The organism is Arthrobacter sp. MYb213, assembly GCF_002979915.1.
GTDB lineage: Bacteria > Actinomycetota > Actinomycetes > Actinomycetales > Micrococcaceae > Glutamicibacter.
This window is the reverse complement of record NZ_PCQA01000003.1, coordinates 346,030-576,715: the sequence shown is the minus strand read 5'-3', so window position 1 is coordinate 576,715 and position 230,686 is coordinate 346,030. Positions and strand designations below refer to the sequence as shown.

205 protein-coding genes, 4 pseudogenes and 1 riboswitch (1 of these 210 cut by a window edge) are annotated in these 230,686 nt (G+C 55.7%); of the genes and pseudogenes, 84 read left to right on the top strand and 125 right to left on the bottom strand.

Annotated elements, in window-relative coordinates:
- The first annotated feature begins 250 nt into the window (after positions 1–250).
- Complete coding sequence (locus CQ011_RS10130) at positions 251–946, top strand: DedA family protein (RefSeq protein ID WP_105677587.1); 696 nt, start codon at positions 251–253, stop codon at positions 944–946.
- Between the two features lie 5 nt (positions 947–951).
- Here CQ011_RS10130 and CQ011_RS10125 read toward each other — a convergent pair whose 3' ends face one another.
- The 14 genes from CQ011_RS10125 to CQ011_RS10055 all read right to left on the bottom strand — a co-directional run bounded on the left by CQ011_RS10125 (position 952) and on the right by CQ011_RS10055 (position 20,964).
- On the bottom strand, positions 952–1,308 hold the full coding sequence (locus tag CQ011_RS10125; protein ID WP_105677586.1) for a DUF2695 domain-containing protein: 357 nt from the start codon (positions 1,306–1,308) through the stop codon (positions 952–954).
- A 104-nt stretch (positions 1,309–1,412) separates the two neighbouring features.
- Positions 1,413–2,600, bottom strand: coding sequence for a pyridoxal phosphate-dependent aminotransferase (locus CQ011_RS10120; protein WP_105677585.1), 1,188 nt, complete (start codon positions 2,598–2,600; stop codon positions 1,413–1,415).
- Positions 2,597–3,085 carry a carboxymuconolactone decarboxylase family protein gene (locus CQ011_RS10115; protein WP_105677584.1) on the bottom strand — a complete coding sequence of 163 codons (489 nt, stop codon included), beginning with the start codon at positions 3,083–3,085 and terminating at the stop codon, positions 2,597–2,599. The genes CQ011_RS10120 and CQ011_RS10115 overlap by 4 nt, the downstream gene beginning before the upstream one ends.
- A 524-nt stretch (positions 3,086–3,609) precedes the next feature.
- Positions 3,610–8,154: an alpha-L-arabinofuranosidase family protein gene (locus tag CQ011_RS10110; protein ID WP_181148069.1), complete on the bottom strand. Its 4,545-nt coding sequence runs from the start codon at positions 8,152–8,154 to the stop codon at positions 3,610–3,612.
- Between the two features lie 238 nt (positions 8,155–8,392).
- On the bottom strand, positions 8,393–9,382 hold the full coding sequence (gene yjfF, locus CQ011_RS10105) for a galactofuranose ABC transporter, permease protein YjfF (protein ID WP_105677582.1): 990 nt from the start codon (positions 9,380–9,382) through the stop codon (positions 8,393–8,395).
- Positions 9,379–10,401 carry an ABC transporter permease gene (locus tag CQ011_RS10100; protein WP_105677581.1) on the bottom strand — a complete coding sequence of 341 codons (1,023 nt, stop codon included), beginning with the start codon at positions 10,399–10,401 and terminating at the stop codon, positions 9,379–9,381. Before CQ011_RS10100 ends, yjfF begins: the two co-directional genes overlap by 4 nt.
- Positions 10,398–11,978, bottom strand: a complete 1,581-nt coding sequence (locus CQ011_RS10095; protein ID WP_105677580.1) for a sugar ABC transporter ATP-binding protein — start codon at positions 11,976–11,978, stop codon at positions 10,398–10,400. Before CQ011_RS10095 ends, CQ011_RS10100 begins: the two co-directional genes overlap by 4 nt.
- A gap of 92 nt (positions 11,979–12,070) precedes the next feature.
- Positions 12,071–13,060, bottom strand: coding sequence for an ABC transporter substrate-binding protein (locus CQ011_RS10090; RefSeq protein ID WP_105677579.1), 990 nt, complete (start codon positions 13,058–13,060; stop codon positions 12,071–12,073).
- Between the two features lie 747 nt (positions 13,061–13,807).
- Complete coding sequence (gene rlmN / locus CQ011_RS10085) at positions 13,808–15,103, bottom strand: dual-specificity RNA methyltransferase RlmN (protein WP_286161155.1); 1,296 nt, start codon at positions 15,101–15,103, stop codon at positions 13,808–13,810.
- A gap of 175 nt (positions 15,104–15,278) precedes the next feature.
- Positions 15,279–16,268, bottom strand: coding sequence for an NAD(P)H-quinone oxidoreductase (locus tag CQ011_RS10080; protein ID WP_286161154.1), 990 nt, complete (start codon positions 16,266–16,268; stop codon positions 15,279–15,281).
- A gap of 13 nt (positions 16,269–16,281) precedes the next feature.
- Positions 16,282–17,628 (bottom strand): MFS transporter, encoded by a 1,347-nt coding sequence (locus tag CQ011_RS10075; RefSeq protein ID WP_286161153.1) that lies wholly within the window; start codon positions 17,626–17,628, stop codon positions 16,282–16,284.
- 372 nt (positions 17,629–18,000) lie between these two features.
- Positions 18,001–19,143, bottom strand: a complete 1,143-nt coding sequence (locus CQ011_RS10065) for an FAD-dependent oxidoreductase (protein ID WP_105677577.1) — start codon at positions 19,141–19,143, stop codon at positions 18,001–18,003.
- Entirely contained in the window at positions 19,133–19,846 is a 714-nt protein-coding gene (locus tag CQ011_RS10060; protein WP_105677576.1) for a methyltransferase domain-containing protein, read from the bottom strand. The genes CQ011_RS10065 and CQ011_RS10060 overlap by 11 nt, the downstream gene beginning before the upstream one ends.
- Positions 19,846–20,964 (bottom strand): type III polyketide synthase, encoded by a 1,119-nt coding sequence (locus CQ011_RS10055; RefSeq protein WP_105677575.1) that lies wholly within the window; start codon positions 20,962–20,964, stop codon positions 19,846–19,848. Before CQ011_RS10055 ends, CQ011_RS10060 begins: the two co-directional genes overlap by 1 nt.
- 161 nt (positions 20,965–21,125) lie before the next feature.
- Here CQ011_RS10055 and CQ011_RS10050 point away from each other — a divergent pair, with 161 nt between their 5' ends.
- A complete protein-coding gene (locus CQ011_RS10050; RefSeq protein WP_105677574.1) occupies positions 21,126–21,794 on the top strand; it encodes a GntR family transcriptional regulator in 669 nt (222 codons plus the stop codon).
- 11 nt (positions 21,795–21,805) lie between these two features.
- On the opposite strand, the gene CQ011_RS10045 is transcribed toward CQ011_RS10050, so the two are convergent.
- From CQ011_RS10045 to CQ011_RS10035, 3 genes are read right to left on the bottom strand one after another with little or no spacing between them, the layout of a single operon-like run.
- Positions 21,806–22,459: a GOLPH3/VPS74 family protein gene (locus tag CQ011_RS10045; protein ID WP_181148068.1), complete on the bottom strand. Its 654-nt coding sequence runs from the start codon at positions 22,457–22,459 to the stop codon at positions 21,806–21,808.
- Positions 22,460–22,469: 10 nt separating this feature from the next.
- The gene (locus CQ011_RS10040; protein WP_105677572.1) at positions 22,470–23,726 is read right to left on the bottom strand and encodes a hypothetical protein; all 1,257 of its coding nucleotides are present in this window, start codon (positions 23,724–23,726) and stop codon (positions 22,470–22,472) included.
- A gap of 42 nt (positions 23,727–23,768) precedes the next feature.
- Positions 23,769–24,515 (bottom strand): sulfite exporter TauE/SafE family protein, encoded by a 747-nt coding sequence (locus tag CQ011_RS10035; RefSeq protein WP_105677571.1) that lies wholly within the window; start codon positions 24,513–24,515, stop codon positions 23,769–23,771.
- 101 nt (positions 24,516–24,616) lie between these two features.
- On the opposite strand from CQ011_RS10035, the gene CQ011_RS10030 reads away from it, so the two are divergent.
- Positions 24,617–25,789: an FAD-dependent oxidoreductase gene (locus tag CQ011_RS10030; protein WP_105677570.1), complete on the top strand. Its 1,173-nt coding sequence runs from the start codon at positions 24,617–24,619 to the stop codon at positions 25,787–25,789.
- A 607-nt stretch (positions 25,790–26,396) separates the two neighbouring features.
- On the opposite strand, the gene CQ011_RS10025 is transcribed toward CQ011_RS10030, so the two are convergent.
- From CQ011_RS10025 to glsA, 7 genes are all read right to left on the bottom strand, one after another.
- Positions 26,397–27,461, bottom strand: coding sequence for a signal peptidase I (locus CQ011_RS10025; RefSeq protein ID WP_286161152.1), 1,065 nt, complete (start codon positions 27,459–27,461; stop codon positions 26,397–26,399).
- Positions 27,462–27,500: 39 nt separating this feature from the next.
- A complete protein-coding gene (locus CQ011_RS10020; protein WP_105677568.1) occupies positions 27,501–28,076 on the bottom strand; it encodes a hypothetical protein in 576 nt (191 codons plus the stop codon).
- The gene (locus tag CQ011_RS10015; RefSeq protein WP_105677567.1) at positions 28,073–28,720 is read right to left on the bottom strand and encodes a hypothetical protein; all 648 of its coding nucleotides are present in this window, start codon (positions 28,718–28,720) and stop codon (positions 28,073–28,075) included. Before CQ011_RS10015 ends, CQ011_RS10020 begins: the two co-directional genes overlap by 4 nt.
- Positions 28,717–29,286, bottom strand: a complete 570-nt coding sequence (locus CQ011_RS10010) for a signal peptidase I (protein WP_105677566.1) — start codon at positions 29,284–29,286, stop codon at positions 28,717–28,719. The genes CQ011_RS10015 and CQ011_RS10010 overlap by 4 nt, the downstream gene beginning before the upstream one ends.
- Positions 29,283–29,873, bottom strand: coding sequence for a hypothetical protein (locus CQ011_RS10005; RefSeq protein WP_105677565.1), 591 nt, complete (start codon positions 29,871–29,873; stop codon positions 29,283–29,285). Before CQ011_RS10005 ends, CQ011_RS10010 begins: the two co-directional genes overlap by 4 nt.
- A 26-nt stretch (positions 29,874–29,899) precedes the next feature.
- On the bottom strand, positions 29,900–30,451 hold the full coding sequence (locus CQ011_RS10000) for an alternate-type signal peptide domain-containing protein (RefSeq protein WP_105677564.1): 552 nt from the start codon (positions 30,449–30,451) through the stop codon (positions 29,900–29,902).
- A gap of 363 nt (positions 30,452–30,814) precedes the next feature.
- A complete protein-coding gene (gene glsA, locus CQ011_RS09995) occupies positions 30,815–31,861 on the bottom strand; it encodes a glutaminase A (RefSeq protein WP_105677563.1) in 1,047 nt (348 codons plus the stop codon).
- Positions 31,862–32,070: 209 nt separating this feature from the next.
- Here glsA and CQ011_RS09990 point away from each other — a divergent pair, with 209 nt between their 5' ends.
- Both CQ011_RS09990 and CQ011_RS09985 read left to right on the top strand, forming a co-directional pair.
- A complete protein-coding gene (locus CQ011_RS09990) occupies positions 32,071–32,493 on the top strand; it encodes an acyl-CoA thioesterase (RefSeq protein WP_105552734.1) in 423 nt (140 codons plus the stop codon).
- A gap of 206 nt (positions 32,494–32,699) precedes the next feature.
- Positions 32,700–33,122: a VOC family protein gene (locus CQ011_RS09985; RefSeq protein ID WP_105677562.1), complete on the top strand. Its 423-nt coding sequence runs from the start codon at positions 32,700–32,702 to the stop codon at positions 33,120–33,122.
- 29 nt (positions 33,123–33,151) lie between these two features.
- On the opposite strand, the gene CQ011_RS09980 is transcribed toward CQ011_RS09985, so the two are convergent.
- The 3 genes from CQ011_RS09980 to CQ011_RS09970 form a co-directional block, all read right to left on the bottom strand.
- On the bottom strand, positions 33,152–33,988 hold the full coding sequence (locus CQ011_RS09980; protein WP_105677561.1) for an SGNH/GDSL hydrolase family protein: 837 nt from the start codon (positions 33,986–33,988) through the stop codon (positions 33,152–33,154).
- A gap of 58 nt (positions 33,989–34,046) precedes the next feature.
- Positions 34,047–34,184 carry a hypothetical protein gene (locus CQ011_RS17795; protein WP_181148066.1) on the bottom strand — a complete coding sequence of 46 codons (138 nt, stop codon included), beginning with the start codon at positions 34,182–34,184 and terminating at the stop codon, positions 34,047–34,049.
- Positions 34,185–34,257: 73 nt separating this feature from the next.
- Positions 34,258–34,545, bottom strand: a complete 288-nt coding sequence (locus CQ011_RS09970; protein WP_105677559.1) for a hypothetical protein — start codon at positions 34,543–34,545, stop codon at positions 34,258–34,260.
- A gap of 729 nt (positions 34,546–35,274) precedes the next feature.
- On the opposite strand from CQ011_RS09970, the gene CQ011_RS09965 reads away from it, so the two are divergent.
- Genes CQ011_RS09965 through CQ011_RS09955 form a run of 3 tightly spaced genes read left to right on the top strand, consistent with a single transcriptional unit; the run spans position 35,275 to position 38,305 of the window.
- The gene (locus CQ011_RS09965; protein WP_105677558.1) at positions 35,275–36,723 is read left to right on the top strand and encodes an aldehyde dehydrogenase family protein; all 1,449 of its coding nucleotides are present in this window, start codon (positions 35,275–35,277) and stop codon (positions 36,721–36,723) included.
- Positions 36,724–36,753: 30 nt separating this feature from the next.
- Positions 36,754–37,524: an SDR family NAD(P)-dependent oxidoreductase gene (locus CQ011_RS09960; protein WP_105677557.1), complete on the top strand. Its 771-nt coding sequence runs from the start codon at positions 36,754–36,756 to the stop codon at positions 37,522–37,524.
- 10 nt (positions 37,525–37,534) lie between these two features.
- Complete coding sequence (locus CQ011_RS09955) at positions 37,535–38,305, top strand: FadR/GntR family transcriptional regulator (RefSeq protein ID WP_181148065.1); 771 nt, start codon at positions 37,535–37,537, stop codon at positions 38,303–38,305.
- Here CQ011_RS09955 and CQ011_RS09950 read toward each other — a convergent pair.
- The 6 genes from CQ011_RS09950 to CQ011_RS09925 form a co-directional block, all read right to left on the bottom strand.
- A complete protein-coding gene (locus CQ011_RS09950) occupies positions 38,302–39,717 on the bottom strand; it encodes an amidase (protein ID WP_105677555.1) in 1,416 nt (471 codons plus the stop codon). The genes CQ011_RS09955 and CQ011_RS09950 overlap by 4 nt on opposite strands.
- A gap of 28 nt (positions 39,718–39,745) precedes the next feature.
- Positions 39,746–41,506 (bottom strand): dipeptide ABC transporter ATP-binding protein, encoded by a 1,761-nt coding sequence (locus CQ011_RS09945; protein ID WP_286161151.1) that lies wholly within the window; start codon positions 41,504–41,506, stop codon positions 39,746–39,748.
- A gap of 2 nt (positions 41,507–41,508) precedes the next feature.
- Positions 41,509–42,360 (bottom strand): ABC transporter permease, encoded by an 852-nt coding sequence (locus tag CQ011_RS09940; protein WP_105677554.1) that lies wholly within the window; start codon positions 42,358–42,360, stop codon positions 41,509–41,511.
- On the bottom strand, positions 42,360–43,307 hold the full coding sequence (locus CQ011_RS09935; RefSeq protein WP_105677553.1) for an ABC transporter permease: 948 nt from the start codon (positions 43,305–43,307) through the stop codon (positions 42,360–42,362). Before CQ011_RS09935 ends, CQ011_RS09940 begins: the two co-directional genes overlap by 1 nt.
- A gap of 31 nt (positions 43,308–43,338) precedes the next feature.
- A complete protein-coding gene (locus tag CQ011_RS09930) occupies positions 43,339–44,859 on the bottom strand; it encodes an ABC transporter substrate-binding protein (protein WP_105677552.1) in 1,521 nt (506 codons plus the stop codon).
- A 305-nt stretch (positions 44,860–45,164) separates the two neighbouring features.
- Complete coding sequence (locus tag CQ011_RS09925; protein WP_105677636.1) at positions 45,165–45,773, bottom strand: GNAT family N-acetyltransferase; 609 nt, start codon at positions 45,771–45,773, stop codon at positions 45,165–45,167.
- Positions 45,774–45,895: 122 nt separating this feature from the next.
- Here CQ011_RS09925 and CQ011_RS09920 point away from each other — a divergent pair, with 122 nt between their 5' ends.
- The 3 genes from CQ011_RS09920 to CQ011_RS09910 are packed head-to-tail and all read left to right on the top strand — an operon-like array spanning position 45,896 to position 48,695.
- The gene (locus CQ011_RS09920) at positions 45,896–47,170 is read left to right on the top strand and encodes a sensor histidine kinase (RefSeq protein WP_105677551.1); all 1,275 of its coding nucleotides are present in this window, start codon (positions 45,896–45,898) and stop codon (positions 47,168–47,170) included.
- Complete coding sequence (locus CQ011_RS09915; RefSeq protein WP_105677550.1) at positions 47,158–47,847, top strand: response regulator transcription factor; 690 nt, start codon at positions 47,158–47,160, stop codon at positions 47,845–47,847. Before CQ011_RS09920 ends, CQ011_RS09915 begins: the two co-directional genes overlap by 13 nt.
- A complete protein-coding gene (locus CQ011_RS09910; protein WP_105677549.1) occupies positions 47,844–48,695 on the top strand; it encodes a DUF4097 family beta strand repeat-containing protein in 852 nt (283 codons plus the stop codon). The genes CQ011_RS09915 and CQ011_RS09910 overlap by 4 nt, the downstream gene beginning before the upstream one ends.
- Positions 48,696–48,775: 80 nt before the next feature.
- On the opposite strand, the gene CQ011_RS09905 is transcribed toward CQ011_RS09910, so the two are convergent.
- From CQ011_RS09905 to CQ011_RS09895, 3 genes are all read right to left on the bottom strand, one after another.
- Positions 48,776–49,594, bottom strand: a complete 819-nt coding sequence (locus CQ011_RS09905; protein ID WP_105677548.1) for a PspA/IM30 family protein — start codon at positions 49,592–49,594, stop codon at positions 48,776–48,778.
- A gap of 469 nt (positions 49,595–50,063) precedes the next feature.
- The gene (locus tag CQ011_RS09900) at positions 50,064–50,798 is read right to left on the bottom strand and encodes an AAA family ATPase (protein ID WP_105677547.1); all 735 of its coding nucleotides are present in this window, start codon (positions 50,796–50,798) and stop codon (positions 50,064–50,066) included.
- A 104-nt stretch (positions 50,799–50,902) separates the two neighbouring features.
- Positions 50,903–52,792, bottom strand: a complete 1,890-nt coding sequence (locus CQ011_RS09895; RefSeq protein WP_105677546.1) for an FAD-dependent monooxygenase — start codon at positions 52,790–52,792, stop codon at positions 50,903–50,905.
- Positions 52,793–52,950: 158 nt separating this feature from the next.
- On the opposite strand from CQ011_RS09895, the gene CQ011_RS09890 reads away from it, so the two are divergent.
- Positions 52,951–53,616 (top strand): IclR family transcriptional regulator, encoded by a 666-nt coding sequence (locus CQ011_RS09890; RefSeq protein WP_105677545.1) that lies wholly within the window; start codon positions 52,951–52,953, stop codon positions 53,614–53,616.
- Between the two features lie 332 nt (positions 53,617–53,948).
- Here the strand turns inward: CQ011_RS09890 and CQ011_RS09885 are convergent, their stop codons facing one another.
- The 4 genes from CQ011_RS09885 to CQ011_RS09870 form a co-directional block, all read right to left on the bottom strand.
- Positions 53,949–55,133: a sensor histidine kinase gene (locus tag CQ011_RS09885; protein ID WP_105677544.1), complete on the bottom strand. Its 1,185-nt coding sequence runs from the start codon at positions 55,131–55,133 to the stop codon at positions 53,949–53,951.
- A gap of 86 nt (positions 55,134–55,219) precedes the next feature.
- Positions 55,220–56,464 carry a CynX/NimT family MFS transporter gene (locus CQ011_RS09880; protein ID WP_105677543.1) on the bottom strand — a complete coding sequence of 415 codons (1,245 nt, stop codon included), beginning with the start codon at positions 56,462–56,464 and terminating at the stop codon, positions 55,220–55,222.
- Between the two features lie 60 nt (positions 56,465–56,524).
- On the bottom strand, positions 56,525–57,160 hold the full coding sequence (locus CQ011_RS09875) for a cysteine hydrolase family protein (RefSeq protein ID WP_105677542.1): 636 nt from the start codon (positions 57,158–57,160) through the stop codon (positions 56,525–56,527).
- Positions 57,161–57,200: 40 nt separating this feature from the next.
- Positions 57,201–58,256, bottom strand: coding sequence for an LLM class flavin-dependent oxidoreductase (locus CQ011_RS09870; RefSeq protein ID WP_105677635.1), 1,056 nt, complete (start codon positions 58,254–58,256; stop codon positions 57,201–57,203).
- Between the two features lie 93 nt (positions 58,257–58,349).
- On the opposite strand from CQ011_RS09870, the gene CQ011_RS09865 reads away from it, so the two are divergent.
- Positions 58,350–58,946 carry a CGNR zinc finger domain-containing protein gene (locus CQ011_RS09865; RefSeq protein WP_105677539.1) on the top strand — a complete coding sequence of 199 codons (597 nt, stop codon included), beginning with the start codon at positions 58,350–58,352 and terminating at the stop codon, positions 58,944–58,946.
- A 39-nt stretch (positions 58,947–58,985) separates the two neighbouring features.
- Here the strand turns inward: CQ011_RS09865 and CQ011_RS09860 are convergent, their stop codons facing one another.
- The gene (locus tag CQ011_RS09860; RefSeq protein WP_105677534.1) at positions 58,986–60,260 is read right to left on the bottom strand and encodes a carboxylate--amine ligase; all 1,275 of its coding nucleotides are present in this window, start codon (positions 60,258–60,260) and stop codon (positions 58,986–58,988) included.
- 12 nt (positions 60,261–60,272) lie between these two features.
- Positions 60,273–61,415 (bottom strand): lipid II:glycine glycyltransferase FemX, encoded by a 1,143-nt coding sequence (locus CQ011_RS09855; RefSeq protein WP_105677531.1) that lies wholly within the window; start codon positions 61,413–61,415, stop codon positions 60,273–60,275.
- A gap of 239 nt (positions 61,416–61,654) precedes the next feature.
- Here CQ011_RS09855 and CQ011_RS09850 point away from each other — a divergent pair, with 239 nt between their 5' ends.
- The 5 genes from CQ011_RS09850 (at position 61,655) to cycA (ending at position 65,304) form a co-directional block, all read left to right on the top strand.
- On the top strand, positions 61,655–61,984 hold the full coding sequence (locus tag CQ011_RS09850) for a metal-sensitive transcriptional regulator (protein WP_105677528.1): 330 nt from the start codon (positions 61,655–61,657) through the stop codon (positions 61,982–61,984).
- A gap of 43 nt (positions 61,985–62,027) precedes the next feature.
- Entirely contained in the window at positions 62,028–62,354 is a 327-nt protein-coding gene (locus tag CQ011_RS09845) for a heavy-metal-associated domain-containing protein (RefSeq protein ID WP_181148064.1), read from the top strand.
- Between the two features lie 144 nt (positions 62,355–62,498).
- Entirely contained in the window at positions 62,499–62,756 is a 258-nt protein-coding gene (locus tag CQ011_RS09840; RefSeq protein WP_105677524.1) for a hypothetical protein, read from the top strand.
- A gap of 608 nt (positions 62,757–63,364) precedes the next feature.
- Positions 63,365–63,462: riboswitch (glycine riboswitch) on the top strand.
- A gap of 160 nt (positions 63,463–63,622) precedes the next feature.
- Positions 63,623–63,820: a hypothetical protein gene (locus CQ011_RS09835; RefSeq protein ID WP_105677521.1), complete on the top strand. Its 198-nt coding sequence runs from the start codon at positions 63,623–63,625 to the stop codon at positions 63,818–63,820.
- Positions 63,817–65,304, top strand: a complete 1,488-nt coding sequence (cycA, locus tag CQ011_RS09830) for a D-serine/D-alanine/glycine transporter (RefSeq protein WP_105677518.1) — start codon at positions 63,817–63,819, stop codon at positions 65,302–65,304. Before CQ011_RS09835 ends, cycA begins: the two co-directional genes overlap by 4 nt.
- An 81-nt stretch (positions 65,305–65,385) precedes the next feature.
- Here the strand turns inward: cycA and CQ011_RS09825 are convergent, their stop codons facing one another.
- From CQ011_RS09825 to CQ011_RS09810, 4 genes are all read right to left on the bottom strand, one after another.
- Positions 65,386–66,420 (bottom strand): FUSC family protein, encoded by a 1,035-nt coding sequence (locus tag CQ011_RS09825; RefSeq protein ID WP_105677514.1) that lies wholly within the window; start codon positions 66,418–66,420, stop codon positions 65,386–65,388.
- Positions 66,417–66,869, bottom strand: a complete 453-nt coding sequence (locus CQ011_RS09820) for a MarR family winged helix-turn-helix transcriptional regulator (RefSeq protein WP_105677511.1) — start codon at positions 66,867–66,869, stop codon at positions 66,417–66,419. The genes CQ011_RS09825 and CQ011_RS09820 overlap by 4 nt, the downstream gene beginning before the upstream one ends.
- A gap of 180 nt (positions 66,870–67,049) precedes the next feature.
- Positions 67,050–67,250, bottom strand: coding sequence for a hypothetical protein (locus CQ011_RS09815; RefSeq protein WP_146112596.1), 201 nt, complete (start codon positions 67,248–67,250; stop codon positions 67,050–67,052).
- A 212-nt stretch (positions 67,251–67,462) separates the two neighbouring features.
- Complete coding sequence (locus CQ011_RS09810) at positions 67,463–68,398, bottom strand: EamA family transporter (RefSeq protein ID WP_105677633.1); 936 nt, start codon at positions 68,396–68,398, stop codon at positions 67,463–67,465.
- A 189-nt stretch (positions 68,399–68,587) separates the two neighbouring features.
- Between CQ011_RS09810 and CQ011_RS09805 the strand changes: the two genes are divergently transcribed.
- Together CQ011_RS09805 and CQ011_RS09800 are read left to right on the top strand one after the other, a co-directional pair.
- Complete coding sequence (locus tag CQ011_RS09805) at positions 68,588–69,136, top strand: CGNR zinc finger domain-containing protein (protein ID WP_105677504.1); 549 nt, start codon at positions 68,588–68,590, stop codon at positions 69,134–69,136.
- Positions 69,137–69,192: 56 nt separating this feature from the next.
- Positions 69,193–69,546, top strand: coding sequence for a hypothetical protein (locus CQ011_RS09800; RefSeq protein ID WP_105677501.1), 354 nt, complete (start codon positions 69,193–69,195; stop codon positions 69,544–69,546).
- Between the two features lie 8 nt (positions 69,547–69,554).
- On the opposite strand, the gene rraA is transcribed toward CQ011_RS09800, so the two are convergent.
- From rraA to CQ011_RS09770, 6 genes are all read right to left on the bottom strand, one after another.
- A complete protein-coding gene (gene rraA / locus CQ011_RS09795) occupies positions 69,555–70,031 on the bottom strand; it encodes a ribonuclease E activity regulator RraA (protein ID WP_105677499.1) in 477 nt (158 codons plus the stop codon).
- 62 nt (positions 70,032–70,093) lie between these two features.
- Positions 70,094–71,572: an amino acid permease gene (locus tag CQ011_RS09790; RefSeq protein WP_105677496.1), complete on the bottom strand. Its 1,479-nt coding sequence runs from the start codon at positions 71,570–71,572 to the stop codon at positions 70,094–70,096.
- A gap of 111 nt (positions 71,573–71,683) precedes the next feature.
- The gene (locus CQ011_RS09785) at positions 71,684–71,992 is read right to left on the bottom strand and encodes a hypothetical protein (RefSeq protein ID WP_286161150.1); all 309 of its coding nucleotides are present in this window, start codon (positions 71,990–71,992) and stop codon (positions 71,684–71,686) included.
- A 29-nt stretch (positions 71,993–72,021) separates the two neighbouring features.
- Positions 72,022–72,600, bottom strand: coding sequence for a DUF308 domain-containing protein (locus CQ011_RS09780; protein WP_105677491.1), 579 nt, complete (start codon positions 72,598–72,600; stop codon positions 72,022–72,024).
- A 76-nt stretch (positions 72,601–72,676) separates the two neighbouring features.
- Positions 72,677–73,897, bottom strand: a complete 1,221-nt coding sequence (locus CQ011_RS09775) for an alpha-hydroxy acid oxidase (protein ID WP_105677486.1) — start codon at positions 73,895–73,897, stop codon at positions 72,677–72,679.
- Between the two features lie 39 nt (positions 73,898–73,936).
- The gene (locus CQ011_RS09770; protein WP_105677482.1) at positions 73,937–75,250 is read right to left on the bottom strand and encodes an MFS transporter; all 1,314 of its coding nucleotides are present in this window, start codon (positions 75,248–75,250) and stop codon (positions 73,937–73,939) included.
- Between the two features lie 172 nt (positions 75,251–75,422).
- Between CQ011_RS09770 and CQ011_RS09765 the strand changes: the two genes are divergently transcribed.
- Positions 75,423–76,082 (top strand): GntR family transcriptional regulator, encoded by a 660-nt coding sequence (locus CQ011_RS09765; protein WP_105677631.1) that lies wholly within the window; start codon positions 75,423–75,425, stop codon positions 76,080–76,082.
- Positions 76,083–76,096: 14 nt separating this feature from the next.
- On the opposite strand, the gene CQ011_RS09760 is transcribed toward CQ011_RS09765, so the two are convergent.
- On the bottom strand, positions 76,097–77,437 hold the full coding sequence (locus CQ011_RS09760; RefSeq protein ID WP_286161149.1) for an MATE family efflux transporter: 1,341 nt from the start codon (positions 77,435–77,437) through the stop codon (positions 76,097–76,099).
- A gap of 128 nt (positions 77,438–77,565) precedes the next feature.
- Here CQ011_RS09760 and chrA point away from each other — a divergent pair, with 128 nt between their 5' ends.
- Together chrA and CQ011_RS09750 are read left to right on the top strand one after the other, a co-directional pair.
- Positions 77,566–78,789 carry a chromate efflux transporter gene (chrA, locus tag CQ011_RS09755; RefSeq protein ID WP_105677476.1) on the top strand — a complete coding sequence of 408 codons (1,224 nt, stop codon included), beginning with the start codon at positions 77,566–77,568 and terminating at the stop codon, positions 78,787–78,789.
- A 69-nt stretch (positions 78,790–78,858) separates the two neighbouring features.
- On the top strand, positions 78,859–79,683 hold the full coding sequence (locus tag CQ011_RS09750) for an MBL fold metallo-hydrolase (protein WP_105677472.1): 825 nt from the start codon (positions 78,859–78,861) through the stop codon (positions 79,681–79,683).
- Between the two features lies 1 nt (position 79,684).
- Here the strand turns inward: CQ011_RS09750 and CQ011_RS09745 are convergent, their stop codons facing one another.
- The 5 genes from CQ011_RS09745 to aqpZ form a co-directional block, all read right to left on the bottom strand.
- Complete coding sequence (locus tag CQ011_RS09745; protein WP_105677468.1) at positions 79,685–81,007, bottom strand: YjiH family protein; 1,323 nt, start codon at positions 81,005–81,007, stop codon at positions 79,685–79,687.
- Positions 81,008–81,214: 207 nt separating this feature from the next.
- Positions 81,215–82,660, bottom strand: a complete 1,446-nt coding sequence (locus CQ011_RS09740) for an APC family permease (protein ID WP_105677466.1) — start codon at positions 82,658–82,660, stop codon at positions 81,215–81,217.
- A 151-nt stretch (positions 82,661–82,811) separates the two neighbouring features.
- Entirely contained in the window at positions 82,812–83,996 is a 1,185-nt protein-coding gene (locus tag CQ011_RS09735) for an MFS transporter (RefSeq protein WP_105677463.1), read from the bottom strand.
- 2 nt (positions 83,997–83,998) lie between these two features.
- Complete coding sequence (locus CQ011_RS09730) at positions 83,999–84,772, bottom strand: CPBP family intramembrane glutamic endopeptidase (RefSeq protein ID WP_105677461.1); 774 nt, start codon at positions 84,770–84,772, stop codon at positions 83,999–84,001.
- 151 nt (positions 84,773–84,923) lie between these two features.
- Positions 84,924–85,673: an aquaporin Z gene (aqpZ, locus tag CQ011_RS09725; protein ID WP_105677459.1), complete on the bottom strand. Its 750-nt coding sequence runs from the start codon at positions 85,671–85,673 to the stop codon at positions 84,924–84,926.
- Positions 85,674–85,946: 273 nt separating this feature from the next.
- Between aqpZ and CQ011_RS09720 the strand changes: the two genes are divergently transcribed.
- Positions 85,947–86,240, top strand: coding sequence for a DUF4287 domain-containing protein (locus CQ011_RS09720; protein WP_105677457.1), 294 nt, complete (start codon positions 85,947–85,949; stop codon positions 86,238–86,240).
- 33 nt (positions 86,241–86,273) lie between these two features.
- Here the strand turns inward: CQ011_RS09720 and CQ011_RS09715 are convergent, their stop codons facing one another.
- Both CQ011_RS09715 and CQ011_RS09710 read right to left on the bottom strand, forming a co-directional pair.
- Complete coding sequence (locus CQ011_RS09715; protein ID WP_105677454.1) at positions 86,274–88,469, bottom strand: acyltransferase family protein; 2,196 nt, start codon at positions 88,467–88,469, stop codon at positions 86,274–86,276.
- Between the two features lie 76 nt (positions 88,470–88,545).
- The gene (locus CQ011_RS09710) at positions 88,546–90,444 is read right to left on the bottom strand and encodes a glycoside hydrolase family 15 protein (protein WP_105677450.1); all 1,899 of its coding nucleotides are present in this window, start codon (positions 90,442–90,444) and stop codon (positions 88,546–88,548) included.
- A gap of 73 nt (positions 90,445–90,517) precedes the next feature.
- Here CQ011_RS09710 and CQ011_RS09705 point away from each other — a divergent pair, with 73 nt between their 5' ends.
- On the top strand, positions 90,518–91,888 hold the full coding sequence (locus CQ011_RS09705; protein WP_105677446.1) for a glucose-6-phosphate dehydrogenase: 1,371 nt from the start codon (positions 90,518–90,520) through the stop codon (positions 91,886–91,888).
- Between the two features lie 16 nt (positions 91,889–91,904).
- On the opposite strand, the gene CQ011_RS09700 is transcribed toward CQ011_RS09705, so the two are convergent.
- Positions 91,905–93,215: an SH3 domain-containing protein gene (locus tag CQ011_RS09700; protein WP_105677444.1), complete on the bottom strand. Its 1,311-nt coding sequence runs from the start codon at positions 93,213–93,215 to the stop codon at positions 91,905–91,907.
- 128 nt (positions 93,216–93,343) lie between these two features.
- Between CQ011_RS09700 and CQ011_RS17790 the strand changes: the two genes are divergently transcribed.
- Positions 93,344–93,508 carry a hypothetical protein gene (locus CQ011_RS17790; RefSeq protein ID WP_181148063.1) on the top strand — a complete coding sequence of 55 codons (165 nt, stop codon included), beginning with the start codon at positions 93,344–93,346 and terminating at the stop codon, positions 93,506–93,508.
- Between the two features lie 134 nt (positions 93,509–93,642).
- Here CQ011_RS17790 and CQ011_RS09695 read toward each other — a convergent pair whose 3' ends face one another.
- The 23 genes from CQ011_RS09695 to CQ011_RS09585 all read right to left on the bottom strand — a co-directional run bounded on the left by CQ011_RS09695 (position 93,643) and on the right by CQ011_RS09585 (position 121,886).
- Positions 93,643–94,590 (bottom strand): cytochrome b/b6 domain-containing protein, encoded by a 948-nt coding sequence (locus tag CQ011_RS09695; RefSeq protein ID WP_353616170.1) that lies wholly within the window; start codon positions 94,588–94,590, stop codon positions 93,643–93,645.
- A gap of 16 nt (positions 94,591–94,606) precedes the next feature.
- On the bottom strand, positions 94,607–95,590 hold the full coding sequence (locus CQ011_RS09690) for an electron transfer flavoprotein subunit alpha/FixB family protein (RefSeq protein WP_181148062.1): 984 nt from the start codon (positions 95,588–95,590) through the stop codon (positions 94,607–94,609).
- Between the two features lie 13 nt (positions 95,591–95,603).
- The gene (locus tag CQ011_RS09685) at positions 95,604–96,371 is read right to left on the bottom strand and encodes an electron transfer flavoprotein subunit beta/FixA family protein (RefSeq protein ID WP_105677440.1); all 768 of its coding nucleotides are present in this window, start codon (positions 96,369–96,371) and stop codon (positions 95,604–95,606) included.
- A 28-nt stretch (positions 96,372–96,399) separates the two neighbouring features.
- Complete coding sequence (locus tag CQ011_RS09680; RefSeq protein WP_105677436.1) at positions 96,400–97,290, bottom strand: MaoC/PaaZ C-terminal domain-containing protein; 891 nt, start codon at positions 97,288–97,290, stop codon at positions 96,400–96,402.
- A gap of 199 nt (positions 97,291–97,489) precedes the next feature.
- Complete coding sequence (locus tag CQ011_RS09675) at positions 97,490–98,977, bottom strand: MFS transporter (RefSeq protein WP_105677434.1); 1,488 nt, start codon at positions 98,975–98,977, stop codon at positions 97,490–97,492.
- Positions 98,978–99,094: 117 nt separating this feature from the next.
- A complete protein-coding gene (locus CQ011_RS09670) occupies positions 99,095–100,561 on the bottom strand; it encodes an aldehyde dehydrogenase family protein (RefSeq protein WP_105677430.1) in 1,467 nt (488 codons plus the stop codon).
- A complete protein-coding gene (locus CQ011_RS09665) occupies positions 100,558–100,992 on the bottom strand; it encodes a Zn-ribbon domain-containing OB-fold protein (protein ID WP_105677424.1) in 435 nt (144 codons plus the stop codon). The genes CQ011_RS09670 and CQ011_RS09665 overlap by 4 nt, the downstream gene beginning before the upstream one ends.
- A 38-nt stretch (positions 100,993–101,030) precedes the next feature.
- Positions 101,031–102,236 carry a thiolase family protein gene (locus CQ011_RS09660; protein ID WP_105677420.1) on the bottom strand — a complete coding sequence of 402 codons (1,206 nt, stop codon included), beginning with the start codon at positions 102,234–102,236 and terminating at the stop codon, positions 101,031–101,033.
- A 91-nt stretch (positions 102,237–102,327) separates the two neighbouring features.
- Positions 102,328–103,155: a VOC family protein gene (locus CQ011_RS09655; protein WP_105677415.1), complete on the bottom strand. Its 828-nt coding sequence runs from the start codon at positions 103,153–103,155 to the stop codon at positions 102,328–102,330.
- 40 nt (positions 103,156–103,195) lie between these two features.
- The gene (locus tag CQ011_RS09650) at positions 103,196–103,801 is read right to left on the bottom strand and encodes a TetR/AcrR family transcriptional regulator (RefSeq protein ID WP_105677409.1); all 606 of its coding nucleotides are present in this window, start codon (positions 103,799–103,801) and stop codon (positions 103,196–103,198) included.
- A gap of 78 nt (positions 103,802–103,879) precedes the next feature.
- On the bottom strand, positions 103,880–106,036 hold the full coding sequence (locus CQ011_RS09645; protein WP_105677406.1) for an acetate--CoA ligase family protein: 2,157 nt from the start codon (positions 106,034–106,036) through the stop codon (positions 103,880–103,882).
- A gap of 93 nt (positions 106,037–106,129) precedes the next feature.
- Positions 106,130–108,337 carry an acyl-CoA dehydrogenase family protein gene (locus tag CQ011_RS09640; RefSeq protein WP_105677403.1) on the bottom strand — a complete coding sequence of 736 codons (2,208 nt, stop codon included), beginning with the start codon at positions 108,335–108,337 and terminating at the stop codon, positions 106,130–106,132.
- A 240-nt stretch (positions 108,338–108,577) separates the two neighbouring features.
- Positions 108,578–109,219: a PaaI family thioesterase gene (locus CQ011_RS09635; protein WP_105677400.1), complete on the bottom strand. Its 642-nt coding sequence runs from the start codon at positions 109,217–109,219 to the stop codon at positions 108,578–108,580.
- A complete protein-coding gene (locus tag CQ011_RS09630; RefSeq protein WP_105677396.1) occupies positions 109,212–110,387 on the bottom strand; it encodes a lipid-transfer protein in 1,176 nt (391 codons plus the stop codon). The genes CQ011_RS09635 and CQ011_RS09630 overlap by 8 nt, the downstream gene beginning before the upstream one ends.
- On the bottom strand, positions 110,384–110,824 hold the full coding sequence (locus CQ011_RS09625; protein WP_105677394.1) for a MaoC family dehydratase: 441 nt from the start codon (positions 110,822–110,824) through the stop codon (positions 110,384–110,386). Before CQ011_RS09625 ends, CQ011_RS09630 begins: the two co-directional genes overlap by 4 nt.
- Positions 110,821–111,261: a Zn-ribbon domain-containing OB-fold protein gene (locus CQ011_RS09620; protein ID WP_105677390.1), complete on the bottom strand. Its 441-nt coding sequence runs from the start codon at positions 111,259–111,261 to the stop codon at positions 110,821–110,823. Before CQ011_RS09620 ends, CQ011_RS09625 begins: the two co-directional genes overlap by 4 nt.
- On the bottom strand, positions 111,254–111,784 hold the full coding sequence (locus CQ011_RS09615) for an FAS1-like dehydratase domain-containing protein (protein ID WP_105677385.1): 531 nt from the start codon (positions 111,782–111,784) through the stop codon (positions 111,254–111,256). Before CQ011_RS09615 ends, CQ011_RS09620 begins: the two co-directional genes overlap by 8 nt.
- 26 nt (positions 111,785–111,810) lie before the next feature.
- Entirely contained in the window at positions 111,811–113,511 is a 1,701-nt protein-coding gene (locus CQ011_RS09610) for an AMP-binding protein (RefSeq protein ID WP_105677381.1), read from the bottom strand.
- A gap of 2 nt (positions 113,512–113,513) precedes the next feature.
- Complete coding sequence (locus tag CQ011_RS09605; RefSeq protein WP_105677378.1) at positions 113,514–115,013, bottom strand: MFS transporter; 1,500 nt, start codon at positions 115,011–115,013, stop codon at positions 113,514–113,516.
- Positions 115,010–116,134 carry an acyl-CoA dehydrogenase family protein gene (locus tag CQ011_RS09600; RefSeq protein ID WP_105677374.1) on the bottom strand — a complete coding sequence of 375 codons (1,125 nt, stop codon included), beginning with the start codon at positions 116,132–116,134 and terminating at the stop codon, positions 115,010–115,012. Before CQ011_RS09600 ends, CQ011_RS09605 begins: the two co-directional genes overlap by 4 nt.
- Complete coding sequence (locus CQ011_RS09595) at positions 116,131–117,312, bottom strand: acyl-CoA dehydrogenase family protein (RefSeq protein WP_105677369.1); 1,182 nt, start codon at positions 117,310–117,312, stop codon at positions 116,131–116,133. Before CQ011_RS09595 ends, CQ011_RS09600 begins: the two co-directional genes overlap by 4 nt.
- A gap of 752 nt (positions 117,313–118,064) precedes the next feature.
- Positions 118,065–120,152, bottom strand: coding sequence for an ABC transporter ATP-binding protein (locus CQ011_RS09590; RefSeq protein ID WP_105677364.1), 2,088 nt, complete (start codon positions 120,150–120,152; stop codon positions 118,065–118,067).
- Positions 120,153–121,886: an ABC transporter ATP-binding protein gene (locus tag CQ011_RS09585; RefSeq protein ID WP_105677359.1), complete on the bottom strand. Its 1,734-nt coding sequence runs from the start codon at positions 121,884–121,886 to the stop codon at positions 120,153–120,155.
- 281 nt (positions 121,887–122,167) lie between these two features.
- Here CQ011_RS09585 and bcp (CQ011_RS09580) point away from each other — a divergent pair, with 281 nt between their 5' ends.
- On the top strand, positions 122,168–122,647 hold the full coding sequence (bcp, locus tag CQ011_RS09580; protein ID WP_502692881.1) for a thioredoxin-dependent thiol peroxidase: 480 nt from the start codon (positions 122,168–122,170) through the stop codon (positions 122,645–122,647).
- A 113-nt stretch (positions 122,648–122,760) separates the two neighbouring features.
- Positions 122,761–123,501: a Pr6Pr family membrane protein gene (locus CQ011_RS09575; protein ID WP_105677353.1), complete on the top strand. Its 741-nt coding sequence runs from the start codon at positions 122,761–122,763 to the stop codon at positions 123,499–123,501.
- Between the two features lie 154 nt (positions 123,502–123,655).
- On the opposite strand, the gene CQ011_RS09570 is transcribed toward CQ011_RS09575, so the two are convergent.
- A complete protein-coding gene (locus CQ011_RS09570) occupies positions 123,656–125,032 on the bottom strand; it encodes an NAD-dependent succinate-semialdehyde dehydrogenase (protein ID WP_105677349.1) in 1,377 nt (458 codons plus the stop codon).
- Positions 125,033–125,360: 328 nt separating this feature from the next.
- On the opposite strand from CQ011_RS09570, the gene bcp (CQ011_RS09565) reads away from it, so the two are divergent.
- The gene (bcp, locus tag CQ011_RS09565; protein WP_105677345.1) at positions 125,361–125,837 is read left to right on the top strand and encodes a thioredoxin-dependent thiol peroxidase; all 477 of its coding nucleotides are present in this window, start codon (positions 125,361–125,363) and stop codon (positions 125,835–125,837) included.
- 86 nt (positions 125,838–125,923) lie between these two features.
- Here the strand turns inward: bcp (CQ011_RS09565) and CQ011_RS09560 are convergent, their stop codons facing one another.
- Complete coding sequence (locus tag CQ011_RS09560) at positions 125,924–126,577, bottom strand: 4a-hydroxytetrahydrobiopterin dehydratase (RefSeq protein ID WP_105677342.1); 654 nt, start codon at positions 126,575–126,577, stop codon at positions 125,924–125,926.
- A gap of 226 nt (positions 126,578–126,803) precedes the next feature.
- Between CQ011_RS09560 and CQ011_RS09555 the strand changes: the two genes are divergently transcribed.
- The 6 genes from CQ011_RS09555 (at position 126,804) to CQ011_RS09530 (ending at position 134,098) form a co-directional block, all read left to right on the top strand.
- Positions 126,804–128,087 carry an MFS transporter gene (locus tag CQ011_RS09555; RefSeq protein WP_105677337.1) on the top strand — a complete coding sequence of 428 codons (1,284 nt, stop codon included), beginning with the start codon at positions 126,804–126,806 and terminating at the stop codon, positions 128,085–128,087.
- A gap of 216 nt (positions 128,088–128,303) precedes the next feature.
- On the top strand, positions 128,304–129,848 hold the full coding sequence (locus CQ011_RS09550) for an ABC transporter substrate-binding protein (RefSeq protein ID WP_105677333.1): 1,545 nt from the start codon (positions 128,304–128,306) through the stop codon (positions 129,846–129,848).
- A 1-nt stretch (position 129,849) separates the two neighbouring features.
- Complete coding sequence (locus CQ011_RS09545; protein WP_105677327.1) at positions 129,850–130,803, top strand: ABC transporter permease; 954 nt, start codon at positions 129,850–129,852, stop codon at positions 130,801–130,803.
- A complete protein-coding gene (locus CQ011_RS09540) occupies positions 130,796–131,647 on the top strand; it encodes an ABC transporter permease (protein ID WP_286161148.1) in 852 nt (283 codons plus the stop codon). The genes CQ011_RS09545 and CQ011_RS09540 overlap by 8 nt, the downstream gene beginning before the upstream one ends.
- Positions 131,640–133,178, top strand: a complete 1,539-nt coding sequence (locus CQ011_RS09535) for an ABC transporter ATP-binding protein (protein ID WP_181148061.1) — start codon at positions 131,640–131,642, stop codon at positions 133,176–133,178. The genes CQ011_RS09540 and CQ011_RS09535 overlap by 8 nt, the downstream gene beginning before the upstream one ends.
- A 68-nt stretch (positions 133,179–133,246) precedes the next feature.
- Positions 133,247–134,098, top strand: coding sequence for a transporter substrate-binding domain-containing protein (locus CQ011_RS09530; RefSeq protein WP_105677313.1), 852 nt, complete (start codon positions 133,247–133,249; stop codon positions 134,096–134,098).
- Between the two features lie 94 nt (positions 134,099–134,192).
- On the opposite strand, the gene CQ011_RS09525 is transcribed toward CQ011_RS09530, so the two are convergent.
- From CQ011_RS09525 to CQ011_RS09485, 9 genes are all read right to left on the bottom strand, one after another.
- Positions 134,193–135,266: an alkene reductase gene (locus tag CQ011_RS09525; RefSeq protein ID WP_105677309.1), complete on the bottom strand. Its 1,074-nt coding sequence runs from the start codon at positions 135,264–135,266 to the stop codon at positions 134,193–134,195.
- A 120-nt stretch (positions 135,267–135,386) separates the two neighbouring features.
- Complete coding sequence (locus CQ011_RS09520; protein WP_181148060.1) at positions 135,387–136,778, bottom strand: ABC transporter ATP-binding protein; 1,392 nt, start codon at positions 136,776–136,778, stop codon at positions 135,387–135,389.
- Positions 136,778–137,533, bottom strand: a complete 756-nt coding sequence (locus CQ011_RS09515) for an energy-coupling factor transporter transmembrane component T family protein (RefSeq protein WP_105677302.1) — start codon at positions 137,531–137,533, stop codon at positions 136,778–136,780. Before CQ011_RS09515 ends, CQ011_RS09520 begins: the two co-directional genes overlap by 1 nt.
- An 11-nt stretch (positions 137,534–137,544) precedes the next feature.
- A complete protein-coding gene (locus CQ011_RS09510) occupies positions 137,545–138,351 on the bottom strand; it encodes a glycosyl transferase family 9 (RefSeq protein WP_105677299.1) in 807 nt (268 codons plus the stop codon).
- A gap of 119 nt (positions 138,352–138,470) precedes the next feature.
- On the bottom strand, positions 138,471–139,568 hold the full coding sequence (locus tag CQ011_RS09505) for a nucleoside hydrolase (RefSeq protein WP_286161147.1): 1,098 nt from the start codon (positions 139,566–139,568) through the stop codon (positions 138,471–138,473).
- 319 nt (positions 139,569–139,887) lie between these two features.
- Positions 139,888–140,835 (bottom strand): HNH endonuclease, encoded by a 948-nt coding sequence (locus CQ011_RS18050; protein ID WP_286161146.1) that lies wholly within the window; start codon positions 140,833–140,835, stop codon positions 139,888–139,890.
- A gap of 291 nt (positions 140,836–141,126) precedes the next feature.
- A complete protein-coding gene (locus CQ011_RS09495; RefSeq protein WP_286161145.1) occupies positions 141,127–144,111 on the bottom strand; it encodes a DUF3427 domain-containing protein in 2,985 nt (994 codons plus the stop codon).
- On the bottom strand, positions 144,111–144,500 hold the full coding sequence (locus CQ011_RS09490) for a (deoxy)nucleoside triphosphate pyrophosphohydrolase (RefSeq protein WP_105677296.1): 390 nt from the start codon (positions 144,498–144,500) through the stop codon (positions 144,111–144,113). Before CQ011_RS09490 ends, CQ011_RS09495 begins: the two co-directional genes overlap by 1 nt.
- A 320-nt stretch (positions 144,501–144,820) precedes the next feature.
- Positions 144,821–145,753 carry a restriction endonuclease gene (locus tag CQ011_RS09485; protein WP_105677291.1) on the bottom strand — a complete coding sequence of 311 codons (933 nt, stop codon included), beginning with the start codon at positions 145,751–145,753 and terminating at the stop codon, positions 144,821–144,823.
- Positions 145,754–146,102: 349 nt separating this feature from the next.
- Here CQ011_RS09485 and CQ011_RS09480 point away from each other — a divergent pair, with 349 nt between their 5' ends.
- Positions 146,103–147,998 carry an AAA family ATPase gene (locus tag CQ011_RS09480; protein WP_105677288.1) on the top strand — a complete coding sequence of 632 codons (1,896 nt, stop codon included), beginning with the start codon at positions 146,103–146,105 and terminating at the stop codon, positions 147,996–147,998.
- 268 nt (positions 147,999–148,266) lie between these two features.
- Here CQ011_RS09480 and CQ011_RS09475 read toward each other — a convergent pair whose 3' ends face one another.
- Entirely contained in the window at positions 148,267–149,346 is a 1,080-nt protein-coding gene (locus CQ011_RS09475; RefSeq protein ID WP_105677283.1) for an IS110 family RNA-guided transposase, read from the bottom strand.
- A 406-nt stretch (positions 149,347–149,752) separates the two neighbouring features.
- Here CQ011_RS09475 and CQ011_RS18190 point away from each other — a divergent pair.
- From CQ011_RS18190 to CQ011_RS09465, 3 genes and pseudogenes are all read left to right on the top strand, one after another.
- A pseudogene (locus CQ011_RS18190) lies at positions 149,753–150,130 on the top strand (transposase); the annotation flags it as partial.
- 69 nt (positions 150,131–150,199) lie between these two features.
- A pseudogene (locus CQ011_RS09470) lies at positions 150,200–151,198 on the top strand (DDE-type integrase/transposase/recombinase); the annotation flags it as partial.
- Between the two features lie 273 nt (positions 151,199–151,471).
- Positions 151,472–153,226, top strand: coding sequence for a hypothetical protein (locus CQ011_RS09465; protein ID WP_105677279.1), 1,755 nt, complete (start codon positions 151,472–151,474; stop codon positions 153,224–153,226).
- 323 nt (positions 153,227–153,549) lie between these two features.
- On the opposite strand, the gene CQ011_RS09460 is transcribed toward CQ011_RS09465, so the two are convergent.
- Positions 153,550–153,747 (bottom strand): hypothetical protein, encoded by a 198-nt coding sequence (locus tag CQ011_RS09460; RefSeq protein ID WP_105677277.1) that lies wholly within the window; start codon positions 153,745–153,747, stop codon positions 153,550–153,552.
- Positions 153,748–154,131: 384 nt separating this feature from the next.
- Between CQ011_RS09460 and CQ011_RS09455 the strand changes: the two genes are divergently transcribed.
- Positions 154,132–155,166 carry a hypothetical protein gene (locus CQ011_RS09455; protein ID WP_146112595.1) on the top strand — a complete coding sequence of 345 codons (1,035 nt, stop codon included), beginning with the start codon at positions 154,132–154,134 and terminating at the stop codon, positions 155,164–155,166.
- Positions 155,167–155,924: 758 nt separating this feature from the next.
- Here the strand turns inward: CQ011_RS09455 and CQ011_RS09445 are convergent.
- The 3 genes from CQ011_RS09445 to CQ011_RS09440 all read right to left on the bottom strand — a co-directional run bounded on the left by CQ011_RS09445 (position 155,925) and on the right by CQ011_RS09440 (position 157,274).
- Positions 155,925–156,311, bottom strand: a complete 387-nt coding sequence (locus CQ011_RS09445; protein WP_219844203.1) for an aldo/keto reductase — start codon at positions 156,309–156,311, stop codon at positions 155,925–155,927.
- Entirely contained in the window at positions 156,312–156,473 is a 162-nt protein-coding gene (locus CQ011_RS17985) for a hypothetical protein (protein ID WP_219844202.1), read from the bottom strand. It abuts the gene before it with no gap.
- A 255-nt stretch (positions 156,474–156,728) separates the two neighbouring features.
- A complete protein-coding gene (locus CQ011_RS09440) occupies positions 156,729–157,274 on the bottom strand; it encodes a histidine phosphatase family protein (protein WP_181148059.1) in 546 nt (181 codons plus the stop codon).
- A 21-nt stretch (positions 157,275–157,295) separates the two neighbouring features.
- On the opposite strand from CQ011_RS09440, the gene CQ011_RS09435 reads away from it, so the two are divergent.
- Both CQ011_RS09435 and CQ011_RS18045 read left to right on the top strand, forming a co-directional pair.
- Positions 157,296–157,661, top strand: a complete 366-nt coding sequence (locus CQ011_RS09435; protein ID WP_105677262.1) for a mannitol dehydrogenase family protein — start codon at positions 157,296–157,298, stop codon at positions 157,659–157,661.
- 6 nt (positions 157,662–157,667) lie between these two features.
- Positions 157,668–157,799 (top strand): hypothetical protein, encoded by a 132-nt coding sequence (locus CQ011_RS18045; RefSeq protein WP_286161144.1) that lies wholly within the window; start codon positions 157,668–157,670, stop codon positions 157,797–157,799.
- Between the two features lie 328 nt (positions 157,800–158,127).
- Here CQ011_RS18045 and CQ011_RS09425 read toward each other — a convergent pair whose 3' ends face one another.
- Positions 158,128–158,574, bottom strand: coding sequence for an SRPBCC family protein (locus tag CQ011_RS09425; RefSeq protein WP_105677253.1), 447 nt, complete (start codon positions 158,572–158,574; stop codon positions 158,128–158,130).
- 107 nt (positions 158,575–158,681) lie between these two features.
- On the opposite strand from CQ011_RS09425, the gene CQ011_RS09420 reads away from it, so the two are divergent.
- Positions 158,682–160,373, top strand: a complete 1,692-nt coding sequence (locus CQ011_RS09420; protein ID WP_286161143.1) for an alkaline phosphatase D family protein — start codon at positions 158,682–158,684, stop codon at positions 160,371–160,373.
- 383 nt (positions 160,374–160,756) lie between these two features.
- Here CQ011_RS09420 and CQ011_RS09415 read toward each other — a convergent pair whose 3' ends face one another.
- The 5 genes from CQ011_RS09415 to CQ011_RS09395 form a co-directional block, all read right to left on the bottom strand.
- Complete coding sequence (locus tag CQ011_RS09415; RefSeq protein WP_105677249.1) at positions 160,757–162,166, bottom strand: Y4yA family PLP-dependent enzyme; 1,410 nt, start codon at positions 162,164–162,166, stop codon at positions 160,757–160,759.
- Positions 162,166–163,791 (bottom strand): FAD/NAD(P)-binding protein, encoded by a 1,626-nt coding sequence (locus tag CQ011_RS09410; RefSeq protein ID WP_105677246.1) that lies wholly within the window; start codon positions 163,789–163,791, stop codon positions 162,166–162,168. Before CQ011_RS09410 ends, CQ011_RS09415 begins: the two co-directional genes overlap by 1 nt.
- Entirely contained in the window at positions 163,788–164,786 is a 999-nt protein-coding gene (locus CQ011_RS09405) for a pyridoxal-phosphate dependent enzyme (protein ID WP_181148058.1), read from the bottom strand. Before CQ011_RS09405 ends, CQ011_RS09410 begins: the two co-directional genes overlap by 4 nt.
- Positions 164,787–165,231: 445 nt before the next feature.
- Positions 165,232–166,890, bottom strand: coding sequence for a BCCT family transporter (locus CQ011_RS09400; RefSeq protein WP_105677241.1), 1,659 nt, complete (start codon positions 166,888–166,890; stop codon positions 165,232–165,234).
- Between the two features lie 43 nt (positions 166,891–166,933).
- Positions 166,934–167,908, bottom strand: a complete 975-nt coding sequence (locus CQ011_RS09395) for a flavin reductase (RefSeq protein WP_105677239.1) — start codon at positions 167,906–167,908, stop codon at positions 166,934–166,936.
- Positions 167,909–168,025: 117 nt separating this feature from the next.
- Between CQ011_RS09395 and CQ011_RS09390 the strand changes: the two genes are divergently transcribed.
- From CQ011_RS09390 to CQ011_RS09345, 10 genes and pseudogenes are all read left to right on the top strand, one after another.
- Complete coding sequence (locus CQ011_RS09390) at positions 168,026–168,721, top strand: GntR family transcriptional regulator (protein ID WP_105677236.1); 696 nt, start codon at positions 168,026–168,028, stop codon at positions 168,719–168,721.
- 37 nt (positions 168,722–168,758) lie between these two features.
- Positions 168,759–169,427 carry an amino acid synthesis family protein gene (locus tag CQ011_RS09385; RefSeq protein WP_105677234.1) on the top strand — a complete coding sequence of 223 codons (669 nt, stop codon included), beginning with the start codon at positions 168,759–168,761 and terminating at the stop codon, positions 169,425–169,427.
- Complete coding sequence (locus CQ011_RS09380) at positions 169,424–169,975, top strand: amino acid synthesis family protein (RefSeq protein ID WP_105677231.1); 552 nt, start codon at positions 169,424–169,426, stop codon at positions 169,973–169,975. Before CQ011_RS09385 ends, CQ011_RS09380 begins: the two co-directional genes overlap by 4 nt.
- Positions 169,976–170,010: 35 nt before the next feature.
- Positions 170,011–170,763: an alpha/beta fold hydrolase gene (locus CQ011_RS09375; RefSeq protein WP_105677229.1), complete on the top strand. Its 753-nt coding sequence runs from the start codon at positions 170,011–170,013 to the stop codon at positions 170,761–170,763.
- Positions 170,760–172,244 (top strand): aldehyde dehydrogenase, encoded by a 1,485-nt coding sequence (locus tag CQ011_RS09370; protein WP_105677227.1) that lies wholly within the window; start codon positions 170,760–170,762, stop codon positions 172,242–172,244. Before CQ011_RS09375 ends, CQ011_RS09370 begins: the two co-directional genes overlap by 4 nt.
- Positions 172,245–172,260: 16 nt before the next feature.
- The gene (locus tag CQ011_RS09365) at positions 172,261–172,452 is read left to right on the top strand and encodes a tautomerase family protein (protein WP_105677224.1); all 192 of its coding nucleotides are present in this window, start codon (positions 172,261–172,263) and stop codon (positions 172,450–172,452) included.
- Between the two features lie 45 nt (positions 172,453–172,497).
- A complete protein-coding gene (locus CQ011_RS09360) occupies positions 172,498–173,544 on the top strand; it encodes an LLM class flavin-dependent oxidoreductase (RefSeq protein WP_105677222.1) in 1,047 nt (348 codons plus the stop codon).
- 246 nt (positions 173,545–173,790) lie between these two features.
- On the top strand, positions 173,791–175,020 hold the full coding sequence (locus CQ011_RS09355; protein ID WP_105677219.1) for an MFS transporter: 1,230 nt from the start codon (positions 173,791–173,793) through the stop codon (positions 175,018–175,020).
- A 79-nt stretch (positions 175,021–175,099) separates the two neighbouring features.
- Positions 175,100–175,978 (top strand): annotated as a pseudogene (locus CQ011_RS18185) (TOTE conflict system archaeo-eukaryotic primase domain-containing protein); the annotation flags it as partial.
- A 252-nt stretch (positions 175,979–176,230) separates the two neighbouring features.
- A complete protein-coding gene (locus tag CQ011_RS09345) occupies positions 176,231–177,529 on the top strand; it encodes a DEAD/DEAH box helicase (RefSeq protein WP_502692880.1) in 1,299 nt (432 codons plus the stop codon).
- A 349-nt stretch (positions 177,530–177,878) separates the two neighbouring features.
- Here the strand turns inward: CQ011_RS09345 and CQ011_RS09340 are convergent, their stop codons facing one another.
- Both CQ011_RS09340 and CQ011_RS09335 read right to left on the bottom strand, forming a co-directional pair.
- On the bottom strand, positions 177,879–179,207 hold the full coding sequence (locus tag CQ011_RS09340; RefSeq protein WP_105677209.1) for a HipA domain-containing protein: 1,329 nt from the start codon (positions 179,205–179,207) through the stop codon (positions 177,879–177,881).
- Positions 179,208–179,210: 3 nt separating this feature from the next.
- Complete coding sequence (locus tag CQ011_RS09335; RefSeq protein ID WP_105677205.1) at positions 179,211–179,429, bottom strand: helix-turn-helix domain-containing protein; 219 nt, start codon at positions 179,427–179,429, stop codon at positions 179,211–179,213.
- 359 nt (positions 179,430–179,788) lie between these two features.
- Here CQ011_RS09335 and CQ011_RS09330 point away from each other — a divergent pair, with 359 nt between their 5' ends.
- Complete coding sequence (locus tag CQ011_RS09330; protein ID WP_105677200.1) at positions 179,789–180,571, top strand: SDR family oxidoreductase; 783 nt, start codon at positions 179,789–179,791, stop codon at positions 180,569–180,571.
- Between the two features lie 133 nt (positions 180,572–180,704).
- Here the strand turns inward: CQ011_RS09330 and CQ011_RS09325 are convergent, their stop codons facing one another.
- Positions 180,705–182,051 (bottom strand): MFS transporter, encoded by a 1,347-nt coding sequence (locus CQ011_RS09325; RefSeq protein ID WP_219844201.1) that lies wholly within the window; start codon positions 182,049–182,051, stop codon positions 180,705–180,707.
- A gap of 214 nt (positions 182,052–182,265) precedes the next feature.
- The gene (locus tag CQ011_RS09320; RefSeq protein ID WP_181148057.1) at positions 182,266–183,291 is read right to left on the bottom strand and encodes an Ldh family oxidoreductase; all 1,026 of its coding nucleotides are present in this window, start codon (positions 183,289–183,291) and stop codon (positions 182,266–182,268) included.
- Between the two features lie 570 nt (positions 183,292–183,861).
- Here CQ011_RS09320 and CQ011_RS09315 point away from each other — a divergent pair.
- From CQ011_RS09315 to CQ011_RS09270, 10 genes are all read left to right on the top strand, one after another.
- Positions 183,862–184,548 carry an HD domain-containing protein gene (locus CQ011_RS09315; RefSeq protein WP_105677623.1) on the top strand — a complete coding sequence of 229 codons (687 nt, stop codon included), beginning with the start codon at positions 183,862–183,864 and terminating at the stop codon, positions 184,546–184,548.
- 22 nt (positions 184,549–184,570) lie between these two features.
- The gene (locus CQ011_RS09310) at positions 184,571–185,401 is read left to right on the top strand and encodes an IclR family transcriptional regulator (RefSeq protein ID WP_105677189.1); all 831 of its coding nucleotides are present in this window, start codon (positions 184,571–184,573) and stop codon (positions 185,399–185,401) included.
- A gap of 134 nt (positions 185,402–185,535) precedes the next feature.
- On the top strand, positions 185,536–186,816 hold the full coding sequence (locus CQ011_RS09305) for a cytochrome P450 (RefSeq protein WP_105677184.1): 1,281 nt from the start codon (positions 185,536–185,538) through the stop codon (positions 186,814–186,816).
- Positions 186,817–186,839: 23 nt separating this feature from the next.
- Positions 186,840–187,919, top strand: coding sequence for a PEP/pyruvate-binding domain-containing protein (locus CQ011_RS09300; RefSeq protein ID WP_105677181.1), 1,080 nt, complete (start codon positions 186,840–186,842; stop codon positions 187,917–187,919).
- A gap of 38 nt (positions 187,920–187,957) precedes the next feature.
- Positions 187,958–189,826: a PEP-utilizing enzyme gene (locus tag CQ011_RS09295; RefSeq protein ID WP_105677179.1), complete on the top strand. Its 1,869-nt coding sequence runs from the start codon at positions 187,958–187,960 to the stop codon at positions 189,824–189,826.
- A gap of 141 nt (positions 189,827–189,967) precedes the next feature.
- Positions 189,968–190,714 (top strand): SDR family NAD(P)-dependent oxidoreductase, encoded by a 747-nt coding sequence (locus tag CQ011_RS09290; RefSeq protein ID WP_105677177.1) that lies wholly within the window; start codon positions 189,968–189,970, stop codon positions 190,712–190,714.
- A gap of 37 nt (positions 190,715–190,751) precedes the next feature.
- Positions 190,752–191,072, top strand: a complete 321-nt coding sequence (locus CQ011_RS09285) for a 2Fe-2S iron-sulfur cluster-binding protein (protein WP_105677173.1) — start codon at positions 190,752–190,754, stop codon at positions 191,070–191,072.
- Between the two features lie 2 nt (positions 191,073–191,074).
- Positions 191,075–192,376 (top strand): NAD(P)/FAD-dependent oxidoreductase, encoded by a 1,302-nt coding sequence (locus CQ011_RS09280; RefSeq protein WP_105677169.1) that lies wholly within the window; start codon positions 191,075–191,077, stop codon positions 192,374–192,376.
- 8 nt (positions 192,377–192,384) lie between these two features.
- Positions 192,385–193,053 (top strand): HD domain-containing protein, encoded by a 669-nt coding sequence (locus tag CQ011_RS09275; RefSeq protein ID WP_105677167.1) that lies wholly within the window; start codon positions 192,385–192,387, stop codon positions 193,051–193,053.
- Entirely contained in the window at positions 193,050–194,543 is a 1,494-nt protein-coding gene (locus CQ011_RS09270) for an aldehyde dehydrogenase family protein (protein ID WP_105677165.1), read from the top strand. Before CQ011_RS09275 ends, CQ011_RS09270 begins: the two co-directional genes overlap by 4 nt.
- A 339-nt stretch (positions 194,544–194,882) precedes the next feature.
- On the opposite strand, the gene CQ011_RS09265 is transcribed toward CQ011_RS09270, so the two are convergent.
- The gene (locus CQ011_RS09265; protein ID WP_105677162.1) at positions 194,883–195,356 is read right to left on the bottom strand and encodes a hypothetical protein; all 474 of its coding nucleotides are present in this window, start codon (positions 195,354–195,356) and stop codon (positions 194,883–194,885) included.
- Positions 195,357–195,614: 258 nt separating this feature from the next.
- Between CQ011_RS09265 and CQ011_RS09260 the strand changes: the two genes are divergently transcribed.
- Positions 195,615–196,532 carry an LLM class flavin-dependent oxidoreductase gene (locus tag CQ011_RS09260; protein ID WP_105677160.1) on the top strand — a complete coding sequence of 306 codons (918 nt, stop codon included), beginning with the start codon at positions 195,615–195,617 and terminating at the stop codon, positions 196,530–196,532.
- An 82-nt stretch (positions 196,533–196,614) separates the two neighbouring features.
- Here CQ011_RS09260 and CQ011_RS09255 read toward each other — a convergent pair whose 3' ends face one another.
- Genes CQ011_RS09255 through CQ011_RS09245 form a run of 3 tightly spaced genes read right to left on the bottom strand, consistent with a single transcriptional unit; the run spans position 196,615 to position 199,336 of the window.
- Positions 196,615–197,403, bottom strand: coding sequence for an amino acid ABC transporter ATP-binding protein (locus CQ011_RS09255; protein WP_105677157.1), 789 nt, complete (start codon positions 197,401–197,403; stop codon positions 196,615–196,617).
- A complete protein-coding gene (locus CQ011_RS09250) occupies positions 197,400–198,401 on the bottom strand; it encodes an amino acid ABC transporter permease (protein ID WP_105677155.1) in 1,002 nt (333 codons plus the stop codon). Before CQ011_RS09250 ends, CQ011_RS09255 begins: the two co-directional genes overlap by 4 nt.
- Positions 198,398–199,336, bottom strand: coding sequence for an ABC transporter substrate-binding protein (locus CQ011_RS09245; protein WP_105677153.1), 939 nt, complete (start codon positions 199,334–199,336; stop codon positions 198,398–198,400). Before CQ011_RS09245 ends, CQ011_RS09250 begins: the two co-directional genes overlap by 4 nt.
- A 162-nt stretch (positions 199,337–199,498) precedes the next feature.
- Here CQ011_RS09245 and CQ011_RS09240 point away from each other — a divergent pair, with 162 nt between their 5' ends.
- The 8 genes from CQ011_RS09240 to CQ011_RS09205 all read left to right on the top strand — a co-directional run bounded on the left by CQ011_RS09240 (position 199,499) and on the right by CQ011_RS09205 (position 207,761).
- The gene (locus CQ011_RS09240; RefSeq protein WP_105677151.1) at positions 199,499–199,930 is read left to right on the top strand and encodes an Lrp/AsnC family transcriptional regulator; all 432 of its coding nucleotides are present in this window, start codon (positions 199,499–199,501) and stop codon (positions 199,928–199,930) included.
- Between the two features lie 173 nt (positions 199,931–200,103).
- Positions 200,104–201,135 carry an ornithine cyclodeaminase gene (gene ocd, locus CQ011_RS09235; protein WP_105677148.1) on the top strand — a complete coding sequence of 344 codons (1,032 nt, stop codon included), beginning with the start codon at positions 200,104–200,106 and terminating at the stop codon, positions 201,133–201,135.
- 7 nt (positions 201,136–201,142) lie between these two features.
- Positions 201,143–202,129: a citrulline utilization hydrolase CtlX gene (gene ctlX / locus CQ011_RS09230; RefSeq protein WP_105677622.1), complete on the top strand. Its 987-nt coding sequence runs from the start codon at positions 201,143–201,145 to the stop codon at positions 202,127–202,129.
- Positions 202,130–202,390: 261 nt separating this feature from the next.
- Positions 202,391–203,074 (top strand): fasciclin domain-containing protein, encoded by a 684-nt coding sequence (locus CQ011_RS09225; RefSeq protein WP_105677146.1) that lies wholly within the window; start codon positions 202,391–202,393, stop codon positions 203,072–203,074.
- Positions 203,075–203,226: 152 nt separating this feature from the next.
- Entirely contained in the window at positions 203,227–203,874 is a 648-nt protein-coding gene (locus CQ011_RS09220; protein WP_105677143.1) for a sigma-70 family RNA polymerase sigma factor, read from the top strand.
- Entirely contained in the window at positions 203,875–204,618 is a 744-nt protein-coding gene (locus CQ011_RS09215; RefSeq protein WP_105677141.1) for an anti-sigma factor, read from the top strand.
- Positions 204,619–204,691: 73 nt separating this feature from the next.
- Positions 204,692–206,080: a cryptochrome/photolyase family protein gene (locus tag CQ011_RS09210; RefSeq protein ID WP_105677139.1), complete on the top strand. Its 1,389-nt coding sequence runs from the start codon at positions 204,692–204,694 to the stop codon at positions 206,078–206,080.
- Between the two features lie 115 nt (positions 206,081–206,195).
- Positions 206,196–207,761, top strand: coding sequence for a molybdopterin-dependent oxidoreductase (locus CQ011_RS09205; RefSeq protein WP_105677136.1), 1,566 nt, complete (start codon positions 206,196–206,198; stop codon positions 207,759–207,761).
- Positions 207,762–207,848: 87 nt separating this feature from the next.
- Here CQ011_RS09205 and CQ011_RS09200 read toward each other — a convergent pair whose 3' ends face one another.
- Both CQ011_RS09200 and CQ011_RS09195 read right to left on the bottom strand, forming a co-directional pair.
- A complete protein-coding gene (locus CQ011_RS09200) occupies positions 207,849–208,142 on the bottom strand; it encodes an antibiotic biosynthesis monooxygenase family protein (RefSeq protein WP_105677132.1) in 294 nt (97 codons plus the stop codon).
- A gap of 70 nt (positions 208,143–208,212) precedes the next feature.
- On the bottom strand, positions 208,213–208,668 hold the full coding sequence (locus tag CQ011_RS09195) for a DUF6069 family protein (RefSeq protein ID WP_105677127.1): 456 nt from the start codon (positions 208,666–208,668) through the stop codon (positions 208,213–208,215).
- A gap of 123 nt (positions 208,669–208,791) precedes the next feature.
- Here CQ011_RS09195 and arfB point away from each other — a divergent pair, with 123 nt between their 5' ends.
- The gene (gene arfB, locus CQ011_RS09190; protein WP_105677121.1) at positions 208,792–209,214 is read left to right on the top strand and encodes an alternative ribosome rescue aminoacyl-tRNA hydrolase ArfB; all 423 of its coding nucleotides are present in this window, start codon (positions 208,792–208,794) and stop codon (positions 209,212–209,214) included.
- 94 nt (positions 209,215–209,308) lie between these two features.
- On the opposite strand, the gene purU is transcribed toward arfB, so the two are convergent.
- Positions 209,309–210,181, bottom strand: coding sequence for a formyltetrahydrofolate deformylase (gene purU / locus CQ011_RS09185; protein WP_105677118.1), 873 nt, complete (start codon positions 210,179–210,181; stop codon positions 209,309–209,311).
- Positions 210,182–210,642: 461 nt separating this feature from the next.
- Here purU and CQ011_RS09180 point away from each other — a divergent pair, with 461 nt between their 5' ends.
- Entirely contained in the window at positions 210,643–211,299 is a 657-nt protein-coding gene (locus CQ011_RS09180; protein WP_105677116.1) for a GntR family transcriptional regulator, read from the top strand.
- 81 nt (positions 211,300–211,380) lie between these two features.
- Here CQ011_RS09180 and CQ011_RS09175 read toward each other — a convergent pair whose 3' ends face one another.
- The 3 genes from CQ011_RS09175 to CQ011_RS09165 form a co-directional block, all read right to left on the bottom strand.
- Positions 211,381–213,249 carry a BCCT family transporter gene (locus CQ011_RS09175; RefSeq protein WP_105677113.1) on the bottom strand — a complete coding sequence of 623 codons (1,869 nt, stop codon included), beginning with the start codon at positions 213,247–213,249 and terminating at the stop codon, positions 211,381–211,383.
- A gap of 299 nt (positions 213,250–213,548) precedes the next feature.
- Positions 213,549–214,763 carry a formaldehyde dehydrogenase, glutathione-independent gene (gene fdhA, locus CQ011_RS09170; protein WP_105677111.1) on the bottom strand — a complete coding sequence of 405 codons (1,215 nt, stop codon included), beginning with the start codon at positions 214,761–214,763 and terminating at the stop codon, positions 213,549–213,551.
- A 129-nt stretch (positions 214,764–214,892) separates the two neighbouring features.
- Positions 214,893–215,831, bottom strand: a complete 939-nt coding sequence (locus CQ011_RS09165; protein WP_105677108.1) for a LysR family transcriptional regulator — start codon at positions 215,829–215,831, stop codon at positions 214,893–214,895.
- Positions 215,832–215,983: 152 nt separating this feature from the next.
- Here CQ011_RS09165 and CQ011_RS09160 point away from each other — a divergent pair, with 152 nt between their 5' ends.
- From CQ011_RS09160 to CQ011_RS09150, 3 genes are all read left to right on the top strand, one after another.
- Entirely contained in the window at positions 215,984–217,288 is a 1,305-nt protein-coding gene (locus CQ011_RS09160) for an aromatic ring-hydroxylating oxygenase subunit alpha (RefSeq protein WP_105677106.1), read from the top strand.
- Positions 217,285–218,676, top strand: a complete 1,392-nt coding sequence (locus tag CQ011_RS09155; RefSeq protein WP_105677104.1) for a flavin reductase family protein — start codon at positions 217,285–217,287, stop codon at positions 218,674–218,676. Before CQ011_RS09160 ends, CQ011_RS09155 begins: the two co-directional genes overlap by 4 nt.
- 72 nt (positions 218,677–218,748) lie before the next feature.
- The gene (locus tag CQ011_RS09150; protein ID WP_105677099.1) at positions 218,749–221,268 is read left to right on the top strand and encodes a GcvT family protein; all 2,520 of its coding nucleotides are present in this window, start codon (positions 218,749–218,751) and stop codon (positions 221,266–221,268) included.
- A gap of 114 nt (positions 221,269–221,382) precedes the next feature.
- Here the strand turns inward: CQ011_RS09150 and CQ011_RS09145 are convergent.
- Positions 221,383–221,664, bottom strand: a pseudogene (locus CQ011_RS09145) (winged helix-turn-helix transcriptional regulator).
- A 137-nt stretch (positions 221,665–221,801) separates the two neighbouring features.
- Between CQ011_RS09145 and CQ011_RS09140 the strand changes: the two are divergent.
- Positions 221,802–222,809, top strand: coding sequence for a zinc-binding alcohol dehydrogenase family protein (locus CQ011_RS09140; protein WP_105677096.1), 1,008 nt, complete (start codon positions 221,802–221,804; stop codon positions 222,807–222,809).
- A 10-nt stretch (positions 222,810–222,819) separates the two neighbouring features.
- Here CQ011_RS09140 and CQ011_RS09135 read toward each other — a convergent pair whose 3' ends face one another.
- Positions 222,820–223,401 carry a hypothetical protein gene (locus CQ011_RS09135; RefSeq protein WP_105677093.1) on the bottom strand — a complete coding sequence of 194 codons (582 nt, stop codon included), beginning with the start codon at positions 223,399–223,401 and terminating at the stop codon, positions 222,820–222,822.
- A gap of 108 nt (positions 223,402–223,509) precedes the next feature.
- Here CQ011_RS09135 and CQ011_RS09130 point away from each other — a divergent pair, with 108 nt between their 5' ends.
- Positions 223,510–224,106, top strand: a complete 597-nt coding sequence (locus tag CQ011_RS09130; RefSeq protein WP_105677090.1) for a TetR/AcrR family transcriptional regulator — start codon at positions 223,510–223,512, stop codon at positions 224,104–224,106.
- A gap of 253 nt (positions 224,107–224,359) precedes the next feature.
- On the opposite strand, the gene CQ011_RS09125 is transcribed toward CQ011_RS09130, so the two are convergent.
- Both CQ011_RS09125 and CQ011_RS09120 read right to left on the bottom strand, forming a co-directional pair.
- On the bottom strand, positions 224,360–225,247 hold the full coding sequence (locus CQ011_RS09125) for a bifunctional 5,10-methylenetetrahydrofolate dehydrogenase/5,10-methenyltetrahydrofolate cyclohydrolase (protein WP_105677088.1): 888 nt from the start codon (positions 225,245–225,247) through the stop codon (positions 224,360–224,362).
- The gene (locus CQ011_RS09120) at positions 225,244–225,858 is read right to left on the bottom strand and encodes a cyclodeaminase/cyclohydrolase family protein (protein ID WP_181148056.1); all 615 of its coding nucleotides are present in this window, start codon (positions 225,856–225,858) and stop codon (positions 225,244–225,246) included. Before CQ011_RS09120 ends, CQ011_RS09125 begins: the two co-directional genes overlap by 4 nt.
- 294 nt (positions 225,859–226,152) lie before the next feature.
- Between CQ011_RS09120 and CQ011_RS09115 the strand changes: the two genes are divergently transcribed.
- Together CQ011_RS09115 and CQ011_RS09110 are read left to right on the top strand one after the other, a co-directional pair.
- On the top strand, positions 226,153–226,371 hold the full coding sequence (locus CQ011_RS09115) for a hypervirulence associated TUDOR domain-containing protein (protein ID WP_105677084.1): 219 nt from the start codon (positions 226,153–226,155) through the stop codon (positions 226,369–226,371).
- Positions 226,368–226,916, top strand: coding sequence for a DUF488 domain-containing protein (locus tag CQ011_RS09110; protein WP_105677081.1), 549 nt, complete (start codon positions 226,368–226,370; stop codon positions 226,914–226,916). The genes CQ011_RS09115 and CQ011_RS09110 overlap by 4 nt, the downstream gene beginning before the upstream one ends.
- Positions 226,917–226,939: 23 nt before the next feature.
- On the opposite strand, the gene CQ011_RS09105 is transcribed toward CQ011_RS09110, so the two are convergent.
- Positions 226,940–227,845 (bottom strand): LysR family transcriptional regulator, encoded by a 906-nt coding sequence (locus CQ011_RS09105; protein ID WP_219844199.1) that lies wholly within the window; start codon positions 227,843–227,845, stop codon positions 226,940–226,942.
- Between the two features lie 271 nt (positions 227,846–228,116).
- On the opposite strand from CQ011_RS09105, the gene CQ011_RS18040 reads away from it, so the two are divergent.
- A complete protein-coding gene (locus CQ011_RS18040; protein ID WP_286161142.1) occupies positions 228,117–230,438 on the top strand; it encodes a PrpF domain-containing protein in 2,322 nt (773 codons plus the stop codon).
- A gap of 10 nt (positions 230,439–230,448) precedes the next feature.
- Positions 230,449–230,686, top strand: partial view of a tripartite tricarboxylate transporter permease gene (locus CQ011_RS09095; protein WP_105677077.1) — the start only. Its footprint extends 1,934 nt past the window's final position; only the first 238 of its 2,172 coding nucleotides appear in the window; it begins with the start codon at positions 230,449–230,451; its stop codon lies off the right edge, out of view.

Below are 230,686 nucleotides of genomic sequence, written 5' to 3'. Positions count from 1 at the left end.
GAACCAGATGACTTGAAACTGCGCATAGGCTGTGACCTTGGCAACTTGTGATGCATCATCAGCGAATTGCTTCCAATCCGTTCCGTGCACACATTACTAAGATCTGTGCCGGTCAAGGGCCTAAATACCGTTATTCTGCATGGAATTAGTGTCTGTGGGCGCAGGAGCAATATGGCCAGCTCTCTGGGAAACTCACAGCGATTTACCGTAGTCTTTGAGCGTGCTAGATCAAACTTCTTTCCTCTCGCTCATGACGCAGTTCGGGACGCCAACCCTCGGAGCAGCGTTCCTGCCCGACTGGCTGAATCCTGTTGTCTTCCTTAACGACCCGGCCTTAGGCCCATGGGTCGTCCTGTTAGTCTGTGGCATCGTTTTCGCGGAGACCGGACTACTTGTCGGGTTCTTCCTGCCAGGCGATTCCATGCTCTTTACCGTGGGCATGCTCATCGCGGCCGGAACGATTCACGTCCCGCTGTGGCTTTTTGCCCTGTCAATCTTTGTCTGTGCCTTTGCCGGTGATCAGACTGGCTACATGATTGGTAAGAAGACGGGTCCGGCGATCTTCAAGAAGCCAGATTCCCGGTTCTTCTCGCAGGCGAACGTGGAGCGAGCACACGGATTCTTTGAGAAGTTCGGTGGCCGCGCGGTCATCCTTGCACGCTTCGTCCCCGTGGTGCGCACCTTCGTGCCGGTGATCGCTGGTGTAGCCAAGATGAACCACAAGACGTTCGTCGCCTATAACCTTGTTGGTGCCTTGTTGTGGGGCGTCGGCGTGACCTTGTTGGGGTTCTGGCTGGGTCAGTTCACCTGGATCAAAGACAATATCGACATCATCTTCATCCTGATCGTCTTCATCTCGATCATTCCGATCCTGATCGAACTGCTCAAAGCCCAGATGGCGAGCAAGAAAAAGAAGAACAACCAGTCCCACGTGATCGAAGACTAAGAGTTTTAAGCACCCCGGCTGCGGAATTGTCCGCCGGCCCATTGCACGCCGCGGCGTATCATCCACTGTTCGCAGGGTTGAATACAGCCGCGGCGTACTCCTTTGCAGATCAAATCATCGCCGCGATCTATCGCTCGAATCGCTTCGGTGCCTGCCGGACGCAACGCGTTCATGAGCACCTCGCAGTCGCAGTAACCGCCCAGCAACCGAATTTTACGTTCCAAGGCGGTGGCCCGCGGTGCGCTGTGATCGCGGTACACCTTGAGTACGCGCAAGGATCCGTCGCACGGCGACTGCCCGGCAACGCGGTACAAATAGCAGGCGAGACATTCGTGGTCGACGGGAAGCGGGAAGTCGCTCATCGCAGGGCTCCTAGCTGGCAGATGATCAGTGATTCATCTCAGCTTCAACCCCTAGTCGGGTAAGCGACTAACCACCTCGCCGAACTGTGCATAACTGAGCGGCGTTACATATTCCTTTTCAAGAATTCTTCGACTCGGTCCAGTGCTTCGGCCACCCGGTGATAGCCGGCGGCGAAGGATAGCCGGATAAATAGGTTCCCTTCAAACGGGTCAAAGTCCCCGCCTGGGGTGAGTGCCACCTGCGCATCTTCGAGCACCGCGGCGCAAAAAGCCGAAGCCGAGCCGAACTGAGCAAGCACCTGGGGCGAGAGTTTTCCGTAGAGATAAAACGCGCCATCGGCCGGGGCGGCCGCAATAATTCCGAGCTTGTCGAGACTGCCCAGTACCAGTTCGCGGGTGCGCGCAAACTCGCGCACGCGTCCTTCTGCTTCTTGGAGACTGTCTGGTTCGAATGCCGCGAGAACCGCGCGTTGTGCTGGCGCCGGGGCACATAGCGCCAGGTTCGAGGCCAACCCATCGACCACCGCCAGCATGTCATCCGGGACGATCATCCAGCCCAGACGCCAGCCGGTCATCCCCCAGTATTTGGAGAACGAGGACACCACAATGCTGGAGCGCGAGTACTCCCAGGAGGTGTGGCCCTTACGCTCCGGGACAAACTCGATGCCGTGGTATATTTCGTCGCTAATTAGCCGCACCCCGTTGGCCTGACACCAGCTAGCCAAGGTTTCGAGTTCTTCGGCGCTGAGCATAGTTCCGGTGGGATTGTTCGGGGAGGCGATGACCAGCCCGTCGAGACGACCGTGCTGTTTTATCGCCGCTTCCAGAAGCTCGACGGTCGGCTGAAAACGCTGCGCGGGGCCGGTAGGCAAATCCACGACGTTCAGTCCTAGGGCTTGCAAGATGTTGGCGTAGGCCGGGTATCCGGGGCGAGCCAGTGCGACGATGTCCCCCTGGTCGAATGCTGCTAGAAATGCCAGTTGGAATGCGCCGGAGGATCCTGCGGTCATCACGAAGTTTTCCGCCGGGATCTGTACACCGTAGGTCAGCCGATAATGATCGGAAAGGGCCTGACGCGTGGGTTCTAAACCGATAGTTGAGGTGTAGCCAAAGTCTGCCTGCTCGGCATGGAGTTTTGAGGCGAGCTCGTTGACTGCAGCCGGAGCTCCCCCGCCAGGTTCCCCGACGCACAGGGAGATCACGTCGTGGCCGGCGGCACGCATGGTGGCTACCGTATCAACGATTTGCATGACCTCAAAGGGCGGTACCTGGCCACGGTTTGAGACTTTCATTTAGCCGTTCCTTGACCTAGTTCTTTTTCCTTCACCGGGTGGCGCGAAAGGATGGAAATGCGATTAAACGCGTTCATTGCCACCGCGATCCATTGGATCGCTGCAACCTGTTCATCGTTGAGCACTAGCCGCGCCGAGGCAACCGCGGCGATGCGTTCTTCGGGGTTGGGTAGGTCGGTGGTGGCCTCCGCGATCGCTAGGGCCGCGCATTCAAATTCGTCGAAGTGCCCGCCACATTCATCCCAGGTGCTGAGCAAGACGATGCGTTGCATTGTTTCGCCGGCAGCCAGTGCCTTACGGGTGTGCAGGTCTAAGCAGTAGGCGCAGCCGTTGATCTGTGAGACGCGCAGGTTGATCAGTTCGGCGGTTCGATCACTGACCCCAGCGGCGCGATAGGACTTGGTAACTTGAGCGGAGAACTTCCCTATGGAGTTCCACAGCTCGGGGTTGGTCTTGTCGAGAAAAAGTGGGTCTGAAACGGCCATATCTGAACCATACCCGTCAGGCAGGTACAGTCACCACCACATCTAGTAGGTGAGGGTGCTAACCCGTGCCTCCCCGTCACTGGAAATCGAGGTCCGTTTCGCGCAGTTCGCCAGAACACTGAAAGCGATCCCAAGACTTGCGTAAGAACAACACACCAAGTTCATCCCAATAAGAGTTCGGCAGAGCCCGCTTGTCTTTCACTTTCCGCGCAAACCTTAGGCATCAGCACGTCATGGTTCACCCGGTAAAGAACGCCTCAAGATCAACTTCAACAATTCACCGATACCCCTGTTCGATGACCGGATGGACTTCCCGGATAAGAATATTCACTTCCCACCTGCGCCCGGTACATTTATACACTTGCCGTTGCGGTGATGCAGTTGCCATTGGCCAGGTCGTAAACCGCCTTCTCGACCAGAGGACTTTGACCTCCAAGTAAATGCCATGCTGGGACTACAAGCGTTGCCCCCACCTCGCGTTCGACCGCGAAATGGGGGCAAGCTCATGGCATAGCTGGTAATTGCTACTTTTGCGCTAGCCTGAGGAAGGTTACCGAATAGGCCGGAACTTCATAGGACAGGCCGTCTTGTGCAGCTGCCAGCTCGAATTCCCGAGGCACCACGTTGGTAGGATCCTCCTTGGTGTTCTGGGCCTCTGGCGCAGCCACCAATTCGGTGCCCTTCACCTTCGAGCCCACAGCAAGATCTTGAACTTCGATCTTGGTCTGGGACGCATAGCCGGTTGGATTGACCAGCTTCACGATCAGCTCGTTGGCTTCGGTATCACGGGTAACCACCTGGTACAGCGACTTAGCCACTGGCTCGGTGTACTCGAGTTGGAGCTGTCCATCCAAATACAGCTTGATAGTCTCCCCGTCCACCACGATCTTGACCTGGTAGTCTTTCCCGGTTTCAAGGCTGACATCGGGACCGGCAACAACTTCGCCCTGACGGGCGCCATCAGCGCGTTCAAGCACCGAACGGGTGTTACCCCAGCCACCGAGATTCCACCAATAGAACTCATCGGCAGCCCCAGCGGCAAACCCGATCAAGAATCCTTCCTCGCCGGCTTCCTTTCGGGCGGTGAGCTCAACTGTGTAGTTATCCCACTCTTTGCCATAAGCCCCCTTAATCAGGCTCCGGGGATCTTCAGCCCCGGTATCCGACTGGACGTAGCGTCCGTCTTCAACTGCCCATGCCCCGCCTTGGGCGTCCCATGCCGATGCATCGGAAAAGTCGTCTGAGAACAGGGTCTCACCGGTGGCATTGGAGGTGACTTCGAGGTTGTCATAGGCCGTCTTGGTCAGCCAGCTGCTCAGGAACACTCCGCCAGAGATGTCCTTGGCGGTGGCCGACTGCCCGCTTAGTTCCGAAGGCACAACTTGCTGCCCAACGTTGTTCATCCACAGTTTCTGGTTGTAGTAGTTTACCGATCCCCAAGACTGGTCGTTGTCGAACCACATGAGATCCGGCGACCACTGGACATAATCCTCATTGGCGAACATTGGAGCATACGAAGCCAGTGTGACCACGTCGGAGTTTCGTTCAAGACCGGTCATGTACGCAGCTTCGGACAGGGCATTAGCAAAGCTATTGCCCCGCGATGCGTACTCGCCAAGAAATACTTCCGGCCCATTGCGGTCATAGGCATCGTAGCGTTCGTCGTTGCCTAGGAACCAGGATGGGTCGTTATAGTAATGCTCGTCGACCATGTCCACATTTTGTTCCTTGTTGAACTTCCACAGTTCGTCAAAGCGGGTTCCTGCATCATCGGGCCCACTATTCGAAATGATGGTGATCTCCGGGTACTTCTGTGCCAGAGCATCGCGGAATTTCGGGAAATTCGCTTCGAAGGTCTTGGTGACTTCCTCATTGCCAAGGCCGATGTACTTGATCCCGAATGGTTCAGGGTGGCCCAGCTCAGCGCGCTTCGCGCCCCAGACCGTGTCGGTGCCGCCATTGGCGAACTCGATCAAATCCACGGTGTCTTGAACCCAACGCTCAATGCGCTTGTCATCGGTCATCTCCGGGATTTTCGATCCGCAGCCATTGGCTCCGACCGAAACCACTGGCAATGCAGTGGCACCCAGATCTTCGGCCCATTTCAGGTACTCCAAGTAGCCGATTCCATAGGACTGGTTGTAACCCCAGAAGTTCCAGTTGGTTGGCCGCGCTTCCACAGCGCCAATGGTTTCCTTCCATTGGAAGGTTCGTTGGCGATCCTGCCCGTCGGACTCGACGTAGGTATCGAAGGTTCCCACATTGGTCACGCATCCGCCTGGGAAACGCAGGAAAGTGGGATTCATTTCCGCGACCATTTCAGCAAGGTCTTTGCGCAAGACCGATTTGCCGTTCACTGGGCCTACCCATGTGTCTTGCGGGAACAGTGAAACCATATCCAGCTTGATGGACCCTGCCTCAGTGGCTTCAAGAGATAGCCGGGCTGCATTGGTGGATTCATTGGCGCCCAGCGTAGCTTCGTACTTCTTCCATTCGTTGTCACCGGAAATGCGCACCGTAGTACTAGAGATAACTTTCGAACCGTCAGCACTAGTGAGCTTCACTTCAACGTCTTGTTCCTTCTCCGCACGGGCAAAGACGCTGAAGTCATATTTGTTCCCCTTCTTCAGCGCGACACCTTCGTTATACGAAGCGTTCTGCACGCCGCCGCCCGCTGCCTGGGCGTTCAATTCCAAGTAGGAACGGTTCGAGTCGTTAAGCCACTGGTCACGCTCGGATTTCACCTCAAGATCTGCGCCTCCCAGCGCCTTCCAAGCGGTGAGCGGGGTGAAGTCCTTGTTGTCAGACTCATTGAATTCAAAAGAACGGTTCCGAACCAGCTCGGCATACAGTCCACCGTCGGCTGCATAGTTGATGTCCTCATAGAAAGCTCCATACATGCTTTCGCTGATTTCATTCTTGGTACCGTCGCCATCAATGGTCAGCACCTGGTTTCCCAGCTCGCCTGATCCCAGCTTGAAGCCAACTGCATCGGACTTGCTACCCAACCGCAATGATCCATTTTTATGGCGCACAACCCAAGCCGAATTCTCTTTGGCGGCCTCGGCAATTCTGATATTCAGCTTGCCACCGCCTGCATCGACCATTCTCCACGTCGTATCCGCTTCTGGAGTCAACTGGAGTTTTTTACCCTTGACGTCGAGGTTTCCAGATTCGGTTGACAGGATTACAGGGCGTTTTCCTTCGTCATCATCCGAGGATGACTCAGTCGCGGAAAAACGTATTTCAGAGCTTGGCCTTTCGTCGGACAGGGTCAGCCGCTGGTGCTTATCAGCAGTTAAATACCCTTGATCTGCGCTGGCCTTCAGCGTGAATTGGTCTTCTGGGACCAGATCCATTGCCCCGGATTCGTTGAGCCAGAAGCTATCGAAAGCGGCAGTATGGCCGGTGCCATCTTGGGCGGCCAAGGCATAGAGTCCAACCTTTGTGGTGTCCCATTCGACAATGAAACTCGCTGCTTCAGCCCATTTACCTTCTGAATCCCCGTAGTAGACCGTCAGCTCTTTGCCCTTGCGGTCTATCCGAAGCCATTCGGTGCTCGACTCTGGACGCGCAGTATATTCCGAGCTGAATGCTCCTTCTGATTCCACGCCGCTTTCAATGACTATTGGGCCATTGGGCGCGCTCCCTACGTGCGCCAGCCCTGCGCGCAAATAATTATCGAAGTCATCCCATGCCACTAATCCTGCACCTTGGAAGTCCTTGGATACCGGGGCGCTCAGGTGCGTGGCGACCGAAAAATCCCCGGTCGGAACACCAACCATGAACAAGTTCTTGGCATCGTTGGAATCCTGCCAAGTGTCTCCCTTCAGAGACTTCAGGTTCAGTGCGGAGTCTTTCAGCTCCCACGCGTCGGCTTGTTCGTTGATGATCTGGAAACGGCTGTCGAGCTCGCCGTCTTCAAAGTCCTCTTTGAAAGTGCCCTCGGGCAACTCCGGATCTGGACCTGGTACTACCGGCCCTGGCGCTTCGGGTTCTTCGCCAGGAGGATAGGCAGCAATTAGATCCTGCTGTTCTTCGGCGGTAATCGGCAAAACCGTTCCATGGCGCGGGCTACTTGGCAGCTTGGCGTCGGGAACGCTTGTCCAGTCGCCGCCAGCTAGGTCTTGGCTCTCGAAGAGCATGTAACCCTGTCCGCCATGATAGGACGGCTGGTCAATCATCAAATACCAGCTGTCCTCGGTCAGGGAAGGGAACATGGTCGGTCCCTCGCCCGAGGTGAAAGTTCCACCCCAAGGGTTGGGCTCTCCCACGCCGATCTTCTCGGCAATCATGTCCCAGCCATCGCCTTCAGCCACGCCTTGGGTGCGCAAAAGCTCCGGCGAGGATTCCATTCGCACGCTCATATCGCCTTCGTCCTTAGTCAGGCGATAATACGTGTCATCAACTTCGGCGACCGTGGAGTCGATCATCCCCAGTCCCGGGCCTTGCTTCTCGTCAATCCAAACCTTTGGCTCGGAAAAATCGACAAAATCCGTCGTCGTCGAGTACATCATCCGCTGATAAGACTCTTGGATGTCGTGCTCAGCTTCTGGCTCTTCATCGGGATACAGCGCTGATGCCCAATACACGACATATTGCCCAGTGGCTTCATCCCAGTGGGCTTCGGGCGCCCACAGGTTGCCGGAATTCTCCGGCGCCAAATCAATTTCTCGCTGCTCGGACCAGTTGATCAAGTCCGGAGATTCCCAAATCATCAGTGAGTGGCTGCCTGATTCTTGGGCTTCGCCGAAGCTGCCGCCACCGTACATCTTCAGATCGGTAGCCAGCAGATAGTACTTGGAGCCGTCGTTGGAACGGATCAGGAAGGGATCCCTGAGTCCTTTGGTTCCAAGGGTGGACTCTAGAACTGGTTCGCCATCATTGAGCGTGTGCCAGCTGTTGGGGTCATTCTTCTGAGAGACAGCCATATGGATTTTTTCTCCATCATCGGTGCTCTCTCCGGTGAAATAGGGGAAGACATAGGCTTCATAATTGTCGCTGGCGGGATCGCCGGATTCTGCGGTCGTGGCGCGAGACTGCCAGCTTGTTCCCGGCACAACTGCCATGGCCGAAGCTGGAATGGATAGGGACACGAGCAGTGCCAAAGGCACAGCCCATCGTTTTCTGGGATGCATCACTTGCTTGAACCTCCGTGAGGTAAGTCGACGTGTTACGGTCGTGATGACGAAGACAGGATCCTGCAAGCGACACTGTCTACGTTGAACAAAATCCGCTTTTAAGCGGCTGGATACAGCTCGGGGCCCGGCATGGTGATGCCGGGCCCCGAGCCCTTTCCTTCCGGACTTAATTTCGCCGCAAGGTAAGAATTCGTTGCAGGACCACGAAGACCAGCAGCAATACGCCGATCACGATCTTGGTCCACCAGGAACTGAGGGTTCCTTCGAAGGTGATGATGGTCTGGATCAGCCCGAGCACCATCACGCCAACCACCGAGCCCAGGATGAAGCCCATGCCGCCGATCAGCAGGGTTCCGCCGATCACTACCGCGGCAATTGCATCCAGCTCCATGCCCACACCCGTCAGGGCATATCCCGAGCGGGAGAACATCGCGAAGAGGATGCCGCCCAGCGACGCGCAGGTTCCGGAAATTACGTAGACCATCACCTTGGTGCGCGCTACCCGAAGACCCATCAGCGTGGCAGATTGCTCGCCGCCGCCTACCGCGTAGACCGTGCGGCCGAAGCGGGTGCGGTGCAGCACCCACCAGGAAGCTGCAACGACCAGCAGCGCAATAACCACAGCGGCGGTCAGCCTCCAGCGCCCGGATGAAACACCCCAGCTGGACAGGGCTACAAAACCTTCGTTGCGGATCGGCACCGATTCCGGGGCGAAGATAAAGCACAGGCCACGGGCCAGGAACATGCCGGCCAAGGTAGCTACGAAGGGCTGCACCTCGAAGTACTGGATCATCACGCCCATACCCAAGCCAATGATCGATCCACTGAGGATCGCTATCGGCAGCACTAAGGACAGCGGGATCCCTGCATTGAGCATGGTCGCGGTAATCACTGAGGACAGTGCCAGCACCGCTCCGACCGACAAATCGATGCCGCCGGTGAGGATCACGAAGGTCATCCCTGCGGCCAGCACTATCAGGTGGGCGTTGTTGATGAACAAGTTGGACAGCACTGCAGGCGAAAGGAAGTTCTCATAGCGCGCTCCGCCGATGACAAGCATCAGTACGAAGACCACCACGGTGCCCAGCACCGGCAGGTAGCGCCGGTCTAGGCTCAACTTTGGTGCAGATTTGCGCGTTTCGCTGAGGATGCTCATGCTCCTACCTCCTGGTAGCGGCGGCGGTCGCGCAAGGAACCGAACATGGCGCGCAGCCTGGTGGACATCATCAGGGTCACCGCGATCACCACGATGGCTTTGAACAGCGAGGTGACCAATGGCGAAATGCCCAGCACGGTCACCGCCAGGGTCAAGGTGGTGATGATCAGCACTCCGATCATGGTGCCGGCAAGGTTGAACTTGCCACCGGCCAGTGAGGTACCGCCGATGACCACTGCGAGGATCGCGTCCAACTCGATGAACAGGCCCGCATTATTCGCGTCGGCCGCCATCGTATTGGCGGCGAAAATCAAGCCAGCTAGGCCCGAGAGTAGGCCGCACAAGACATAGACGGTGAATACCAGGGTTTTGGATTTCACACCCGCAAGCCGGCTGGCCTCGGGGTTGATGCCCACAGCTTCGAGCAGCATGCCCAGCGCGGTGCGCCGCACAACCAGCGCCACTACCGCAAACACGCCGTAGGCGATGAGCGCGGCCACTGGCAGGCCCAGCACGAAGCCGGAAGCCAGCTTACTGAAAGGTGCGCTGTTGACGGTGGTGATCTGGCCATTGGTAATCAGCATGGCCACGCCACGTCCGGCGGTCATCAAGATCAGTGTGGCGACAATGGGCTGGATACCGAAGTTTGCTACCAGCAGCCCGTTGAAGGCTCCGAGGATCACGCACAGGCCTAAAGCCACTACGATGGCGCCGATGGCGGTGCCCACGGAACCAGGATTAGAGGAACTGGCGATGAATGTCAGGGCAACGGCTCCGGAGATCGCAACTATCGCGCCGACCGAGAGGTCAATGCCGCGGGTGGCGATAACCAGGGTCATGCCCAGGGAAACCAACAGCAGTGGAGAGCTGTTGCGCAGGATGTCGATGGGTGCGCCAAACAGGTGACCATCGAGCACGGAGATGCCCAAGATGTCAGGGCGCTTGATGGTGCAGGCAAGCAGCAGCGCGAGCAGCGCAACCACCGGCCAGAACAGGCGATGCTTATAAATGCGGGTCATTTGTCTTCTTCCCCGGTGGCGATGATCTCGATCAGGCGTGGCACATCCACCTCTGGCGTACTTGCAATTTCAGCGACTTTTTCGTGGTCTCGCATCACAACAATGCGATCCGAGAGCCGCAGGACTTCTTCCAGTTCGGCTGAAATGAAGACCACGGACATGCCCTGTTCGGCAAGTTCGGAGACCAGATTCATAATTTCGGTCTTAGCGCCGATGTCGATGCCGCGGGTGGGCTCATCGAGCAGTAGCAGCTTCGGCGCGGTGGCCAGCCAGCGGGCAAGCAGGACTTTTTGCTGGTTGCCACCCGAGAGATTTTTCAGCAGGGCGTTGGGGTTCGCCGGGCGCACGCCCAGGGCTTTGATATAGGCGTCCACGACCTGGGTGGCTTTAACCGTGGGCAACGGGCGGATCCAGCCTCGTGCTGCTTGCAGCCCAAGAATGATGTTCTCTGCCACGGTCAAGTCCCCTATGACCCCTTCACCCTTGCGGTCTTCGGAGGTATAGGCGATTTTGCGGCCCAGCGCTTGGCGTGGGGTGCGCAGCTTCACCGGTTCTCCGGCGAGTTTGATGGAGCCTACATCGGCTTTGTCCGCTCCGTAGAGCAGTCGGGCAAGCTCGGTTCTTCCCGAGCCGAGCAGTCCGGCCAGACCAATGACTTCGCCGGGATACAGGTCCAGGTTGAAAGGCTGGACCGCGCCCTTGCGCCCGAGGCCCACCGCTTGTAGCAGCGGTTTCGCATCGGCTGCGCGTTCAGTGACGGCCACGCGTTCATTGGCGCGGCTTACCTGGGCATCGGAAGTTCCGGCGATCATCAGGGACACCAATTCGCGTTGCGGGAGCTGGTCCTTCATGCGCTCTTGGACGAGTTGGCCGTTGCGCAGCACGGTAATGCGGTCGGCAATGGCATAGATCTGGTCTAAGAAGTGGGAAACGAAAAGGATCGCTACGCCATCATCACGCAGTTGGCGCATGACTGTAAACAGCTGTTCGACTTCGTCGGTGTCCAAGCTGGAGGTCGGCTCATCGAGAATGAGTACCTTGGCGTCGACTACCATGGCGCGGCTAATTGCGACTAGCTGCTGGACAGCCAATGAGTGCGAGCCCAACGAACTGGATGGATCAATGTCCAGCCCCATGCGTTCCAAATAGACTTTTGCCTGCCGGCGCATGGTCCGCCAGTCCAATCCGCCGAAGCGGCGCGGTTCGCTGCCGAGCATGATGTTCTCTGCCACGGTGAGGTTGGTACATAGATTCACCTCTTGATACACCGTGGAGATGCCGTGTTCGCGGGCATCGGCCGGTCCATTGAAGCGCATACTGCTGCCATTGACCGAGATAGTTCCGGCAGCAATCGGGTTCACACCGGTCAGTGCCTTGATAAGAGTGGATTTGCCGGCGCCGTTCTCGCCCATCAGGGCATGGACCTCGCCGGGGAAGAGCCTGAAGTCGACGCCGTCCAGCGCCTTGACTCCAGGGAACTCTACGGTAATGCCCGCCATTTGAACCGTGGGGTTCGTTGGTTGGGAATGCTGCACGGTGATTTGCTCAGCCCGTGACGCGGATGTTGAATCAATCATTGACTTGCCTCTGCGAGTTGCGTGTCCTGCCAGCGGGTGGTGAATCGGCGGGCCAGCCTTGGGCCCGCCGATTTATGATCTAGTCAACTGGTTTAGTAGGTGCGATCTGCCAGGACCTTAGCGGCCTCTTCCTGGGTGAAGGCCGCGTCTTCAACAACAATGCGCTTCTCCACAGCTTCACCGGCGACAACCTTCTTGGCGATCTCTGCAAGGTCCTCTCCTAGTAGCGGGTTGCATTCGACGATGTAGTTGATCTTTCCGTCAACCAGCGCCTGCATGCCATCCTTGACCGCATCAATGGTGACGATCTTGATATCCTTGCCCGGCTTCTTGCCTGCTGCTTCGATGGCTTCGATGGCGCCTAGGCCCATGTCGTCGTTGTGGGCGAAGACCAGATCGATATCGTCATGCGAATTCAAGAAGCCTTCCATAACCTGCTTGCCGCCGGCACGAGTAAAGTCTCCGGTCTGCGAGTCGATGATGTCGATGTCGGTTCCCTCGATGGCTTTTCCGAAGCCCTCTTTACGGTCGATGGCTGGTGCCGAGCCGGTAGTGCCCTGCAGCTCAACGACTTTGAGGTCCTTGCCCAAGTTTTCTACGACCCAGTCACCGGCCCTCTGCCCTTCGGCGACGAAGTCGGATCCAATGAATGAGGCAAAGAGCGAGTCATCGGTCGTGTCAACAGCACGGTCGGTGAGGATGACAGGAATGTTCGCACTCTTAGCTTCCTGCAGCACTGCATCCCAGCCGGTTTCTACTACTGGAGAGAAGGCCAGCACGTCCACGCCCTGGGCAATGTACGAACGCAGGGCCTGGATCTGGTTCTCCTGTTTCTGCTGTGCATCCGAGAAGCTGAGCTTGAAGCCGTTCTCTTCAGTCAAGGTGTCCTGGATGTCCTTGGTGTTTGCTGCTCGCCAGCCGGACTCGGCACCAACCTGCGAGAAGCCCAAGGCGATAGTCTCTGAGCCGGAACCGCCGGCCTCGCCGCCGCCAGAATCTCCGCCGGAACATGCGCTCATGGCTGCCATCGCGGCAATACTGAGCGTGGCCAAGCCAGCCCGCAAAAAGGTCTTTCGCTTCATTGTGAGTTCCTCCTCATGAGTCCCGCCGGCTGATGGTCGAGTGAATGTCTTCCGGCGTAGACGGTGTGTTGATGATCACAATGTTAGCGCTAACATTTTGTAGTGTGAAGAGCTTTTTAGTATTCGACTCCTTATTTCACCGACGTCCAATGGCAAATTTCTACTCAAATCAAGATACGACTAGGTAAAACACGGGAACATGCGTTGAATTTTGTCGTCCAATATTAATTGTTTATTTGTCATCAGCACTAGTCGATCCAGACTTACCGAAACCGTGCTCCCTGTGGCGGTGTACCGCAACCAGAATTTGGAGTGCGCGGAACTGAGCTCTGGGATGCACCGTTTATTTCTACGCTCATTACCAAATTACCGCTGGCCGTTGCCCGACATTGGGAGTTCGAGGAGACGACGATGAATGAACGCATGCATTCGATGCCGTGACAAAACTTGACGCTGATCAAGCGCGCGTCATTGGTGCCTCGATAACCGGCGAGGACCGATAGTTTTTTGGGCGCTGAATAAGACGCCAGGGATATTGGCTATGCCGGGCATTCCGGGCCAATCCAACGCCACCAAGTCGCTGGCGTTACAGGTGGCGAAGAAATAGATTTGGACGATACCGGATGATCCGTTGGTCTGAACCATACCCGTCGGGCAGGTTCAGTCGCCACACATACCAAGAGCCCTGCCTCACGCTTTCACATGTGGCAGGGCTCTTGGTAACTAAAAACTCTTGGTAACTAAAGATTAGTCTTCGTCGGCTGCGAGCTGTCCGCAGGCGCCGTCGATTTCCTTACCGCGAGTATCGCGCAGGGTGGTTGGCACACCGAGGCTGTCTAAGCGGCGCACGAACTTGTTGGTGATGTCCTTCTCGCTTCGTGTCCAGACCGAGCCCGGTACCGGGTTTAGCGGGATCGGGTTCACATGGACCCAGCCGCGGCCACGGGCGTTGAGCTTCTTCGCGAGCATTTCTGCACGCCACTCGTGGTCGTTCATGTCCTTGATCAGCGCGTACTCGATGGAGACGCGGCGTCCGGTCTTCACGTAGTAGTCAAACGCGGCGTCTAGTGCCTCGTCGACCTTCCACTTTGAGTTGACCGGGATCAGTTCATCGCGCAGCTCGTCATCCGGTGCGTGCAGCGACAAGGCGAAGGTCACCGGGACGTTTTCTTCGGCCAGCTTGCGAATGGCAGGAACCAGACCGACGGTGGAGATGGTGATGCCACGCGCGCTCATACCCAAGCCTTCGGGGGCGTCGGCAACCATGCGGTGCACGGCGTTCATCACGCGCTTGTAGTTGGCCAGTGGCTCGCCCATACCCATGAATACGATGTTGCCAACGCGCTCATCTGGGTGCTTCTGTCCGCCTAGACCGCCCTCGGCGATCACGCGGTTAGCCTGGACGATCTGATCCAGAATTTCGGCGGTGGACATGTTGCGGGTCAACCCGGCCTGGCCGGTGGCGCAGAATGGGCAGTTCATACCGCAACCACACTGCGAAGAGATGCATAGGGTGATACGGCCCGGGTAGCGCATGAGCACGGACTCAATAAGCGAACCGTCGAAGAGGCGCCAGAGGAACTTGATGGTCTTACCATCGTCGGTCTCCAGGCGTTTGACCTCGGTGAGCAGCTTCGGGAACATCGCCTCGGCTAGTTCCGCGCGGCGCTCCTTGGGAAGATCGCTCATCTTCTCCGGGTCGGTGGTGTAGTGCGTGAAGTAGTGCGTCGACAGCTGCTTGGCGCGGAAGGCCGGCAGGCCCAGTTCCTTCAGCTTGGCCTGGCGCTCGGCCAGGGAAAGGTCAGCCAAGTGCGTTGGCGGCTGGGAGACGCGGCGCTTGGTGGCGAACTGTAGCTCGGGGCGGCCATCGGCGCCCATCTCCTGCTTCCAGCCTTCGGCCGTCGGAACGACCTGAGCGCGGCCTTCGGCCTGGGCTCGGGACTTGGAGATACGGAGTTGCTGGGCGCGCTGCGCGGCGGCCTGCTCGGTGCGCAGGGCCTTACGCTCAACGGCGGAAAGTGTGGTGGGATCGCTGGAAGTCATTGCTACCTATTGTTTCACGTATCTACTGGATGTTGGCGGTGAGTTTGGGCACGCACTTTTGCTACAGATTCATGATCCCGAACCTCGCGTTACCCTCGTAGATACGCCGACTAAATTTTGCGCGTGATGCGACTTAGTTGCGAAGAAGAGCCCGTTGCCTCAGAGTGCTGGTAGTTCAGCGGCAATCGAGCAGAATCTTCCCTTGATGAGTGCCCTCATCAAAGTACCTGTGTGCGGCCACGACGTCGTCCAAGGCAAAAATTTTGTCGGTGGTGCCCTGTACCGCTCCTGATTCCAACAACGGCCAAACTATTTTGACTGTTTGAGCCATAATCTCCCGCTTCTTCGCCGGCGTCCGGTCTCGCAATAGACTGCCGGTCAGAGTTAGCTTCTTTTTCATTAGCAGCGTGAAGTCGATGTTCGCACTAGCACCGCCTTGTTTACCGATAGTAATCATTCGGCCTCCAGTGCTCATCGCCTTGAGATTCGCGTCTAGGTAGGAACCCGCCACGGTATCGAGGATGATGTCCGCTCCTCCGTAGGCCTGGACAACTTCACCGAAATTTTCCGTACGGTAATTGATAGCTAGGTCTGCGCCAAGTTCTCGAGCCTGAACACATTTTTCATCGCTGCCCGAAGTGACCAAGACATTGCCGCCCAGTGCCTTGATTAGCTGGATGGCGAAACTCCCAATTCCGCCTGTCCCACCGTGAATTAGCACGGTCTCGCCAGGAGCAAATTTTCCGGTCATCAACACGTTCAGGACAACAGTTGCCGCGACTTCGGGGATTCCCGCTGCTTCCACCAAGCCCAAGTTTTGGGGTGCTCGTGCCACTTGGCCTTCAGGTACACTCACAAATTGCGCATAACCACCCGAATCGGTCAACGCGACCACCAGTTGGCCGGGCTTGAAACCGGTCACGGATTCCCCTACCTGTTCCACCGTTCCTGAAACCTCAAGCCCAAGGATGTTCGTCGCTCCCGGTGGCAGGTTGGCTCGGCCCCCGCGTTGAATGACATCCGTACGGTTTAGGCCAGCCGCCGTGACCTTGATGAGCACCTCGTCGCTCCTCACAAGTGGAATCGCGAAGTCACGAACTTCTAACGCCTCGGGACCGCCAGGTGTATCGATCACGACCGCTCGCATATCGCCTCTCAAAATCATGTTCCCGTGTTTCCTATATCAGCTGAGATTTGGAGGTTTCTCGGGTGGAGAGTACCGCGATGGAACTGATAAGAGCGATTGCCACGAAGAAGATCACTACATAAACCAAGCTAGTACCCCCGCCGAAAAGTAAGAGCTGCGCGGCGATCATCGGAGCGAATCCGCCACCGAGGGTCGCACCAAGCTGATAACCGATAGAGGCACCGGTATAGCGCGAACCAGTAGCGAACTGTTCGGAGATGAACGAGCTGATGGTGCCCATCAGAATGGATACCACCAGACCATAGCCCAGAATATATCCGACGAGCATCTGCGCGGTTTCTCCTGAGCCAATCATGGAGAAGATTGGGTAGAACAGTATGGCGCCGAGGATGAGCCCACTCAGTAGCAAAGGTCGACGCCCGAACTTATCTGAAAGGGCACCGAAGACTGGCAATGCCACCATGTTGACGACCGAGGCAACAGCCGCAATAAATAGTGCAGTCGAACGGTCAGCTCCACCTTGGACAGCTAGCGTCAATGCGAAGGTTGCCAACAATGACTGCATGGCCGTTGGCGTGACTCCAGCGAGTACCGTCTGGAATAGGGCCTTGGGTGCTCGAAGAACTTCGGCCAACGGAGACTTCTGTTTTTCGTCCTTGGACTCAAGGGCCTTTTTGAAGACCGGAGATTCGTGAACGCCTAATCGCACCCATAGCGCCACCGCTACCAAGACTGCACTGATTAGGAAGGGGATTCTCCAACCCCAGGCAAGAAATTCATCTTCGGGGAGCAACGCAAACAGGCCCATAATTAACGCAGCCAGAACTGCACCAGAGGGTGCACCTGCGTTGACGATACCCACTGACAATCCGCGACGTTTGGATTTCGAGTGCTCCAAAGCCATCAAGGTCGCCCCGCCCCATTCACCGCCGATGGCTAGTCCTTGGACCAAGCGAAGGGTAATTAGTAGAACCGGTGCCAAAGCGCCGATCTGTTGCTGCGTTGGCAGTAGACCTATGCAGGTACTGGCGATACCCATGAGGAGCATGGTCAGTACCAACATCTTTTTGCGCCCCAGCCGATCTCCGAAGTGCCCAAAGATAATTCCACCTAGTGGTCGGGCGAGGTAGCCTACCGCGAGAGTGCCAAACGATGCGACAGTGCCAAGTACTGGATCGAGGTTCGCAAAGAACAAGTGGCCAAAGACCAAACTAGCTGCGGTTCCGTAAACTAAGAAGTCATAGAATTCAACAGCACTCCCGAGATAGCTAGATAGCAGAACACGCCGCATATGCCGTGCTTCGTCCATGTCTTCCGCCATCACTTTAGGTTCGACGACGCCCTTGTGCGGAGCTTGATCGCGTATCTTCTCAGGCATCGTGAATCCTCAGATCTCTCAGGTTGACCGAATAATCGGCCCGCCACCGACGGTGACACATTTCACGATAGTGCCTCAATAATCCGATTGTCAAGAAATAAAACATTATTGACTGTTAGTCTAATTATCACTGAGGGAACTTGAAAATTACCGACTTCTATCTCTTTCCTGTTTGCTAACGCTTCCAGCATCGGTCTGACGGTATGTAGCTCATAAAAGCGCGATGAGAGCGGAGAGCCAGTCCAATATTCGGCGAAGATTTGAGTTGCCGCGTCCAACACCGACATGAGGAGTAGGCGTTGCATTCTTTCGCAGGAGTGCGTGACACATCCTATGGACCAGGGAGGATGAGTCGCCCGGAAAGCGAATTTATCAAACCTTCCGGCGGCCTGCTGTCATCGTGAATTTTCTCGCCACCGCCGTGCGCACCAGCGAATTGGAACCTAGCACTCTGATCATTTGGTTGCGCGCGAGCGCCAATGGCTTGGGGAATGGTCTGCCCAAGATCATGTTGACCCGCGCTTGCCTGCCCGCTACATGAGCCGCCTGCAGTCGGGCACGCTCGAACCGTACTAGCTCTATCCGGTCCGGGTTGGCTCGACCGTTGAGCACTGCCGCTAACGCAGCTGCATCCAGAAGTCCCAGCGCGAGTCCTTGACCGCCGATCGGGCTCACTTGATGCGCGGCGTCCCCGATGAGGATGATCCGTCCATGCACCATCTTCCTCACGGTTCGGTTCGCGGTGGCGAAGTCACTGAGCATGGTGCCTTGTGATGTTTCCAGAAAATGTCCGGTGCGACGAGTGACCACGTGAGACAAGGAAGCGGCACTGTCTTGAGGGAAGTGTGCAACCCAGCGTCTGCGGCTTCCGGGCAGCGGAAAGGATTCAACAATACCTTCTTGATGAAGAAAGAGCGCGGCGTTTGGACCGAGCTCGGTGGTATCTGGATAGTCTCCCATTCGGTACTGGTCGGGGAACGTGTGTCCTGCAAAGGAAAGACCTAAAGCGTCCCGAACGGTGGAGCCCACTCCATCGGCCGCGACCAACCACCGGGCCTGTCTACGGAAAAGTTCGCCATGCTCGTCTTGTACGTTGAAGCGCACCATGTCTTCGCCCTGAGTCAGAAGAGAAGCGAAACCAGTGCCCTCGTGCAATGCATGCGGCGCAAGGTGAAACAACTGCCTGCGCAATAGCTCCTGCGTCTGATTCTGTGGCAACGACAAGACATACTGGTAGGCCCCACGCAATACGGAGAAGTCCAGTGTGGCAAGCTTTTCACCGCCGTAGAATCCCGACCCACCACGGATGGGAACTCCCCGCGCTAATAGCTCGGATGAGATGCCGGCAAGATGCAAAACTTCCAATGCCGGCGGATGCAGACCGATAGCCCTCGAATGTACTGCGACTCCTCGCCGCTTTTCATAAACGTGGACTAGGTGGCCTTGTTGGGTCAGCAAGATGGCGAGGGTCAATCCCACCGGTCCGGCGCCAATAATCGCGATGTCACACTGCATGGGCCGGTTCCCAGAGCAACAGGTTTCGGAAAGGACGGCGTTCTTCTACCCGCCACCCGGCGGGCACCCGCCGAGCCAATTCACCTGAGGTGAAACTGCGTCTAATGGAGAGCAGTCCGTCACGCCGAATAAAGGAACTCCTTGCCAGTGGCAGCGTCGCAGCACCGAAGAGCACAGCGGCTATCCGCGAGCGGCGAATATCCGCGTGCACCACTCGTCCGGTGGCCAGCCGTTGTGAGTCCGCCAGCAACCCCGAGAATTGTTGCTCATCTAGATGATGGAGCAGGTGGTTGGAGATGACCACATCAAACTGGGCCTGCTGCGCTACGAGTTGACTGCTGTCCGTCGGGCGGAATTCCAGACGGTTTGCGGGTAATCCAGACCTTTGTCCGGCATCGCGCGCATAGTGAAAGGCTCGTTCATCTGGGTCGATTCCCAAAACTTTGAGGTTGATCCCCTCGGCTAACGCTCGTTTGGCCAGCATGATGGTGATATCCCCGCCACCGCAACCTATATCCAACAAGGTGGCGGGCCGGTTGGTGGGTAGCTGATTCACAATGAGGTCGGCGTAAAGCCTGTGCCACCGGGCCACCGACCGGTTAACCAGTGGAAATTGTGCATAGGTTCGGCGCAGAAGAGTCGGGTCGCAGTTGGGACTGTCCATCTCTTCGACGGCGTCCTTGGCGCGGGCAAGCTCAAACATTAGGCGTCCGGGCGCAGGGTGAACAGCCCGGTTTCCACCGTGAGTCCCGGACCGAAAGCCATCGCGCAGACTCGTTCGCCGGACTTCGCCGCTGGATTCTCCATAATTTCTTTGAGCACAAATAACACCGTGGCGCTGGACATGTTGCCGTAGTCGGCGAGGATCTTGCGAGCAGGTTCCAACTGGAGATCACTGAGTCCCAGCCGGTTTTGTACCCGGTCTAAGATCGCTCGGCCACCGGGGTGGATCCCCCAGTGTTTGATCTGTGAAACTTCTAGTGCTGGCGTTGCGTCTTTGGCAAAGAGTGGTTCCAGTGCGCCACTGATGTGGTCATCGATAATATGCGGGACGTAGGTACCGAGCACCATCTCGAAGCCTTCATCGCCGATATTCCACGCCATCGCTTCCTCGCCCACCGAGGTCAGCACGGTTTCAAAGGCGTCCATATCCAGTCCCCCGTTGCCACGCTGAGTAACAAGAGCCGCTGCGGCACCGTCTGCAAAGAGCGCAGAACCCATGATGGTGTCCGGGTCGTTGGAGCTGCGCACATGTAGGGTGCATAGCTCGGCGCACACCACTAATACCGCCGCTTGCGTATCGGCCAGGCAGAAATCTCGGGCGGCTCGAAGTCCGGGAAACGCTGCGTAGCAGCCCATGAAGCCTAGGTGGTGGCGCACCGTGTTGGGGCGTAAACCCAGTGCGCGCACAATTTGGTAGTCCGGGCCGGGGTTGTAAAAGCCCGTACAGGACACCGTAATTACGTGGGTAATTTCATCGGCCGCTATATCGGGGCAGGCAGCTAGCGCTTTGCGTGCCGCAGCAATAAATAGTTCCGGTGCGTGCGCAACATATTCGTTGTTTCTGGTTGCGGTGCTTGGCGAATGAAGCTGTTGGGTGCGCGCATCGTAGAACAGCGGATTGGCCGGTGGGTTGAGCGCATCGAAGTCCTCAACACAGCTATAGCGGGTATTAATCGCTGAAGAATCAAAGGAGGTGGCGATCAGACGTTGGCCCAGGCGGGTTAGTCCAGGTTGCACTGCGAAGACATCACGAACCTCATCTTGTTTGAGGATCGTATCGGGCACGGCGGTCTGGATAGTACGCAGCATCACTGACATGCCCTGAGCCTAAGCGCGCAGTGGGTCTGCGTAAAGGGTCGACTATAACTGTCAGTTATTTACAAGTTTGCCCAGTCGCTCAATAGTCTGAGCACTCGGGCATAATATGATTATTTTTGATTGCCATTCACAAGGGTTCGGCAAGTACTGAGGAGGCCAGCATGGCAAAAGCATCAACGCATTCGCTAGAGGGAATTCGCCGGACCATTTTGGACGGGTTTTGGTCCCCTGGGGATCGCTTGCAGCCCACCACTTTGGCCGAACAGTTCAGCACCAGCACCACGGTGATCCGTGAGTCCCTAACCCGCCTTGCCGGTGAAAACTTGGTCACCATTCGACCGAACCGTGGATTTTTTGTCCCGGATCTGAATCTGGGCGAACTGGCGGACATCACCGAATTACGATGTGTCACCGAAGCTCTGGCCGCGAAGCTTTCCACTGAACGCGGAACCGTCAGTTGGGAATCCTCGCTGATCGCGATACACCATAAGTTATCGCGCACCCCTCGGCGGCTACCTGAGGAACCAGACCGGGTGAACCCGCAGTGGTCGCAGGCGCACCGCGAATTTCACCACCAGCTCTTAGCCCCGTGTGAATGCCAGCCAATGCTTAAGCTCTCCGGCGATCTGGCGAACTTCACCGAGCTCTACCGACGCTGGGCTGCGCCGTCACAGGCAGCAGTGGCCCGCGACGTCGAACAAGAGCACGCGGATATTCTTGAGGCTGCGTTGGCTCGTGACGCCGAAAAGCTGGGCCAACTATTGCGCAATCACTACCAAGCAACCGTCGACGTCGTGATGCACGCTGGATTGGTTGAGCAGCCCGACTAAGTGGCGATTTATTAGTTAGCGCCGGGCAGGATGGTGTTCGTAGCGACGGCCTCGTTCATGGTTGCGACCGCTTTACGGACCGCATCGCCTGCTCGGGTATCGGTGGCAACTTCTTTAATTCGTGCTTGAGCGCGTTGCACACCGAGCGGCTCAATTTCTTCGGCCAGCACCTGCTGCAACACACCCATGCCATGAATGATGGAAAGCAGCGTCGCCTCATGGGTCACCGCCTCACGTTGTCCTTGAAGCACCAAGCTCAACCCGGTACGGAATTGACGTTCCAGCTGCCCATTGAGCACACGGACCGGTGCCTTGCCTAAGCCCAATAATCCTCGCTCGCCATATTCGACAAGCCCCTGTTTGGCTAGCGAGTCGGTGACCAAGCGAATATTGCATAGCCCGTTGATGGCTACGGCGGAATCAAGATTTATCCCGTCTTTGCCTTCGAGCTTTTCCAGCGAGTGCTCTAGGACAGGGTCTGCGATTGGTCCAGCGCCAACGATGGTGATTCGTGGATTCGGGTCATCGGTGAGCCCAATTCTCCCTGCCAAGATTAGATCGGCGATGATGGCCGAGTTCATCCCGTATTTATAGGAGCTCATTACCGTTTCCGGTTGTCCGTCGTCCTTGGTTAGCAGTAGATACAGCATCTCGGAGATCAACATATTTTCTAGGCTACCGAGTTTGGAAACCTGCGTCCTCCCCATTACGACGGATTTCTTGAGGTCCAAAAGATGGTTCGGAAGATGCACCGGAGGTTTCCGAGCCTGTTGTAATTTGCTCGCGTTGTTCACGTCGACGCGCACGTTTTTCCTTGCGCAGCTGTTGCTTCTTGTCGTGAATTAGCGCCGAGGTAGTTCGGATAAACACCGAAATCCACGTGAAGATAATTGCCACGACGGCAAGTTCAAACCCGGTGAGGTTGTAGTAGCTCCATTCCTGCCATAGCAAGAACGCAAGCCACAAGGCACCGAGCGCTGTGAGCGACATGAGATGGAAAATCACTGGGTATCCCGGAAGCAAAACCACAGTGCTGATCAAAAGCACCACCATGCCTACCGCCGCTAGCTGCACAAACGCGCCATGCACCTCGGGAGCAATATTGACCGGGACGACACCGATCAGGATGACGCCTAGCGCGACCGCGAGCAGACACCAACGAACGATACTCGGGCGTGGGCGGACGAACTTAGAAATTCGGTACTTCTCAAGCCCCGGGCGGCATCGGTACGTTCGGGCTAGCCGGCCTAGGTCACGTGTCATGAATTCGGTAAATGCTGCCAGCACGAGCCCAGAAATAACCAGTGTGGTGTTGAAGGTCCAAAAAGATCCGATGCCAGCGTCATAAGTACCTAGCGAGGAGAACATCGACTGCCACCAGCCGCGGTCTTCTGCCAACAACATGCTGATAACTACGCCCGAGGCCATGAAGATCCCCAGGATGACCGATAGGGTTTGGGCATTCGTGCGTGCCGTAGCCACCAGGCACAGGTATGCGCTCAGGCCGGTGGCACCGCTGACAAGCAGAGCACCTGCAACCACATCAACATGTAATCCAAAAAATGCCTGCTGCATCAAGTGAAAAGCGACCATCAAAATCATGATGGTACTCGCCGCGTGAACCAACAACAGACCTAACATCGTCACGATCTGTCGCCACTTTGGGATCCGCCTGAGCCACGGTTCGCGGGAGATTAGCAGCCGTAGAAAAGCGATGACACTGACTAGCGCTGCGCAGATGCCACCGGTGGTGGCTGCCACCGCACCGACGGAGAGTCCACCAGACAAACCTGGTCGGTTACCTGCAAAGAGGATAAAGCCGACAATTAATCCGAGGATTGAACAGAAAAACCCAGCCCACAAGGCCTGCCGTTCAATCTCGAGTTCTGTGGCCGGTTTACCTTGGGTTTCAATGTTCGCTTCGGTCCGCACACTTCTAATTGTCTCATTGGTAGATATTTATCCAACGTGGGCTTAGACCAAGGCGTGGGTTAGCCCGTTGATCATCAATGTGATGGCACCAGAGAACGCAACGATGATGACAAAGGCCCTACTGAATTTGTCAGGAATTTTGGGTGCAAGATAGTTACCCAGAAGAATTCCGAGAACCATCGCCACGAGACAGCCGGTCCACTGCGTCCAATGAAGTTCGGGTATCCCGCCCTTGGCCAGTAGCGAAGCGATGGCAAGCACGAAGAAATACAGCTGAACGGAAATTGCGAACTTCGCCTGTGGCCAGCGGCTAGCTACCGCGTAACCGGCAATGGCAGGCCCCGAGACACCGGCGGTGACGGACATAAATCCGGAGATTGCGCCGGCACCAATGGCCAACCCCTTACTCTGTGCGGCGCGCAGATTGCGCACAATAAAGCTTGAGAGCAACGCAACTATCACCATCGCCGCAATACCGACAGAAAGCCACGGTCCGCCAAGCCGGGAAGCCACCCACGCACCAGGAATCGTCATGATGACCGCGGGTATCAGCATTAGCAGAATCTTCTTATACTCAACGTCGCGGAAGACCTGAATCAGAATCAGAAAGCTACTACAGGCGCCTAGGAAGTTGACCACCATGACCCCGTGGAAAGGCCCCAAGACCATCACCAAGAAAGGTGAGGAGACCAGCGCGAATCCCATGCCAGAGATTCTTTGTGTGGATGCACCGACGAAAACTGCTGCACTAAGCCCTAGCAGCGCAGCGAGTTGCACGTGTTCGACCACCAAGTCTCCATTTCACAGAGTTTTTCTACTATTACGTTAGCTGACGAGGAGGGCACCGATAAATTACAAGGTACCGAGCCCCAAAGCTTTAAAGTAGATCTATGAATGTTGAGGTTGATTATTTAGTTATCGGTGGCGGAGCTATGGGTTCGGCAACGGCTTACTCATTGGCAGCAACTGGTCACGAGGTACTGCTGCTGGAGAGATTCGGCGCGGGCCATTCCGAAGGTGCTTCGCACGGTACAACCCGAAACTTCAACCCGGCGTATGTCGAGCCACCATATATTGAATTACTCCGACGCAGCCACAAGCTATGGAACGAAATTTCCGTGGCTTCAGGAACGAAGCTCCTGACTCGCACCGGTTTAGTCAATCATGGAATCGTCAATGAACAACGCGAAATGCATCGATTCCTTAAAGCCGCAGGGTTCGCCAGTGAACTGCTCAGCGCACGTGATGCCAAGGCCCGATTCGGCGGCATGGAATTCGAGACAGAAACATTGTTTATCCCGGCCGGAGGACAGATCAACGCCGATCTGTCGGTTGAATCCCTACAAAAATTGGCTACGTCCTTCGGCGCAACTATCGAGCACGAACAAACCGTTCTCAGCCTCGAAGTGATAGTTAGTCAACGGGTACACGTGCGGACTCGCTCCACTCAAGGCGACCGTCAGATCATTGCTCGCCATGTAATCGTCACAGTGGGGGCATGGACTCACCAACTTCTGAATGGGCAACTGGAGCTACCGAGAATCCATGTGACTGAGGAACATCCGGTTCATTTTCCACAGTTCAACTCAACTGATACTTGGCCCGGATTCAACCACATTTTGTCGCCTTCTCGAAGCAGTTCAAAGATCTTCGGTCCTATCTATGGAATGCATACACCCGGCGAAGGTATCAAAATTGGTTGGCATGGTGCCGGGAAAGTAGTGGATCCCGACCAAAGACCTCATGCAGTGGATCCTGAGCATATTGAGGCACTTCAAAATTACGCATCGCAGTGGCTGCCCGGAGTTAACACCGAACGCTACCAATCGGTGTCATGTACTTATGCGAATACCGGAGATGAGAATTTCATCCTCGACCGTTTCGGACCGATTACGGTTGGTGCAGGATTTAGCGGACACGGCTTCAAATTTGTGCCTGCCATTGGCGAGCATCTGGCGCAGCTGGCTACCGGAACCCAAAAAGTGAACCCATTCTTTGCGGCCTCCCGCAACATTGCTCGGCCGGTGTTTCTTGAGCGCAGGCAGGAGCTCGGGATTTCATAATTCATCGACGTTCAATCGTCGATTAACCATTCCCCTTTTGAATGCCTTGTGGCTACTAAATATTAGGTACTGCCAGACCCGTCAGTTTATGCTCGCCAATGCTACCGAGAATCGCAGCCATAGTTTTAATTTCCTAGAATTTGCGTAGGCTTGAGCGTTCCACGCGTACCCTTTATTTTTCGCCTCCGACCCAAATCGTGCCAGTCATGCTGAGAGACCGCACGGCCCTGACAACATCAGCGCCGATGAAGCCGTCGCAGCCGCGCTAAATGCATTATCCAGCCCTTAGATCTGTTTGAGAAGCGGCCCGTGAACCAAGGAATAGTCAGGTTCGTCGACGAAATCAGTATTAGCAGAATCTTCTTAATACATAATCCTGCGGAATACCTGACCGAAGATCAAAAAATCTGCGCTAGGCCCCAATTAAAGATCCAAACAGCATCAATAATGGAAAGAAACAGGAGCGAATCGAATGCCGAGATTCCATGGGTAGCAGAAGTCACTGCTGCAACTATGCCGAGGTCTAACAGGACAATCATGCACGCGCCTCGACGGAAAACTATATTCCCTCAAATTTCCCTGATAATACGTGCCCCGCACGCCTCAACTATGAACAGCTCAGAGTTCTTGTTAAGTTTAATGGGGCAATATATCCCTTAGCCGTGTGAGTTTGAGTAATGGAACTCCAGCCACTTGTGTAGACAGAAGTCACGGCAAATTTTACATCAAATGTTGCTCCCAAGAGATTCCCTAAGAGCCCGAGCAGAATGCCCAACAGTCCGGTGGAATTGGAGATATCCATCTCATGGGTCCTGACATTAGCAGGAAGCAGCTGTTCACTTTCCTGCACAGTCCCGTTTATTTCCACCGCTACCTTATAACCTGCAAGTGTGTCGGCCTGAGCCGGCGGTGCATCCCAGGAAAAACGGATTTTTCTATTTGTCTGATTCGTACATTTCAAATTAGAAACTGGTTGCATCACCGTCGCTGATGGTTTAGCTTTCGACTCCGCTACACCGATGAATGCAGCCTGCGTCGGTTCAACCGTATGGTTCTGTATTCCAAACGTTGCTACTAGCGCAAAAACCATTATCCCTACGGTAATTCGCGAGTTATACTTTCGGCCATCTTTACGTTGCCACGCCGCGTCCTGATGATCCAAATTCTGCGCGGAAAGTACATTCTTGTCGTCGCGTTGTCGTTCGCCACCAGAAGGGTCATCATTCTTGCGAAAAGCAGTGTAAAACAAATATGCGCACAATAGTCCCCCAGCAAAGAACGCCCACGGTTTACTCAACCAAGAAACGACATAGCCTAAAGTCGGAATACTGAAGATCAATCGATCAGCAGTATTCACTTGATAAACTTCCAAGTCTGGCACAGGGTTCGCATCGCCCTGAAGAATCAGTCCTTTAGCGGTCTTTTCGATCACACGGTGGGTAACTCGTTGTTCTCCACTATTGACCACCGACACAATTTCTCCGGGGTATATATCGCCAACAGCTGTCGGGGCTGCAATTCCCAATGATCCAGTAGGAATGTCTGGCCCCATAGACCCAGAAGCAAAAATTAACGGCTTGAGGCCGAAGACCAATGTTAGAACTGTCATGATCAGACATAAGGAACCAAGAACCGCCCCAGTGTTCAGCAAGACGCGTTGGATAGTTGACATTATTCTGCGTGACGAACTCTTCTCTTTCCGAATGAACATCTAGGAGCCTACCGTCGAAGTAAAATTCAGGGCTAAAGTCGCCGACGATTTCTGGAGTGTATTCGCAGCCGAAGTTGGCAGGGAGTATTGAATGCACAAGGCTTCACTGCTTCCTGCAGGCAGGGTTCGGGGCGAGGAAGTTCCGCTGAACTGGGATCCGGCATTCTTTGCTATTACCTCGGATCCACCCGAGCAAGTAACTTTGGACCCAGTGCCAGCAACAGTTGCGTTAGCTCTCACGCTAATAGTCATTCCCTTGCCCAAAGTCCCTGAGACGTCTTCAGTTATAGTTCCGCTGATTGTATAGGGGGCAGAAATGGATCCGGTGTTCTTTACTGTCACCGTTGAAGCCACGCTAGATCCCGGGTAAAGATTATTGCCGGTGATCACCATTGGATAGCTTTTCAAAGTGGCTGTTCCGTCAGTCGCGCCAACGCCTAGGGCGACCGTGGCCGATTCTATGGATGACGTTGCCGTTGCGGTCCCAGTCCACGCGGCAAGAGTGGAAACCGAACCAAAACCTACCAAAATCCCCATGGCCAAGAGTGCTTTAACCTGCATTGCCCTTCTGCTCATGGAAGTTCTCCTTCGGTGTTGTTTGTTCGTTGTGCTCTTCGCTTGGAAGATAAATAAAGTAGACAACCAGCCAGCGCTATTCCTATGCCCAAAGGAACGATGTTGGAGTTGAATCCGGTGTCTCCCAGGCCATCTGGTTTGTGCCCCTCTGGTGGTTCGACCGGCGGCGACTCTGGGGATCTAGGCGGTTCATCCTCGCCTGAGCCGAAGAGCTCTTTGGCATTCACCACCACTCCCAGCTTCTGCTCCACTAAATCTTGGGATTGGTTTGGCGCTTCACGTGGTAACCACAGCTGAACTACTACTTCGGTAGCTTCACCGGCATTCAATTTTGTTTCTTTGGTGTTTACCGGAATGATTTTAACGGCAGAGTCGGTAACACTGCCTCGTGGTTCCACACGGATGCTTATTGGCTGTAGCCGATCATTTTTCACCCAGAAACTCTGTTTCAATTTGTCTCCCGGGACCAATACCGCGGTGTCTGCAAAGAGCACTGGCGGCTTGAGCGAATAATTGCTTCCATCCGTGCTGTAGCTCAAAGAGTCACTACCATTTGATGGTTCCACAGCTTGAGCGAAGCTTGGAAATACCCCGAGACTCATAAAGATGATCGTTGAAAGTGAGAGCCAGATACGTAGTTTCATGACCCTTCTTTCACTTTTTTGTCACGCCAGGCTCCAAAGAGCATCACACACGCATACGCAAGCAAGCCACCCACGGCGACTCGGGTCAACCAAATACGCTGTTCACCGGTCAGAGCAGAGTTCGCATAACCCAGATACGGTACCGAGTACCAGAGACTGCCACGGACTTGCTCAGTGATAACTGGCTCGTCATCGGTGTTGTTGGCATCTCCGCGGAGGGTGAGACGTTGTTCGCCGTCGGTGGTGGCACCCATACCAACCACCCGGTGGGTAATCACCTCGGGCTCGCCAGATTCCAATTGGTAGGTCAGCACGTTGCCGATGCGGATGTCTTCAGGCGCAATTGGCTTCACCACGATGAGGGTGCCAGGTGGCAAGCTCGGACGCATCGAACCAGTGAGCACCGTATATGCTGTGCTGCCGGTAAGCCGTGGAACAACGATCATGACGGTGATCAGTGCGAGCACTACAAAGAGCGCGAGCCAAGAAAAAATCTGACCAATCCACCACAGGGTGCCAGTCTTATTTTCTGCGGCTCGACGTTCCGCGCGCGTCATGACGTTCATTTCTGTTGCCCCACGAAATTCAAAACAAGCTTGATTCGTCCGCCCGATGCGGATTGTGGGGTGTTGGACGGAACTGCCAGTCTGACGCACAGGCTTTCGGACGAAGCCTGACTGCCTGAAATTTCAAGTGGGCGGACCGAGTTAAAACTCGCGTCTTTAGTAGCCGGGCCCTGATACAGCATTTCACCGCTGAGGTTCTGCTGGCTAGTACAGTTTTCCGCGCTCATTCCCGAATAGATGCTTAGAACTACCGAAGACGACAAGGCTTTATCAGCAGCGGTCGGAGCATTGGGCACACTAGAGACACCAGCCAGATCGTAATTTAATCCGGTATCTCCGGCAACGCTTAGGGTTAACGGTGCTTGAGTAAAACCACCGGGAACTAAAAATTCGGAGTTTAACTCTTTGAATTCATAAGCTTTGGCGGCGTATCTACCGTCGCCTGCCAGTAGTTCCATCCGTCCGGTAGTGATCGCAGTGGGCTCGATGCTTCCTTCGGCGCGCCAACTAGCAACCGTGCCTTGGGCGCTGAGAAACAGCACCAAAAGCACGGCCGCTAGCATTGCAGCTTTTAGTTGCTTAGGCATGAAGGAACCTGCGAGACCTACCTTGTTTAGCGCACCTGGTTCAGGGTCAATGTCAGTTCGGTCAGGTCAATGTCCACGTCCATGGTGGTATCTGGCGTGCTTGCCTCGGTGCCCTCGACAAAGGTCACGGTGATGTTTACCGGCAGTTCGTAGGTGCCTTCGCCTTCAAAGCTCAGGATTCCGTCGTTGTTGGTCAGCCCAGCAGCTTCCTCATCAAGATCGAGCGCAATCTGTACTTGGTCCGTTAGCGCGGCGGGTACTGCGCCGGTCGTTCCGGCGACCAACTCGCCCTTGATGTTTTTGCCTTCTGCATTGATCGTGACGATCTGGTCAAAAGAAACGGTGTCCCCGGGAACAAGCTCGTCTGTAGCGGGGTCGAATGGTGTACCTGGACTACCAGCGGAAATATCGGTCCACTCACCTGGTGCCGTTGTTGTGTCTAGTGTCAGGTGACCAGTTGAGACGGTTCCCGCGTCAACGTTCTGGACTGCCTGCCAGCGTGCCACGGTTCCTGCGCCGCCGATTAACAATGCGCCAGCTGCTACTGCCGCGATGGTTGCCTTTGTAGTTTTCTTCATTTTTGTCCTCACATATACCAAGCCCACTGCAGGCCTCACTACCAGTTAACCTCAATGGCAAATATTTTCAACGTGAGGATAAATAAAAATGAATCAAATCAACTTTGGCTTTTTCAAGATCACCGACCGGCTATTTACATCACCAGAAAAATTGTTCCAAAACCCTACTTCACTTGGTTCTTTAGGAGTCCGGAAGGAATCGGGCAACAAAATTGGTTGCCACGCGTCGCAACTAGCCAGAAAATCTAGTCCGGATGGGCAAATAGTATGGACGGTTAGCTATGTCAGTAAAAGGGCACGCAAAAAGGTGACAACCAGTACGGTTGTCACCAACGATTTGCGGTCAGACTGCCGAGCTAGACTTTAGCCGCGACCGGCTTTCGCCAACAGGCTCTTCTCCGGAGCCGAAGCAAACAGATTCAGGCCCATGGCGCGCGACAAGTGTCCGATCGCCAACTGCGCTTTCACCGAGTTGCCTGCAATATCCAAGGGTGGGGAGAACGCGCCAATAGCGCCCTTACCCGGTGCGATTGCCACGATGCCACCGGAGACACCCGACTTTGCCGGGATCCCAATCTCGAACAACCAATCCCCCGAGTGTTCGTAAAGACCACTGGTGGCCACGGCGGCTAGGGTGTCACGGCAAACGTCTGCATCCACTACCCGCTGACCGGTGACCGGATTGACCCCACCATCGGCGAGGGTCGCGCCCATGACCGCGAGATCATAAGCGGTGACGTTCAGTGAGCATTGCCGGGTGTAGACGTCCACAGCGGCCAGTGGGTCACCTTCGATGCGACGGTAGCTTTTAAGTAGTCGACCTACGGCTTTATTTCGTTCATTAGATTCGGATTCAGAGGCATACACGTCATCGTCCAGCGTCAGTTGGCGTCCGGCAAAGGCGGAAAGTCCGGAGCGGACATTTTCCCATTTTTTAGCCGAGGTGCGGCCCGGGATCATCTCGGTGGTGGCGATCGCCCCGGCGTTGACCATCGGGTTCATCGGGTGGCCATTATTCAGCTCAACTGCCATCACCGAGTTAAACGGCATCCCGGTGTTATTCACACCGATGCGTTCACGGACAACTTCTCGGCCATGTTCTTGAACCACGAGCGCGTAAACAAACATTTTGGCGATCGACTGAATAGAAAATTCATGCTGGCAGTCGCCGACCTCGTGCACCGAGCCGCCCACGTGGGACATGGCGATGGCAAATAGATCGGGGTCCGCGTGACCAAGGATAGGGATGTAGTGGGCTAACAATCCATCATCGACATCCGAATAACGATCGTGTGCCTCGCGTAGAAGCTCGTCAATTTTCTGGTGTGCCAGCGAACCGGTAGATACCTGCTGGACAACATCATCGAAATCGGTAGGGATGGTGTCGTTCCCGTCCGAAGGATAGTTCATGTTCACCCACTTTCTACTTATGTTTTTACGTTTTTCTCTGCGCTATCTTGAGACTATCAATAGCGCTCCTACTTGGCATCAAGTAGTGCATCATTACACAGTACGAGCGTCTTGCAGCGATCATTTCTTACCCAGAATAATTGTGTTCTCCCCGACATTGTGTAGAGCCTTACAGCGCAAAGAGGCCTAGTTAACCTAGCATTTTAGATATGGCTAAGGGAATCACTTTTCACACACGCAAATGGGTTCGCCCCGAAGATCTCAACGCAAACGGCACACTGTTCGGCGGAAGCCTGCTGCGTTGGATCGACGAAGAGGCGGCCATCTACTCGATCATCCAGCTTGGCAACAAGCATGTGGTCACCAAGTTCATGTCTGAAATCAACTTTATCGCCTCCGCTAAGGAAGGCGACCTGATTGAAATGGGCCTGACCGCAATCGACTTTGGTCGCACCTCGGTCACCCTGCGCGCCGAAGTTCGCAACATCTTCACCCAAGAATCGATCTTGACCATTGAGAAGATCGTATTCGTCAACATTGGTGAAGACGGTAAGCCTGAACCACACGGTTATGACCACATCACCTACACCCGTGATCGTATCCCGCTGGAAATCACCAAGGCGCTGATCTAGTTTTCTCACCGATACCCTCAGCCAGCATTGAGTTGACGGTGCTGTGCCCCAGTCCGCGTTGTGCGGGCTGGGGCATTCGCGTATCTAGGTTCAGCGTAACTGCCAATATTTTGGTGTGAAAACCTCTTGTCGACGGTCCGCTGTTGGGGCAAAGTTTATCGTGGGCGTAGTTCGCGCCCGGCCCCACCAGCTACCGAGGTATGAGCATGAGCAAGATGATCTTTGTAAACCTACCGACCGCCGATCTGGCCAAGTCCGATGCCTTCTACTCCGCTATGGGTTACGAGAAGAACACCACCTTCTCGGACGAGAACGCAACTTCTTGGATCGTTGCCGAAAACATCTTGATCATGGTGCTCCGTGAAGAGTTCTTTGCCAGTTTCCTGGTGGACGGAGATGTTCCCGCGCTGGGTTCCAAGCACCGCGAAGCCTTAAATGCACTGTCCGCGGAGACTCGCGAAGAGGTGGATGACTTTGCCTCACGCGCGGTCGCTGGTGGCGGTGGCATCTACCGGCCGGCCGACGAACCATTCCCCGGCATGTACCAGGTGGCCGTCAAGGACCCCGACGGGCACGTCTGGGAAATTGCGTGGATGAGCCCCGAAGCGATGGAAAACCCGACACCGTAGCCCAACTTTCCTCACGCCCGCCACTGGCATTATGGTGCCGGTGGCGGGGTGAGGTTTTCATTTGTGGGTCGACTTCGTTTGCGGTGCAGTTTTTTCATGCCTCGAGCAGGATAAATAGGCTGTGGCCACCGCGGCGCCAACTCATCTCCTAAGGTGACCCCGCGCAGCCTGCGCCCAAACATTGGAAGCACCCATTGGCGTAGCCATTCCACGTCTCGTCTGGTGGCTTGAATGAAACCGATGCGCCGGGCATCGGCGAAGGGCTCAAAAACCAGCTGGTGGTTTGCGCCCAAGAGTTCCAAAATGCGAATGGCCATATAACGGTGTCCCGCACGGTTCATGTGCAGCTTGTCGACATCCCACATGCGCCGGTCCGCGTAAACATCCCACTGCCAGTAGTCCACCAGCGTCACGGTATCGCCATATTGCGCGGCAAGTTCGCGCACGCAGTCATTAAACTTCCAGTTGCGCCGCTTGAAGGGTGCGAGCATCGGATGCACGGGAATATCAAAACCGGTGAACAGCAGGATTTGCGCCCCCGAAGTGGCGAGCCTTTCCACCGCGGCGCGATAGTCGGCCAGCACCTTGTCCAGGTCTTTGCGGAATTCGAGAATATCGTTGCCCCCGGCGTAGAAGCTGATCACGTCGGGATTCATCGCCAACGCCGGTTCAATCTGTTCTTCGATAATCCGATCCAACCGTCGGCTGCGAATACCCAGATTGGCATACCGCCATTGCGGATCTTCCTTCGAAAGTTGCTTAGCCACTCGGTCCGCCCAGCCGCGCACCCCGTTGGGTAACCGTGGCTCCCAATCCCCCACACCCTCGGTGAAGGAATCTCCGATTGCCACAAAAAGCCGACTCATGACTGGTTACGCTACGCAGCATGAGTGTCTGGTGCGTTGCGAGGAAGCAAACGCGCGGTCACTGCCCGGTGACAGTTTTGCGCAGCTCACGCTCGGCGCCAAGGTTCTCCATCACCGTTTGACTGCCATTCTTGTGATAATCGGCGGCAATTTGCGCGGTATTCATTCCCATCTCTGGCCCCGTGAGCGTGGGCATGGAACGCAGTAGCATTGCTGCCGAAAGGATCTCACCGACCGGGTTAGAACTGAAAAATGACTTGAAAGGACTTTTACTGTTCGTTTTCCCGATGTCCATATTTTTTCTGTGCACGCAAAAGCGAACGTTCAGAAATCACGGTGGAGAGCAATAAGGTCAATGCGGCAAAAAGTCCGGGAACGTATTTTGCGAAGGTGCCCTTCGGAACATCTGAAAGCAACCAAGAAGTTAGGAAAAAAATAGCCGCAGCTAAAACAACCGATCCGATGAATACCAGCACTCGCTTTTTCTTGTCGATACCTTGCCAAATTGGCAAAGTACTATCTGAATCGTCGTTGGAGAGTCCTAGATATTTCAGCATTTTTCTCCCGTACTGGTCGTTTAACTGTAGTAGTCCTCGGCCCTGCGCACGTTCTGTATTTCATACCGTAGAGCGCAAACATCCGTCAGGTTTTCAATATAGACACTAACCAAACCATAAATTCTACGCAATCATACTTAAGTGTGAGGGTGACGGTGCCGCAATATTTGTGTGCGAACGCGGTTCACTTTCGCGAATTCCGGTCACCAAAACAACTGGATCTTGCAATGAAACGCACATGAACCTCTGTGCGCACCAAACGCCCCATCCAGGTGCTAAATGACCTTGCCCGACGACTGTTAAAAACGGAGCCACTATGTTTTCCCACGCCACAGACAACGGTGTCGTCCGCTCAGAATAACCGGACTGCGTCCTGGCTTGGCCTGGGAGAGCCCAACGACGCTAACTGTTTAACAAAACCACAACCACGTTCCGACTCGTAGGCAATCAGAGACTACGTCGCCTCGCGACGAGATAGTGCGTCAAAACTTCTCACTCTATGAATGCGAATCTCAAAAACCTTCATGCCATTTTCAGCAGATTCTTCATAGATTAAGGAAACGGTTTGCGTATCCATCGCACGAAGCCCGACATCGCGTCGATGACAAATCCCGAGTTTCTTGAAGGGGGGCAAACCTCTTGACTGTGCGCTGCATCACTGATTAGCTGTGGACAGTTACTGGTCAGACCAGTAGCCATCTCGCTGCCGACGATTCGAAAGCAGGAACGGTGCCAGTTCACGTCAAAAATTATCCGGACGGTCTACCTATTGGTGAGCACTGGGTGCCCTGCGAGCACAGTGATCCGATTATTTTCCCCTTCGATTCCTCGGTGATCGCCCAAGCCCCGGTAGGTACGGTAGCCCACGCGAGCCAAGCCTTGGATGCTGCTGCGTCCGTGCGCCAAGAAATGGCAAAGCTCAGTGCTGGCACCCGACGCTCAATCCTGTTGGCGGTCCAGCAGAAAATCGCTGCCGTATCCGAAGGGCTAGAAAACCTGTTGGTGTGGGAAACCGGTAAACCGTTGATCGATTGCCGGGTAGAGGTGGCCCGTAGCCTCACCACGTGGGCGGCCGCCGCCGAAGAAGTCGCGCACCTGCATGGGGAAACTGTTCCGCTAGATCTGCAACCCTCAGGTGAGGGCATGATCGGTTACTGGACCCGCAGGCCGGCTGGAGTTGTCATCGGCATCGCCGGATTTAACTATCCTCTGCTCTTAGCAAGTCATAAGTTGGCGCCGGCTCTCGCCGCCGGATGCCCGATCATCTTAAAACCGGCACCCAATACCCCGTTGACGACGCTGTGGGTAGTGCACCTGATTCGCCAAGCACTGACCGAACACCAGGTCAGCGCGGGTGCGGTACAGCTGGTGACCGGAGGAATCGAGGTCGGCGAAAAGCTAGTGGAGGACCCACGGGCCGCGGTAGTTTCTTTCACCGGGTCCGCGGCAGTCGGCCACCAGATCGCCAAGAACGCCGCCCCACGCAAGGCGGTACTTGAGCTCGGTTCAAATACCGGGTTCATCGTGGCCGCAGATGCGCGCATCGAAGATGCGGTGGACGCGGTGATTCGTGGCGGTTTCTACGCCAACGGGCAGGCATGCATTTCGGTGCAGCGGGTGCTATTAGACGCTAAGATCGCCGACCAGTTTCAGCGCGAACTACTAGCCCGACTAGACGAAGTGGTTGTGGGAGACCCACGCAGTGCCCAGACCCGGGTGGCTCCGTTGATCAACGAGACCTCCAGTAACCGCATTTTGCAGTGGATCGACCAGGCGGTAGCTGGTGGGGCAAAGATCCTTGCAGGAGGCAAGATCGAGGCCGGCAGTATCCTGCCCACGGTGATGAGCCAGGTGCCTACCGAGGCGAAATTGTGGTGCGAGGAGATCTTTGGACCGGTGATTTGTTTGCATCGATTTGATGACTTGGACAGCGCGTTTGAGCTGGTGAATGACTCGCGGTATGGGTTGCAGGCGGCGATTTTCAGTAGCAGCCTGAAGACCGCGTTCCGCGCCATCGAGGAGCTCGAGGTTGGCGGGGTGGTGGTCAATGAAATTCCCGGGTTCCGTTCCGACATCATGCCTTATGGTGGGGTCAAAGATTCCGGGATCGGCCGTGAAGGGCCACGTTTTGCTATCGAAGAATTCACTGTCACCCGCATGGCGATCATCCGACCCTAGGCATAACGTTTCGAAAGTAGGTAAGCACCGATGGATTACACCCAGCTTTTTGAATTTTCCGGCCAGCGCGTATTGGTGATCGGCGCGGGCAGTGGGATCGGACGCGAGGCCGCCCTTGCTTTGGGAGCCCACGGCGCGCAGGTGATCTGCGCGGACCGCAATGTGTTGGCGGCCCAAGAGACCGCGCAACTGCTGGGAACGGCACCGACCGTGCTCGAATTAGACGTGCTTGATCATGAGGCGGTGAAAGCCACCGCTGCAGAGTTTAAGGACATCACCGCGTTGGTGTTTACCGCCGCGATGAATGTGCGCAAAAGAATCGTGGATTACACGATGGAGGAATTTGATCAGGTGGTGAATCTGAACCTGCGCGCTTCTTTCGCGCTGATTCAGGCTTTTGCTCCGCGGCTGGCAGAAAATGGTGGTGGGTCAATCATCGGAATCGCCTCTATTCGGGCGTCCGTGGTGGAACCGGGACAGAGTGTTTATGCGGCCACCAAGGCGGCGTTGGTGCAGCTGGTGCGGACCGCAGCGGCCGAGTTTGGGCCCCAGGGTGTGCGGGTGAATGTGGTTGCCCCGGGTGTGGTGGAAACCCCGCTGACCGCTCAAATCAGCGCAGACAAAGAGTGGTACAACGCGTATGCGTCCAAGAGTGCGTTGGGCCGCTGGGCGAAACCCGAGGAGATGGCCGGGGCCATCGTGTATCTGGCCTCGCAGGCTTCCAGCTTTGTGACCGGGTCGGTGCTGACCGTGGATGGTGGGTGGACCGCCATCGATGGCCGCTACAACCCACCGGAATAGGCGCTCACAGATGTCGCAGCTTCCACGAAGCCCGGCCAAACCACGAGCCTTTGAAGCGATCGTGAGCCACGTTGAAACACGCGTACTTTCTGGGGAATTGAAGGTTGGTGATCGGTTGCCCGGCGAGCGCGAACTGGTAACCCAATTCCAGGTCGGTCGCTCGACGGTACGTGAGGCCATGCGGGTGCTTGAATCCAACGGTCTCATTGCCTCGCGCCCGGGAGATCCACGCGGTGCTCTGGTACTTAGCCCAAGTCCGGCTCCGCTGGGCAAGCTGATCACCCATTTGACCCACACCTCGGCTTCTAGTCTGGTGGATCTGTTGATTTATCGGATGACCTTGGAGTCCTCGGCGAATTCGTTGGCGGCCATTCGACGTAGCGATGCAGACCTAGTACAGCTCGAACGGACGATAACGCTCATGGGTACGGCACGACCACAAGGCCAGGCAGCGTTCAGCCGGGCCGACCTCGATTTTCATGAGGTGGTGGCGAAGGCCAGTGGGCACACGCTGTTACACATCTCTGCTGCGGCGGTGCGGCAATCTATCGAGCAGCTCATTGCGCGGACTATCGAAGAAAGTAGTGATGATGAGGCGCTGATGGCGCGCACCATCGAGCACCACCAGAAGGTGTTCAACGCGATTCGAGATCGGGACGCGCATCTTGCCGAGCATCTGGCCCGTAGTAGCCTCTTTGAGTACTACGCTCATCTGGTGCCCGCTGACCAGCGCGATGCTTTGGCAGCGCTGGCCTCATTTGGTAGCCCGGACAGCGTTTAGTCCAGGGTGTCCCATAACGGGCTGGCGCTGGCCGGACGGTGAGTTTCATACCAGCGTGCTGCCTGCAGCACCGCCGCATCGGCGCCCACCGGACCGGAGAGCTGCACGCCGATAGGTTTGCCCTCACTGGTGAACCCGCAGTTCACCGTGGCCGCCGGCTGACCGGACATGTTGTAGGGCACGGTGAAGGCAATGTGGCTCATGGTTGCTAGTGGATCTACCACCGGCATCGGCTGCTCGGCGGGAAATGCGGGCATTGGGGAGACCGGGGAGATCACCAGATCAAAGCCGGAAGTCGCAGCGATGGTCGCCTGTTGCATTTGGTCTATGGCACCAAAGTTTCTGATGGTATCTGCCCCATCAAAGGTGGAGCCTACGGTGCACCAGGCAACAATGTAGTCCAAGACCTTGGTCTGGTTTTCTGCCGACAGTTCGCGGTAGTCCGCCCACGACCGGGTGCGCCAAAACCTGTCCAAGCGGTCGAGCATCTCTTGAGTGATAAATGGGTCAAGGGTTTGCACGGTTGCCCCTGCCTGGGCAAAGAGAGAAGCGACTTCCTGCACCGCGGCCAATACTTCTGGTTGTACCGCAGAGCCGGCATTAGCCTCGGTATGGAGCGCAATGTTGAGTGAAGCCACGCCCGAGAGACTGCCAGCCCAGTCTTGTGCTGGGTAAGGCCTCGCGGTGTAGTCGCGCACATCTGGTTGGCCGAGGATGGACATGAATAACGCAATGTCATCCACGCTGCGCCCCAAAGGTCCGGCGGCCCGACCCAGATATGGGGCGTCTAGCGGGATCAGACCAGCACTAGGTTTAAGCGTGGCTAGCCCCTGCCAGCCACCGGGTAGCCGGATAGAACCGCCAATATCTGTTCCTATATGTAAAGGACCGTATCCGGCAGCCGCAGCAGATCCGGCCCCGGCACTTGACCCTCCGGTGGTCCACGCCGGATTCCAGGCACTGCGTGAAATCCCATGCAGGCTGGAGACTCCGGAGGACAACATCCCCCAGTCCGGCATCGTGGTGGAACCCAAGATGATGGCGCCGGCTTCTAAGATTCGGTCGGTGATTGGCGCGTTGTGTGTAGGCACCTTCGGGTTGGGCAGGGCGGTGCCGGAGGGCATCGGGATTCCCGCACGGGCCACGTTTTCCTTCACGGTGGCCGGAACACCATCGAGCACCCCACGTTCGGTCCCGTTAGCCCAGCGTTTCTCACTGCGCCGTGCTTGGTGCAGAATATCTTCCGGGTCAAAGCGGTACATCGCGTTCAGTACCGGCTCGCGCTCTTGAATGCGTTGGATCACCGCGCCGGCGACCTCAACCGGGGAAAGTTCCTTGGCCGCGTATGCGTTGCCCAGCTCTCGGGCGCTCAGTTGGTGCAGGGCGGTGCTGGGGTCGGAGAGCTGAGACATGGGGACCTTTCACGGTAAGCGCGAAGTGCTAGCGCAGGGACAATTCGTTGCGAAGCGACATCGAGGAGTTAACCAGGGTGCGGGTGTAGTCATGTTGTGGATGCTCGTAAATTTGCTCGGTACTCCCGCTTTCCACGATTTGTCCGTTGGTCATCACCACCACGTTGTCGCACAGATGGCGCACGACCCCCAGGTCGTGGGAGACAAATACGAGGGTCAGCTGATAGTCATCGACCAGATCCGAGAGCAGGTTGAGCACCTGGGCACGCACCGAAACATCCAAGGCGCTGACCGGCTCATCGGCCACCAGCACCCGGGGTTCACAGATCAAGGCGCGGGCAATCGAGATACGTTGGCGTTGGCCACCGGAGAACTGGTGCGGGAAACGTTCGGCCGCATCCTGTGGCAACCCGACGGACCCCAACATCTCGGCCACCAGTTTGCGTTGCCGTGCGCTGTCCACCTTTTGTCCCGGCGCGAGTAGCGGTTCGGCAATAATGTCACGGACCCGCATGCGCGGGTCTAGAGATCCCATAGGGTCTTGGAAGACGATTTGCAGCTGCTGACGCAGTTGCACCAGGTCGCGTTCCTTCGCCCCGTTAATCTGGTTACCGGCAACTTTTACGCTGCCCGAGGTGGGCTGGTCTAGGCCTGCCAAGATACGTAGCAGCGTTGATTTGCCGGATCCTGATTCCCCGACCACACCAAAGCGTTGCCCGGTGGCCACGTCAAAAGATAGGCCACGTAGTGCGTGGACCTGTGAGGGTTTTCCAAAGAGTGTGGAGCGGGCCACGGGGTAACTGCGGTGCAGATCTTTGACGCTGATCACCGGTTCGTCCTCGCTGGAGCTTGCGGGCGTCGCGTCGGTTTCGCTGCGCTCTTCGAGCACCACCACGGGCTCGGCGGAAACCATCGGCTGAGCTTCGTTGACGGTAGGCGGAACGTAGGCGGCGGCCGAGGCTACGGTGAAGAGCCTGCCCTGTTCATCGGTGGCGTTCAGATCTGAGGCGGCCAGAAGTCCCCGAGTGTAAGGATGCTGTGGGTTGGTGAAGACCTGTTCGGTACTCCCCTCCTCCACTACCTGTCCATCATTCATTACCAGGACTCGGTCACAGACGTTGGCAACCACCGAGAGGTCATGGGTGATAAAGAGCAACCCGGTTCCCATGTCGGTCACCGACTCTAAGATCAGGTCAAGGACTTGGCGTTGCACGGTGACATCCAGGGCGGTGGTCGGCTCGTCGCAGATCAGCAGTCCTGGGTTGTTTGCCAATGCCATGGCCAGCATGGCGCGTTGACGTTGCCCACCGGAAAGTTGGTGTGGGTAGGCACGTGCGGCGCGTTGTGGGTCCGGTAGTTTGACCGATTCCAGCATTTGAACGGCGCGCTCGCGCGCTGCGGAGCGGGAAGCGACTGTTTTGTGGCTGGTCATGATTTCAGCGACTTGTGGGCCCACCTTCATCAGTGGGTTCAGCGCGGTCAGTGGTTCTTGGAAGACCATAGTCATTTCTTTGCCACGGATCTTTTGCCACTGCCTGTCGCTGGCGTCCACGAGGTTTCCGTCGTGTCCTGCAAAGCTGATGGAGCCTTGGGCGCTGACGCCCTCAGGTAGTAATCCCATAAGCGCCGAAGCGGTCATTGACTTACCCGACCCGGATTCGCCGATGAGTCCCACCCGGTCGCCGGGTTGCATACTCAGGTTAAAGTTGCTGACTAGGGTCCGGGCTTTGGTGCTGATGGTGAGATTTTTGACCTCAATCAGGCCAGCGGCCTTCTGCTGTATATCCACGCTCAGCGTTCTCCGTTCAGTTTCGGGTCAAAGCGGTCGCGCAGACCGTCGCCAAGGAGCGTGAAGCCAAGCACCGCAATCGCGATGGCGGATCCCGGCCAGACGGCAAGCATTGGGAAGGTGCCAAGGAACTGCTGGGATTCTTGAAGCATGCGACCCCAGGAAGGTACCGGAGGCGGCGTACCCAACCCAAGGAAAGATAGCGCCGCTTCTGCCAGTACCGCGATGGCGAAGGACACCGAACACTGGACCACCACCATGCCGACAATATTTGGCATTACATGGCGCCGAGCAATACGCCAAGAACTCTGGCTGGAGGCTCTGGCCGCCATGATGTATTCGGTGCTCATCACCTGCAAGGTTCCACTGCGTGCCACTCGGGCAAAACCGGGGATGGAACCAATACCGATAGCGAGCATCGCGGTCAGCGTACTTGCCCCAAAGACCGCACCAAACATGATGGCCACCAAAAGGGCGGGGAAAGCTAACAGAATGTCGGCGCCGCGCATGGTGACTTCTTCGGTGATGCCCCGACGCATTCCTGCCAAGATGCCTAGCGGAGTGCCGATTAGCAGGGCAATGCCCACCGCCACCAACCCCACCATCAAGGTGATACGGGCGCCATAAAGAATTCCGGAGAAGACGTCGCGCCCGTACCTGTCGGTGCCCATCAGGTGAGCTGCGCTTGAACCTTGCAGGCGGTCCGCGGGGAAAGCTTGCACCGGGTTATACGGCGTCCAGATAAAGGAGACCAAGGCGGCAATGACCACGACTGCCACCAAGATCGCACCAATAATGAGGGTGGGTGAGAATTTACGGCGAGTTTTTGTCGCTAAAAATTGTTCCTCGGCCATTACGCGCCCTTTCGAATTCGTGGATCCAGCACGGTGTAGAGCACGTCCACGACCAGGTTGATGATCAAGGTGATCGCGACCAAAACCATCACCACTGATTGCACGGTGAGCAGATCACGGTTGCCTACCGCGTCCAATAACATCGAACCCAACCCGGGGATCACGAAGACCCGTTCAATTACCACCGCACCAATGATCAGCGCGGCTAATTGCACGCTGGTCACCGTGAGCACCGGAATTGAGGCGTTGCGTAAACCGTGTTTGATCAGCGACTCCAGTTTGCCAAGCCCCTTGGATCTGGCGGTACGTAGATAGTCTTCACTCATCACTTCCATTACCGCCGAGCGAACATAGCGGGTCAGGATTGCTCCCTGTACCGAGGCCAGAGCTAGTACCGGCAGCACCACACGGGAAGCAAAATCTGAGAAGTCTTTGCCCGGTGGAGTCCACCCGTTGGCAGGCAACCAGCCTAACCCCACGGCAAAAACCACCACCAGCAAGATTCCGGCCAAGAAGTTGGGGATGGCTACCCCTAACTGGCTGATCCCACTGACGATAATTCCGCTGGGATTACGGTGTTTCACCGCCGCATAGGTGCCAAAGGGAATAGCAATCGCCAGGGCCACAATCATGGCCAGGATGACAAGGATCAGGCTGACCTGAACCCTGTCGATAATCAGTGGACTGATGTCTTGCCTGGTGACATAGGAGGTTCCAAAGTCGCCGAAGGGTAACCCCAGGGCCCAGTCGAAGTACTGCACAACGAGTGGACGGTCCGTACCGAATTCGGCTCGTGTTTTTGCCAGGAGCTCCGGGGTGGCGTTCACACCCAACGCGATCTGAGCCGGGTCTCCCGGAATAGCGCGCATGAATAAGAACACCGCCACCGTAGCAATCACATAGGTGACAACAAATCTCACGAGGTTGATCAGTAAACGGATACCCAAAAGTGTCTCTTCCGGTCGGCTTGCTAGTGGACTACTTCCAACCGAAATTTGTCAGATCCAACGCTTCGGTCACGGAGTTCGCCGGAATGCCGGTGACATTCGCGTCGGCCACCACAATGTTGGGGAAGATGAACAGCGTATCGGCGGCTGCGTCATCCACGATGGTGCGCACCACCTTCTTCATCCCCGAGACGTAACCTGCCTCATCTGCGGCATCGGCTTGGGCGGCGATGTCCTTGATCTTTGAGTTGTCATAACCCAGGTAGTAGTCCGGGTTGTTGAACATCGCCAACACATCGCGGCTTTCCACGGCGAGCACCACCGACATTTGGTAGTCCTTCTTGGTGAAGACCTCATCAAGCCACACTGCTGGGAATTCGGCAGATTCGATTTTCGCATTGATGCCCACGTCTGCGAGCTGTGAAACTACGATTTCCGAGACTGCGGTGGCGTATGGCCGGGTGGGAACGGTGAAGGTGATGTTCAGGTTTTCCACTCCGGCATCCTTGAGCAAGGCTTTCGCCTTGGCAGGATCATGCGGGTACACGTCGTTGAGGTCTTCATAGTATGGGTCCGTGGTTGGGACCGGTCCGCCAACCTTTGTCCCGTAGCCATTCCATGCGGTGTCAATGACCGCTTGGCGATCAATCGCGTACATCACTGCCTGGCGAACGCGTTTGTCATCAAACGGCGCCTTCTTGTTGTTCATTGACAAGATGATTTCACCGTTGGAGGTTCCATCAAGCACCTGGTACTTGGGATCTGATTCAAAGCTGGAGAGTAGCTCCGGTGACTGCATGTTGTAAACGACATCCACGTCCCCGGACTGCAGGGCGTTGGTGGTGGCCACCGCGTCGGCAAAGTAGCGCAGTGTCGCGGTTTCGACCGCTGGCTTTTCACCCCAGTAGTCATCACGGGTGACAAAATCTATGGATTGACCGCGGTTCCACGCGTCGATGGCGTATGGGCCGGTGCCGATGGCCTTATTCGCGAGGTCTTCCACACCACTGGGATCAAATATCGCACCAACTAAAGTTCCCATGTCGAAGAGCCAAGCGTTACTCGGCTTCTTCAACGTGATAGCTACTTCGGTATCGCTGTTGACCTTGACGGAATCGACGATGTCCATCTTCTTTTTCAGACTGGAAACCCAGGCATCAGACTTCACGCGTTCGATACTGAACTTCACGTCATCTGCGGTGAAGACTTCACCGTTGGAGAAGGTGGCTCCCTCACGAAGTTTAAAGGTGTAGGTCTTATTGCCGTTGCTTAGTTCCCATGACTCGGCCAGTAGTGGCTGGATTTCGCCATCTTGGTCGATCTCTACGAGGCCCTCATATACGTTGGACATCAGCGCTTGGGGAATTGCTGCACCCGCTGTCGTGGTGAAGTCTAGGTTGACCGGTTCTCCGGTAAGCGCGAGGGTCACTCCGGTTTTGGCTTCAGTTCCGTCAGCGCTTCCACCTCCGGAACCAGCCGAACAGGCGGTGAGGGCTAGCGAACCAGCCATGACTACCGCGGCCAGGCGGACGTAGTTCTTTTTCGCGCTCATGAGTTCTCCATCGGGTCATCAGGTATGCCAGTGATATGACCCACACAACACTATTTATGTTGATATTTCTACTAGGTTCTCCGGTCTTACCAGTGATCGTAATATTAGTGCCCAAGGACGGGACCGCGCGAACTGTGCTCCTCTTATCCACAACTCACAGCGATCAAAGGATGGTGCTATGCGCAGTCTGTCAGTCACCAGGCCGTTCCGACACTGCCTATGAACGAGTGATCCAGTAAATTGACGAGGCGATTATTTTCAAGCAAATCGAGCCCGGTCAGCATCTACGACGCGGAAGAACCGTACTAGAAAGTCTTGCGCATGATCAGTCGCGGCATTCTGCTGGCCACCGCATCGGTGACACCGATGACCTCGAAGCCCACCGCCTCGAACATCTTGCGCGTGCCAACAAAAGCCATGGTCAGATCCATGCGCCCTTCGGGATCCACGGGGTATGCTTCGACGGCCGGGGCACCTAGTTGTTTCGCATAGTTCAATGCCCCTTCGAGCATGTGGGTGGTGACCCCCTGGCGGCGATAACCGCTTCGCACCACCACACAGATAATGCTCCACACCGGCACGTCATCCACCGCACGAATGAGCTTTGAACGCTCCAGTAAAGGAATCTGCTTCCGGGGACTAATACTGCACCAACCTACCGGTACACCGTCCTTATAGGCCACAACACCAGGTGCGATGGGTTCGGCGCTCAAAGAACGCATCGCGTCGACGCGGTTTGCCGCACCTAACTGCTCGATCTCCTTGGCGCCTAAACGGTGAGATAAACACCAACAGTGCTTTTCGCGCCCCATGGGATTAAGTACCGTCGCGAAGTCTTCGAATCGTTCCGGCGTTACCGGCAGGACTTCCCATTGCGCAGCCTCCTCAACGGGCCTCTGAATGATAGATTCCATGGCACTATCTTGCGCTTTCTTGATCTTCAGAGATAGTCCCAACAATTTCTTCGGGTTTTCCCTACCTTTCTTCTACGGATCTCTCGGTGTTATCAGCAGACCGGTCAGAATACTGTTGAGTTATGACTTCGACACCTAAGGTTTTACCGGTGAGCAAAGCTCCCCGTCCCCCGCTGAGGCTGGGTTCCACCTTGCTGCATATGGCATTGTTGGGCAGCTTCGGCTTGGTTCTCATTTCACTGCTGCTCGGGTGGCTAGGCTTGGGAATCGGCCTGACACTGGTGCTGGGCTTAGGCCTAATCTTCTTAGCCGGGTTGCTGTACACCATCTTTGGAATTTCCCGTTTAGAGGTTCTACGTATCAGCGGACTTTACGACATCGAGGTAGCTCCGCTAGTTTGGCGGGCTCGTCGCCGTGAAGGATTTGGCGAATACGTCCGTTCGCTGGGACGCAATGTCGCCAACGGACGCATGTGGGCCGCGATGGGAAGCTTCGTTTTCTCCTGCTTCGCCGGCGGTTTTATGCTCGGCGCCCTGCAGTGGACGATTCATTCCCTCATTGTCGCTTTCGCCCCACTGACCGGGGTGGACACCGTCACCGGTCCATTCTCTATCGTTACCAAAGCCTCCCAGGCTCCCTGGCTTTTGCTCGTCGCCGTCGCTGGCGCCGCAGTTGTTGTCGGGCTGGCCTTCCTACACCGAATTGTCACCATGGGAATCATCGGTTCCCTGACCAGGGAAACGGAACTCACCGAACGAGTGCGCACCACGGCGGCACAGCGTGAAGGCGCCGTACGAGCCGCCGAAGTTGAACGCACCCGGATTGAACGTGACCTGCATGATGGGGTCCAACCACGGTTGGTATCGGTGGCGATGACCTTGGGGCTGGCGCACCAGCAGATTGATAGCAATCCACAGCAGGCCAAGGAATTGGTGGCCGAAGCCCATGCCTCGACCAAGTCCGCCATTACCGAGTTACGTCAGCTCACCCGAGGAATTTATGCCTCGGTACTCGATGACCGTGGCCTGGATGCTGCGCTCTCAGCGGTGGCCGGCCGCAGTCATATCCCCGTGGAACTCGATGTGCAATTGAATGGACGCTACCCTCGGGTGACCGAAGCAGCCATGTACTTCTCCATTGCCGAGGCGTTAACCAATGCCGCCAAACATTCTAGGGCCCAGCGTTGCCTCGTGACAGTGCGACTGCGTGAAACCAACGGACAGCACAGCTTGTGGGCTCGTATCGAAGATAACGGCGTGGGTGGCGCACGCATCACCCCGGGCGGCGGGCTTGATGGGATCACCAATCGCGTCGTAGCGGCCGGTGGGACAATCAGCTTAGACAGCCCACAGGGTGGTCCAACTGCTCTGGAGGTGAACGTGCCATGCGCGTACTAATTTGTGAAGACTCGGTACTACTACGCGAAGGCCTGGTGCGTCTGCTAGTGCACTCTGGCCACGAAGTGGTCATAGACCTTCCGGAGGCCAGTGGCCTGATGGAATTCCTCGACTCGGCGTCCGAAGAACAGTTCCCGCAGATCTGCATCTTAGATGTCCGGCTCCCACCGACTTACACGGACGAGGGAATCCGCGCGGCCTTGCAAGTACGCAAGAAATATCCGGATCTGCCGGTACTGGTGCTCTCCCAATACGTGGAAGAACGTTACGCTTCGGAACTAATTTCAACCCAATCCGGAGCCATCGGTTATCTGCTCAAGGACCGCGTCGCCGATGTCAGCGAGTTCATTGCCTCGCTGGAGCAGATCGCAGCAGGCGGAACGATCCTCGATCAGGAAGTGGTGGCACAGCTGTTGACTCGCCGCAATCATGATGACCGCATGCAACGCCTGACCGACCGGGAACGCACCGTCCTAGGTGCCTTGGCCGAAGGAAAATCCAACCAAGCGATCGCCGCGCTGCTCTTTCTCTCGGAGGCCAGCGTGGAAAAATACATCACCTCAATCTTCCAGAAACTCGGCTTAGAAGCCGATGGAACGGGTAACCGGCGTGTGCTGGCAGCCCTGGCCCATATTGAAACTCTGGGCACCACTCGCACAGACAGGACAGGATCATGACCACCACCGAAACCAGCACGCTGCCACCGATGCCCCCAACTAACCGGCGCAAGGCCAAGCCCGTGAACACCATCCTGATGATCTTGGGAGCATTGGTAGTGCTCACCTTGCTGATCACTACCGCACGAAGTGCCGTGGCCTCATTGAATCGTGAACAAAGCACCCAAACCCTTGATACCGCAGGAGTGACCAGCCTAGAGATCTCCGCGAACTCCGGAAGCTTTGAGCTAGTTTATGCAGATGCCACCGAAGCTACCCTGGAAATCGATAGCGCAAACGGTTCGGATTGGAAGCTCTCGCGTCAGGGAGACAAACTTGTCGTTGACTCCCCCAATTCCTGGGGTAACTGGTGCTTCTTCGGTTGCGGCTTGTATAACAACGAAGCGACACTGATCCTCCCGAAATCTTTGAATGACGGAAGGCTCGACGCCAATTTCGATTTAGCCGCCGGCGACTTCACCGCGGTGGGTGCTTACAAGAACTTGGTCGCCGAGGTTGGTGCCGGTGAACTGGACTTGTCCGGTACCGCGCAGTCGGCGGAAATCCATCTCGGAGCGGGGAAAGCCGAAGTATCCCTTGCAGACGTGCAACACGCAGTCTTCGATATCTCTGCAGGTCATATGGCCGGCAACCTGACCGGTACCGTGCCACAGAGTATCAACGCAGAAGTCAGCGCAGGTTCGTTGGATCTAGAACTGCCAGATGGATCCTACGATGTGCGTCAGACCATGGACGCGGGAAATCTTTCGAATTTGCTGGTGACAGATCCAAAGTCGCCTCACAAGATCTCGATTGAACTCTCGGCAGGCAACGCCAAACTGAGTTCAGGCTCGGTAACCAGCAAGTAGTCAGCAGGACAAATCATAAAAACCGGCCTCGGTGAGAAGCATTTTCTGCTTCTCACCGAGGCCGGTTCTAATTTTGCTACTTAAGCTTGGTTCTTCTTCATCGCAGCCAAGCGGGCTTCGATTTCAGAGACCGCCGGAGCTTCGGCTTCAATTGCCGACGCAGTGGGGGCTTCATCCAGAACGTTCTGCTCGCCCTTCATCGCTGCCAGTCGCGCTTCAACCTCAGTTTCTTCACCCAGATCCTCTAGGGCGGCGAACTGCGAGTCTAGCGAGGAAGCGGCAAGCTCGGAAGCACCACGAACCTTAGCCTCATCCTGACGGATCTTGTCTTCGAAACGACTGATCTCGCTGGTTGGATCATTCATATCCAAGGCCTTGAGCGTTTCCATCATCTGGCCCTGAGTCTTGGCATTACGCGCACGGGCTACAAGCTCATCACGCTTGCCTACCAATTCAATGCGCTTTTTACCCATGGTGTTCAGACCATCTTTGAGCTTCGCGACAACTTCGCGCTGCGAGGCAATGCTTGGAGCTAGGTTCTTGACCTTTGTCTCCGCCGCCATCTGACGCTGGATTGCAACGGTCGCTAGCTGGTTGAACTTCTGCGCGTTGCTAGCATCCCCGGCAGCCGAGAATTCTTCGGCTTTATTCGAAGCGGCAAGGGCTTTAGCGCCCCAAGACTTCACTTCATCCATAGCCTTAGCTTGGTCGTCTTCTGCCATACGCAGGTTACCGATGGTCTGCGCTACCGCCGACTCAGCCTGGGCAATGTTGTTGGTGTAATCGCGAACCTGCTGGTCCAGCATCTTCTGTGGATCTTCGAGTGCATCCAGTGCCGCATTGGCGTTGGCTTTACCGATCCCGAACATACGGGCCCAAATTGAGCGTTTCTTGGCCATGGTGCGTCCCTTCGTTAACCGCAACTTTAACTCTATGCGACGCAGTACTGAGCGTTAAACTCAGCTTCCCTTCATGGCGCGGAAAGTTGGGGCTGCGTAGTCACCGGCAATAACCCAAGGCCCGCAGAACAGCATGCTCGGAACCACCAGAATTCTCGTACTGATCATTGGTGATCCGAAACCGTTTAGTCACGAAACCAAACTAAACGACTTCAGCTGACATCATGGAGGCTATGAGCGCTCCGTGGACAAAATATCTAGTCAGACTAGCGCCAGTAGTATTGCTCCTGACTTTGGGCTTCTTGACAGACCTTGGATTGTGGCCTCGATTTGCTATCGCTGTTGGTCTGGCGGTGTTGCTTAGTCTTATTTTCCGTCGGGGTTCCAAAGAGCAGAATGAAGCGCCCCGAAGACCAAACGATTCGCCGTAGGACCCAGCATTATTTCAGCGCAAAGCAGACAGAAAGTTTCAATCTTTAAAGTGGCGTAGGAACCTGCCCGGAGCATCCAAGAACAACCGCCAGTTACGCACCATATCCAACTCGTCATAGCTACAACGGCGTAGACCCCACTGCCCGACCTCATAAATGTCGGCGCCCGGCAACGATGCAAGAATGGGCGAGTGTGTGGAGAGTACTACCTGGGACCCGGTAGCAAGCAAGTCTGAGATATGCGAGAGCAGTGTGAGGCTGCCTTCGAAAGACAGCGCCGATTCCGCTTCGTCAAAGACCCAGAGTCCGTTAACCCCGGAACGCGAGGTGAAAAATTCAATGAATGATTCACCGTGGCTTTGCAGATTGTGCAGTCCGCGTTTCTTTTGGTCTTCGCGGTCTAGGTCTTCGAGGTACGCGAAGTGTCCATGCATCGTTTCGGCTCGAAGGAACACTCCGGCACCTGAGGCTCCAGCACCACGCACTAGTTGCAGGTGCTGCCCCAGCGCGGATTCATTGTCATATCTTTGGTGGCGGGAATTTTGTGTTCCGCCTTCTACATTCAGGCCAAAGGCCTCAGCAATCGCCTCGACCAGCGTTGACTTCCCGGCGCCATTTTGACCGACGAAGATGGTCAGCTGGGACAGGTCCAACCCGTCGTCGAGGACCTGGCGTACCGCCGGAATCGTAGCGGGCCACACGTGTCGATCCGCCGGTGATTCAAGATCCTCTTGGACCCTGCGCACCGGAAGCATTTGGAAGGGCTGGTTCATACCTTCGAGGCTACCAAGGGCTAGGTACAACAAAGCCGCCGAAGCTAGGACGCAAAATTACCCCTGGCCTCGGCGGCTTTGATTCTGTCTTACTCGCTAGCTTCCTACGCGGTCATATTTCCGGCAAAGAAGTCTGCAATTTCTTGATGTGCGGACAACGGGAAGATCCCGGCAACGTACTGATCCGGGCGGACCACCACGATGGCGCCTTCCTTGCTGATCTCACGTTCACCGAAGATATCGCGGCCATGCCCGGCAGCAAAAACCTGGTTGATGTCATGCAGGCCGAAGGGCACCTTCAGCGGCTGGAAAGCCTTAGGAACATCGTGTAGCTCTACCTCGGTGTAATCCTGCTGGTAGATGGCCTTCAGGTCAAAGACCGCATCCTCGTCTACCCCGGCAGGCGTAAACAGATTACGCGGCGAGGCAGCGTCTTGGCTCCACCACGCGGCGAAGTCAGCCATCGGCGTGCCAGCCAGTGCTGGAGCCGCTTGGTCTGCGAAAGCGTAAACGCGCCAGCGGCCATCTGCTTCATGGAAATGACCAAGGTGACGCCAACGGTTATCCGCTCGGCGAATGACCTCAGCTGATTTGAAGCGTTTACCCACCGGGAAGCCCGGGGCCAAGTCCTGGTGTTCTAGACCGGTGGTGATCGCCGACTCGGTGTACTGAGTCATGAATCCGGCAGGGAATTCCATGGTGCTCACGTAGTAGCGTTCCAGCTCGTCTGGGTCTTCCCATTCCTCGACCGGCTTGGCCATCAGCGAGGACCATTCCTTGTCAAAGTTGATCAGGTTTTGCGCGATCACCTTGCGCTCTTCGGCGTAGGTGTTCAGCAGTGCTTCCGGGGCGCGGCCTTCAAGCACGGCAGCAAGTTTCCAGCCGAGGTTAAAGCCATCTTGGATGGACACATTCATGCCCTGACCGGCCTTCGCAGAGTGGGTGTGGCAGGCATCGCCCATGATGAATGCGTGCGGGGTACGGGTGCCGCGCTCTTCATCGGACACGTCGTCGAATCCGTCGGTGATGCGGTGGGCAACCTCGTAAACGGAGAACCACGCTACGGACTTCACGTCGAAACTGTAAGGGTGCACAATCCGGTTCGCGGTGGCAATGATGTCTTCTACCGGAGTATTGCGAATCGCCCCGGCGTCCTCGGCGGTCAGCTCGCCAAGGTCTACGTAGACGCGGACCAGGTAACCACCCTCGCGTGGGATCAACAGGATGTTGCCTGCATCGTGAGACTGAATCGAGCACTTCACCTGGATATCGGGGAAGTCGGTGTTCAGCATAATGTCCATGACACCCCAAGCGTGCAGCGAGGCGTCACCGTGTAGCTTGTGGCCCAATGAGCGTCGGACCGCACTGCGGGCGCCGTCGCCGCCGACGAGGTACTTCGCTTTGACCTTGCGCTCTTGCCCGGCAAGTTCTCCTGCCACATATTTGATGCGCGCGGTGACCGGGAATTCGGCTGCCGGATCGATTTCACAGTCCAGGTACTCCACACCGTAGTCCGGGGTGATCTTGCCCGGTGCACGTTCGGCGTCGCGTAGGAAGTAGTCCAGGATTCGGGCCTGGTTGACGTAGATGTGCGGGAATTCGCTCATGCCGGTGGAGTCATCGGCGGCCCGTGAGTGGCGAATGATGTTTTCGGGGTTCTGCGGATCTGGGGTCCAGAAGCACATCTCCACGTTGCGGTAGGACTCTTCGATAACCTCGTTGGCGAAGCCGAAGGCCTGGAAAGTTTCTACCGAGCGTGCCTGGATTCCGTCAGCCTGGCCTACCTGCAAGCGGCCCGGGCGCACCTCAATGGCGCGGGCATTAATGCTGGGAAAGCGCGAAAGCTGGGCGGCGACTACCGCGGCAGCTGGGCCCGTTCCAACGATCAACACATCCATCTCATCGGGGATTTCTTCCGAGCGGTCAATGCCGTAACCGGCAGCTGGCTTCACGCGTGGATCGCCGGAAACATAGCCTTTGTGATGGATCTGCATTTTTACTCCTTAGGAATGCCACACATTAGATTGTCTCTATAGTTGCGACACTGTTGTAACTATAGATACAATGGTAGCTATCCTTGACCGCAGGGGCAAGACGCAGATCACATCATGGCGGCCATCATGCGTTTCCGTGCACGGCGAAAAGACTAAAAATGACTAAAACTACCGAAGGCGGATCCCAGACTCTGGGCCGCGGACTCAAAGCACTCACGCTCATCGGCGAATCCCCCAGCCCACTGACCGTGGCCGAACTAGCCCAAGAGTTAGGCATTCACCGTTCCATGGCATACCGCTTGGTGAAGACCTTCGAACAATATGGCTTTGTGGAGCGTACGGCCTCGGGAGATCTGGAATTGGGAGCGCGACTCGGCGCCTTAGCGCGCAATGCTTCTAAATCTTTACAGGCCGCCGCCACCCCGCACCTGGCCACGCTCTCGGACGAACTGCAGATGACCGCGTTATTAGTAGTCTTCGACGGAGAAGCTGCGGTCACATTGAGCACCGCCGAGCCGCGTCATGCAGATGCCACCGTGGCACAACGTCCAGGAACCCGGCACCCTATCGACAATGGTGCCCCAGGACGCGTGATTCGTTCCCAGCTCAACCCGGAACAGTACCCAGCTCAGGATTACGAGTTCAGTTATGACGAGGTCATCCCCGGGCTCACCTCAATCGCGGTGCCGGTCAACCTACCGCAAAATAAGCCCGGAGCAATCGCGGTGATTTACCTGTCGCAAGAGTTGGACCAGCATCATGTGGCGCTGAAACTTACCGCCGCTTCCGCGCGAATCTCCGCCAGCTTGGGTGTGCGAGCCTAAGCGTAACTGCCGGCAAGCAACTCGCTATGCGGTGCAAGCTTCGTTAGAGCAACCGGAGTCGCGCGGCAGGTATGTTTCGGTTCCTTCTACTTTTTCCCACACCACGTGGCGGTGTTGGCCGCAACGTGCACAAGACGGTGCCAAATACGTGGCCCGCTCTTCCATGGTGTATGCCCGAAAATCTCCCATTTCGACCTCCCAGTGTGTGCGGGCCGCAACGTGCTCGCCGTGGCCCCGCCAAATCGTGCTTTCACTCTACGCCGGGATTGCCCACCGGGCTAGAGGCAGCCCGAACCACCGCTCACTAGTGCGATTGAGCGCCCAACGGGATACTAAGAATTTCGTCTCGGGTTTTCTTCAACGTCTTTTCGGACGGTCGCAGATAAAAGGAAGTTTGTTGCCAACCGTCCCCACTCCATGGTTCCACCTTCGGCCTCGGTCATCGCGCGTAAGCGTGCCAGACCATGACCATTGGGCGTCTGCGAATGTACGGGGCGGACACCGTTGTTACGGACCGAAACTACCCAGTGCGGAGGCTGGCTTTCATCAGTTTCTTCCTTAATCCAGATCACCATTTGGGTGGGATCAGCATGCTTCACCGCGTTCGTGGCTGCTTCGCGAATTATTCGCATGGCCAACTGCGGGAAGCTCTCTGTCTGGCCTAAACCCGAGCTGTGGATGCTAACTTCAATGCCGGTATCGCGCAACGAAGTAGCAATCCGTTCAATGTCCTCAATGGTTGCAGTGAGTTCTTCGGGGGCTTCTCGCTGGCCCAAGGTATCGAATGTTCTACGTAATGCGGTCATCGCTCCGGTCACCGCCTGGCGAACGTGGATCAAGCTCAACGCCGTGCGTGTATCGGTAGACGAAGCATCCAACGCGGCGTTGGTATGCAAGGAAGCTACCGCTAAATTATGTGCCAACTCGTCATGCAGCTGGTAAGAAATCTTCGAACGGTGCAAGATCCGCCCTTGTTCCTTTTCCGCCTCTGTGGTCCGCTCGGCAAACTCCCGAACGCGTCGTTGATGTTCTAGTGTCACCTCTCGCGTGGTGCGCAACTGGGCATAAAGAATTACCAGCGCAGACAACGAGGCGTAGGCCAACAACTCGAAGTCAAAGAGATCTTGGAAGGACGCCCCCTGTGCTAAGCGCACCGCACTCATCACGATGAACACCGCCAGGGCTCCCAGATAAGACAGCATCCGGTGTCCAGCCAGGGTGATCACGGCGAGGAAAAACAGCAACGCTGGAAGCATCGCAATCCGGGGCATAGCTAAAAGCAGCCAAACACAGACTCCCAGTCCTGCTACCAGCCAAGAGGTGCGCGCAAATCGATGTCGCAAAACGCTGAGTACGCCGAAACCAACGGCAAATGCCCCAGCGGTCACCAGGTACGCAGCGGTCATTTCTTGTTGACCGCTAGCTGGTTCACTCACCAGAGACAGGAGCATCACGGCCAGAAATATGGCCGCTGCCCAGAGAATACTTTGAATGCGCAGGCTGCCTTTTTCTTCCACGCTTTTAGTCTATGCCCCCTGCGGCATGTTCTTCGGGATGCTAGTAGCCCAAAGCGTTCAGAGTGACTTATTAGCCCCTAAAGAACTCACGCATCAACGCGAGTTGCTACCCCGTGGTCTTCCACAAAGCGTGGCCTACCAGCCATAATCCCGGTAAAGGTTTGGAAGAGGATCAGCCCTGCAATGAGTAGTATCGGCAGAGTCCAGGAATCGGTGGTCTCATGCAATGCACCGACAAGGAATGGTCCGGGGATGGCGATCAGGTATCCAATGGATTGTCCGAAGGTAGAAAGCTTACTCACCCCGGCGGCCGTGTGCGCTTTCAAACCGATCATCGTCAGGGCTAAGGGGAAGCTCGAACCGCAGATACCAAGAAGTACCGCCCAGATAAACGCACCTTGAACCGGAGCGATTAACAATCCGGCAACGGCGACTATCCCGGCAATTCCGTTGATGATCACCAGCGGCCCCTGATGGGAAAACTTCGCCGCCAGGGCAGGCATGATGAAAGATAGTGGGACGCCCACCCCAAGAATCACGCCAAGCAGTGCTCCGGCATAGGCTGGGTCCACTCCGAAGTCGGTAAATATCTTCGGCGCCCAGCCCATCAAAATGTAGGCGACGGTTGACTGCGCACCGAAAAACAGCGCAATCCACCAGGCCGTTGAGTTTCGGCTCATTGGCCCCATTGCGGGGGCTAAGACGTGAGTCTTGGGCGCCGGCATTTGAAGCTCGGTGATCTGATTACGTAAACCGAAATACACCACTACCCAAATAAGCGTCGCGATCAATGCTGGAATGGCCCATAGCGCCAGGCCACCTCGCCACGCGCCACCAATAGCGTCATTAACCGGAACCGCAATCGCCGCAACGACGGAGGCGCCAAGTGCTACAGCGGTGGTGTACGAGCCGGTGACCAGACCAATTTTTGTGGGAAACCAGCGTTTGACGAGCACCGGCATCAGAATATTTCCCACGGCAATTCCGGCAAGTGCAAGTGCGGTGAAGATGAAAAATACCCACGTATTTGGGGCGAGCGAGCGCAGGACCAACCCGCAAAGAATTGCGAGCATTGCCCCCACCACCACTAGCTCGGGTCCACGTTTGCTGGCAAGTCGCGGGGCTAGTGGGCCAAGGATGGCAAAGCATAGGGGCGGTACGCCGGTGATGATCCCGGCGATAAACCCATTCATTGACAAGTCTTCAATGACCGGATCCAGCAATGCGCCCAGCGAGGTGACTGCTGGGCGCAAATTTACTGCCGCAAGAATCATGGCAATGAGCAGTAACGCGCTAAAGCCCCTAGGCAGTGCCGGGTGTTTGGGATCCATAAAGTCATCCTAGCCAGCAACCTGAGCGAAGCATCCTTTGATGACCACCACCTGCAAATACTACTTCTGGTGCTGTTCGTGTCCCTGTGCTGCGGAAACGATGAGGTTGCTACCTTCAAGGGCAGAGCCGGAGTCTAGTGCGCTCATCCACTGGTCCGTGGTCGATACCGCGGCCCAGTTCGAATGCAACAGTGCCATCAGAGTTTCGTGGACCTGTTGCGCACTGGCGGAACCTGCTTCGTTGGCAATGTCGATGGCGCCGGTGGCGTCGGAGAGTACCTCGACACTAAAACCTAGTGGTTCGGCAGCTGCTACCGAACCGATCACGCAGTTGTTGGTCATGAAGCCGGTGAGCGTGATTGTGTCGATATTGTCTTCACGCAACCACGCTTCCAAATTCGTTCCGGCGAAGACGCTGGCGTATACCTTGGTGAAAACTTGCGTGGCCTGATCTGCGCGCTGCGCAATTTCGGGGTGCAGCTTGAAGGTGTCCGAACCCTCGGCAAAGACCGGAGCTTGTGCAGGCATTTGGTGCTGCACGATATATACAGGGATTCCGGCCTTCTGTGCCGCATCGATCGCTTGGGCGGTGCGCTCCAGCGATTGCTCACGTGGTGGGTACTGAATTTTCAGCAGGCCTTCAAAATATTCCTGCTGTACGTCGATGACGATGAGGGCGCGGCGTGGGCTGGTCATGGTGTTCTCCTGAGATCTTTTGTGGGGCTTAGTTGGTGTTTTACAGGTAGTGCTTGGCCAGAAGCTGCAATGTACGCACTTCTGCTTCGGGATCATGGGTGCCGATCACCAAGGTGATTTCATCTACCCCGGTCTGCTCCTGAAGTTGTTCCAGCTGCGCGGCCACGGTAGCGGCCGTGCCGCTGAAGGCTCGGTTGGTGTACATCTCGATAATTGCCTGCTCATTGAGCGTGCCATCAAAAGCGGCAACCTCGGCTGGGGAAAATAGCGTGAAGGACTCGCGTTTGAACATGCGCAGCATTCCCATAGCCATGCTCATTGCCTGACGTTTGGCTTCGAGAGGATCCTCGTTAACAATCGTGGAAACACTGACCATCGAGTAAGGGGCGTCCAGTACGGCCGAGGGCACAAAGTTTTCACGGTAGATGCGCATGGCACTGTCGATGTCTGCATCACCGAATTGCAAAGCGAACGCGTAGGGTCGACCAAGTTTCGCTGCGAGTTGTGCCGAATAAGGCGAGGAACCAAGGATCCATAATTCGGGAGCCACGGTGGGTGCTTGCACCCGGTTTTCCTTGGCCTGCCATGGCCCGGGTACCGCATGGACTGTTTCGAAGTGGTGGCCAGTTGGGAAGTCGTCGTGCAGAAAACCCATCAGCTCGGTCACCAGTTGCGGAAAGTTTTCATTCGCACTGTCGCCACGTCGCAGTGCCGCGGCGGTGACGTGGTCGGTGCCAGGGGCACGTCCCAGTCCCAAATCGATACGTCCGGGAGCAAGCGCTTCAAGAGTGCCAAACTGTTCGGCAATCACTAGCGGGGCATGGTTTGGAAGCATTACGCCGCCTGCGCCCAAGCGGATCCGTTGTGTTTCTGCGGTCAGCCGGGCGAGCATCAGCGGAGGTGAAGATACCGCCAGCCCTGGCATCGCGTGGTGCTCTGACATCCAAAAACGGTGATAGCCCAGTTCATCTGCCTGACGCGCGAGATTGATCAGCGAGGTCAGGCCTTGCTGGACCGTTCTGCCTACACCGACCGTTCCGCCGGTGTGGGCGTTGAGTGCGAAGGGAGCGGAGCCAAACTTTGGTGCGGGATGCAATGAAACCTCTTTTATCACGGATATTTCTTATTTCTAGCGTGATATGAAGATAACACTTTCTCACGTCAAATATCTACTGCTAACATGAGAAGTATGAATCACGCACCTCTTCCACCCGCGCCGGGGACTGAAGCACACCTGAGTCTTGCGCTAGTAAACAGCATGATTCACCTGCCGGGCGGAAAAATTGTTGACCACCTGGATTCGCCTGAAGCAACCACCGCGTGGCTCATTGAACGAGACCTCGTTGATGGCAAGGAACAGCTCCTGTCCTACTGCCAAAGTAAACTCTGTGGGCTGCGTAGCGATCTACAGAACATCTTCCTAATGCAGGCAACAAACCAAAAAATTGACCAGCAGGTCGTGGATCGCATCAATAAGGCGCTGACCGTCGCGCCACATATTTCACTGCTACATTACTCCGCGGACGCAGGGTTTTACCGGGCAGCCGAACACCCGGTCACTTTGCTCGTTGAACACGCAATGTCGGTCATTGCCGAAGATGCAGTGACGCTCCTGACCTCCGAGGAAGCCGAGCTTTTGATCCAGTGTGAAGCAGAGCCCTGCCACAGGTTCATGCTGCGAACCCACGGACGCCGACAATGGTGTTCCACCCGTTGCGGAGACCGGGTACGTGCCGCACGCGCTTACGCGCGCAAACGTGAGAGCGCGTTAAACAGCTCAACCTAGGCACGAAGCCTAGGCTGAGAGTTGAGCGAACGTAAGTTACTACAAACTACGCGGCGGGAATTTCTTGTACTTGCGGTAATGATTCACGGCATTAAGTATCAGATAGACCCGGCGACGCGGATGTTTCTCTTCCTTGAACTTCAGCGGGTTCGAGACCTTACCCTCCTTGAGCAACGCGGCGGCTTTCCGTCCGGTGTCGCTGTCAAGGAAGCGTCGCAGCAGGTGGTGCGGCAGCACGGTGAATAGTCGCTCGGCACGCAACTGAAGAATTCCAATACCGGTATCGATCACCGCATCGGTCTGTGGGTTGGAAGAGTCAAAGTCTTCACCGAGGAATTCGGTGACATAAAAACGTGCAGGATTAATCCCGGCAGCGGTCAGATAATAATGGTTTCGCCCGAGCCTCGGGTTGATCTCAAAGAACTTCACGACGCCATCACGGTGATCATATTTTGCATCGATCATCGCGATTCCTTGCCAGCCCAATTCCTCGAGCAAGCGGGCACCGTCTACGGCCATCTGGTCATTGCGTCCGGTGACTATGGCAGCGGAGTTACCCAACACCAATGGTGCATGCTCCTCGATGACTACCTCACCATATCCGGCGAAGATCACCTTCTTTTCTTGCGTAGCAAAGTAGGTGCATAGACGCATCGCATCATCAGAACCTGGAATGTACTCCTGCAAGATGTAGCCGGAAGTGTAACCACTGGCATCGATGCGTCCCAGCAGGTCTTCTAACTGGGCCAAGTTTTCCAGCGTGTGGATCTTTTGCTTGCCGGCGAACTTTGCGGCGATCCAATCGCCGGAGCTTGACGGCTTACCAATCAGCGGGAAGGCCAGCGACTTAGCCATCGCGGACAGGTCATCGCCCGCGCGATAAACGGCGGTACGTGGGTGCGCGATCCCCATCCGTTCGGCGAGCGCGTAGAAGTTCTCCTTCAAGGCGGCAGCCTCGATGACTTCTAGTTCTGGATACGGGATCACGAAGTATTCGCTGAGCTGCGCACGATGCTTGGCAATCAGCATGATGTGGAAGTCTAAAGATCCGAAGAGCATGAGCGGGCGAACCGTTTCGCCGTTGAGTTGCTCGGCAAGGGCGATAAGTTTGGTCACTACCCGCGCTTCATCGACCATGGAGCCAATGGGGTGCAACTCGATGGCTACCGAGTGTTCAATGACTCCGTTGCCGGCCGCCGGTACTACGACCGAACGCACCTGGTACGCCTCATAAAATTCGCGCGCCAGAGTGTAGGTGCCGATGTCGCCGCCAAGGATGACGGGGACAAAAGGCTGAGAGTTCTCAATAGCCATGGGGTTTAGTTCCTACTTCGCTCGCCAGTTCATATACTTCTCAAAGGCCCAGGCAAGTGGCTTATTCAGTGCCAGATCCCATTCGCCATTGGTCTGCACAATGTCGCAACCCGTATTAGTTTTAAACTTGGTCAGCCCAGACAGGTGGTGATCTCCGTCCAGGGTTGCGCTGACGCCACCTTGGTCCAGGTACTTGCAGCCAGCTTCAATGGAGTCGGTAATCATGTGATGCATGATGGCCTTGGGAGCAAAGAGTTTGCGCTGCTCCGAGGACGAGGCGCCGTAGAGGTACCAGGCAAGATTGCTGGAGCGCAGCACGATTGCCGAGGCTAGATCTACACCCTCATGACTTGCAACGTAGAGCGTGCAGGAGCCGGGTACCGCCAGGTTGAGTACCGTGTGCATTTTTTCAAAGTAGCTCAGCGGGCGTCCGGTGAATTCTTGACGTTCAGCGGTGTGATTATACAGAGCATGGAAGCGTGCCATGTCCTTGGTTTCACCGATTTCAACCAACAGTTCACTCTTGAGCGACTTCCGCGTTTCGTTGCGGGTGGTGGAGGAATAGGAAGCCATCACTTGATCGGTATCTAGCTGGTTTCCTGCCGGATCCTGCAATGCCACCCGTGCCACGTATTCTGGCTGGCCGGCGGCAAAGTCCATACCGACGTCTTGTTTGGTGAATCCTAGATCGCTCAGTGCTTCGTTGAGCTTGCGCGCGTTCTCGTTGACCGATGCGGTTTCCAGATCGGCGAGCGAGGCGAGCTCGTCTTTACCGAACGCCTTGCGCACGGCGGCCGCACCCCAGGTGCGCACCGACAGCCCTGGCCCAACACGTAGCTGGAAGGCGCCACGGTTTTTCAGGTAGCTGGCCAGCAGTGGAAGGACGGTTCGCGCGTCATAGCTGTCGAAGTCTATGACCGGACCGTCTGGAATGTAGGCGAGGGTCTTTTTAATTACCGGCGCTTGTCGGTGCAGGATTAAGGCGACACCAACGAGGGTCTCACCATCAAACCAACCGAGAGATTCTCCTCGCCAGCCTGCCTTGACCTGTGCCCATTCGGGACGCTGAAGGAAGCTGACACCTTGCGCGGTAGCAAGGAACGCGGAGTGCTCGGTGCTGGATATTGGACGCACGCGAAGTTCATTGTGGCTCACAGGTAAAAGCCTATCGCGGTTTGCTTGCCACCCCGGGGATGATGCATGGCAAGCAAATGAGTCAAGACGTTGGGTCTTCGCGGGTTCTGTCGCGGTATCTGGTCGAACAAAGATCTCAGGCTGTGAGCAAATGGACATGCTCAGCCACATCAATGCCTACTAGCTCATGACCCAGGGACGGATTTGGTGTCATCGAGCTCACGCGTGCATTCTATACCCCAAGGGGGTATTATTGGTACATGGACTCTCAGACAAAGATTGCGGAACCAGTGGCGCCTCATGGCTACACTCCCCAAAAAGATGCCTTGCGCAAACGCCTCAACCGGATCGAGGGGCAGGTTCGCGGGGTTGCTCGCATGGTGGATGAAGACAAATACTGTATCGACATCCTCACCCAGATCTCGGCAATTAACGCTGCCCTACACAAGGTCAGCCTGCAACTGGTCGAAGACCATATCGGCCACTGCGTGGTGGGCGCCGCCGAAGAGTCGCTGAGCACCGGGGACCCAAGCATCGTTCAAGACAAAATCTCCGAAGCTACGGCTGCAATTTCCCGACTTCTGCGCTAGCCGACAGAACTTTCAATCCCCCGATAAGAATAGAGAGCAAAATATGAGCCACGCTTGTAATTGCGGTTGTTCCGATAATTCAAACTCTTCAAGCCAAGGCTTGCAGATTATTCCTCGCCCGGACAGCACGCCAGTCATTTCCCAAACTGAACTAAAAATCTCGGGAATGACCTGTGGGCACTGCGTCTCATCGGTATCCGAGGAACTGAAGGAAATCGCAAACGTGCAAGACGTTGAGATCATCCTCGACGCAAAGGGTATCTCTACTGCAATGCTGAGCACCTCGGGCACCATCGAGGAAATCGAGGAAGAAGTGCTTCGAGCAGCAGTTGAAGAAGCTGGCTACACTCTCGAATCGGTCAGCAACTAGCCCTCTGCCCTAAGGACTAGCAGCCACCGCAATTCAAACTTGTCGCAGTCTGGTCCATGATGGAGTATTAAAAAGACCGCAAGTTGCGGATCAGCGACTTCTGCTGGCCTCGCGGTCGGTACTTCCACGAAAGTAGGACAACAGATGAACGAGCAACGCGTATTCAAGGCAGTCGTAGGTAAGCAGGCCGGATGGTGGAACATTTGGGTTCCCGAACTGGACCATGTCACTTCCACACGCAAGTCCCGCAAGATTTCTGGGTACACCCGAAGCTTGATCGCAGCGGTTCTCGGAATCCCAGAATCGTCTTTCCGCGTGGAACGCGAATCAGTTTCCGCCGAAGAATTTGAACGCCGCTACACGGAGGCCGTACTAGCCACCGATAAGCAGGAAAAGAAGTAACTCACGCACTTGAGCACCTGGCGGGCATCCCTAGCCAATGAGCACCTGACGCACAGTCGCTAAACAGTCACGGTAATTAGAGTAGTAACTACCTTCCTCAAAGGTGCGAGTGATGTTCCAAGGCCCAGTTCATAATGAGCTGGGCCTTGGGTTCTAATTACCAGATTTTTCGGATTTATCCGGATCTTCCATGAATCCGCTTCACACTTCGCAGTGAGGTTCTTATCCGGTTACTAGACTTAAAGACCGCCGCAACCCGCACGCTCCGCAGTGTTTTTGAAGGCCATAACTTGAATTCTAAATAATACGAAACATTACGGGCCGCCGAAAAAATCAAGCCATCTCCCAGCTCAGGATTTTTAAACCCTGCTGTCAGCGCTACTTTCAAGCCCCAAAAGCGTTCTCCTTATCTTTAATTGTCCTGCCAACTAGTGCTTTATATAACAACAGCGAATCGTAGATCAGCTTTCTGCAAGATCCTTCGTTCCAGTGCGATGGCAAAATTACCCGGCATATCAACCGCAAACCCACAGTAAAGAATCCCTTCAGTTTGCTTCATAAACTAAAACATGGGCATACTGTGACAGCTATCACAAGTCAATTGCCGTTGACGCGTGGCGGGAGAGATCCGCCCCAGCCAAGGGCGGACGCCGTAGGAGCAATTCCTCCCCAGGAAACTCTCAGGCCCCCGTACCGCCACGATGAGGCAAATCTGGAAAGTAGTATGGGCTTTGTCCATACTCACCGACGGAGCAAACCTTGCACCCAATGACGGGTCAAGGTGAAAACTCTCAGGTCTTCAAACAGATTGGGGAGGAACAAAGAACAGTGCCGCATTGTCTGCACCCGATTCGAAAGTTCCCCCAATGGTCAACCTTCTTCGCACTCAGCCCGGGTCACAGCTCATCGAGCTGCGCCCCGCGCATCATGGCGTGCAGAATCTTGTCCTGGAGAACGAGCATTCGGTTGCAAATGTAGATCTGCCGCAACGTGGGCTATCCCTCGGGACTAGCTCATGGCACCTCTTCGAAGCACCTCACCACTCCTGGAAGGCAGCAGAATGAGCACCACCAGCTCTTCGCCCAAGCTCGAACGCGGGCTCTCAAACCGTCACATTCAGCTCATTGCAATTGGCGGTGCCATTGGTACCGGTCTATTCATGGGCTCCGGCAAGACCATCTCGGTCGCTGGCCCATCGGTCATTTTTGTTTACATGATCATCGGCTTCATGCTGTTCTTTGTCATGCGTGCCATGGGAGAACTACTGCTGTCGAACCTGAACTACAAAACCTTCGCCGATTTCGCCGGTGATCTGTTGGGGCCATGGGCTGCGTTCTTCACCGGCTGGACCTACTGGTTCTGCTGGGTGGTCACAGGTATTGCCGACGTGGTGGCGATTGCTCACTACGTTGCCTACTGGTGGGGCAACCTTCCGCTATGGATTCCGGCGCTGGCTTGTATCGCACTGCTGCTGGTGCTGAACCTGGCGACCGTGAAGGCCTTCGGCGAAACCGAGTTCTGGTTCTCCATGATCAAGATCGTCGCCATTGGTGCGCTGATTGTGGTGGGCCTGGTTATGATCATCACCAAGTTCCAGTCCAACGGCGCTACCGCTTCCTTTAGCAACCTCTGGGCCGACGGTGGCATGTTCCCCACCGGATTCATGGGCTTCGTAGCTGGTTTCCAGATTGCAGTATTCGCATTTGTGGGAATTGAGCTCGTAGGTACTACCGCGGCAGAAACCAAGGATCCAGAAAAGACCCTTCCTAAGGCGATCAACTCGATTCCGATTCGAATCCTGTTCTTCTACGTAGGTGCTTTGATCATCCTCATGGCCGTTCAGCCATGGCGTCTGTTCTCAGCAGGGGAATCACCATTCGTTGGCATGTTCGCGCTCGCTGGGTTGGCTGGTGCGGCAGGCATTATCAACTTTGTGGTGCTCACCTCGGCAACTTCCAGTGCTAACTCGGGGATCTACTCGACCTCCCGAATGCTCCGTGGCCTGTCCATGGAGGGTGATGCACCGAAGGCCTTCGAAAAGCTTTCTGGTCGCAGCGTCCCACGCAATGCGCTGATGTTCTCCTGCATGTTCCTCCTCGCCGGCGTGGTGCTGCTCTACAGTGGCGATTCGGTGATTGCGGCCTTCACGCTGGTGACTACGGTCTCCGCATTATGCTTCATGTTCGTCTGGTCGATTATCTTGATCAGCTACCTGGTGTACCGCAAGCGTCGTCCACACCTGCACGCAGCGAGCAAGTTCAAGATGCCAGGCGGAGCGTTCATGCCATACGTGGTGCTCGCATTCTTTGGCTTCATCCTGTGGGCATTGACTACCCAGTTAGATACCTTGCAAGCGCTACTGATCACTCCACTGTGGTTTGTTGGCCTAGCGGTTGGTTACAGCGTTATCCGCCGCAATCCACAGCATGCACAGCTTCGTGCACTGCACGTGAAAAAGGTCGCTGCCGAGCGTGAAGATGCCGGAGCCTTCCGGATTCACGGTCCCCGCGTGGAAGACACCATAGATTCTGAAACGCACTCGGTGTAATTAGCCGAGTTTGGCACCGCATCCCCTCGTGGGGTGCGGTGCTTTTTTATATCCGTTCAGTTGCCGGGCATCAGGAAAGCGCTACTCATTGAGCGCTGCGCGGCGATTGACCAACAGGCCGATGGCGATACTTTGCAAGGCGCCAAGCGCGGCGCCCAAGACTGTCATGGACAACCTGTCGACTAACAAACTGGACATCGGTTCGGCACTGCCCAGATGCACCATCAACAAGGCGGTCACGGTCATGAAGATCATGCCCACCGCGTAGTGTCGCAAGATCACCATTTCTATGCAGAACTGGCTGGCGACGGCCACCAGTAATATCAGCCAGATCGGTGGATCAAACATCACGATGACTCCGGTGAGCAGCACTCCCACACAGGTACCCACACAGCGTTGAATAGCGCGGGAAACCCGAGCATAGGTGTTCAATCCGATCACCGCGGCGATGGCACCCAGGCTCGCCCAGTACCAGTGATTACCACCAAAGGTATAGGCCACGGCCCCGGCGATAAATACGGCGAGCGCCATCTGCGTAGATTCCGTATAGGCGCGCGGGTTTGGATTCCAGGAAAAGCCATTGCCTAAGGTGTGTAGCAAATTGGAGCGACGCAGCGAAAGCCCCAGCATGAACAACACGCTGAAAATTACCGTGCCCACGCCAACCATCAGAACGCCAACAAAATTATCGGCGGTCGCAGGAACGCTAATGCAGGCGCCACCGGCAAAGACTGCAAAGACCGGTCCTGGTGGCAGCCAGCGGACGGCGCAGGATACAAAATTCGCGCCGAAGGCAATAGCCGCCAACACCAGTATGCGCACCACGAACGGTGACTCGATCATGGAGAAGAAGGTACCCAGCGCCATGGCTGCAATTTGCACCAGGCCACTGCTCAGCTGCTGCCAAAAACGGACCGCATCGGTATCGTAGCGACCAAAGACCGAGCAAAATGCGCCAAACGCGGCGTACATGGCCCAGTCCAGTCGGCCGGTAACGGCCAGCAGAGTCAGTGGAACTGCCACGCAGAAGGCGGCCTTTGTGGCTGGGACCAATGAGGGCCTCGCCGGGCCCACGGTAATGCTGTGTTCCCACACTGCTTTCAGGTGTTGTTTCACTGAGCAGACTCTTCTTCTTGAGCAACGACTAACTGCAAGAGTTCACGCAGTTGCTCGCGCTGTGCGACATTGAGGACTCCAAAGAGTTCCATTTCGCTGTCTCGCGCAGCATCCATGGCCTTGGCCGTGAATTTCTGACCGGCATCGGTCAGGGTGATGATGTTACGCCGCCGGTCATCGGGATCGACGCTGCGTTCCACAATGCCACGCTGCGCCAGTTCATCGAGGTAGGCCACCAAGTGGCCACGGTTCAGGTCGGTGCGTAGCGAGAGATCGTTTTGAGACATGGGCGCAAACTCTTGCAAAGCGGACACGATCATGAAGTGGTTACGGGTCAACGCTTCTGATTCCATCATCGCGGTGAGTTTGAGAGTGCCCAAGCGTCCTACGCGGGAGGCGAGGTAGCTCAGTGAGCCCCATTGAAATTTCGGAATCTGTTGCTCGTTCATCTCATCAAGATATCATTTCATATTGAAACGATTTCTTTAGGAGCGCATTTACTGTCCAAGATCACAAGCAAAAGCGGAAAATGTCGGCCTTGCCGTCATCTTCCCTCGCCCACACGGCGCTCCAAAATAGCCGCAAGAGCATCTACCCGAAACAAAGCCCTTGCGACTGACCTTTCGGTCCTATGCCCTTGACGAACTGCGATAGTTGCCGACCGCGATCACTAAGGAAGCGAGAAGTAATACTCCGGCGAGTGCCCAACCGGCTACCGTAAATTCATTGAGTTGAGGCACCCGCGGCAGATTGATCGCCGCTACCGCAAGAAAGAGGCACACCACAACTGCACTCTTCCTAGCACTGGACACCCTGTTCTGCTCGGCCATCAGTCCGCTCCTCTTGTCGAAAGCTAGCTCGTACCGCTCAAGCATCCTCCACCGGAGGAACCAGCAACGTCGGTAAAGCCTGCGATACAGATGTTGCGCATTGGATCCCCACGGTAACAGCACCTAATGTCGCACAGCGAGAAATAGTCAGCATCGCGGCCACGTGTGCGCCAGCCTCGGAAGTCAGTTCCAGGCGGTTTCGTCGAATGACCTTAGCGTCGGATTCGCGCCGAACGAAGCTCGTCGATACGCACCAGCACCACACCGAGCACAATCAATAGCCCACCAAATAATTGAACTGGTCCTGGCAGTTCGGAAAGCAGCAGCCATGCCCAGAGCACCGCAAAGAGCACTTCGGTCAGCGAAATAAATGAAGCCACTTTAGAGCCGAGAGCGCGTGCTGCCATCACCCCGGTGGTGTAGGAAAATACCGTAGCGATCAGGATGAGCCCTAGCAGCGCTACCCACCAGGGAACCTGCACCCCTGCGAAGGAGCCACTACCAAACTCAGCATGCATGGGAAGGATTCCAAACAGTCCAACAAGTCCCAAGGAGACCGCGCCAACCAGCATGCCTCCGGCCGAAAGAATAATTGGGGGCAACGCACCATCTACACGCGCGCTAACGAAGAAGTAGACGGTCAATCCCACCGCGGCGCCAAGTCCCCACAAGATGCCAATAGGATCTAATGACGAGGTTCCGCTCAGATCCAAGACGGCGACCAGCCCGGCCAGGGCCAGCAGCGTTCCACCGATAGTCGCCACCGAGGGGCGTTTTTTGTGGCGCATCCAAAGCACCACAACAATCAGTACCGGTGCCAGATATTCCAGCAGTAATGCGACACCCACATCCAGGCGTTCAACTGCCAAAAAATAGCACAGCTGACAGGCTCCCACACCGAAGAACCCAAAGAGCAATATTGACGCCCAGTTGGTGCGTAGCAGCACCCAGCGGCCACGCATGGCAAGCAGCGCAGGGATTGCGAGGATGAGCGCGGCTCCGGCCATTCGTACAGCAACAGCTGCTGCCGGGGTCCATCCGGCTTCGAACAGTCCTTTAGCGAAGGAACCCGAGAGGCCAAAAGCTGCCGAAGATGCCAGGGCAATCCAGACGCCGGTCAGCTGCCCGTGGGGCACCGACGCACTCATGCGTTCGGCTACGGGCGACACTGGCTCTGGGTGATTGGACATGGGTGGTTAAACCTTCGCTACGAATACTCCCTATGCGACATGCAGCAACGAAATATGCAGGTGGTTCAGGAGCAAAGAATTGTATGATCATGACAATACGGATACGTTTGAACTCGCGTCAATCCACGACCTTCACGGGAACTATTTATGACTTTTGCGCCAGATATTGAAGCCTCACTGCGCACTATTGTGAACTTGCTAAACACCGAAGTTTCGTTTGCTGACATGCTCTCGACGGTGGCTGATTTAGATCATTTTCTGCAGACCGAAAAATTCAACGGTCCGCACGCACAAGACCAGTCTGAGTTGCGTTCCATCCGCCAGCTGCGCTCGCAGCTCAAGGGTATTTGGACCACGGATGAAGATGACGCGGTTTATAAGGTCAATCAGATTCTGCGCAACGTTAACGCGCAACCGCAATTGATCAAAAACGAAAAATGGGGATACCACCTACACGCCACCACAAACCGCGCCCCACTCTATGACCGTATGGCAGTGGACGCGGCCATGGCGTTAGCGGAAGTCATTCGTTCCGGAGGACGAGAACGGTTGCGGATCTGTGCGTCCACCGATTGTGGAGCGGCCCTGCTTGACCTGTCACGAAACCGTTCAAAGCTCTACTGCGATACCGGAAACTGCGCTAACCGGGAACACGTACGTGCCTACCGTGCACGAAAAGCTACTCCGAGATACTAACTAGTCGCATTTTGGCTCTTTTCGCCCCTATGATGAGGTGACAACAGCAGTTCTAAATGTTGAAGTCGAAAGGCCAGATCATGCCCGGTGAAGCACACGCATCCGAAGAATATGAAGCACGCCTTGAAGCCAGCGAGGATTCACCGCTAAAGGCCGCCGGCCGGTGGACCGCAGCAATCTTCTCTGCCGCTCTGGGAGACGCCGAATTTGAGGCTCGCGGCGCCGAAGTTGTGGTGCATTCACGCACCGACGATACGGTGTTGCTCCGTATGGAGACCTCAAATCTTGAAGAAGCCGAAAGGCTCATCGTGCAGATCCGCAAGGATCTGGACGAGTTGAGCACCGTCGACTTCGTCGATGAATGGGGCCAGGGAAATACCCAGAGCGGGCGTCACGCTAAAGAAAGCTAATCTAGCTTCTAGCGCGCTACCAGCACACCATCCGCGTCGGCGTACACCATGGCTCCGGGGCGGATGGTCACGGCATCAATTTCGATGTCAAGATCGCTGAAGCCACCACCGCGCTTCACGGTTTTACGCGGGTTGCTACCCAAGGCTTTGACGCCTAAATCCATGGTGGCCATTTCAACGCGGTCGCGTACCGCGCCATTGATGATGACTCCGGCCCAGCCGTTATCCACTGCAGCTTGGGCAATCATGTCCCCCATCAGTGCAAAACGCAGTGACCCGCCACCATCAACTACTAGGACCTGTCCCTCGCCGGGGGTGTTCAACGTGGATTTGATCAACACGTTATCTTCAAAGCACTTGATGGTTTTGGCCGGGCCAAAGAAGCTTTCCCGCGCACCAAAGTTCTGAAACTGCAGGGAAATTGACTGCAGTTTGTCCTCGAATTCATCGTATAAATCCGCGGTGCTGATCGCTTCTTGCTGCATGGTTGCTCCTAGACGGTGAGGGGTCAAAACTTGTTCAACTCACAGCCTAACTTGCAGCCGAATTATTTGGTTTTTAGTGTCTCGCGGTATGTTTCTTTGGCCAGTGCGCCGAGCCGTGAATGTTTGCGTCCGTAGCCCAAATACACGATGAACCCAACAACCATCCAGATGCCGAAAACCAGCCAGGTATTTGAGCCGAGGTTAAACATTAAGAACAAGCAGGCGGCGATACCAAGCAGTGGGGTGAGCGGGTAGAAGGGCACCTTGAAGGTACGTGGCGCATCAGGCTGGGTACGGCGCAAGAAGATCACGGCGGCTCCAACTAGTGCGAAGGCGAACAAGGTGCCGATGCTCGTTGCTTCGGCCAGTTCGCCCAACGGAATCAGCGAGGCGGTAATTGCTACCGCAGTACCGACGATGAGGGTGCCGACTACCGGGGTGTGAGTTTTCGGGGAAACCTTAGCGAACGCTTTGGGCACCAACCCGTCGCGGCCCATGGTCATCAGGATCCTCGTCTGGCCGTACAAAGTGGTCAGTACTACCGAGACAATGGCAATCACCGAGGCTAGGGCAAAGATCAGCACCAGCCAGGGCTGACCGGTCACCTCGGAAACGATCATCACCAGAGCCGCTTGTGCACTTTCAAACCACTGCCAGTTACGTGCGCCTATGGCTGCTACCGCTACCAGTACATACACGGTGGTCACCAAAACCATGGAGATGATGATGGAGCGAGGCATATCGCGTTGGGGATTCTTCGCTTCTTCACCGGCAGTGGAGGCCGCGTCAAAGCCGATGAAGGAGAAGAACACCATCGAGGCTGCCGCACTCACACCGGCTGCACCCATGGGTAGCAATGGTGCGAAGTTACCGGCATCAAAGGCGGTGAAAGCAACGATGGAGAAGAACACGAGAATCGCGATTTTCACCATGACCATCACGGTGTTAGCTATTGCCGATTCGCGCGCGCCACGGGCCAATAGCAAGGTAGCTGCGACGACTGTTAGCAGTGCAGGCAAGTTGATCACGCCGCCGTCTACCGGGCCACTGGCCAAGGATGCAGGCAGATCCATTCCAAAGATTTCTAAGGTTTGATTCACATATTGGCCAGCACCTACGGCCACCGCGGCGGCAGAAACCGCGTATTCCAAGATAAGACACCAACCGCAGATCCATGCCACGCCTTCACCCATGGTGGCGTAAGAATAGGAATAACTAGACCCGGATACCGGGACCATACCAGCCATTTCGGCGTAAGAGACCGCGGAGAGCAAAGCGGTGACACCAGCCAGCACGAAGGCAATCCAGATGGCTGGTCCGGCGACCGGGACGGCGTCGCCTAAGATCACCAGGATGCCGGTGCCGAGGGTGGCGCCAACGGAGATCATGGTCAGCTGGAGTACGCCGAAGCTGCGTTTGAGCTGACCGAAACCGGCGTTATTCGCCGATTCGGCGGTCATCGACTGGATTGATTTGCGTCGAATCAACTGCTCACCCAACGAGGTGCGGGTGCTATTTGGACTTGGGTTCGCGTTGTTCACGTGTCAATCCTTGAATATTGCGTATTATCCGGTGCGGTGTACTGACCGCCGGCTAACGACAACGCGCTGGGTCCACCGAGATGGCAGACCCAGCGCGTGAGCGAAACTAATTTAGTCTTCGAACTTCTTATTTGGATTTGCTGAGGAACGGTTTACACCGGTTCCCTTGCCAAGCTCGGAATCGTTTTCTTTACCGGCCATGGTGAGCACCGAAATGATCAGCAAGCTCACGACAAAGGCTACGCCGAAGCAGACTAGTCCGATATCTAAGCGGATCGGGTTTTGCGAGCCTCCGGTAGAGGAGATCGTACCGACCACCCCAGCGACAAGACCCAGCAACAGCGAGAAGCTCAGAGGGCCCTTAATCGACTGGCTCCACGGTTGCTTCTTCTGCGAGTTGTTTCCCACCAGGAACTCCATTTCTACTTGTCCTGTTGACCTGTTAAGTTTTAGTTGTTTTCGATTTCGCTCGGCGCCGCCGCTTTGGCGTCGTGGCGATGACCGAAGGCGGCGATGAGTTCAAAGACCGCAAAGATGATAGTGCCTCCACCAATCAGACCGAACATTCCGTGGGCATCAAGGCCGGTGCCGAAGAGCAATGCGATGGCAAGTACCACCGACACCGCGGCGGTGATCAGCTGGTTACGGAATGGCGGGAACTGTGCGCGCAGCTTAGCGAAGACATAGAACTCCACTACACCGGTAACGAAGAATGCGAAGGCTGCCAGGTAAGCAACCCACATGGGGGTGGTGGCGAACAACGCCGCAATACCTGCCAGCAGCATCAGCCCAGCGCCCAGCGCGTAGGCAGCTCGGGATTTCTCCGGGGCACTTGGTACGGTGACGTACTGCCACATAAACGCGCCGGTCACCACCAACAACGCACCTGTCGCGTAGGACAGGACGCTTTGATCCGCTTGGATCCAGAAAATCGAGATGAGCGAGTAGACCAAGGCGCCGAGTCCGCGAAGAAATACGGGACGGAAGACGTCTTGAGCTTGGGCTGGGGTGGTTTTTGGTGCTGGCACACCCCCATTCTACCGGCGATAGAACAAAGAGTCAGCCGAGTCAAAGCTATGTCACATTTACCGACGCACCCGCAGGTTATTTACGCCGGCGAATCAATGACTCATTGAGCTCACCAATCGACGCGGCACCCATCAGTTGCATCGCCACTTCAACCTCCTTGGCCAGCAATTCGATAGCCCGGCTGACGCCTGCTTGGCCTCCGGACATTAGCCCGTAGAGGTAGGCGCGGCCGATGAGCACAAAGTCCGCCCCGGCGCAGAGGGCTGCGACGATATCCGAACCGGACATGATGCCCGAGTCCATGATAATTTCCATGTCCTCGCCGACTTCGGCGCGAACCTCGCTCAGTGCCTCGAAGGCGATTGGTGCACGGTCCAGCTGGCGTCCGCCGTGGTTGGAAACCACTAGTCCGTCTGCTCCGGCGGCTTTAGCCTTCGCGGCGTCTTCGGCGGTGAGGATGCCTTTGACGAAAAGTTTGCCCTTCCATAGTTCACGGATCCACTTCAGATCATCAAAGTCTAGGGACGGATCAAACATGGAGTTGATGATTGTGGGGAGATCTGCCGAGGTATTGGATAGTGAGGCGAATTTTAATGAATCCGTGGTTAGGAAGTTAAACCACCATTCGGGACGGTATGAGGCGTCAAGTACCGTCTTTATTGTCAGCTCCGGAGGAATCTTCATGCCGTTGCGGGTATCGCGATGACGTTGTCCGGCAACCGGGGTATCCACTGTCACCAGTAAGGTGTCATAGCCGGCGGCGGCCGCACGATTTACCAACCCCGCGGATTTCTCGCGGTCCTTCCAGAGGTAGAGCTGGAACCATTTGCGTGCACCTGGGGCCGCCTGCGCGATCTCTTCAATAGAGCGCGTGCCCATGGTGGAGAGGCTAAAGGGAATCCCTGCCTGTTCGGCGGCCTTCGACCCACCAATTTCACCTTCGGAGTGCATGAACCGGGTAAACCCGGTCGGAGCGATACCAAATGGCAAGGCCGATGGTGCTCCAGCGATCTGCGTGGAAAGATCCGCTTGTGCGGTGCCATGCAGAATTCGTGGCAGCAGTTCCACGTTGTCGAAAACCTGGCGAGCACGGGTCGCGGTGATTTCGCGACCGGCGGCGCCATCGACATAGTCGAAGGCCGCGGTCGGGGTGCGGCGCTTAGCAATGGAGCGCAAGTCCCAGATATCTGCCGCCTTGCTCAGCCGTGCAGCGCGGCGGTCTGCAGCTGGCAGTTTGAACTTCATCAGGTTGACTAGTTCGCTAATGTCAGGAAATTGACGCTTGAGGTTGCTCAAAATACATCCTTTGAATCTCGGAGTGTGGGGCAAAAGTTTTTAGTAGCGGATGCTGTTTTTTGCGCGGGTGCCAAGGTAGATGGCGACCGCGGAGCTCAGACAACAAAGGGCTAGGAAACTCGCGGGGAGATTGACAGAACCATTGCCTAGTTCCAATAGTGTTGCCGCAATCAGCGGAGAGAGTCCAGCGACAATGGCACCATTTAGTTCTCTGGCGATAGCGATCCCGCTAAAGCGCACGGTGACGGGGAATAGTTCGGTCAAAAACGCGCCTTGTGCTCCGGAGGTGCAGGGAATGACTAGACCATAACCCAGCGCGATGGCCAAGAATCCGTAAATAAACTGGTCCGTGGAGAGCATCAAGAAGATCGGGAAAGCTAGGAGTAAACCTGCTATGTTTCCGACTGCCAAGATACGGGCGGAACCAAACTTGTCCGCTAGCCAACCGCCCACCGGGGTGAGTAGAACCGAGACCAGCGAGCCCAAGGTCACCGCCAGCAACGCCTGGCTTCGGGCCATGCCAGAACCAACCATCAGGCTGATGGAGAAGACGGCAAGAATGTAGTTGGTGGCGTTGTGCCCGGTGATTGCAAAGAAGCCAAGTACCACTCGACGCCAGTGGGATTCGAAGACTTCGCGCAGTGGAAGTTTCTGTGCGCCCGCACGTTGTCGCGCCTGATTCATGGCGTGCGCGTACTCAGGGGTCTCTTCAAGCTTGTTGCGGATGTACAGGGCTACCAAGAAGAGTAGTGCGGAGAGAAGGAACGGGATTCGCCATGCCCAACCGAGCAGAGCCTCGTCACCGAGTAGGGATACGCCGAAGAAGCAGATCGTTGCCAGAGCAATGCCAAGTGGCGGAGTGGAAAGAATGAGCGAGGTGTACAGGCCACGCTTTTTCGGTTCCACGTATTCGGCTACCAGTGTCATCGCCCCGGTGAGTTCTGCCCCGGCACCGAAGCCTTGGATAAGTCGCAAGAACACCAGAAGTCCAATGGACCAGGCGCCCCACGTTTGCGCGGTGGGTAGTAAACCGATGCCCACGGTGGCGATACCCATCAGAATTACCGAGAGCAGCATGGCCGGGCGACGGCCAAACTTATCTCCCAGATGGCCAATGACCGCGCCACCTACTGGACGGGCAACAAAGCCGACCGCGAAGGTTGCGAAGGCGGCAATGGATGCCGCGGAGTTGCCGGCCGAGGAGAAGAACAGAGGACCAATCACTACGCTTGCCGCGGCTCCGTAGAGCGCGTAGTCGTACCATTCGATGGCGGTTCCCACCAGGGATGCGGAGATGGCGCGGCGGCGTTGCAGTCGTAGCGGGTCGCGCTCCGTCGTATTGAGTTGATTCATTGGCGTTAGCTCCTCCGCTCTGCAGCGAAATGTGGGTTCTGGTCATTGCAACGCAATGTAAGATACCTGAAATATATTTCACACAAGACTAGAGTGTTCTTTGATTCCAAGTGAACTCTTACGGCAAAAGTTACGCGCAGGATTTGGAATGGACGCGAAGAAACGAGGAGAAATGGCTAGCTCACTTTCCGAGCGCCTCACGATGGAACTACGTGAGCGGATCACCACCGGATTACTGGCCCCGGGCACCTTAGTGATTGAACCGGCGCTGGCCGAGGAATTTCAGGTGTCAAAAACTCCTGTGCGGGAATCGCTACGGCAGCTCACCAGCGAAGGATTACTGCGGCTGTTACCCAAGAAGGGTTATCTGGTGCGGGCCATCAGCGTGGAGGATATCCATGAAGTATTGGAGTTGCGCATTTTGCTAGAGCCACGCGCCGCACATCATGTCGCCCGATTCCATTCCGCGCAGACCTTGGCGGTATTACGCGGGCATCTGGCCGAACAAGAACAACTTGCCGAAGCCGACCCTATTGCCTCAATGCTCGCAGCCCGTCGCTTTCACGAAGATCTCTGCGCCGCTAACCGCAATACGCGGATCACCGGCACACTGACCAGATGTTTCGCCGAGACGGCGAGAGCACATTTTGTGTTGCCTTCAATGCAGACATATATGTCCCAATCCACGGAACTCGCAGAGCATCAAGCCATCTTGGCGGCCATTGCCGCAGCAGATGCCGAAGGTGCAGAACAAGCGATGCGCACTCATTTGCAGTCCATTCACCGGGCCATGCTCGGCGGTCAGGAAGATCGAGATGAGCTGTGGGGTTAGCCGCCACAACTATCTCATTGGCCTAGACGCATCCACGTATTCCCGCGTGCTCGCACTCCGAGAGTGAGCGCCCTTGCCAGCATGTAACCGATAGCGAAGGCCACCCAGATCCACAAAATTGCGGCCTGCGGATCTGTGGCGAAGTGCTGAACAGCCCACAGCATTGGTAGATATAGAACTAGGTTTATCACGCCAGCAATACCAAGGTATTTCGCGTCCCCGGCGCCAATAAGCACCCCGTCAAGGACAAACACCAAACCGCACAACGGTTGCGACAGCGCCAAGATCCACAACCCAATGGTGGTCAACTGGTGGATCTCGGTATTGGGAGTAAACAGCATCGGGAACACCCACGAGGTAGCGAACAGCAACAACCCGGTGAAGACACCAAAGTAGATTCCCCACCGACTCATCAAACCGGTTAGTTGGCGGACCTTCGAAGCATCCCCCGACCCCAGTTCCTTGCCTATCAAAGCCTGCGCCGCGATAGCTAACGCGTCTAGGGCGAATGCGAGGAAGGAGAAGATGGTGAAGACAAGCTGGTGCGCCGCCAATGTCATCTCTCCAGCATTGGTCGCTACCACCACCGTGAGTAGTAAAGCAGCGCGCATGGTCAGGTTGCGAAGCATCAGCCATGACCCAACTTGCCCGGTGGAAATGAATCCAACCCAGCTCGGGCGTAGCTGAATTTTGGCTGCACGGATACGTGGAATCAGCATCCATAGATACACCAGCGCCATCATCCACTGCGCAATCGAGGTGCCTAGGGCGGCGCCGGCCACCGACATATGCAGCCCATAAACCAGCGCAAAGTTCAGCACGATGTTCAGGCCGAACCCGGCGGTGGCGACAACTAAGGGGGTCTTGGTGTCCTGCATTCCACGCAATACGCCGGTGGCAGCGAGGACCAGTAACATCGCGGTGAGCCCTGGCATGGAATACAAAATATAGTCAACGGCGAATTTGAGGGTTTGACCCTCTCCACCCAAAAGTCCAACTAGCGGCCTCGCGAAAATGAATCCGGCCAGTGACAAAATCACGCCCAAGGCCACCGCAAACCACATGCCGTCGCGGCCTGCAGCCATTGCCTTTGACTGCTGTCCGGCACCAATGGCACGTGCCACCGCAGGGGTAGTGGCGTAAGCCAAAAAGATCATCAGACCCACGGCGGTATGAAGCACCGTGGTTCCCAATGCGGCGCCTGCAAGTTCGGCAACGCCCAAGTGTCCGACAATGGCGGAGTCGGCCATCAGAAATAGCGGTTCGGCAATTAACGCGCCCAAGGCTGGAATGGCCAGCACAAGAATCTGCTTGGCCAACCCTGGGGAAGACGTTGGGGATTTATCTGATTTCACGAGTCCTACTCTACGAACAGTTCCCTACGAACAGCGATTTCTGTACCAGGCCAAAACTTCACTGCATGTTAACCATGTGCTCAGCATGGCTACAAAACTTTATATACCTGAGCTGAAATACTTCGGTTATGACATCTTCGCGCGCCTCAGCGCTTCGTGAACGCTCTCCAGGTTCTTCGGTACCTGAAGTATTTATGACCTTTCTTAAACTAGGGTTCACCGCTTTTGGCGGTCCCACGGCGCACTTGGGTTTCTTCCGCGAAGAATTTGTCGTCAAAAGGAAATGGTTGAGCGAAATCGCTTATGCGGATCTGGTGGCTCTCTGTCAGTTTTTACCCGGGCCGGCATCCAGCCAGGTGGGCATGGCCTTGGGGTTACAACGTGCTGGAACATTGGGTTTGGTCGCGGCTTGGGCTGCTTTTACCCTGCCGTCCGCGGTACTGTTGGTGCTTTTCGCCATCGCAGCAAACAATCTGGATTCGTTGATTGGTAATGGCTGGATTATTGGCTTGAAGGCAGCCACCGTGGCGGTGGTGGCCCATGCAGTATTGGGCATGGCCAAAACACTGGCTCCCGATGCACCACGGGCCACACTCGCTGTCGCAGCCATGGCGTTGGTGCTCCTCTTCCCATCCCCCATCATCCAGGTTTCGGTGATCTTAGGAGCTGGACTCCTTGGTCTGCTCTGGTTACGGGGGCAAGCACCGCAGCCAGAACAAGCTGAGTTTAGCTTCGCCCGGCACTCCCCACGCAGTGCTTTGATATACCTAGCTATTTTTCTCTTATTACTCTTCGGACTCCCGGTGGCAGCGGCGTTCTTTGATCATGGCGCATTGAACTTGATTGAAATCTTTTACAGCACCGGAGCACTGGTCTTTGGCGGTGGGCACGTGGTCTTGCCGATGCTTGAAACACAGACGGTAGGCACAGGGCTCGTTGATCATGATGCTTTTCTGGCCGGCTACGCGGCAGCGCAAGCGGTTCCCGGACCATTATTCACATTCGCTGCTTACTTAGGGATGGTCTTTCAAGCCGGCCCCTCCGGAATTCTGGGTGCACCGATTGCGTTGGTGGCCATCTTTCTTCCTTCAGCCCTGCTCATTGCTGCGGCTCTTCCGTTCTGGCAGCGATTACGACATTCAAACGTCGCACGGCGGGCGCTGATGGGAGTAAACGCAGCGGTGGTGGGGCTTTTGGCAGCCGCGCTTTACTCTCCCGTGTTTGTGCAGGGTGCCTCCACGATTCCCACTTTGGTGCTGGCCGTCCTAGGATTTGTCGCTTTGCATTCGTGGAAAGTAGCGCCATGGCTACTTGTAGTTGCCAGTGCGCTCATCGGTTGGATGCTCTTCTAACCCTGTGCAGGCAGTGCGGATCAAGTTAGGCTGGGACACCCCTGCGCCCTAACTTTTGGAAGTAGAAGTATGGAACTGATCGATTGGCAGTGCTCCGCCTGTGCCGTGGAATTTGAACCTTCGGCAGAAACACCAGATTTCTGTCCCATCTGTGTTGATGAACGGCAGTTTGTTCCGGACGGCCTTCAACGCTGGACTCATCGCACCGAATTGTTGGAAGCCGGTCACCGCGTAGAATTCCGTGAGCTTGAGCCCGGTCTGACCTCATTGACCGCTTCGAACATTGGAATCGGTCAAAGTGCCTTACTGGTGCAATCCAAGGCGGGAAATCTGCTCTTTGAAGTTCCCGGAATATTGGACCAACATGCCTTCGAGGTTATCGGTGACATGGGCGGCATCCAAGCGATTGTGGCGAGTCATCCACATATGTACGGAGTGCAATCTGCCTACAGTAGCGCCTTCGGCGACGCTCCCATCTATGTCGCGGCCGCAGATCAAAACTGGGTCCAACGCAGCAGCCCTAACGTGAAGATTTGGTCAGAACCCTTTGAACCAATTGACGGAATCCGTCTTGAACAGATTGGCGGGCACTTCCCCGGAAGTACCGTTGCGCTGTGGGAAGCTGGAGCCGACGCACAAGGGGTCCTTCTAGCCGGGGATGGGGTGTTTCCGGTAGCAGATGGAAACGTCACTTTCTTGCGTAGCTATCCCAACCGCATTCCCTTATCAGGGCCAGTAGTGCAACGAATTGCCACGCAATTAGCAGCCCTGCGCTTTGAGCGTCTCTACAATAATTTCGCCACCGTGCTGCCGGAGCGTGCGGGCGAGATCGTAGCGTTCTCGGCCGCACGCTATGCGGCTTGGGCCAGCGGCAGTAACGATTCGTTGACCTGAGCTACATCAGCAGGCGAACCAGTGGTGTAGCGATCAGAATCGTCAACGCGACGCGGATGAACCAAATAATGACCATGTCGCGGAGACGCAACGGGATACTGGTGGCCAGCAAACATGGGACCAGTGCAGAGAAGAAGATAATTGCCGAGACACAAATAATGGCGACCACCATGCGCAGCTCAATTGATTCATGTCCGGCGGCCAACGTGGCAGGTAGGAACATTTCGGCAATCCCAGTGGCCGAAGCCTTGCCGACCAGCAATGGATCTTCCAGCCCAACTACCCAGGCAAAAGGCGCAAAGAGGTAGCCTACCCAGTCGAAGACTGGGGTGTATTTGGCCAGCAACAATCCCGCTAGACCCACCGAAAGGATGGAGGGAAGAATGGCCATGGCCATCTTCAGCCCGTCCCAGATATTGTCGCGCATGTTCTTCGCAAAGCTCGGCGCACGGTGCACCGCCAGTAGCGCTTCGTTCCATGCGGTCGCTGCACGCCGGCCGGTGATCTTCTTTTCGGCATGGTGTTCCACGCCTAGGTAAGTTTCATCCTTGATGCGGCTCAGTGGTGGGATGCGCACGGTGATAGCCGTGACGGCAAAGGTAACTACCAACGCCAGCCAGAAATACGTGCTCCAGTACGCCATCAAGTCCAGAGCCTTCGCCACAATCACCATAAAACTTGCGGACACCGTGGAGAACCCGGTGGCAATAATTGCCGCTTCACGTCCGGTGTAACGGCCACCTCGATACATTCTGTCGGTGATCAGCAGGCCTAACGAATAACTGCCAACAAAGGAAGCCACCGCGTCCACTGCCGAACGTCCCGGGGTACGCCACAGTGGGCGCATCACCGGCTGGCAAAAGATGCCCAAAAATTCCATCAGCCCATAACCGACCAAAAGCGCCAGGAATACGGCACCAATCGGAACGATCAGCCCCACGGGAATCACTAGTTTATTGAGCAGGAAGGGACCCATACTGTCTTCGGTCAGCCATGCCGGTCCCCCACCAAAGATTAAGACCGCACCCACCACAAGTCCCACCACATTAGCGAAGGCGAAGACCATCCGAAGTTTTGACGCTTTCCACCCGCCGGTAGCAAAAGGCATGATGGTTCCGGCGAGCAACAGAATCAGGATGTAGAAAGGTACCGCAGGGCCCAAAGCATTGCGAATGAAAGTCACAAGATGATCAAGCGGGATCGTGCTGGTGCCGTTCAAGGTAATCGGGATGAAGAACATCGCGATACCGATCAGGCTGAAGACGATAAATTTGGCGACATGTGAGGCTCTCGCGGGCCGGGTCGTCAAAGACTCCGATGTCATGGCGTACCTGCTTCTCTTTGGCGGCGGAAGCATTTCACTTCCTCGGTCAAGATCTAATAAGACCCGAAACTCGTACCATCATGTGACCCAGACCTCTCGAATTGTCCGAAATGTCAGACTTTGAATAAATATCGGCATTTAAGACACGAAAGAGGCCTAAGGTCACCCATTTGGGTAAGCCTTAGGCCTCTGGAAACGTGAAGAGAATTAGCGTTTGCGCGCTCTAACCCGCGCAATAACTTCTTCGTCAGCCTCCGGCCCCGGTTTGATACCACCGGGAACCTTGACGAAGAACACCGCACCGAGTACCCACCAGGCCGCGAAAATCAGCCATGGCTCCCAGCTCAAGGAAGCAGGCATACCCGGCATGTACAGCAAGAACAGGGCAGCAGTAAGAATGACCGAGGCATACCCGATAACTTCTCCACCGCGACCCTTGCCGGCTACACGTAGCGGACGGTCCATCGCCGGTTCCCGACGTCGCAGAATCAGGAAAGTCACCGAAACCATGAAGTAGGCAATGATGATGCTCGGTGCGCCAGAGTCAACCAGCCAACCAAGCATTTCCGCGCCGAAGAACGGTGCAAGTACCGAAATACCACCGATAAAGTACAACGCGTTGGCTGGAGTCTGATATTTCGGGTGCAGCTTTCCAAACCAGGCCGGGAGCATTCCGCCGCGCCCCATAGAGAACACCAGACGTGAAGCACCCAAGAGCAGAGAGTTCCACGAGGTCAAAATACCCGCCAAGCCGCCAGCGATAAGGATCTTAGCCATAATGTCCGAACCGAATAGCGCACCAAAGGCATCAGCCGTGGCAATATCCGCGCTAGCCAGCTGATCCGCAGGCATGGCCGAGGACGTAGTCAAAACCACCATCACATACCAAAGCGTTGCTAACACCACGGAGACTACAACCAGCTTACCGATCTGCTTGGCCGGGATATTCACCTCTTCGGCAGACTGCGGGATCACGTCGAAGCCGATGAACAAGAATGGGACAGCCACCAACACGGCAAAGAATCCGCTCATGCCGGGAGTAAAGAACGGTTCCATATTCTGCGCGGAGCCACTTGTCACCGAACCGAAGATCATTAGCAGACCAACCAGGAGCAGGAAGAGCACGGTGAAGGTTTGCACCACACCAGCCTGCTTCACCCCACGGACGTTGATCCAAGTCACCAGCACACCCGCGGCGACACCAACCAGTGCCCAGGTGAGGTTCACTTCGAAACCAGCCACTGTCCAGAGCGGAATCTTGCTCATACCAGGGAAGATGTACTCCACCGTGCGCGGGAATGCCACCGCCTCGAAAGCCACGATGGTGACATAACCGCCGATAATCCCCCACGAGCCGATAAAGGAGGGACGGGCACCTAGTGCGCGAAGAATGAAATTGTGTTCGCCACCTGCCTTCGGCATAGCCGCGGTCAGTTCGGCATAGGTCAAGCCCACGATGGCCATAATGGCGCCACCTGCAAGCATGGCGCAGATCGCGCCCATAGTGCCGGCGCTGTCTAGCCAGCCTCCGGTGAGCACGACCCAGCCGAAGCCGATCATGGCACCAAAGCCCAGGGCTAAGGCATCCCAGTTACCTAAAGTCTTGGCCAAGGTTGTTGGCGCTGCCGAGGAATCGGCAAGATCTTTACTCATGTTGTACTTCCGTGTTGATGGATCGAAAATAAGTCCATGAGCTATTGTCCGGCCTGTCACAGAGGTGCATTTCGCAGCTCACATCAACGGCGTAACACTTAACGGTAAGCGGTATCAAAAGTTCGACAAGCGGGAGTTTTAATGTCTTGGATTACTTCTTCTGTTTCAAAAAAACGGCAAAGATGACGGCGATTATTTGAAGTAACACGACACACAAGACCACCGTGGACCACCCAAAATGCATAAACGGTACACCAATGAGCCAGCCAAGTAGCGAAGACCCTACATAGTAGAAGAGATTGTAAAGGCTCGCGGCTTGAGCGCGAGTGGTCGGTGCAAGTAACGGAACCCAACCGCTGGCCACCGCATGAGCTGCGAAAAATCCTGCGGTGAAGATGATCATTCCTAAGATGATCATCATCAAGCTTGCCGACAAGGTCAGCAATAGCCCAGCCATGCTCACCACGATGCTCAGCAGCAATGTTCCTCGCCGGCCTAGTTTTGCGACCAGCCGCCCACTAGCCACCGCGGACCAGGTGCCTGAGAGATAGGCAATGAAAACCAAGGAAGCTAAGGAGGCTGGCACCAAAAACGGTGGGGCTTCGAGGCGAAATGCGAGGTAGTTATAGACCGCGACGAATCCTCCCATCAGCAAGAACCCTTGGAGATAAAGCAACGTCATTCGCCCGCGCAGGGCACGTTTGAACTTGCCGAGAATGGGACGAAGTCCGCGTTGCTCTACCGGGGTGAATCCTTGCGCCGCGGGTGCTTTAAGCAGGAAAAATAACGTGGCGCCGGCCGCCATCAGGCTCACCGAGGCAACACCCCAACGCCACCCAGCAGGTTCACCAACCCAGCTAGCGACCAGACGCCCGGCTAACCCGCCAAGGGTGGTTCCCGATATGTAGGTTCCACTGGCTAAGGCTACTGCGCGGGGGGTTAGCTCATCGGCAAGATAAGCCAGCGCACTACCCGGAACTCCGGCCAGTGCAATCCCTTCCAGAAAACGCACAACGATCAACGGTTCAAAGCCAGTCATCATGGAGCTGGTTAACCCGAGCACCACCGAGGAAATAAGCGCGATAGCGATCACTCTGCGCCGGCCAATACGGTCCGAAATAATAGCCCAAGGAGTAACGGCCAGAGCCAGTCCTAAGGTCGCGGCAGAAACCGTCAATGCGGCTTGAGATGAACTGATATTCAGGTCTTCAGCGATACTCGGCAAGAGCCCCTGTACCGAATACAGCTGGGAGAAGGTGGCCACACCACCGGCAAACAACGCCAGCAACATGCCACGGTAAGGAACCGAGTGTGGTTCGTGTCCGGTAAAACTCAAACCTAGACCCCAGTGGGAAGTAGCGGATACACCAGGTAAAGCATCAATAGCGCCATGGCGTTATTGATGAAGTGCAATAGGTAGGCGTAGGCCAACGACTTACCCGAAAGAATATAAGCCAAGGACATCAAAACGCCCAGCATTAGATAGGGCAGGATCTGGGTGATCGACGCAATTCCACCACCGTTGAGGAAATGGATTGACGCGAACACGATAGTGGAGATCAGTGCACAGACCCAGATATTGAGTTTGCGTGACAGCTTGCCAATGAGCAGATGACGGAAGAGATATTCCTCGACAAAAGGACCAAAGACCGCAGTCACTACAAACATCATCGGCAACGGAACTGCGGTGGTCATGCCCTGCAGGGCTTCTTGGTTTGCGCTGACCTGTGGCCCACCAAAAAGCGTGGTGACGATGGCGGAGAAGAAGATCGTTAGCAACCAACCACCAGGCAACATCAACCATTTGGCCCACGGGTAGTACTTCATGGTTTTGAATGACTCGAAGAAGTGCGCCCCACACTGCACCATCGCCACGATGAAGAAGGTGGTGTACAGAATCAGGTTGATCCCGAACAAAGCCTGTTCTTGCGTATCAAAGGCACTGAAATACCCGGGAATCAACCCGATCAGCGAAGCCCCACCCAACACGAAAAAGAGAATGTAGGCAACTACTGTCCACCAGTCACCACGGGACATCGCTCCGGGGTCAAAGACCCGTTGTTTGCGGCGCGGCAGGAAATACTGCTGAGAGTAAGGCGGGGGTTGCTGCATATTCCTACCCTATCTAGTCAGCTGGCCAATCTTGTATCCACCGGCTGTGAAAGCCATTAGTGGCTTATGACAAATCAGTCACTGGTACTGCAATTAACGTTCTCTGCCCACCGCATCGTCGCGGTGGGCAGAGAATTTCAGTCAAGGATTACTACACCAGCGGGGCAGACATTGGCTTGGCGAACAGCTTCGAATAGCTCAGACCCGCAATCGCTGCACCGAGTAACGGTGCAAGGATGAACAGCCAGACCTGACCCAGTGCTTCGGGACCTGCAAACCACGCAACGCCCAAGGAACGAGCCGGGTTCACCGACGTGTTGGTCACCGGAATAGCGACCAAGTGAATCAAGGTCAGTGACAGACCGATGGACAGTCCTGCAAAGCCTATGGGAGCACGCTCATCGGTAGATCCCAGAATCACAAACAGGAAGATTGCAGTCAGCACTACCTCAACAATCAACGCCGAGAGCAACGAGTAACCGTCAGGGGAACGATCCCCGTAACCGTTGGACGCAAAACCTGATTCAACCGCATTAAATCCAGATTTACCTGAGGCGATGGCGAAGAGCACTAACCCGGCAACTGATGCAGCGACGACCTGAGTGATCATGTAGGCGGGAACGGCTTTCCATTCCACACGCTTGGCAAGTGCGGCACCGAAGGTGACCGCGGGGTTGAAGTGTCCACCGGAGATATGACCAACCGTGTAGACCATGACCAGCACCGTCAGGCCGAAGGCGAGGGCCACACCGAGGAAACCGATACCCATGTTGACGGTATCGCCGTCGAGGACTTGTGCGGCGAAGATGGCTGAACCACAACCACCGAAGACAAGAACGAAAGTACCAAGGAACTCTGCGGCTAAGCGTGAGCCCATAGTGGGCGATGGTGATTGTGACATGCTTTCCCTTTCCTAGAAGCAAGGACCACAAGATAGGCACAGTCTATGCTTAGGAATGTTCAAATTGGTGGAATTTAAAAATGAATAGTTATTCTTCCTCAATTTCCTCTCCGTGTAGGCGCGACTTTGTACCTGAGGGCGACCAAGCAGCCGGGAAAACGCGCCTCACGATTCCGGATATTTTAGGGATCCCACGGTGACTCTTGCCGTCCATGTTGTCCGGGTATAGGTTGAAATATCACCCGATCCGTATCATTCCGGCGAAAGTACCCCATGTCTTTTCAGGCCTATCTGGACACCATCGAAAGCAAAACCGGTCTCACCCCGCGCCAGCTACTTGCCAAAGCAACCGAGCGTGGCTTTGACTCCGGCACCAAAGCCACACCAATTGTTGAATGGCTCAAAGACGAATACGGTTTAGGCCGTGGTCACGCCATGGCCATGGTTCACGTCATCACCAAAGGTCCACAGATTAGCGACAAGCACGTTGGCAGCGGCGGAACTCATAGCGATGCAAGCAACGAGCTATGGCTCGACGGAAAAGCAACAAATCCCCACGCTGGCTAGCTCGGCGAGCTTCACCAAACCGAACAGACCAGACTATTTTGCGGCGGCGAAGAACGGATCTTTAGCTAGCTGTTTTCCAAGTTCTGGTGCCAAGGAGCGCGCAAAGTCATGGGAGAGATGCGATTGGTCGTAGTAGGTGATCAGCGATCCCAGCACTGCGAAGCATCGGTCTGCAGAGCAGATGCTATTGGTGAGGTCTGCGTGAACGATACCTTTGGGAGCAGTCTTGCTTTCCAGTGCCTTGTGCAAATTATGCCGAATAGATAGCCCCTTCTCCCGGGTAACCGAGCAAGCCTGAGGATCTTCTGGATTTGTAGCCACACAGGTCGGCACATTCTTGTTACCTAGTCGTGGAACTTCTTGGAGCACTACAACTTTCTTGCCGCGCTGAGTCCACGACTCCCATAGGGCGGTGAACCCTTCGGTTTTTGGATCGGTGAACTCATAACCGGCAGAGGAGACCCATTGACGTTTGTTGCCCTGTGCAGCCACAATCACTGCGTCTAGACCCTTATCGTTTGCCAGCTTCGGACCCAGCGCGCGAATCGATTCGGTGCATAGCCTTTCGGCTTGCCCGCTGAGCTGCTCGGCCTGTTTGAGGGATGCCAGCGAAGGAGAACATCCCGAACGAATATGGGTTTCTAACTGCCAATGACGCTGCTTCGCCAGGACCTCAAGGGCTGGAAGCCAAGCGGTGGCGTGTGAGTCCCCTACCACGGCAATTCGAAGCTTTGGATTCTCGGTGTCTCCCAGCAGACAACTCTTATCGCCAACCTCTAAGGTGTCGGTTTCGCATCCCGGGAATAGGGGCGCCCGGACCTGCTGAGAAACTGCAACGGCTGAAGGATACGGGGCAAAATTTGATTCCACCGGCTGGCAGTTCACCGGATCAAGCAGTGTCCGAGCACCATAACAAGGATCCTCGTGGCTCATCCGTGGCAGGTTGGCGCTTTGCGCCGAGGCCGTCGTTCCAGCCCAACTCACACCACCAAGGATGAGCATTCCCACTAGTGCAAAAATGAACGAGTTCTTCACCGGTTTAAGTAGCGTTCCAAAACGCAGTGGGTTTTCAATCAATAGCTGACAAAGCCATGCCAGCAACAGAGTTAAAGCGACAATTCCGGCCTCGTGGTACCACTTAGGCTCGGTGTTCAGTACAAAGGGTGCCACGATAATCAACGGCCAGTGCCAGAGATATGCACCGTAGCTGATGTCCCCCATCCAACGTGCCGGCGGGATTGAAAGCCACGTGCCGTGTGAAAACCAGCGCCCGTATCCACGGGTGATACTTCCGGAAGCCAGGACTGCTGCGGTTCCCAAGGTTGGCACCAACGCCATAGTCCCGGGAAAGCGCGTCAGCGTAGGAATCATCACCGCTCCGACGAGCAAGGTCACGAGCCCTGCCCACCCTAGGAGCGTGCCGGCCCAACCACGGATACCGCGGTTGATGCATAGCAGAGCTACTAAACCGCCCACGGCAAACTGCCAAGCTCGCGCCGCGGTATCAAAGTAGGCGCCGGCCGGATTCGCGGCGGTGATCCACAGACCATAAATGAAACTGAATACTGCAATCAGCGCGATGGTCATCAACATGATGCGGTGCACCGAAACTGCACTGGTGCGTATTGTGCTGGGGGTTGTCTTCTTTTGCCGGAGAGCTTTGGGGATAAGCCATACGCCTACCAACAGCAGTAACGGCCAGAAGAGGTAAAACTGCTCTTCCACCGACAGTGACCAATAGTGTTGAACCGCGGTGGACATCTGTCCTGCGGCTGCGTAATCGGTAGCATCCGATACCAACGCCCAGTTCTCCACGTAAAGTCCGGCAGCGGCAAGATGTATAAACATCGTTCCGTGCTCGGTCGCGGGAATCCACACGTATACCAGCACAGCGGTCGCGAGGAGCACCGTGAATGCCAGCGGCAGAAGCCTTCGAACCCGTCGCGCCCAGAAGTTCAGGAGCGATATTTTGCCGGTGCCGTGTAGTTCACGATAAAGGTGTGCGGTGATGAGATAGCCGGAAATAACGAAGAAAATATCGACACCGATAAAGCCACCACTGAGCGCACCGGGGCGCAGATGATGAATGATGACAAGAAGTACCGCGATAGCGCGCAGACCCTGAAGTTCCGGGCGAAAACCCATAGACGAACCGCTGGACTGCCCCGCCGGATCCGATGAATCTTTGGTTTTGTTCGTTGGTTTCTGCGCGCGGGCAAGTACATTCACTCGCCTAACGTTAGTTGACTATCCCTTCATTCCTTTCATTGCTCGCCTGTGAATGCCAAGAAAATCCGGAGGTAGGTTACTGTGTCCTGCTGGCGGGCTCTGCACCTTCCACGGCATCAACCGCGCGCACAAACCCTAGATGACTGAAGGCTTGCGGAAAGTTCCCAGCCAGTCGGCCACCGGCAGAATCATATTCCTCTGCAAAAAGTCCCAAATCAGTAGCAAAAGAGGACAGCCGGTCCAATAATTTTTTGGCTTCCTCCAACCGCCCTGAGCGCGCGTATTGCTCAACCAACCAAAACGAACACATCAAGAACGAGTATTCGTTACCGGGTAGCCCGTCTTTGCCGGCTTGGGTTCGATACCTTAGCAACAGTCCGGCGTCATCTAATAGGTCTTCTTCAATGCGTTTCACGGTGCCCAGCATGCGTGGGTCTTGTGGATCAATCAGACCGGTATTAGGCAGCTGCAATAACGAGGCGTCCACTTCGTTATTGGAGTAGGCCTGGGTAAAAGAGTTCAGTTCCTTGTTATATCCGTGCTCAAAGATCTCTTGACGCAGTTGCTCGCGAAGCTTCGTCCAAGACTTGATTGGTCCTGGCAGGCCGTATTTCTCAATGGCCTTGATCCCTTGATCAAAGGCGGCAAACATCATGGCCCGACCATGGGTGAATTGATCCGCTTTACCGCGCATTTCCCAGATCCCGTGGCCCTTACGGTCCATATTCCGTTCAAGGAATCCAAGCATGTTCTGTTGTAACGCCCAGGAATACTCATCTTCCTCATGTCCGGCATCGCGTAGTTTCGCCAAGGCCAACATGACCTCACCCACCACATCTGCTTGGTACTGCCCATAGGCACCGTTACCAATTCGCACTGGTTTGGAGTCCGCATATCCGGACAGATGGTCCAATTCAAATTCGGTCAGTACACGTTCCCCGGCGATACCGTACATGATCTGTAAGTCATCGGGGTCTCCGGCAACCGCGCGCAACAGCCAGTCCCGCCAATGTAATGCACCGTCGGTAAAATCATGGTTCACCAAAGTTTCAATGGTCAACGAGGCATCACGCAACCACGTGTACCGGTAGTCCCAGTTGCGTTGGCCGCCAAAATCCTCAGGCAGCGAGGTTGTCGGAGCTGCCACCAGACCACCGGTCTCATGATCGGTTAAGGCCCTCAGCACCATCAGGGATCGCAGCGTCATGTCATCGTACCGGTCCCGCACCTGCACCTTGGAGGACCAGTCCTGCCAGTAACTGATGGTCTTTTCGAGGGCTTCTTCAGGATCTAGTGGAGACGGGGCAGGAAGATGGGACTGATGCCAGGTTAATGCCCAGGTTTGAGACTCCCCGGCATTCAGCGTGAATCGTCCTGCGAGACGATCCGAGACCGCGCCACTGTAATCATCGGGACGGTTGGGGCCCGAGTGTTCGGCGGAAGACGTCTGGTCTTCATCGGCTGGAACGTCCGGATGAAGCTGTGGTCCGGTCAGTAGTAGTGCGTCTGGTCCTGCTACGGAGAGCAATCCGGTGGTGCCCGCATCGTCGAGGCTAATTTTGCGAGTCCACGGCTTGGACCGGTTGTAGTCGAATCGGATACGCAGATCATGAGCGATCTCGACCCGTCCTTCCAAGACGCTGACCTTACGCATGACATCGGCTTGTTCCGAGCGCGGTGGTAAGAAGTCCAGCACTTGGGCGGTCCCGGTATCGGTGCCCCAGATGGTCTCCAGTACAAAGGTCCGTGGCAAATATCTGCGAGAAACAACGTGCCCACCCGGTGCCCAGAGTCGCCATCTGCCGTCGTCTTCGGTGCCGATCAACGCTGCAAAAACCGAGGGCGAATCGAAGCGCGGAAAACATAACCAGTCGATGCTTCCCTCACGCGATACCAGTGCTCCAGTGCGTAAATCGGAAAGCAACGCATAGTCTTCAAGTGGGGTGGATCTGGTACCTGCAGCCGGTGTTTCCATAGCTTCATTCAAACAGCATGTGCGGTTCATTGAAAGGGTACAGTTCCGCGAAGACAAGGAGTAGGGTGCGAATATGGACAGCATCAAAAATCTTGTCATTCTCGGCGCTACCGGAGATCTCACCTCAAGATTACTTTTGCCCGGACTGGCAACTTTGCTGACCGCGCAACCAGAGCGTCGGGTCACCGTCACTGGCGCGGACCGGCAACCCGATGAAGCGTGGGAAGAAACGATAACTACCGCGTTCGCCAGCGTTCAAGCCAGTGGCCCGGCGGTTGATTACTCGCTGAAAACCACAACCTTCACCGCCTGTGACGCCACCAGTGCCAGCGATCTACAGAAGCTGTTCGATGAGTTGGAATCTCCGGTGTGCTTGTACTTTGCGCTGCCACCACAGGTGACAATGAAGTCTTTAGAAGTACTCAACGAATTGAACCTCCCCGAAGATCTGATCTTGGCTCTTGAAAAGCCAATTGGCCACGACCTAGAATCTGCGCGAGAACTAAATCGTTTGGTTGGCAAGCTGGTCCCCGAATCACAAACTTTCAGGGTAGATCATTTCCTGAATATGCCCTCGGTACATTCGTTTACCGGCTTGCGCTTCGCCAATCGGATGCTTGAGCCGTTGCTGAACCGTGAGCATGTTGAATCCATTGAGATTAATTACGATGAAACTCTGGGTCTGGAGGGACGTGCCGGGTTTTATGATTCCAGTGGCGCGTTGCGCGACATGATCCAATCTCACCTACTGCAGGTGATGGCACTGGTGATGATGGAACCGCCTTCTCGCATCGATGCGGTGGAGCTTCCTGCGCTAACCGCGCACGTGTTGCGCTCAACCCGGCTCTGGGATGAGGACCCGGCACGATGTGTGGTGCGCGGTCGATACACTGCAGGTGAAATCGACGGTAAGAAGTTCCCCGATTACATTTCTGAACCGGGAGTAGACCCAGCAAGAAATACCGAGACCTTCGCACAGGTCACCTTGGAAGTCGATAGTTGGCGCTGGACCGGAGTTCCGGTGACGTTGCGTTCGGGTAAGGCAATCGGTGAACCCTGCAAGGAGTTGGTGATCAACTTCCGCAGGCCTGCCCACGAATATCCGCAATTCCCACACCGGGGGCGCGTTGCCGGAGACAGGTTACGGTTGTTGCTCAAGTCCGGGCAGCTTGGGTTCGAGCTGAACGTTGGTGGGCCTTTTGATGCGCGCGGAATGAACCGGGTGACCGCGCAAACCGATACCGCTGATCCGATCCTGTCCTCATACGGAAACGTTTTGCGCGGCATCCTAGATGCCGATGCCACCTTCAGTGTCCGCGGAGATGCGTCAGAGGAATGTTGGCGGCTTATTGGAGAAATTCAGCGTGGATTCGACGACGGTTCGGTACCGTTGCAGGACTACCCCGCCGGCAGCGAAGGCCCCCAGCTGCCTGAGCAATCCTAAGCAGCATTTTTACCTACTATTTTCCGTTGTATTCAAAGTGCCATGCTTCCGCGTAGGGGTTGCGTGTGCCATTTGAGCGGAATTCCTCAAGGTTTTTTCGGTGCGTCCAGTTGTACTTTTTCGAATTGGTTTTTAACCATTTGTAGTACTTGCCTTTGAACGAATAGTTGTAGGACTCAGGAACATCGATGGCCAGACCCCAGCCATGATTTGAGGTGCCTGGTTTCGCCGCAATGTAGGGGCCCAACTCGTTGTAATAGTAGTTTTGCGTGTCCAACGTTCGGTAAGCCAAGTCAATGTCGAGGTTCTTGCCAAACTTCTTCTTGAACGCTGTATTCAGCCGAGTCAGATCTTTGACCGCCGGGGCTGCGATCAGCGTTTTCTCTTTATCCCAAGGAATCGCTACCAGCATCGTTGCTGGGAGCTTTCCGTTGCGTTGTTTGAGCGCTTGCTTCCGGGTGATGCCTTTGCTGTTTGAGGTTGCGGCGGTGTTCTTACGGGTAAGCGCCGATGCTTTCATCCAGCCATCCATACCCTGGGTGCGCACAAGGTACCAGCCAGTTATCTGGCCACCGGCCTTCTCCCACTTGATGTCGCGATACACGACTGAATTTTTGGGAATGTCGCCAATGCGCAGCCTCTTGCCCGCGGCAGAGTAAAGATCGGCACCATTTGACTTGGTGAAGTACCTGTCGTTGAGCCCTGCGCGGTTGGTGGTGTAATTTCCCGTATCTTCCTGACAGCCTTTAGTGCAGGTAATGACGTACTTATTTGAGATCCAACCGGATTTTTTCTTATAGGTAACTTTGTACCAGCCATTGGGTGCCTGGGCGGTGGCCTTTGCAGCCGAATGCTTTGGAATACTTCGAACTACCGCGTGAGAGGTGCCTGCGCCTTTGCGCAGGTTGACCGTGGATTTGGTGGCCACCCACAGATTGACCTTTTTAGTCTTGGTATTTTTAGGAACAGGGGCCTTTGGCGCCGAACGTTTAGCGACAACGGTGACGTACTTGTTGGAGACCCAGCCGGTTTTGTTTTGGTATTTCACTTGATACCAACCATTGGAGGCCACTGCCGAAACTGGGACGACTTTTCCCTTTGGGATAGTTCTCAGTACCTTGTGCTTGGTACTTGTCCCGGAGCGCATATTCAGGTTCGCTGTGGTTTTGACCTTGGCAACGTTGGTCTTTGCGGCCGGTACCGCGACGCTAACGTGGGCGGTAGACGGGACCGCCTGTGCTGGGAGGGTGCTGCCCGAGATCAGAAATGTCGCCACCGCAATAGCGGTCAGGGTCTTGGACAGGAAGGACCGATGTTTCGGCGACATTTTGCTCCATCTTGGGGCGCGTTAGCGGTGACTCGTAATTCGGTCAGTAATAGCATCTGACATGTATTTCAAATGCATGAACCCGAATTGTTTCACAGTGCAGAAAGATTCGCACTACGAACGTCACCATGCACGCCTCAGTGTGTTTGAACTCCACCAATGACGAGAGCTACAACGCCCTCCGCCATATCCTGGAATTTGTCCTCGGACTGATCATCCATTTTGTGGAGAACATTCCTAAGACTCCAACCGGGAAGATTTCGAAAAAGGTTTTGCGCGATACTAAGGCCTGAGTCCTGACTGAATCAGCGCGATAGTTTTGGGGTGAACTGTTCTGCAGAGGTGGCGCGTACATAAAATGTACGCGCCACATTGGTAACTCGACTAAGTTTCCAGATCCAAAGTTATGGGTCCGGGCGGTCTATGGCTATTTGGAGATTTTCCCGGTTAACCCTGCCACGCTGCGGACGATAATCGGCCGGCAGGCCAGCCAGGCCAAAGCCGTTAAAAATACCGCAATACTGAAGAGAATTACCCCTAGCCATCCGTCATCACTCCTCGCAGCAAACATGTGGTTGAGGTTTGACCGGACTCCGGTGAGCATCACCAACAACACATGCATGAGTATAAATGAAGCGAAGAACAGCATGACCGGAAAGTGTAGTTTGCGTGCAGCTTCTATCGGCAAGATCTTGTTTGCCACTGCCCATTTTTCGTTCCAGACCGGCGACATACGCAAGCCAGTTATGGCCGCTAGCGGCGCGGCAATGAAGACCACCACAAAGTAAGCCAGCAGCTGCAGGGCGTTATAGTACAACCATCCGTTCTCCTGCGGCCATTCCAAAGATAAGTACTGGATACCGGAGCTAAACGCGTTAGGAAATACATCCCAACTTGTCGGGACTATGCGCATCCACGCACCGGTCGCGAAAAGCATCGCAATAAAAACCACACCATTTGCCAGCCACAACACGTCAAAGCACAAGTGCACCCAAATTTCCAGGCTGATCTTCTTTGCCTTGCCTTTGGTTTTGAACAGACCCGTATTATTTCTGCTCCAATATGCTTTGGGCCGGGTTGTAGTGCGGATCAACCAGCCTGAACGAATGATCAGAATCAAGAAAAAGGCGTTCAAGAAGTGCTGCCAGCCCAGCCATGCAGGAATACCTGTCGGAGCATTTTGTGGCAGGTTCGAATGTCCCGAGTAGCTGGCGATGAACTGCGTTCCCGTCGCGGTGCCGCTCCACCAGCGAGCCAGCAACACCAGAGCAGCCAAGATCACCACCAGTCCGACAACAAACTTTGTTTTTTTCAAGACCTGGTTTCCCGGGTTCTTATTCTGCGGCGTAGTTCCGTTTTTCATAGTCATCGTCATGGTAGGTTCTCCCTGCCTAACCGGCGGATACTGATCGCTTGGCTTGGATCTGTTCAGTCAGTTGCGGAAGGATCTGGAATAGATCCCCAACAATGCCAAAATCAGCAATGGAGAAAATTGGTGCGTTTTCATCTCTGTTAATCGCAACAATGCGCTTTGCTGTCTGCATACCAGCCAAGTGCTGAATGGCTCCAGATATACCGACCGCTAGATACAGCTGAGGCGAAACGCTCACGCCGGTCTGTCCAACCTGATGTGATTGCTCTACATAGCCTGCGTCGACCGCTGCTCGCGAAGCCCCTAGCCCAGCCTTAAGTGAGTCGGCCAAGTCTTCAATAAGACTGAAGTTCTCTTGGGACGCTAGACCACGACCACCGGAGACTACGATCTGTGCTCCACGCAATTCTGGACGCTCAGCACGGGACTGTGCCTGCGTGAAATCTTGCAGGCTGCAGCCAGTTTCGTTTACAGCCAACGTCTCGATGATGATTTCCGGAGCATCAATTGCCGCGGGAGGTTGGGTACCTGAGGATGCCACTGTCACCAATGCTAAGGATGAGCCAAGGGTGGATTCGGTGGTGTAGTTTCCGCCGAAGACGGAGTGGCTGGCGATCAGCTGCTCTCCGGCCAGGCGTAGCGTCTGAGCTTCAAGCAACAATCGAGCGTCAGTGCGGATTGCTAGCCGGGCCAACACTTCTCGGCCGTCAGGGGTACTGGCGCATAATACGGTCGAAGCATCAAAACGCTCTAAGGCCGCTTGCAGTGCTTCAGTGCCGCCGCCGGCAATTGTATTCGTTGCTGCCTCGGTCTGCGCAATAAAGCACACCTGTGCGCCGAGCGCTCCCAGCGCTTGCCCTAGCGGGACAGCACCATCATCTGGCCCAACTGCGGCAACCGCTACCGGCCTCCCTAAACCCCTTGCCAGTGCCAGCAGGTGTCCAGTGTTCGAAGCAGGAGTGCCGTCGGGAGAAATCTCCACGTGAATCAAGATGTCAGTCATGTGTATGTGCCTTTCAGATGAGCTGTTCGGATTCGAGGTAGGCGATAAGTCGCTGGACGGCATCGCCTTCATCTTGGATGATCTGTCCTGAGCTGCGTGGCGGACGGACAGCGGAAGAAAGCACGCGGTTGCCGGTCGCATGATCTACGGTCAGTCCAAGTGAGGCCGCGTCTTCTGCATTAATAGGTTTGCGTTTGGCAGTCATGATGCCCTTGAACTTCGGAAAACGTGCTTCTCCCACGCTCTCGGTCACGGTGAGGACCGCAGGCAACCCGACGCTGACCTGTTGATTGCCTCCGGCTACAGGACGTTGACCGGTTACTTTGCTGCCTTCGAAATCCACTGCTGCCAGTGGCCCGGCAAAGGGCAGTCCCAGCAGTTCGGCCACCATGGCCGGTACGACGCCACCGCGACCGTCGGTAGACTCACCTCCGGCGAGGATCGCGTCGGCGTCTATCTTGCGCAACGCTTCGGCTAGCGCGCGGGCGGTGCTCACCGCGTCGGATCCAGCCAGAGACTCATCTTGAATGTGCATCGCCGAGTCTGCCCCCAATGACAGCGCTTTACGCAGTGCGTCGGTTGCGGAACCAGGGCCTAGGGTCACAGCGATAATTTCGGTCTTCTTATCACCATCTTTGACTTTCAGCGCTACTTCCAGTGCACGTTCTGTAATTTCGTCAGCAATTAATTCAGCTTCGTTGCGGTCTAAATGGCCGCTTGCGGCAAGCTTGCGCGGTTCCTCGGTGTCTGGAACCTGTTTGATCAGTACTGCAATTTTCATTACTTTGACCTCTCTCAGGTAGGTAGTCTTAGACTTTCGCGTTATCCAAAGCCGGTGTGGTTGATGCTGCTCGGTTCCCGATAGCGATAGCGACACCGCGGTCAAGCACCACTTTGCCTTCACATAGGACCTGAAAGTTTGCGCCTTCAGTCGTGTTCCAGATATGTGTGGTCAAGGTCTGCCCGGGGATGACAGGAGCGGCGAAACGAGCTGAAATTGAACCCAGACCCTTTTCAGCTAGCTGGTCTACCGAGCGCAGCAACGCTTCGGCGGCCATAGCGTAGGTGCAAAGCCCATGCAGAATTGGACGTTCGAATCCGATCTTCTGGGCCATCGCCGGGTCGGAGTGCAGCGGGTTCTTATCGCCGTTCAGCCGATAGAGCAAAGCTTGGTCGGTACTGGTTGGGCTCTGGACAATCTTGTCCGCTGGCTCTTGTCGGTCCACCCAGCCCAAGGCGATCGGAGGTCGTGGACCGTAGCCGTTCTCCCCGCGAATCACCATTGAGGTAATACTGGTGGCCATTAGTTGTCCGGCCGGGTCCACCAGTTCTGTCGTCAACTCGATGATTGCGTTTTGGCCCTGGTCGTAGACCGCGCTCATAAAGTGGCGAGGTGTAGCGGTGCCTGCCGGTTGTAGTTCTTGATGCAAGGTCAGTGACTGACCTCCATGTAAAATCTGATGAAGTCTGAAGTCCCCTAAGTCTGCAAGCGAGCCTGAGCTTCCCCCCAAAACTACAGCAAAGGTCGGGAAGGCTCGTTGCTCGATGCCAGCAGAATTCTCCGTGGTGTATGCGATCCGGTCGGTAGAGTCGGGCCGGCCCACTCCAATGCTCAACGCATAGAGCAATGCTTGGTCACCGGTCCAGGTCACCGGTTCACCTTCGACGACTTTGCCGATGTTCTGGGTATAGATGGCCATTAAATGCCTTCCGTTGATTGTCGTGGGAGTGTGGGTTAGATCACCAACTACTAAATACTATAATTAGATTCTAGTTTTTGTCTATAGTTGTCTTGCCGAATATGCCAAGCGTCCTGCAATAACCCTTTAACTGCAGGAAGGTGCCCGGCGCAGTACTTGCGCAAGGCACCTATTCCATGAATTGCAGCCGCACGGCGGGCTAGGAACGTCCCTGCACCAATTTCGGCGCATTAGCTACAGAACCCGTGTTTTCCGGGTTCCACACCACCGGACGGCGGTTAAGGAAGCAGGCGACGATCAAGGACAGCGCTCCGAACACTGCCACGAATATGAAGGCGTCACCGACCCCCTGTTCGGCCACCAAGGAAGTCGCCGGATCCTGCCGACGCGCAAGCAAGAACGCACCAATCGCGGTCGCCACGGATTGCCCGATATTTCGCACCATCGTGTTTGTCCCGGTACTCTCCGAGGTATGAGATGCTGGCACAGCCTCGATAAGCACATTGGGTAGGGCCCCGAAGGTCAGGGAAACACCCACCGCGTTCACAGTCATAGCCACCAAAAACACCGGCAAGTTTCCAAGTAACAACACGATCGGAATGACCGCGCAGGTCATCAACAGCAAACCGGTTATGAACACGATTCGAGCACCAAACATTTGGGCAAGCCTGCCACCTAAAGGTGAGAAGAAGTAGCCAACCAGTGCTGTCACACAGCTGAAGGTCCCAGCGGCGGTGGCAGTGAATCCCAGACCAAAACCGAGTTCAGGTGGATATTGCAGCACCATCTGACTGGGTACCGCAAGACCCCCAATAGGACCGACGGCGGCCAGAAAAGTTGCCGTCATCACCAGCGCAATCTGCTTATTTTTGAACATCCTTAGGTTCACGATCGGGCTAGGGGTGTGCAGCTCCCACCAAATCCAAACGGCAACCGCGATGGCACCGGCAAGGATGATTCCGCCAGCTTGCACGGTGAAAAAACCAGTTTTGGAGCTGTTAGACAATCCTAGTAGTAGACCCGAGGCGCCAATGGGTAGCAACAAAGCGCCAAACAAGTCCTGTCGGTTGCGAATGTTCGGCCGTGGCTGGTCTTTGGGGATCACCAGCAACACAGCGATAGCTGCAATGGCAGCCAGCACCCCAGCAAAGAGGAAAATTCCATGCCAGGAATAAACATCAATCATCAGACCGGCAATGAGCGCCCCGCCAGCGCCAGCGATCAGCGCTGAAGCGCCAATCATGGAAACTCCTACCGGCAATTTCTTTTCCTGTAGGTGCTCACGGGCCAATCCAAAGGCCAGTCCCATGACCGCACCGGCGGTACCTTGGATGCCTCGGCCTATGATGATCATTTCTAGGCTGCCACCGATTAACGAAATGAAGGAGCCAATACCGGCCAATATGAGTACGACCAGCATGACCTTACGACGGCCATACATATCTCCCAGACGCCCACCGAGCAACGCGGCGGACGCCGAGACCAATAGGTAGATGGTGACTACCCAGGCCACGGTGCTGGCATCCTTCTGGAAATCTGCCATCAGGGTGGGCAGGGTCACGTACATCATGGACAGTTCAAAAGCCGAAACGATTTCCGCGAGCACCAATACCGCGACTACCGCGGCGAATCCCGGGACTGCGTTGCGCACTATGGGTGCTGCAGGCCTTGTCTGTGGTTCATTCATCTTAGTCCTGCCATTTCTGCGCCGTCATAGCGCACAGTGGATGCACCGGTGGCCGGTGCATCCAGGCAGTAACCCAGGCAAGGCCATACGGTGATGAATCTTGCCCGAGCGGGCGCATTAGTGGGTTGAGATGCCCACAGACTTGGTCCAGAAGAACTCTTCTAGGCCTTCAAGCCCACCTTCATTGCCAATGCCCGAATGTCCGATGCCGCCAAAAGGACGTTCTGCAGTGGCGTTAAATGCCCCGTTAACCGCCACCTCGCCGGTGACCAACTCTTCACTGAGGCGTAGCCCGCGACCTAAATCTGCGGTCCAGACATACCCCGAAAGCCCATACTGGGTGTCATTGGCCAAAGCCAGTGCTTCTGCTTCATCCTCGAAGGGAATCACTGCCAGCACGGGTCCAAAAACTTCTTCCTGCGCTAGCTGAGAGGCGGGATCTACATCGGCAAAAATCGTCGGTGGGTAGAAATATCCCTCGGCCAGTTCTCCTTCGGCCCGCTTCCCCCCGGTCACCAGCCGGGCCCCGTCGGTGTGGGCCTGAGCAACCATGGACTGGATCCGGTCGATGGCCTGCTGGCTAACCACCGGACCACACAGTGTGTAGTCGCCAGCAGGGTCACCGAGGGGGAAAGACTCGGCGATGCTCTGAACCATCCTAATGAACTGCTCATAGACCCCGCGCTGGACCAGTAATCGAGTAGGCAACGCACAGGCTTGGCCACTCATCATCCCGAAGGCCAGGAATGCAGCGTGTCCGGCTGCTTTTTCAAGATCAGCATCGTCAAAGACGATGTTGGCGGATTTTCCGCCCAGTTCTAAGATCATCGGTTTGAAGGTTTCGGCACAGCTGCGCGCAATGGCGCGTGCGGTAACTGGTCCACCGGTGAAAGTGATCTTTTTTACCAGCGGATGTTCCACCAAGGCAGCGCCTGCTTCGGCCCCACCAGTAACAATATTGATCACCCCATCAGGGATCCCTGCTTCCTGTACCAGCTGAGCAAATACTGTTGGGGTGAAGGGGGTGAGTTCGCTAGGCTTGATCACCATCGTGTTGCCAGCGGCTAGAGCTGCAGGCACTTTCATTGCCAATGACATGACAGGTGCGTTCCAAGTGATCACCGCCCCGATCACCCCATAGGGCTGTCTTAATGTGTGTCCCAAGGAACCGCCTGCGCCACCATTGCTGCTCACTCGGCCCAACGGAAGTTTATCCGCCCAGCCAGCGTAATAACGGACCCAATCCACAGCTGCGGCCACCATATTGCTGGCGGTACTCTTGGGAGCGCCGTTATCTGCACGGTTCGCTTCAGCCAACAGCGGTGCGCGTTCCTCCATCAGTTCAGCGAGCCTAAAGAGTAAGCGAGCACGTTGAGCTCCAGGAAGCCTGCGCCAAGAATCGAAAGCTTGGTGCGCGGCGAGCACCGCGGCATCGACCTGCTCAATACTAGCCATCGGTACCATGCCATTGGGTTTGCCAGTGGCCGGGTCTAGGTGTTCGAAGAGCTGCTGCCCCTCGCGGATTTGTTGCCCGTCAACCACCAGCGCCGGTGTTGGCAGTCCTACTACGGTTTCCAAACTCATACCCCACTCCTTGGCTCATAGCGCAGCATCGTGATATTTCCTTCCGGATAATCGGTAAACACCGGGGAAAGCTCCATTCCCAGATGCAGATTCTCGGGTTTGACATTAACGATCTCGGTAGAGAACTTAGGTCCTTCATCCCACTGAACAATAGCCAAAATCATTTCGCCTTCAGCCGCAAAGTGAGGGGCTGGCGGACGCGTGGCGACCGTATAGGAGTAGAGGGTTCCGTTTCCCGAGATCTCACGCCACTGCAGGTCATCGGCCAGCGTGCGCGGAGCCAACGGGCGCGGATAAAAGATGTATTCGTCAAGGGACGGAGAATACTGGATACGGACCTTACGTTCGGCCAACGCGTCCCAGAAGGGGCGGGTCAGCGGGGTCGGCACCGGCAATGGTCGAGACAGCTTGGGCAGTGCATATGTAGACATGAGAGTATTCCTTTCGAGAAACGGGTAACGCGCGGAAGCTAATCGCCTTGCAGGATCAGGGCGGTTTGTTCACTCATAATGCCGCCGTTGCCGCTGACGAAGGCACGGTTACAATCGGAGACCTGAGCAGCATTGGCGCGGCCCATAATTTGTCTGGCCCCATCAATGACATGGTGCATTCCGCCAGCGACGCCGGACTGACCGAAGGAAAGTTGTCCGCCCGCGGTGTTCATCGGGAAGTCCCCCCGGAAGGTCAGGTCATGGTTGGCCACAAAATCCATGCCCTTTCCCTTGGGCGCAAATCCGGCATCTTCGAGGCTCATCAAGACGGTAATCGAATAGCAGTCGTATATTGAGACCATGTCCACGTCTGTACGGGTAATCCCAGCCATAGAGAACGCCTGCTCTGCAGCATGAACCATCGGAGAGGTCATCAAGTCTCGGGCGTAGGTGGGAGTCTTGTAGGGCACTCGCTCACCGAAACCGGTAATCCATACCGGACGATTCTTGGACTTTTTAGCCATGTTTGCGTTGCCTACTACGACGGCTGCTCCGCCTTGGCACGGCATAACTATTTCCAGCATGTGCAACGGGTCGGCGATCATCGGAGAATTCAACACATCATTGACGGTAATCGGCTGGCCGTGGAAGACCGCTCCCGGGGTGGCGCAGGCGTTGGTCCGCTGGTCCACCGCTATCTTGGCCATGGCACGTTCGTCATAGCCGAATTCGTGCCCGTAACGTTTAGCGATCTGTCCGTACGGTCCGTTCTGTCCTAGGTTGCCAAACGGGATCTCGAACTCCGCTTGGGGGGACCCATAGGCATTGGAGGAGGCCCCGAAGTACATCTTGTCGTCCATGACGAAGGGCTTGCGCTCATCGGTTGGCACGATGTGGGTGCCAGGGAAGGTCACCAGCACCGCATCGCATAATCCCAGCTCCACCGCGGCCGCAGCACGCCAAATTCCGGCGGCCGAGCCAGCTCCACCTAAGTCCACGATTTCTGCGAAGTTCGCATCGATACCCAAGTATTCGGTGACGGTAGAAGGGACAAAGAATTCAGCTTCACCGATCATCGGGGTTACGATGCCGTTGATGTCGGTGGCGTCTAGTCCTGCGTCATCCAGGGCAGCCTTAGACAATCTGGCCCACTGTTCCAAGCTGAAGGTTGGTTCACGAGTGAGCTTGCGTTGTGGTGGAAGTTCGCAATAGCCCAGGATGGCTGCTTGACCTTTGAGTCCCATTCGGATGCTCCTTAGATTCGGGGTGGTGTGGTGATGGTTCACCGCAGTTTTTGGGTGCGGCGGTGACCAGGTAATTTCAAAGTGATGGTGCTTAGTTGGCCGGTTGATACCGGTAGTCCAGCACATCGATACCTAAGGGACCGTAGGGTTGCGTATCGCAGTGCAGCGCTTGGATCAAGTGGTGGTCGAACACCAGCGGTGGTGCGCAAGCCTGCGAAAAAACCAAGGCTTGGAGCGCCGGAGTGCTGGTACCTGTTGCTTCTAACACCAAATGCGCACCTTGCGCCCAGGAGAACACCATGGCAGAGGCCGTGGCCCCCTTGATGAACTCCAATTTTCCGCCGAGCACCGTGCACAAGGCACGGCGGGCCAACGATTCATCGCGAACAAGACCGTAGATGGCGTCGAGTCGGGCGCTAGGTAACTGTGTTTGAGCGGGGAACTGATTGCTGTTTTCCCACGGGCAGGGTACCTGGCCTGGTGAGATAATCGGGTCCTCGGAATCCAGGCTCAGGCTGGTTTCCACCAACTGGACTAAGAAACCTAGTCCAGTGTCCTTTGGATGCAAGAAGGCCTCTCGCCACCACGGATTTTCAATATTCTCCAAGATAGTGCGCACTCCAGCAGCCCGGGCCGTCTCTAAGGCGGCACGGATATCGGCCACCTTAAAGGTGATGTGATGCGCTTTGGGACGGCCTTGTGTGGTGTGAAGATAATCGGTGATGAATCCGTGACCCGCGCTACCCGGTTCCAGCAGTTCCAGACGCATGCCATCGACGAGTTCAAGCTGACTGGGGCTAAAAACTTCTTGTGTGAAGCCGGAAACCCAGCGGGCACCAAATTGTTGACTCAGGGCCGGTCCGGCACTAGTCCAGCTAGGTACAGCAAAGGCTACGTGGTCTAGTTCGTAGGCGCTCATCGGACACCGGCTACGTCATTGACATGTGCCCGAACCGTGACTACGAGGCGACGGGCTCCAAACGGTGCTTGACCAGTACAACGAACCGGTCCAGGATCCGGTAGGCTTCCTGAATGGTTTTGTCCTTGGAAATGACGCGACTGACGACGTCCATCAACAAGGCCCAAACCATAACCGTAATATCTGCGGCTTCTGCCTCGTCCAAGGCACTCATTTCTACCCGGATGGGTTCTTCCAAAATTTCGCCCAGGCGCACCATTACCGGCCCCACATCCGCGACCGAGCTGCTGCGCAACTGCAAAATCGCCTTGTAGAAGTACGGGTGCTTCTCGAACGAAGCCAAAGCCCCGCGGAGCCTGAAACTGATGCGTTCGGTGGTGCCCATCAATTCGTCGTTGGGCAGCCTCGTCTGGGAGAAGGGTGTCGCCCAGTCGAAGACCACTTCTGCGTAAAGATGGTCCTTGGAGCTGAAATAGCGGTACAGTGTGCCCAGCGCGACGTTGGCAGAAGTCGCCACGTCGCGGATCTGGATGGATTCGTAGTCGGTGACTCTTAGCATGTCCTTGGCGGCATCGATGATTCGCTGGCGCCGGACGACCTGATAGGCCGGTAACTCGCTCGTTGGCGAGATGGATTGTCCTGTCATGCCGTGCCTCGTGTTCGGTGAACTTGTGGATTTCCCACGCTACCACCTTGTTTTCACGAATTTGCAATGAGAAACGACTCATGATTGCTCCTTCCACCGCACGAGGGCGTCCAAAGCCTCGATCTGATTGCCTGCCACACGCAGTGGGTTGATCTCCAATTCTTCGAGCTGATCTCCCAACCCCAGCGCCACTTCGGTTATTTCAAAGATCCTCTGGGCCAGGTCATCTAGGTCGGTAGCCTGCGAACCGCGGAACCCGGTGAGGAGTTCAATACCCTTGAGGGATTCAAGCATTCGGCGGATTTCAACGGGGCTGACCGGTAGCAGGCGCAGGGCCGAGTCTTTGAGGATCTCCACCATCACTCCACCGAAGCCAACGGCCAGCACCTTACCCCACTGCGGGTCGGTGATGATGCCGACCAAAAGTTCATTGCCCGCAGGGCGCATGGGTGAGACCGCGACCCCTTGGATGCAGGCTTCTGGGGCAAGCCGGGCCACGGAATCCATGATGAATTCATATGCTTGCGCTACTTCCGTAGCATCTTTCAACGCGAGGCGTACGCCGCCTACCTCGGTTTTGTGTGCAATGTCTTCACTGGCAATCTTTAGCACCACGGGATACCCGATGGTTTCTGCCGTTTGAACTGCATGGGCGACGGTGGAAGTCACCTTCCCGGGCACATATGGCACGCCGTGGCTTCGCAGAAAATCTCCGGTTTCAATCTCGCTGAAATGCTCTGCCGCATCCGGCTTTTGAATTATTGCCGGTGTCTTAAGCTCCAGTTCGTCCTCCAACTGTGCGCAACGCTGTCCCCACCAGACGCTGTGACCGGCGGCTTCAATACCGCGTTCAAAGGAATCCGAGGCATGTGGCAATCCATGCTCGGCCGCGAAGTTGCGCGCGAATTCGTTAACTTCCGTTGGCAAGAAGCTCATCGCTACCACCGGCTTGCCGGCCTCTTTCAGCTGCCGGTGCAATCCAGGTTCCGTGGGTTTACCAAGATCCACCATGAACTGGTTGGTGGGCCATGAGGTGTTGAGCACAACGAAGTCAAAACTTTCATCATCGATGAATGCATCCCCGGCTTTGGTCAAAATCGAGGGGTCAACCGAGATGTAACCGGTGGTATCCATGGGGTTGTTGACCGCGGCGAATTCGGGCAAACCCTCTTCCCGCAGCCGCTGCACGGTGGATTCCAGCGGGGCTGGTAGTTCCAGCCCCGCGTCTTGAGCTTTGTCAGCAATCAGCGCGCACATGGCACCGGAGCCGGTAACCACTCCAAAGCGCGGGCCCGGTAGGGCACCATAGGATTCCAAGATGCCAGCGGTGGCGACAAGCTCTTCAATATTGGACACGCGGATCACCCCGAACTGTTTGCAGATCGCGTCGATGACATTGTCATCGCCTGCTAGCGAGCCAGTATGCGCTGCGGCGGCCATAGCTGAAGCTTCGGAGGCACCAGCCTTAAAGATGACGATGGGTTTGCCAGCTTCTCGAGCCCGGCGGGCCACGTCCAAGAACTGTTGCGTGTTGGTGATCTGTTCTAGATAGGCGGCAATGACCTTCGTGTTCGGATCATCGATGAGCAAATTCATGACATCAATGGCTGAAACCATCGCCTCGTTGCCCACCGTGACGGCATAGGAAACACCGACACCGCGACTGGCCATATAGGGCAGCAGATATATGGCTAGAGCTCCGGATTGGCTGGCAATGCCAACCGATCCGGTCACCAAAGGCAGTTGGGTCATATGCCCAAAAGCCGCCACCTTCGCATGGGCATTAATAAAACCTAGATTATTTGGTCCGAGGATCAGCTGATCGGCTGAGCGTGCGCGATCCACCAGCAACTGTTGCAGGGCCTGGCCTTCTGCACCTGCCTCACCCAATCCACTGGCCAACACGATCAAGTTGCGGATGCCTTTGGCGATGCACTGCTGTTGAATCTCTGGCAGCGAGTTGGTTCCGGTCAGCACCACTGCCAAGTCCGGGGTTTCGGGCAGGTCAGCAATGCTTGTATAGGAGGCTTGGCCGTGGCATTCTTCGCCGCGGCGGTTTACCAGATACACGGTTCCCTCAAATCCGGCTGCACCGAGATTTGAATGGGTGAAACTTGACCAAGTGTTCGTGGTGTTGGCCCCGACGATGACGATGCTGCTTGGTTCAAGCAGTTCACGCAGTCGGGAGGGTGCCAAGTTATTGCTGCTCGGCGTCGCAATGGTTAGTGCAGTCATGCCCAGAAGGTCCTTTCACGGTGCGCCACATCAGCGTGGCTTTATGTCGGGCGCGGTGGCCCGGAAGCAAATCAGGAAATACGCGTCTGCCGTCTAACCGCGCGGCAGTCCGATAATCCGTTCAGCGATTACGTTCAGCTGAATTTCAGTGGTGCCCCCGCCAATGAGTACCTGCGGTACAGCCAGCTGAGCGGTCACCGCATCGGCTGGGGCATGGGCGAAGATTGCTGACGGTCCGGCCAGTTTGAGCAATTGGCCGGCGGTCTGCCGCGACAATCGGGCATGGGCCACCTTGGCCAATGAAGACCCGGCCCCAGGCTGCAGGCCGTTGACCTGCTTGAGAGTTTCGCGCAGATTCATCGCACCGATGGCACCGCTAATCGCTGCCGAACGTCCTAACACCTCAAGCGCATTTTCCCGGCAGCCGATGTAGCTCTGCTCATTGATCAACTGACGCAATCCGTCTTCGGTGCCGATAGAGACACCGGATGAAATCTGTGTGCGTTCATTTTGCAAGGTGGTGGCGGTAATTCGCCAGCCTTGACCGGGCTCCCCCAACAAATACTCATCGGCAACGAATACATCATCGAGGAAGACCTCGTTAAACTCTGACTCCCCCGTAGCTTGGCGCAAGGGGCGAACGTCTACTCCCGCGGCGGACATATCCACTAAGAAGTAGCTCAGACCCCGATGTTTGGCCACGGTAGGGTCGGTGCGTGCTAGGCAGATTCCCCAGTGCGCCTCATGTGCACCGGATGTCCAGACTTTCTGCCCCGAAAGCTTCCAGCCGTCCTCGACCTTGATAGCGCGTGTGCTCAACCCTGCTAAGTCCGAGCCGGCACCCGGTTCGGAGAACAACTGACACCAGATCAGTTCGCCACGGAGCGTAGGTAAGGTGAACTGTTCCTTGAGGGCATCGCTGCCGAAGGCCAAAATGGTGGGCATCGCCCATTCGCCAATCACGCTAGATGGTTGAGTCAGGTTGTGCCGTGCATATTCTTGGGCAATGATGACTTGTTGTGCCGGAGTGGCACCCAGTCCGTAGGGTGCTGGCCAGTGCGGTGCGGCCAGACCGTTGTCGGCGAGGAAATTACGCCTTGATCCGCGAGTATGCCAGCGCCCGGCTTGATGTTCGTCTTCCAAAGCCAGTGCTGAATTCAAGAGTTCCGCGACCCGTCGACGGAAGCTTGCGTCCTCGTCGGCTAGCTCCACATCGATGGAGCGTTGCGCGCCGAGCGCCGCTTCACCGGCGTCGATTAGCAACTGTTCGTGTGGGGAACTGAGTGCATTCAGGCTGATAGCTCGACGCCAGTAAAGGTGTGCATCATGTTCCCAGGTGAAACCAATACCACCGAAGACGGTGATCGCTTCGGTAATTGCTTCAATGGATGGGACAATCGCCGCTTCCAGCGCGCTGGCAGCCGCAAGTCGTTGCTGTGTTTGGTCCTGAGTGACGGAAACTACCGCAGACCACGCGGCTGCCGTAGCCATTTCGGCGTTAATCAGCAGCTGCGCGCACTTGTGCTTGATAGCTTGAAAGGATCCGATGGGCGTGGAGAACTGCTCGCGGATTTTGGCGTAGTCGCTAGACGCTACGCTTGCCCAACGCATGATTCCAGCGGCCTCAGAACCACAAAATCCTGTATGCAATGCATTAATCTGACTCGCGGTGACGCCAGTGAGCACCGCAGTCTCACCGATCACAACGTTTTCAAAGACCACGGTCGAGGCGTCCCTGCCTAAATCGGCGCCGACTGCTGGTACCCGCGAGAGGCCGGCAGTAGCGGATTCGACTATGGCATAGTGAACGGTGCTCGCTAAATCAAAGCCGACCACTAGGTACTTGGCGGCTATAGCCGAGAGTGCTGGCACCGCTCCGGTGATCGCCCAGCCATCAGAAATTTTTAGTGCCGAAAGATTCGCGGAGGCAAGGATCAAACTGCCGGTGGCTCCGGCTGCGAAGTCTTCAAGTACCGTGGTGTGCGCCTCGCGGTTCTCGGCCAGGTTCACCGCCGCGCTGGCGAGCACGGTGGACAAAAATGGGCCGCTTACATGACGGTGCCCGAACTCTTCAAGCACGATGGCGGTTTCAACCAGCGTTCCGCCTTGTCCACCGAGTTCTTCGCTCAGGTGCAAGGCGTGCAACCCGTTATCTAGTAGCTCATCCCAGTAACTCGGAAGTTGTCCGGCGGCGAGGGACTCCTGCTCCTGGCGGGTAGCGAGCAAATCAACGGCGCTACGAGTGAAATCAGCTACTGCAGCTGCGAGGTCAACTTGCTCTTCAGTCAGCGATAGGGCCATGCCTGGTGCTCCATTTCCGGGAACGTCCCGCCAACACGCTCTGCATCTGACGAGATGAATAAAATGATTAACTGAAACTAGACTCTAGTTTAAGTTTGTGATGTAGGCAACAGTTTTTCCGAATAAATCACTTCAACTTTTTTCCGTATTTTTGCTCCCGCTCAGCGCAGTACTCATCAACAGGCGAAAGCCGGACACCTCACAGGTGCCCGGCTTTCACTTCACGATGTTGTTCTTGTTTTATTCCGCGCTACCGCGAGGCCCTACCCACATGCCATGGGCCTTAGCCACAACCCGTCCACCCGCGCTGATTTGCCCTACCATCCAAACTTTTCGACCATCAAACCGGTCAATCGTCCCAGTGATTTCTAGCTCTTGAAACAATGGAACCGCTAAGTCATAGTCCACGGTGAGAGTTCTGGTGAACACCCATTGCCCCGAAGTGCCAGCTGCATATCCCATGACATGATCCAGTAACGTCGCGACATACCCGCCATGCACCCGCCCCGGCGGTCCTTGATAGGCCAACCCCATGGTCACCCGAGCTTTAGCGCCGTGCTGACCGTCAGGAACAACTTCCAGTGGCGGTGAAAGCGGGTTACACAACCCCGTCACCGGCGAACGGTCCAAATACTCGGCACTACGCATCGAGTCTTTCGATTCAACAATCGGCGGGTCCACTAGCTGCCGGTCGGCCAATAGCTGTGCCACATTAGCCAACTTTTCAGCCACCTCACTCACCATCGGATCATGTGGATCCACGCGAACTAACGCATCGATGATCCGACGAGTATGCTCAGCAGCCTCCAAAAGGCCCAGCCTTCGGTCATCGTTTTCTCGGTGGCTTTCTTGCGCTGGTTGCCACGTAAAGGACTTAGTCATTGCCTAAGATCAATGCACTGGTAGGGACGCCCGTTCCTGCGGTGACCAGCACGTTGCGGGCGTTTGCCACCTGGTTAACTGCGGTACCACGAATCTGTCGAACGCCCTCGGCAATGCCATTCATTCCATGAATATAGGCTTCGCCCAGCTGACCACCGTTGGTGTTGATCGGTAGGCGACCACCGAGTTCTATGGCTCCATTCTTAATGAAGTCTTTTGCCTCGCCACGACCGCAGAAACCAAACTCTTCTAGTTGTGCCAGCACGAACGGAGTGAAGTGGTCATAGAGCACCGCGGTATCGATGTCTTGCGGAGCCAACCCGGTATCCCGCCAGAGCTGATTTGCGACGTTACCCATTTCTGGCAGTGCACGGTTACCATCAGCACGGTAGTAGCTCGTCATGGAGTGCTGGTCATAGCTGGTGCCCTGGGCGGCGGACTTAATGGTTACCGCCTTACCCTTTAGATCCTTGGCGCGTTCTACGCTGGTGACAACAAACGCCTGACCGCCATCTGATTCTTGACAGCAGTCCAAAAGGTGCAAGGGATCGGCGATGAAGCGTGAAGCCTGGTGTTCTTCGAGGGTTATGGGCTTTTCATAGAACCACGCCTTCGGGTTGGTGGCGGCGTGTTTACGGTCGGCCACCGCTACCCTGCCAAAGTCTTCGCTGGTTGCCCCATACAAGTGCATATAGCGACGTGCGAACATGCCAACCCAGGATGCTGGCGTCATCAATCCCGAGGGCAGATACCAGGAGTAGTTGGCTGCCCGGGCGTCCGGAGCCATACCGTTAGTGCTCATCGCCGCACCAAACCTGGCACCAGAGCGCTCATTGAAGGCGCGGTAGCAGACTACGGTCTTGGCCACACCGGTGGCCACGGCCATCGCTGCGTGCAGCAAGGTGCCGGCTGCCGCGCCTCCCCCGTAATCAACATGGCTGAAGAAATTCAGCTCCTTACAGCCGAGGCCACGGGCCACATCAATAGCCGGATTAGTGTCCATGGAATAGGTAACCATTCCATCAACTTCATGCGGATCCACACCTGCGTCAAGACAAGCGGCGAGCGCTGCTTCTTGGGCGAGCTGCAGTTCAGACCGTCCGGAATTTTTGGAGAACTCAGTGGCGCCGATACCAACAATTGCGGCTTTATTAGCAAGGTTGCTCATCGCGTTTCCTCCTGAGATTCAAAGGTCAGTTCTACGGTTCCGGTGACATGCGGACCAAGCGAGTTAGTCCCGTTGATCGCCAGGACAATACGTTCGCCTTGGACAGCCTGCACCGTGCCAGTAAACGTCATCTCATCACCGGGATAGTTCGGTGCACCAAGACGGATATTAATCTTTTTAATCCGCCCCAGCGGGCCAGAGAATTCACTGACGTACCTGTTGACAAGGCAGTTTGTGGTCAGGATATTCATGAAGATATCTGGGGTTCCGGCAGCTTGAGCCACCGACTTGTCATGATGTACCTTCTGGAAATCACGGGTGGCAACAGCACCAGTAGCAATGAGCGTTGCGGTGACTGGAATCTTCAGCTCCGGCAGCTGTTGCCCTTCGGTGATCACCGGTGCAACCAATAGCTGTGTCTTGGCGATTGCGGTCATGATCGTGCTCCTATCGGACGGGCAACGGGAAGCACAAGATCCTCATCCATGCGTTCTGCACTGACGAGCACTGGCATACCCACTACGACTTGTTCTGCCTTAATGCCTTCAATATTCATCACAACCCGGGGACCTTCCTCCAACTCGATCACGGCGACAACGTAGCCAGCTTCGAAAGGCGGGACGATGGGGTGATGCATCACCACAAAACTAAAGACCTCACCACGCCCACTCATCACCCCCGGTCTCCAATCTAGGCAGTGGCAACTAGGACACATTGGGGTTGGCGGATGACGCAGCTGGCTACATTCAAGGCATTTTTGGATGGCCAGTTCGCCCTGGTTCAGTGCGTCAAAGTAAAATTTGTTGTCGAAGTTGATGGCCGGGCGCGGACGCACTGCGGTGCGCTGCTTCTTTTCACTGATGGTTTCAGTCATTGTCCTGCTCCTGTCCTACGGCTGGGGTGTACCAGAGGGTGCGGAAACGCATAGTTCCCACCAGCTGGTCGTTCTGGTCCTTGTATTCGGTCAGGGTGGTAATGAAATACCCTTCGCCTAATCCGGTCTGCTTAGGGCCCTTGAGTGACTCGACTTTTTCATAGGCCGTCAATACGTCGCCGGGAACGAGATGGCGTTCATATTCTTGTTCGCTGTTCACAGCAACGACCTTCGGGTAGCCGCTGGCTTCGAGGATTCCATAGGCCCGGTCAACGTCGCTGGAAATTTCCGGGTCGCTAGGGTTAGTCATGTTCCAAACCTGTAAGGCCGCTGGTGGTGCAACCACATCACTGTGCCCGGCATTGCGTGCTACCTCGGGATCCAAATAGATAGGGTTGGCATCCCCCATTGCGTCGCACAGGTGATGAATCATGGGGCGGTTAACCGGGTCCCGGGCAATACTCACTCGTTCATGGCTAGCACTAATCAGCTCGTTGATTTCGAGGCTGGGATCTACACTCATCTGCTCTCCTTGGAACTTCGTTGGGTCTATTTGGCTTCGGCCGTTAGCATCGGCAAGAGGTGACTACGTCGGTTCCTCGCGAATGCGGATTTCAGTTCAGCCACAACTGCTGAGTCGAGAACTTCATAGTCGAATTGCCGGGCGGGTCGATAAAAGATCAAGTCATCAGCCAACCATGCGTCTTTGCGCAATTGTGGTTTGTTAATCTTTTGGGTTGCGGTCACCGGGACATCGGTCACCACGCGCAGAAATTTCGGAGCCCATTTGGTGCCGAGATCAGGCTGGGCATCCAAAAACTGGGCAAACTCTTGCACATCGAATGTAGAAGGATCTTCCACCTGAATGGTGGCCATCACCTGGTCACCGGTTCGCACATCAGGCACCGGGTAAACCGCAGCTAGTGTGGCTCCCGGAAAACGTGAGAGAACACGTTCGATAGGAGCGGCGGAAAAGTTTTCACTATCGACGCGTAACCGATCTGCATCTCGTCCGGCGAAGTAAAAGAAGCCGTCCTCGTCGCGGTAGCCTAGGTCTCCAGTGAAAAATGCGGTCCCACGTACTCGCGCTGCGGTGGCCGCAGGATTTTTATAGTAACCCTCAAATAGGGCCGCCCCGGTGAGGTTCACCAATTCACCGATGGCTTCTTCTGCGTTCAGGATTCGTCCGTCGTCACTTAGCTGAGCTCGTGGACATTCTTCCATCGTCGCCGGATCAACTACCGCGGCATCCATACCGGTCGGAGCCGCACCCAACGCGTTCTTGGGAGTATCTGCGGTACGCGCAAGGGTCAGCCCGCCTTCCGAAGCACCATAACTTTCTGTGGGCCCCACCCCGTAGCGACGTTTGAACTCTGCTAGGTCAAATTCGCTCGCTTCGGTCCCAAAACAGGACTCCAAATACGTTCCGGATTCTTCTTGACGTTCTGGCTGGGCCAGCAGATAAGAGAGGGAACGGCCAACATAATTGAAGTAGGTGGCCTTGTAACGCATCACATCTCGTAGAAACTTCGAGGCGGAGAATTTTCGGGCCAAAGCGAAGGTGCCACCGGTTGCCAGCGGGTTGGCCCAACAGGCGAAGATGCCGTTGCCATGAAACAACGGCATCGCGTTGTAGCTGACATCGCGCCGCCCCAAGCCCATATGCCGATAAACTGCGGTGCGACATAGGCGGCCGGTGGTGCAGATCACCGCTTTCGGATCCCCCGTAGAGCCCGAAGTAAACAGCAAGAGCAGCTTGGTTTCCGGATTATTAGCTGCCGGGATTTGGGGTGCCGGCAAGCCGCGAAACGGGGCTAAGATCCGTTCAAATTCTTCGGTTCCAATATACAAGGTCCGCTGTGTGGGAATTCCGGAAGGCGCCGAGTTGAAGTAACTTTCCAATTCTTTGGAAGTGATTAGGATTTCCACATCGGTGTAGGCAATATCGCGGGTCAGCTCTTCACCACGGCGGGTGAGGTTGATACCCACCACGGTGGCTCCAGCGTAGGCTGCCGCACCGATGGCAAATACGTATTCCGGGTCGTTTTCCAACATCACCCCCACGTGGAAGGCGACGCCTGGCTGGTGTAAGGCCAACAATGCGTGGGCGCGAACTTTACACTCATCAACTACTTCGGCCCAAGTCCAGATGCGGCCTTCGAACAACAGGCCAGGATGTTCATCCTTGGCTCGTAGCTCCAACAGGTCTCTGGTGGTTTTTGCAATTGACGGCGGGGAAACTATGTTCATTGCTAATCCTTTCGGGTCAAGTTGCTCGGATGCTGGGCGGCATCGGCTAATGGTTCGGCGGTGTTGGCAGGAATGAAGAACACCACCAGGATGGTCAGAATGCAGGTGGCGATCAGCACCCCTACTACCGTGAGAAAGCCGGTCATCGAGACGAAACTGCTCTCCCCGGCAAACACCGGTGAAATTACCAATAACAGACCCATCACAGAGGACGCGACCGCCTGGAATGCAGTTCGGGTCACGGCGTTAATGCCAGTGGCCGTGCTGGTCTGCGCCGGCAAGACGCATTCAACGATGATGGTGGGCATCCCGGAGTAGAGAAATCCGGTGCCAAAGATCACCACGACGAGTCCGCTGATGACGACAGTTAGGTTGGTTGGTGCGGTGCACACGATCACCAACCCGATAATGGTCAGTGCCGACCCGATCATCAGTCCGGTCCGCGCACCGTATTTAGACGAAACTCGGCCAATCAGCGGAGAAATAGTGAAGGCCGCGGCAGCGGTAATGAAACCTAGCAAACCGGTCATAGTTGCGCTTAGCCCAAGGCCTACCGGAAGATCCATCACTGTTCCATCACCCAACGCAACGCTGGAGGGATTGCGGTAAATGGAGACGCTCAGAATGCTCATCGTGCCAATCGGCCCTAAGGCGATCAGCGCCGTAGCCAGCATGCCCAGGGCAAACTTGCGCTGTTTAAACATTCGCACATCGATCATTGGCTCGGAAACTCGTAGTTCCCAGCGCACCCATAAAGCCAACAAGAGCAATCCGCCACCGAGGAATCCGAGGACCGGCACCGCGGTAAAGCCTTGGTCTTTGCTCAGTGTCAAACCATAGAGCACCGCGGCAATGCCCGCGCCAAACATCAGACCACCGTTCCAATCCACACGCCCCGAGGCGGCCAGCGTACTTTGAGGTTCCTTGGCAAGGAATAAATGCACCAGCACGGCTGCCACAACGGCGAAAACCGCAGCGCTGACGAAGATCCAATGCCAACTTGCGTAGTCCAAAAATAGGCCGCCGCCAAGCATTCCGGCAGCACCTGCAATCAGCGCCGAGGTGGATACCACCGCAATACCAGTGCCAATTTTCCCTCGGGGGAAAGTGGTGCGAACCATGCCAATAGCTAGCGGCAACACGGCCCCGGAAACCCCTTGGAGCGCTCTCCCAACCAGTAGTACCCCAAATGTCGGAGCCATAGCACTGATGACCGAGCCCACCGCAGAAATCAACAACACGACCACGAGGATTTTGCGCCTGCCGAATTGGTCACCCAATCGTCCAACAAAGCCTGTGGCCAACGCAGCCACCAGTGAATAGGAAGTCACCACCCAGACCAACTGTGAAAGATCAGATGTGAAAAAGTCCCCCGGTGCATAAAGTAACTGCACGGCCATGGATGTTTCAAAGGCCGCTACCACTTCAGCGATCACCAAAATGGCAAGAACAAAGCCAACTTTTTGTCCAGAGTGCGTTCGCGCTGAAGTTCCGGAGGTCACTTACTGCTCCGCGGCAGGAGTGTATCCGCTAGTTCTTCTAACAGCTGCGTTGCGGTACCCCACATTTGGTCCAGTTCCCGAACCCAGACAAAGAAGCGATGGATGTGATTGTCCTTGTCGGCACCCATGCCGCCATGAAGGTGCTGTGTGGCATGAACCGTACGAAATCCGGCTTCCCTGGCAAACCAAGAAGCACCCAGTGCGGCTTCAGTACCATCGGCGGTCCCGGCATCCAGCTGCCACGCCGCATCAATGGTGCTAAGCCACGTGGTTTGCGTGTCAATGTAGGCATCCGCTGCACGCAGGGCCACACCTTGATTGGTGGACAGCGGACGCCCGAATTGCTCTCGTTCCGAGGTATAAAGCGCCGTGCGGCGCACTGCTTCTTCGCAGGCACCGGCAATGCTGGCCGCGGCGGTCACTACGAGGCGATGGCGCACCCAGCTGGCAACCTCGCCCGGGGCGGCGTGTGCTCCGAGCAGGTCACGGTCTTGGATCTGCACTGCTTTGAAGTTCAGTTCTGCGTGTTGCAGATAGGAGATGCCCTCAAAAGTCTCAATTCCGAGCCCGGCACGTTCCGTCTCAATAATTACCATGTGCTCAACACCCTGGTCGGTGAACTGAACGAGCAGGTGGGTCATCGCCGGAACCATATATCCATATTGGATACGTCCGTGAAGTTGCCAACCATTTTCCGTGCGCTGAGCGTCAATGCGGTGCTGAACTTCGGGAAGCAAAATCCCCACGCGTGCTGTTCCCGAGCCAATTTTTTCAAGTAGCTGCGAATGTCCTTGGAACTGGGCCAGCGCCAGGGCTGCGACAGCAGTGGGAATCAGTGGGATTCGCGCCAAGCTCCGTCCTTGTTCCTTCGCCAGAAGAGCCAATCCGACAGTACCTAATCCTGGCCCAACATCATCTGGCAGCAAGGCTTCAAGGAGCCCTGCTTCAATGAGTTCCGTCCAAAGATTTTCATCAAAGCTTCGTCCTGAACGTTGATTGACCACATTATTTTCATCGTTGGATAAGCTGGAGAAGATCTCACCGGCCAGCTGCACTATGGACTGTTGGGCTTCATCAAGCAAAAATTCCATACTTGGTTCGGTGATGCTGAGCGTGTTCATCGTGACTTCCTTGCCATTCCGAGAGTGGTCCAGGCGACGATTTCACGCTGGATTTCGGCGACTCCGCCGCCAAAGGTGTTAATTTGAGCGCTGAGGTTCATCAGCGCCAATCGCCCTGAGTCGAAGCGCCATGGAGAATCACTGACTCGCAAGGCGCTGGGGCCAACGATTTCTAGCAACGCGCGGTAGACATCAATCACCGTTTCGGTGGCGAAGACCTTTGCGGCAGAGGCAATACCGGGGCTGAGCTCACCGCGTTCCACGGTCTCCACTAGCTGCCAGTTCATCAAGCGCATGGCGCGCAATCTCGCAGTGGACGAGGCTAACAACTGGCGCACCCATGGTTCGTGGGCCAGCGGCGTACCTTCCGCGGTTTTCTGACCCACCACCCAGTCACGCACGTTATCAAGCATGCCTTCACAGATGCCGCTGTAGGCCGCGAGCCCTACACGTTCATGGTTGAGCTGGGTGGTGATCATCTGCCACCCCTTGTTCTCTTCACCCACTATGTTGCTGGCCGGAACGCGTACATTGTCGTAATACGAGGCGGTGGTTGTCACTCCTCCCACGGTGTGAATGGGGGTGGCGGAGTAGCCCGGGTCACTGGTGGGAACGAGTATCAGCGAGATGCCTTTATGTTTGGGTGCTTCGGCATCAGTACGGGCAGCAAGCCAGATCCAGTCAGCGCCATCGCCGCCGGAGGTGAAAACCTTACTGCCGTTGATCACGTACTCGTTGCCCTCGCGAATTGCCCGAGTGCTCAACGATGCCAAGTCGGTGCCGGCCTCGGGTTCGGTATAGCCAATGGAGAAGATGCATTCTCCGGCCAAGATCTTGGGAAGGAAGTAATCTTTCTGTGCTTTGGTTCCGTGAGCGATGAGTGTTGGCCCCACGGTAGTCAGTGTGATCATTGGAATCGGCGCTTCGGCACGGTAAGCCTCATCATAGAAAACGTACTGCGCGTCTGCCCCCCGCCCCTGTCCCCCGTACTCGGTTGGCCAGCCGATTCCTAGCCATCCATCCTTGCCCATCTGGGCCATGATTGATCGCAGAGTCTGCCCACCCCCCTCGCCTTCGGCGCGAAGTTTTTTGCGGATGTCATCGGTCAGAAGCGTCGCGAAGTATGAGCGCAACTCAGCACGAAGCTCGGAAATTTCGGCGGAAGTTTTTAAATGCACAACTTTGCCTTTCGTCTTTGACTAGGCGTTTACCGTTGAACCACGGTAAGTGGGGTCGAGACTATCAGCGGAATCAAAAGTGAACAAGATCACTATTCGAAAGATTTCGACGCCTTTCGAGTCGCAGGCAAGTGTTCCCAATGCCTCAGTTCAGTTAATGAAAATTAACTGAACTATGTGAAATTGGACCTTGCCGATGCGGGCGAAAGTTGGCAGTTTCAAGTATTTTCTCAACAAGAATATTTCTAGAACTAGAATCTGACTTCAGTAATTGCGTCTACAGGCATGTTTCTGCTGTTACAAACACCTGCGAAAGGAACTGGCGAACGAGTCGCACGAAGTAGGCCCCATATTTACTCGGCGCGGTCACAACCCGGAGGTGCCACCCCACAAAAATCTTGCACAAACCAAGAGCAAATGTGACGAAAAATTCTTGAAAAAATCGTTCGATTCACGAGAATAAATGGTGACGCGCCACCAACTCACATCATTTGTTGACGCACTCTCACACACGTTCACAGGTCGGTATACCCAATAAACAGGTTTCGGACAGACAACAAAGTGATAGTAAGAAAGTTCCTTACTATCACTTTGCGAACCGGAGACCTGAATTCGGTCAATCACTTGGTTCACTCGCCCTCCCCCGGCTGAAGGCGAGTCCCGACCAAGAAAACCCAGCCAGAAAACAGACATGCCGCGACAGCTGGGAAAAGTTCCCATCCGCCGCGGCATGACTCTGTGCCTAGCTAGTATTACTCGGTTTCAGTGACCGTATCAGGGGTCTCCGCGCCAGCAACCGGAGTGCCAGCGGCTACCGGAACTGCTGAGGTATCGGGATTTGCATCCACATCCTCAGCCGGCCCAGCAAACTGTGACTGGTACAGGTTGTAGTAGGCGCCCTGAGTAGTTAACAGTTCCTCATGATTGCCCTGCTCCACGATTTTGCCTGACTCCATCACCAAAATGGTGTCGGCATCACGAATCGTGGACAAGCGGTGTGCAATCACGAAGCTAGTTCGGTCACTACGCAACGCCGCCATGGCATGCTGTACCAAAACTTCGGTACGCGTATCCACCGAGCTGGTCGCTTCATCCAAGATCAGCAAAGAAGGGTTAGCCACGAACGCACGGGCAATGGTGATCAGCTGCTTTTCACCGGCCGATACGTTGGTGCCTTCCTCATCAATAATGGTGTCGTAACCATCTGGAAGTGCCCGCACGAAGCGGTCAACGAAGGTCGCCTTCGCGGCCTCGTATACTTCCTCATCCGTGGCGTCGAGCCGGCCGTACCGGATGTTCTCCATGATGGATCCACCAAAGAGCCACGCATCTTGCAACACCATGCCGACCTTGGAGCGCAGGTCTGCGCGGGACAGGTCGGTGATGTTCGCGTTGTCCAACATGATGCGTCCCGAGTTCAACTCGTAGAAACGCATCACCAGGTTCACCAACGTGGTTTTACCCGCGCCGGTAGGACCTACGATGGCCACCGTGTGCCCAGGATCTGCATCAAATGACAGGTCCTCAATCAGTGGCTGCTCCGGGTTATAGGAGAAGCTCACGTTTTCGAAGGACACGTGCCCGTCGGTGCGTGCCGGAAGTTGCTGTTTGGCCTCTTCCGGTTCCTGTTCCTCGGCATCCAACAGTTCAAAGGTACGCTCTGCGGAGGCGACACCGGACTGCAGCATATTCGCTACACCGGCAATCTGCCCCAACGGCTGGGTGAACTCGCGCGAGTACTGGATGAATGCTGTCGCATCACCAAGGCTCATCGTGCCAGAAGCTACACGCAGGCCACCAACGACTGCGATACCCACGTAAGACAGGTAGGACACGAAGTTCATTACCGGCATGATCATGCCAGAGACGAACTGTGCGCCGAAGCTTGCCTTGTAGAGTTCCTCGTTGCGTTCGGTGAAGCGTTCCACCATGTCGTCTTCGCGACCGAAGACCTTCATGAGCTCGTGGCCGGAGAAGGACTCTTCGATCTGCCCGTTGAGCGCACCGGTATTCTTCCACTGCGCGGTGAATAGCTTCTGTGCCTTAGAACCAATGATGCCGGCACCTACTCCGGAGAGTGGCAATGCGATCAAAGCGATCAGCGCCAACTGCCAAGAGACCACAAACATCATGATCACAATGCCGATAACGGTCATAATCGACTGAACCAGCTGGCTCAATGCCTGCTGCAAAGCATTCTGAATGTTGTCTACGTCGTTGGTCACGCGGGAGAGGATGTCTCCGCGCTGACGGGTGTCGAAGTAGTTCAGCGGAAGGCGGTTGATCTTGTCTTCCACATCCTTACGCAGGTTGTAGACGACTCGCATAACCAGTTTGTTCAGCAACCAGCCCGATACCCAGGAGAAGATCGATGCCACGAAGTACATGGCCAGCACCAACAGGATGTACTGCGAGAGCTGAGCAAAATCGATGCCCTGTCCGGGGACAAAATCAACCCGAGAAAGCATGTCAGCCTGGGTGGTTTCCCCGGCATCACGCATTCCCTGAACAATTTGGTCTGCGGTGGTGCCCGGTGGCACCTGCATGTTCTTACCGATCATGCCCGCAAAGATGACGTCCATGGCACGGCCAAGAATTCGCGGCGCAATAACTGAGAGCACCACATACACGGTGATCAGAGCAAAGACAACGCTCATTCCGACCTTGTATGGTCCCATCAGACCGATTAGTCGCTTGGCCGAAGGCCAGAAGTGCTCGGCCTTACGGACCGGAGTTTCCTCCCAGCCACCGGAAGCCGCGGCCACTTCGAACTCGTCTACCTCCGCGAGGGTGGTATCAACTGGGGCTTGCTTGTCGCTGCCTTTTTTCTTCGCTGCCATTTAGGCCACCTCCTCGGCACTGAGCTGGGATGAAACAATTTCTTGATAGGTTTCCGAGGTTTCAAGAAGTTCTTCGTGAGTACCCCGGGCAACAATCACCCCGTGCTCCAACACCAGGATCTGGTCTGCACCGGTAATTGTTGAGACGCGCTGGGCCACAATAATGACCGCCGCGTCCTTGGTTGGTTCATCGAGCGCCGCACGCAACTTAGCATCCGTACTTACGTCCAAGGCGGAGAAAGAGTCATCAAACAGGTAAGTGTTTGGTTTGGCTGCCAGGGCACGAGCAATGCACAGTCGTTGGCGCTGTCCACCGGAAACGTTGGTGCCGCCCTGAGCAATCTTGGAATCCAGCTGGTTCTCACGCTCGGAGACAAAGTCATCTGCTTGCGCGATGCGCAGCGCCTCCCAGAGTTCTTCTTCTGTGGCATCTTTTGCCCCGAAGCGCAGGTTACTGGCCACGGTTCCTGAGAACAGGTAAGGACGTTGCGGAACCGCGGAAATATTCTGCGACAGTTGTTCTCGACCGATATCACGCACCGGGACTCCACCAATAAGGATTTCTCCCTCGGTGGCGTCGTAGAGACGTGGGATCAGATTGAGCAATGTCGTCTTGCCGGCACCGGTTGAACCGATAATTGCCGTGGTTTGCCCCGGCTCGGCCACGAAAGAAACATCCGAAAGTACCGGTGCGTCAGCACCGGGGTAACCGAAGCTGACATTACGGAATTCCACGGTGCCTGGGGTAGGCAAATTGACTGCCACGTTGTGGGTATCTGTCATGCTTGGGTCGCTTTCAAGCACCTCGCCGATACGGTCCGCGGAGACCATCGCGCGCGGAACCATCATGGCCATAAAGGTTCCCATCATGACCGCCATGAGGATCTGGAGCATGTACTGCAGGAAGGCAGTCAATGCTCCGACCTCAACTACTCCGCTATCAACACGGTGTCCACCAAACCACAGCACGGCCGCAGTGGACAGGTGCAAGATCATGGAAATGGCAGGGAACATCAGCACGAACAGGTTACCGACCCTAACGCCGAGCTTAGTGAGCTCCTGGTTGGCGTCGGCGTAGCGTTCGGTCTCGTGCTTTTCGCGGACAAAGGCGCGGACCACGCGGATACCGGTGATCTGCTCACGCAGCACACCGTTGATCCCGTCGATACGTCCTTGCATGTCGCGGAAGAGTGGCATCAACTTGATCACAAGGATGCCAACCACAATAAGCACTAATGGTACGGATACCCAGACGAGCCAGGACAGTCCTGGATCTTCACGGATAGCCATGATCACGCCACCGATAGACATGATCGGTGCGGTAATCATGAAGTTCAGCGCCATCAGCGTAAGCATCTGAACTTGTTGCACGTCATTGGTGCCACGAGTAATCAGTGTGGCAGCGCCAAATTTATTCACGTCTTGAGCGGAGAAGGTAGATACCTTCACAAAAACCGACTGACGAATGTCGCGGCCAATACTCATAGAGGTTTTCGCACCGAAATACACCGCGCCAATGGCGGTGATGATCTGCACGAAAGCTACGACGAGCATGATGCCGCCGGTACGCCAGATATAGCCAATGTCCGCTTCAACCACACCGACATCGATGATTTTTGCGTTCAGGCTTGGAAGATACAGCGTGGCAATGGTGGTGGCCAGCTGCAAGATCACTACGGCAGTTATCCAGCCTGCGTAGGGTTTGCTGTGTCTGAGAATGAGCTTCAGAAGCATGTGATTGGTGTCCTCACTCCATCTACTCCAGAACTCTCCTGCACCTTCGGATTTAGGGCAGGGAGATTCCGAAGCGATTGTCAGTCTAACCCTTGCTACCGACAGTGGAAATCATCCTTGCGATTGATTTTTACCAATCATTAATTTTTTCCGAACTGGCGGTAAATTTTTGCCTCAACGGCCGCTTCTTGGAAGCCAGATCTGCAACGAAAATCTCACCCTAGCCATGGTCACTCAAAAACCATACAATGGAAAGAAATTACCGCTATACGAAAGTAGGAATGATGGCTGACAGCAGCACGGCACTCACCGTGGGACAACCAGCTCCAGAATTTACCTTGCGAGATGCACAATCCAACCCGGTGTCGCTTTCGGACTACGCGGGCAAAAACGTTATCGTGTATTTTTACCCGAAAGCAGCCACCCCAGGATGCACCACCGAAGCCTGCGACTTCCGAGACAATCTGAACTCACTCCAAAGCTCTGGCTACTCGGTGCTAGGCATCTCTCCGGATGAGCCGGCAGAAATTGCGCAGTTCGCTGCCGATGAATCGCTGAACTTCCCACTACTATCTGATCCAGACAATCAGGTCGCCAAGGCCTACGGATCCTACGGAGAGAAGAGCTTTGGCGAAAAGACTTTTGTCGGCACACTGCGCTCCACCGTGGTGGTTTCTCCGGAACAAAAGATTGCCCTCGCCGAATACTCCGTGGACGCTAGCGGTCACGTTTCACGACTGCGTGAGAAGCTCGGAATCTAGTCCGGCGCCTTTCCGCGGCTGGCACCAAGCACAGAGCTCTAGGCCAAGCTAGGGTGCACAGCATGCCCTGCACCCGAGTGACAGCCTAGACGCGGGTAACGTATCGTTCAATTATGAGCGATCACCTCTTACGCAGGACCGCAACCGACGAAGCCACTCTGTCGGGACTGCCCGGTGTGTTTCTGTCGCATCGCTGGGTTGCGCTAACTTATCGAATCGTTGCGTTAATTATTGTCGGAATGGGGATTATACGAATCTCCAAGGTCTTTAGCGCCGAACCGGTGTGGAACAGTTTCCTGTTCTACACCGTGCAAAGCAACCTGCTGTGCCTGATCTGGCTCATGATCTTGATTAGCCGCACGCTTCGAGATCTCCGCCAGGCAGGTCCGCGAGGCGCGTCGGTGCCTTCGACGCGCTGGGCCGCGGCGGTGACGATGTCCATTACGGTGACCTTGCTGATCTACGTATTGGTGCTTGCGCCGTCCGACTTCGTGCAGTCCGGGGATTACGTGCCATTTTCCTTGACCGATACCCTGGTCCACGTGGTAACTCCGGCCCTGCTCATTCTTGACTGGCTATTCTTCGTCCCCAAGGGGACATTGCGGCCACGTGACCCGGCACTGTGGCTACTGATTCCGCTGGTCTACGTGATCTTTGCTCTGGTGGCAGGAGGACTCGGGGCCGAGTTTTTCCCCGCCGTTCATTATCCGTACCCATTCATGGATGTCTCGCAGCATGGTTATCCTAGAGTCATCGTCAATGCCCTTTTCATGGGGGTAGCGTTACTTATCGTGGGCTACCTGCTGTTGCTCATTGACCGACTTCTGGCAAGAATTCCGCTCCGGAATTCCTGAACTGGCCAAAGCGATCCATCCATGTGTAATTGAGTATTTCCCGCAGCACCCGCACACTGTGGCCCCGATTTCGCGTGGTCACGTGACCAAGCGCCGTAGGCCGCCGGATACAACTGCTTTTCCGACGGCCTACGAGGTCGGGCTCACTAGGAATCTAGCGGCCGGCGACCTTCACCAGTTTGTGGTTGATGAATTCATCCATGCCGTACTTGCCCAGTTCACGTCCGATACCCGAACGCTTCACGCCGCCAAATGGCAGCTCTGGGAACGAGGCCGAAGGCTCATTAATGGCCACCATGCCCGCCTGTAAACGTACGGAAACCCGCTCGGCGCGCTCCAGATCCTTCGTATGGATCGAAGCTCCCAATCCATAATCGGTGTTGTTAGCCAACGCAACCGCTTCTTCTTCGCCTTCGACCTTGTACAGCACGGCAACTGGTCCAAAGAGCTCTTCTTTGAATGCCCGCATCTCCTCGGTCACCCCGGCAAGGACTGTTGGCTCGTAGAAAGCACCATTCCCGTCAATCGATTTGCCACCCGTTAGAACGGTTGCACCCTTATCGATGGCGTCCTGTACCTGAGCTGCCAATCCATCACGAGCCGCAGCCGAGGAAAGTGGGCCTAGGAAGTTTTCACCCTGCGTCGGGTCTCCAACTTTGATTCCAGCGACCTGCTCGGTGAATGCCTGCGAGAATTCCTCGTATACCGAGGCATCGACGATGAAACGCTTAGCGGCATTACATGCCTGACCGGTATTGCCAAAGCGGGCGCGCATACCCAGCTTGGCACTTCTTGCTACATCAGCGTCGTCAAAGACCACGAATGGATCCGAGCCACCAAGCTCGAGCACAACCTTCTTCAGGTTGCGGCCGGCAATCTCGGCTACCGCGGCGCCGGCACGTTCGGAACCGGTCAGCGAAACACCCTGCACTCGGCGGTCTGCAATAACGTCCGCAACCTGCTCGTTGGTGGCGAAGATATTTACGTAGGCTCCTGCCGGAGCACCAGCCTCACGGAAAATTTCCTCGATAGCTAATGCGGATTCAGGGCACTGCGGGGCGTGCTTGAGCAGTACAGTGTTGCCGTTCATGAGGTTAGGACCAGCAAAACGGGCTACCTGGTAGTACGGGAAGTTCCACGGCATGATGCCCAAAATGGCACCCACCGCTTGCTTGCGTACCAAGGCCTTGCCACCCGAGGCGATCTCTAGCTCTTCGTCTGCCAAGAACTTTGGACCGTTCTTCGCGTAGTAGCGGTAGATTGCCACGACGATTCCAATTTCGCCCTGCGCCTGCTTGACCGGCTTACCCATTTCACGGGTAATGATTGCTGCTAGTTCTTCGGCGCGTGCCTCGTAAATGTCAGCAACACGTTCAAGCAGGGCCACACGCTCATCTAGCTCGGATACCGACCAGCTGGTGTAAGCCTCATGTGCCGAGGAGATGGCGGATTGGATCTGCTCATCGGTGGCGGTTGGGTAGGTAGCTTCCACTACACCGGTGGCAGGGTTGGTAACCGCGTACATGCTCATGTTGCTCCTTGAAGATTCATTGATTGACTGTGTTTAGCCCAGTCTGCCAGCTATCCCCCACCGGCAGGCAAGGATATCGCGTGAGAAGTCAGGGAATCCGCGCATTCTTCACAGCTGGCTTAAATTCTGGGGTGACGTCCACCCACGATGGAGGCACCATTGCCCATAACGAATTCCCTCAAGATTATGAGTAATTGAGTTATTCATAATTCTGCAGACTTGGGATAGAAGACAATCCATGACAGTTGATCACGAGTTTCCACCCTCGTGCTCAGCCCAGTATGTTCGTAGTAAGGCAAGAAAATCACTTGATCAACAAGGACTAAACATGACTGCACAGCCAATCCCGCTCAATGTCGGCGATAGCGCACCAGAGTTTTCACTACGCAACGCACAGGGCGAAACGATTTCGCTCAGCGATTACCGTGGAAAGAATGTTGTGGTGTACTTCTACCCGAAAGCTGCCACCCCTGGATGCACCATCGAGGCCTGCGATTTCCGTGACAACCTGAATTCGCTCAAGAGCGCGGGTTACATTGTTCTTGGAATTTCTCCTGACGAGCCAGAAGCCTTAGCTCAGTTCGCAGCCGATGAATCGCTGACCTTTGATCTGCTCTCCGATACCGATTACGCCGTGGCCACCGCGTACGGCTCCTACGGAGAACGCACCAAGAACGGAAACACCTTCACCGGTACCCTGCGTTCCACCGCGATAGTTGATCCAGAAGGCAAGATCAGCCATGTGGAATACGGCGTGGAAGCGCGCGGTCACGTAACTCGCCTGCGCGAGACCCTGGGTGTCTAAGGTTTAGCAGACCGCTAGTCGAAGAATATGAATGAGTAAAGGCAGGCCGCGTCCAGTACTGGACGCGGCCTGCCCTTGCTCAAGGCTTAGTCGGTACGCCCTGCCTCGGTACAGATGCACAGGCGGTTTCCTTGTGGATCCGTGGCCACGGTAAATGACGGCGCATCAGCATAGTTCAACCGTGCACCGGCCTCTTTCAAACCATCGAGAATATCCACGTGGTGCGAGTGGGGCACCGAGATGTCCAGATGGAAACGATTGTCGCTTGGAGTCTCGGTCTTCTGGAACCAAATGGCAGGCCCACGCCCATAAGGATCCGTCAGGCTACCATCGGCTTGTTCCTTGTAACCTAGGGCTGCGCGCCAGGTGTCGGCAATCTGATCCCGGTCATCGGTATCAATGGCTATTTCCACCGTGCGGGTCAGGTTCAGGTTTGCTTGGGCACCATGTTCTTGTGCCAGATCAGAGATTTTCCCGGCCAGCTGAGTATCTCGAAGCGACACTCCCCCGACATCATGGGACACCAGCGTCACAAACAAGGTGTCGTACCGCCAGTCCACATCCGGGTGATGGTTGGCTTCCTGCGCTAGCGCACCAATTTCTGCAAAGAGTTCCAAGGCTACGGCTGAGGAAGAACATTTGAAGGCGGTGCGTAGCGATCCGAGCACGTAGCGCCAGTGTGACAAGTGGGTCATCTGACTTTCACGGTCAGCTTGCTTCAGAACTTCTTTCTCAGTCATGGAATTTCGCCCCTTGTGCGTCCGATGTTTCGCTGGCGTAGGCGAAGAGGATTATGCCTCGCCCTACGCACAGTGTCTCACCATGGCGGAGAGCTTTGAAGAGCTATCAGGAGATTAATCGATGAAGCCCCCCACGTACGCAAAACTGCTCCAAAGGAGCGACTGGCGCTAAAGTCGGATAGGTCTACCCCACGATTCGTCCTAACTCAAAGCATTCCCGAGGTCCATGAAAACTAGCTCGCCACGATTTGAAGTTCCAGTCCTCCTCGGAACCCAAACCCTGTTCAATATCGGCTTCTACGCCGTGGTGCCTTTTCTTGCGATTGTCCTGACCAACGATTTCCTCTTGGCTGGAACCGCAGTAGGTCTCATTCTGGGAATCAGAACCTTCGCTCAGCAAGGTTTGTTCCTTGCCGGCGGAATCCTTGCAGACCGTTTCGGCGCTCGGAGCGTCATTCTCATTGGTTGTGCGGTACGTGCGGCAGGGTTCATCACGCTCTCCGCATCCTTGTGGACCGGCACCCCGACGCTCTGGATGTTTATCCTTGGAACGTTGCTCACGGGTTTTGGCGGAGCACTCTTTTCCCCAGGCTTGAACATCCTGGTGGCAGCAGCACAAGTTGCCCGCGAGAACAACGAACATTCCAAAGCCAAACAGTCCACACTCTTCGCATGGTTGAGCATTACCGGAGAAATTGGTGCGGTCACCGGCCCGCTGGTTGGCGCTGCACTTTGGGGCTGGGGTTTCGCCACCGTTGCAGGTTTTGGGGCTGGGTTCTTTGTGCTCATTGGTGTGTTTCTGGCAGTTGCTTTGCGACGGCCCAACTCTGCGGAAACTTCTACGGGACGGACAAGCGATGTCTCCAAACAAGAAGTTCGGCCTGGTGGCTTGCGCAGGTGTCTAACTGACCGTCGCTTTGTCGCCTTTTGCGGGTTGCACGCTTCAGATCTACTGGCCTACAACCAGCTCTACTTAGCTATCCCCTTGGAGTTGGAACGTCTGGGACTTCCGACCCAATGGGTAGGGCTGATCTTTGCGTGGATCTCCGTTTTGACGCTGACCCTGCAGCTGCCGCTCGCGCGGCTTGCCGGACGTATCGGAGCAGCGGCAACCTTGCGGTTCGGATACCTGTGTAGCGCGCTGGGCTTCGGGGCACTTGCCTTCGTCCCGGACTTAGCCTTTGGAAATGACACCGGTCCGGCTCGTATCTTCTGCGCGGTAACTCTGCTGACATTGGGACATATGAGCGTGCACCCCACTGCGTTATCGCTCGTTCCCAAGTTTGCCGGCGGACGCCCCACGGGTTCCTACTTCGGCTTACTTGCCAGCTGCGGAGGACTGGCGGTACTCCTGGGTAATTTGCTCATTGGCTGGCTCTTGACGCAGTCCGGGAATGGAACCTTGCCTGGATTCCTGCCTTGGATGGTCTTGATAGTTCCTTTGCTTCTAGCATCCTGGCTTGCTGCACCGCTCGTCCGGTTCCCGCGGACGTTGACTACACGCATGTGAGCTGAGACATGTTCAGTAAATCACGGGCGAATCTTCCAATTCTCACACCAACTTTGCACTACTCAACTTGCACTCTTGCGCGCCTCATTAAAGTTGCATTTCAGCGGATGTCGCACTGCGTTAAGAAGCCTCAAGGGAAACATTGAATTTAGGATAAGCTAACCAAGGCGCTATCGCATTAGAAGCCATTTCATCACGTAATGCCGAAGGATTTCCATGAACTTTGGACGACTCAGCGCAGCCGCAGGATTTGCGGTCATTGCTCTGGCCCTCACCGCCTGCAGCTCCACCCCCTCCAGCCCAGCCCCTGAGGCAGCTGCGAATCCGGACGCGCGAGCAGTTGTGGCAAACTTCCGTGCTCCAGTTTCCAACTGGGCCCTGGAAAGCGATGACGCCTATGTGCTCTCTATTGCCGGTTGCTTGGAAACTCTGACCAAGTATGACCAGACCACCAAGAAGGTTGAGCCCATGCTCGCCACTTCGTGGAAGCAGGCCTCGGACACCGTATGGGAATTCGACCTGCGCAAGAACGTGAAGTTCCAGGACGGCACCGCTTTTGATGCCAAGGCAGTCGCTGGCTCACTGAACCACGTCCTTAAAGCCACTGCTCCGGCACGTGCAGTAAATCCTAAGACCATCAGCAAGGTTGAAGCAGCAGATGCCGATACCGTGCGCGTGACCACCCCAGCTGCTGATCCGTTGTTGCCTTACCGTATGGCCAGCGTGAACGCCGGGGTCCTTTCCCCTGCCGCATACACCGCCAAGGGTATCGATCCGATGAAACATTGCACCGGCCCCTTTGCCCCGGTGTCAGAAAAAGCCGGCCAGTCCTTAACCTTGGACCGCAATGAGAATTACTGGGACGGTGAGGTTAAGCTGGCTGGCGGCGAAATCCGCTACATCAGCGAAGGCGCCACCCGCGCCACTCAGGTGCAGACCGGCGAAGCGGACATCTCCATGTCCATCCCGGCCACCAGCCTGGCCACGTTGGAAGCCGATGACAAGATCAGCGTGCTGAAAACAGATTCACCACGCACCTCAACCTTGTACCTGAACAACTCGCGCGCACCCTTTGACGACGTCAACCTGCGCAAGGCCGCCACCATGGCCTTGGACCTGCCAGCAATGGCAGCCAGCATCTATGAAGGTGCCGCGCAGCCTGCCACCGGCCCCTTTGCCCCAAGTGAAAGCTGGGCGAACCCGGAGCTTGGTGTTCCACAACTCAACGTTGACGAAGCCAAGAAGCTGGTGGAAGCCTCCGGTTACAAGCAACAGAAGCCATTGGAGATCATTGCGATCACCGAACGTGCCGAGTTCGCCGGAGTCGCTGCCATCATCCAGGAACAGTTCAAACAGATCGGTTTGACCGCCAATGTGGTCACCAAATCCTATGGGGCAGCCGAACCTGATGTCCTGGCGGGCAACTACGACATGATCCTCAGCCAGCGCAACCGCATGATTGATATTGCTGATCCGATTGGCTTCTTGCAGGCCGATTACACCTGTGAGGGTGGCTACAACCTGAGCCACTACTGCAATAAGGACTACGACAAGCTCATCGCTCAGGCCACCACCGAGACCGATGAGACCAAACGCCATGATCTCTACCGTCAGGCCGGCGATATCCTCGCCGCTGACGCGGCCAACGTGTGGCTAGTCAATGAGCAGGCCATCGACGCGGTGGGCAATTCAGTACAGGGCTATGTTCAGGATCCACTGACCCGCTACGTGCTGACCAAGGATCTGGCAAAGACTCAGTAAGTTGTTATCACTGTCCACCTTGCTGCGCAGAGCCCTAGGACTCTGCGCAGCGGTGTTGCTTTCATCCTTCGCGGTGTTCCTGGTCCCCTTTGTTTCCCCCGGGGACCCGGTGCGCTCCCTGTTGCGCGCCCGGATGGACATCGGCGCCGCAGATGAAGCCACCGTACAGGCCTACGCACAGCAGTTCGGTCTGCATGATCCAATGCTGGTGCAGTTTGGCCGTTGGCTCGGAAGGTTTGTCACCGGCGATATGGGCATCTCCCATATCAGTGGCACCCCGGTAGCTGACCAAGTAATGCCAGCAATCGGGGTGACGCTCTCCCTGGCTGGCAGCGCACTGCTGGTGGCTATCGCCGTATCCATAGTTCTTGGCGTCATCTCCGCCACCCGCGCCGGGTCATGGCCAGATAAGCTGATCACCTCGGTGACCCATGCGCTCATCGCCATCCCCGAGTACGCACTGGCACCACTCTTAGTACTGCTATTCGCTGTGCGCTGGTCGCTGCTTCCCTCAGCAGGTTTTGAATCCCCCGCCGCACTGGTGCTTCCGGTATTCGTCTTGGCCTTGCGTCCGATTAGCTTCTTTACCGTCGCAGTGCGCTCAGGTGTACGGCAGGCCTTGGATTCAGAACATGTGCTCGCGGCTCGTGCGCGCGGCTTGAGCAGCACGCAGGCATTGATGCGTCACGTGGTTCCCCACGGGTTGCTTCCCTTGTGGACCATGGTTGGTGTCTGGTTTGCCGGTTTGCTTGGTGGATCAGTGATTGTAGAAGTCATCTTTGCCATTCCCGGAATGGGTCGACTGATCTTTGACGCGATTATTGATGCCGATATCCCGGTAGCCCAAGGCGGCGTAGTGGTGGTTGTGGCCTGTGCCGTGCTAACTACCGGAATCATTGATCTAGTGCATAAGCTCAGCGATCCCAACGTGAGGATTGGTGTCCGACATGGCTAAGAATATATCCAAAAAGATCCTGATTTCTGCACCCGCATTCTTCTTGCTGGCAGTGGTGATCGTGACTATCGCGGCCCCATGGATTTCTCCTTATGATCCTGACTCCCAAGATTTACTGAACCGCCTTCAAGGACCTAGCCTGGCCCATCTTTTGGGGACGGACTCGTTGGGCCGCGACACCTTGAGCCGGGTGTTGCACGGAGGCCAGTTCTCGCTGTCGGTAGCACTGATCACCACCTTGTTCGCCCTACTCGTGGGCACGGTACTGGGACTGCTCAGTGCGGTGCGTGGTGGGTGGCTGGATGAACTCTTCTTACGCGTCAATGATTTGCTGCTCGCCCTGCCAGAAATTGTCATCGCGCTGTTGATCATTGCCGTGATGGGGCCAGGATTCTTCACCATGGTCCTATCCGTAGGCGTGGTCGCGTGGACACCTACCGCCCGGCTGGTGCGCTCAATGGCGGCTCAAGCACTATCGACCCACCACGTGGAAGCCTCAAAACATGTGGGCGCTTCACGGTGGTTTATCTTGCGCCATCATGTGCTGCCTTTTGTCGCCGGACCGGTGCTGGCCCAAGCCGCATTGCGCTTCGGACTATTGCTCGTATTGCTCGGCTCGCTGTCTTACCTAGGCATTGGAGTTCAGCCACCACAGTCTGACTGGGGTTCCATGCTGGCAGAAGCGCAACCTCATGCAATTCGCTCCCCCTGGGGTTTACTTGCGCCGGGCGCCGCAATCTTCCTGGTGAGCTTCTGCGTCACCCTATTGGGTAATCGAATTACCCACGTGTTGGGCGGACAAGATGTTCTTGCTACCGAGACCAAGGCCGGCACCCATGACTAAAGAACTTGAATTCACCGACCTGTCGGTCAGCGCTGGTGAAAAGTCTCTGCTCTTCAAAGCCCGCGGCGCACTGCGAGCTGGCGAATTGGTGGCAGTGGTTGGACGCTCCGGGTCCGGAAAGACGCTGCTCACCAAGGCGATTATTGGCTTACTGCCGCAGCGACTGCACGCCGAAGGGCAGATTCTCTTAGACGGTCAGCGCCTTGATCAGCTCAGCGACAAGGAGTTGGATGCTGTGCGCGGGCGGCGCATCAGCATGCTTTTCCAGCAGCCCAAGCGCGTGATGAACCCGCGCTTGACTGTCCGCGCGCACCTGCTCGAAGCCATGGGTGTCCGTGGGTGGAACAAAGCCCGTAAGCATGAAGAGCAGGTCCTCTCTTTGCTGGAAGAAGTGGGTTTATCCCCTGCCGCTGATATTGCCTCAAAGCGTCCAGATCAGCTCTCCGGAGGTATGGCCCAGCGTGCCATGCTGGCCATTGCTTTGGCCGCTGACCCGGAGTTCATCCTGGCCGATGAGCCAACGTCCTCACTGGATTCAATCCTCAAGTCAGAGGTGTTGCAGCTACTGCGCCGAAAGCAACAAGAACGTGGTGTGGGAGTTCTTTTCATTACCCATGACATTGCCAGCGTGCAGCACATCGCTGACCGCATCGTGGTGGTCAGCGATGGTCAGATTGTTGATCAGTGCCCTACCGCGCAGATCTTTTCCAAGGACCGTCACGCCAAAACGCGGGAGCTCGTGGAAGCTAGCCTGCCCTCGGTACGCGGACCCCGCACAGATAGTTCGGCCTGTTTGCTTGAAGCAGTGGACGCGAGCAAGAACTACACACGCCGGGCCAAAGGTCCAGCCGCATTAAAGCCCACCACACTAAGCATTCACGGCGGGCAAGTATTAGGCGTGGTGGGCCGTTCTGGTTCCGGCAAAAGCACCTTTGCCAGGCTCCTTGCCGGGCTAGAACAGCCAACGACCGGGCAGATTATTGACAGGCAACAAAGCGAGAAGGCAACGCGGGTGCAGGTCATTGCCCAGGAGCCCTACTCATCCTTTGACCCCCGACTTTCTCTGCGCACTTCCGTCAGCGCAGCGGTGCATCGTTTGCCAGAATCTCAGGCAAGCGCGCGCATAGCGCAGGTCATGGTTCAGGTGGGATTGCCCGAAGAACTACTGGACCGCAGACCCGGACAGTGCTCCGGTGGACAACTGCAGCGAGTGGCTATCGCCAGAGCTTTGCTGACCGAGCCACAGGTTTTGATCTGTGATGAATCAACCTCTGCACTGGATTCGGTAGCCCAGCGCCATATCCTTGATCTGTTGCTTCGTTTACGTGACCAGATGGGACTAAGCCTTGTGGTCATTTCCCATGACATGGATGTGATCCGTTATGTCAGTGATGATGTCGCGGTGTTCTTTGAAGGTGAGCTCGTGGAACGCAGGCCGCTGGCTGAATTCTTGACCTCCGCTACCCACCAACACAGTAAGGATCTAGTGGCAGCACTGGACCTCACAGCGGTGACGGCTGCACACGGATAATTTTTCTGCGCGTAAGAAAAGCCAGAATTCTTGTGCCCCTGCCTTCCGCCCTTATAGGTTGATGGGTTATGAGCGACAAGCCACAGAAGAAGCCATCCATCACCCGCCAGTTGCCATTGCTAGCACTCGGCGCCACCCTACTCCTCTCCGGGTGTTCCGCTCCCGCCCAGGACCCCGGCGCCGGCGCCGGCGATGACAAAGACCCAGTAGCTCAGGACAGTCGGCTGACTGCCATCAGCGACTCGGGAACACTCAAGGTCTGCACGACCGGCGATTACCGGCCATTCACATATCTGGATCCCAAGTCCGGTGACTGGTCAGGTATCGATATCACGATGGCCAAGAATCTTGCCCAGTCACTGGGCGCCGAACCCGAGTTCATTCAGACCACGTGGAAGGATTTGATGCCAGATTTCAAATCCAAGTGTGATCTCGCCGTGGGCGGTGTTTCGATTTCCTTGGAGCGTTCCCAGCAGGCCTACTTCAGTGAAGCCACCTTGGACGAGGGAAAGACTCCCATCACGCTGTGTGAAAACGTGGAGAAATACGACACCATCAAGGAAATCAACAAGCCCGGGGTCCGGTCAATTACTCCTATTGGTGGAACCAACGAGAAGTTCGCTGACGAGCACTACCCGGACGCAGAGATCATTCGTTTTGAAGACAACAACAAGATCTTTGATGAGATCATCGCAGGACGCGCTGACGTGATGACCACCGATGCTTCTGAAACTCGGTGGGTCGCCAATGAGCATCCAGAGCTGTGCGCGGTACATCCTGATAAGCCATTCAATTTCTCTCAAAAGGCCTATCTTTTGCCACTAGGCGACGATGAATTCCAAGAGTACGTTGATCAGTGGCTGAACATGTCCAAAAATGATGGGACGCTCAAAACGGCCGAGAAACCATGGTTCGGGTAGCTGCGAATGATGGCCCATAACCAACGGTTAAACATTCAGCCCCACTCTCCGATATTTCTCGGCGAGTGGGGCTGAATGGTCTTGAGAGTTACTGCTAGTTCTGCCAGAACGGGTAATCCGTGTAGCCACGTTCCCCTGGAGTGTAGAACGTGGAAGCGTCAGGTTCGTTTAGTGGCAGTTCTTCTCGCCAGCGACGTACCAAGTCTGGATTCGAAATCGCTGGACGGCCCACAACTACTGCGTCACCCCAGCCACCGGCGGCCACGGTAGCCGCATCTTCAAATGTGGTTATTGTCTGGAATCCGGTGTTGAGCAACAGCGGACCACCAAAAGCAGTGCGCAAGGACTGAACCAATTCACCAGCTGGATCCTTGTGCAAGACGCTCAACGCGGCCAAGCCCAAGGGCGCAATGCCTTCCAGCAGAGCCTTGTAGGTAGCGGCAACATCCGCAGAATCACTTTCTACAGCGCCCTGGACATTGTGCTCTGGCGAAATGCGCAGACCGGTTTTCCCTGCACCAATTTCATTAGCCACCGCGGTGACTACCTCAATGACAAAACGTGCACGGTTCTGTGGCGATCCACCATAGACGTCGGTTCGGGTATTGGAACTAGGAGCAAGGAACTCATGGAGCAGGTAGCCATTGGCACCGTGCAGTTCTACACCGTCAAACCCGGCGGCAATGGCATTGCGCGAGCCTTGAACAAATTCTTCAATGACTCCCGGCAACTCGTCGGCGCCCAGCGCATGCGGAACCGGGAAGTCGTGCTTTCCGGTGTAGGTGCGTGTCTGTCCTTCTACTGCGATGGCACTGGGCGCAACTACATGGTCAACGCCAGTAGTTTCGGGGTGCGTTACGCGTCCTGCGTGCATCACCTGTGCCACAATCAGCCCGCCTTCGGCGTGCACCGCGTCGGTGACCTTCTGCCATCCGGCAATCTGCTCTTCGGTGACCAGACCTGGCTGGCGAACAAATCCTTGGCCGATAGCGCTGGGGTAAACGCCTTCGCTGACAATCAAACCCATGGAAGCACGCTGCCGGTAGTACTCGACAACTTGTTCGTTGGGCACACCGTCTTCATCCGAACGGGACCTAGTTAACGGGGCCATGACGAGACGATTTGAAAGATTGAGATCGCCGAGGGTAATCGGGGAGAACAGATCCATAGGTAAAGCTCCTGAAGATTGTTGGTACCTCATCCAACGAGCTAGACCGTTTACCTATTCCGCCCAGGCGCCGATAGTGAGTCGGCTAACGTTCGGTCGGATGGCTCCCCGCGTACCTTTTTACCCAGACATCAGCTGAACTCGGTCTGCAATTTGATCCATGAAATTTTGATCATGAGAAGAGAAAAGTACTGCTCCCCCGTGGGCTAACACCGAGTCGATGACTCGACGCAACGCGGCAACACCCCAAATGTCCAAGGCTTCGGTTGGCTCGTCCAATAGCAAAATTTTGGGTTCGCGGACAAGAACGGTAGCCAGTGCCACGAGCCGGCGTGCGGACGCCGGTAATTCGTAAGGGTGGCTATCTGCATCCGAAGATAGACCAAGTTGAGCGAGTATTTCTGGAACCTTTGCTCGTGCAGCACTCTTTTTGGGCAGTCCAAAAGTGACCTCGCGCAGCACGGTCCGTTCAAAGAGCTGATCCGAAGGATTCTGCAACAGCAGGCCAGTTTCCGCCGACACTTGGATAGTCCCGGAAGATGGTTTGAGCAGTCCAGCAGCGGCTTTGAGTACCGTCGTTTTTCCGGATCCGTTAGCGCCGGCCAGCGCCACGCACTCTCCGGCACGTACTTGCAGGTCCAGGCCCTGTACCGCCGGTTCTTCGGATTTCGGATAGCCCAATTTGACCCCAGAAAATTCCAGTAGAGTCCGGCCATCTGTAGCGATAGGACTTCGCTGTACTGCTGTCGCAGCAGCATTGCGTTCGATACTTGCGCCATTGGCTTTGTGGAGATGCCCGTTCGCTAAGGTCCAGACAGCATCCGCGCTAGCAGTCCATGGCCCGGCCGTTCGACTTAGCACTAACAATGCCGTACCACCAGAGCGCAGCCGGGCAATCATCTCGGTCACCGTGACTGTAGCTTCGGCATCCAAGCCAGCAAGCGGCTCATCTAGAACCATCACCGAAGGATCAGAAACCGACAAGGCTGCCAGAGCAACCAGACGTTCCTGCCCGCCCGACAGTTTAGCGGGATCCCGTTTGAGCAGATGCCCCAAGGAGAATCGCTGCGACAGTGTGGAGATCTGCTGGTGCATCTGTTCACGTGTTGCGCCCTCGTTTTCAAGCGAGAAGACGAGTTCCTCGGCCACGATTTCACGAATCCGCGAAAGGTAGTGGCCAGCTTCTTGCGGGAGCAGGCCCACATGCTTGGCCCAACCAGCTACGTCAATCCGTGGAGAATCCTGTGCAGAGTATTGGACCCGCTGTCCAGCTAGGTTGATTGATCCCCGGCACTCATCCGCGGCTGGTCGTGGCAGCATACCTGCCAGCAGCGCGCCCAAGGTGGATTTTCCAGAACCAGAATCCCCCACGATGACCGTCAGCGAACCCGGAGCCAGTTCCAAATCAACGCTTTGCAAGGTATCAGATTCTGCGCCAGAGTATCGAAATCGCTCAATTTCCAGAGCAAGCACCGTAGATTTTCCGGTGAAAGAATTCTTTTGAATCTCCATCATTTACTCCCCCAAAGAGGGGCCAAGATAACCAAAGGACCCATTACCGCACAGAACAAGGCAACCCAGCGAATTCGGCGTTGGATAAGTGAATCTTGGACTGCGCGCAATCTGGTGTGGGCACCGGCCGCGGGAAAACCTCGGGCAGCTAAATGCACAGACCTGTCGTGAGCATCTTGTAGCGAGGCAAGTACCAATGGCACTGCTCGCAACCGGACACGTTTTAACCAACCAGTAAGGCCGCGTCCGGTGCCAGCCTTGCGCAGGGTCTGCGCCTGACCAATGGCACGCTGTTTCTCTGCCATTTGTGGCAGGAGAAAGAGTGAGGCTGCAAGTAAGTACCCAACCTGCGGCGGTGCAGGAGATAGATCTATGGCAGCCACCAGCTGGTGCGTGTCTATCAGCAGAGTACAGAGCAGACCCACCACCACCAGTACCGCGGTGCGCAGCCCCAAAGTCATGGCTGTTTCCAAACCGCCGGTAGTCACCCTGAACGGTCCTGCCGCAGCAATCAATGCTGAGGCATCCGTGGCAACGAGCCCGTGGATCAACAGCAGGGAAGCAAAAGTAGGAAGCAAGATAGCAACCGCCATGACCACCAACCGTTGTAACCGTCCAACCCATCCGGCCAGCACCAAACAGGCAGTGATGACCGCGCAACCCAGCAGCCAGCTGCCAGCAGCGGTGGTTATCGTAACGGTGGCCACCGCCAGTGACAGCACGGTGAATGGATGCAAGCTAATGGAGCGGGACATGGAGTTGAAATCTACTTGGGTCCGCGCTGGCCCAGAACACGGTGACGGCGGATAAATTCAAAGCTACCGCTCAAGCGCTTAGGCAGTGCGTAGACCAGAAGGGCCGCAATCAGGAAGACGATAGCCTTGTCCCCCGGGTCTGAGATCAAAGCTTGTTTGGTGACTGCTGAGAGTAGCGAGTCCCCCATGGAGCGGAAGGCAGCAACGACTGCGCCGGTGCCGACTCCTGAGGTTCCTCCATAAACAAACGCAGCGACGGGAGATGAAACTACTCCAACCAGCACACCGGCAACTAGACCTGCCACCGGAGCAAAGTATGGACGGCGCAGTGCGCCGAAACGTGCAGCGGTTCCGGCAAGGAAACCAACCAACGCGGCACCTGCTGCGAAGGGCAATACCGTGGGAGCAAAGAGCGACCAGATCAGCGTGCTGAGCACACCAGTGGCGGCGCCTGCTCGGCGGCCGGCTAGGAAACCAACTAGCACCGTGCCAATGGAATCCAGGTAAAGCGGGACCATCACTGAGCCCACAAACTGGCCCAAGATGATGTTCAGGGCCAGCGCAACCGGAATCAGCGTAAGCGTGGATACTGGCAGGTCTGGAAGCACCGCAAGCAGTAACAAAACGGCAGCAGCTAAGTAGGCTGCAAAGGTAGCTAGCGCGACTCCCCGTCCAAGGCCCTCAACGATTCCCATGGGCTGGGTGATGACCAAAGTTAGGTACGTTCCTACAAGGAGCAGGGTTCCGGTGATGGCCAGTAGTCGGCGGCGCATAACGCGCGTGGCCGATTCTTCGGGCAAGAGCAGGTTCGGTGACATAGAGAGGCAATCCTGTATACGAGTACGAGTGCGCACCGTAGTCCTCACGGGTACGCTCGAATGCTGGATCTAATGTCACCTCGACCCGGTAGATGAGTCTAGCTCACCAAGGTTACGGCTCAGGAATTCGTGTCGAGTTTTCGGGCTAGTACACCAAGGCGGGTTAGTAGCTCTGCAAACCCTGATTCGGGATCGTTGCTGGACACTATGCGAGCATTTGCCGGTTTACCCCACAGACCTCGGTAATCAGCCACGGTGGTTCCGAAGAGGAGCTTTGATTCGGTTTCCACATCAACGGTTGCGAGTCGAGTTTGGTATTCAAGAGTTCCAGCAGCGACACCTGCGGCAAAGAAGTCATGTACATGGGCAATGTAGCCCTGATCGTAGTGACGGTGGAACTCGAAGTAGAAACGTAGTGCGTCTGAAAGGTAGCGCACTAGCGGATTGGATGCGGTACTGAGCATCCCTTCGGGATCAGTAGCCAAGACGAGTTCAGGCTCGGTGCATCCAGCTTCTTCAGCCAATCGGGTAAGAAACTCTGGCTGCATCTCGAATCGTTCCGTGGTGTCTAAGGAACAGATAATCGGAAGCTTATCCTCCTCTAATCCTTGTTCAGCTGCTGTTGTATAGGCAGCAAAGACTTCCTTAGCAGCGTGTGGATCCACGTGGGTGTTCCACTCGGCCGTAGGGGTTGTGTTGCCTTGATAGTAGAAAGCCCCACCCATGATGACCACTTTCCGCAAAAGCCATGGCAGCTTTGGTTCGCGGCGTAGCGCCAAGGCGAAGTTGGTGAGCGGTGCGGTAAGCAAAACTGTTAACTCGCCAGGGTTAGCTCGTGCGGCTTCGATCCAGTAATTCACAGCGTCTTCTTTGTGCGCCACTGCGGTCTCTGGAGTCGGTAGCGTCGCATACCCGACTCCCTGTGGTCCATGAGTTTCAGGTGTCGTGACCAACGGAACTTCTAGGGGTTCGCGGGCACCTATGAGAACCGGAAAATCAGGCAGGCCGCAGAGCGATAACAAGGCACGGTTGTTGACCACGACTTGATCAACGTCGACGTTGCCAGGCGTGCTGGTGATGGCCTTAATCCGTACATGATCGCACGCGCAGAGGTATGCCAGGGCAAGCGCATCATCGATGCCTGTGTCGTTGTCGATGAGCAGGCGAACTTGGGGTTCTTGAATAATTTGTTGACAGCCGGTCTCAGATTTTTTCACTATTAATCCTAAATCGGTCTGGGAATACTGAGTTTTGTTCGCACTACAGGAGAATCATTTATGCACGCCTAAAGTCAGACCAGTGTTTGTCGCAGACATGGGAAAATCATGGAAAGTCCCGCTTGCAAGAGCGCGGCTTCGGCATTTAGCCTCTGACTAACGTTGACTTTAGCGACGAATCTGATGACTCATATCCAAGACAAGATGCCACTTACTATGCAGTTAATCTTCTCTTGCTGCACGCCACGACCATGCGCTCTATTCTGCCACTCCTATAAATTTTCAAAACACAATGACTTAATTGGCAATACGAGTTGTCTCAGGCGCTTTTCGGATTCAGGAATCTCTCGTATGAGATTTCGAGAAGATCCGTTCGTGGCTGTTCTGCTTTTTTCCCCGGTAACATCATCAGTTTCTGACCGTGACGCTCCTGAAGTCCATATTGCAGCATTGGCCCGTCGCGTTCAAGCATTAAGTCAGGCCGAATTTGAACAACTAAATCGGGTCGAATGCCGAGAAGTCCGGAGTCAAAAGCAGCATGGTGAATCTTGCACAGGGCCAGACCGTTCACGACCGACGCTATTCCCAACTCATGAGAGTCCGGCACAATATGCGCGGCGTCCAAAAGTACACGATGCCCCAGATTGCATACCGCGCATCGGTCTTCATAAGCTCGCAATACTGTGGATCTAAAAACCGGCTGGTGAAGTCTAATTTTGGTTTCGGCGGTTAGATACTTTCTAACCGTATCTTGCATAACAGTGATCTTGCCTGCGCCTCTAAGCGCCGAGGCTTCTTCATCGTGTGGCACAATGACAAATCGCTTCTGCTCGGGCTCCTCTGCAATTATGTAGACCGGGCAGATGATTTGGAATAATGCTGGCCCCATCCCTACGCCGATAAACCAAATAATGGGAAGATCGGCGTTCATAGCGGCACGTAGAGCACGGTTATCTCGATGTTCAGGATCATCGCCCTGCCACATATACCGAAGAAGTCCGTCTGGTCCAACGGAATCCTCATACGGACGGGGCTGTCCAACTTTGCGATAGACCGTTTGAACAGACAATGCCGCTGAGAGTTGTCGGGGTTTTCGAATTCCTTGCTGTGTTGCTTGTAGAGCGAAATATTCACCATCAAACTGGAAATCTTTAATTTCTTCCCGAGTCAGTGGTACGGCCCCATCATTAGTTCTGATTTTGAGCCATCTTATCGCTTCCTCACGCAACCGCCGATCACGATCAGGAGTCCAATGGTCACCTTCCACGGATATTTTCTCCTGCCACCGAATAATCTTAAGTAGTTACAGCATATCGGAGTAGCCAATGAGAACCCGGGCCGATGCGCCTCATCGGGGAATTAACGCCATTCCAGAAATACCCTACTTTATGGGACCCCAGCCCATTGTCGGAAACTTAAATGTCTTTTCGTCAAACATGGTTTGCTCGCATCCGAGAAGAATATTTTCATCGTCGAAACGTTTGAGCAGAGGGTGACAGCCGCATCTGAACGGACAGCAGCTAACCGCGAGTGGAGAATTCATATAGAGCCGTCGGTTCTAAGTGAGATCCTCATTCGGGTTCAGGTAGTCGTACAACGCGTTATCAATGGGCTTATCAAAATGCAGATCCATGGTGACAACGTCTAGCTGTTCATTGTCTTTTCCAAGCATGTGGGTTTGTTCAGGATTGCGTGCGTCTGCCTGGCCCAGATAGAAGAATTCAGTTCCCTCTGCGTCGTCTTTCTTAACGAAAATGTGTAGATCTACTTCGTTGGCAACGATGCGTCGCACTTCGTCACTTCGCAAGGTGCGCCTAGACCTAGTGAACCAGCGCAGATGTGCTGAGTCGACGAGTTCGTCCTGGTACGCGGTACTGGCCGAAATATCGTCCGATTTATGAAGGGTCACGAAAATCGGGCAAGTCTTTGAATTTGCGTCAACTTTGTACCCGTAAAGTGTTGATGTCCATTTGCGAGGAAGGCCCAGAAGCCTCGTAACTTCCTTGCGTGAGTACTGACCACCAACGATGAACGGTTGCCCACCGTCATAGCGGTCGCTCACGAGCGCTATACCAGTTTGCAGAATGTCTTCTACTTCGGCGGCAAACGAGTCATGCATGCGGTAGGAGTTTAAGAACTCGGCATTCGCTATGATATTCCGACCTTCAAGGGCCGCCAGCTGAACGCCGTAGCGGGTCAGGTCGACTTGCGAGTGATTAGTAAGAGTCAAAGTTTCGATCGCGCTGAACAACTCACGCTCGGTCGCGTTGATGCCAAATTTGCTGAGGGCATCCGAGAATTCGTCTAAAGTAACAGAACCACGCGAAGTTAGTTCTCGAACGAGTACGAACTCATGTAAACGCTTCGCTGTTAAAACTTCATGCGATAGCAAGGAAAGCGCTCGGAGCTCATCTTGGCTGAGGTCATGATCGATACGCAAGAGGCTCTTCACGAGTACCGGGTAGTTCTCTTTCTTGGTCGCTAGCAACACAGGATCAACTGATTCAAAACGATAGAAGTCAAACAACTTTGGGGCTTGCCCAACCCTATTCTGCATAGCTTGCATTGCACCGCGCAGTTTTTGAATGCTGTCCAGGGCAGTCGTGCGGATGGAATCAAGTACACGCTGCTGCGAGATCTTATCGAAACGAACACTGGACAAACCGGCAAGCACGCCTGCCTGTTCAGTGGAAATGAGTTTCTCTTTCAGCGACTCTTTGTTCAATGACTCATCACCAAAGAGCGCAATAGGAATCATATAGTTGTTCGCGTAGTTTCCAATGAAGTCGATTACCACCAAGTAATCCTTCATCGGTGCCTTACGTAAACCGCGCCCAAGCTGCTGTACGAAAACTATTGCCGATTGAGTTTGGCGAAGCATCACGACCTGATTCACGGTCGGGATGTCCACCCCCTCGTTGAAGATGTCGACGGTGAGGATATAGTCGAGTTCTCCGCGCTCCAGCTGCCCAACTACTTGTTCTCGCTGCTCTACCGGATCGTCACCGCTCAGGCTCACTGTCCGCAATGTTTTTCCATGCAGCTTCTGCTGGTTCATCGCTGCCGACAGCGCAGCAGCTTCGACTTTGCGAGAACAGAAAATAAGTCCCTTGGGATCGATACCAGCCTGACCATACTTAGTCAGCGCGTCAATAATGTGGTGAACACGATCAGCTGTTACTAGATGGCCCAGATCATCAGCGCTGTCTAAAGTCGTCTGGTCATCAAGCATTACGTCGGCTATCCCGTAGTAGTGAAACGGGCTCAGCATGTTCTCTTCCAATGCGTGATTCAAGCGAATCTCATACGGTACGTTGTAGTCGAAAAATTCAAAGACGTTGAACCCGTCGCTTCGCTCTGGCGTAGCGGTTAGGCCCAGCAAGAAAGTAGGATCGAGATACTCAAGAACCTTCTTGTATGTCGGAGATCCAACACGATGAGCCTCATCAACGATGATGTAGTCAAAAGCATCGGGCTGAAGCTCGTGCAGCACACGGTCTTGAGATAAGGTCTGCACGGTTGCGAAAACAAACTTGAGGTCACTTTGTTTTGAGGTTCCCGCAAGTTTGCCAAACTCGTTGCGGTCGCCACCGATAACGCGTCGGTACTCTTGGATGGTTTTATCGAGGATCTGCTCGCGGTGGACGATAAATAAGAACCGGCCAGGATGAGCTGCCCTTACTTCCAATGCTGAGAGGATCGTCTTTCCCGTACCGGTTGCCGAAATAACTATGGCCTTCGACTCCCCGCTCGTCCGAACCTGTTCCAGCGCCTTGAGCGCCTCCGTTTGCATCTGATTCGGAAGGATAGGCATGAGCAACTCGGACGACGCAGCGCCATCCGGCGATTGACCGGTCACTTCAAGATCTTGTTCAGCCTCTACCTGCAGGAGATGCTCATCAGCATCAGTTCGAGGGGCAGTTACTACTTTTCGATGTATCGGAGGAGGTGTGTACTGTTCCGCATACGCATCTATCCACCGTTGGCTCAGTGCTATGGATTCTTCAAGCTGGTTCTGGGTCAACAAAGAAAGCTGGTCGGCTAGATCGCTGCCCTCGGATGCTGAAACTTTCAGGTTCCATTCATGATTTTTCACGATCGCGCTACCGGTCAAATTTGAACTGCCGATCATGGCCGTAACCATATTCTCGGTTTTGAAGATATAGCCCTTCGGGTGAAAGGCTCCCGCGTTGTGAATTCGAACGTTGATCCCTAGATTTTCAAGGTTCAGTAGCTCGCTAAAAGCCAATGGCGAGTTGAAGCCCAAATAATCGGAGGTGACAATCGTTCCCCGACCAGAAAATTCCACGAGCTCCTGTTTTAGCAAAGCAATCGCATTCGGGGTGACGAAGGCGACGGAGAAAATGAATTCGTCGCAACGGGCGAGCTCTTCGCGAAGGATGCGCAGAACCGTATTGCCGTCCGCGTTCAATACGACGCGAGGGTGGTGATGGCGGCGAGATTGCTGCTTCCCGTCTAAGAATCCGAAAGTGATGTCTCTTGAAAAACCACTACCAAGAACGAGATCAGCATTAGTATTCACTATGCCGCCTGGATGAGTTCCACCGCAGGAATGTCCGCTGGCGCCCACTCCAAGGACAAGAGTTCATCGCGTTTGAGCCACTTTGCATCTTCATGCTCCGTGAGCTGCGGTTCTCCTTCAACTAACTCGCAATAGAAGGTTGTCAGAGTAACAATTCCGAAGTCATATTCATAGGTGGTACTCGTGACCTGATCGTCCACTTTGACCGTGCAGAGGAGTTCCTCTCGAATCTCGCGTTCAAGTGCTTCGCGAGGAGTTTCTTTCGGCTCGATTTTGCCACCAGGGAATTCCCACATGCCGCCGAGACTTCCGTTCAGGCCTCGTTGAGCGCAAAGGATTTCATCGTTCCTGACGATAACGGCACCAACAACATTGATTTGCTTCTTCAAGCTAATTCTCCTCTGACATAAGTCTCGAATCGCTACTTCCGATAGTTACGATCCTATCGGTCCGAACAGACGGAATCACACTAAACCGCATGAGGAGCGGATTCGAGCGTGTATCTTCTGCCTCCATTTATTTATCGCGCGATCAGTTGGACTTCACTCACCAAACATTTGAAAGCAAAACGAATTTCACTCGATAAATTGGTTCCGAGCTTCGACGACGTCTCTGACAGACTATTCCTGAAGGGACACAGCCTCGAAGCTACGAGTAGGATATATTTCCCCAAGGTTTCACCGGAACAACCCACTCGTAGCTCATTGGTCTACTCGAAGAAGTCCTCATCGATGTCCACGACATCATATCTTCTCTCAATTTGGACGCCAACGCGGTACTTAATCATGAGAGAGACTAGGCGATTTCCGTCGATCAGAATAGTGCGAGTCGGAATGCCGGACGCATAGTCTTTGGCATGCTGAGTAAAGGCACTAGTCGTGATGAACACGCCCTTGGTTGCCGAAACCCCATGTAGGGCACCTACGAATGCCTGGATAGTTTCTCGGCCGATGTTGCTTCCCTCGGCGTATCTCTTCGCTTGCACATAGATTCGGTCAAGGCCCAGGGCATCCTGGTCAATGACACCGTCCACTCCGCCGTCCCCCGAACCGCCAATACGACGACCACGTTGTTCGGCACCTCCATAACCCATCGCTAGCAACAGCTTGACCACAGCTTCTTCGAAGAAGTCCGGGTGGCTGTCTCGCAGACGCTGAAGGAGCGAATCCCCGACGTCGGATGTTATCCGGTTAATGCCGGCTTCAATCTGCTCAATTGGATCTGCAACATCGGTTACGACGAGTTCAGCTGCTTCCGCCGATTGCGTCTTCTGCACCTGCGGCCAATAATCAGCGAAAGTCAGATTGGCCTCGGAGAAACTACGAATGCCCTCCGGGTGTTCAGCAAACCATTGTCTGCCTTTGTCAGTAATTCTGTAGTTGGCCCGTATAGGCCGCTCAATCCATCCTGCCTTGAACAAGTTGCTGATGGCCCACCCAATACGCTGAACGGAACGAAGCCCACCAGAGTTGAGAGTCTCTGCTCGGGCAACCGCAGACAAGTCGGCAGCGTCTATAGCGCGACTGACCATGTCACGCCTGTGTAGAGTCTCCCCTGAATTCAGTACTTCGAGAACATACCTTACCAAATGAGGCCAGATGGGAACTTCCGATTCAACGGTCTCATCTAAACTTTGGGTCATCTAGTTTCTCCTCATCAAACCTGATCTGGTTATTGCAGACAGCAAATATCCATCATAGTGCTGGGCAGCGGCAGCCTGTAACTTTTCAGGCACTTCTACTACGCACCACAGCCCAAGTTCCATAGCCCAGATAATCTCAAGTTTTCATCCTGACTCTCAGTGCAGAATCTATTAACGAGATGCGAGGCATAAGTAAAAAGTGGTGAGCCGCGGCCCCTAAACATTAGGCGGCTTTGCCAAGAGGCCTGGATCAATCATGGCGGGTCGATCTAGATGTACTCTCACTTTCGGATAGAATCCGATTCAATCAACTTGATGGGTCTATGGGGGAACTTTGAAGCTAACCAATGTGTCAATCCGTCGTTATAAGAGCATCGAGGACGGCAGTGAATTCCCGATCGAACGAGACGTCACAAGTTTGGTAGGAAAGAATGAATCCGGAAAGTCGGCGGCCCTGCAGGCACTGTACAAGAGCTATCCCGTGGAGCCGCATGTGGCATTTGATGCGGGTCTCGATTACCCCACGACAAAGTCCAGGGAAAGAAAGGCTGGCGGGAAAATTCCTGTCACCATCTTGTCTTACGAACTCGACGCCGTCGATGTTTTAGCCGTCGAAGCTGAACTGGGTGAGGGCGCGTTAATGTCCCACAGCATCGCCGTCACTACTGGATACAACTACAAGGCATCGGCCTGGGGCCTAAAGATAGATGAAACCGCCGTCGTGAATCATCTACGGAAAACACTAGAGTTAGCTCCTTCCGAACAATCCCGAGTCGACGCGGCCAAGTCAGTTTCAGAACTAACGGTTGCTCTAAGAGCTGTAGAGGCGCCCATCTCAACCGTGCAAGACACTATTGATAAGATCGCCGAGTGGCCGGATTCCGATCCACTTCTTGCGGCAATCAACATTCTTGTTAAACTTCGCCCCAAGTTCGTTTACTTCGATGACTACGATTCAATGCCGGGAAAAGTGTCCATCCCTGATCTCGTGTCAAAGAGGAATGCCTCGACCCTGGAGCGTAGCGAGCAGGCCGTCGTTTCGCTGCTCAGTGCCGCTGGAGCAGAACTTGAGGATTTCCTTGAACCAGAATCCCATGAACACCTGATTCGTGATTCGGAGAATGCTTCCAACGCGATCTCTGACGAGGTCTTTCAGTATTGGTCACAGAATAAAAACCTTGCAGTAAAAATCACCTTGATCGCTGCGACGACGGACAACTCGGGCACCTCCCAAGGTCCTTGGCTGCAGATCCGAGTCGAAAACCAGCGACACCATGTCACGGTTCCCTTTGACGAAAGATCCCGTGGCTTCGTCTGGTTCTTTTCTTTCCTGGCGTACTTCTCCTCGCTGGAGGAAAAATCCGAGCAGCCTTTGATTCTGCTTCTTGATGAGCCTGGAATTAACCTCCACGCTTCGGCTCAAGCCGACCTTTTACGCTTCATCGACGAACGACTCGCCCCAAAGCACCAGGTGATCTTCTCGACGCACTCGCCCTTCATGATCGACCCACATGCAATTAACAGGGTTCGGACCGTCATCGACAGGGATAACGAGGGGACCAAAATCTCGGATGATGTCTTCTACGCTGACTCGGAAACCGCTTTTCCCTTGCACGCTGCAATGGGTGTAGAGCTGGCGCAAACGTTGTTCGTCGCACCGGACACACTGGTAGTCGAAGGCCCGTCTGATCTTATGTACCTAGAGGTTTTGTCGCAGAAACTCGAATCCTTGGGTCGGGGAGCACTTGATTCTCGATGGGCGATGGCACCGATCGGGGGTGTCGCTAAACTTCCCGCGTTTGTGTCGCTTTTGGGCGCTAATAGACTCAACATCGCGGTGCTAGCTGATTCGTCGATGGCCGATCGAGACGCCATAGAGCGGTTGGAACGTGCCGGCAAGCTCTCGGATGCAGGCATTGTGCTGATCAGCGACATCGTTGGCCGTCCAGAGGCAGATGTGGAAGACATTTTCGACGTTTCTTTCTACTTAAAACTGGTTAACGGGTCATATTCGGAACAGCTGGGAGAAAACACCATAAAGGTTTCAGACTTACCAAAGGGGGATAGGGTCACACAGCGCATTGGCGAAGTATTCAAAGCCCGGGGCATCAATAGGGGGAAGTTGAACCACTTCAAGCCAGCAAAGTATCTGCTGGAAAAGCCATCACGCTATAAGATCCCAGCCGCAACATTGGACCGAGCCGAATCACTCATCAAGATAATCAACTCGCACTTGCCCAGCTAAGGGCATCTATCTACTGGACTTGGTTCTCGCTCTATCAACGGCGGCAAGTGTGCCCCTCCGATTCACAGCGCCTCATAAAGGCGCCGATGATTTCTAGTGAATCTTTCTTGGATTGAGACCTCCGAACATCTAACCACCGCCCACCGACGCGGGCAGTTCCAACCTACCCAGAAAGCGTCAGTGTGCCGGTTAGATGCATTGACGCATGGTAAGACTTTTAGTTGCCAAACTAACGATGGGGCATTTCCCTACGACCCTTCTATGTCTGTCAACCGGCGGTCAAAGCCTCCGCTTGTGAGTTGAAAATGCGGTAGACCCGCCGGGCAAGATAGCGTTTGATGCATCGTCGAATTTCCTTGGTGCTCAGTCCTTCTGCTTCCCGCTTCTGCACGTATTTGCGGGTTTCCTCGTCGTGGGTTATCCGCGTGATGGCGACCATGTGAAGCGCGCTGTTCAGAGCCCGGTCGCCGCCTCGGTTGAGTCGGTGGCGGACGGTGTTCCCCGATGAGGCCGGGATCGGGTTCACCCCGGCGAGGGAAGCGTACGCGGCTTCCGAGTGGACCCGGCCCCGGTGGGACCACACCGTCAGGCACGTGGCGGCCGTGATGGCTCCGAAGCCCTTCACTTCCAGCAGTGGCGCGGCTTCGCTGACCTTGACGAGGTTGGTGATCTTGTTGTTGTTGTCGGCCACTTCCTTGTCGAGCTCACCAATCCGCTTCGCCAACCGAACCGCCTCGGTACGAGCCACAGAGAGTCCCAGTTCTTCCTCCCGTGCGCGCCACCGTGACACTTCGGTAACTTGCTCTCCGGTTAGGGCCTTGCGGGCATCCAAACCCAGCTCGTTGACGCGCACCAGGGCGGTCAGCGCGTTCACTGCACGGGTCCGCTCACCGGTCATGGAATCACGCGCAGACACTAAGACCCTCAGCGCCGCACGGATACCTTCATTCAGCCTCGGCCGGCGCAGTTGCTTCTCCTCCAGCGGCATCACGGCGCGAGCGATCCGCTGGGCATCGAGTTCATCGGATTTGCCGACTCCGTGGTGGGCCCGGGCGTCCATCCGTGCAGCCTCGACAACCGGGTATCCCTTGGCTGCCACGGTTCCGGCAAGTATGGCTCCGTAGGAAGCCGGGCCCTCGATCACCCAGAGCGCGGCAAGGTCCGCACCGGTCCGGCGGGCTACCCATGCCATGGCGCGGTTGATGCCGGCACCGGTCGTGGGGAAGTCCCTGGTAGCGACGAGCTCGCCGGTCGTGGCGGCAATGATGGCGTAAACGTGGTTGCGGGCGTGAGTGTCGACCCCGACGACAAACGCATGTGAATGCGCGACGATAGACATGGCGGTCATTGTTCCTTTCCTTTTCACGGATATGAGCATGGCCGCTGTCGGCCGGCACCAGTCCGGGTAGAGGTCACTTCGGAACAACACTGTGATGAGCCACGCCCTGGGGCGGACAACCTTCTGATCAAGTCACCGAGGTGGGCCGGACGGTACCGGCCGACCGCCACATGATTGGACAAGTCGTAGGAAAGACACCAACGGGTCACGTGTCAGGTGAGTCACAATCACGAGGCAGGACGGCCAGTCCCTATCCTGCCAGCTAGTCCCAGACCAGCTGCCTCAAGTCTCACAGTGTCAGGGTTGAACGGTACCAACGCCTCACAGCAAATCCACCCCAGCATGTAGGGCAAGAACCAGGAAACTAACACCCGTGTCGAACCTAGCCGTAACCCAACTAGGACAAGATAGTCCTATGACTAATCCCGGAGCCCGCGCCGGTGGACCATCCCGACGCAGGACATTCACCCCCACCGAAAAACTTGAACTACTTGCGGGCTACGAAGCCGCGATCTCCGAGCAACAAGGCGGCGCCTACCTGCGCGAGAACGGAGTGTACTCCTCGCAGATCACCGAATGGCGCAAACTACGTGACGCCGGAGTCCTCGAAGGAAAAACGGACGGCACTCGCATTGGGAAACTTTCCGCCGAGCAAGCCGAAATTGCCCGTCTGCGCCGCCAGTTAGAGGTGAGCGAGGACAAGCGGAAGAAAACCGAGGACGCCCTAGACATCATGGGAAAACTCTCGGCGTTCTTCGAGAACGCCATCAACGAGTCGCAGGACGAACCGAAGCCCACGAAGCGATGAAGCGATGAAGCGATGAAGCGATGAAGCGATGAAGCGATGAAGCGATGAAGCGATGAAGCGATGAAGCGAGCTTACCAACAGCTGCTGGGCATCAAAATCCCGCAACGGAACGCCGCTGACATGGTCGGCGTTTCACGCACAACGATGAACCGCAAGCCGAGCAAACCGCAAGACGCTCCGCGTCCAGTACCACCGAACAAGCTCACTGATGCTGAACGGGCTGCGATTCTTGACGCTTTGAACAGCCCAGAATGTGTGGATATGGCCCCGATGCAGGTCTATGCAAAGTTACTCGATGACGGACAATATTTGGGTTCTTTATCAACGTTCTACCGGGTACTCAATGAGAACCGCCTGGTCAAGGAACGCCGCCGGTTGGCGAAGCATAAGCCGCGTGCCATCCCCGAGCTGGAGGCTAACGCCCCAGGTGAGGTGATCAGTTGGGACATCACAAAATTAGCAGGCCCTGTGAAAGGCAAGTACTTCGACTGCTATCTCATGGTCGATATTTATTCACGGTATATCGTTGGTGCGCACGTGCACGCTACCGAGTCCGACCGCCTGGCTGTGGAAATGATGAAAGAAATCTTTGGTGTTCATGGAATACCTTTAGTAGTCCACGCGGACCGCGGGACTAGCATGACATCGAAGACGGTCGCGGCTTTGCTCTCTGATTTAGAAGTGACTAGATCGCATTCAAGACCGAGGGTGAGTAACGATAATCCCTACTCAGAATCGTTATTTAAAACTTTGAAGTATGCTCCGCAGTTCCCTGAACGTTTCTCTTTATTGAGTGATGCGCGCTTGTTTATCAGTGAATTCGTGCAGTGGTACAATCATGCTCATCAGCATTCGGGGATTGGGTTGCATACGACGGCGGACGTTCATTTTGGGTTGGCTGATTCGGTCGCTGCGAAGCGTTCACAGACGCTGGCGGCGGCTCGTTCTCGGTATCCTGAACGTTTTAGTACGTCGCAGGATCCGAAGATTTTGGCGATGCCTGAAGCTGCGTGGATTAACAATCCTCAGGCTCGGGCAGTTCAGGCTGCTTGATAGTTATTTAGACTTGCGTTGGTACCGTTTGACTTGAAAAATTCCGTTTATGCAGGGCGAAGAATCCAAGTGTGAATATGGAAATTTTTTCACATACGAGTCACACGAGGGTACGTTCCTCTGGTCGGATGGGTTGCATTTGCACACGGTGTATCCAGTACTGCGCATTCTCTTATACCTAATCCTGATAGTTTGCCGGGGGCCGTGGATCGTCGGCGGATATACGCATCGCTATGATGTGAACAAGCCGTAGACGACCGAGGAGAGATCTGAATGTCACGCATTGAATGGACGAGATACACCGGGGAAGACATCGAATCGGTGGTCGCGATGTTCATCAGCGGGGATCATCCGGCCGCGGAACGGATCACTCCGTCCATTGGCGACGGTGGTATTGACGTGTTGGTCAAGACCGATAAGACACGTGTCTACCAAGTGAAGAAGTTCGCAGGTCCCCTTTCAGCTAGCCAGGCAAACCAGGTTAAGAAGTCGGTCGATAGATTGTGCGCTGACCCCCGGGTCAAAGATTTGCAGGTGGACGAATGGCATTTGGTGATGCCTTGGGACGCAACCTTAGAAACGAAGAAGTGGGTGACGGAGTATGTCACCGGAAAAGATCTGCCAGAGCCTATTTGGGATGGTTTGACACAGTGCGATTTTTGGGCCAGCAAATACCCACACATCGTTGATTATTACTTGGGCGGGAACGCCGAGCGTATTCGGAAGATGGCGTTATCCATGGTCCAGGGATTGCGCCTGAAAAACATTAGGGAAGAAGACGTCCAAAGTAGAGACTTCTCCGGCTTTGCGGACGAGCTCAGGGAGACCACGGAGATACTCAACCGTGAAGACCCGTTCTACTCCTATGGAATCCATGTGGAACCACAGTTCAAGACTCCCGACAGGAAAGACGTGCGCGAGGAGCTGACGAACATCAAACCCGGGGTAGTCCTCTCTACCTTGATGGGCGACGGACAGGTGAGCGTGCGCATAGATGTCTATGTGAAGAACCAGGTGGCGTCGCAGCTGAATCCGCTGAAGATCAACGTCGTCATGACTGCAAAGCGTGAGTCCGAGGAAGAGACCGCAATCCAGGACTTTAGAAAGTTTGGCAGTCCAATGGAGTTGTCTACTGGCGTTAGTGGTTCATCTACGTTCCCTGGAGGACTCGGAGGAGACTTCGAGAATGCAAGCGTAATGGTGTTTCCGGTTTCCGATATCCACGAAGAGGAACGCGAGCAGCGTTTGGTGCTCTTCGACGAGGAAGACTGCCTGGTTGATTCACTCGTATTTCAGCGGGAATACACCACGACAGGCGTTCCTGCTGGGGACCTTGGCCCGAGGGGTATGGAGTCGCGCCTGATTGATGACTGCGGCGTCTTGGGAGTTCGTCTGAGGTTTGATGTGGATGAGCAAACCTCGGGGATGGCCACAACGGTCCACCCTCCGCATGGAAAGCTTGCCATCGATGTTCTGCCAGTGCTGCGCTTCTATCAGAAAATGAAAGCCCCTAATACGTTGACCTTCGCTCCGCGATTCGGTCCCATACCTGACCTTCGAGAGCCGTTGATGGAAAGGGACGCCAACATTACCGATCTGTGGGTCGACGTGGCCGAGGCGCTCAAACTCATCCAGGAACACACTGCACAAAGGCTGCATTTTCCGAATCTTGAACACATGGAGGAAAAATCAATTCTCGAGGTTCTGCGTGCGGGCACTCTGCTCCAAGGGCAGACGCTCACGGAGCGCATGACGCTCGTTGCAACGGATCATGACTCCACGGTATCGGACGAAGTCAGAACGCTTACGATGCTTGTACCTTGGCGAATCGAGTTACAGGGTGTATCCGTCAACCTGGGCTATCTCGCCTACGTGTTTTCAGGCTCACTGCATCAGCGAGATCAAGAGCTGGAGGGGGGCAGATACGACGTATGGAGCGTTGATGACAGCAAGGTGCTTGTCCGAGTGCTCTCAGAGGAAGAGAAGAAGGCTCTACCGGACATCCCGACACTGGGTGGCAGCTCGTAGCGTCTCGTTGCACAGAGACAGGGGAAAAGGTGCTCTTGTCCCGAATGTCCCGGACACCCTTAGCCGACTCCGCTCAGACTTCCAGAACGACGTCCATCAAAGCATCGGCGATTTCTCCGCGAGGCCGTAAGCAAGAAAAATCTAGGGAATGCATACAGCACACCTTTGACGAAGACGACAAATCGCACCAAGGTCGCTTCGAAATCTTATATGGCTATACCGGGAGCAAAAGCGGATGCACACGCTTTCGGCCATGCCCGAAGTTTCTAGGATCCTAATCTTAGGAACTGCGGCCATGAATCCGTTTGGGGAAGCTCCTTGGATTACTTAGCGCTCCATTCCCGCCGGGACTTCTCCGCATCTGCATATTCACCACCCAGGATTTTATAGGTCATAGATCGAGCATCGTGCTCGTTCTCGTAGCTTTGGGTCCTGTCCATGGCAATGATAATGGCGTTGTCAGCGACGATCCGCAATCCCCATTTTCCGTCTCCTCGTTCATCTACCACCCGTTTTGCCATTTGTACTTTCCTTTCTAGTTCGCTATTGAAAGCCCGCGAGGGCCGAAAAAGTGGATTGTGAACCGTCTGTAATTGTTGGTAGTGGCTGGCCTGGGGCTAGCCACCTTTAGTGCGTCACTAACGCTGCAACCACGGTCGTCAATTTGGACGACCACCGGATCTCGGACACTCAGATAGTGATTTTTGACCAGCACAGAATCGTTGCTGAGGCCACTGTTGAATCTGGGTGCCTAGTGCTCGGTGTCATTGGTGCTCGTCGTAATATACGACATCGGTCGCGGGTTGGGATACCCTCGTGATTCTGTGCGATATTGGGCTCTACGAGCAAATGAACGAATTCACGCGGCAGTCTCTCGTCGCGTCCACTAGTGGGGAACAGCCAACTTGAGCAACTATATGATCGCGCCGTACGTCTTCCAGACGAAAATTCGTAGGAGTAATCCTCCAGTCGCGAAGACTCTGGCCGATATTGATGGCAAAAAAACCGGGCTCGAAGACGCCACTGGCAACGTCTTGGCGGCGATACTGAATCGCACGGGTGGGTATCAGGACAAACAAGACCCCAACAAGCATTATGTTCTTAAATCGGTCCGGGCGGCTGCAGGGGTTGGCTATCTTCTAAAAGTCGAGCCTGGAAGGAAAGGCATTCAGAGCACGCTCAAGCAGCATACGGGCGTCGTCGCTCGAACTGTCGGGGACGTAGAATATGTCGCGCTTCGCCATCTCATCTATTTCCCTCCCAATGGGCATACTGCTTTGATTTTTGCTGAGCGGCACGGCATTTACGGCGCGATCTCGTTCCTGAGGCCGGCGCTCCATCAAGTGTTGACTGAAAAATTTCCGGCCCTCACTTTTTCTATCGATGCCATGACAACGTTGGCTGCACTCGTCAATGCCTCTTACAGCGATCTTGTTTTTAAAGCCCCAGGTAAGCGAGACGCCAGCGGTCGGTATTTGGACTCAGGTAGTCGCGTTAGTATCCGTGTCGGCTTCCGGGGCAAACGAAAGGTTAAGGATCTAATGGCCAACGGTCACAAGATTGACGCAAAGAAGGTCTATGGCATTCTTACGCAAGAAGGAAGTGAGTTTGGTGTGTCGGCTCCGATCGATTCAAAGGGCTGGGAAGCCTCTATGAAAGTGGAGACAGGAGATGGCCCCCCTCGGACTTTCAAGATCGATGACGCGGGCCCGGCACTGATTTACCCGATCAACGGAGCAACGATAAACGGGCAAGTTGTCAGTACGAGCAGCTATCCTACGGATGAGCAGTTCTTGGGTGTGTGCGAGAACATCATCGACGACATTTCAGGCCAGTTTGATATTGTAAGTGGCCAGAAATTGCCTAAGGACAGTAAGTTCTTGAACTGGGACGGAACCCAGCGCGTCCCATGGGAGGTGACCTATTTTGACAGTCCTTAGTCCAACTGAGATATTCCGAGGCCAGTTCACGAAGTCTCGACCAGTCTCCTGGCGCGTAATCCGATGGACAGAGATTGGACTACTCGTCCTATCTTTGGCCCCCGGAGGCGTGATGATTTGGCAGCACGTCAGCACTATTGCTGTGGGTGCGGTCCTCACAGCGACTTCTATCATCACTGGCCTAACTTTCACCATGGCGATGAGATTTTGGGAGAAAAGGGTCGACATAACCACGGCTCCCCAAACTGCTGGTTATTTAGAGCGGAAGACTCTCGTCGACGGGCTCGGAACTCACTTAATTTGGACGGTCCTCGTTGGCGTTGCCAGCACCGCCTGGTCTGCATTTGGGGCTCTCGTGTCGGGGCCGAATCTAGCAGTGTGGGCCACTGCGGTTTGCGCGACTTTGTTGTCTTACCAACTGTTGATGGTCGCTGAGGCTCTGCTCAAGCTGTACACGAGCTCGATAGAACTTGGTCAGTGATGGCCGCTAACGCCCGCGTCCGACAGCTGTCTCGGCTGTTGAGGAATTTCAGCTTGCGATGACCCGATGGATTGTGACGTGTCGGCTCGTCAGGATCTGATTTGTGACAGTATCGTCGAGCGGCTATTCGATGAAGAAAAGTGCCTTGCTCACGGACCCGCACGCTGTTTACGCGTGAGGAAGACATATACTCTCCCGGGCCACGTTAGGGGCACCCAGCCCGGTTCAAAATTTCGGTCGGGAACACAAACGGGAAACCCCGGAATCCTGGACTGGCTCACCGAGTTGCACTTTGGCTGCAATGCCAATGAAGCGGCAAAACCCTCAGCAGCCGAAACGGCGAACCACCTATCGATCTTGCCGGCAGGGAAGTTGGAAAGCCTATGTGGCGGATTTTGCCACTGCGCACCAAGGCGTCGAAGGCAGCCGCACTCTCAGCGATGGGCGTGTGCGGATCGTACTGGTGTGCGTAGTACAGGTCGATGTAATCGGTGCCCAACCGTGTGAGCGAGGCAACCGTGGCAGCTGCCATGTTCCCAACGGACGGCTCGGGCAACTCGGGGTGCTGGGCAACCTTTGTGGCCACCAACAGACGTTCACGACCACCCTTGTCCAGCCACGAGCCTATGATTTTCTCGGATTCCCCACCCGGGTTGCCTTCCATTCACACCGGGTAGGAACCAGCGGAGTCAACGAAGTTGCCACCAGCTTCCACAAACGCGTCAAGCACACCGTAGGAGGCGGCTTCGCCCGTGGTCCACCCGAAGGTATTTCCTACAATGTTCAGTCCGAAGACTTCGAGGTTTGAGGTTCCGAGGATACTCATACGCGCTCCTTGTAAAAGACAATCAGTTACTAGAGCGGGGAATGGTCGTCGCGAATGGCAACCTCGCTGTCACGTGCAGCTTTCCAACAAGTCACCAGAATCCTACAGTTCTACACCGGCGAGCGCCGGGCGAGTCAAACATCCTATTGGCCCACCGGCGGCTGCTCGGCGCTGCAGACGGGAGTCTTCCATATTGTTGCGAGGAAATCGATCCCAGGAATCCAGGTCTTCATTCCAAGGCATCCCCGGAAGCATTTAGTGCAGTTGTGGTACCCGCACCCCCGCACCCTGAATGAGGTTGACGCCAAACTCGGTGACTTCAGCGTTGGCCACGCGCAGATGCTCCTTGCCATACAAGTCCGAGAACAACAGTCGAATGAGTGTTCCGTGGCTAAATATCACTATGCGCAGTTCAGGATAAACAGATTTCAACCAATCGAATGCGGCAGTGCCGCGAGACACCACGGATTTGACACTCTCACCGCCCTCCATCAGGCTGCGTTTAGTCACCTCATCAAAGCCCGTGATGTTTGCGCCCTCCGCCGAGCCATAGCCGCGCTCCACCAATGCGGGCACCTCTGCCACGGCGTCGACGCCCAACCGGGTGGAGATGACCCGGGCAGTCTCACTGGCACGACCCAGCGTTGAGCTGAAGGCCATGTGCCGTTGTCCCGCTCCGGCCAGTTCTTCTGCCGCTGCAAGTGCCTGCTGCCGTCCAGTGTTGTTCAGTGGGATACCGCCCTGCCCTGCAACCGACCAGATTTGGTCCGCGCGGTTTCCCCATGGCGGAACAGCGCCCAAGATCCCTCATTCATACCGCTGGTGGACAAGCTCATCAACCAGATGATCGCTACCGAAGCGCTGCCCACCATCGACGGGGATCACCAGGCGCTGGAGGAATTAGCTCAGCAGATCCTAGAACGTTTCTACAACCCGTTCCTGCAGCACCGACTGGCAGATATTGCGCTCACTGCCTTGTCGAAATGGACCACGCGCAACCTCCCATTGGTACAAGAACGGTGGGTATACGGCGGCGATGCACCCCGGATCGTGCTCTCCTTCGCAGTCCTTCTGGTGCTTTACAGCGTCGCGTCGGAGAATGCGGAGTTCGAGCCGCGGGATGAGGCACGGATAGTCGAAGAATGGCGCAGCGCCTTCTTCCGGGCTGACATTCCGAGCTGGGCTTGAGGAGCTGTGGGAATCCATTCGCTGCCCGAGCTCATCGGCGAGACAAAGGCCAGGAGGCTGGCGGATGAAACGTCACAGGCCGTGGAACTCATCTTCGAGCAGAGCATGGCCACCGCCGTTCAGGCACGTCTGGTCTAACACAGTGATGGCTCCACCAACTCGGGCGTCCCCGGCACCACGGTATCGGTCCGACGCGCCACCGCCCATGTGTCCCAGTTGATCGTCGCCGCCAGAATCATCCCGTGGCTAGCGCCATCATCGCCGCATCCGAGGGTCGGTGCCCGCGGATTCGCCGCGATCGCGTTCTTGGAGGCGACGTCCAACAGTGTGGCCACCACGGTGAAGGAGCCCGAGTTGCTCCGCCTCAGATTGCCGTGTTACCCCAGCGGACCGCCGAAGAACGCATCTTTGTGGCTAGGCACGCTGTTTTGCCTCGTCATCGACGAGCTGCTGAGGGCAAAGGCCCTTACTCGGTGGGGTCGGAGAACTGCGCGGCCAGCCGTTCCAGGGTGCGCTCCATATTGGGCCCGGTGCTCCGGGTGAAGCCCATCAGCCGCAGCAGCCACTTGTGCCGCAACCGGCTGGCGTCCCAGGTTTCGCTGACCAGTGTCCCGGACCCGACAGCTTCCAGCTCGTAGCGCCACCGATGCCTGCTGAAGTGCCGCCAAGCGATCTGCCGGTCCTGCTCGAATTCCACCACGGTATTGCTGATCCGGTACGGGACCCCTAAGCGCATCTGCATGCCGAACTCGCTGCCCAGGCGGAGCTTGCCTCCCTGCGCGTTCGAGGCCCGCACCGTTCCCGAGCCGTCGATGACCGGGTGCATAGCAGGATCGGTGAGCAGTTCGAAGATCTCTGTAGGCGTGGCGGCCACGAGGCGGCTGCGGGTTTGGCGATACGGGGATTCACTCATCAGCCCATCCTATGCAGCATCTACTCCTGTGCCCGGTAGCCGGGCCTATCCGCAACGATGTTGTTGTGCCATTCTTGGTTGACCTGCACCCTCAGGAAAGGAAAACGATGAGCCAGCAAAGCGATCAGGACCTTGTACTTGGCCCGATGTTGCGCCATGTGGATGCCACCTCCGCCAGCATCTGGGTTGAGACCGCCCGGTCTTGCACCGTCGAGGTCCGCTGCAGTGAATCCACATGGAGTGCGCCGACTTTTGCTGCCCACGGCCACCACTATGCGTTAGTTCAGCTGACGGGGCTGAAGGTTGGAAGTGTGAGTCCCTACAGCGTGTATCTGGATGGGGAACTGGTCTGGCCGCGCGAGGATAGATTCCCCGATTCCATGATCGCCACCATCGACCCCGCGAAGAATCCACGGCTGGCATTCGGGTCCTGCCGCACCAGCGTTCCGCACGACGCGGCGGGCAACAGCAAGCACGGTGTTGACGCGATGCGCGCCTATGCCCTGTCCATGTCGGGCCCGGGGCACGGACCGTGGCCAGATTTGATGCTCTTCCTCGGGGATCAGGTTTATGCCGACTCCACCAGTGACCAGATGCGCGAGTTCATCCGCAGTCGGCGCGATATCAGAGATGAACCCGGTACCGAGCTGAAGGACTTTGAGGAATACGCCCACCTATACCGGTTGGCTTGGTCGGACCCGGCCAATCGTTGGCTTCTTTCCACCCTGCCCAGCGCCATGATCTTCGACGACCACGACATCCGCGACGATTGGAACTCCTCGCGCAGTTGGAAACAGGACATGGAGCAGACCAGCTGGTGGCACCAACGCATTGTTGCGGGCCTCGGCTCATATTGGATCTATCAGCACCTCGGCAATCTCTCCCGTGTGGAACGGGCTGCAGATCCACTATGGCAACGCATCGCGGCGCACCCCGGCCCCGAAGAATTGGATATCACTGCCGACTTAGATCGGTTCGCCGAGCGCGTCGATGCCGCACCGGAAGAATACCGCTTCAGCTACTGCCGCGACTGGGATACGGTGCGGCTGATCGTTGTGGACTCACGTGCCGCGCGCAGCCTCGACCCCGGAAGGCGTGCCCTGCTCGATCCATCGGAAAGTGCGTGGCTCGACGAGCACATGCAAGGCGGATTCCGTCACCTGCTGATCGGTACTTCCCTTCCCTTTCTGTTGCCCATGGGCCTGCATCACGTGGAAGCGTGGAATGAGGTCTTTTCCTCCGGGGAACGCGGCCAGGCCAAGGCATGGCTCGGCGAACGATTGCGCCGGACCGTGGACCTTGAACATTGGGCGGCGTTCCAACAAAGTTTCCAGGACGTGGCCCGGTGGGCCACCGAGGTCGCCGATGGCAAGCGGGGTCGCGCCCCGCAGTCCGTAACCTTCCTCTCCGGCGACGTGCATTTCTCCTATGTCTCCGAGGTGGAACGCGAGACCGGGAGCAGGATCCTGCAGGCTGTGTGTTCGCCCATCCGCAACCCGCTACCCCGGTTGATGCGCTACTTTGCCGCAGCTTTGGCTTTGGGGCCGGCCGTCCCGTTCGGGGCTTGGATGGCGCGGAGGGCACATGTGCCTGACCCACCTTTTCGCTGGGACGGCATCTTGGGTCCGTGGTTCGATAACAATCTGGCCATCCTTCAGGACACCAAGGACGGGCTGGAGATCAGCTGGGTTACGGGGGTGGTTGAGAACCGAGACCATCTGCACCCGAGGTTGGAAACCGTCAAAGTGGCAGCGATCGAGCCGCGCGAGGGTGGGCGTGAAGGCATGCCGAGTCCGTAACCCCAATCGCTGCCGGCAAGCCAGCTCCAAAGTCCCACATCAGGGAATTGCAGACCCCAGAGGACTGCCCATGTCATGTTCACCCGCAGCGGGAGTATGCAGCGCGCGGGCAACCGGGCAGTCGTGATGTGCGCTGACCGGGGTACTACCTGACTAGGTCCGTGGCCCGCGTGAAACAGGCGGGTCCGCCGGCATGAGCAACTGACCAGTCGACTCTGTGGCGATCCCGCTCCAACTGCGTAGACGAGGCAAGGACGCTGCCACACCTGCTTTCCAGCGGTCTGGCGAGTGCTGGCTCCCCCACACCGACAGCGCCATGCAGTCGCCTAGCCCAACCATTTGGCTGGGTCCCCCGACCGTGTGGGAATTCCAGCGCAGAATATTCAGCTCAGAATCATCGAGTCGATATCGTCTCGAACCCACCTCTGGCCACCGCGCCGAAGGTTGTTGGCTAGGGGCAGCTGATGCGAAGCGCTTTCGATAATATGCATGAGATAACCGCCGGTGTTTGGGAACGCTACGAGATCCCCCTTGGTCACTCCACCAGGAAATTCAAAGTGGCGGCGTAGGATCAGTTCCTCTTCAATGCAATATGCACCCACCAAGAAAGCACTACTTTCCTTGCGTTCGCCCCGTGACCTCTGCGAGTGGATCAGAATCGGGTCCAGCAAGTAGTCAGCAGAAGTTGACCGGCACTGAGTTCTATTCATATGCAGTCCCACCAGTGGGAGACCGTCGCTACGCGTCTTAGTGAATGCGACTTCCGCTAGAGTCAGCCCGCAACCATCCAGAAGCGATCTTCCTGGTTCACAGCGCAGTTGAACGCCACGTTCTTTGAGCATCGTGGCGACCGTCTGCTCTTCACCGTCTGCAGTGCTCTCAAGAACCTTGCCAAGCCACTCACCACGGATCAGCTTCTGATGGTACGGATATACGGCACCGCTAGGTGTCGCTCCGGTAGCTCCCAACCGATCAGACTTCCAGGTTAGGGATTCATCGCCTTCTGGAAGTTCGGCGAGCGCTTGCCAGAAGTCAGTCCACTGCTGCGCATCATCTAGATAGGACATGGGAATTCCTCCGCCTATGTCTACGAATTCTGGTTTGTGGCTACGTTCCCGGAGTGCATCAATGAGTTCTAATGATTCGCGGAGAACTATTGCACGTTGCTCTGCACTGTATCCGTTGAGGTGGAAGTGGATCCCAGATACTTCCAAAGTCTCTGAAAGATCTGTTTCTTCCAGGAAGCTAAGCCACTGCTCAGCACGCATTCCGAAGCGGGTAGGTGCAATTGATTTGTTTGACGAGGCCAGTCTTAAGGCAATGGAGACGCGCTTACCAGTTTCTGCAGCAATCTCTTGAAGATCTAGAGCCTCGTCCACGTTGTCTAAGCTCAGCACCACACCATGGTCTACGGCAAGGCGCAGTAAGGCAAGAGATTTGACCGCGGCGGTAACGATCAAGCGGTCTCCTGGCACTCCGCGTTTGAGGCACTGGTCCAGTTCATTAAAACTGGCTACGTCTATTCCGCAGCCCTCAGCTATGGCTTGGTCAATGGCACCAAGTGTCTTGTTGGCTTTACGGGCCAGATAGATCTGGAAGTCGACCTCATGTGCAGCCGCGGCATCTCTTAGCTCAGCAATGTTCCTGCTCATGGGTGAGAAGTCATGAAGGTTTAGCGGGGAGCCATGTTCTTCGATTAGTTCTTGGCAGAGTACTGGATCACCAACTAACCGTTCCATCCATGGTTCGAGGCGTGCTGTGAGTGGAACGGTTCCGTGCATCAGCGGTGGCATCAATTAGCTGCTACTTTCTGGCTTGGCGCGGCTACTAGCCGCTTTATACGTTTGGCCCATTCCTGGAATTCCGGGTGCAGGTTTCGATTTAAGGTGTCATGGCCCAAGGTTGGGTCTTCGGTGGGCCGGCCAAGTGCTGTTAGAGATTCGTTGCGTTCGCCGCGCACATTCAGGCAGGTGCCGTCCGTATCGGTCAATAATCCACGTTCTCCAGACCTAACAAGCACTTCACCGGCGGTCAGCAAGTCACGGATCATTTCGTTTGCAGGTTTTCCGTCAGGTTCTATAAGAACTCCAGCAGGTGCAGTGACCGCATTGATGGTTACGACATCTGCCAATTGGTGAGTTTGTCCCAGTGGCTCGTGGCTCAGTATTCCGGCATCGTAGAGCGCCAACAGTTTGAGCGCCGTAAGTTCAGGAGGGCCGAAGGCCATACGTTCTAGGTTGGCCGCGATGATCCTGAATTGTTTGCGCTCAGAGGCAGCCCAGCTAATCCTCGACAACGCATCCACAATCTGCGGATAGAGACCTGCCCATACGACACCCCACACCCACTCGTGGCTGTAAGTGTCCAATCCGTGGTTGGCGCGCAGGCTTGTGCGAAGCTGCGCTGCCGGTGATTCTTTGGCTTTCATTTCTTCAGATATCCCCGCAAGAACAGTGCTCCACAAAGTTGCTTCGTTGGCAGGTACTCCAACAAGGCCAGTGCATTGCACTGCACAGGCAAGCAGGATGCTCCACAGTCCGTCGAATTCAGAAGTTACCGTCTGCCCGTTAACTCGGCCGGCATCTTTACGAGCGCTTCCCCACCTCCGTATCGGTTCACGGTAGGTATCGAGAACATCCCGTACTTCTTGCGGAACATTGAGCGGTTTTGGACTCAAAGAAATGTTGCTTCGTGAGGTCAAAATGATTCGCGAGGGCTCTTCGCCACGAGGCAAATACCGTAGGGCGCTCAAACCGTCCTCGGTTATTTGCTCCCACCTTCCGCCGCGCCCCTCGGTCAGCGTCAGCACCACGTCATAAGCGGTCAATGCAGCTCCGCGCACCAGTACTTGGCTTCCAGCAGGCACCGCAGGGATAAGTCCTTCGGTCCGCTCGACAGTCAGCTCCGCCGCGCTCAGAGTTCCATGCTCAGTGCTCGCCAGTTGATATCCAGCCAACCCATGCCCGGTGCTGATAACTACTTCGTCATAGAGTTTTGATTCGAGCTGAGTCGATACTTCCCACTGTGGCCCGCGGCGTACTAGCGACGTCACGGCGTTAGCGCGATGGGTTACCTGCAGTGCGCCCTGTTCTACGAGCCTCTGGAACTGCTCATTCAAGTACTCCCCAACTAACGCACGAGCCGGAAAAGTATCATTCTCAGCGTGTGCATCCTTGGTGGCTCGCCACTGGTTGAAAGTCTGAGTGCACAGGGTGGAAGAGGCATCGATAATACGTGGATTGACGTTCAGCCTAAGTTCTCTGGGTTGACCGGTATTCCATACTCTTCCGGCGCCAGGCGGATACGGGTCATAAACATCAACGTGTACCGGTCCATCCCCCGCGTCTAAGCAATCATTGAGTTCAAGCAACGCGAACAAGCACTTGGGACCGCCACCAATCATCGCGATCCGTGTCATTGTGCCGCTTGATCTTCCAACAATGCATCGCCGAATGCTTCGGGTTCTTCACCTAAGTTCTCACGAACCCACTCTTCGTTATAGACACTATGCAGGTACGGCACTCCCGAGTCATGGACCAGGAAGGCAATGCGTGAGCCGCTAGGTATTTCAGGCAGCATCTGTCCCATGGCCGCGACGATTGCTCCGGTAGAAGCACCAGCAAGAATTCCCTCACTGCGCGCGAGCTTCCGGCAGCCGTGCACCATGTCGATTTCAGGGATTCGGAACACCCTATCTGGCTCAGCCTGTAACGAAAGCTCCGGAACAATTCCCGCGCCTAGACCCGGCAAACGCCGATTCCCTGATTCTCCACCGAAGAGCACCGAGCCCATAGCGTCCACGGCAATGAGCTTCGTTGCCAGCCCGTGATCACGCACGTAGTTCTGGCACCCCAGAATGGTCCCGGTAGTACTGGTGGCGACAAACAGCATGTCTAAGCGTCCATCTAACGCTTCCATGATCTCTGGCATCGTGGAGGAAAAATGTGCTGCAGGATTGTGCGGTGAACCGTATTGATTGGTGGTGACGGCGCCCGGATTCTCAGCCAACAGTTGCTGGACTTTACGGCGTCTAGCTGCCAGCTTATTACCGTCCGCAGGATCCAACACAAGTTCTACGTGTGCTCCGTAGGCACGCATGATATCTACGGCAGACTTGTTCGCATTTTCATCTACTACCGCCACAAATTTAATGCCGCGCACCACGCACTGCCTGGCTAAGGCGATACCTAAATTCCCTGAGGTTGATTCAATGACCATTCCGCCGGCTTTTAGCTGGCCTGAGCTAATGAAAGCATTCACCAGACTTCCCGCGGTGCGTTCCTTAGTGCTGCCCGAAAGCTGCAGAGAATCAAGTTTTGCAAACACCTGGATCTCAGGTGCATCAAAAAGTCTCTCTAGGCGCACGGTAGGAGAATTGAAAGGCTCTAATGTGCCGACACTATCCATGTTCATTAACTCGCATTCTCGCGGTGACGAAACCATCTGGTGTGTACTTCTTGACCTAGCTATTGGGTAGCTGACGCACCACCACCCATTTTTGGCAATTCTAAACATCAAAGATGCGAAGTGGCTAGGAAAATCTTAGACCCACAGGTAGCTCTAAAGTCACTGCTCCAATCAAGGCATTCAGCGACGGAATACGTAGGCGATACTTGGACGCGTTGCAGTCTCACTTTGTTGCTTCCAAGTGTCGGCAAATGTTTACTTCTATGTGGCGTCCCGGGCAAGGGATGGAGAACTGCTCAGTACGTATGCTGTTTCAGATATTGCTGAGCAACTTGCAGGAAAACCGGCCGTCGGAAGAGACCGAGCAACACAAGGCGTTAACAGATTCAGGCTCCCCGTTCGCTTTCGCCAACGGGGAGCCTGCCTCTAACGCTTCGTGCGTACTTGTAGTCTAGGTAATCTGTTGTTTCTCGTGCTCGACTTCGGTGGTCTCCACGATCATCATTGGCAACCGCGAATCGCTACGTAGTTCTTTGATAAGTGACATTCCCAGCAAGGTAACTATCACGGTGAAAGGTACCGCTGAAAGAATTGCCGCCTGTTGCAAAGCTTCAAGTCCACCAACAACTAACAGTACGATGGCGCAAATGCCGGTGAGCAGTCCCCATACGGTCAGGATTGGACGCTTCGGATACATATTTCCCCCGGAGGTCAAAGTACCCAATACATAAGTATTCGAGTCCGCCCCCGTGATGAAGAAGAGCACTACGAGTATCACGGTGAAGGCGGAAGTCACCGCAGGCATCGGTAATTCTGCGAGCATCGCGAAGAAGGTGCTGTTGGTATCGGCGAGCGTCGCGTCGCCGATACCGGACGACAAGTTCATTTCTTGGTGGATCGCGGTGCCTCCGAAGATGCCAAACCAGATACTAAACACGAGCGAAGGAACGCCCATCACGGCAACCACAAATTCACGAATCGTACGTCCCTTGGAAATGCGTGCCAAGAAGATACCAACGAATGCGCCCCAACTTAGCCACCAGGCCATCATGAAGTAGGTCCACCATTGCATCCACTGCAGGTCTTCTGCACCTGATGGCGTCAACAGCGCGACGGCGGGGAATTCTGCAATGAACTGACCCATTGAACGGAAGTACAGGTTGCTGATAAATCCAGTTGGTCCCGACACCAAGACGAACACCCCAATGAGTGCCGCACCGATCATGGTGCCTTGGCTCAGCCATTTAATGCCCTTACCAATGCCTGAGAGGGCCGACAGCGTGAAAATAATGGTCACTCCGGCAATGATCACGACCTTGACGAAAAGGTCGGTCGGAATGCCGAACAAACTGTTGATTCCCTCGGCGATCTGCGAGGCGCCAAGTCCCAACGATGTGGTGGTACCAAAAAGCGTGGCAAGAACGGTGAACACGTCAATAATCTTGCCCAGGATGCCATCCATGGACTTGCCTAGGATTGGGCGAAGCATCACCGATACCAGACCTGAGTTTCCTCGACGGTGCGTTGAATAGGCTATCGCCAAACCAAATACCCCAAACAGTGCCCAAGCATTTGGACCCCAGTCGAAGTAGGAGAACTGCAACGCAACCACCGCTGCATCCATAGTCTCGGGATCAGCTCGTCCATGCGGAGGGCTCATGAAGTGGCTCATAGGCTCGGCCGCCCCATAACTGATCAACCCGATGCCCATGACGGCGCCGAGAATCATGGCAATCCACGCCCAAGTGGAGAATTCCGGCCGATCTGCATCCTTACCAAGCCTGATGCCACCGTAGCGCGAGAAGGCTAAGTAGAGCAGGAGCATGATGCACCCCAACGTGACTAGCAAATAGCTCCAACCGATATATTCGGCAGACCACGATGCGGCTCCGGACATCATTGTGTTGAGCTGTTCTGGTGCAAGCGCCGCCCAAAGAACGAATACAACAACCAGAGCCAACGAGAGAAACAGGACGCTGCTTGGCCCGTATAGTCTCCGGTAGACCTTCTTCGATTCCTCCGCGTTTTTGGCTCGGCGCAGTTTGCCTCCCGTTAGCGTAGAACCGCCTCGGGGGCCATGCTCCTGCGGGTTGTTACTTTCGGTTTTCATGTTGCTCACACTTCGTTGATATGGGGGCCGGAGCCGTCTGGCTTTAGAGTGCCGATAATTTGGCACCGTCGTAGAACCGGCCGGCCTTGTAGACCATTGGCTCTAACTGCGCGACTTCCGAGTGCTTCACCTTGGCGATGAACACGGTGTGCGTCTTGGCTTGGAAGCGCTCCTTGATCTCTGCCTCGATGGAGGCTGCCGAGCCATCGATCATCGGGCTCCCGTTGGGCCCTTCATGCCACTGCAACTCGGCGAATTTGTCGTCGCCCTTTGAAGCAAAAGTGCCCACGGTTTGACGCTGCTCATTGCTCATGATGTTGATACCCAGATGGGTTGATTTGAACAGTGATGAGTAGGTGCTGGTGGTTTTCTGCACACAGACCAAAACCAACGGTGGCTCCAGAGAGATGGAAACGTAGGAGTTGGCGGCGAGGCCACGTGGTTTGCCGTTTTCATCCTTCGTAGTCACCACCGTAACTCCGGTAATGAATTGACGATTGAAGCCCTTGAGCTCGTCCAGATTTGGCATTCCGCTGAGGTCATCTACGAGAACCCCACCGTTTGAAGGTTCGAAGGCGGACTTTAGCGATGGAACGCCCACATCTTCTAGAAGTTCGCTTTGGTCCCAGGTCACTTCCTCGGAGAGGATCTTTCCGTCCTGCACCTTCAATAAGTTTGAGCCGCGGGTCTCAACGCTATTGCCGGTGGCGGGAACACCTTGCAAGTCATTAGTGAAGGTTCCGTTGGTACGCCAGAAAATAGCAATGGACTCAGCTGCGTCATCGACCAGCAGGTGATCGACGGTGGTGACCAGGTCCGGGAAAGCCTCTCGTACGGAGAGGATCTCTTCCTTTAAAGCTTGTGCGGTCGTGACGTTCCCAGACTTATTACTGATGCGCTTGAAATCCGTGTGGAAGATTTCGTCGAGGCGATCAACCTCGCCTCTATCCCACGCGGCCTCCCAAGCGGTCACGAGAGATTCTTTGACTTGCTGGAGTGAAGTTTCAATTTGTTGCATACATGGAATGCTAGCAAAGTCTGTGATGTAGTCAACATAATTCTGAAAATGTCTTAAATTTGTTGAATTCCTTAGTGATCTCTTGCATACAAGAGATTCTAGAGATAGTCTTCTTGTATGCAAGAGAGTTCACTTACCGAAGCAAAGATTCGTATCGAACCAGAGCCACCCCTGCTGAGTCGACTGCGTCAAATGATTGTTGGCGGGGCTGTTCAGCCCGGCGATCTACTGGCAGAAACGGCGCTAGCTCAAGAATTCGATATCAGCCGCACGCCGATTCGCGAAGCCTTGAAGCAGCTCGAACGCGAAGGCCTCGTTGAGGTGCGAGCCAGGGTCGGAACGTTTGTCCGGCGGCCGACACAACGCGAAATCCACGAGATGTTCGAGTTGAAAGAATCATTCGAGGGGCTCGCTGCAGGACTCTTGGCACGTCGAGGACCTGTGCCGGAATTAGAGCAGCTCAGGGAAAACGTTGCCCGCAGTCAGCAAGCTGTTGATTCCGGCGACGCCGAACTGTACTCACAACTGGTCCACGAATTCCACAGCACTTTAGTCGCCGGAGCCGACAACAGAAAGCTCTCAGAACACTACGACCTACTCATGAACCAGTTGGCCTATCACCGGATTGTCTCGCAGACCCTAAGTCTGCCTGGACGTCTGAAGAATTCGGTTGGCGAGCACCAAGCCATCATCGAAGCACTCACTTCCAAAGATCCGCTCGCTGCGGAGCTCGTGATGCGTCGACATGTTGCAGCGTCAAGCCAATCAGCAGCCATGGCAGCCCTCAAGGAAGCCGAAGAACAGCCGGGATAAGACCCGAATCATAGATTGCCATGTAAAGGATAACCAGATGGACACCCAATTGGCCGAGTCATCACCACTTCTCGATTTGAGCACCCGCTCGACGCTCAATGATTACTCAGATATTGCCGCAGCCAGCGGCCTGCGCAAGATCACGTGCACAGTAGAAGAACTCCCTCATGATGAGCTGGGAAGCATTACCCGAGCTACGGCCACCGCCGTCATCGCCAACCCTTGGTTAGGGACCTCAACCACCCATGATTTAGCCGAACGCACCGAAGCTATTGCTCCGCTACTGGCCAAAATGCTCTCAGACCGATTGCTCGATGCCTTAGGCGGAGCTAAACATGTTGAGGCCTTCGGGAAAGCAGCCATCGTGGGAACTGCCGGGGAATTAGAACATGCCGGCGCCTTGATCCACACCCCGTTCTTCGGTAATTTGCTTCGCGAAGCGCTCGAAGGCAGCTCAATTATCTGCTTCGTCGATGGGCGTGGGGTTCCAGGCGAATCATTGCGGATACCTATGTGGCATAAGACGGCTGCGGCCACCCGCACCCATTACCAAACCTTAGAGATGTCGTTACCTGATGCCCCACATGCCGGGGAAATCGCGATTATTGCCGCGGCCTCTACAGGTCCACGCCCCCACGCACGTATCGGCGACCGAACCACCGACCGTGTCATTACTTCCGAAATTTTGAAGGGAATACAGCTATGAACTACCGCAAACTCATCACCATTATCGAGGAAACCGCCACCGAAGGTGGCCGCGAAGTTGATCCCATGGCCCGCGTGGTCATCGTTGCAGCAGTCTTCGATAATCCTTGGGCAGGCCAGGGATTCGTTGAAGACCTGAACGCCGGCATCGATTCGGTCGCCTCGGACCTCGGAGCCTTGTTGGCACCGCGAGTCATCGAAGCCTTGGGCGCACCACTGGAGGCCTACGGCAAGGCAGCCATTGTCGGATTAGATGGTGAAATCGAGCATGGCTCGGCATTGATTCACACTTTGAAGTTCGGCAACCACTTCCGCGACGCGGCCAATGCTACGACCTTGCTGCCCGCGGTGGAAAAACGTGGACCAGCTGGGGTGCAGTTTGATATTCCACTCAAGCATTTCACCGACGCCACCATTCGTTCGCACCACCAGAGCGTAGAAGTACGCGTCTCCGATGCACCGCATGCAGGGGAAATCCTGATTGCCCTGGCCGGCGCCACCCGCGGCCGTCCGCAAGAACGCCTAGCTCCGCTGTCCACCGAACAGTAGAAGTCCCAGCACCACCGAAACGGAGCAAAGTAAGCATGACAAGCACCGAGCAGCCACTGGTTGTCCTCCTGCATGGGGTGGGTCTGGACCGCACCATGTGGCAGCCATTGGGCCAGCACTTGCAGCGCGACTATCTCGCCTTGGATTTGCCAGGACATGGTGAACGCCCCGTCCTGCGTGAGAAGCAAAATCTAGCCAGTCTCGCTAACGATGTATTGGAACGAATTGAGACTCAGCAACCGGTACATCTGGTCGGATTCTCTTTGGGAGCATTAATTGCCCAACATCTTGCGCGCTTTGCTCCCAATCGGGTGCTGACTCTTAGTTCCATAAACTCGGTGTGCCAGCGCACCCCCGAGGAATCCGCAGCGGTAGAACAACGGTTAGCCACTGCGGGAACCAACTTCGCGCAGGGAGTCGATAAGGCAATCGAGCGTTGGTTCCCGGCGGAGCAAACGGATGTACCGTCCGCGGTCATAGAAGCCATCCGTAAAACCCTGGCCAAAAATGACCTCGAATCTTATTTGCACTCCTATACGGTATTTGCCCACGGAGACCAGGAAATCGCTGGGGAGCTAGCCTCAATCAGCCAACCCACTCTGGCTATCACCGGTGAACTGGACCCAGGCTCCACACCGGAAATGTCCCGACGGCTGGCAACCGCATTACCAGGAGCCCGGCTACGTATCGTCAACGGTGCCCGGCACATGTTGCCAGTGGAAAACCCAGCAGCACTGGCATCCGAACTAAACAGTTTTTTCAGCGACAACGAAGGGAAACAGGCATGAGCGAGCGTTACATGCACTTCATCAACGGCGAGCATGTTGCTCCCAGCGAAGATCGTTTCTTCAGCAGCACCAATCCGGCAACTCTTGAGGAACTTTACGAGGTAGCACGAGGTAATGCCGAAGACGTGGACCGTGCGGTCAAAGCGGCACACAAGGCATTCAAGTCCCCGTCGTGGAGTGGCCTCAGCGCAACGGCGCGCGGTCACCTGCTACGTCGTTTAGGTGATCTTGTTGGCGAAAATGCAGAGAAACTGGCCCGCTATGAGTCTTTAGATAACGGAAAGTTGCTACGCGAAATGCGCGGGCAGCTGGCGACCTTGCCGGAATATCTGTACTACTACGCTGGACTGGCCGACAAGGTTCAAGGCTCCCAGATCCCCAGCATGAATCCAGCCATTCTGAACTACACGCAGCGAGAAGCGCTGGGTGTAGTCGGGGCAATCACTCCTTGGAACTCACCGTTGACGTTGACCACTTCTAAGATTGCCCCGGCGTTAGCCGCTGGCAACACCGTGGTCATCAAGCCCAGTGAATACACTTCGCGAACAGTACTGCTGCTCGCCGAGCTCGCCGACGCCGCAGGGTTCCCTCCCGGCGTGATCAATGTGGTCACCGGATACGGTATCGAAGCTGGCGCAGCTTTGGTAAGTCACCCATTGCTAGCCAAGATTTCCTTCACCGGCTCCACCGCCACAGGTTCAAACATCGCGTCCGAAGCGGCTCGCCGATTCATCGGTTGCACCCTGGAACTGGGCGGGAAGAGCCCAAATATTGTTTTTGACGATGCCAACGTCTCCAACGCCGCCATGGGTGTGGTCGCTGGAATCTACGCTGCTGCAGGTCAGACATGCATTGCCGGCAGTCGCGTCTTCGCCCATAAGTCCGTCTACGACGAACTGCTGGAAAAGGTCACCGAACGCGCCAAATCCATCGTGATCGGAAACCCGCTGGACGACGCCACGGAACTTGGGCCACTGGCATTCGCGGACCAATTGGAAAAGGTCAGCTCCTACGTGAAAATCGGAACCGATGAAGGTGCCACACTCTTAGCTGGCGGTTCTCGTCCCGAGGGGCTAGAACTGCCCGGTTACTTCTTCTCACCTACGGTACTGACCGATGTCAACAATGAAATGCGCGTAGTGCGTGAGGAAATCTTCGGACCAGTAGCAGCGATTATGCCGTTCGAGCACGAGGACGAACTGCTGTCCATGGCCAATGACACCGAGTACGGGCTTGCCGCCGGGGTGTGGACGCAGAATCTTGCTCGCGCACACCGGATGGCTCGAAAGCTGGAGGCCGGAACTGTTTGGGTGAACACCTACCGCGCGATGTCCCCCATGTCACCACGCCAAGGCTTCAAGAACTCCGGAGTCGGAATCGAACACGGCTTAGAGTCCATGAACGAATACACCAGGCTCAAGAGCGTATGGATCAACACCGATGAGTCTCCGGTAGCTGATCCGTTCGTGATGCGCGCATAGATACCGGAGAATTCACATGCCACTGATCGATGTATCAATAGCCAAAGGCCGCAGTCCGGAACAACTGCGAGCCCTCATCAAGGCGCTGCATCAGGCAGCCGAAGACACCGTTGACGCGGCCCCGGAAAACATCACGGTCATCGTTCGAGAAATCGAGCACGAACATTGGTCTCGGACCAACACCACCATCGCCGAACGAAATAACTGACAGACAACCGCTTCACAGCAGCGAACTAGATAGGTAGGGATAATCATGCGTTTTTCACTGTTCATCCATATGGAACGTTACGACGATTCGATTAGCCACGAAAAGCATTTCGAGAACCTCGTCGAGTTGACGCAGATGGCCGAGGCCGGTGGATTTTCCACCGTCTGGATCGGCGAGCATCACTCCATGGAGTACACCGTCTCACCTAACCCGATCCCGCAACTGGCTTACCTCGCTGCCAAAACTTCGACCATTCGGCTGGGAGCCGGCACCATCATTGCTCCTTTCTGGAACCCCATCCGCGCAGCCGGTGAATTGGCACTTCTCGATACGATCAGTGGTGGCCGTGCCGAGTTGGGCGTTGCCCGCGGCGCCTACCAATTCGAGTTTGACCGGATGACCGAAGGAATCAAGGCCACCGATGGCGGGGCAGCAATGCAGGAACTGATTCCGGCCGTGAAAAAGTTATGGGAGGGCGATTACGCACACGATGGCGAAGTCTGGCAATTCCCTACTTCGACTTCCGTGCCAAAACCGGTGCAGAAACAGATTCCGGTTTGGGTTGCCGCGCGTAGCCCAGAGTCCCACGACTACGCTGTCGCTAATGGCTGCCATGTCATGGTTACTCCACTTATGAAGGGGGATGAAGAAGTCACCTCTTTGGTAGAGAAGTATGAGACGGCCATCGCCAATCACCCCGAGGTGACCCAGCGACCGGACATCATGGTTCTTCGTCATACCTATGTGCATTCAGCCGACGAGCCAGAAGCATGGCGCCCAGCGGCCGAAGGGATCAATAAGTTCTACCGCACCTTCGACGCCGTCTTCGGCAACAAAGAAACCCCGGTCAATGGCTTCATCGATCCTAGCCCGGAAGAGAAATTTGCTGGCCGCGAAGAATTCACGCCAGAGTCTTTGCACCGTACTGCCATGATCGGCACCCCCGAAGTGGTCAACGAACGACTACGTCACTATGAAGATCTAGGCGTCAGCGAATACAGCTTCTGGAGCGACAATGCGCTGAGCCATGAAGAGAAGAAGCGTTCTCTGAAATTGTTCATCGATGAAGTTGTTCCTAATTTCGTGAAGTAGTCTGCGAGAAAACTGAGGGCTGTCGAGAATCCGAATTTTGGACTCTCGACAGCCCTCAACTTTTAAACCTTGCTCAGGTTGGTGTCCACCAGCTAAGGAACCCGACCGCCAGCAACCACACAAAGCTGAGCCCAGCAATGTAGGGCGTTACAAAGGCGAACTTTTAGATGCACCGTGAAACAATCCTCAAGGAAAGCCTAGGATCATGAGGCTGCTTTTGATGATCCTCTTGTGGAAGGAAGTGGCATGAACCCGAGCAATTCGCCGTATACCCAACAGCGGACAGATATCGCATGGATTACTACGGTATTCGCCGGCATCATGGCTGCGCTCCACATTTGGAAGCTTCCAGCGGCCATCCCGGTGTTGCAAGACGAGCTGCACATTTCCCTGATCCTCTCCGGTGTTCTGCTGGGCGTAGTTCAAGTAGCCGGCATGGTCGGTGGCTTAGCTATGTCCTTACTGGCTGAGATATTCTCGCAACGAAAAATCATGCTGCTCGGCTTGGTGCTGCTGGTGATTGGCTCCGCCCTTGGTTCGTTATCCCCCAGCGCAGGCATGTTGCTTGGCACTCGTATTGTTGAAGGCGCAGGCGTCATCATGTGCAGCGTGATGGGCCCGGGATTGGTTCGCGCGCATGCACCGTTGCAACGCATGAACCTCGCAGTTGGTTGGTGGGCAGCCTTCATGGGCATCGCTACTTTCTTCGGTGTACTGGGCACGGCAATAGCTTTGCAATTCATCACCTGGCAAACCTGGTGGCTGGTGCTCTCAGTGCTCACCGTGGTGCCCATTATTTTGCTACTCAAGTTCGTCTCTGCCTCCGCGCCCGGTGGAGGCACCGGTGCCAAGCTGGCTCTCAAACGCATTGCTGTCACCGCATCCTCGGGCAAGGTGTGGATGAGCGGCGTCATCTTTGGCTGCTACACGGTCCAGTGGATGGCTATTGTTGGATTCCTACCAAGCATCTTCAGCGAAGACGGACTCTCCCCCATCCTTGGAGGGCTCTTCTCCGCCGTAGTAGGTGGATTGAACGCACTAGGTGCCATCATCACCGGAACCTTGTTGCAACGCGGCATTCCCGGCAAGAAACTACTCATTGGTTCCTTTGTCGTCATGGCTATCACCGCCATTCTGACGTTCGCCATCGATTACTCCAGCTCACTACTTCTGATCCAGGTACTCTGCGTAGGCCTGTTCTCCATGTGCGGTGCAGCAGTTCCAGCAACGATGACCCGTATCGCGGTAGATCTGGCACCAGAAGGTGGCTCGGCACCCGCAGCGATGGGACTGATGCAGCAGATCTTCAATATCGGTAACTTCACCGGCCCCATGCTCGTTGCCTGGCTGGTGGTCTTCACCGGCGGTTGGAACTCCACGTGGTGGGTCAGCGTGGTCTTCGGTGTGCTGGGCGTAGTGATGATCTTGCTACTGCTTCCCAAGAATTCACCGTTGAACGCCATTCAGCACGCCTAAAGTCTAGGAATCTAGCTATTTTTGATCTGACTTCACGGTACTGTCGATAACTACCGGGTTCACATGAGGGAGTTTGTTCGTGTCAGACGTGTCTGAGAATTCCAAAGCGATTCTCACGCTCAAGAAGCGAATCGCTGATCTGGAGCAACAGCTGCACTCGGCACGCCTTGGCTTATTGACTCTAGAAACAGCACAGCGCGATTCCGCTACGGAGCAATTGGCCGTGCTATCAACGGAACAAACAGGCCCTGCAACTGTTACCCGAAACTCATCCGCCGAGGAAAAACTCCGTCTATTCCGCTCGCGCTTCCGGGGGCGAACCGATGCATTCGCGACCAGCTGGGTTAGCGCCCAAACAGGAAAGAAAGGCTGGGGTCCTAAGACAAAACAATGGGTTTCTCCGAAGGCAGTGAAGAAATCAGACCTTCTGCCGCTGACCGACGACACGATCTATCAGCATTTGAAGAGTTCGCCCATTCCGGCTAAGCCTTTTCATGTAGGTCTTTACCCGCTGCTCGACGACGAACATTGTTACCTCCTCGCCTGTGACTTTGATAAGGGTCAGTGACAAGCAGACGCAGCGGCGTACGCGCATGCTGCGGACCGCGCGGGTTTCGGCAACCTAGTTGAGGTCTCACGCTCAGGCCAAGGAGCTCACGTATGGATATTCTTCTCCGAAAAGGTATTGGCCAGTCAGGCCCGAGCGTTAGGTGCCGGTCTTCTTCGAGATGCCATGGCCCAGCACCCAGGGTTACCTTTGGAAAGCTACGACAGGCTATTTCCTTCGCAAGACACCTTGCCGGTCAAGTCCCCCGGCGCCAACAGGCTAGGCAACCTTATCGCGTTGCCGTTGGAGGGAACCGCCCGGGCAGATGCGCGAACGGTGTTTGTTGATCCACAGACATTTGAGCCCTTACCTGACTACTTCGCAGCATTAGACCAGGTTCCCAGCGCTAATGCCGAAGACATCGTCACGTACCTGCGATTACATGGTAAGAGCGATATCGGACCGCAAGTCCAGTCTGCTGAGCTTACTCCTCGGCGAGGCCGAGCGAGCCTTAAGGGACTAGTCGATAATCTCCCCATACGGCTGACCCGTGATTCCGGACTGCGTATTCCATTCGCCCAGTTGCCAAGCGCGGTAATCACCGAGCTCAAGCATCTTGCCTGCCAAGCGAATCCGGAGTTTTATCGCAGGCAAGCTCAGCGAATGAGCACTTACGGTTTCCCACGCCTTATCCAATGTTTCACCCACAACGCCGACGAGTTGCTGCTGCCGCGAGGAGTCACCGACGAGGCGGCCAAGATTCTGCGCACCGCGGGGTTCGAGGTGAAGGTGTCCTACGCCCGTAAGCCGAGAACCAAGGTTGAAGTAGACTTCCAGGGCGAACTGCGAGCATCCCAGAAAGATGCATTCGAAGCTATCAAGGCTCATCGGGACGGGGTTATTGTTGCGCCAACCGGATCAGGTAAAACCGTCGTAGCTTGCGCCCTGATCGCCGAACGCAAGGTGCCTACGGCTATCTTGGTCAACAACACCCAGTTGCTTGGTCAGTGGCGTGAAAGCCTAGAAAAATTCCTTGGAATAGACCCTGCACTTATCGGGCAACTAGGCAATGGCAAACGAGAGCTCACCGGGCAAATCGATCTAGTCATGGTGCAGTCACTTCGAACTCGCAATGCCAATCCCGATGCGCTCAGGGGCTACGGCCAAATCATTATTGATGAATGCCATTCGGTGGCCGCTCCATCTACCTTGGCAGCCATTGAAAAGATCAAGGCCGGATACTGGGTAGGTCTCACCGCAACTCCCTATCGTGCAGACGAACTTAATGGACTGATCACCATGCAATGCGGCCCGATCCGCTACGAGTTAGCTACCCCGCTAGCGGCCCTACGCGAATTGCATGCTCACGAAACCTCCTTTGAACCGGCAACCCAAGATACCGATGGCGCAGGAATGCAGGAGCTCTATAATGAGATCGCCGTCGATGAATCGCGCAACCAGCAGATTGCTGATCTCGTTTTCACCGAACTTAGCGAGGGCAGACACTGCCTGGTACTTTCTAATCGCACCGGCCAAATTCGTACTTTAATTGATCTTGTCGATGCCTCTGGAACTAAGGCCACCTTCATCGAGCTGCATGGCAAGCTGAGCAAGAAAGAACGCCAGTCCATTACGGCCCAGCTGGCCGAGGTAGATACCGCTGACTCTGCCTATGTGGTGGTTGCCTCGGACAAGATCGCCGGAGAAGGATTCAACCTTCCATCGCTGGACACATTGTTCATGGTGTCACCGGTGAGCTTCAAAGGGAAAATCGAGCAACTGATCGGACGAATTCAGCGCACCGATGACGCGTCTCGAGTCATCCGCATTCATGATTTTGTTGATACCGAAGTTCCAGTTTTCGCGCACATGGCTCGGCGCAGACATCGGGTCATCACGAAAAAGGGCTTCAAACTAACAGTTAGCAACGATTCGGTGCTTCAACCCACTTTGAGAATCTGACACGTGACTTCATCAATTCGTTCATCACTCTATCTGCGCAGAATCTACCGGGGGCCAGCTCACTGCTCAAAGGTGAGCAGTCCGCACTTTACTACGTCAACCAACCTTCAGGGTTTGGAAGCCTGTAAGGATGGAACCGCCGAGTCATGATCGAACCAGTTCGCTAGATTGCGGTCAAGAATTCGAGCGAGTACTCGGCATTGTTCATGAACTACAGCAGGGCTTATGCGTTTTCTGTAGCCCATTAAGTGGGATTGTATTTGATCTCTGGTTCTGATCCAGCGATCCTCCTGACGTGGCTGTACGCCAGGTTAGGGACGGGATCTTAGATATCTCCGGCCTGGGATAACTAAGCTTCGGTGGCTGGAGGAAGTTTCGAGACTGGCGGCAAATTGCTCAGGGAAATCGGTCCGCGGGCAATAACCGCCTTCCTGCCGTTCAGCAGATTTTTGGCATGACCGGCAACGAGGAGAGGAAGTTTCTCACTGCCACCGCGTAGATCGATTTCTTGGTTGGCATATCGAAGCTTTTCCAAGGTCTCATTAATAACTTCCAACGCATGATTCGCCTTGAGTCCCCAAGATGCAGCCTCCGAAATCAATGCCTCTCGGGTGACGTGCGGTTGATGCGAGATGCCGTCGATTTTCATTGACAGTGTGACGGGTCGCCCATAGTAGAGAATCTGGGGAGTGACGTCGTAGAGCGGAGCCAGCTCGATACGTCCGTCAGGCCTGTGGAGGATGGAGAAATTCTTTCCATGGGCATCGGTGTTTCCGCAGACAACGTTGGTTACAACGTAGGCCAAAAGCTGCTCTCGGTCGTCAAGACCTTGCCCGAAAGCGTTACGTCGCCGGGCAAGGACACTTGCCATATTTTTGAGAGTGGCACGGTAGGGGTAATTATGTTCAAACTTCGAATCGGTATCCCAGGCCAGACTGATCGCCTGAGCCAAATCTTCTTGATGGACTCGCCCGATGCCGCCTTGGACATCGGTGAACCGATCGTATCTTTCGATCACCAACGCGGCAGTGTCATCAAACATTGCCACCTCGCTGGCGAAGTTGACCAGAGAACACCGTCTACCGAGTTCCAGACAATACGCTTCATCATAAAGCGAACGCAGTCCACGGGCGGCGTCTTCATCTGCGCAAGGCTTCACTATGTGCGTGCTCGGCGCACCATCCACTGCATCGTGCCAGGTTCCTTGGATACGGGCCATCGTCATTTTTGGTTGATAGCCGGCCAACGATCCACCACCTCCCAATTGGCCTAAGGTGTGGCGGTGGATGCGTTCGATTTTTTCTGCGACTTGAGAGTCGGTCATCGGTTTATAGCTACCGGCGGATAGATCTGATATTTCACCGATTTGAAGTGCACCAGCTACATCAAGTCCTGCGTACGCGAGATGCCCAAACACGTCTGGACGCTCTGCCCCGGAATCTCGAACGAGATTATCTAGGCCTTTACCTTCCGGAAGTAGCCCTCCAAAAAACGCTGTTGCAGCTCCCGGCAGCGACTGGCGTGGACCCAGCGGCAGACTCAATGAAACAATCGTCGAGCCAATACCGAATTTGGCCATTCCTTCACTCGTGGATTGATAGGTGATTTGATCCCGAGAAATGCGGCGGATGTCGCCGACATGAGTTCCATAGATGTGGACTGGAAGGGTTGCATCCACTGGCTACTGAACCTCCCTGAACGAAAGTTCAATTCCAAGCGCTAACAAGACTTCAAGGAGCCTGGCATTGAGCACCTTTGGCTTGCCCGTCTCCAGTTCAGAAAGGTAGCGTTGAGTGACTCCGAGACGCTCCGCAAGTTCTACCTGCGAGAGTCCATGACGTTGCCGAACAGTCAACACCATCAACCCGAGGTCGGAAGTCTTGCGGATGATCCCGTGCATTTCTATTACCTTTACGTGCTATGGAACTCCTTATTACCTGTTCGTAATCATACCACCGCTATGAGCTAATCGTAATAAAACGATATGACTGGAACACACGCTTATCCCCCAATGCCGCACTCATGGTCTGCAGAATTTCCCATCGAGACTCGGGCGTGCAATACGCGGTTTCCTAAGAAACAAAGCTTCCATGGAGAGTCGGGAATCCGCGCTTGAGAACGAACATCGCTGCCGCATAACTCAATGGCGAACCCCTGCCACCGGTAGCAGTGAACCCCCGCGGGAATAGAAAACCATTTACATGCGTTTGCATATATAATGGTGATCATCTTCGCCGCACATCCCGAAAGGAACACACTATGTCAGGGTTCGAAGGCAAGTCAGTCATCATCACCGGCGCAGGATCCGGACTCGGACGCGCGGCAGCACTGCAGATCGCCAAAGAAAAGGGCAAGCTTTCTCTGGTAGACCTCAACGAGGCTGGCTTGAAGGAGACCGAGAGCGAGATTCGTGCCATCAACCCTGACGCCGAACTGATCGCGGTCACCGCAAACGTCGCCAACGAGTCGGAAGTGGCGAACTATGTCGCGCAGACGATGAAGGCCTTCGGCCGTATCGACGGCTTCTTTAACAACGCTGGTATCGAAGGCAAGCAGAACCTCACCGAAGACTTCGGTGCTGAAGAATTCAACAAGGTAGTCTCCATCAACCTCAATGGTGTCTTCTTCGGCATGCAACACGTTTTGAAGGTCATGCGCGAGCAGGGCTCGGGCGCAATAGTAAACACCGCATCGGTCGGTGGCATCCGCGGCGTGGGCAACCAGTCCGGCTACGCCGCATCCAAGCACGGCGTAGTGGGTCTCACCCGTAACTCTGCCATTGAATATGGCCAGCACGGCATCCAGATCAACGCCATCGCACCGGGTGCCATCATGACCCCAATGGCCGAAGGATCCCTGAAGCAAATTGATCCACAGAACTGGGAAGAAGTCGGCAAGACCTTTGTGGAGCCCAACCCAATGAAGCGCTTTGGCAAGCCTGAGGAAGTCGGCGCGTTGGTCGCCTTCCTACTCTCCGGAGACGCCGACTTCATCAACGCCGCGGTCATCCCGATTGACGGCGGACAGTCCTACAAGTACTAATCCACTTACTCATTCCAAGGCCAAAACCCCACGACCAACGGCAAGTTCTAACGGTCGTGGGGTCTTGGCCTGTTTTGTCCTCACACGTCGACCCGTATTTCAGCTTGAAAATACGTTGTCGATACCTCGCGGATTAGAGATTAGCCTGGCCTGGTTCAGGCTCTATTCCTTCCTCGCGCGGATACAGGTCCGCGCCGGTGCGATCCTTCAAGGTCAACGTCGCGATCAACGAGGCACCCACCCAAATGAACAGGTAGGTGGACACCGCAACAGTGGTATCAAACTTGCCTACCAAGGCAGCGGCAATGGTCGGAGCAAAGGCGCCACCAACTACGGAGCCCAGTGCGTAACTGATTGAGGAACCACTGAGGCGAATACGGGCTGGGAACATCTCCGCGTAAAGCGCTGGTAACGGTCCGTAGGAGAAACCCATGAAGGCGCCGAAGACCACTAGCGAAACGGTAACCCACGCGAGGTTCGCAGTCTCAATTAGCAAGAACAGCGGGAACAGCCAGATCAGCAACAGCACCCAGCCGATGATGAACATCTTCTTACGGCCAATTTTGTCCGAGACCACTCCACCTATCCAGGTGGAGATCAGCCAAGCCAGTGAGCCGACGGTGATGATATTCAAGATGTCTCCGGCTTGGAGTTCCAACTTGTTCGTGGCATAGCCAAGAATGAAACCACCGGTGAGCATGTAGCCTGCGGTGTTATTGCCCATGAAGACCAAAGTCGCCTGAATAACAGTCGTCGGGTGCTTCTTGAACAAGGTGGCCAGCGGGGCGGATTCGGTCTGCTTGGTCTTGGCCATCTCTTCGAAGACCGGAGACTCTTCCACCTTCCTACGGATGTAATAACCGATGAGGATCAGCACGAAGCTAAGCAGGAATGGAATACGCCAGCCCCACGCCATGAACTGCTCACTAGTAAGGGCCGCGGCAATAATTGCGGTGACCGCCGAAGCCAACAACATGCCTGCCGGAACACCGAGCTGCGGGAACGCACCAAACTTGCCGCGCGCATGATCCGGTGCGTGCTCCACCGCCATCAACGCTGCACCGCCCCACTCACCGCCGGCGGAGAAACCTTGGACGATGCGTAGGAAGATCAAAAGAATCGGAGCCCAAATGCCGATACTCGCATAGGTAGGCAACAGGCCAACTAGCGTGGTTCCGACTCCCATCAGTACCAACGTAATGATCAGTACCGCACGGCGTCCGTACTTATCTCCGACTCGCCCCATCACAATGGCGCCCAGCGGACGGAACAAGAAGCTGACGCCCACGGTGGCGAAGGCAATAATGGAGCCCAGCGACCCCTCGGCCGGGGTGAAGAACTGCGGTGCCAAGACAAGTGCTGCAGCATTGGCATAAATGAAGTAGTCGTACCACTCCACGGTGGTACCGACCATCGTGGCTCCCGCGACACGTTTCTGTTCCGGCGTCATGCGGCCTGATTTCGGAGATGAAATACTCATGGTTCCCCCTCGATACGCAAGTGATCAGGAACCATTTTCCTTCGCCCCTCAAGAGGTCTTACCGTTTGCGCAGGGTCGGCTCCTATGACCCGATCGTAAGCCCGCGCAGGCAGGACTACAAGGGCGGGATTTTTATCGCAGTCCACACGGCGAATTCAGGGCTCACCAGCTATTTTGCTTGAGCAGGGCCAGTCACAGACTTCTCTCTCAAGACTTAGCGCGCCGCGGGTGCGTCCAAGTTTAGTTGTTCGGCAATCTGGAGCAACTGCGTACTGGTCACCGTATTGAGCGTAATTATCGTGTCTTTAGCTAGCTGTTCGGCGCTCGGTGCGTTTTCGCCAGGTGCGCGCACCGGTGACTGCCCAGTTTCCACTTCCGCGCTCTTCACGAAGCTAATGAACTCTTCCACCTGTGCGGTGTACTCATTTAGATCCCGTAGCTGTGCCACATCGATTGCAATGATCAAAGTGCCTTGCGCTTCTTCACTATCCCGTGCAGAAACCGTATCGGAACCCGACAGCGCACCTCCTAAAGCTTCGACTAGTAGCGCCAGGCCGAAACCTTTGAAGCCGCCGAATGGTTTGAGGTGCCCGCCAGAGCCCACCCACTCATCTGAGACTTCCGCACCGCTGTCTTTTTCGTAGTGCAGCCTTCCGGAAGCTACGGCGCTGGTCGCAAAGTCCAGAACCATATGCGGCGCTTGGGCTCTCGGCACACCTGCGGCTATCGGGTTGGTGGATAACCGTGGTTGGGTGGCGCCCGGCGGAAGCACCGACTGTAGTGATCCGTTGTTGTTCCCAAAGACTAGGGTGATCACGCCCGCTTCAGCCGCTTCCTCGCAGAAGGGTGCAAAGCGTCCAGCGAAGTCGCTATTGCGCACGGTCACCGCGCTGATTCCATGTTCCTTGGACCGTTGCACGGCGAGCGCTGTGGCGTCACGCAGGGCAAAGTGTCCGGTGGCCCGGTTAGCGTTCAGTGCGAGCAGCGCACCGGTATCTTTTTCAATACTGATCTTTGCTGCTGGGTTGGTTTTGCCTTCTACTGCGCGGCCCACATATTCCGGGAGCCTGCGTAGCCCGTGGGAGTGGTGTCCTGCTAGTTCCGCGGAAATCAGATGGTGCGCCATATATTCGGCATCGGTCTGGTTGGCACCCACGGCGCTCATGCAGCGGGTAATAAAATCGCTGAGTTCAAGGGAACTGAAAGATGCCTCGTTTTGTTCGTTGCTGTGGTTAGTCATACCCACTCCTTGAGTAGTTCTTGCTCGCAGTTTAGAGCTTGCCTTTCTTCGCATACTGCCCCACGTCAAGGATGGTTTCAATTTGAGGTCCGAGTTTTGCCTTAGCGCTTATTCAAGAACCGTCAGTGGGCGAAGCATGCGAGCTCGCCCGTTGCCCGTTGAACACAGCAACGGATAGTCGTCCAAGTGCGGCACAACATTTATACGACCTGCCAGTCTCCAGGAAATTCCCGAATTCCATGGAAAGTCGCACCTAGTCGAGAGATCGGTAAGGTCTTAGGGATATCGCATCAGCACGCAGCGCAAATGGCAGCAGAAGCGAAAGAATTTCAAGACGCGTCCTAGTCGCTAACGCTTTTTCTGGGGTACCAGACCAACACGTTCAGTTATCGTGTCCGTTGAACGTTCTCCCATCGCAAAAAAATAATACGATCCGCCGGTGGAGTCGAAGCTGTCAGCCAAGTACACATAGCATCCTCCCGTGGAGCCATCTCAGTAGCAAGTCACACGGCTTCCGCTGGGCGGAATCAAACAGTGGCCGTATCGATGCGTCTCTGCAAGCATGACGGCATGACTAAGCTGCAGCCTGCAAGCAATCTTTATGGCCAAGATGTTTCGGCATTTCTCGGTCCAAGCCCCACGACGCTTTTCGAACAGCGCCCGCTGCTCTCAGCCCTTTGGGAAGATGCCAAACAGTATTTGAAGGTACGCAGCAATGACGCGCACACCCTAATTGCGCTCTCCCTAGCAAACGCGTTACTTTCCCACCAACCGGACGCAAACGCCGATATCGTCTTACCGGCAATACTGCTGCACGACATCGGCTGGTCTTCCGTAGATCCCTCACTGGTACTCTCTGCTATCGCCCCGGGCGGTGGCAACAAAGAGTTGGTTCTACAACATGAAAAGGAAGGCGCCCGCCTAGCCGAGGACATCTTAGTCAAGCACGCAGTCGCACTTGAGACACGCGAACGTATCACCTTCATCATCGACGGTCACGATAGCCGCAAGGAATCCACCAGCCTAGAAGACAGTCTGGTGAAAGACGCGGATAAGCTTTGGCGACTGACTCCGCATGGGATCAACACGGTCATGGATTGGTTCGGGCTCACGCGTGTGCAGGCGGTGGATCTTTGTGAATCAAGGGTAGTTAGTCATTTATTCACCGACGCTGCACGCATCATGGCAACAGGCCTGCTTGCGGTAGAACGCGCCAACCTCTTCGAACAACGGCTAGCCTTGGATTCACCAAGCTAGTTCTGCATCGAAGGAGCAACATATGGCCGGCGGAAGCTCGCAACCGGGACGCAGCGTCACCTCGAAAATCCTGGCCATCCTAGCCGCATTCGAAACTACTCGGCGCTCCCTGAGCCTGACGGAGATCGCTGCGTCCGCCAACCTTCCGCTGTCCACCACACACCGCTTGGTCGGTGAACTCATCGACGCCGGCATGCTCAGCCGTAGCGCAAACGGCGGCATCCAACTGGGTTTACGCCTATGGTCCATCGCGCAGAACACTGGCAGACAGTTACGCGATACCGCCCGCCCCTTCGTCCAAGATCTGTTCTCATTGACTGGAGAAACCAGCCAATTGGCCATCCGAGACGGAAATTCCGCCCTGTACATTGACCGGGTCTATGGCAGTAAACGCATCGCTCGTGCTTCACGGGTCGGCGGCCGGTTACCCCTGCATGCCACCGCGGTAGGCAAAGTCATCCTGGCATTTTCAGAACCTTGGGTCATGGACGCCTACCTAGATCACCCACTCGAGGCGCTAACCGCCCACACTCGAAGCTCTCCGGTTCAACTACGCAGAGAACTGGAGCAAGTCCGGGTCAACGGTTATGCGAACACCCGTGAAGAGGTCCGTCTGGGCACCTGCTCCATCGCGGTACCGGTGTATCACACGGGCCGACTGGGTTGTTCTATTGGTTTAGTGGTTCCCTCGTCGCACGCCGCAAATATGGAACGCCACCTCCCAGTCCTTCACGGAATCGCGAAACGCATCGAAGCTGCTACCGCGCATATCCCCTTAGAGACCCTGCTGGGCATCATCACCGGCGAGGATATGAACGTGCCCGAATTAGACGAGGACGAAGGCCAGCCCTAGGGACAAAGATACCTTCCACTGGATGGAAGATGAGACTTCCTTTCGGATGTGCCGTAGACAACACTGAGGATCAGTAGAAGTTACGTGGATCACAGATTCGCGTATCCGCATTTTTCCTTCAGGAGTCCTATCTCATGACCAGCACCCCAGCAGTCTCCGGCGGATGCCCAATGGGCTACGGCGCGCAGGCCCCGGCGGACCACCACGGCTACGAGCCATTTGCTATGGAGAACCCTTTCCCGGCCTATGAACGTATGCGCACCGAACAACCGGTGATGTTTGATGAGCGAACCGGCCTGTACGTGGTCACCCGCTATGACGACGTCAAGGAAGTCTTCGAAAAGTGGGAAACGTTCTGCTCGGAAAATGCCCAGGCTCCGGTACGCAAGCGCGGACCGCAGGCCACGGGGATCATGAATGATGGAGGCTTCACGGCCTACTCCGGGCTATCGGCCCGCCGCCCACCAGAGCACACCCGCATTCGCGCTGTCGCTCAGAAGGCCTTCACCCCACGCCGCTTCAAGGCGTTGGAACCGATGATTCGGGAGAATGTGAAGGCCTCCATCTCCTCGATGATCTCCCGCGGTGATAATCATGGCGATATCGTCTCGGATTTGGCCTACTCGTTGCCAACGATCACCATTCTGACCCTGATTGGCGAAGACATCTCCCTGGTGGACACCTATAAGCGCTGGAGTGATGCGCGCGCGGCCATGACCTGGGGCGATTTGAGCGACGAGGAACAAATCCCATACGCACACGACCTGGTCGAGTACTGGGACCGGTGCCAGGAACTGGTAGCCCGTGCTCATGCCACCGGCGGCGATAATCTCACCGCAGATCTGGTCAAGGCACAGTCCGAGGGCGCGGAAATTAGTGACCACGAAATCGCTTCACTGCTCTACTCGCTACTCTTCGCAGGTCACGAAACTACCACCACATTCATTTCCAACTGCGTACGTGTATTGCTTGAGCACCGCGACGCCTGGGATGCAGTGGTCGCGAATCCTAAGCAGATCCCTAAGGCACTAGACGAGGTCCTTCGTTATTCCGGTTCAATTGTCGGCTGGCGGCGCAAGGCACTGACGGACACCGAAGTCGGCGGCGTGCAGATTCCCGAAGGTGGAGAATTGCTGCTCCTCATGGGTTCGGCGAACCGCGATGAATCCCGCTTTGAAAATGGCGAGGATTTTGACATCACCCGGGCCAACGCCCGCGACCACCTGTCCTTCGGGTTCGGCATCCACTATTGCTTGGGCAATATGCTGGCCAAACTTCAGGCCAAGATCGCGTTGGAGGAGCTGACCAGCGCGCTGCCTGATCTTCAGTTGGTGGACGCGCAGAGCATCCCGTTCCGCAAGAACCTCTCCTTCCGTGTCCCTGAGCAAATCAACGTCACCCTGAACGTGAACTGAATTTACTTCGAAAGTAGAACATCATGAGCAACAACGACTTCATTGAATTCTTCGACGGCGGTTTAGCCCCGACGCTGGACTCCCTAGGCGGCAAGGGTGCTTCACTGGTGACCATGACTGCTGCCGGGATGCCGGTGCCTCCCGGATTTGTGGTTAATACCGCGGCCTTCCGTGCTTTCATGGGTGCCGGCCTAGATGAGATCATCGCCGGACACCTAGCAGGCCTAGACCCAGAGGACATTGCCGCCGTAGACAAGGCCAGTGCGGCCATTCGCGAGCTCATTATTTCCCGCCCGGTGCCTGATTCGCTGCGCGAAGTCACCCGCGCCGCGTACGCCGATTTACAGTCACGCTTTGAGTCTGAGGTTCCGCTGGCAGTTCGCTCTTCGGCCACTGCCGAGGACCTGCCCGACGCATCCTTCGCCGGACAGCAAGACACCTATTTGTGGCTTAACGGCTACGCTTCGGTGGCCGAGCACATTCGCGCTTGCTGGGCCTCGCTCTACACCTCAAGAGCCATCATCTACCGCGTGAAGAACAACATCCCGGATGAGGGACTATGCATGGCGGTTGTGGTGCAAAAGATGGTCAACGCCAGAATCGCCGGGGTAGCCATGACTCTTGACCCCACCAATGGGGATCGTTCAAAGATCACCGTGGATGCTTCCTGGGGCGTAGGGGAAATGGTCGTCTCGGGTACCGTCACGCCGGACAACATCCAGCTAGACAAGGTCACTCTGGCGGTGATCACCGAACATATTGGTGATAAGCACGCCGAGCTGATCCCTGACCCGGCGACCAACTCGTTGGTAGAACGCGAAGTCGAAGCCGAACGCCGCAACGTGCTCTGCCTAACCACCGCAGAACTTGAGGCCGTCGCACTTCTGGCCAAACGCGCGGAGAAACACTATAAGTCCCCACAGGACGTCGAGTGGGCCCTAGACGCAGATCTGCCCGACGGGGAAAACTTGTTGCTGCTTCAGGCCCGCCCGGAAACAGTGCACTCCTCCAAGGCACCAGCTCCGAAGCCTAGTACCGGTGGTTATGCCTCCTCGATGGGCTTTGGTTCAATCACCTCCTCGCTGATGAAGATCGCCAACTAATCTCCTGCTCCACCCAATTCCCTGAAAGGGTGCAAGTCATGACAATGAAGTCCTTCCCTAAACCATCCGATTTGGCGGTACCAGCCGGTGCCGAAGGATGGGAAGAAATCTACCCGTACTACCTGGTCTTCCAGGAAGAACTGAAGGCAGAAGAAGACGCCAAGTTCTGGTTCTGCGACTCGCAGCACTGGCCAACGGTCTTTAAGCCTTTCGAGACCATCGGTGGAGAATTTGCGGTCAAGTGTCTGGGCCAGTACAACGCCCGTCACCTGATGATCCCGAACGCTAACGGCATCGACTTCCGCATCCACCTGGGCTACCTCTACATGTCGCCCATCCCCGTACCCGAGGAACAAATCGCAGCTCGCGTTCCAGAGTTCGAGGCACGTATTGGCCACTACTTTGGCGACTGGGAGAACAAGCTGGCAGCCTGGCACGAGAAGGTCAAGGGCACCATCTCAGAGATGGAACAGCTGCGCTTTGACCCACTGCCGGAGATTGTGCCTTTCGAAGACATCACCAACGGTGTGGGTAAGGATGGCTCGGAGATTCTGCTGGAGAACTATGACCGGCTGATCTCGCTGACCTACCAGAACTGGCAGTACCACTTCGAGTTCCTGAACTTGGGTTATATCGCGTACCTGGACTTCTTCAACTTCTGCAAGGAAGTTTTCCCGAATATCCCGGATCTATCCATCGCCACCATGGTGCAGGGTGTGGATATGGAATTGTTCCGCCCGGATGATGAACTCAAGTCGTTGGCCTTGCTGGCAGTTGAATTGGATCTGGTCAGTCACTTCTCCAATACCGATGACCCGGCCGCAACTCTGGCATCTATCGCTGGAGCACCCGGTGGCGACCGCTGGATCAAGCAGTGGGAAGAAGCTCATGAGCCATGGTTCAATTTCACCATCGGCAACGGCTTCTACGCTCATGACAAGTACTGGAATGAGCACCCGGAGATCCCACTGGACTTCATCGCCGACTACATCCGCCGCGTGCAAGATGGTTCGCAGATCTTGCGCCCCACCGAAAAACTGATCGCTGAGAAGGAACGCATCGTTCAGGAGTACACGGAACTACTTGACGAGGAAACCGCAGCAATCTTCGAAGCCAAGCGTTCGCTGGCGGCTACCGCCTACCCTTACGTGGAGAACCACAACTTCTACATTGAGCACTGGACCATGGGTGTGTTCTGGCGCAAGGTCCGTGAGCTGTCAAAGATGCTCACCGATGCTGGGGTCTTCCAAGATCCAGAAGATTTGCTCTATCTGGGACGCAACGAGGTCCGTGACGTGCTCTTTGACCTAGTAACTTCCTTCGGCGTGGGTTCAGGTACTCCCATCGCTGCGGCGGCCCTACCAAAGAAGATTGCAAAACGCCGAGGCATCGTCGATGCGTTGAAGACCGCTCGCCCAGCCCCAGCGTTGAACACACCTCCGGAAGTCATCACCGAACCATTCACCCGCATGTTGTGGGGCATCACCACCGAACAGGTGCAGTCTTGGTTGGGCAACGACGAGGAAACGGAGCCCAATACGCTCAAGGGCATGGCCGCTTCCCCAGGTCTGGTGGAAGGTCCTGCACGCGTGGTCATGCACGCAGATGACCTCTCTTCCGTCCAAGCAGGTGAAATTCTTGTCGCACCAATCACCGCCCCATCCTGGGGTCCGATCTTCGGCAAGATCAAGGCCACTGTGACGGACATTGGCGGCATGATGAGCCACGCGGCAATTGTTTGCCGCGAGTATGATCTGCCAGCGGTCACAGGTACGGGCAGCGCCTCAACCACCATCAAGACCGGCGACCTGCTGCGCGTTGACGGGACCAAGGGCACCGTGAAGATCTTGAGCAACATAGAAGTAGTGTCCGGGCCGGGAGCACACTCCCACGCTCATCAGCACTAATCCCCCAACCGGTGAAGGACAACTAAGACGTTCCCCCAACGTCTGATGAGATTCTTTCACCACTCTGGGCGCCGGCCCATCCCCCAGTGGCCGGCGCCCAACCCAAAAGCTTTTGAGTAACTTCTTTAGAAAGGCAAAGCCATGAACAGCTCACCGACGGTTCTCATCACCGGCGCGGCCGGCGGCCTGGGTCGGGCCTTCGCCTTAGGATTCGCCGCCCGCGGCTACCGGATCGCAGCCGCAGACATCGACGTAGCAGGCACCGAAGAAACCGCTGCGCTGGTCGCCCAAGCCGGTGGCGAAGCGGCAGCCTTCCAAGTCGATGTCACCGATACCGCATCTACCAATGCACTGGCGTTAGCCGCAGCAGAATTTGCCGGCGGGACTATCAATGTATTGATTAACAATGCCGCCATCTATGCGACCGTGACTCGATCAAAATTCGAGGACATTGATGTGGACGAATGGGACAAGGTCATGAACGTGAATTTGAAGGGGCCTTGGATGGTCTCGCGTGCGTTGTCCCCACACCTAGCTGCCGGCTCACGAATCATCAATTTGGCTAGCGCCACCGTATATTCCGGTTCCGAACAGTGGGCCCACTATGTAGCGTCCAAGGGCGGAGTCATTGCGCTAACCCGCGTGATGGCCAAGGAACTAGGTCGGCGCGAAATCTCGGTCAACACCATTGCCCCGGGCTTCACGCTCACCGAGGCGAGCCTAGGTCTAATGGATGACGCCGCCAGCTACGGGGTGGACCGCGGATCACTCAAGCGGGCTAGTCAACCCGAAGACATTGTGGGTGCCGCACTTTTCCTCGCCGGCCCCGATTCATCATTTATCACCGGTCAAACGCTCGTCGTCGACGGCGGACGCCAATTCATCTGAGTCCGCTCAGCTATTGAACCCGAACAGGAGAATTATCATGGCGAAAGTACACTTCACCGACTTCGAGGGCGCCACCCAGGTCATCGAGGCTAATACCGGGGATTCCATCATGGAAACCGCCGTCCGCAACGGCTTGGAAGGCATCCTCGGCGAATGCGGCGGCTCGTTATCCTGTGCCACCTGCCACGTCTTCGTTGCTCCCCAGGATCTGGAAACTCTGGAGCCCATGGAGGAAATGGAAGACGAGATGCTCTACGGCACCGCAATGGACCGCGAAGAGAACTCCCGACTGTCCTGCCAGATCAAAATGTGTGAAGGACAAGAACTTCACGTCACTACCCCGGAAACTCAGGTCTAGCCATGAGTGCCCAGATTTTATCTCCTTCACTGGCCGGAGCCGAGGCCTCGGCAACGGGTACCGCCACCGGGCTACTGATTATCGGAGCCTCGCAGTCCGGGGTGCAGCTAGCAATTTCGCTACGTGCGCTGGGCTACACCGAGCACATTACGTTGCTGGGCGACGAGGACCACCGTCCCTACCAGCGCCCGGCCTTGTCCAAAGAATTCTTGCAGGACAAGGTCGGTTCCGAATCTTTGATCTTCCGTTCCAATGAATACTGGATCGAACACAACATCACCTTGGTCAAGGGCGAACGTATCGAATCACTGGACGCCCAGCCCGACGGTAGCGGTACGGCCATGGGCCGCTCCGGCAATTCTTACCGCTACACCCGATTGGCGCTGACCGTCGGTGCGCGGCCACGGCTCTTCGAAGCCCCGGGCAATGATCTTCACGGCGTGGTTTATCTGCGCAACGCCGATGATGCGCTCAAACTCAAAGCGCTAGCCCCGGGTGCCACCGACGTGGTGGTGATTGGTGGCGGATTCATCGGCTTGGAAGCCGCCAGCTCGCTTCAGGCGATGGGCAAGAAGGTCACCGTGATCGAATACGGCCCGCGCCTGGTTGGACGCGCCGTTGGGGAAGAAACCAGCGAATACTTCCTGGCCCAGCACACCGCCCGCGGTCTAGATATCCGCATCGGTGGCCGTATCGAGAAAATCATTGATGATGGTCAAGGCGCCGTGCGCTCGGTCCGGCTGGAAAGTGGCGAAGAGATCCCGGCGCAGGTCGTGCTGATTGGTATCGGCGTCATCCCGAACACGCAGCTCGGTGAAAAGCTGGGACTAAAAATCGACAATGGCATCGTGGTGGATAAACACGCCATCGCCTCCGATGGTCACACCATCGTCGTGGGCGACGTGGCGAATATGCCCAACCCGGTCCCCGGCGCTCCAGCCGATGAACGCATCCGGCTGGAATCGGTGAATAACGCCGTGGAACATGCCAAGGTCGCAGCGTATTCGCTGATGGGACAACGCGAAGCATATGCGGGCATTCCGTGGTTTTGGTCCAATCAAGCAAATATGAAACTGCAGATCGCCGGGCTGTCCATGGGCTTTGATGCCACGGTAAAACGTGAACTGCCAGAGAAGGGCAAATTCACGGTGCTCTACTACCGTGGTGGGCAGATCATCGCCGCTGACTGCGTGAACGCGCCACTAGATTTCATGGCGGTCAAGCAGGCCCTAGCGGCCGGGAAAAACATCGACCCGTACGCCGCCAGCAACCCCGCCACCTTACTTAAGACTTTGATTGCCTAAGGATCGACATGACCACCCTGAATGAAACTAGGCCACTGCCGGCCACCGGCGACGTGAATACCTCGCCCATCGCACTAGATGATCATTTTGATGGAGAACTGGATCGACTCTGGGCGGCGGTGGTTCCCGAGACCCGCGCCCGCGGCAATGACATCCACCTACCCATCTCATTGTCCTTCGCTCGTCGGTTGTGCGACGCCTACCCGGAAGCTGACCGCACCCTAGTGCTGGTAGCAACACTGCTGCACGATACCGGGTGGGCACATGTGGATAAAGAGAAGATCATTTCCGATGGCTTTCGTGGGGACTGGCGCAAGGCAGACATCCGTTACGAGCACGAACGTGAAGGCTGCACCGTGGCCCGAAGAGTCTTGCCCCCCTTAGGTTTTGACGAAAAATTTATCGAGGCGGTCTGCCTGATTATTGACGGACATGACACCCGCCCTAACGCGTACTCCCTGGAGGACGCGCTGATGCGTGACGCTGACCGGCTCTGGCGCTTTGACCACGCTGGTATTGCCCTGGCCTCGGGCTGGTTTGGCCAGGATCCGGCGCGGTACACCGACCGGTTGGAAACCGAGATCATTCCGGAACTGATCACCCAAGCCGCGGTGGACATGGCCACCGCGGATCTGAATCGCTCCCGCAAGTTGCTTCGTACGGAGATCCTGCGATGAGCAGCACATTCATGGCACGAGACTCATTAGTGCTCCCCTACCGCAACGTGGAGACTCACTTCATTGATGGTCAGTGGGCCAGCTCAACGGGATCCGAACGCATCGACGTCACCGACCCTGCCACGGCACGTGTATGGGGTTCGGTTCCTTCAGGCACCGAAGCCGACGTGGATGCCACGGTCGGCGCGGCCCACCGGGCGCTAAAAAGTTCGGAATGGAAGGCCTACACTCCGGCGGATCGAGCGGCACTGCTGTTGCGCATTGCCGATGAGGTCCAGGCCCGTGCAACCGAGCTGTCGCTGACCAACACCTTGGAAAACGGCTCACCGGTCTCCGAAACCTCCGGAGCGGCCGCCAATGCTGCAAGTATCTTCCGCTACTTCGCTTCGCTAGCTCCGTTGCTGGAAAACGAAGACCTGCGCCCATTCCCTAATGGGGCCGGCGAATCACTGGTGCGCCGCGACCCGGTAGGCGTATGTGCGCTCATCGCCCCGTGGAACTTCCCCATCAACCTGATGGTCATCAAGCTGGCCCCGGCACTCTTAGCCGGGTGCACCGTGGTCATGAAGCCGGCCTCGCCTACCCCGCTATCCTTCCGCATCATCATGGACGCGCTGGCTGCCGCCGGTGTCCCGGCGGGTGTAGCCAATCTGGTCACCGGCCCGGGCAGACTCGGCGATACGCTGGTTCGTCACCCGCTGGTATCCAAGGTGGCCTTCACCGGCTCCACCCCGGTGGGACGCAAAATCGCTGGTGCCTGCGGCGAACTGCTGCGTCCGGTCACCTTAGAACTGGGCGGCAAATCTAGTGCACTCATTCTGCCTGATGCGGACCTGGATGTACTGGGCTCACGGCTGATCCGTTCTTGCATGCGCAACACCGGGCAGACCTGCTACATTTCCACCCGAATCCTGGCCCCGGCCCAGCGTTATGACGAGGTAGTGGACGTGATTGGTTCAACGATTAGTGCTGCTTCGCAGGGTGATCCATTAGATCCGGCTACGGTGTTTGGCCCTTCGGCTAATAGGAACCAATACGACAGCGTACTCGAGCATCTGCAATCAGGTCATGCCCAGGGCGCCCGTGCGGTCACCGGTGGCGCGAAGGCACAACTGTCCGGCGAACTAGCTGATGGGTTTTTCATTCAGCCGACGGTCTTCGCCGATGTCACCGCGGATATGAGAATTTCAAGTGAAGAGATCTTCGGGCCAGTGATCACCGTGCTCAAATATGATTCGGAAGCCCAAGCCATCGAGTTGGCGAACAACACCGAATTTGGTCTCGGCGGATTGGTCTTCGGGGAGGATGAAGAACGCGCGCTGAAGGTCGCCGAGCAGCTGGACACCGGAAGTGTGGGACTTAACTTCTTCGCCTCGAATCACGCCGCACCCTTTGGCGGTCGTCACGACTCTGGCCTCGGCACCGAATACGGTCCAGAAGGCTTGGCCGCCTATCTGAGCTACAAGTCGATCCACCGGCAGGCGAGCTAGCCAAGACACCGCCGCGACAGCATGCATCAAGCCCCGTCCAGCTGGGTTTGGTGCATGCTGTCGCGCCTATTTAACGACGCAATTCTGTATAAATATCCTTGTCAGAGCCCTTCCGATGGGCGGAAGTTTAGTCGGGTGCACCACTTGCCTTCACGGCAACACCACCGCGATTGCAGCCGTACGGTAGAAGTTGTGAATACACATAATCCGAAGATAAATTCTGGTTACGTGCACGGCTCCCATAAGTCGCTAGCGCCAGTATCCCGAACGAGCCAGCGTCGCATATTATCCACTTTTTGAAGCACGGTGAAGCTAATCGTTCAGCTCGCTGAGGCAGTCCTACTTACTAAACGCTGGCGTCTGAACTTTACATTCGATTCGTTGCCCGTCGGCAGCGGTTTTGCTTTGGATTTCCTTGACACCGTCGAGCAGTATTCGGCACGTAGCTGTTGTTCCCCTTGGCACGGTGGCAGCAACTCCTGCCTCATCTTCGGCGGTAATGGTCACCGTTTCCTGCCAGAGCGCGGCCTTCGAATTCTCGGGATCAGCTACCGTAGCCGCAGAATCGAGTGAGGTTTCAGTGGACTCTTCACCGCGGCCCGGAGACTGAAGATAGGTAATGTCGTGAAGCGATTCGGTCGAAGCGCCCGAGACGGAAACTTCGTAGGTCACGCTCCACGCATCGGCAACTTGTTTGTTCCAGGATTCCGCCGCACCACAGCCGGCCACTGATACTCCCAGCAAAGCGCTCAGTGAGAGAACCCCGACAAGGGATCGCAGCTTACGAGCGGTTGGTCGTTTGGTGTTGTACATCCGTGTTCCTCAGCTCTGCAGTGAATTGTCCGTTTTTCCACGAGAGTTTCAGCGTACCTTCTGCCTGACTCGTGGTGCATCGCTTTGATCCTCATCGGCTTCGAAGATGCCCCGTCAGTCACGTTCCTTGACTACGCTCCAGTATTGAGTACTTGCATGCTCAACCCGGTAAGCTCAGCCACGGACCCATCACCGTCGAGAGGACTTCATCATGCCGTTAAGGCTCACCGCTAAGAATCACTTAGCAGATCGGTCGGCATGAGACTTTCAATCCTTGACCAGGTACCACTCACCGAACATGCCCCTACGCGATCTGAGGCATTAGCCAGTGGACTATCACTGGCACAGGACGCAGATGAACTTGGTTACCACCGCATCTGGTTTGCCGAGCATCATAATTCTCAGTCCTTCGCCAGCGCGGCCCCAGAAATGATGACGGCCCTGGCACTAGAGCGCACAGCCAAGATCAGGATCGGTACCGGCGCCATTCTCTTGCCTTATTATTCGGCACAAAAAGTTACCGAAGCGATGGGCCTACTCTCGGCGGTACACCCGGACCGCGTGGATACCGGTGTGGGACGTGCCTCGCTGAGCGACCCGAACTATGCGGCAAAAATCGCTTCATTGGTTCGCGAGTTAGACGCTACACATGCACCTTCGAACAGTGAACCTGCCGGACGCGTCTGGGTGTTAGGAGCCGGTGGTTCCACCGCACCGTTGCCGGGAACGCTCGGTGCTGGCTACGTGCATGGCCACTTCCTGCGTCCCACCGGCGGCGAGGTGGCAACCAGCGCTTATCGCGAGGCAGCGCTGGGTTCCGGGCATACGCCACACACCGTCTTGGCGGTCCGTTTCGTTACTGCAGAAACTGAAGAAAAGGCTCATGCACTGGCCGAGGCTTTGTTGCTCTGGCGAGTGCTTAAGGATTTTGGCCACGACGGTCCGATCCCTTCGACAGCCACTGCAGCCAGTTATCAATGGAGCACCCAAGAACGTGCCCGCGCTGTGGAACGCAGCGCTGCACTGATCGTTGGAACCCCGGCAAAGGTCCGCGCCGAGCTTTTGGCATTGGCTAAATCTCATCAGGCCGATGAACTGATGCTCAATACCTTGGTCAATGATCCCGAGGACCGATTAAACGCATACCGACTTCTGGCAGAGGCGCTCATCGACTAATTCATATTGTTCATCCCCACTTAAATGAGCACAAAAACTGCCCCTGCACCTTGTCTTGGTGCAGGGGCAATTTTCTTGGGATCTAGAGCACCCTGGCCAAGAATTCTTTGGTGCGGTCATGCTGCGGGTTAGCGATAATTTCTCGTGGATCGCCTGATTCCACCACGACCCCGCCATCCATGAAGGTCAAGGTATCCCCTACCTCGCGGGCGAAAGCAATCTCATGGGTCACCACAATCATGGTCATCCCGGAGGCCGCCAATTCCTTCATCACGTTTAGCACTTCGCCTACCAGCTCCGGATCCAGCGCAGAGGTTGGTTCATCAAAAAGCATCAGTTCAGGGTCCATGGCCAGTGCGCGGGCAATGGCCACCCGCTGTTGCTGTCCACCAGAGAGCTGGGCGGGGTAATGGTTCGCGCGATGTACCAGCCCTACACGCTCTAGTAGTTCCATGGCCCGCGTCTTTGCGGCCGCCTTGGACTGTCGCTTGACCTGAGTGGGTGCTTCGATAATGTTCTGGAGCACCGTGCGGTGCGGGAAGAGATTAAAGCGCTGGAAGACCATGCCGATTTCTCGGCGCTGAGCTGCAATTTGTTTGGCGTTCATATCGTGCAGGCGGCCACCGCGTTCGCGGTAACCGACCAGCTCGTCATTCACGTGAATCCGTCCTGCGTTTATGGTTTCCAGCATGTTCACGCAACGCAGAAGCGTTGATTTACCGGAGCCGGAGGGACCGATGAGCACCGAAACTTCACCTTGGCGCACGGTCATATCGATGCCGCGCAACACGTGGTGCTGTCCGTAGTACTTATGAACCCCGTCGATACGTACAAGGGCCGGCTTGGTCAGGGTATCGGTTGTTACGCTCACGGTTTCTCTTCCATTTCCTTGACTCCGGATTCATTGCTGTCCCCTGCGGTGACGACTTTTACCGCAGCGGGTTTAACCGCGGTGGCTTTATCTACCGGGATACGTACAAAGTTGTCTACTCCCTTACCGAAGTGTCGCTCCACGTAGTACTGACCCACCATCAAAATACTGGTGATGACCAAGTACCACAGGGCCGCAACGATAAGCAGCGGAATGGGAAGGTAGCTACGGTTAGCGATGCCGTTGGTCGCGAAGGTTAGATCAAGTGTGAACGGAACTGCGAGCACCAAAGAGGTGGTCTTCAGCATTCCGATAGTTTCGTTACCAGTAGGTGGCACGATAATGCGCATGGCCTGTGGCAAGATGATTCGCCACATGATCCGTGACTTGCGCATACCCAAGGCTTCGGCAGCCTCCATCTGCCCGTTGTCCACAGATTTGAGCCCTGCACGGAATATCTCGGCCAGGTAGGCAGATTCGTTCAGTCCTAGACCCAGAACCGCAGCGACAAATGCGGTGACAATGTCTTGGGTATCAAAAGCGAATAATTCCGGACCAAAAGGCACACCAAGGGAAATCTTGGGATACAGCACCGCAATCAGGCCCCAGAAGACTAGCTGTGTGTAGACCGGGGTTCCACGGAAGAACCAAACCCAGACCCAGCTAACTGAGCGGAATAGCGGATTCTCTGATTCGCGCATGAAGGCCAGCAGAATGGCGAGCGTAATCGCGATTACCATGGACAACACTGTGAGCAGCAGCGTCCAACCAATTCCTTGGATCACCAGCACATCCATGAAGTAGGTTCCCACCACGTCCCAGCGGAAATTCTCGTTGGTGACAAGGCTTTGAGCCAACATTGCAGCGAAGGCCAAAATGACAACCGCGCAAGCCCAACGGCCGGGATGTCGGACCGGAACGGCCTGGATCATCTGTGGCTTCCCGCGCCCCGAACCGTCAGTATCAGCAGTGCTCCTTGCCGGCGCTATGAGACTCATTTTGCCATCACCGGATTAACCTCTGCCTTATTCAGCGCACCAGCTGAGTTGTTCCAGCTTTCTAGAATCTGCGCATAGGTGCCATCTTCCATCAGCTTGTTCATCACCTTGCCAATGACTTCGGCTAGTTCCTTGTCCCTCTTGGCGATAGCGATCCCCTGTGGGGCACCGTCATACACTTCGCCTAAGGTTTCCAGACTGTCTCCGGTCTGCGAGATCGCATAACCGGTGACGGGGGAATCCGCTGCCATGGCATCGATGCCACCGCTGACCAGTCGTGTAGTGATGTCTGTTTGGGATTTCAGGCTGATGATTTCAATTGCTTTCTTGCCATCAGCCGTGCACTTTTTAGACTTGGCCGCTACATCCGGGTCTTGGACGGTTCCGGTTTGCACGCCAATCTTTTTGCCACAGATGTCTTCCAGAGAAAGGTCGCCTGGATTGCCCTTCTGTACGGCCCATTGTGTGCCGGCGTTGAAGTAGCTGACGAAGTTCACGGTTTTTGAGCGTTCAGGATTGATGGTGAACGAGGAGATGCCCAGATCGTATTTTGGTCCTAGCGCTGGGAGAATACCGGTGAATTCGGAGGTTTCCACTGTGGTTTCTAAACCAAGGGTGGCGCCGATGGCCTTAGCAATATCAACGTCGTAGCCCAACGGAGTCTGCCCATCGCTGCCACCGAGGAATTCAGCTGGTGCGTAGGAAGTATCGGATCCGACATTCAAGGTTCCCTTGGCTTTCATCTGTGCAGGAAGCAACGCTGCGAGCGCTTCGTCCTTCGCCACGGATGACGGGTCAAAAGATGCAGTTGCGGTGTCTGGTGCGCCTACAGACTGCGAAGCCGTGGTGCAACCGGTGAGCGTGAGTACGGAAATTGCGGCGAGTGCTACGAACTTGGGTGCCAGTTTGGGTGCCAGTGCGAGTGAAGGCAGCATCTTATTGTCCCTTTGGTATCGATGTTGAGTGCGTGATTCGACGTGATGTCGATCACCAGATAACCACGGTACGGACTGACCTTGTGCAAGCTCAATTGCAGAAAAGTATGCTTTTCATTGAAATTTTGCACAGAATGTCGCGACTCGATATACATTGTGTACATGACTGCACTCTCAGACCTTGATCGCCGCTTACTTTCGGCCCTCCGCGAGGATGGCCGTGCGCCTGTCGCAACTCTCGCGCGCGAGCTCGGCGTAGCTCGAGCCACGGTCAACAGCCGGCTTGAACGTCTCATCTCCACCGGAGTCATCGTGGGCTTCACCGCCAGGGTCCGCGAAGAGGTAGATCCCTTGGCAATCCATGCCATCGCTTTCATCGAGATGGAGGGGCGTTCCACCGACAAGGTCATTCAGCAGCTCAAGGGGCTCACCGAGATCACTTCGCTGCACAGCACCAACGGCGCCTGGGACTTGGTGGCAGAACTACGCACCGATTCACTCAGTGGCTTCGATCAGGTTCTGGGGAGGATCCGCGGCGTGGAAGGCATTGTCAACAGTGAAACCAGCCTGCTGCTCAGCTCCGTGTTGCGCTAAAGCTCACGGCTTCAGCTCACCCTCGAATTCGACAGCTATGAACACAATGCACAAATCCGTCCGACACTTTGTCTAAAAGCTCAACGAAAAGCATACATTTTTGCCATTGCACGTGCATATCGACGCTACGTAGGCTCTAATCATCAACCGATTACGAGCGAAAAGAGGGCGTTATGACGCGCTTTGTCGATGTCCGCAACATGGTACGTTGGACGGCCGCCAGTGGAGTAGAAAACATCATCTCCGGCATGATTGGATACCTCGAAGAGGACTTCAAACGCTGGGAAGAATTTGATAAGACTCCCCGGGTAGCCAGCCACACCTCCTTTGGTGTCATCGAACTGATGCCCACCAGCGATGGTGAGACCTACGGCTTCAAGTACGTCAATGGCCACCCGGCAAACCCTGCTCGCGGATTTCAAACCGTCACCGCCTTTGGTGTACTAGCCGACGTTCACAACGGCTACCCAACTTTCCTCACCGAAATGACCTTACTGACAGCGCTTCGCACCTCGGCCACCTCGGTGATGTTTGCCAAAAAATTGGCACGCTCCGATTCAAAGGTAATGGCCATGATTGGCACCGGCACCCAGTCAGAGTTCCAGGCCCTTGGTTTCCGTGCAGGACTTGGAATTAGCACCCTGCGCATTTGGGACACCGACCCTCAGGCCATGGAAAAGTTCGTTGCGAACATGGAACCTTTAGGCTTTGACATCACCGTCGCTTCCTCGGCACAAGACGCAGTACAGGGGGCAGATGTCATCACCACCTGCACCGCAGACAAGGCCAACGCCACCATTCTCAGCGCAGATCTTATCGCTCCGGGCGTGCACCTGAACGCTATTGGTGGCGACTGCCCGGGCAAGACCGAACTAGATGCAGCGATCCTGGATCTTGGTGAAGTATTTGTTGAGTTCCCTGAGCAGACCCGCATTGAAGGTGAAATTCAGCAGATGCCGGCAGACTTCCCAGTCACCGAATTCTGGAAGGTGCTCTGTGACCAAGCTCCGGGAAGAACCTCGGACGAACAGATCACCATCTACGACTCCGTCGGATTCGCTATCGAGGACTTCTCTGCGCTGCGTTACATCCGTGACGCGGTAGAGGGCACCGATTACTTCACCGAACTTGACCTCGTGGCAGACCCTGCAAATCCGAAGGATCTCTTCGGGTTGCTCGCTGCGTTTGCCCCAGTTGGGTCCTGAGCCACCCATGTCCGTTCAGGCTCCCAGCGCTGTTGTTCTGGTTCGTCCACACCGTTTCTCACCCAACCCACAAACCGCCAAGGACAATGTTTTCCAAAGCTCTGCCGATTTTATGGACGCAGAGCTGATCAGCAAGGCGGCTTATAACGAAGTCACCGCGTTGGCAGCCGGGTTAGGTGAAGCCGGCGTGCAGGTTCATCTTTTTGATGACACCGAAGCGGGCCGTCCCGATAGTGTGTTCCCTAATAATTGGCTTTCTACTCATGCTGGCGGGCACGTTGCGGTATTTCCGATGTACGCACCTAACCGGCGCAATGAGCGACGCAGCGACATCTTGGAGCTACTCAAAACGCGCTACCGGGTCCAGCATGTGATTGATTATTCGGGTCTAGAACTCGATGACGTTTTCCTCGAAGGCACCGGTGCCATGGTCTTGGACCACCTGACCCGGGTGGCTTACGTGGCAAAGTCCTACCGTGCAGACCCAGTCGCGCTTGAACGGTTCTGCACGAACTTCGGATATGAACCAATGCTCTTTGATGCGGTGGATTCTTCGGGGACGGCCGTTTATCACACGAATGTCATGATGAGTGTGGCCACGGCGTTCTCGATGGTTTGCCTAGAGATGATTCAGCCCGCTTCGCGGCGTCAACAAATTCTTGATCGACTCTCTGCCGGCGGCCGAGATGTTATTGAGTTGACCGAAGCACAGGTTCGACACTTCGCCGGGAACGCCATCGAATTGCAGGGTACCAAGGGACGAATTTTGGCGTTGTCGCGAACCGCGTTCCAGAGCCTGAGCGAGGTGCAGAAAGAACAAATCGAGCGGAGCTGCACGTTGCTCCCGGTGCACGTTCCTACTATCGAAATGGCTGGGGGTTCGGTGCGCTGCATGATTGCCGGAATCCATTTGGATCCACGGCCGATGCCATTAGTAAGTAACAACTCGCTAGTCACCTCCATGGTGCAGATCAGGGAACCGGCGAGCGCTTAGCCGGACTTGTTGATGGAAAGTTCTCGCATTCCATGGCAGCCAGACATCACTTATCGGGTGGTACCAGTTGGGGAACTGGTACCACCCGATACTTTTTTCCCCGTGATCTAGCCAATTAGCAACAAAATCATCTGCCGCAAAAAAGTTTTTGAAACTTTTTCAATCCTTTTCTCATCTCGCTCCGAATGCTTCATGACAGCCCGCACCAACAGGGTCGGGGAAATACGACGAGACACCTCGTCGTAAGGCAAGGAGAAAGACATGCAGACACTCAACCGCAAATTTGTTGGAGCACTCTCGCTGGTCGCAGTTGCAGCAATGGGATTGACCGCTTGCTCGACCGGCTCCGAAACCGCAGAGCCATCGGCTTCCAGCTCCATGGCCGCCCCAAGCAGCTCGGCACCGGCCAGCGAGTCGCCAATGGCTGATTCGGACATGGACCCAGCGGCTAACCTGGTTGGCTCGGGTTGCGCGGCTTACGCCGAAGCAGTGCCGAAGGGTGCCGGTTCGGTAGCTGGAATGGCTAAGGATCCGGTAGCAGTGGCAGCCTCGAACAACCCATTGCTCAAGACCCTCACCGCGGCAGTATCCGGAAAGCTGAACCCGAAGGTGGACCTCGTGGACACCCTCAATGGTGACGAGTTCACGGTCTTCGCCCCGGTTGACGAGGCTTTCGCAGCCATCCCTGAAAAGGATCTCAACGCAGTGGTCAAGGACGCAGATACGCTCAGCGGCATCTTGACTTACCACGTGGTTCCCGGCCAGATTGCACCTGCAGACCTTTCGGGTGACTACACCACCGTTGCGGGCCAAGACCTTGAGGTTACCGGCAGCGGAGATGACCTGAAGGTCAACGGCGCTTCGGTGATCTGTGGTGGCGTGCAGACCGCCAACGCAACTGTTTACCTGTTGGACGAAGTGTTGATGCCACCAGCAAAGAAGTAGTCGCAGTCCACTGCTAGGAAGACTTTCACCGCCTTATGGCCGGTACTTGGTGCTTGATCATCAAGCTCCAGGTACCGGCCATCGCGCGGTTAACCCCCACTACTTATCGCTAGGGGTTATGGAATCTTCCGCTGCAGTGTGGAAAAGGAGATATGAACAGAGCTGACACGGAACATTCGAACACCGGCTCCGGTGATATTCTCGAATTCATGGACAGAGCACCGAGCGGGACCGGAACACGAGCAGAGGTTGGCTCGGGCACCACCGAATACTTCAGCGGCCTATGCCAACGCGTCGCCCAGGGCGATCATCAGGCATTTGATTCGCTCTACACGGAACTGTCTCCCATTGTTTATGGAATATCGGTGCGACTGATCCGTAATCCCTCACAGGCCTCGGAAGTCACTCAAGAGGTGATGCTAGAAATTTGGAACAACGCGAACAGTTATTCGGCTAGTACCGGGTCCATCTACGCGTGGGCGTCAACGATAGCTCGCCGACGGGCCATTGACCGGATTCGTTCGGAGGAAGCGCGGACCCAACGCGAGGACCGCAATTTCACCGTTGACCGGGAGGTTGCACAAATCGATGACGAGCTCATGGCCCAAGTCGATTCGGAACAGGTCCGCAACTGTCTAGGCACCTTGACCGATAAAGAAAAACAAACGGTCATCGACACCTACTATGGCGGCAGCACGTACGCGCAAGTGGCCGAACGTCGCCAGATGCCCTTAGCCACGGTGAAGTCCAGAATCCGCAGCGCGTTACAGCGCTTGAAGACATGTTTGGAGGTGGCATAAGTGGATCGCCAAAATTATGACGGCTCCTTGAGCACCGAAGACCATGAGCTACTCACCGGCCTGGCGCTAGAAGCCTTCGACTCACCTGAGGACCGCGAACGCGCCGAGCACCTGGTCAGCTCCAATGAGCAGGCCGCCCAATGGTTGCGTGGATACCGGGAAACTCTGTCGCGGATCGACCGAGCCACGTCCGTGGAACCACCGGCGGACTTACGTGCGAAAATCTTCGCCGAGTTGCCGGCCCGCCAGGTACCCGCACCGATTTCACTGAGCGAACGCCGGGAACAAAAGCGCCGCACCATGCCACGTTATGGCTGGCTCGCAGCCGCCGCAGCGGCAGTAGTCATAGTCGCCGTGCCAACAACCATTGCGGTCAACCAACACCAGCGTGCGGTCACTGCAGAAGCCCAACATAATGAGCTGCTCTCAGTTCTCGACGGCCAGCAGGTAAAGGTTGTCAACACACAAATGCCACAGGGTGAAGGCGCCATGACACTATTGGCTTCCTCGGCTGGCACCGTGGTGCTAGGCCATGACCTGCCGGTCATGGACCAAGAGCACGATTACCAGCTGTGGACCATTGCCGCAGGCGGAACGCCGGTTCCTTCCGACGTGGTTCCCCACGGCGACTGGAGCGCTCAGTTACCTGCTATTCCCGAAGGAACAACGATCGCTTTGACCGTGGAACCTGCTGGCGGCTCCCAGGCACCAACTACCGATCCAGTCATGGCCTTGGTTGGCTGAGTTTGATGAAGAGTAAAAATTGATTTAGCTAGACAGGCTAAATACATTAGTCTTTGCTTATGAGGAAGACTCGATGACCCCGCGACTGCAGCCCCGTCAAATGGTGCTGTTCCGTGATGACCTGCGCACCATGGACAACCCCGCCTTGTTGGCTTCGTGCGATGCAGGTTCCACGGTGGCAGTCTTCATTCTGGACGAGCAGTCGCAGGGTATCAGACCCTTGGGAGCGGCAGCCCACTGGTGGTTGCATTATGCGCTGATCAGCCTCGAAGATTCTCTTGGCAAGCTTGGCATCCCGCTACTATTCCGACGCGGCATCACCGCAGATGTCGTGGCAGATCTCAGCCGGGACTACGCCCCACAGGCTATTCGTTGGAACCGGCGTTATGGTCACGCCGAACGCGCGGTGGATGCGCAGCTCAAAGTCCAGCTTCAGGCCGCGGGAATCGACGCCCACAGTTACGCCGGCTCACTGCTACATGAGCCCTGGGAACTACTGACCAAGAATCAAACCGGCTTCAAGGTCTTCACTCCTTTTTACAACGCACTGCGAAATACCGAGGTGCGCCCTCCCCTTCCAGCACCAAGTGCCCAAGCTCCCATCGATGGCACTTCCCTGCATAGTGAAAAGCTCGAAGATTGGGGCCTGCTGCCAACCACCCCGGATTGGGCAGCAGGTCTGCGCAACACCTGGACTCCGGGCGAACCTGCAGCTAGGCAACGCCTAGATGAAGTCCTTGAATCCATCACCGGCAACTATGTAAACCACCACGACCGCCCGGATCTGGACGGCACTTCGGCACTATCTCCCGCATTGCGCTGGGGACACCTCAGCGCCCACCAACTCTGGGATGAGCTCAGCCGTTTTGCTGTTGATTCTCCGGCAGCGGCTGAAGGAGCAACCGCACTTCGTCGCCAGGTAGCCTGGCGGGACTTCTGCTGGCACCTGTACTATCACCACCCGCAGTTACCCACCGAAAACCTGCGCAAAGAATTTGATGACTTTGCTTGGTCCTGGCCCAAAGATTCTCCTGAAGCTGCACATCTGGTGACAAATTGGCAGCGCGGCAGCACCGGTTTCTCCCTGGTTGATGCGGGGATGGCGCAGCTGTGGCACACCGGCTGGATGCACAATCGGGTGCGCATGGTCACCGCGAGTTTGTTGGTGAAGAACCTCGCAATCCATTGGAGGGTCGGCGAGCAATGGTTCTGGGACACCCTGGTTGATGCTGATCTGGCCAGCAATACTGCCAACTGGCAATGGGTGGCTGGTTGCGGTGCAGATGCCGCACCGTACTTCCGGATCTTTAATCCGGAGTTACAGGCCAAAAAATTTGATCCACAGGGTTCTTACGTGGCCAAATACGCACCACTGGCCGTTGCCCCGGTGGTGGACCTCAAACAATCGAGGGTAGAAGCCCTAGAATCTTACAACCACATGAAATCACTCCAGCCAAGATGAGTTCAAAGATTCTGCGAATCCGCCAATCCAAGAGGGCAACGGTTCCGAATAACCTATAGGTGCTCTCATGGCCTATTCGCAGACACGTGCATAACAACGTATGAGGTGGTCAAAGATGGACAAGGCAATCAGGTCCAAGCGTTTTGAGCTATTCGCGTTTGGGCTCGCAGGGTTCATCTCCGCGGCGGTCCTCTTCTCCGTCGCGCAATTGCTGTCGGTATTTTTTGCGACCTCCTCGGCACCCTTCGTCGCGTTGGGTTCAACGTTCATTGATTTCACACCGCCGTGGCTGAAAGATTTTGCCATTGCAACCTTCGGCACCAATGACAAGCTAGCGCTGTTTATCTCGCTGGGCGTTGTTTCCGCCTTACTTGCTGCATCGGTAGGACTGCTGGCGAGGCGAAGCCTCACTGCCGCGGTAACCGCTATTCTCATTTTGTCCGCAGTGATCGGTGCTTCAGTCATCACGCGTTCCGCCACGGGACCCATGGATTTAGTTCCACTGTTCTTTGGAACGGTATTCGGTCTGGGAACTCTCAAATGGTTGACGACACTGGCCGCCAAGGACGCTTCACCGATAGCCGAAGATGAGCCTGCAACTGGCTTCTCCCGGCGCAAATTCTTGGTGGCATCCTCGCTTTCTGTGCTCGGGGCAGCCATTGCCGCTGGTGTAGGAACCACGATAGCCGCGACAAGAAATGCCGCCGAAGCAGCGCGACTAGCCCTGGGTTTGCCCGCTCCTAAAATCAAGGCAGCAAAGATTCCAACAGGCGCTCAAGTGGACCTCAAGGGAATGCCACAGTTCGTCACGCCCAACGAAGATTTCTACCGTATTGATACCGCGCTTTCAGTACCTCGCATCGATCCGGCCGAGTGGTCACTGCGTGTGCATGGCATGGTCGACAATGAATTCACGATGAGTTTTGACGAGCTATTGCGCGAAGAACTCGTGGAAAGTTACCTGACGCTGACCTGCGTATCCAACCCGGTCGGCGGAGATCTGGTAGGCAACGCCAAATGGCTGGGATATCCCCTGCGAAAACTGCTGGAACGCGCGGTTCCCCAAGCAGGAGCGGACATGGTGCTATCCACCTCCATCGATGGATTCAGCGCCTCGACACCGCTAGAAATACTCACCGATGACCGCATGGCACTTTTAGCTGTCGGAATGAACGACGAACCGTTGCCGCTGGAACATGGATTCCCGGTACGCATGGTGGTGCCAGGACTCTACGGTTACGTCTCGGCAACTAAATGGGTAGTTGATCTTGAGGTCACCCGCTTCGGCGAAAAAGATGCCTACTGGACCACGCGTGGCTGGTCCGAGCGCGGACCTATAAAGATGTCTTCCCGAGTAGATGTGCCGCGCTCATTCTCCAAACTCCCTGTCGGGGAAGTTGTCTTTGGTGGCACCGCATGGGCCCAGACCATCGGTATCTCCAAGGTTGAGATCCAGATTGATGATGAGCCTTGGCAACGTGTCGAGCTAGCCAAAGAAGCCACGCTCGACACGTGGCGTCAGTGGCGTTATGTCTGGAAAGGCGGAACCCCGGGCAATCACTCGGTCACCGTGCGTGCCTACAATACCGATGGTGAGATGCAAACCAGCGACCGTGCCGACCCAGTACCTAACGGAGCCAGCGGCTGGCAACGCGTGCAGTTCTCCATCTCTGACTCGTAACTCTGCTGGCGAAGTCTCACCCTGAACGTCTCGAAGGAAAAAATTGACCGGCGCAATAGCGCCGGTCAATTTCATGGATTGGAAGCTCTAGAGCTCGACAATCTCGAATTCCATCAGGTCAGCGCCGGAAGCCACAGGCTTCTTGTCGCTTCCCGCATGGGCAGCTTCTGAGCGCTGATCGCGCCAGTTCTCAAAATCTTCGCGGGTGGCCCACTGGGTGAAAACAAAGTATCGATCTTCGCCGGCTACGGGACGCAAAAGCTTAAAGCCTTCAAAGCCTGGCGAGCTGTCCACCGAGTTTTTACGAGCAGCGAAACGCTTCTCTAGTTCGGGACCTGCCTCGGCCGGTACCTTTAACGCGTTGATGACAACAATCGACATGTTTCTCCCTTCACTGCCCGGTCATTTTCGGGCCACCGATGATTCCTCATCTCAGCCTACATCTCGTTTCCTAGGCAACGGCGTCTTGTTTCGCTTGTAGACGTACAAGCTTCGATTGCCGGGAAATATGGTTTGAGTTGTTCACCGCGATGTACCACGAGGCACCAACAATGAGCAGGATCAAAGACATCCCCAGACCGCTGGCTAGATCAGGGGCAAACATTATTGGGTTGATGATGGATACAACCACCACAACCACGCCGACCCACTGGGCAATCTTGGTGAACCCTGGCCGGGCACGGCCAATCAGAAAGGTCAGGAAACCTAGAATCAAGAATGGCAACGCGATGAAACGAACGACATGGATGAAGTCCACGTTCTGGAACATTCCACCGGTAAATTTCATGGACGCGCCAGCAGCTTCACTGACTAAGAGAACAAAAACGCTCATGACGACCGCGCCAAAGGTAGCGATAACCACTTGAACGTAATTGAAAGGCATCTTGTACTTCATTTCAGCACCCATGGCTGAACATCTCCTTGGCAACTCGAAAATGGAGAACCCTCCAATTTCAATGTACTCCGATTTGGGTGCCTTGAACCCAAGAGTTTTTCTGTGCTTGCACGGCACCCGTGGGATGCTAGAAGTATGGATTTAGAGATCACTCGCGCACTGAGCATTCCGGATTCGGAGCTCAACTGGCGGTTCTCTCGTTCATCTGGCCCCGGCGGACAACATGTCAACACCTCGGATAGTCGCGTTGAGTTGTCGTGGTCAGTTACCGGTTCACGCGCACTTAGCGATTATCAACGCGAGCGCTTAGTGACGAGGTTAGATTCAAAGCTCATTGCTGGCGTCATTACCGTCAGCGCCTCGGAGCAACGTTCCCAGCTACGCAACCGCGAGCTTGCCTTGCAAAAACTCGCCAAGATCATTGCCACCGCACTAGCACCAGACGGGCCGAGCCGGCGCGCCACGAAGCCTACTAAGGGATCGCAGCGGCGCCGACTGGCATCAAAGTCACGTCGCTCGGAAACTAAGGCACAGCGCAAGCGTCCTTCGGCTGACTAGTTCTACACTCACCCAGCAGCAGTCGGTGATGGGCAGTAAATCAGTGCAGACACTTTCATGAATACGCCACCGGGTTTGCTTGCCGAGCAATGTCCTAGCGCAACACCACGGTTCGTGAACCGTTGAGGAATACACGGTCTTCGCAGTGCCAGCGCACCGCGTCCGAGAGTGCCTTGCATTCGGTATCTCGGCCCGCTGCTACTAGGTTTTCTGGTCCGTAGCTGTGGTCTACTTCTTGGACCTGCTGAGCAATGATTGGCCCCTCATCCAGTTCGCTGTTGACGTAGTGCGCAGTCGCGCCCACGGTCTTCACGCCACGCTCAAATGCTTGGTGGTAGGGCTTAGCTCCCTTGAAGGAGGGGAGGAATGAATGGTGAATATTAATTGCCCTACCGGTGAGCTTCTTGGTCAGATCATCGGAGAGGACTTGCATATACCTAGCGAGTACCACCAGGTCGATATCAAAGCGGTCTACCAGTTCCATCAACTTGGTCTCTGCTTCGGGCTTTGTTTCAGCGGTGACCGGAATGTGGAAGAACGGTATCCCATTCCATTCAACCTGCTGTCGGTGGTCTGGGTGGTTTGAGACAACCGCAGCAATTTCCACTGGCAGTTCACCCATTCGGGCGCGGAACAATAGGTCATGCAGGCAGTGCCCGAATTTCGAGACCATGACAACTACGCGCTTCTTCTTACCTGCAGCACGCATCCCCCACTGGGCTTGGTATTCCTGCGCGAGCTCTTCGAGGCTCGCTTCAAGTCCGGCAATGTCTTGGGTGGTATCGGGCTCATTGCAGACTTCGAATTCAATTCTCATGAACAAGGTGCCTGAACGCTGGTCATCATGTTGCTTGAGTTCGCGAATGTCTCCCTGATGCTTCAAGAGCAACCCGGTAACAGCATGGACGATTCCCGAACGCTCGGCGCAGGTGAAAGTCAGGACGTAGATATTGTTTGGTTCGGTCATTGTGCCGCTCCTTAATAGTTCACCGAGCTGACGGAGACGTCCGCCATAAATCGTGTTTGGGTGAAGACGAGCCAAGATACTTCATTGCGCCTGCTAGGCAGGGCCCGTGGTTTTCATTGGCAGAGATAAAGACATGAGAGGAAAATCTGTCTTGAGTTTGGTGATGACCACCAGCAAACTCAAAATAAACCAACGTAAGCGTCGGATGCAAAACTACTGATATATCAATGTTTGATCACAAGCTTAGGCGTGCGTCTATCCATCGTCAATAGGTATTTTCGATCATTTTTCACTGGGCACTCGCAGCAGCGAGCATCGTCGGATCCAGGCTAGAAAGAAGACATGCTGGAGCACTATTCGAAGCGAGTAACTGATCATCAAGGTGACCAGATGCGCTTCTGCGAGATACTCTTTGCTTATAGGCAACTGATATTTCACAAGTGAATGAGAGCGACGTTCTGATGCCACCTACGCCCACACAAGCAACTACCAGTTCGATGGCCGATCGCGCCTACGACCTGCTAAGGGATCGACTTGTGCTGTTGGAAATCGCTCCGACGCATCCCATTCATGAACCTGCTTTGGCCGAGGAGCTCAACGTGGGGCGTACACCCATACGTGAAGCGCTGAAACGTCTCGAAACCGACCACTTGGTTGTCTCCTACCCACGTCGCGGGACATTTGCCACGTCCGTAGACTTTCACGAACTGAACCAAATTTCTGAGATTCGCCAGGTGCTCGAACCCATGGCCGCGCACAATGCAGCGGCAAATAAGGATCCCGAGATTCGCGCCGAACTAGCCGAATACCTGAAGAAGATTGATTCACTGGACGAGTCCATGGATCAACGCTCCTTACTGCTCCTAGACGTGCACATCCACCGGCTGATTTACCGCGCCAGCGCCAATAAGCATCTCGAAGAAACGCTAGTACGCCTCGATAATCTAGTCACCCGCATTTGGTGTTTAGTTATCGATCAAATGCCGCCCATAGCCGAACATATTATTGAGCATTCAGCTCTGCTAAGAGCCATCCTGGATGGCGACGGAACGAAAGCTGCACGGCTCGTCTCCGCTCACGTGGCCCACTTTGAGCAGGCCTTGCGAAAAGCACCCTAAGCACCCACGACGCCTCGCGATGCTCGGCAGTAACCAGTTGGTTGTCACCCTAGGTTTGTTGCCGAGCATCTGAGTTTTCTACTATCTACCGACCGGTTCCGGTTCCGATTGCGGATCCCGATCTTCATCAGTTTCGGCGCTATCGGCCGGAGACCGCATAGGTGCTTCCGCTAAACCAACGGCGGGATTCGCCTTGACAGTGACTATCGAATTTTCTCTAGTCATCAAGCTGAACTGTTCCCCGTCATGTCGTTCAAGGCCATCATCAACTGCCTGTTCAAGTACCTCCAGTGCTACCTTGCCGCGCAGCACCAGCGGATCACGACTCAGGTCTTTCCAGATAGCCACGCAGAGCAGCAACATCACCAGAACAAATGGCAGTGCGGCGACAATGGTGATGTTCTTTAGACCATTCAGTGCTGCCGCCGGATGATCTCCACCGGCTAACAGCATCACCGCAGCCACGGCACCCACAGAGACACCCCAGAAGATCACGGATTTCTTGCTCGGATCCTCGGCGCCTCGCTCGCTGAGCGCACCCATCACAATCGAGGCAGAATCCGCTCCGGTGACAAAGAAGATCGCAATGAGCACCACAGTCAGTACCATCAACACCGTGGCGAACCAGGCAGGGAAGGGTAGCTTGTCCAACAGGTCAAAGAGCACTGAATCAAAAACGATGTCTGGGGCGCCATCAACCATCTGTGCCATGGCTTGTCCCATGTCGCCGCTTCGTTCGGCACGTTCCTGCAACCCAATGGCTCCGCCACCAAAGATAGAGAACCAGATCAACGTGACGGTGGAAGGTACGAGCAAGACTCCTGTAACGAACTGACGAATGCTTCGACCCCGCGAAATACGAGCAATGAACAAGCCCACAAATGGCGTCCATGACACCCACCAGGCCCAGTAGAAAATAGTCCATGACGATAGCCAGGTCGCCATCGTCTCATCACCCGAGGCAGCGGTGCGCGAAGCCATTTGCGGCAGGTCGCTAATAAAGGATCCTACGGCGTTAGGGATGATATTCAAGATAAATAGCGTCGGGCCACCGATGAAGACCACCAATGCCAAGATCACCGCAAGCACCATATTAATGTTTGAAAGCCACTGAATACCGCGTTCAATTCCAGAGACTGCCGAGGCCACAAACATGGCCGTCAGAATCGCAATAATCAGCACCAACATACCCGAGCCGACCTTATCCAGCATGCCGGCGGACTGGATACCGCCACCTATCTGCAACGCGCCGAGACCAAGCGAACAAGCTGTACCAAAGAGAGTCGCCAAAATCGCCAAAATGTTAATCGTCTTACCGCCGGCACCGTGAACTACCCGTTCGCCAAAGACCGAACTGAACATCGAGGAGAACAATTGCGGACGTCCTAGACGGAAACTTCCATAGGCCATCCCTAAGCCAACAATCGCGTACATTGCCCAGGGGAAGAGTGTCCAGTGAAAGAGCGTGGTGCCCATTGCCGTGCCCACCGCGGCCGAGGTCTGCCCGTCAACCGTTCCCGGCGGCGGCGATATGTAGAAGAACAATGGTTCGCCCACACCATAAAAGACCAACCCGATGCCCATGCCGGTTGCAAACATCATGGAGATCCATGAGACCGTGCTGAACTGCGGCTTCTCCCCATCCTTACCTAACGGAATCCGACCAAAACCCTTGGCCGCCACAACAAGCACAAAAACCGTGAACACCGTCGCTGCAATGACGAAGACCCAGCCGGTGTTCGTGATCACCCAGTCCAGGGCCGTGCTTGCCGCACTGCCCAGACCGGCGGGGGAAGAAAATCCCCAGATAATAAAGGCCAACGTCAAGATTCCTGCTATTCCAAAGACCCAGTAGTCTGTGCCTGTGGCAAGATATCTCTTCGGCTTTCGTCTGCGCGCGGAATGAAGCTCGCTCACCAGATCTTGGACGGGTTGCTCGTTATTTTTCATGGCTTTCCTTTGTTGGCGGAACTTTTCAACCGACACTCACTGAGGATTTTTTTGCGTCAGTAGTTTCATCTCGATGGCGATTGAATCCACCCGCCGAGACGATGTTCCGTAGCCTGATGTTTTGATGTCCGCCAGTGCGGTCGACATGTGGTGAACCGGTGACCCATTTTTGGGCGCAACAAGTTCGGGCATGGACATCTTGGGATAATTCCGCCCCAGAAGATACGAGTCTCTTGGGGTTAGATAACGGGCACGAACAGATCTAAAAACCTGCTCGTGCCCGGCAAGCTGATGCGGGTTTAAGCGCGGATCATATTGTGTGGATCAAGGACAAATTTCTGTGCAGCGCCCTCGTCAAAGGCCGCGTAGCCCTGCGGTGCATCCTTCAAGGCGATAGCGGTCGCATTGACGTTTTTAGCGATGCTCACCCTGTCGGAGAGGATTGCCTGCATGAGCCCGCGGTGGTACTTCATTACCGGGCATTGGCCGGTAACGAAGGTATGCGATTTAGCGAATCCCAAGCCAAAACGCATGGACAGCGAACCCTGCTTGGCCGCTTCATCAGTGGCTCCTGGGTCGCCGGTGACGTAGAGTCCCGGAATGCCCAAGGCACCACCGGCACGGGTAATTTCCATCAATGAGTTCAACACCGTGGCAGGTTGCTCGGTCTTGGCGTTTTGGCCGTGTCCGCGAGCTTCAAAGCCCACGGCGTCAATGCCGCAATCCACTTCAGGAACGCCGAGGATTTGTGCAATCTGCTCGCCCGGGTCGCCCAGCGAAACATCTACCGTCTCGCAGCCAAAGCTTCTGGCTTGGGCTAGCCTGTCCGCGTTTAGATCACCGACGATCACCGTGGCAGCACCCAAAAGTTGGGCCGAGGTGGCAGCGGCTAGTCCAACTGGGCCGGCACCGGCAACGTACACCGTGGAGCCTACCGTCACTCCGGCACCGATGGCGCCGTGGTATCCGGTGGGAAAAATATCGGAGAGCATGGTCAGGTCCAAGATTTTTTCCATGGCCTGATCTCGGTCAGGGAATTTCAGCGCGTTCCAGTCAGCATATGGAACCAGCACGTACTCGGCCTGGCCGCCGACCCAGCCGCCCATGTCCACATAACCGTAGGCCGAACCCGGGCGGTCTGGATTGACGTTCAAGCAGATGCCGGTTTGTCCGACCTTACAGTTTCGACAACGTCCACAGGAGATATTGAAGGGTACCGAAACGACGTCGCCGACTTTAAGGAACTCCACGTCACGGCCGACTTCCACGACCTCGCCGGTGATTTCGTGGCCAAGCACTAGCCCCTCTGGAGCGGTGGTGCGTCCGCGCACCATATGTTGGTCGGATCCGCAGATGTTTGTGGCGATGGTTTTGAGGATGACACCGTGATGCACCTGGCGTCCAATGTTGGCCGGGTGAACTCCCGGACCGTCCTTCAGTTCGAAATCTGGGTACGGCGTGTCGATGAGTTCGACCTTGCCTGCACCGGCGTAGCTGACTGCCAAGTTGCCCATGGGTGACCTTTCACATGAAATATCAGTTGGATACTAATCGGACTTAGCCAAAGTCTGCTCATGAGTGTGATCTGTGTCAATAGCCAAGTGAAAAATAGTTCCTTGACTCCCGGGGGCTTGAGACTCGGCCTAACCGTCTAATTCCTCGGTCAATCGCTGGGAAATAATGGCTTTCGCGGTGCGCTGCAAAAAAGTTAAAGATTCTTCGATGAGCGGCGAACCTCGCCCACCCTTTCGGGTCACCGCAACGATGCGCCGCGAGGGTTTAGCGGCTCCGGAAATGCGCCGGCGCACCACAGTTTCCACATTTCCCAACGTGGCCAACCGCGGCAATAGCCCCACGCCAAGGCCGGCACCGATAAAGGCAATCATGGTTTCCCACTCGATGGCCTCGTGGGCGATATGCGGCGTGACTCCTAGCGAAGCGAACGCCGAGACAAATAACGAGCGATACACCGACTGCTCGTTTTCAGTAATCCATGGATCCTCAGCCAACTCTTCCAGCGAAACCGTTTTGTTCAGCGCGAGACGATGTCCCGCCGGCAACACCACGTCCAATGGGTCATCGAGCAGCACCGTCTGCTCAAATCTGGCACTCGCATCGATTGACCCCTGAGCCTGCGAAGCCACAATCACCGCCAGGTCGATTCGCTCGGCGAGCAAGAGATCCAGGCAACGCTGCGGATGGGCCTCCATCAGCTGCACCTGAACGTGCGGGCGGACGGTGTGTAGCTCTTCCGCCAAGGGCGCGAGCAACTGCGCAGCGGCCGTGGAAAAACCGCCCAAACCAAAGCTCGCCTGCAACTGTCCCTCGCTGGCCAAAGCCGAAGCCCGCAACTGTTCCAATTGCGTCACAATGTCGTCGAGTCCCGCCACAAAATGCCTGCCGGCAACCGTCAACTGGATACCGCGTCCATCCTTGATCAGCAGCTTGATCCCCAGAGAACGTTGTAGTTCACGCAGCTGCGCAGACACCGCGGAAGGCGAATACCCGGTCAGCTCCGCGGTACGTGCCACGGTGCCCGCCGAGGAGAAAACTCTCAGGGTAATCAGACGAGGATCAATCATGCACCTATTGTGCATGATTTCCTCCACTTTCTTGCGCTTTTCATGCGACTCTTCAGACTTTAGTCTCAACATATACGGTGATTCACTTCACAAATTGCTGCAGTGCATCCACCACCATGACAACACTTGGTTTCTGGTTTCTAGGAGTAAAAATGACAGCTTCGGTAAGCGCCCCGCAACCCACGCGAGGCAAGTTGGCTTCTTCGGTGACAGCCGAACAACTCACCGAAATTACCGAGCTCTTCCAAAACCGGCGCCTAGGGTATTCGCTCGACTCCCCGTTCTACACGGACCCGGCGGTATTTGCGCTGGACATGCAGGCGATCTTCGCAACCCACTGGCTCTTCGCCACGAGTGTCGCCGAGATCCCCGAACCCGGAGACTACGTCACCGTAGACTACGGCCCATATTCGTTGATCATCTTGCGCACCGACGACGGAGGAGTCAACGTCCTGCACAATGTTTGTCGCCACCGCGGCGCCCGAGTGCTGACCGAAGCTTCGGGAAGCACCGGAAACCTCGTCTGCGGATACCACTCCTGGACTTACTCCCCCGAAGGGGACCTGATCCACGCCTCCACTCCGGGAGAAACAAAGTTCGACAAGAACTGCTTTGCACTCAAGCGAGCCCACGGACAGATTCGCGCGGGACTCATTTTTGTCTGCCTGGCCCAAGAACCACCTACGGACTTTGATCAGGTCGCACAAATCTTTGAACCATATCTGGCGCCGCACGACATTTCCCGCACCAAGGTGGCCTACCAACAGAACATCATCGAAGAGGCCAACTGGAAACTGGTGATGGAGAATAATCGCGAGTGCTACCACTGCGACGGCCACCCAGAACTTGCCTGCTCATTGTTCCCCACCTGGGGGCTGAGCGACGAGATTGTTCCGACGCATCTTGAAGAAGTGTGGGAACGCAATAAGCAGGCTCAGGCAAGTCTCGAAGAACGTTGCCGTCGTTACGGCATCCCTTTCGAAGTCGTCGAAGAATTAGATACCCGCATTGCTGGAATTCGTATCTCTCGTGAATCCTTGGACGGCGACGGTGAATCTTTCTCCCCCGACGGCCACCGACTATCCAAAAAACTACTTGGGGACCTACGCGACTTCCGCCTTGGACGTTGCTCCATGCACCTGCAGCCCAATAGTTGGTTCCACTTCCAAAGCGATCACATCATTACCTTCGCCGTCTTCCCTATTAACGAACACCAGACCCTGGTGCGCACCACCTGGCTGGTAGCCGATGATGCGTTAGAAGGCGAAGATTATGATCTGGATACCCTGACGCACACCTGGAAGCAGACAAACCTGCAGGACAAGGCGTTCGTGGAACTATGCCAAAAGGGAGCGGCCAGCCCAGTGTACGAACCTGGCCCTTACATGTTGAGCGAATACCAGGTTGAGGCATTCCTTAACTGGTACACCCAGCGCGTTTTGGAGCACCTGGCATGACCGAACCGACCACCCGTATCGGCATCCCGGAAGCCCAGCGCATCCGCGGATTAGAAATGCCTTGGAACCGGGTACTGAGCGGACAAGACGGACCGGCCAGTGCCGCCCGTGCGCTGGGCCCCTGGCACCCGCAAGAGTTCATGGCCGAATGCGTGCAGACCATCGCCGAGGCCGGCGGATTGATGACCTTCGTCTTCCGCCGGCTAGACGGGGCACCATTGGCCTTCCGCGCCGGGCAATATTTGAATATTGCCTTCCCGGTGCACGGTGAAGACCAAGACTCGGTGGACCGTAGCTATTCAATATCTAGCGCGCCCACCGTGCCGTGGACCTTTAACATCAGCATTAAAAGGGATGCCAACGGTCTGGTCTCCAACTGGGCGCATGAAAATCTGCGCCCAGGAATGGTTTTGGACATGCTCGGCCCGGTCGGCGCATTCCACCTAGGAGACTCCGACCGGCGAGCGCGCTACCTGTTCTTATCTGCCGGCGCCGGGATCACCCCGATCATGTCCATGGTGCGCACCATTCATTCGCTGCCCGGGCTGGCGGATGTGGTGGTGCTTTGCCATGGCACGGTGCCCGGGGATTTCGCGTTCTGGCCCGAGCTGGAATACATCACCCAGGTTGATTCGCGGATCAAGGTTTCCTATTCCCTAGGCAATCGTGAAAAGCCCGCAAGTTGGGACGGTTTTAGTGGACGGCTCACCGCACAGATGATTGAAGCGGTGGCACCGGACGCTAATGGGCGCAAGGTGTTCGCCTGCGGTCCCGAAGGCTATTTGAATCTGGCCACCAAGCTCTTGCGCGAGGTGGGAGTGGATGACACCTCGGTGTTCATGGAATTCTTCACCGGTGACCGTAAGACACTGTTGGAATACCAGCAGGAAGTTACCTTAGCCGAAGGTATTGCCGAGGAAGTCGCCGAGTCGGTGGATCAGTTCTACGAAAGCCAACCGATTGAGTTGGTCATGTATGAACCGGAGTATGACGCGGAAGGAACCATCGAAGCCACGGGACAGAAATTAGAAGTCGTCGACTCCAATATTTCTTTGCCGCCGGCTAAACCCTTGGTGGAACCGGCCGGGCCGGTTGATCCTTCGAATTTCCCCACCGTTGGCAGCGGGACGCTGACGATGACCTTTGTGCGCAGCGCCTTGAACGTGAAGATCAATGGCGACGAGCACATCCTGGGAGTCGCGCAACGTGCCGGAGTTCGTATCGGCGCGAACTGCCAAGAAGGTATGTGCGGTTCATGCAAGGTGGTCAAACTCGATGGTGAAGTTCAAATGAACCATCAGGGCGGAATCCGTGCCAGAGAAATCTCGGCCGGCAAGTTCCTCCCGTGTTGTTCCACCGCGAGCACCGATCTGGTGATCGACGCCTGAGCCTGCCGGAGCTCTTCCGAAATACTCGCAGCATCTCAATTCTCCACACCACACAAGTTTTAGGAGTCCACCGTGTCTGTTTCATCCCCACGGGTAGTCATTATCGGAGCCGGAATCGTCGGCGCCAACCTGGCAGACGAGCTCGTCCAGCTGGGCCACACCAATACCTTGGTGATTGAACAGGGGCCCTTGAACCTGCCCGGCGGTTCCACCTCGCACGCCCCCGGACTCGTTTTCTCCTCAAATCCTTCCAAGTCAATGACCGCGTTCGCGCAGTACACCATCGAGAAGCTCACCTCGTTGGTGGGTGCCGACGGTCGCGGCTCATTCCTTCCGGTCGGTGGGTTGGAAATCGCCACCACCGAGGCCCGTTTGCAGGATCTGCACCGCCGTGCCGGGTGGAACCGCTCCTACGGTGTACAGGCCGAAGTCATCGAGGCCGCCGACTGTCTGAAGAAATTCCCTATGCTCAACCCGGAGAAGGTACTTGGTGGTCTTTTCACCAAAAATGATGGGCTCGCCCTGGCTAGCAAGGGTACCTCGCTGGTCATCGAGCGGGCGCAGGCTGCCGGAGTTGAATTCCGCGATGGCACGGTGGTAACCGATATTGAGCAGTCCGGTGGCAAGGTCACCGCGGTGATCTGTGGTGAGGATCGTTTCGAAGCTGACATTGTGGTCTCCTGCGCAGGATTCTGGGGACCAAATATTGGCAAGATGGTCGGCACTCCGATCCCACTGTTGCCGTTGGGTCACCAGTTCGCGTGGACTACCCCGGCTCCGAGCCTGGCCGGAATCAATGAACAACCCGCCGGAGCTACCCGGCCAATTTTGCGTTACCAGGATGGGGACCTTTACTACCGTGAGTGGGGAGACCGTATCGGTATCGGCTCCTACGCCCACCGTCCAATGCCGGTAGACCTTGACACCCTAGCCCGCTACGCCCCGGAAGAGATTACCGACGAGCGGATGCCTTCCAGCTTGGCGTTTACCCCCGAAGACTTTGCTGCCGAGTGGGAAGCCACCCAAGAGTTGCTGCCAGACCTGCGCAACACTCAGATCCAGCGTGGTTTTAACGGAATCTTCTCTTTCACCCCGGATGGTGGTTCGCTAGTCGGCGAATCCCGCGAGGTGGACGGGTTCTTTGTTGCCGAGGCAGTGTGGGTCACCCACGCGCCGGGTATTGCCAGGGCGGTGGCACAGTTGATCACTAGCGGTCAGTCCGAAACGGATCTGAGCGATTGCGATCTGAATCGTTTTGAAGACGTGCAAACCACCAAGGAATACGTCAGCGAAACATCACAGCAGAACTTCGTGGAAATCTACGATATTCGCCATCCCCTTGAGCCACGGTTGAAGCCACGCAATGTGCGCACCAGTCCGTTCTTCGCCCGGCAGCAAGAACTTGGCGCCTTCTTCTTAGAGGGCACCGGTTGGGAACGCCCACATTGGTACGAGTCCAACGCCGCACTGCTTGATCAGTTGCCGCAAGAATGGCAGGGTCCCGCGCGTGATGAGTGGTCAAATATGTTCCACTCCCCTATCGCTGCGGTTGAAGCATGGAAGACACGTACGGCGGTGGCCATGTTTGATATGACTCCGCTGAAACGCGTGGAAATCACCGGTCCCGGTGCCGGGCAAATGTTGCAGGGGCTCACCACCGCAAATATGCTCCGTGCCCCCGGCATGGTCAGCTACACCCTGCTGTTGAATTCCGCAGGCAGTATCACCAGTGACATTACCGTTGCACGCATCTCCGAGGAGCTTTACCAGGCAGGTATTAACTCAAATGTTGATGTCGCCTACCTGTCCCGCGAAGCCCGTAAATTCAGTGCCGCAAATCCAGGGTCATGGGTGAGCGTCAAAGACACCACCTCCGGTACCGCCTGCATTGGGCTGTGGGGACCGTTTGCCCGAGACGTGCTGGGCAAACTCACCGATGATGATGTGAGCAATGATGGGTTGAAGTACTTCCGTACTAAGGAAATTTCTATCGCCGGCATCCCGGTGACCGCGATGCGACTGTCCTACGTGGGTGAATATGGGTGGGAACTCTACGCCTCGGCAGATGTGAGCCAGCGCCTGTGGGATGTCATCTTCGAAGCCGGGCAAGAATACGGGCTGATCGCCGCCGGACGCGCGGCGTTTAACTCACTGCGTCTGGAGAAGGGTTTCCGTTCCTTCGGCACGGATGTGACCACCGAGCACGAGCCGGAACAGGCGGGACTGGGTTTCGCGGTGAAGGCAGCCAAGACCGCAGATTTTGTGGGTAGGGCGGCGTTGGCTTCACGCGCTGCGGCAGCCACGACTCGATTGCGGTGCCTGACTATCGATGATGGAACATCCATCGTCTTAGGTAAGGAACCGGTGTACGTCAATGGCGTTCCAGCCGGATATGTGACCAGCGCGGCCTATGGGTACACGGTACGCAAACCCATTGCTTACGCTTGGTTGCCTAGCTCGGTAGAAACCGGGGACAGCGTGCAGATTGAGTACTTCGGCAGATTGCTGGCTGCGAGCGTGGTTGATGATCCACTATACGATCCGCAGATGGACCGGCTGCGTGGAGTCACCTTAGCGGTCACCCCGAGCTAATTACGCGAACTTAGCCGGTAGAAGAAGTGCAGCTGGTGCCCCGGAAGCTTAGTATTCCGGGGCACCAGCTTTTTCAGCCACCCCCAGCGCGGCTATGCGCGAAAGAATACATATTTAGTGGGTTCCTACGTTGTGCTCAACCCACGAGCGTAGTTGCTTCAGTGGTTGCGCGGCACCCAGTCCGAGCCCAGTCAGTTCGTACTCCACTCGCGCCGGCACCTCAGGGTAAATGGTGCGGATCAGAAGACCGTGGTCTTCCAGCCTTTTAAGCGTCTATGAAAGGACTTTTGTACTGATTCCTTCTAACCGGCGTTTGAGTTCCCCGGTACGTTGCGGTCCCTCTTCTAATGCACCGATAGCCAAGGCGCTCCACTTGTTCGCGAGTAAATCGAGCATGTCGCGACAAGGACACATGGCCGCGTACACATCATTACGCTGGTAATCCTCACTGAGTTCAGTCATAGACTGATGCTATCAAATAGATACTAAGTGCCCTTGCGGGTAACTAGTGCCGGCAAGAGAGGATGGACTACATGAAAACTACGACAGCTATTGGCTACACACAGAACCTGCCAGCTACCGACCCCAAGTCATTGATTACTCAAGAAATTGAACTACCCGAGCTGGGTCCACATGACCTACTCGTCGCGGTCGAGGCAGTCTCGGTGAACCCAGTGGACATGAAAGTGCGCTTAAGCAGCCCCGCCGACGGCTTCAAGGTGCTCGGTTTTGATGCCGCAGGTATCGTTCAAGAAGTCGGCTCGGCCGTGACGCTATTCGCCCCGGGCGACGAGGTGTACTACGCCGGCAGTATCGACCGGCAAGGCACCAATCAGCGCTTGCACCTTGTTGACGAGCGGATCACCGGACGCAAGCCTGCGACCCTGAGCTTCGCCGAGGCTGCCGCGCTCCCGCTAACCACAATCACCGCCTGGGAGACCCTGTTTGACCGACTGCAGCTGACCGAAAAATCAGTCGGAACACTCTTGGTAGTCGGCGCAACCGGCGGCGTTGGATCAATCATGCTCGCGCTGGCCGAGATCCTCTTGCCTCAGGTCACCGTGATCGCCACGGCTTCAGATGATCAGCGAGCCACTTGGGCTCGGGATCTCGGAGCGGAGCACACCGTGCACCACCGCGAGGATCTGGCCGCCCAGGTGCTCGCACTCGCGCCCAACGGTGTGGACTGGCTGTTCACCGCACACTCGGAGGGGCAGTTGGAAACCTACGCGCAGATTGTCCGCCCCTTCGGTCAGGTAGTGGCGATTGATGATGGTTCGCGTGATGTCTCGCCGCTGAAGAGCAAGTCCATTAGTTGGCACTGGGAGCTGATGTTCACTCGTGCGCTGTATCAAACTGCCGACATGATCGAGCAGCACCGACTGCTCAATCAAGTGGCTGATCTAGTGGACCAGGGCCAACTACGCACCACGGTCACCAGCACACTCACTCCCATCTCAGCCAAGAACCTGCGCAAGGCACACGAGCTAATCGAGAGCGGACGAACCGTGGGCAAGTTAGTTCTTACCGGCTGGGAGTAGAGCGCTCGGCTCAGGCGTTGCCCCGGCGAAGTTTGATACTCAAGCGAATCGCGGAGACTAGGAAGAACAGCGCCCCTAGTCCCGCATAGCCGGCGGCTCCGGCCAGCGTTCCGCTGCCCTGCAGTCCTTGCCAAAGGAACCCGCCACCAGCGAATACCGAGATTCCGCCCGATAGCATCTGGGCGACTTGGCCACCTGCGTGGCGGTTGCGGATTGCGGTAATTAGCTGCGCAATGCCGGCCACGATTGCCCATAGTCCCCACACTGCTAGTGCGGCCGAAACGGAAATCGACGAGGTGATACCCAGCGCAATGGCGACGGCCACGCTGACCACTACGCCCACCCATTCGCTGCTCTTCGAGCGGTTCTGGTCAGGGTCGGCACGCAATTGCCACAGCACCGCCCCGGCGTCAAAGGCTGGGTACAGCACCAGCAATACGGTCAGCAGGACATTGGGTTCCACGGCCCGGGCCGCCGTGGCGAACATGATGCCAACCCAGATCAGGGCGAAGGTGAAGCGCAAAAAATAGAGGTTGCGCAGCTTGTGACCGTATTGGGCCGTGTTGGTGACAGTGTATGGCGGTGCGGACATGAGAGTCTCCTTAAAGATACGAAACAAGTAGAGTTACTAGTTCGTCTACATGTTCAAGGTAGACTACTTCGTACACCTATGCAACCGCATTGACGACTTGGAGGCCCCATGCAGAGTAAAACAACGGTTCCAGCCACTGGTAAACGCTCGGCTGGCGCGACTCGTGAGCGCATCCTCGAAGCGACTAATCATTTGTTCTACGCACAGGGCATCCGGGCTACCAGTGCCGACCGAATTATTGAAGAAGTGGGCATCACCAAGGTGACCTTCTACCGCCACTTTCGCAGCAAGAGTGACCTCGTGGTGGCTTACCTGGCCCAGCAGGCGCAACAGGAAAGCTCCTGGTTTTCGAGTTTGCACCAAGCCAGCGACCCAGTAGGTTCACTAGATGCGATTGCCGCGGGAATTGGCACCGCTAGCTGCAGCCCAGGCTTTCGTGGCTGCGCATTTATCAACGCCGCCGCCGAGTTCTCCGACCCACAGGACCCGGTTCGAGAAGTAGTACACACCCACCGCCAATGGATGCTGGATAAATTTGCCGAGATCGCCTCGGACGCTGGGACTGATGACTCCCAAGGCGTTGCCCGCCAGCTCATGATGTTGCGTGACGGCGCCATGGTGAATGGATACCTTGGAGATCCAAAATCGCTGGAAGCATCCCTGAAGTCTGCCTTTGATGCGGTACTTACGGCAGCTATTGCCTAACGGACCCTTTCCGAGGTCCCATCTGAAGATTTTCTGATTTAGCAGAACACACAGCACCGCCGCACCATCGACCTTCCTTGCGATGATACGGCGGCGAACAACCTACGCAGCGACGGCCAGCGATTCCACCAAGGATCTTGGCCCGTGCGTGGTGTCAGTTATGGGTCCACCAGGTACTTGCAGTTTCCGCGTTCCTTCTGCGCGTCTGCGGGCTGGATTGCCCAACAAACACGTCAAGTTGGCGGCCTGACAACTACCGGCCTGCGCTCATCTGCCACTCCTCTCGACGACTACGTTCAAGGAAATTGGTAGCCGCTTGAACCGTGTGCAAAAGCAGCAGGGCAGTAGTCACCGTGCCCACTCCCCCAGGCACCGGGCTCAATGCCGCGACCAACGGCTGCACCGAGTCACTCTGCACATCCCCGGTGAGCTCACCGGATTCGGTCACGTGAGTTCCTACGTCTATCACCACCGAGTGCGCCGTCACCTCGTTGGATGCGAGTAGATGTGGCTGTCCAGCGGCTACCACGCACACCGCGGCCCGCCGGGTATGTTCAGCTAAGTTAACGGTGCGCGAATGACAGATCGTGACCGTCGCGTCACGCTGCAACAGGAGCTGCGCTAGTGGTTTGCCAACCACCGCGGAGCGACCTATCACCGCCACATGTTTTCCGGACAACGCGATCCGATAGTGCTCAAGGATTTCTATCACCGACCGCGCGGTGGCCGGAGCGAAGGCATCTTGTCCAACACTGAGGCGGCCAAGACTAACTGGGTTTGCTCCGTCAATATCTTTGGCGGGGTCTATCAGCTTAACCAGCGATGAGACGTCAACTCCCTGTGGAAGCGGGGTTTGCAAGATGATGCCATGTATTAGCTCGTCGGCATTCAGTGTCTTGATTGTTTCGGCGATAAACTCCTCGGTAGCTTCTCCGAGATCAAACACTTCACAGGCCACCGAGAGCTTTGCCGCAGCCCGAGCGATCGAACCGACATACCACTTGGTGGCTTCGTTATCCGTAGCTACGATGACAGCAACTTTGGGCGTGATGTGCTCAGCGGCTAGTTGCGTGACGAGGCCACCGATTCGCTGGCGAACTTTTTCGGCTACGGGTTCACCGAGCAATAGGCGCGCGCTCATACGGTGACCGCCGCACGAACCTGATCGCTGAGCTGTTCTGCTTCGGCGATGGCTGTCATTGCTTGCTTGACGGTGTCGCTTAGCCGGTCGCGATGCTTCTGCTCGTGGAGTGCAGCGATATTCATTTCTAGGGTTATTACCGCGGTACGCGTTGCTGCGCGGGCCGCTTCCGCAGCGGCTGCCACGTCGCTAAGCACCGACGGATTACCAATAGCTAATAAACGTTGAGCGAGCGTCACGACGACGGTCGAGATTTCCACGGTACTCACCAATGGCTCACTGGCTATCACGGTTGCTTCTTGAATTGCCGCCGAACGTTGCACCGTTTGATCTTTAGGCATTCGATAAGCACTGCTCAGCTGTCCGAAGCAACGTTCGTCCTCCTGCGCGGCATACAGTGCAGAGCGCATCAGAATGCGAGCACGCTTAGCGATTTGCTCGGCTTCCGCCTCAACGTCGCGAAAACGTGGGCCGGCAGTAAATTCGGCCACCATGGATACCAGGGCCGCACCCTGAGCAACCTGCATGGCCGCGGCCGCACCACCTCCCGGAGTTGGCGCCTTGGACGCCAGTCGCTCGAGGTAGCTGGTGACTGTTTCGCTGGAAATCAATGAGGTCCCCTTCGGGCCGGATGAGGCGCAGATGCTGATTTGGTTTGCAGTGCTGTCAGGGCAATGCAGGCGCAGATACTCAGTAGCGAGATCTAACGCGCCGGCATATGCACCTTAGATTTTGTTAATATCCGACTGGTATATCAGAATACTTTGAAGCCTAAAACAGATACCGATCACAGGTCAAGGGTTTTTAACTTCGACTACCCCTCCGGCTGGCCGGGAAACTGGCACACCACATGGTGACAGCACCAGACACAGGTGCTTGAATGGAGAAAAACGCAAGGAGCCAGCATGACGCAAGCATTTTCGAAAGGTGATCACGTCTCGTGGAATTCCGAGGCAGGCAGGGTATCCGGCAAGATCACCAAGGTGCACACTTCCGACTTTGACTACAAAGGTCATACCCATCGGGCGTCAAAAGATGACCCACAGTATGAAATCAAAAGCGACAAGACTGACCACGTGGCCGCGCATAAGGGCGGCGCGCTGAAGTTGCTGAAAGATCAATGAGCGACCTGAACACAGCACGCATCTGGACCATTGGGCACTCGAACCGGACACTGGAAGAGTTCACAGACCTGCTGAAAGAAAATTCAATCACACAGGTTCTGGACGTTAGGAAACTGGCAGGCTCGGATAAGTTTCCACATTTTAATTCCGATGCCTTGGCTGAATCTCTGGACGCAATCGGCATCAAGCTGTGGAAATTGGAACCACTGGATGGCCGGCGCACGGTAGGCAAGGAAATTCCTTTTGAGACCAACGCATGGTGGGAAAATCGAAGTTTTCATAACTACGCAGATCACGCGTTATCCCAAGAATTCACCGAGGCCTTAGCCGAGTTACGCGACGCAGCATCCGCGCAGCACACCGCGGTGATGTGTTCCGAAGCAGTGTGGTGGCGCTGTCACCGCAGAATCATCTCAGATCATCTGATCGCTCATCAGCTCCAGGTGCTGCACATTATGGGTCCAGGCAAAACTGTTGACGCGCAACTCAGCGCGGGTGCCGTCATCGACGAGTCCGCCATGGTCCGCTACCCGGCGCAGACCTAGCTTGGGCACTTGGGCACTTTTGCTTATCGGATCCAAGTTTGGCCCATTTCCACCAGCAGCGACTGAAAGGCATTTTCTGCCGGAGCGCGCACACGATCCCGGCGTTGCGCGAGGACTACACTTCGCGAGGCAGCACCTTGCCCGAGGGATAACACCTTCACGCCCGGATGATGATTCATCACCGCAGATTTCGGCGCCAAGGCAATACCTAGCCCTACCGAGACCATCGCTTGGGCCTCCTGATAGTCATTGGCCTGAAAAGAAATTTTCGGCGAGAAGCCTGCGGAGTTGCAGGTCCTTTCCAAGAGCTCTGCCACTGGGTGCTCGTTAGCTCGAACGATCCATTGTTCGCGAGCGGTATCGGCCATATCAACCTCCTCCCGCTGAGCTAACGGATGTTCCACCCCGACCACCAGTACCGTCGGTTCGGTAAATAAGGTGGTTAGTTCAAAATCTTTGCGGTTCAATCGCAGCCATTCATACTCCCAGAGCAGCCCTAGGGAGATCTCCCCCTTGGAGAGTAAAGCCATGAGCTCTTGAAGCCGGGTACTGCGGACATCAAGTTTGATTGATGGATACATTTTGCGGAATCGACTGATGACCAATGGCATAAACGAGCTACCCAGGGTGGGGAATGTGCCAAGACTCAGGCTCCCGCTATTCAGCCCGGCGAGCTGACCAAGGTCCGCTACCGCTGCATCCATTTGCTGCAGGATACTCCGCGCGTGATTGGCCAGCACATGTCCGGCATCGGTGGGAATCATGCCACGCGCATGACGTTGCAACAGTGGCTGCCCAACTTCTTCTTCAAGTTTGCGCAACTGCTGCGAAACACCCGAAGGCGTATAAAAAAGCTCATCTGCCGCGGCTGTCACCGAGCCGCCTTCGACTACTGCGAGTAAGATTTGCAATCTTTTAACATCAAGCACGTGATCTCCTTGTAGCAATACTTCAAGGTACTCCATAACTAGAACATTTACTGGATACTCGGTGGTATTTTCCTAAATTTCGCACCTGCGGTGCCGGAGAATTCCACAAATACACCGACTACCACCCTAGAAAATGCAACAAATGAAGTATCACTTCACCCTAATTCAATATTGGTAACTACTATTACAGTCTCAGTTGCTGGATTATCGAGACATAGGAAACGTGCCTCGCGTCACAAATAGTGTCGGCATGATGATCTCGATAGATTAGGTGAGTCCAATTAAACGAATAGTTAAGGCAACCTGGATGCGTGGGGGAACCAGCAAATGCTGGGTGTTCGAGCGGAGCGCGCTCCAGATCCCAGGCTTTACCGTTGACGAGGTGCTTCTACGGCTCTTCGGCTCTCCCGACCCACGCCAAATCGACGGCGTAGGTGGTGGAAGCTCCACGACCAGCAAGGCCGTCATCCTCAGCCCAAGCAATGAACCTGGAATCGACGTTGATTACACCTTTGCGCAGGTTGGTATCGAACAGGCAGTGGTCGATTGGGGCAGTAACTGCGGAAACTGCTCTGCGGTCATCGCGCCCTACGCACTTGACCAAGGCTGGGTTAGTGCAGTTAACGGCGAAGTCTCGGTAAACATCCGCAATACCAACACCGGACAGGTGCTACACGAACGAATTGCCGCACCGGCAACCGACCTACCAGCAAACACCTACATCCCAGGCGTACCCTTCCCCGGCGAAGCGGTAGAAATTGGCTTTGTGAACCCCGCTGGCGGAACTACCGGCAAACTACTACCCACCGGTGAGCCACGAACCACGCTCAGCATCGGATCCTCGCAGGATGAGACCGCCCAGACGGTCACCGCCGCCTTGCTAGATGCCGGCGCTCCACTGGTCATCATCAACGCCACCGACGCACAGTTGAACAACCTGGACTTCGCCTCGTGGCCCACCGAATCACTGACCGAGCTTGACCGGCTAGATCAAATTCGCCGTGCCGGAGCCGTAGCCATGGGTTTGGCCACCGATGCACAATCGGCGCAACGGGCTATCCCTAAGCTCGCCATCGTCACCGCGAGCGAAGCAAATTCAGACTGCGACTTCAACGTCATGATGCTCTCCATGGGTGCACCGCACCCGGCGTTAGCAATCACCGGCAGCGTCGGCTTGACCCTTGCGGCTCGAACCGAGGGCTCGGTCATCGACGCGCTCTTGACCAAACCCATCACCGAGAAGCTACGCCTCCAATCACCGGCCGGAGTCATCGAAACCTGGCATCGGGACATCGCTGGCGACGAGGTGGTTGGCACCACGCGGACCGCGCGGCTGCTGGCACAGGCAACACTGAGCTTTGACCCAGTAGAAGGCAGCGAATCGGTACCTGCAAGCATGCAGCTAAATTCTGATCTCGTAGAATTTGATGAACCGCTGATCACCGAAGTGGATGACGCAGAGCAACCCGATCCGGCACCACATAAGCGCCGTACGGTCTTCGCCTCCGTCGCAATTTTCGCAGCACTGGGTCTCGGAGCTACCCTGCTCGGAGGTGGCTTGCTCAATCCTCCTGCCACTACCACCGATGGCGACTACGCCGGAGAAACACTCGAAGTAGTCATCCCGCTAGCCGAAGGCGGCGGCACCGACACCTGGGCTCGTTTCATCGGTCAAGAACTCATCCACGAGATCCCCGGAGTGCCGGGGTTCGCCCCGGTCAACGAGTCCGGCGGCGAAGGAATTACCGGAAGTAATCGTTTTGCCAGCTCGGCCAACGATAACGGGACCGAGCTGCTGGTCAGCACCGCCACCACGGTGGTGCCCTGGGTCTTGGGACGTGACGTGGTGCGTTACTCCTTCGACAAACTCGAACCAATTATGGTCAACGGCACCGGCGGGGTCATCTACGGACGCACCGATGCAGGGATCAACAGTGTCAAAGATCTGGTGGACCGCGACAAGCCACTAGTCTTTGGCGGCATTGCCGCCACCGGCTTGGATCTAACCACCTTGGTCGCCTTTGATCTGTTGGACGCCGACATTTCTTCCACCTTCGGCTTTGAAGGTCGCGGACCAGTCAACCTGGCGCTGCAGCGAGGAGAGGTAGATATCGACTACACCACCACCTCCTCCTATGACTCGGCAGTCCGTCCGATTGCAGAAGATGGTTCGGCGAAAGTATTGATGTCTTTTGGTCAGCTCAATGACAAGGGCGAAATTGTTCGGGACCCAAACTTCCCCGATGTTCCGACCGTGGTGGAAGCCTACGAAAAAATTCATGGACAAGCACCAGAAGGCGAAAAACTTGAGGCCTACCGCACGCTGCTCGGGTTGACCTACACCTACCAAAAGGGTTTGTGGGCTCCACACGATGCACCGGCCGAATCCATTGACCTCTTACGCGAATCGGCCCATGAGCTTTCGGAGAATAAAGAGTTCAACGATCGCGCCGAAGACATCCTTGGCGGTTACCCGATCGTTGCCGATGACCAGCTCGCAGAGCGAGTTAAGGAAGCCTACACCGTCAGTGAGGAGACCAAGAGCTACGTCACCAACTTGCTCAAGGACTCCTACGAAATAGAAATTCACTAAGGAGCGAACAATGTTAGATTCTGCAATGACCGCATTGGTTTCGCTGACGGATCCTGCCTTGCTGCTGATGCTGCTGGTAGGTGTAGTTGCCGGCCTGGTCATGGGACTCATTCCTGGCCTAGGCGGCACCGCCGCCGTAGCCATCTTGTTGCCGATTACCTTCGGCATGGAACCAGCCCCCGCGCTGGCAATGCTCATCGGCGCCCTTGCCGTAGTGCACACCTCGGATACCGTCTCTGCGGTATTGC

What these genes read in the sequence shown, in the direction of transcription:
- CQ011_RS10130 (WP_105677587.1), top strand. Translation starts at nt 251, where the DNA reads ATGACGCAGTTCGGGACGCCAACCCTCGGAGCAGCGTTCCTGCCCGAC.
- CQ011_RS10125 (WP_105677586.1), bottom strand. Translation starts at nt 1,308, where the DNA reads ATGAGCGACTTCCCGCTTCCCGTCGACCACGAATGTCTCGCCTGCTAT.
- CQ011_RS10120 (WP_105677585.1), bottom strand. Translation starts at nt 2,600, where the DNA reads ATGAAAGTCTCAAACCGTGGCCAGGTACCGCCCTTTGAGGTCATGCAA.
- CQ011_RS10115 (WP_105677584.1), bottom strand. Translation starts at nt 3,085, where the DNA reads ATGGCCGTTTCAGACCCACTTTTTCTCGACAAGACCAACCCCGAGCTG.
- CQ011_RS10110 (WP_181148069.1), bottom strand. Translation starts at nt 8,154, where the DNA reads ATGGCAGTTGTGCCGGGAACAAGCTGGCAGTCTCGCGCCACGACCGCA.
- yjfF (WP_105677582.1), bottom strand. Translation starts at nt 9,382, where the DNA reads ATGAGCATCCTCAGCGAAACGCGCAAATCTGCACCAAAGTTGAGCCTA.
- CQ011_RS10100 (WP_105677581.1), bottom strand. Translation starts at nt 10,401, where the DNA reads ATGACCCGCATTTATAAGCATCGCCTGTTCTGGCCGGTGGTTGCGCTG.
- CQ011_RS10095 (WP_105677580.1), bottom strand. Translation starts at nt 11,978, where the DNA reads ATGATTGATTCAACATCCGCGTCACGGGCTGAGCAAATCACCGTGCAG.
- CQ011_RS10090 (WP_105677579.1), bottom strand. Translation starts at nt 13,060, where the DNA reads ATGAAGCGAAAGACCTTTTTGCGGGCTGGCTTGGCCACGCTCAGTATT.
- rlmN (WP_286161155.1), bottom strand. Translation starts at nt 15,103, where the DNA reads ATGACTTCCAGCGATCCCACCACACTTTCCGCCGTTGAGCGTAAGGCC.
- CQ011_RS10080 (WP_286161154.1), bottom strand. Translation starts at nt 16,268, where the DNA reads ATGATTTTGAGAGGCGATATGCGAGCGGTCGTGATCGATACACCTGGC.
- CQ011_RS10075 (WP_286161153.1), bottom strand. Translation starts at nt 17,628, where the DNA reads ATGCCTGAGAAGATACGCGATCAAGCTCCGCACAAGGGCGTCGTCGAA.
- CQ011_RS10065 (WP_105677577.1), bottom strand. Translation starts at nt 19,143, where the DNA reads ATGCAGTGTGACATCGCGATTATTGGCGCCGGACCGGTGGGATTGACC.
- CQ011_RS10060 (WP_105677576.1), bottom strand. Translation starts at nt 19,846, where the DNA reads ATGTTTGAGCTTGCCCGCGCCAAGGACGCCGTCGAAGAGATGGACAGT.
- CQ011_RS10055 (WP_105677575.1), bottom strand. Translation starts at nt 20,964, where the DNA reads ATGTCAGTGATGCTGCGTACTATCCAGACCGCCGTGCCCGATACGATC.
- CQ011_RS10050 (WP_105677574.1), top strand. Translation starts at nt 21,126, where the DNA reads ATGGCAAAAGCATCAACGCATTCGCTAGAGGGAATTCGCCGGACCATT.
- CQ011_RS10045 (WP_181148068.1), bottom strand. Translation starts at nt 22,459, where the DNA reads ATGTTGATCTCCGAGATGCTGTATCTACTGCTAACCAAGGACGACGGA.
- CQ011_RS10030 (WP_105677570.1), top strand. Translation starts at nt 24,617, where the DNA reads ATGAATGTTGAGGTTGATTATTTAGTTATCGGTGGCGGAGCTATGGGT.
- CQ011_RS10025 (WP_286161152.1), bottom strand. Translation starts at nt 27,461, where the DNA reads ATGTCAACTATCCAACGCGTCTTGCTGAACACTGGGGCGGTTCTTGGT.
- CQ011_RS10020 (WP_105677568.1), bottom strand. Translation starts at nt 28,076, where the DNA reads ATGAGCAGAAGGGCAATGCAGGTTAAAGCACTCTTGGCCATGGGGATT.
- CQ011_RS10015 (WP_105677567.1), bottom strand. Translation starts at nt 28,720, where the DNA reads ATGAAACTACGTATCTGGCTCTCACTTTCAACGATCATCTTTATGAGT.
- CQ011_RS10010 (WP_105677566.1), bottom strand. Translation starts at nt 29,286, where the DNA reads ATGAACGTCATGACGCGCGCGGAACGTCGAGCCGCAGAAAATAAGACT.
- CQ011_RS10005 (WP_105677565.1), bottom strand. Translation starts at nt 29,873, where the DNA reads ATGCCTAAGCAACTAAAAGCTGCAATGCTAGCGGCCGTGCTTTTGGTG.
- CQ011_RS10000 (WP_105677564.1), bottom strand. Translation starts at nt 30,451, where the DNA reads ATGAAGAAAACTACAAAGGCAACCATCGCGGCAGTAGCAGCTGGCGCA.
- glsA (WP_105677563.1), bottom strand. Translation starts at nt 31,861, where the DNA reads ATGAACTATCCTTCGGACGGGAACGACACCATCCCTACCGATTTCGAT.
- CQ011_RS09990 (WP_105552734.1), top strand. Translation starts at nt 32,071, where the DNA reads ATGGCTAAGGGAATCACTTTTCACACACGCAAATGGGTTCGCCCCGAA.
- CQ011_RS09985 (WP_105677562.1), top strand. Translation starts at nt 32,700, where the DNA reads ATGAGCAAGATGATCTTTGTAAACCTACCGACCGCCGATCTGGCCAAG.
- CQ011_RS09980 (WP_105677561.1), bottom strand. Translation starts at nt 33,988, where the DNA reads ATGAGTCGGCTTTTTGTGGCAATCGGAGATTCCTTCACCGAGGGTGTG.
- CQ011_RS17795 (WP_181148066.1), bottom strand. Translation starts at nt 34,184, where the DNA reads ATGCCCACGCTCACGGGGCCAGAGATGGGAATGAATACCGCGCAAATT.
- CQ011_RS09970 (WP_105677559.1), bottom strand. Translation starts at nt 34,545, where the DNA reads ATGCTGAAATATCTAGGACTCTCCAACGACGATTCAGATAGTACTTTG.
- CQ011_RS09960 (WP_105677557.1), top strand. Translation starts at nt 36,754, where the DNA reads ATGGATTACACCCAGCTTTTTGAATTTTCCGGCCAGCGCGTATTGGTG.
- CQ011_RS09955 (WP_181148065.1), top strand. Translation starts at nt 37,535, where the DNA reads ATGTCGCAGCTTCCACGAAGCCCGGCCAAACCACGAGCCTTTGAAGCG.
- CQ011_RS09950 (WP_105677555.1), bottom strand. Translation starts at nt 39,717, where the DNA reads ATGTCTCAGCTCTCCGACCCCAGCACCGCCCTGCACCAACTGAGCGCC.
- CQ011_RS09940 (WP_105677554.1), bottom strand. Translation starts at nt 42,360, where the DNA reads ATGGCCGAGGAACAATTTTTAGCGACAAAAACTCGCCGTAAATTCTCA.
- CQ011_RS09930 (WP_105677552.1), bottom strand. Translation starts at nt 44,859, where the DNA reads ATGAGCGCGAAAAAGAACTACGTCCGCCTGGCCGCGGTAGTCATGGCT.
- CQ011_RS09925 (WP_105677636.1), bottom strand. Translation starts at nt 45,773, where the DNA reads ATGGAATCTATCATTCAGAGGCCCGTTGAGGAGGCTGCGCAATGGGAA.
- CQ011_RS09920 (WP_105677551.1), top strand. Translation starts at nt 45,896, where the DNA reads ATGACTTCGACACCTAAGGTTTTACCGGTGAGCAAAGCTCCCCGTCCC.
- CQ011_RS09915 (WP_105677550.1), top strand. Translation starts at nt 47,158, where the DNA reads ATGCGCGTACTAATTTGTGAAGACTCGGTACTACTACGCGAAGGCCTG.
- CQ011_RS09910 (WP_105677549.1), top strand. Translation starts at nt 47,844, where the DNA reads ATGACCACCACCGAAACCAGCACGCTGCCACCGATGCCCCCAACTAAC.
- CQ011_RS09905 (WP_105677548.1), bottom strand. Translation starts at nt 49,594, where the DNA reads ATGGCCAAGAAACGCTCAATTTGGGCCCGTATGTTCGGGATCGGTAAA.
- CQ011_RS09900 (WP_105677547.1), bottom strand. Translation starts at nt 50,798, where the DNA reads ATGAACCAGCCCTTCCAAATGCTTCCGGTGCGCAGGGTCCAAGAGGAT.
- CQ011_RS09895 (WP_105677546.1), bottom strand. Translation starts at nt 52,792, where the DNA reads ATGCAGATCCATCACAAAGGCTATGTTTCCGGCGATCCACGCGTGAAG.
- CQ011_RS09890 (WP_105677545.1), top strand. Translation starts at nt 52,951, where the DNA reads ATGACTAAAACTACCGAAGGCGGATCCCAGACTCTGGGCCGCGGACTC.
- CQ011_RS09880 (WP_105677543.1), bottom strand. Translation starts at nt 56,464, where the DNA reads ATGGATCCCAAACACCCGGCACTGCCTAGGGGCTTTAGCGCGTTACTG.
- CQ011_RS09875 (WP_105677542.1), bottom strand. Translation starts at nt 57,160, where the DNA reads ATGACCAGCCCACGCCGCGCCCTCATCGTCATCGACGTACAGCAGGAA.
- CQ011_RS09865 (WP_105677539.1), top strand. Translation starts at nt 58,350, where the DNA reads ATGAATCACGCACCTCTTCCACCCGCGCCGGGGACTGAAGCACACCTG.
- CQ011_RS09860 (WP_105677534.1), bottom strand. Translation starts at nt 60,260, where the DNA reads ATGGCTATTGAGAACTCTCAGCCTTTTGTCCCCGTCATCCTTGGCGGC.
- CQ011_RS09850 (WP_105677528.1), top strand. Translation starts at nt 61,655, where the DNA reads ATGGACTCTCAGACAAAGATTGCGGAACCAGTGGCGCCTCATGGCTAC.
- CQ011_RS09845 (WP_181148064.1), top strand. Translation starts at nt 62,028, where the DNA reads ATGAGCCACGCTTGTAATTGCGGTTGTTCCGATAATTCAAACTCTTCA.
- CQ011_RS09840 (WP_105677524.1), top strand. Translation starts at nt 62,499, where the DNA reads ATGAACGAGCAACGCGTATTCAAGGCAGTCGTAGGTAAGCAGGCCGGA.
- CQ011_RS09835 (WP_105677521.1), top strand. Translation starts at nt 63,623, where the DNA reads ATGGTCAACCTTCTTCGCACTCAGCCCGGGTCACAGCTCATCGAGCTG.
- cycA (WP_105677518.1), top strand. Translation starts at nt 63,817, where the DNA reads ATGAGCACCACCAGCTCTTCGCCCAAGCTCGAACGCGGGCTCTCAAAC.
- CQ011_RS09820 (WP_105677511.1), bottom strand. Translation starts at nt 66,869, where the DNA reads ATGAACGAGCAACAGATTCCGAAATTTCAATGGGGCTCACTGAGCTAC.
- CQ011_RS09815 (WP_146112596.1), bottom strand. Translation starts at nt 67,250, where the DNA reads ATGGCCGAGCAGAACAGGGTGTCCAGTGCTAGGAAGAGTGCAGTTGTG.
- CQ011_RS09810 (WP_105677633.1), bottom strand. Translation starts at nt 68,398, where the DNA reads ATGAGTGCGTCGGTGCCCCACGGGCAGCTGACCGGCGTCTGGATTGCC.
- CQ011_RS09805 (WP_105677504.1), top strand. Translation starts at nt 68,588, where the DNA reads ATGACTTTTGCGCCAGATATTGAAGCCTCACTGCGCACTATTGTGAAC.
- CQ011_RS09800 (WP_105677501.1), top strand. Translation starts at nt 69,193, where the DNA reads ATGTTGAAGTCGAAAGGCCAGATCATGCCCGGTGAAGCACACGCATCC.
- rraA (WP_105677499.1), bottom strand. Translation starts at nt 70,031, where the DNA reads ATGCAGCAAGAAGCGATCAGCACCGCGGATTTATACGATGAATTCGAG.
- CQ011_RS09785 (WP_286161150.1), bottom strand. Translation starts at nt 71,992, where the DNA reads ATGGAGTTCCTGGTGGGAAACAACTCGCAGAAGAAGCAACCGTGGAGC.
- CQ011_RS09770 (WP_105677482.1), bottom strand. Translation starts at nt 75,250, where the DNA reads ATGAATCAACTCAATACGACGGAGCGCGACCCGCTACGACTGCAACGC.
- CQ011_RS09765 (WP_105677631.1), top strand. Translation starts at nt 75,423, where the DNA reads ATGGCTAGCTCACTTTCCGAGCGCCTCACGATGGAACTACGTGAGCGG.
- chrA (WP_105677476.1), top strand. Translation starts at nt 77,566, where the DNA reads ATGACATCTTCGCGCGCCTCAGCGCTTCGTGAACGCTCTCCAGGTTCT.
- CQ011_RS09750 (WP_105677472.1), top strand. Translation starts at nt 78,859, where the DNA reads ATGGAACTGATCGATTGGCAGTGCTCCGCCTGTGCCGTGGAATTTGAA.
- CQ011_RS09745 (WP_105677468.1), bottom strand. Translation starts at nt 81,007, where the DNA reads ATGACATCGGAGTCTTTGACGACCCGGCCCGCGAGAGCCTCACATGTC.
- CQ011_RS09740 (WP_105677466.1), bottom strand. Translation starts at nt 82,660, where the DNA reads ATGAGTAAAGATCTTGCCGATTCCTCGGCAGCGCCAACAACCTTGGCC.
- CQ011_RS09730 (WP_105677461.1), bottom strand. Translation starts at nt 84,772, where the DNA reads ATGCAGCAACCCCCGCCTTACTCTCAGCAGTATTTCCTGCCGCGCCGC.
- aqpZ (WP_105677459.1), bottom strand. Translation starts at nt 85,673, where the DNA reads ATGTCACAATCACCATCGCCCACTATGGGCTCACGCTTAGCCGCAGAG.
- CQ011_RS09720 (WP_105677457.1), top strand. Translation starts at nt 85,947, where the DNA reads ATGTCTTTTCAGGCCTATCTGGACACCATCGAAAGCAAAACCGGTCTC.
- CQ011_RS09710 (WP_105677450.1), bottom strand. Translation starts at nt 90,444, where the DNA reads ATGGAAACACCGGCTGCAGGTACCAGATCCACCCCACTTGAAGACTAT.
- CQ011_RS09705 (WP_105677446.1), top strand. Translation starts at nt 90,518, where the DNA reads ATGGACAGCATCAAAAATCTTGTCATTCTCGGCGCTACCGGAGATCTC.
- CQ011_RS09700 (WP_105677444.1), bottom strand. Translation starts at nt 93,215, where the DNA reads ATGTCGCCGAAACATCGGTCCTTCCTGTCCAAGACCCTGACCGCTATT.
- CQ011_RS17790 (WP_181148063.1), top strand. Translation starts at nt 93,344, where the DNA reads ATGCACGCCTCAGTGTGTTTGAACTCCACCAATGACGAGAGCTACAAC.
- CQ011_RS09695 (WP_353616170.1), bottom strand. Translation starts at nt 94,590, where the DNA reads ATGACGATGACTATGAAAAACGGAACTACGCCGCAGAATAAGAACCCG.
- CQ011_RS09690 (WP_181148062.1), bottom strand. Translation starts at nt 95,590, where the DNA reads ATGACTGACATCTTGATTCACGTGGAGATTTCTCCCGACGGCACTCCT.
- CQ011_RS09685 (WP_105677440.1), bottom strand. Translation starts at nt 96,371, where the DNA reads ATGAAAATTGCAGTACTGATCAAACAGGTTCCAGACACCGAGGAACCG.
- CQ011_RS09680 (WP_105677436.1), bottom strand. Translation starts at nt 97,290, where the DNA reads ATGGCCATCTATACCCAGAACATCGGCAAAGTCGTCGAAGGTGAACCG.
- CQ011_RS09675 (WP_105677434.1), bottom strand. Translation starts at nt 98,977, where the DNA reads ATGAATGAACCACAGACAAGGCCTGCAGCACCCATAGTGCGCAACGCA.
- CQ011_RS09670 (WP_105677430.1), bottom strand. Translation starts at nt 100,561, where the DNA reads ATGAGTTTGGAAACCGTAGTAGGACTGCCAACACCGGCGCTGGTGGTT.
- CQ011_RS09665 (WP_105677424.1), bottom strand. Translation starts at nt 100,992, where the DNA reads ATGTCTACATATGCACTGCCCAAGCTGTCTCGACCATTGCCGGTGCCG.
- CQ011_RS09660 (WP_105677420.1), bottom strand. Translation starts at nt 102,236, where the DNA reads ATGGGACTCAAAGGTCAAGCAGCCATCCTGGGCTATTGCGAACTTCCA.
- CQ011_RS09655 (WP_105677415.1), bottom strand. Translation starts at nt 103,155, where the DNA reads ATGAGCGCCTACGAACTAGACCACGTAGCCTTTGCTGTACCTAGCTGG.
- CQ011_RS09650 (WP_105677409.1), bottom strand. Translation starts at nt 103,801, where the DNA reads ATGACAGGACAATCCATCTCGCCAACGAGCGAGTTACCGGCCTATCAG.
- CQ011_RS09645 (WP_105677406.1), bottom strand. Translation starts at nt 106,036, where the DNA reads ATGACTGCACTAACCATTGCGACGCCGAGCAGCAATAACTTGGCACCC.
- CQ011_RS09640 (WP_105677403.1), bottom strand. Translation starts at nt 108,337, where the DNA reads ATGGCCCTATCGCTGACTGAAGAGCAAGTTGACCTCGCAGCTGCAGTA.
- CQ011_RS09635 (WP_105677400.1), bottom strand. Translation starts at nt 109,219, where the DNA reads ATGACTAAGTCCTTTACGTGGCAACCAGCGCAAGAAAGCCACCGAGAA.
- CQ011_RS09630 (WP_105677396.1), bottom strand. Translation starts at nt 110,387, where the DNA reads ATGAGCAACCTTGCTAATAAAGCCGCAATTGTTGGTATCGGCGCCACT.
- CQ011_RS09625 (WP_105677394.1), bottom strand. Translation starts at nt 110,824, where the DNA reads ATGACCGCAATCGCCAAGACACAGCTATTGGTTGCACCGGTGATCACC.
- CQ011_RS09620 (WP_105677390.1), bottom strand. Translation starts at nt 111,261, where the DNA reads ATGACTGAAACCATCAGTGAAAAGAAGCAGCGCACCGCAGTGCGTCCG.
- CQ011_RS09615 (WP_105677385.1), bottom strand. Translation starts at nt 111,784, where the DNA reads ATGAGTGTAGATCCCAGCCTCGAAATCAACGAGCTGATTAGTGCTAGC.
- CQ011_RS09610 (WP_105677381.1), bottom strand. Translation starts at nt 113,511, where the DNA reads ATGAACATAGTTTCCCCGCCGTCAATTGCAAAAACCACCAGAGACCTG.
- CQ011_RS09600 (WP_105677374.1), bottom strand. Translation starts at nt 116,134, where the DNA reads ATGAACACGCTCAGCATCACCGAACCAAGTATGGAATTTTTGCTTGAT.
- CQ011_RS09590 (WP_105677364.1), bottom strand. Translation starts at nt 120,152, where the DNA reads ATGGCAGCGAAGAAAAAAGGCAGCGACAAGCAAGCCCCAGTTGATACC.
- CQ011_RS09585 (WP_105677359.1), bottom strand. Translation starts at nt 121,886, where the DNA reads ATGCTTCTGAAGCTCATTCTCAGACACAGCAAACCCTACGCAGGCTGG.
- bcp (WP_502692881.1), top strand. Translation starts at nt 122,168, where the DNA reads ATGATGGCTGACAGCAGCACGGCACTCACCGTGGGACAACCAGCTCCA.
- CQ011_RS09575 (WP_105677353.1), top strand. Translation starts at nt 122,761, where the DNA reads ATGAGCGATCACCTCTTACGCAGGACCGCAACCGACGAAGCCACTCTG.
- CQ011_RS09570 (WP_105677349.1), bottom strand. Translation starts at nt 125,032, where the DNA reads ATGAGCATGTACGCGGTTACCAACCCTGCCACCGGTGTAGTGGAAGCT.
- bcp (WP_105677345.1), top strand. Translation starts at nt 125,361, where the DNA reads ATGACTGCACAGCCAATCCCGCTCAATGTCGGCGATAGCGCACCAGAG.
- CQ011_RS09560 (WP_105677342.1), bottom strand. Translation starts at nt 126,577, where the DNA reads ATGACTGAGAAAGAAGTTCTGAAGCAAGCTGACCGTGAAAGTCAGATG.
- CQ011_RS09555 (WP_105677337.1), top strand. Translation starts at nt 126,804, where the DNA reads ATGAAAACTAGCTCGCCACGATTTGAAGTTCCAGTCCTCCTCGGAACC.
- CQ011_RS09550 (WP_105677333.1), top strand. Translation starts at nt 128,304, where the DNA reads ATGAACTTTGGACGACTCAGCGCAGCCGCAGGATTTGCGGTCATTGCT.
- CQ011_RS09540 (WP_286161148.1), top strand. Translation starts at nt 130,796, where the DNA reads ATGGCTAAGAATATATCCAAAAAGATCCTGATTTCTGCACCCGCATTC.
- CQ011_RS09535 (WP_181148061.1), top strand. Translation starts at nt 131,640, where the DNA reads ATGACTAAAGAACTTGAATTCACCGACCTGTCGGTCAGCGCTGGTGAA.
- CQ011_RS09530 (WP_105677313.1), top strand. Translation starts at nt 133,247, where the DNA reads ATGAGCGACAAGCCACAGAAGAAGCCATCCATCACCCGCCAGTTGCCA.
- CQ011_RS09525 (WP_105677309.1), bottom strand. Translation starts at nt 135,266, where the DNA reads ATGGATCTGTTCTCCCCGATTACCCTCGGCGATCTCAATCTTTCAAAT.
- CQ011_RS09520 (WP_181148060.1), bottom strand. Translation starts at nt 136,778, where the DNA reads ATGGAGATTCAAAAGAATTCTTTCACCGGAAAATCTACGGTGCTTGCT.
- CQ011_RS09515 (WP_105677302.1), bottom strand. Translation starts at nt 137,533, where the DNA reads ATGTCCCGCTCCATTAGCTTGCATCCATTCACCGTGCTGTCACTGGCG.
- CQ011_RS09510 (WP_105677299.1), bottom strand. Translation starts at nt 138,351, where the DNA reads ATGTCACCGAACCTGCTCTTGCCCGAAGAATCGGCCACGCGCGTTATG.
- CQ011_RS09485 (WP_105677291.1), bottom strand. Translation starts at nt 145,753, where the DNA reads ATGACCCAAAGTTTAGATGAGACCGTTGAATCGGAAGTTCCCATCTGG.
- CQ011_RS09475 (WP_105677283.1), bottom strand. Translation starts at nt 149,346, where the DNA reads ATGACCGCCATGTCTATCGTCGCGCATTCACATGCGTTTGTCGTCGGG.
- CQ011_RS09465 (WP_105677279.1), top strand. Translation starts at nt 151,472, where the DNA reads ATGTCACGCATTGAATGGACGAGATACACCGGGGAAGACATCGAATCG.
- CQ011_RS09460 (WP_105677277.1), bottom strand. Translation starts at nt 153,747, where the DNA reads ATGGCAAAACGGGTGGTAGATGAACGAGGAGACGGAAAATGGGGATTG.
- CQ011_RS09445 (WP_219844203.1), bottom strand. Translation starts at nt 156,311, where the DNA reads ATGGAAGGCAACCCGGGTGGGGAATCCGAGAAAATCATAGGCTCGTGG.
- CQ011_RS17985 (WP_219844202.1), bottom strand. Translation starts at nt 156,473, where the DNA reads ATGAGTATCCTCGGAACCTCAAACCTCGAAGTCTTCGGACTGAACATT.
- CQ011_RS09425 (WP_105677253.1), bottom strand. Translation starts at nt 158,574, where the DNA reads ATGAGTGAATCCCCGTATCGCCAAACCCGCAGCCGCCTCGTGGCCGCC.
- CQ011_RS09420 (WP_286161143.1), top strand. Translation starts at nt 158,682, where the DNA reads ATGAGCCAGCAAAGCGATCAGGACCTTGTACTTGGCCCGATGTTGCGC.
- CQ011_RS09415 (WP_105677249.1), bottom strand. Translation starts at nt 162,166, where the DNA reads ATGCCACCGCTGATGCACGGAACCGTTCCACTCACAGCACGCCTCGAA.
- CQ011_RS09410 (WP_105677246.1), bottom strand. Translation starts at nt 163,791, where the DNA reads ATGACACGGATCGCGATGATTGGTGGCGGTCCCAAGTGCTTGTTCGCG.
- CQ011_RS09405 (WP_181148058.1), bottom strand. Translation starts at nt 164,786, where the DNA reads ATGAACATGGATAGTGTCGGCACATTAGAGCCTTTCAATTCTCCTACC.
- CQ011_RS09400 (WP_105677241.1), bottom strand. Translation starts at nt 166,890, where the DNA reads ATGAAAACCGAAAGTAACAACCCGCAGGAGCATGGCCCCCGAGGCGGT.
- CQ011_RS09395 (WP_105677239.1), bottom strand. Translation starts at nt 167,908, where the DNA reads ATGCAACAAATTGAAACTTCACTCCAGCAAGTCAAAGAATCTCTCGTG.
- CQ011_RS09390 (WP_105677236.1), top strand. Translation starts at nt 168,026, where the DNA reads ATGCAAGAGAGTTCACTTACCGAAGCAAAGATTCGTATCGAACCAGAG.
- CQ011_RS09385 (WP_105677234.1), top strand. Translation starts at nt 168,759, where the DNA reads ATGGACACCCAATTGGCCGAGTCATCACCACTTCTCGATTTGAGCACC.
- CQ011_RS09380 (WP_105677231.1), top strand. Translation starts at nt 169,424, where the DNA reads ATGAACTACCGCAAACTCATCACCATTATCGAGGAAACCGCCACCGAA.
- CQ011_RS09375 (WP_105677229.1), top strand. Translation starts at nt 170,011, where the DNA reads ATGACAAGCACCGAGCAGCCACTGGTTGTCCTCCTGCATGGGGTGGGT.
- CQ011_RS09370 (WP_105677227.1), top strand. Translation starts at nt 170,760, where the DNA reads ATGAGCGAGCGTTACATGCACTTCATCAACGGCGAGCATGTTGCTCCC.
- CQ011_RS09365 (WP_105677224.1), top strand. Translation starts at nt 172,261, where the DNA reads ATGCCACTGATCGATGTATCAATAGCCAAAGGCCGCAGTCCGGAACAA.
- CQ011_RS09360 (WP_105677222.1), top strand. Translation starts at nt 172,498, where the DNA reads ATGCGTTTTTCACTGTTCATCCATATGGAACGTTACGACGATTCGATT.
- CQ011_RS09355 (WP_105677219.1), top strand. Translation starts at nt 173,791, where the DNA reads ATGAACCCGAGCAATTCGCCGTATACCCAACAGCGGACAGATATCGCA.
- CQ011_RS09345 (WP_502692880.1), top strand. Translation starts at nt 176,231, where the DNA reads ATGAGCACTTACGGTTTCCCACGCCTTATCCAATGTTTCACCCACAAC.
- CQ011_RS09335 (WP_105677205.1), bottom strand. Translation starts at nt 179,429, where the DNA reads ATGCACGGGATCATCCGCAAGACTTCCGACCTCGGGTTGATGGTGTTG.
- CQ011_RS09330 (WP_105677200.1), top strand. Translation starts at nt 179,789, where the DNA reads ATGTCAGGGTTCGAAGGCAAGTCAGTCATCATCACCGGCGCAGGATCC.
- CQ011_RS09325 (WP_219844201.1), bottom strand. Translation starts at nt 182,051, where the DNA reads ATGAGTATTTCATCTCCGAAATCAGGCCGCATGACGCCGGAACAGAAA.
- CQ011_RS09320 (WP_181148057.1), bottom strand. Translation starts at nt 183,291, where the DNA reads ATGACTAACCACAGCAACGAACAAAACGAGGCATCTTTCAGTTCCCTT.
- CQ011_RS09315 (WP_105677623.1), top strand. Translation starts at nt 183,862, where the DNA reads ATGACTAAGCTGCAGCCTGCAAGCAATCTTTATGGCCAAGATGTTTCG.
- CQ011_RS09310 (WP_105677189.1), top strand. Translation starts at nt 184,571, where the DNA reads ATGGCCGGCGGAAGCTCGCAACCGGGACGCAGCGTCACCTCGAAAATC.
- CQ011_RS09305 (WP_105677184.1), top strand. Translation starts at nt 185,536, where the DNA reads ATGACCAGCACCCCAGCAGTCTCCGGCGGATGCCCAATGGGCTACGGC.
- CQ011_RS09300 (WP_105677181.1), top strand. Translation starts at nt 186,840, where the DNA reads ATGAGCAACAACGACTTCATTGAATTCTTCGACGGCGGTTTAGCCCCG.
- CQ011_RS09295 (WP_105677179.1), top strand. Translation starts at nt 187,958, where the DNA reads ATGACAATGAAGTCCTTCCCTAAACCATCCGATTTGGCGGTACCAGCC.
- CQ011_RS09290 (WP_105677177.1), top strand. Translation starts at nt 189,968, where the DNA reads ATGAACAGCTCACCGACGGTTCTCATCACCGGCGCGGCCGGCGGCCTG.
- CQ011_RS09285 (WP_105677173.1), top strand. Translation starts at nt 190,752, where the DNA reads ATGGCGAAAGTACACTTCACCGACTTCGAGGGCGCCACCCAGGTCATC.
- CQ011_RS09280 (WP_105677169.1), top strand. Translation starts at nt 191,075, where the DNA reads ATGAGTGCCCAGATTTTATCTCCTTCACTGGCCGGAGCCGAGGCCTCG.
- CQ011_RS09275 (WP_105677167.1), top strand. Translation starts at nt 192,385, where the DNA reads ATGACCACCCTGAATGAAACTAGGCCACTGCCGGCCACCGGCGACGTG.
- CQ011_RS09270 (WP_105677165.1), top strand. Translation starts at nt 193,050, where the DNA reads ATGAGCAGCACATTCATGGCACGAGACTCATTAGTGCTCCCCTACCGC.
- CQ011_RS09265 (WP_105677162.1), bottom strand. Translation starts at nt 195,356, where the DNA reads ATGTACAACACCAAACGACCAACCGCTCGTAAGCTGCGATCCCTTGTC.
- CQ011_RS09260 (WP_105677160.1), top strand. Translation starts at nt 195,615, where the DNA reads ATGAGACTTTCAATCCTTGACCAGGTACCACTCACCGAACATGCCCCT.
- CQ011_RS09250 (WP_105677155.1), bottom strand. Translation starts at nt 198,401, where the DNA reads ATGAGTCTCATAGCGCCGGCAAGGAGCACTGCTGATACTGACGGTTCG.
- CQ011_RS09245 (WP_105677153.1), bottom strand. Translation starts at nt 199,336, where the DNA reads ATGCTGCCTTCACTCGCACTGGCACCCAAACTGGCACCCAAGTTCGTA.
- CQ011_RS09240 (WP_105677151.1), top strand. Translation starts at nt 199,499, where the DNA reads ATGACTGCACTCTCAGACCTTGATCGCCGCTTACTTTCGGCCCTCCGC.
- ocd (WP_105677148.1), top strand. Translation starts at nt 200,104, where the DNA reads ATGACGCGCTTTGTCGATGTCCGCAACATGGTACGTTGGACGGCCGCC.
- ctlX (WP_105677622.1), top strand. Translation starts at nt 201,143, where the DNA reads ATGTCCGTTCAGGCTCCCAGCGCTGTTGTTCTGGTTCGTCCACACCGT.
- CQ011_RS09225 (WP_105677146.1), top strand. Translation starts at nt 202,391, where the DNA reads ATGCAGACACTCAACCGCAAATTTGTTGGAGCACTCTCGCTGGTCGCA.
- CQ011_RS09220 (WP_105677143.1), top strand. Translation starts at nt 203,227, where the DNA reads ATGAACAGAGCTGACACGGAACATTCGAACACCGGCTCCGGTGATATT.
- CQ011_RS09210 (WP_105677139.1), top strand. Translation starts at nt 204,692, where the DNA reads ATGACCCCGCGACTGCAGCCCCGTCAAATGGTGCTGTTCCGTGATGAC.
- CQ011_RS09205 (WP_105677136.1), top strand. Translation starts at nt 206,196, where the DNA reads ATGGACAAGGCAATCAGGTCCAAGCGTTTTGAGCTATTCGCGTTTGGG.
- CQ011_RS09200 (WP_105677132.1), bottom strand. Translation starts at nt 208,142, where the DNA reads ATGTCGATTGTTGTCATCAACGCGTTAAAGGTACCGGCCGAGGCAGGT.
- CQ011_RS09195 (WP_105677127.1), bottom strand. Translation starts at nt 208,668, where the DNA reads ATGGGTGCTGAAATGAAGTACAAGATGCCTTTCAATTACGTTCAAGTG.
- arfB (WP_105677121.1), top strand. Translation starts at nt 208,792, where the DNA reads ATGGATTTAGAGATCACTCGCGCACTGAGCATTCCGGATTCGGAGCTC.
- purU (WP_105677118.1), bottom strand. Translation starts at nt 210,181, where the DNA reads ATGACCGAACCAAACAATATCTACGTCCTGACTTTCACCTGCGCCGAG.
- CQ011_RS09180 (WP_105677116.1), top strand. Translation starts at nt 210,643, where the DNA reads ATGCCACCTACGCCCACACAAGCAACTACCAGTTCGATGGCCGATCGC.
- CQ011_RS09175 (WP_105677113.1), bottom strand. Translation starts at nt 213,249, where the DNA reads ATGAAAAATAACGAGCAACCCGTCCAAGATCTGGTGAGCGAGCTTCAT.
- fdhA (WP_105677111.1), bottom strand. Translation starts at nt 214,763, where the DNA reads ATGGGCAACTTGGCAGTCAGCTACGCCGGTGCAGGCAAGGTCGAACTC.
- CQ011_RS09165 (WP_105677108.1), bottom strand. Translation starts at nt 215,831, where the DNA reads ATGATTGATCCTCGTCTGATTACCCTGAGAGTTTTCTCCTCGGCGGGC.
- CQ011_RS09160 (WP_105677106.1), top strand. Translation starts at nt 215,984, where the DNA reads ATGACAGCTTCGGTAAGCGCCCCGCAACCCACGCGAGGCAAGTTGGCT.
- CQ011_RS09155 (WP_105677104.1), top strand. Translation starts at nt 217,285, where the DNA reads ATGACCGAACCGACCACCCGTATCGGCATCCCGGAAGCCCAGCGCATC.
- CQ011_RS09140 (WP_105677096.1), top strand. Translation starts at nt 221,802, where the DNA reads ATGAAAACTACGACAGCTATTGGCTACACACAGAACCTGCCAGCTACC.
- CQ011_RS09135 (WP_105677093.1), bottom strand. Translation starts at nt 223,401, where the DNA reads ATGTCCGCACCGCCATACACTGTCACCAACACGGCCCAATACGGTCAC.
- CQ011_RS09130 (WP_105677090.1), top strand. Translation starts at nt 223,510, where the DNA reads ATGCAGAGTAAAACAACGGTTCCAGCCACTGGTAAACGCTCGGCTGGC.
- CQ011_RS09125 (WP_105677088.1), bottom strand. Translation starts at nt 225,247, where the DNA reads ATGAGCGCGCGCCTATTGCTCGGTGAACCCGTAGCCGAAAAAGTTCGC.
- CQ011_RS09115 (WP_105677084.1), top strand. Translation starts at nt 226,153, where the DNA reads ATGACGCAAGCATTTTCGAAAGGTGATCACGTCTCGTGGAATTCCGAG.
- CQ011_RS09110 (WP_105677081.1), top strand. Translation starts at nt 226,368, where the DNA reads ATGAGCGACCTGAACACAGCACGCATCTGGACCATTGGGCACTCGAAC.